At 67.5% G+C, this 230,686-nt stretch carries 188 protein-coding genes, 5 tRNA genes and 3 pseudogenes (1 of these 196 cut by a window edge); 96 read left to right on the top strand and 100 right to left on the bottom strand.

The window, feature by feature from the left end:
• Window positions 1-2,489 carry the 3' portion of a TonB-dependent receptor domain-containing protein gene (locus ACT9F5_RS00980; protein ID WP_445118091.1) on the top strand. It extends 442 nt beyond the left edge of the window, so the window shows 2,489 of its 2,931 coding nt (coding positions 443-2,931); the start codon falls outside the window, past its left edge; it ends in the stop codon at window positions 2,487-2,489.
• A 90-nt stretch (window positions 2,490-2,579) separates the two neighbouring features.
• Here the strand turns inward: ACT9F5_RS00980 and dcd are convergent, their stop codons facing one another.
• A complete protein-coding gene (gene dcd, locus ACT9F5_RS00975; protein WP_445118090.1) occupies window positions 2,580-3,167 on the bottom strand; it encodes a dCTP deaminase in 588 nt (195 codons plus the stop codon).
• A gap of 76 nt (window positions 3,168-3,243) precedes the next feature.
• Complete coding sequence (gene apbC, locus ACT9F5_RS00970; protein WP_445119458.1) at window positions 3,244-4,287, bottom strand: iron-sulfur cluster carrier protein ApbC; 1,044 nt, start codon at window positions 4,285-4,287, stop codon at window positions 3,244-3,246.
• Window positions 4,288-4,538: 251 nt separating this feature from the next.
• Between apbC and ACT9F5_RS00965 the strand changes: the two genes are divergently transcribed.
• From ACT9F5_RS00965 to rnfB, 3 genes are all read left to right on the top strand, one after another.
• On the top strand, window positions 4,539-4,976 hold the full coding sequence (locus ACT9F5_RS00965) for a DUF2147 domain-containing protein (protein ID WP_445118089.1): 438 nt from the start codon (window positions 4,539-4,541) through the stop codon (window positions 4,974-4,976).
• Between the two features lie 165 nt (window positions 4,977-5,141).
• Window positions 5,142-7,253 carry a methionine--tRNA ligase gene (gene metG, locus ACT9F5_RS00960; protein ID WP_445118088.1) on the top strand — a complete coding sequence of 704 codons (2,112 nt, stop codon included), beginning with the start codon at window positions 5,142-5,144 and terminating at the stop codon, window positions 7,251-7,253.
• Between the two features lie 37 nt (window positions 7,254-7,290).
• Window positions 7,291-7,740 carry an Rnf electron transport complex subunit RnfB gene (gene rnfB, locus ACT9F5_RS00955; protein ID WP_445118087.1) on the top strand — a complete coding sequence of 150 codons (450 nt, stop codon included), beginning with the start codon at window positions 7,291-7,293 and terminating at the stop codon, window positions 7,738-7,740.
• Between the two features lie 8 nt (window positions 7,741-7,748).
• On the opposite strand, the gene ACT9F5_RS00950 is transcribed toward rnfB, so the two are convergent.
• The 6 genes and pseudogenes from ACT9F5_RS00950 to ACT9F5_RS00925 all read right to left on the bottom strand — a co-directional run.
• The gene (locus ACT9F5_RS00950) at window positions 7,749-8,759 is read right to left on the bottom strand and encodes a TraB/GumN family protein (RefSeq protein WP_445118086.1); all 1,011 of its coding nucleotides are present in this window, start codon (window positions 8,757-8,759) and stop codon (window positions 7,749-7,751) included.
• 9 nt (window positions 8,760-8,768) lie between these two features.
• Window positions 8,769-9,716 (bottom strand): DUF1684 domain-containing protein, encoded by a 948-nt coding sequence (locus ACT9F5_RS00945; RefSeq protein WP_445118085.1) that lies wholly within the window; start codon window positions 9,714-9,716, stop codon window positions 8,769-8,771.
• Window position 9,717: 1 nt separating this feature from the next.
• Complete coding sequence (gene mutL, locus ACT9F5_RS00940) at window positions 9,718-11,553, bottom strand: DNA mismatch repair endonuclease MutL (protein ID WP_445118084.1); 1,836 nt, start codon at window positions 11,551-11,553, stop codon at window positions 9,718-9,720.
• 91 nt (window positions 11,554-11,644) lie between these two features.
• A complete protein-coding gene (locus ACT9F5_RS00935) occupies window positions 11,645-13,183 on the bottom strand; it encodes an N-acetylmuramoyl-L-alanine amidase (protein WP_445118083.1) in 1,539 nt (512 codons plus the stop codon).
• 88 nt (window positions 13,184-13,271) lie between these two features.
• Window positions 13,272-13,754 carry a tRNA (adenosine(37)-N6)-threonylcarbamoyltransferase complex ATPase subunit type 1 TsaE gene (gene tsaE / locus ACT9F5_RS00930; protein ID WP_445118082.1) on the bottom strand — a complete coding sequence of 161 codons (483 nt, stop codon included), beginning with the start codon at window positions 13,752-13,754 and terminating at the stop codon, window positions 13,272-13,274.
• Window positions 13,751-14,566: pseudogene (locus ACT9F5_RS00925) on the bottom strand (NAD(P)H-hydrate dehydratase); the annotation flags it as partial. The gene tsaE and the pseudogene ACT9F5_RS00925, both read right to left, overlap by 4 nt.
• A gap of 114 nt (window positions 14,567-14,680) precedes the next feature.
• Here ACT9F5_RS00925 and queG point away from each other — a divergent pair.
• Window positions 14,681-15,781, top strand: a complete 1,101-nt coding sequence (queG, locus tag ACT9F5_RS00920; RefSeq protein WP_445119457.1) for a tRNA epoxyqueuosine(34) reductase QueG — start codon at window positions 14,681-14,683, stop codon at window positions 15,779-15,781.
• A 98-nt stretch (window positions 15,782-15,879) separates the two neighbouring features.
• Here queG and pgi read toward each other — a convergent pair whose 3' ends face one another.
• From pgi to pcnB, 6 genes are all read right to left on the bottom strand, one after another.
• The gene (gene pgi / locus ACT9F5_RS00915; RefSeq protein ID WP_445118081.1) at window positions 15,880-17,415 is read right to left on the bottom strand and encodes a glucose-6-phosphate isomerase; all 1,536 of its coding nucleotides are present in this window, start codon (window positions 17,413-17,415) and stop codon (window positions 15,880-15,882) included.
• 14 nt (window positions 17,416-17,429) lie between these two features.
• Window positions 17,430-17,810 (bottom strand): aspartate 1-decarboxylase, encoded by a 381-nt coding sequence (gene panD / locus ACT9F5_RS00910; RefSeq protein ID WP_445100158.1) that lies wholly within the window; start codon window positions 17,808-17,810, stop codon window positions 17,430-17,432.
• Between the two features lie 95 nt (window positions 17,811-17,905).
• On the bottom strand, window positions 17,906-18,754 hold the full coding sequence (gene panC, locus ACT9F5_RS00905; protein WP_445118080.1) for a pantoate--beta-alanine ligase: 849 nt from the start codon (window positions 18,752-18,754) through the stop codon (window positions 17,906-17,908).
• A 9-nt stretch (window positions 18,755-18,763) separates the two neighbouring features.
• Window positions 18,764-19,591, bottom strand: a complete 828-nt coding sequence (gene panB / locus ACT9F5_RS00900) for a 3-methyl-2-oxobutanoate hydroxymethyltransferase (RefSeq protein WP_445118079.1) — start codon at window positions 19,589-19,591, stop codon at window positions 18,764-18,766.
• 7 nt (window positions 19,592-19,598) lie between these two features.
• Window positions 19,599-20,135, bottom strand: a complete 537-nt coding sequence (folK, locus tag ACT9F5_RS00895; RefSeq protein ID WP_445118078.1) for a 2-amino-4-hydroxy-6-hydroxymethyldihydropteridine diphosphokinase — start codon at window positions 20,133-20,135, stop codon at window positions 19,599-19,601.
• Window positions 20,132-21,472 carry a polynucleotide adenylyltransferase PcnB gene (gene pcnB, locus ACT9F5_RS00890; protein WP_445118077.1) on the bottom strand — a complete coding sequence of 447 codons (1,341 nt, stop codon included), beginning with the start codon at window positions 21,470-21,472 and terminating at the stop codon, window positions 20,132-20,134. Before pcnB ends, folK begins: the two co-directional genes overlap by 4 nt.
• Window positions 21,473-21,581: 109 nt before the next feature.
• Here pcnB and ACT9F5_RS00885 point away from each other — a divergent pair.
• Window positions 21,582-21,657, top strand: a tRNA-Glu gene (locus ACT9F5_RS00885).
• Window positions 21,658-21,759: 102 nt separating this feature from the next.
• Window positions 21,760-22,083 carry a ferredoxin FdxA gene (fdxA, locus tag ACT9F5_RS00880; RefSeq protein WP_445118076.1) on the top strand — a complete coding sequence of 108 codons (324 nt, stop codon included), beginning with the start codon at window positions 21,760-21,762 and terminating at the stop codon, window positions 22,081-22,083.
• Window positions 22,084-22,264: 181 nt separating this feature from the next.
• On the opposite strand, the gene ACT9F5_RS00875 is transcribed toward fdxA, so the two are convergent.
• Both ACT9F5_RS00875 and dapA read right to left on the bottom strand, forming a co-directional pair.
• Window positions 22,265-22,900, bottom strand: a complete 636-nt coding sequence (locus tag ACT9F5_RS00875) for a hypothetical protein (protein ID WP_445118075.1) — start codon at window positions 22,898-22,900, stop codon at window positions 22,265-22,267.
• Between the two features lie 16 nt (window positions 22,901-22,916).
• The gene (dapA, locus tag ACT9F5_RS00870; RefSeq protein ID WP_445118074.1) at window positions 22,917-23,819 is read right to left on the bottom strand and encodes a 4-hydroxy-tetrahydrodipicolinate synthase; all 903 of its coding nucleotides are present in this window, start codon (window positions 23,817-23,819) and stop codon (window positions 22,917-22,919) included.
• A 160-nt stretch (window positions 23,820-23,979) separates the two neighbouring features.
• On the opposite strand from dapA, the gene ACT9F5_RS00865 reads away from it, so the two are divergent.
• The 7 genes from ACT9F5_RS00865 to ACT9F5_RS00835 all read left to right on the top strand — a co-directional run bounded on the left by ACT9F5_RS00865 (window position 23,980) and on the right by ACT9F5_RS00835 (window position 30,913).
• The gene (locus ACT9F5_RS00865) at window positions 23,980-24,579 is read left to right on the top strand and encodes an ACT domain-containing protein (RefSeq protein WP_445118073.1); all 600 of its coding nucleotides are present in this window, start codon (window positions 23,980-23,982) and stop codon (window positions 24,577-24,579) included.
• Between the two features lie 11 nt (window positions 24,580-24,590).
• Window positions 24,591-25,064, top strand: coding sequence for a redoxin domain-containing protein (locus ACT9F5_RS00860; RefSeq protein WP_445118072.1), 474 nt, complete (start codon window positions 24,591-24,593; stop codon window positions 25,062-25,064).
• 123 nt (window positions 25,065-25,187) lie between these two features.
• Entirely contained in the window at window positions 25,188-26,585 is a 1,398-nt protein-coding gene (locus ACT9F5_RS00855) for a PhoH family protein (RefSeq protein ID WP_445118071.1), read from the top strand.
• A 3-nt stretch (window positions 26,586-26,588) separates the two neighbouring features.
• Window positions 26,589-27,266 (top strand): DUF1275 family protein, encoded by a 678-nt coding sequence (locus tag ACT9F5_RS00850; protein ID WP_445118070.1) that lies wholly within the window; start codon window positions 26,589-26,591, stop codon window positions 27,264-27,266.
• Window positions 27,267-27,374: 108 nt separating this feature from the next.
• On the top strand, window positions 27,375-28,187 hold the full coding sequence (gene thiD / locus ACT9F5_RS00845; RefSeq protein ID WP_445118069.1) for a bifunctional hydroxymethylpyrimidine kinase/phosphomethylpyrimidine kinase: 813 nt from the start codon (window positions 27,375-27,377) through the stop codon (window positions 28,185-28,187).
• Between the two features lie 4 nt (window positions 28,188-28,191).
• A complete protein-coding gene (locus tag ACT9F5_RS00840) occupies window positions 28,192-29,046 on the top strand; it encodes an alpha/beta fold hydrolase (RefSeq protein WP_445119456.1) in 855 nt (284 codons plus the stop codon).
• A 79-nt stretch (window positions 29,047-29,125) separates the two neighbouring features.
• The gene (locus ACT9F5_RS00835) at window positions 29,126-30,913 is read left to right on the top strand and encodes a sulfatase-like hydrolase/transferase (protein ID WP_445118068.1); all 1,788 of its coding nucleotides are present in this window, start codon (window positions 29,126-29,128) and stop codon (window positions 30,911-30,913) included.
• Here the strand turns inward: ACT9F5_RS00835 and galE are convergent.
• Window positions 30,844-31,938, bottom strand: a complete 1,095-nt coding sequence (galE, locus tag ACT9F5_RS00830; RefSeq protein WP_445118067.1) for a UDP-glucose 4-epimerase GalE — start codon at window positions 31,936-31,938, stop codon at window positions 30,844-30,846. The genes ACT9F5_RS00835 and galE overlap by 70 nt on opposite strands.
• A gap of 169 nt (window positions 31,939-32,107) precedes the next feature.
• On the opposite strand from galE, the gene ACT9F5_RS00825 reads away from it, so the two are divergent.
• Genes ACT9F5_RS00825 through ACT9F5_RS00775 form a run of 11 tightly spaced genes read left to right on the top strand, consistent with a single transcriptional unit; the run spans window position 32,108 to window position 44,253 of the window.
• A complete protein-coding gene (locus ACT9F5_RS00825; protein WP_445118066.1) occupies window positions 32,108-32,728 on the top strand; it encodes an XrtA/PEP-CTERM system exopolysaccharide export protein in 621 nt (206 codons plus the stop codon).
• Window positions 32,725-34,305, top strand: coding sequence for an XrtA system polysaccharide chain length determinant (locus ACT9F5_RS00820; RefSeq protein ID WP_445118065.1), 1,581 nt, complete (start codon window positions 32,725-32,727; stop codon window positions 34,303-34,305). The genes ACT9F5_RS00825 and ACT9F5_RS00820 overlap by 4 nt, the downstream gene beginning before the upstream one ends.
• Before the next feature lie 11 nt (window positions 34,306-34,316).
• Window positions 34,317-35,045: a polysaccharide biosynthesis protein gene (locus ACT9F5_RS00815; protein WP_445118064.1), complete on the top strand. Its 729-nt coding sequence runs from the start codon at window positions 34,317-34,319 to the stop codon at window positions 35,043-35,045.
• 4 nt (window positions 35,046-35,049) lie between these two features.
• Window positions 35,050-36,399 (top strand): outer membrane beta-barrel protein, encoded by a 1,350-nt coding sequence (locus ACT9F5_RS00810; protein ID WP_445118063.1) that lies wholly within the window; start codon window positions 35,050-35,052, stop codon window positions 36,397-36,399.
• Entirely contained in the window at window positions 36,374-37,570 is a 1,197-nt protein-coding gene (locus ACT9F5_RS00805) for a glycosyltransferase (protein WP_445118062.1), read from the top strand. The genes ACT9F5_RS00810 and ACT9F5_RS00805 overlap by 26 nt, the downstream gene beginning before the upstream one ends.
• Window positions 37,567-38,712: a glycosyltransferase gene (locus tag ACT9F5_RS00800; RefSeq protein ID WP_445118061.1), complete on the top strand. Its 1,146-nt coding sequence runs from the start codon at window positions 37,567-37,569 to the stop codon at window positions 38,710-38,712. The genes ACT9F5_RS00805 and ACT9F5_RS00800 overlap by 4 nt, the downstream gene beginning before the upstream one ends.
• Window positions 38,699-40,075 (top strand): O-antigen ligase family protein, encoded by a 1,377-nt coding sequence (locus ACT9F5_RS00795; protein ID WP_445118060.1) that lies wholly within the window; start codon window positions 38,699-38,701, stop codon window positions 40,073-40,075. The genes ACT9F5_RS00800 and ACT9F5_RS00795 overlap by 14 nt, the downstream gene beginning before the upstream one ends.
• Window positions 40,072-41,106, top strand: a complete 1,035-nt coding sequence (locus ACT9F5_RS00790) for a polysaccharide deacetylase family protein (protein ID WP_445118059.1) — start codon at window positions 40,072-40,074, stop codon at window positions 41,104-41,106. Before ACT9F5_RS00795 ends, ACT9F5_RS00790 begins: the two co-directional genes overlap by 4 nt.
• Window positions 41,103-41,870 carry a polysaccharide deacetylase family protein gene (locus tag ACT9F5_RS00785; RefSeq protein WP_445118058.1) on the top strand — a complete coding sequence of 256 codons (768 nt, stop codon included), beginning with the start codon at window positions 41,103-41,105 and terminating at the stop codon, window positions 41,868-41,870. Before ACT9F5_RS00790 ends, ACT9F5_RS00785 begins: the two co-directional genes overlap by 4 nt.
• A complete protein-coding gene (locus ACT9F5_RS00780; RefSeq protein WP_445118057.1) occupies window positions 41,867-43,015 on the top strand; it encodes a glycosyltransferase in 1,149 nt (382 codons plus the stop codon). Before ACT9F5_RS00785 ends, ACT9F5_RS00780 begins: the two co-directional genes overlap by 4 nt.
• Window positions 43,015-44,253 (top strand): glycosyltransferase, encoded by a 1,239-nt coding sequence (locus ACT9F5_RS00775; RefSeq protein ID WP_445118056.1) that lies wholly within the window; start codon window positions 43,015-43,017, stop codon window positions 44,251-44,253. The genes ACT9F5_RS00780 and ACT9F5_RS00775 overlap by 1 nt, the downstream gene beginning before the upstream one ends.
• Here ACT9F5_RS00775 and ACT9F5_RS00770 read toward each other — a convergent pair.
• The gene (locus ACT9F5_RS00770) at window positions 44,187-44,954 is read right to left on the bottom strand and encodes an ElyC/SanA/YdcF family protein (protein ID WP_445118055.1); all 768 of its coding nucleotides are present in this window, start codon (window positions 44,952-44,954) and stop codon (window positions 44,187-44,189) included. The genes ACT9F5_RS00775 and ACT9F5_RS00770 overlap by 67 nt on opposite strands.
• A gap of 128 nt (window positions 44,955-45,082) precedes the next feature.
• Between ACT9F5_RS00770 and ACT9F5_RS00765 the strand changes: the two genes are divergently transcribed.
• Window positions 45,083-46,960 carry a choice-of-anchor Q domain-containing protein gene (locus ACT9F5_RS00765; protein WP_445118054.1) on the top strand — a complete coding sequence of 626 codons (1,878 nt, stop codon included), beginning with the start codon at window positions 45,083-45,085 and terminating at the stop codon, window positions 46,958-46,960.
• 20 nt (window positions 46,961-46,980) lie between these two features.
• Here the strand turns inward: ACT9F5_RS00765 and ACT9F5_RS00760 are convergent, their stop codons facing one another.
• Genes ACT9F5_RS00760 through ACT9F5_RS00740 form a run of 5 tightly spaced genes read right to left on the bottom strand, consistent with a single transcriptional unit; the run spans window position 46,981 to window position 63,164 of the window.
• Window positions 46,981-48,516, bottom strand: a complete 1,536-nt coding sequence (locus ACT9F5_RS00760; RefSeq protein ID WP_445118053.1) for an oligosaccharide flippase family protein — start codon at window positions 48,514-48,516, stop codon at window positions 46,981-46,983.
• Window positions 48,516-49,349 carry an alpha/beta hydrolase gene (locus ACT9F5_RS00755; RefSeq protein ID WP_445118052.1) on the bottom strand — a complete coding sequence of 278 codons (834 nt, stop codon included), beginning with the start codon at window positions 49,347-49,349 and terminating at the stop codon, window positions 48,516-48,518. Before ACT9F5_RS00755 ends, ACT9F5_RS00760 begins: the two co-directional genes overlap by 1 nt.
• The gene (locus ACT9F5_RS00750) at window positions 49,346-50,146 is read right to left on the bottom strand and encodes a hypothetical protein (RefSeq protein ID WP_445118051.1); all 801 of its coding nucleotides are present in this window, start codon (window positions 50,144-50,146) and stop codon (window positions 49,346-49,348) included. The genes ACT9F5_RS00755 and ACT9F5_RS00750 overlap by 4 nt, the downstream gene beginning before the upstream one ends.
• Entirely contained in the window at window positions 50,143-56,313 is a 6,171-nt protein-coding gene (locus ACT9F5_RS00745) for an amino acid adenylation domain-containing protein (RefSeq protein ID WP_445118050.1), read from the bottom strand. Before ACT9F5_RS00745 ends, ACT9F5_RS00750 begins: the two co-directional genes overlap by 4 nt.
• Window positions 56,310-63,164 carry an amino acid adenylation domain-containing protein gene (locus ACT9F5_RS00740; protein WP_445118049.1) on the bottom strand — a complete coding sequence of 2,285 codons (6,855 nt, stop codon included), beginning with the start codon at window positions 63,162-63,164 and terminating at the stop codon, window positions 56,310-56,312. The genes ACT9F5_RS00745 and ACT9F5_RS00740 overlap by 4 nt, the downstream gene beginning before the upstream one ends.
• 168 nt (window positions 63,165-63,332) lie before the next feature.
• Here ACT9F5_RS00740 and ACT9F5_RS00735 point away from each other — a divergent pair, with 168 nt between their 5' ends.
• Window positions 63,333-63,722 carry a hypothetical protein gene (locus ACT9F5_RS00735; protein WP_445118048.1) on the top strand — a complete coding sequence of 130 codons (390 nt, stop codon included), beginning with the start codon at window positions 63,333-63,335 and terminating at the stop codon, window positions 63,720-63,722.
• A 27-nt stretch (window positions 63,723-63,749) separates the two neighbouring features.
• Here the strand turns inward: ACT9F5_RS00735 and ACT9F5_RS00730 are convergent, their stop codons facing one another.
• From ACT9F5_RS00730 to ACT9F5_RS00680, 11 genes are all read right to left on the bottom strand, one after another.
• Window positions 63,750-65,174 (bottom strand): TIGR03013 family XrtA/PEP-CTERM system glycosyltransferase, encoded by a 1,425-nt coding sequence (locus ACT9F5_RS00730; RefSeq protein ID WP_445118047.1) that lies wholly within the window; start codon window positions 65,172-65,174, stop codon window positions 63,750-63,752.
• A gap of 58 nt (window positions 65,175-65,232) precedes the next feature.
• Window positions 65,233-66,036 carry a 4'-phosphopantetheinyl transferase superfamily protein gene (locus ACT9F5_RS00725; protein WP_445118046.1) on the bottom strand — a complete coding sequence of 268 codons (804 nt, stop codon included), beginning with the start codon at window positions 66,034-66,036 and terminating at the stop codon, window positions 65,233-65,235.
• Window positions 66,037-66,142: 106 nt separating this feature from the next.
• Window positions 66,143-66,219 (bottom strand) — tRNA-Arg (locus ACT9F5_RS00720).
• A gap of 77 nt (window positions 66,220-66,296) precedes the next feature.
• Window positions 66,297-66,388: transfer RNA gene (locus tag ACT9F5_RS00715), tRNA-Ser, on the bottom strand.
• A gap of 62 nt (window positions 66,389-66,450) precedes the next feature.
• Complete coding sequence (gene csrA, locus ACT9F5_RS00710; RefSeq protein WP_445118045.1) at window positions 66,451-66,654, bottom strand: carbon storage regulator CsrA; 204 nt, start codon at window positions 66,652-66,654, stop codon at window positions 66,451-66,453.
• Between the two features lie 137 nt (window positions 66,655-66,791).
• Window positions 66,792-69,440: an alanine--tRNA ligase gene (gene alaS / locus ACT9F5_RS00705; RefSeq protein WP_445118044.1), complete on the bottom strand. Its 2,649-nt coding sequence runs from the start codon at window positions 69,438-69,440 to the stop codon at window positions 66,792-66,794.
• Window positions 69,441-69,576: 136 nt separating this feature from the next.
• Window positions 69,577-70,125: a recombination regulator RecX gene (gene recX / locus ACT9F5_RS00700; RefSeq protein ID WP_445118043.1), complete on the bottom strand. Its 549-nt coding sequence runs from the start codon at window positions 70,123-70,125 to the stop codon at window positions 69,577-69,579.
• Window positions 70,126-70,141: 16 nt separating this feature from the next.
• Window positions 70,142-71,185 carry a recombinase RecA gene (recA, locus tag ACT9F5_RS00695; protein WP_445118042.1) on the bottom strand — a complete coding sequence of 348 codons (1,044 nt, stop codon included), beginning with the start codon at window positions 71,183-71,185 and terminating at the stop codon, window positions 70,142-70,144.
• A gap of 186 nt (window positions 71,186-71,371) precedes the next feature.
• Window positions 71,372-72,016, bottom strand: coding sequence for a transcriptional repressor LexA (lexA, locus tag ACT9F5_RS00690; RefSeq protein WP_445118041.1), 645 nt, complete (start codon window positions 72,014-72,016; stop codon window positions 71,372-71,374).
• A 54-nt stretch (window positions 72,017-72,070) separates the two neighbouring features.
• Window positions 72,071-72,571 (bottom strand): nicotinamide-nucleotide amidohydrolase family protein, encoded by a 501-nt coding sequence (locus ACT9F5_RS00685; RefSeq protein ID WP_445118040.1) that lies wholly within the window; start codon window positions 72,569-72,571, stop codon window positions 72,071-72,073.
• 125 nt (window positions 72,572-72,696) lie between these two features.
• Window positions 72,697-75,300, bottom strand: coding sequence for a TonB-dependent receptor domain-containing protein (locus ACT9F5_RS00680; protein ID WP_445118039.1), 2,604 nt, complete (start codon window positions 75,298-75,300; stop codon window positions 72,697-72,699).
• 291 nt (window positions 75,301-75,591) lie between these two features.
• On the opposite strand from ACT9F5_RS00680, the gene mutS reads away from it, so the two are divergent.
• The 3 genes from mutS to ACT9F5_RS00665 all read left to right on the top strand — a co-directional run bounded on the left by mutS (window position 75,592) and on the right by ACT9F5_RS00665 (window position 81,191).
• Window positions 75,592-78,141 carry a DNA mismatch repair protein MutS gene (gene mutS, locus ACT9F5_RS00675; RefSeq protein ID WP_445118038.1) on the top strand — a complete coding sequence of 850 codons (2,550 nt, stop codon included), beginning with the start codon at window positions 75,592-75,594 and terminating at the stop codon, window positions 78,139-78,141.
• 235 nt (window positions 78,142-78,376) lie between these two features.
• Window positions 78,377-80,512: a TonB-dependent receptor domain-containing protein gene (locus ACT9F5_RS00670; RefSeq protein ID WP_445118037.1), complete on the top strand. Its 2,136-nt coding sequence runs from the start codon at window positions 78,377-78,379 to the stop codon at window positions 80,510-80,512.
• 76 nt (window positions 80,513-80,588) lie between these two features.
• A complete protein-coding gene (locus tag ACT9F5_RS00665; protein ID WP_445118036.1) occupies window positions 80,589-81,191 on the top strand; it encodes a DUF937 domain-containing protein in 603 nt (200 codons plus the stop codon).
• A 12-nt stretch (window positions 81,192-81,203) separates the two neighbouring features.
• Here the strand turns inward: ACT9F5_RS00665 and ACT9F5_RS00660 are convergent, their stop codons facing one another.
• Window positions 81,204-82,400, bottom strand: a complete 1,197-nt coding sequence (locus tag ACT9F5_RS00660) for a PLP-dependent transferase (protein ID WP_445118035.1) — start codon at window positions 82,398-82,400, stop codon at window positions 81,204-81,206.
• 90 nt (window positions 82,401-82,490) lie between these two features.
• Here ACT9F5_RS00660 and ACT9F5_RS00655 point away from each other — a divergent pair, with 90 nt between their 5' ends.
• Entirely contained in the window at window positions 82,491-82,970 is a 480-nt protein-coding gene (locus ACT9F5_RS00655; RefSeq protein ID WP_445118034.1) for a winged helix-turn-helix transcriptional regulator, read from the top strand.
• Between the two features lie 6 nt (window positions 82,971-82,976).
• Here the strand turns inward: ACT9F5_RS00655 and ACT9F5_RS00650 are convergent, their stop codons facing one another.
• The 6 genes from ACT9F5_RS00650 to ffh all read right to left on the bottom strand — a co-directional run bounded on the left by ACT9F5_RS00650 (window position 82,977) and on the right by ffh (window position 87,214).
• Window positions 82,977-83,381 carry a S4 domain-containing protein gene (locus tag ACT9F5_RS00650; protein WP_445118033.1) on the bottom strand — a complete coding sequence of 135 codons (405 nt, stop codon included), beginning with the start codon at window positions 83,379-83,381 and terminating at the stop codon, window positions 82,977-82,979.
• 160 nt (window positions 83,382-83,541) lie between these two features.
• A complete protein-coding gene (gene rplS, locus ACT9F5_RS00645; protein ID WP_445118032.1) occupies window positions 83,542-83,943 on the bottom strand; it encodes a 50S ribosomal protein L19 in 402 nt (133 codons plus the stop codon).
• Between the two features lie 155 nt (window positions 83,944-84,098).
• Window positions 84,099-84,848: a tRNA (guanosine(37)-N1)-methyltransferase TrmD gene (trmD, locus tag ACT9F5_RS00640; RefSeq protein ID WP_445118031.1), complete on the bottom strand. Its 750-nt coding sequence runs from the start codon at window positions 84,846-84,848 to the stop codon at window positions 84,099-84,101.
• A 15-nt stretch (window positions 84,849-84,863) separates the two neighbouring features.
• Window positions 84,864-85,379 carry a ribosome maturation factor RimM gene (gene rimM / locus ACT9F5_RS00635; RefSeq protein WP_445118030.1) on the bottom strand — a complete coding sequence of 172 codons (516 nt, stop codon included), beginning with the start codon at window positions 85,377-85,379 and terminating at the stop codon, window positions 84,864-84,866.
• A 37-nt stretch (window positions 85,380-85,416) separates the two neighbouring features.
• Window positions 85,417-85,686 carry a 30S ribosomal protein S16 gene (rpsP, locus tag ACT9F5_RS00630; protein ID WP_332614180.1) on the bottom strand — a complete coding sequence of 90 codons (270 nt, stop codon included), beginning with the start codon at window positions 85,684-85,686 and terminating at the stop codon, window positions 85,417-85,419.
• Between the two features lie 163 nt (window positions 85,687-85,849).
• On the bottom strand, window positions 85,850-87,214 hold the full coding sequence (gene ffh / locus ACT9F5_RS00625; protein ID WP_445118029.1) for a signal recognition particle protein: 1,365 nt from the start codon (window positions 87,212-87,214) through the stop codon (window positions 85,850-85,852).
• Between the two features lie 181 nt (window positions 87,215-87,395).
• Between ffh and ACT9F5_RS00620 the strand changes: the two genes are divergently transcribed.
• The 5 genes from ACT9F5_RS00620 to ACT9F5_RS00600 all read left to right on the top strand — a co-directional run bounded on the left by ACT9F5_RS00620 (window position 87,396) and on the right by ACT9F5_RS00600 (window position 93,009).
• The gene (locus ACT9F5_RS00620) at window positions 87,396-88,184 is read left to right on the top strand and encodes a cytochrome c biogenesis protein CcsA (protein ID WP_445118028.1); all 789 of its coding nucleotides are present in this window, start codon (window positions 87,396-87,398) and stop codon (window positions 88,182-88,184) included.
• An 88-nt stretch (window positions 88,185-88,272) separates the two neighbouring features.
• Window positions 88,273-88,746, top strand: a complete 474-nt coding sequence (locus ACT9F5_RS00615; protein WP_445118027.1) for a MarR family transcriptional regulator — start codon at window positions 88,273-88,275, stop codon at window positions 88,744-88,746.
• Between the two features lie 3 nt (window positions 88,747-88,749).
• Window positions 88,750-90,261, top strand: coding sequence for an efflux transporter outer membrane subunit (locus tag ACT9F5_RS00610; RefSeq protein ID WP_445118026.1), 1,512 nt, complete (start codon window positions 88,750-88,752; stop codon window positions 90,259-90,261).
• Window positions 90,258-91,451, top strand: a complete 1,194-nt coding sequence (locus tag ACT9F5_RS00605) for an HlyD family secretion protein (protein ID WP_445118025.1) — start codon at window positions 90,258-90,260, stop codon at window positions 91,449-91,451. The genes ACT9F5_RS00610 and ACT9F5_RS00605 overlap by 4 nt, the downstream gene beginning before the upstream one ends.
• A gap of 1 nt (window position 91,452) precedes the next feature.
• Complete coding sequence (locus tag ACT9F5_RS00600; RefSeq protein WP_445118024.1) at window positions 91,453-93,009, top strand: DHA2 family efflux MFS transporter permease subunit; 1,557 nt, start codon at window positions 91,453-91,455, stop codon at window positions 93,007-93,009.
• 41 nt (window positions 93,010-93,050) lie between these two features.
• On the opposite strand, the gene ACT9F5_RS00595 is transcribed toward ACT9F5_RS00600, so the two are convergent.
• Window positions 93,051-93,647 (bottom strand): hypothetical protein, encoded by a 597-nt coding sequence (locus ACT9F5_RS00595; protein ID WP_445118023.1) that lies wholly within the window; start codon window positions 93,645-93,647, stop codon window positions 93,051-93,053.
• Window positions 93,648-93,672: 25 nt separating this feature from the next.
• Window positions 93,673-94,668: a glycoside hydrolase family protein gene (locus ACT9F5_RS00590; RefSeq protein WP_445118022.1), complete on the bottom strand. Its 996-nt coding sequence runs from the start codon at window positions 94,666-94,668 to the stop codon at window positions 93,673-93,675.
• Window positions 94,669-94,808: 140 nt separating this feature from the next.
• On the opposite strand from ACT9F5_RS00590, the gene purU reads away from it, so the two are divergent.
• The gene (gene purU, locus ACT9F5_RS00585) at window positions 94,809-95,669 is read left to right on the top strand and encodes a formyltetrahydrofolate deformylase (RefSeq protein ID WP_445118021.1); all 861 of its coding nucleotides are present in this window, start codon (window positions 94,809-94,811) and stop codon (window positions 95,667-95,669) included.
• Window positions 95,670-95,700: 31 nt separating this feature from the next.
• On the opposite strand, the gene radA is transcribed toward purU, so the two are convergent.
• The 3 genes from radA to ACT9F5_RS00570 all read right to left on the bottom strand — a co-directional run bounded on the left by radA (window position 95,701) and on the right by ACT9F5_RS00570 (window position 99,004).
• Window positions 95,701-97,122 carry a DNA repair protein RadA gene (gene radA, locus ACT9F5_RS00580; protein WP_445118020.1) on the bottom strand — a complete coding sequence of 474 codons (1,422 nt, stop codon included), beginning with the start codon at window positions 97,120-97,122 and terminating at the stop codon, window positions 95,701-95,703.
• 230 nt (window positions 97,123-97,352) lie between these two features.
• Window positions 97,353-98,657: a HipA domain-containing protein gene (locus ACT9F5_RS00575; RefSeq protein ID WP_445118019.1), complete on the bottom strand. Its 1,305-nt coding sequence runs from the start codon at window positions 98,655-98,657 to the stop codon at window positions 97,353-97,355.
• Complete coding sequence (locus ACT9F5_RS00570) at window positions 98,654-99,004, bottom strand: helix-turn-helix domain-containing protein (protein ID WP_445118018.1); 351 nt, start codon at window positions 99,002-99,004, stop codon at window positions 98,654-98,656. The genes ACT9F5_RS00575 and ACT9F5_RS00570 overlap by 4 nt, the downstream gene beginning before the upstream one ends.
• A gap of 616 nt (window positions 99,005-99,620) precedes the next feature.
• On the opposite strand from ACT9F5_RS00570, the gene ACT9F5_RS00565 reads away from it, so the two are divergent.
• Both ACT9F5_RS00565 and ACT9F5_RS00560 read left to right on the top strand, forming a co-directional pair.
• The gene (locus tag ACT9F5_RS00565; protein WP_445119455.1) at window positions 99,621-100,073 is read left to right on the top strand and encodes a HipA domain-containing protein; all 453 of its coding nucleotides are present in this window, start codon (window positions 99,621-99,623) and stop codon (window positions 100,071-100,073) included.
• The gene (locus tag ACT9F5_RS00560) at window positions 100,066-100,362 is read left to right on the top strand and encodes a helix-turn-helix domain-containing protein (RefSeq protein WP_445118017.1); all 297 of its coding nucleotides are present in this window, start codon (window positions 100,066-100,068) and stop codon (window positions 100,360-100,362) included. The genes ACT9F5_RS00565 and ACT9F5_RS00560 overlap by 8 nt, the downstream gene beginning before the upstream one ends.
• On the opposite strand, the gene ACT9F5_RS00555 is transcribed toward ACT9F5_RS00560, so the two are convergent.
• The 28 genes from ACT9F5_RS00555 to murJ all read right to left on the bottom strand — a co-directional run bounded on the left by ACT9F5_RS00555 (window position 100,350) and on the right by murJ (window position 130,353).
• On the bottom strand, window positions 100,350-101,357 hold the full coding sequence (locus ACT9F5_RS00555; protein ID WP_445118016.1) for an NAD-dependent epimerase/dehydratase family protein: 1,008 nt from the start codon (window positions 101,355-101,357) through the stop codon (window positions 100,350-100,352). The two genes, ACT9F5_RS00560 and ACT9F5_RS00555, sit on opposite strands and share 13 nt — an antisense overlap.
• On the bottom strand, window positions 101,357-102,418 hold the full coding sequence (locus ACT9F5_RS00550) for an MraY family glycosyltransferase (protein WP_445118015.1): 1,062 nt from the start codon (window positions 102,416-102,418) through the stop codon (window positions 101,357-101,359). The genes ACT9F5_RS00555 and ACT9F5_RS00550 overlap by 1 nt, the downstream gene beginning before the upstream one ends.
• A gap of 235 nt (window positions 102,419-102,653) precedes the next feature.
• On the bottom strand, window positions 102,654-103,145 hold the full coding sequence (locus ACT9F5_RS00545) for a VanZ family protein (protein WP_445118014.1): 492 nt from the start codon (window positions 103,143-103,145) through the stop codon (window positions 102,654-102,656).
• Between the two features lie 12 nt (window positions 103,146-103,157).
• Window positions 103,158-104,306, bottom strand: coding sequence for a glycosyltransferase (locus tag ACT9F5_RS00540; protein ID WP_445118013.1), 1,149 nt, complete (start codon window positions 104,304-104,306; stop codon window positions 103,158-103,160).
• The gene (locus ACT9F5_RS00535; protein ID WP_445118012.1) at window positions 104,303-105,343 is read right to left on the bottom strand and encodes an EpsG family protein; all 1,041 of its coding nucleotides are present in this window, start codon (window positions 105,341-105,343) and stop codon (window positions 104,303-104,305) included. Before ACT9F5_RS00535 ends, ACT9F5_RS00540 begins: the two co-directional genes overlap by 4 nt.
• Window positions 105,343-107,295: an asparagine synthase (glutamine-hydrolyzing) gene (gene asnB, locus ACT9F5_RS00530; RefSeq protein WP_445118011.1), complete on the bottom strand. Its 1,953-nt coding sequence runs from the start codon at window positions 107,293-107,295 to the stop codon at window positions 105,343-105,345. Before asnB (ACT9F5_RS00530) ends, ACT9F5_RS00535 begins: the two co-directional genes overlap by 1 nt.
• Window positions 107,295-108,071: a hypothetical protein gene (locus ACT9F5_RS00525; protein WP_445118010.1), complete on the bottom strand. Its 777-nt coding sequence runs from the start codon at window positions 108,069-108,071 to the stop codon at window positions 107,295-107,297. Before ACT9F5_RS00525 ends, asnB (ACT9F5_RS00530) begins: the two co-directional genes overlap by 1 nt.
• Window positions 108,065-108,718, bottom strand: coding sequence for a haloacid dehalogenase-like hydrolase (locus ACT9F5_RS00520; protein WP_445118009.1), 654 nt, complete (start codon window positions 108,716-108,718; stop codon window positions 108,065-108,067). The genes ACT9F5_RS00525 and ACT9F5_RS00520 overlap by 7 nt, the downstream gene beginning before the upstream one ends.
• On the bottom strand, window positions 108,715-109,941 hold the full coding sequence (locus ACT9F5_RS00515; RefSeq protein WP_445118008.1) for a glycosyltransferase: 1,227 nt from the start codon (window positions 109,939-109,941) through the stop codon (window positions 108,715-108,717). Before ACT9F5_RS00515 ends, ACT9F5_RS00520 begins: the two co-directional genes overlap by 4 nt.
• Window positions 109,941-111,122: a glycosyltransferase gene (locus tag ACT9F5_RS00510; protein ID WP_445118007.1), complete on the bottom strand. Its 1,182-nt coding sequence runs from the start codon at window positions 111,120-111,122 to the stop codon at window positions 109,941-109,943. The genes ACT9F5_RS00515 and ACT9F5_RS00510 overlap by 1 nt, the downstream gene beginning before the upstream one ends.
• 221 nt (window positions 111,123-111,343) lie before the next feature.
• On the bottom strand, window positions 111,344-112,747 hold the full coding sequence (locus ACT9F5_RS00505; protein WP_445118006.1) for a lipopolysaccharide biosynthesis protein: 1,404 nt from the start codon (window positions 112,745-112,747) through the stop codon (window positions 111,344-111,346).
• Window positions 112,744-113,826 (bottom strand): acyltransferase family protein, encoded by a 1,083-nt coding sequence (locus ACT9F5_RS00500; protein WP_445118005.1) that lies wholly within the window; start codon window positions 113,824-113,826, stop codon window positions 112,744-112,746. The genes ACT9F5_RS00505 and ACT9F5_RS00500 overlap by 4 nt, the downstream gene beginning before the upstream one ends.
• Before the next feature lie 3 nt (window positions 113,827-113,829).
• A complete protein-coding gene (gene tviB / locus ACT9F5_RS00495) occupies window positions 113,830-115,161 on the bottom strand; it encodes a Vi polysaccharide biosynthesis UDP-N-acetylglucosamine C-6 dehydrogenase TviB (RefSeq protein WP_445118004.1) in 1,332 nt (443 codons plus the stop codon).
• Between the two features lie 3 nt (window positions 115,162-115,164).
• Window positions 115,165-116,547: an O-antigen ligase family protein gene (locus ACT9F5_RS00490; protein ID WP_445118003.1), complete on the bottom strand. Its 1,383-nt coding sequence runs from the start codon at window positions 116,545-116,547 to the stop codon at window positions 115,165-115,167.
• A gap of 83 nt (window positions 116,548-116,630) precedes the next feature.
• Window positions 116,631-116,927 (bottom strand): hypothetical protein, encoded by a 297-nt coding sequence (locus ACT9F5_RS00485; protein ID WP_445118002.1) that lies wholly within the window; start codon window positions 116,925-116,927, stop codon window positions 116,631-116,633.
• Window positions 116,928-117,011: 84 nt separating this feature from the next.
• A complete protein-coding gene (locus ACT9F5_RS00480; RefSeq protein WP_445118001.1) occupies window positions 117,012-118,208 on the bottom strand; it encodes a tetratricopeptide repeat protein in 1,197 nt (398 codons plus the stop codon).
• A gap of 70 nt (window positions 118,209-118,278) precedes the next feature.
• Window positions 118,279-118,572, bottom strand: coding sequence for a hypothetical protein (locus tag ACT9F5_RS00475; RefSeq protein ID WP_445118000.1), 294 nt, complete (start codon window positions 118,570-118,572; stop codon window positions 118,279-118,281).
• 92 nt (window positions 118,573-118,664) lie between these two features.
• Window positions 118,665-120,818 (bottom strand): polysaccharide biosynthesis tyrosine autokinase, encoded by a 2,154-nt coding sequence (locus ACT9F5_RS00470; RefSeq protein ID WP_445117999.1) that lies wholly within the window; start codon window positions 120,816-120,818, stop codon window positions 118,665-118,667.
• Window positions 120,815-121,495 carry a polysaccharide biosynthesis/export family protein gene (locus tag ACT9F5_RS00465; protein WP_445117998.1) on the bottom strand — a complete coding sequence of 227 codons (681 nt, stop codon included), beginning with the start codon at window positions 121,493-121,495 and terminating at the stop codon, window positions 120,815-120,817. The genes ACT9F5_RS00470 and ACT9F5_RS00465 overlap by 4 nt, the downstream gene beginning before the upstream one ends.
• 72 nt (window positions 121,496-121,567) lie before the next feature.
• Complete coding sequence (locus ACT9F5_RS00460) at window positions 121,568-122,401, bottom strand: CpsB/CapC family capsule biosynthesis tyrosine phosphatase (RefSeq protein WP_445117997.1); 834 nt, start codon at window positions 122,399-122,401, stop codon at window positions 121,568-121,570.
• 50 nt (window positions 122,402-122,451) lie between these two features.
• Window positions 122,452-122,527, bottom strand: a tRNA-Thr gene (locus ACT9F5_RS00455).
• Between the two features lie 48 nt (window positions 122,528-122,575).
• The gene (gene ispH, locus ACT9F5_RS00450; protein WP_445117996.1) at window positions 122,576-123,526 is read right to left on the bottom strand and encodes a 4-hydroxy-3-methylbut-2-enyl diphosphate reductase; all 951 of its coding nucleotides are present in this window, start codon (window positions 123,524-123,526) and stop codon (window positions 122,576-122,578) included.
• A 9-nt stretch (window positions 123,527-123,535) separates the two neighbouring features.
• The gene (locus ACT9F5_RS00445) at window positions 123,536-123,874 is read right to left on the bottom strand and encodes a toxin-antitoxin system HicB family antitoxin (RefSeq protein WP_445117995.1); all 339 of its coding nucleotides are present in this window, start codon (window positions 123,872-123,874) and stop codon (window positions 123,536-123,538) included.
• On the bottom strand, window positions 123,871-124,125 hold the full coding sequence (locus ACT9F5_RS00440; RefSeq protein ID WP_445117994.1) for a type II toxin-antitoxin system HicA family toxin: 255 nt from the start codon (window positions 124,123-124,125) through the stop codon (window positions 123,871-123,873). The genes ACT9F5_RS00445 and ACT9F5_RS00440 overlap by 4 nt, the downstream gene beginning before the upstream one ends.
• A 30-nt stretch (window positions 124,126-124,155) precedes the next feature.
• A complete protein-coding gene (lspA, locus tag ACT9F5_RS00435; RefSeq protein ID WP_445117993.1) occupies window positions 124,156-124,665 on the bottom strand; it encodes a signal peptidase II in 510 nt (169 codons plus the stop codon).
• Window positions 124,665-127,478: an isoleucine--tRNA ligase gene (ileS, locus tag ACT9F5_RS00430; protein ID WP_445119454.1), complete on the bottom strand. Its 2,814-nt coding sequence runs from the start codon at window positions 127,476-127,478 to the stop codon at window positions 124,665-124,667. The genes lspA and ileS overlap by 1 nt, the downstream gene beginning before the upstream one ends.
• Before the next feature lie 65 nt (window positions 127,479-127,543).
• Window positions 127,544-128,509 (bottom strand): bifunctional riboflavin kinase/FAD synthetase, encoded by a 966-nt coding sequence (locus ACT9F5_RS00425; protein WP_445117992.1) that lies wholly within the window; start codon window positions 128,507-128,509, stop codon window positions 127,544-127,546.
• A 266-nt stretch (window positions 128,510-128,775) separates the two neighbouring features.
• Window positions 128,776-130,353 (bottom strand): murein biosynthesis integral membrane protein MurJ, encoded by a 1,578-nt coding sequence (gene murJ / locus ACT9F5_RS00420; protein WP_445117991.1) that lies wholly within the window; start codon window positions 130,351-130,353, stop codon window positions 128,776-128,778.
• A 169-nt stretch (window positions 130,354-130,522) separates the two neighbouring features.
• Here murJ and rpsT point away from each other — a divergent pair, with 169 nt between their 5' ends.
• A complete protein-coding gene (rpsT, locus tag ACT9F5_RS00415; RefSeq protein WP_445100092.1) occupies window positions 130,523-130,792 on the top strand; it encodes a 30S ribosomal protein S20 in 270 nt (89 codons plus the stop codon).
• 188 nt (window positions 130,793-130,980) lie between these two features.
• Here rpsT and cgtA read toward each other — a convergent pair whose 3' ends face one another.
• The 7 genes from cgtA to ACT9F5_RS00380 form a co-directional block, all read right to left on the bottom strand.
• Complete coding sequence (gene cgtA, locus ACT9F5_RS00410) at window positions 130,981-132,063, bottom strand: Obg family GTPase CgtA (RefSeq protein WP_445117990.1); 1,083 nt, start codon at window positions 132,061-132,063, stop codon at window positions 130,981-130,983.
• A 119-nt stretch (window positions 132,064-132,182) separates the two neighbouring features.
• Entirely contained in the window at window positions 132,183-132,440 is a 258-nt protein-coding gene (rpmA, locus tag ACT9F5_RS00405; protein WP_445117989.1) for a 50S ribosomal protein L27, read from the bottom strand.
• A 12-nt stretch (window positions 132,441-132,452) separates the two neighbouring features.
• Complete coding sequence (gene rplU / locus ACT9F5_RS00400) at window positions 132,453-132,773, bottom strand: 50S ribosomal protein L21 (protein WP_445117988.1); 321 nt, start codon at window positions 132,771-132,773, stop codon at window positions 132,453-132,455.
• Window positions 132,774-132,928: 155 nt separating this feature from the next.
• Window positions 132,929-133,477, bottom strand: a complete 549-nt coding sequence (locus ACT9F5_RS00395) for a hypothetical protein (protein ID WP_445117987.1) — start codon at window positions 133,475-133,477, stop codon at window positions 132,929-132,931.
• Window positions 133,474-134,010 carry an EF-hand domain-containing protein gene (locus tag ACT9F5_RS00390; RefSeq protein WP_445117986.1) on the bottom strand — a complete coding sequence of 179 codons (537 nt, stop codon included), beginning with the start codon at window positions 134,008-134,010 and terminating at the stop codon, window positions 133,474-133,476. The genes ACT9F5_RS00395 and ACT9F5_RS00390 overlap by 4 nt, the downstream gene beginning before the upstream one ends.
• Complete coding sequence (locus ACT9F5_RS00385; RefSeq protein ID WP_445117985.1) at window positions 134,007-135,248, bottom strand: TIGR03032 family protein; 1,242 nt, start codon at window positions 135,246-135,248, stop codon at window positions 134,007-134,009. The genes ACT9F5_RS00390 and ACT9F5_RS00385 overlap by 4 nt, the downstream gene beginning before the upstream one ends.
• Window positions 135,249-135,376: 128 nt before the next feature.
• Window positions 135,377-142,330 carry a hypothetical protein gene (locus ACT9F5_RS00380; RefSeq protein WP_445117984.1) on the bottom strand — a complete coding sequence of 2,318 codons (6,954 nt, stop codon included), beginning with the start codon at window positions 142,328-142,330 and terminating at the stop codon, window positions 135,377-135,379.
• 391 nt (window positions 142,331-142,721) lie between these two features.
• Between ACT9F5_RS00380 and ACT9F5_RS00375 the strand changes: the two genes are divergently transcribed.
• The 3 genes and pseudogenes from ACT9F5_RS00375 to ACT9F5_RS00365 all read left to right on the top strand — a co-directional run bounded on the left by ACT9F5_RS00375 (window position 142,722) and on the right by ACT9F5_RS00365 (window position 148,011).
• Window positions 142,722-144,347 (top strand): M4 family metallopeptidase, encoded by a 1,626-nt coding sequence (locus ACT9F5_RS00375; protein WP_445117983.1) that lies wholly within the window; start codon window positions 142,722-142,724, stop codon window positions 144,345-144,347.
• Window positions 144,348-144,511: 164 nt separating this feature from the next.
• Window positions 144,512-147,409 (top strand): annotated as a pseudogene (uvrA, locus tag ACT9F5_RS00370) (excinuclease ABC subunit UvrA); the annotation flags it as partial.
• 227 nt (window positions 147,410-147,636) lie between these two features.
• On the top strand, window positions 147,637-148,011 hold the full coding sequence (locus ACT9F5_RS00365) for a thioesterase family protein (protein WP_445119453.1): 375 nt from the start codon (window positions 147,637-147,639) through the stop codon (window positions 148,009-148,011).
• A gap of 49 nt (window positions 148,012-148,060) precedes the next feature.
• Here ACT9F5_RS00365 and ACT9F5_RS00360 read toward each other — a convergent pair whose 3' ends face one another.
• Window positions 148,061-148,477 carry a copper chaperone PCu(A)C gene (locus ACT9F5_RS00360; protein WP_445119452.1) on the bottom strand — a complete coding sequence of 139 codons (417 nt, stop codon included), beginning with the start codon at window positions 148,475-148,477 and terminating at the stop codon, window positions 148,061-148,063.
• Between the two features lie 64 nt (window positions 148,478-148,541).
• Between ACT9F5_RS00360 and ACT9F5_RS00355 the strand changes: the two genes are divergently transcribed.
• Window positions 148,542-150,098 (top strand): DUF4139 domain-containing protein, encoded by a 1,557-nt coding sequence (locus tag ACT9F5_RS00355; RefSeq protein WP_445117982.1) that lies wholly within the window; start codon window positions 148,542-148,544, stop codon window positions 150,096-150,098.
• Complete coding sequence (locus ACT9F5_RS00350) at window positions 150,095-150,856, top strand: enoyl-CoA hydratase-related protein (RefSeq protein ID WP_445117981.1); 762 nt, start codon at window positions 150,095-150,097, stop codon at window positions 150,854-150,856. The genes ACT9F5_RS00355 and ACT9F5_RS00350 overlap by 4 nt, the downstream gene beginning before the upstream one ends.
• Window positions 150,857-150,994: 138 nt before the next feature.
• On the opposite strand, the gene ACT9F5_RS00345 is transcribed toward ACT9F5_RS00350, so the two are convergent.
• From ACT9F5_RS00345 to ACT9F5_RS00335, 3 genes and pseudogenes are all read right to left on the bottom strand, one after another.
• Window positions 150,995-151,849, bottom strand: coding sequence for a rhodanese-like domain-containing protein (locus tag ACT9F5_RS00345; protein ID WP_445117980.1), 855 nt, complete (start codon window positions 151,847-151,849; stop codon window positions 150,995-150,997).
• Window positions 151,846-152,663, bottom strand: a pseudogene (locus tag ACT9F5_RS00340) (CoA pyrophosphatase). The gene ACT9F5_RS00345 and the pseudogene ACT9F5_RS00340 overlap by 4 nt, the downstream one beginning before the upstream one ends.
• A gap of 97 nt (window positions 152,664-152,760) precedes the next feature.
• Window positions 152,761-153,444, bottom strand: coding sequence for an FKBP-type peptidyl-prolyl cis-trans isomerase N-terminal domain-containing protein (locus tag ACT9F5_RS00335; RefSeq protein WP_445117979.1), 684 nt, complete (start codon window positions 153,442-153,444; stop codon window positions 152,761-152,763).
• Window positions 153,445-153,690: 246 nt separating this feature from the next.
• Between ACT9F5_RS00335 and ACT9F5_RS00330 the strand changes: the two genes are divergently transcribed.
• From ACT9F5_RS00330 to nth, 3 genes are all read left to right on the top strand, one after another.
• Window positions 153,691-154,488 (top strand): enoyl-CoA hydratase-related protein, encoded by a 798-nt coding sequence (locus tag ACT9F5_RS00330; protein WP_445117978.1) that lies wholly within the window; start codon window positions 153,691-153,693, stop codon window positions 154,486-154,488.
• Window positions 154,489-154,557: 69 nt separating this feature from the next.
• A complete protein-coding gene (locus ACT9F5_RS00325) occupies window positions 154,558-154,890 on the top strand; it encodes a hypothetical protein (protein WP_445117977.1) in 333 nt (110 codons plus the stop codon).
• Window positions 154,891-154,896: 6 nt separating this feature from the next.
• Window positions 154,897-155,619: an endonuclease III gene (gene nth / locus ACT9F5_RS00320; protein ID WP_445119451.1), complete on the top strand. Its 723-nt coding sequence runs from the start codon at window positions 154,897-154,899 to the stop codon at window positions 155,617-155,619.
• A gap of 4 nt (window positions 155,620-155,623) precedes the next feature.
• On the opposite strand, the gene ACT9F5_RS00315 is transcribed toward nth, so the two are convergent.
• The gene (locus ACT9F5_RS00315; RefSeq protein WP_445117976.1) at window positions 155,624-156,472 is read right to left on the bottom strand and encodes a 2OG-Fe(II) oxygenase; all 849 of its coding nucleotides are present in this window, start codon (window positions 156,470-156,472) and stop codon (window positions 155,624-155,626) included.
• A 210-nt stretch (window positions 156,473-156,682) separates the two neighbouring features.
• On the opposite strand from ACT9F5_RS00315, the gene ACT9F5_RS00310 reads away from it, so the two are divergent.
• The 23 genes from ACT9F5_RS00310 (at window position 156,683) to rnt (ending at window position 180,525) form a co-directional block, all read left to right on the top strand.
• The gene (locus tag ACT9F5_RS00310; RefSeq protein WP_445117975.1) at window positions 156,683-158,131 is read left to right on the top strand and encodes a hypothetical protein; all 1,449 of its coding nucleotides are present in this window, start codon (window positions 156,683-156,685) and stop codon (window positions 158,129-158,131) included.
• A 147-nt stretch (window positions 158,132-158,278) separates the two neighbouring features.
• Complete coding sequence (locus ACT9F5_RS00305) at window positions 158,279-160,981, top strand: TonB-dependent receptor domain-containing protein (protein WP_445117974.1); 2,703 nt, start codon at window positions 158,279-158,281, stop codon at window positions 160,979-160,981.
• Window positions 160,982-161,306: 325 nt separating this feature from the next.
• A complete protein-coding gene (locus tag ACT9F5_RS00300; RefSeq protein ID WP_445117973.1) occupies window positions 161,307-162,137 on the top strand; it encodes a type II secretion system protein N in 831 nt (276 codons plus the stop codon).
• Window positions 162,137-164,203, top strand: coding sequence for a type II secretion system secretin GspD (gspD, locus tag ACT9F5_RS00295; RefSeq protein ID WP_445117972.1), 2,067 nt, complete (start codon window positions 162,137-162,139; stop codon window positions 164,201-164,203). The genes ACT9F5_RS00300 and gspD overlap by 1 nt, the downstream gene beginning before the upstream one ends.
• The gene (gene gspE / locus ACT9F5_RS00290) at window positions 164,200-165,717 is read left to right on the top strand and encodes a type II secretion system ATPase GspE (RefSeq protein WP_445117971.1); all 1,518 of its coding nucleotides are present in this window, start codon (window positions 164,200-164,202) and stop codon (window positions 165,715-165,717) included. Before gspD ends, gspE begins: the two co-directional genes overlap by 4 nt.
• A complete protein-coding gene (gspF, locus tag ACT9F5_RS00285) occupies window positions 165,704-166,924 on the top strand; it encodes a type II secretion system inner membrane protein GspF (protein WP_445117970.1) in 1,221 nt (406 codons plus the stop codon). Before gspE ends, gspF begins: the two co-directional genes overlap by 14 nt.
• Window positions 166,925-166,927: 3 nt before the next feature.
• The gene (gene gspG / locus ACT9F5_RS00280) at window positions 166,928-167,374 is read left to right on the top strand and encodes a type II secretion system major pseudopilin GspG (protein WP_445117969.1); all 447 of its coding nucleotides are present in this window, start codon (window positions 166,928-166,930) and stop codon (window positions 167,372-167,374) included.
• Window positions 167,375-167,377: 3 nt separating this feature from the next.
• Window positions 167,378-167,857, top strand: a complete 480-nt coding sequence (locus tag ACT9F5_RS00275) for a GspH/FimT family pseudopilin (protein WP_445117968.1) — start codon at window positions 167,378-167,380, stop codon at window positions 167,855-167,857.
• Window positions 167,844-168,218 (top strand): type II secretion system minor pseudopilin GspI, encoded by a 375-nt coding sequence (gene gspI / locus ACT9F5_RS00270; RefSeq protein WP_445117967.1) that lies wholly within the window; start codon window positions 167,844-167,846, stop codon window positions 168,216-168,218. Before ACT9F5_RS00275 ends, gspI begins: the two co-directional genes overlap by 14 nt.
• Window positions 168,215-168,823, top strand: a complete 609-nt coding sequence (gene gspJ / locus ACT9F5_RS00265; RefSeq protein ID WP_445117966.1) for a type II secretion system minor pseudopilin GspJ — start codon at window positions 168,215-168,217, stop codon at window positions 168,821-168,823. The genes gspI and gspJ overlap by 4 nt, the downstream gene beginning before the upstream one ends.
• Window positions 168,820-169,791: a type II secretion system minor pseudopilin GspK gene (gene gspK, locus ACT9F5_RS00260; protein ID WP_445117965.1), complete on the top strand. Its 972-nt coding sequence runs from the start codon at window positions 168,820-168,822 to the stop codon at window positions 169,789-169,791. The genes gspJ and gspK overlap by 4 nt, the downstream gene beginning before the upstream one ends.
• Before the next feature lie 2 nt (window positions 169,792-169,793).
• A complete protein-coding gene (gene gspL / locus ACT9F5_RS00255; RefSeq protein ID WP_445117964.1) occupies window positions 169,794-170,939 on the top strand; it encodes a type II secretion system protein GspL in 1,146 nt (381 codons plus the stop codon).
• Window positions 170,936-171,424: a type II secretion system protein GspM gene (gene gspM, locus ACT9F5_RS00250; protein WP_445117963.1), complete on the top strand. Its 489-nt coding sequence runs from the start codon at window positions 170,936-170,938 to the stop codon at window positions 171,422-171,424. The genes gspL and gspM overlap by 4 nt, the downstream gene beginning before the upstream one ends.
• A 127-nt stretch (window positions 171,425-171,551) precedes the next feature.
• On the top strand, window positions 171,552-172,703 hold the full coding sequence (locus ACT9F5_RS00245; protein WP_445117962.1) for a porin: 1,152 nt from the start codon (window positions 171,552-171,554) through the stop codon (window positions 172,701-172,703).
• A gap of 214 nt (window positions 172,704-172,917) precedes the next feature.
• Entirely contained in the window at window positions 172,918-174,036 is a 1,119-nt protein-coding gene (gene pstS, locus ACT9F5_RS00240; RefSeq protein WP_445117961.1) for a phosphate ABC transporter substrate-binding protein PstS, read from the top strand.
• A gap of 76 nt (window positions 174,037-174,112) precedes the next feature.
• Window positions 174,113-175,069 (top strand): phosphate ABC transporter permease subunit PstC, encoded by a 957-nt coding sequence (gene pstC / locus ACT9F5_RS00235; RefSeq protein WP_445117960.1) that lies wholly within the window; start codon window positions 174,113-174,115, stop codon window positions 175,067-175,069.
• Window positions 175,069-175,965, top strand: a complete 897-nt coding sequence (pstA, locus tag ACT9F5_RS00230; RefSeq protein ID WP_445117959.1) for a phosphate ABC transporter permease PstA — start codon at window positions 175,069-175,071, stop codon at window positions 175,963-175,965. The genes pstC and pstA overlap by 1 nt, the downstream gene beginning before the upstream one ends.
• Before the next feature lie 49 nt (window positions 175,966-176,014).
• Window positions 176,015-176,812, top strand: a complete 798-nt coding sequence (gene pstB, locus ACT9F5_RS00225; protein WP_445117958.1) for a phosphate ABC transporter ATP-binding protein PstB — start codon at window positions 176,015-176,017, stop codon at window positions 176,810-176,812.
• Window positions 176,813-176,825: 13 nt separating this feature from the next.
• On the top strand, window positions 176,826-177,533 hold the full coding sequence (gene phoU / locus ACT9F5_RS00220) for a phosphate signaling complex protein PhoU (protein WP_445117957.1): 708 nt from the start codon (window positions 176,826-176,828) through the stop codon (window positions 177,531-177,533).
• Between the two features lie 90 nt (window positions 177,534-177,623).
• On the top strand, window positions 177,624-178,043 hold the full coding sequence (locus tag ACT9F5_RS00215) for an HvfA family oxazolone/thioamide-modified RiPP metallophore (protein ID WP_445117956.1): 420 nt from the start codon (window positions 177,624-177,626) through the stop codon (window positions 178,041-178,043).
• A 30-nt stretch (window positions 178,044-178,073) separates the two neighbouring features.
• Window positions 178,074-178,931 carry an HvfB family MNIO-type RiPP peptide maturase gene (locus ACT9F5_RS00210; RefSeq protein WP_445117955.1) on the top strand — a complete coding sequence of 286 codons (858 nt, stop codon included), beginning with the start codon at window positions 178,074-178,076 and terminating at the stop codon, window positions 178,929-178,931.
• Entirely contained in the window at window positions 178,921-179,715 is a 795-nt protein-coding gene (locus ACT9F5_RS00205; protein ID WP_445117954.1) for an HvfC family RiPP maturation protein, read from the top strand. The genes ACT9F5_RS00210 and ACT9F5_RS00205 overlap by 11 nt, the downstream gene beginning before the upstream one ends.
• A gap of 141 nt (window positions 179,716-179,856) precedes the next feature.
• Window positions 179,857-180,525 (top strand): ribonuclease T, encoded by a 669-nt coding sequence (gene rnt / locus ACT9F5_RS00200; RefSeq protein ID WP_445117953.1) that lies wholly within the window; start codon window positions 179,857-179,859, stop codon window positions 180,523-180,525.
• 164 nt (window positions 180,526-180,689) lie between these two features.
• On the opposite strand, the gene ACT9F5_RS00195 is transcribed toward rnt, so the two are convergent.
• The 4 genes from ACT9F5_RS00195 to ACT9F5_RS00180 all read right to left on the bottom strand — a co-directional run bounded on the left by ACT9F5_RS00195 (window position 180,690) and on the right by ACT9F5_RS00180 (window position 184,556).
• The gene (locus ACT9F5_RS00195) at window positions 180,690-180,956 is read right to left on the bottom strand and encodes a CBU_0592 family membrane protein (RefSeq protein WP_445117952.1); all 267 of its coding nucleotides are present in this window, start codon (window positions 180,954-180,956) and stop codon (window positions 180,690-180,692) included.
• A gap of 24 nt (window positions 180,957-180,980) precedes the next feature.
• Window positions 180,981-181,736, bottom strand: a complete 756-nt coding sequence (gene rlmB / locus ACT9F5_RS00190) for a 23S rRNA (guanosine(2251)-2'-O)-methyltransferase RlmB (protein ID WP_445117951.1) — start codon at window positions 181,734-181,736, stop codon at window positions 180,981-180,983.
• Between the two features lie 140 nt (window positions 181,737-181,876).
• Entirely contained in the window at window positions 181,877-184,336 is a 2,460-nt protein-coding gene (rnr, locus tag ACT9F5_RS00185; RefSeq protein ID WP_445117950.1) for a ribonuclease R, read from the bottom strand.
• 133 nt (window positions 184,337-184,469) lie between these two features.
• Window positions 184,470-184,556: transfer RNA gene (locus ACT9F5_RS00180), tRNA-Leu, on the bottom strand.
• A gap of 184 nt (window positions 184,557-184,740) precedes the next feature.
• Between ACT9F5_RS00180 and rnk the strand changes: the two genes are divergently transcribed.
• From rnk to ACT9F5_RS00160, 4 genes are all read left to right on the top strand, one after another.
• Window positions 184,741-185,157, top strand: coding sequence for a nucleoside diphosphate kinase regulator (gene rnk / locus ACT9F5_RS00175; protein WP_445117949.1), 417 nt, complete (start codon window positions 184,741-184,743; stop codon window positions 185,155-185,157).
• Window positions 185,158-185,220: 63 nt separating this feature from the next.
• On the top strand, window positions 185,221-187,464 hold the full coding sequence (gene parC, locus ACT9F5_RS00170) for a DNA topoisomerase IV subunit A (RefSeq protein ID WP_445117948.1): 2,244 nt from the start codon (window positions 185,221-185,223) through the stop codon (window positions 187,462-187,464).
• A 6-nt stretch (window positions 187,465-187,470) separates the two neighbouring features.
• Window positions 187,471-188,127, top strand: a complete 657-nt coding sequence (locus tag ACT9F5_RS00165; protein ID WP_445117947.1) for a thiopurine S-methyltransferase — start codon at window positions 187,471-187,473, stop codon at window positions 188,125-188,127.
• Window positions 188,128-188,174: 47 nt separating this feature from the next.
• On the top strand, window positions 188,175-188,678 hold the full coding sequence (locus tag ACT9F5_RS00160) for a hypothetical protein (RefSeq protein ID WP_445117946.1): 504 nt from the start codon (window positions 188,175-188,177) through the stop codon (window positions 188,676-188,678).
• Window positions 188,679-188,694: 16 nt separating this feature from the next.
• Here ACT9F5_RS00160 and asnB (ACT9F5_RS00155) read toward each other — a convergent pair whose 3' ends face one another.
• Window positions 188,695-190,386, bottom strand: coding sequence for an asparagine synthase B (gene asnB, locus ACT9F5_RS00155; RefSeq protein ID WP_445117945.1), 1,692 nt, complete (start codon window positions 190,384-190,386; stop codon window positions 188,695-188,697).
• 223 nt (window positions 190,387-190,609) lie between these two features.
• On the opposite strand from asnB (ACT9F5_RS00155), the gene ACT9F5_RS00150 reads away from it, so the two are divergent.
• A complete protein-coding gene (locus ACT9F5_RS00150) occupies window positions 190,610-192,904 on the top strand; it encodes a M20/M25/M40 family metallo-hydrolase (protein ID WP_445117944.1) in 2,295 nt (764 codons plus the stop codon).
• Here ACT9F5_RS00150 and dapE read toward each other — a convergent pair.
• From dapE to map, 6 genes are all read right to left on the bottom strand, one after another.
• Window positions 192,901-194,031: a succinyl-diaminopimelate desuccinylase gene (gene dapE, locus ACT9F5_RS00145; RefSeq protein ID WP_445117943.1), complete on the bottom strand. Its 1,131-nt coding sequence runs from the start codon at window positions 194,029-194,031 to the stop codon at window positions 192,901-192,903. The two genes, ACT9F5_RS00150 and dapE, sit on opposite strands and share 4 nt — an antisense overlap.
• Before the next feature lie 69 nt (window positions 194,032-194,100).
• Window positions 194,101-194,457: a Spx/MgsR family RNA polymerase-binding regulatory protein gene (locus ACT9F5_RS00140; protein ID WP_445117942.1), complete on the bottom strand. Its 357-nt coding sequence runs from the start codon at window positions 194,455-194,457 to the stop codon at window positions 194,101-194,103.
• An 84-nt stretch (window positions 194,458-194,541) separates the two neighbouring features.
• Window positions 194,542-196,431, bottom strand: a complete 1,890-nt coding sequence (locus ACT9F5_RS00135; protein WP_445117941.1) for a CocE/NonD family hydrolase — start codon at window positions 196,429-196,431, stop codon at window positions 194,542-194,544.
• Between the two features lie 92 nt (window positions 196,432-196,523).
• On the bottom strand, window positions 196,524-197,432 hold the full coding sequence (gene dapD, locus ACT9F5_RS00130) for a 2,3,4,5-tetrahydropyridine-2,6-dicarboxylate N-succinyltransferase (protein ID WP_445117940.1): 909 nt from the start codon (window positions 197,430-197,432) through the stop codon (window positions 196,524-196,526).
• Window positions 197,429-200,080: a [protein-PII] uridylyltransferase gene (glnD, locus tag ACT9F5_RS00125; protein WP_445117939.1), complete on the bottom strand. Its 2,652-nt coding sequence runs from the start codon at window positions 200,078-200,080 to the stop codon at window positions 197,429-197,431. Before glnD ends, dapD begins: the two co-directional genes overlap by 4 nt.
• On the bottom strand, window positions 200,077-200,853 hold the full coding sequence (gene map / locus ACT9F5_RS00120) for a type I methionyl aminopeptidase (RefSeq protein ID WP_445117938.1): 777 nt from the start codon (window positions 200,851-200,853) through the stop codon (window positions 200,077-200,079). Before map ends, glnD begins: the two co-directional genes overlap by 4 nt.
• 348 nt (window positions 200,854-201,201) lie before the next feature.
• Between map and rpsB the strand changes: the two genes are divergently transcribed.
• Entirely contained in the window at window positions 201,202-202,092 is an 891-nt protein-coding gene (gene rpsB, locus ACT9F5_RS00115) for a 30S ribosomal protein S2 (RefSeq protein ID WP_445117937.1), read from the top strand.
• A gap of 156 nt (window positions 202,093-202,248) precedes the next feature.
• On the top strand, window positions 202,249-203,118 hold the full coding sequence (tsf, locus tag ACT9F5_RS00110; protein WP_445117936.1) for a translation elongation factor Ts: 870 nt from the start codon (window positions 202,249-202,251) through the stop codon (window positions 203,116-203,118).
• A 159-nt stretch (window positions 203,119-203,277) separates the two neighbouring features.
• On the opposite strand, the gene ACT9F5_RS00105 is transcribed toward tsf, so the two are convergent.
• Window positions 203,278-206,316 (bottom strand): TonB-dependent receptor domain-containing protein, encoded by a 3,039-nt coding sequence (locus ACT9F5_RS00105; RefSeq protein ID WP_445117935.1) that lies wholly within the window; start codon window positions 206,314-206,316, stop codon window positions 203,278-203,280.
• Window positions 206,317-206,650: 334 nt separating this feature from the next.
• Here ACT9F5_RS00105 and pyrH point away from each other — a divergent pair, with 334 nt between their 5' ends.
• The 13 genes from pyrH to ACT9F5_RS00040 all read left to right on the top strand — a co-directional run bounded on the left by pyrH (window position 206,651) and on the right by ACT9F5_RS00040 (window position 220,197).
• Window positions 206,651-207,373, top strand: coding sequence for a UMP kinase (gene pyrH, locus ACT9F5_RS00100; RefSeq protein ID WP_445117934.1), 723 nt, complete (start codon window positions 206,651-206,653; stop codon window positions 207,371-207,373).
• A 138-nt stretch (window positions 207,374-207,511) separates the two neighbouring features.
• The gene (locus ACT9F5_RS00095; RefSeq protein WP_445117933.1) at window positions 207,512-208,405 is read left to right on the top strand and encodes a cation diffusion facilitator family transporter; all 894 of its coding nucleotides are present in this window, start codon (window positions 207,512-207,514) and stop codon (window positions 208,403-208,405) included.
• 64 nt (window positions 208,406-208,469) lie between these two features.
• Window positions 208,470-209,027, top strand: a complete 558-nt coding sequence (gene frr, locus ACT9F5_RS00090; RefSeq protein WP_445117932.1) for a ribosome recycling factor — start codon at window positions 208,470-208,472, stop codon at window positions 209,025-209,027.
• Window positions 209,027-209,782, top strand: coding sequence for a polyprenyl diphosphate synthase (uppS, locus tag ACT9F5_RS00085; RefSeq protein ID WP_445117931.1), 756 nt, complete (start codon window positions 209,027-209,029; stop codon window positions 209,780-209,782). The genes frr and uppS overlap by 1 nt, the downstream gene beginning before the upstream one ends.
• Window positions 209,779-210,615 carry a phosphatidate cytidylyltransferase gene (locus tag ACT9F5_RS00080; RefSeq protein ID WP_445117930.1) on the top strand — a complete coding sequence of 279 codons (837 nt, stop codon included), beginning with the start codon at window positions 209,779-209,781 and terminating at the stop codon, window positions 210,613-210,615. Before uppS ends, ACT9F5_RS00080 begins: the two co-directional genes overlap by 4 nt.
• A 2-nt stretch (window positions 210,616-210,617) precedes the next feature.
• A complete protein-coding gene (dxr, locus tag ACT9F5_RS00075; protein ID WP_445117929.1) occupies window positions 210,618-211,832 on the top strand; it encodes a 1-deoxy-D-xylulose-5-phosphate reductoisomerase in 1,215 nt (404 codons plus the stop codon).
• Window positions 211,833-211,862: 30 nt separating this feature from the next.
• Window positions 211,863-213,224, top strand: a complete 1,362-nt coding sequence (gene rseP, locus ACT9F5_RS00070) for an RIP metalloprotease RseP (protein ID WP_445117928.1) — start codon at window positions 211,863-211,865, stop codon at window positions 213,222-213,224.
• Between the two features lie 112 nt (window positions 213,225-213,336).
• The gene (gene bamA / locus ACT9F5_RS00065; protein ID WP_445117927.1) at window positions 213,337-215,820 is read left to right on the top strand and encodes an outer membrane protein assembly factor BamA; all 2,484 of its coding nucleotides are present in this window, start codon (window positions 213,337-213,339) and stop codon (window positions 215,818-215,820) included.
• 38 nt (window positions 215,821-215,858) lie between these two features.
• The gene (gene lpxD / locus ACT9F5_RS00060) at window positions 215,859-216,878 is read left to right on the top strand and encodes a UDP-3-O-(3-hydroxymyristoyl)glucosamine N-acyltransferase (RefSeq protein WP_445117926.1); all 1,020 of its coding nucleotides are present in this window, start codon (window positions 215,859-215,861) and stop codon (window positions 216,876-216,878) included.
• Window positions 216,875-217,327, top strand: coding sequence for a 3-hydroxyacyl-ACP dehydratase FabZ (gene fabZ, locus ACT9F5_RS00055; RefSeq protein ID WP_445117925.1), 453 nt, complete (start codon window positions 216,875-216,877; stop codon window positions 217,325-217,327). Before lpxD ends, fabZ begins: the two co-directional genes overlap by 4 nt.
• Window positions 217,324-218,109: an acyl-ACP--UDP-N-acetylglucosamine O-acyltransferase gene (gene lpxA, locus ACT9F5_RS00050; RefSeq protein ID WP_445117924.1), complete on the top strand. Its 786-nt coding sequence runs from the start codon at window positions 217,324-217,326 to the stop codon at window positions 218,107-218,109. The genes fabZ and lpxA overlap by 4 nt, the downstream gene beginning before the upstream one ends.
• A gap of 227 nt (window positions 218,110-218,336) precedes the next feature.
• Window positions 218,337-219,575, top strand: coding sequence for a lipid-A-disaccharide synthase (gene lpxB / locus ACT9F5_RS00045; protein ID WP_445117923.1), 1,239 nt, complete (start codon window positions 218,337-218,339; stop codon window positions 219,573-219,575).
• Entirely contained in the window at window positions 219,562-220,197 is a 636-nt protein-coding gene (locus tag ACT9F5_RS00040) for a ribonuclease HII (protein ID WP_445117922.1), read from the top strand. The genes lpxB and ACT9F5_RS00040 overlap by 14 nt, the downstream gene beginning before the upstream one ends.
• Here the strand turns inward: ACT9F5_RS00040 and ACT9F5_RS00035 are convergent.
• Entirely contained in the window at window positions 220,181-220,588 is a 408-nt protein-coding gene (locus tag ACT9F5_RS00035) for a hypothetical protein (RefSeq protein ID WP_445117921.1), read from the bottom strand. The genes ACT9F5_RS00040 and ACT9F5_RS00035 overlap by 17 nt on opposite strands.
• Window positions 220,589-220,644: 56 nt before the next feature.
• Window positions 220,645-222,858 carry a tetratricopeptide repeat protein gene (locus ACT9F5_RS00030; protein ID WP_445117920.1) on the bottom strand — a complete coding sequence of 738 codons (2,214 nt, stop codon included), beginning with the start codon at window positions 222,856-222,858 and terminating at the stop codon, window positions 220,645-220,647.
• 141 nt (window positions 222,859-222,999) lie between these two features.
• Between ACT9F5_RS00030 and ACT9F5_RS00025 the strand changes: the two genes are divergently transcribed.
• The 5 genes from ACT9F5_RS00025 to ACT9F5_RS00005 all read left to right on the top strand — a co-directional run bounded on the left by ACT9F5_RS00025 (window position 223,000) and on the right by ACT9F5_RS00005 (window position 229,605).
• A complete protein-coding gene (locus ACT9F5_RS00025) occupies window positions 223,000-223,656 on the top strand; it encodes a hypothetical protein (protein ID WP_445117919.1) in 657 nt (218 codons plus the stop codon).
• Window positions 223,657-223,936: 280 nt separating this feature from the next.
• Window positions 223,937-224,590 (top strand): hypothetical protein, encoded by a 654-nt coding sequence (locus tag ACT9F5_RS00020; protein ID WP_445117918.1) that lies wholly within the window; start codon window positions 223,937-223,939, stop codon window positions 224,588-224,590.
• A 45-nt stretch (window positions 224,591-224,635) separates the two neighbouring features.
• The gene (locus tag ACT9F5_RS00015) at window positions 224,636-225,310 is read left to right on the top strand and encodes a hypothetical protein (RefSeq protein WP_445117917.1); all 675 of its coding nucleotides are present in this window, start codon (window positions 224,636-224,638) and stop codon (window positions 225,308-225,310) included.
• Between the two features lie 114 nt (window positions 225,311-225,424).
• Complete coding sequence (gene dnaE, locus ACT9F5_RS00010) at window positions 225,425-228,976, top strand: DNA polymerase III subunit alpha (protein ID WP_445117916.1); 3,552 nt, start codon at window positions 225,425-225,427, stop codon at window positions 228,974-228,976.
• A 116-nt stretch (window positions 228,977-229,092) separates the two neighbouring features.
• Complete coding sequence (locus ACT9F5_RS00005; RefSeq protein WP_445117915.1) at window positions 229,093-229,605, top strand: hypothetical protein; 513 nt, start codon at window positions 229,093-229,095, stop codon at window positions 229,603-229,605.
• The last annotated feature ends 1,081 nt before the right edge of the window (window positions 229,606-230,686 follow it).

Genomic DNA, 230,686 nt, shown 5'->3' with positions numbered 1-230,686 from the left:
TCGGCGCGTTCGACCTGAGCGTTATTCCGTCCTCGATCCTGCAACGCGTGGAAATCGTCAAGGACGGCTCTTCGTCCATCTACGGCTCCGACGCGGTCGCCGGCGTGGTCAACCTGATCACCCGCAAGAGCGTTGACCGGCCGGAGTTGAACATCACCGTCACCCAGCCCTTCGAAAGCGGTGGTGAGCAGTACCAGCTTTCCGGAGCCACCGGCTGGGATTTCGAGAACGGCAACATCGTGCTCGCCGCCCAGGGCTATCTGCACAAGTCCCTCAACCACGGGGACCGGGATTTCCTGAAGTGCCCCGAAGATCTCGCGTGGGATAACGATGGCAACCGCATCGATCGCGAGGACCGCTCGATCATCGGCGGCACCGAGCTCGGCGGTTGCAACAACCTTTACGCGAACACGGTGATCGATGCCGGTTACGGCTATCGCTATGTTCCCTCGGTGGACGGCTCCACCGTTGGCGGAATCCCGGGGTACCACCCGCGTCCCGACCCCTCGGTCTCGTATGCGAACTCCGACCAGGCGTATTACGAGGACGTACTCAACTACCCGTTCTTCGGTTCCACCAACGCGATCGCCGAACAGAAGCGCTTCAGCGTCTATGGCGCGACCGACTTCGGGTTCGACAACAACATCAACTGGAAGACCCAGTGGCTGTATAACAAGCGCAAGACCAGTAGCCATGGCTATCGCCAGTTCTTCCCGCTGGTGGGCGGCGCGACCACGCCTCCGATCTATGGAACGGACATTTATACGTACCCCAATTCACCGGATTACGTCAGCCCCGTCCCCTCGGGACTTGCCCAGCCGATCATGCCGTTCACCTCGGACAACGAAGTCGAGGTCGACTACTTCTACGGTGCCACCAAGCTCGATGGATTGTTCTCGTCCACCGATACCTGGGCCTGGCAGGTCAACGGCAGCTTCTCGCGTTCGGACGGCGACTACAGCAACTTCGGTATCGTTGCATCGCGCTCCGGCGACGTGCGGTACGACCCCACCGCCCCGCAGGTCGATTACTACGATCCCGGTTTCCTGAGCGGCGAGCGGATGGAAGAGCTGGCCGCCGTTGTCGGCGAATGGCATACCGGCAATACGGTCTATGACCAGTCGGTCGTCAACGCCATTGTCACCGGTGACCTGTTCGAGATCCCTGCAGGCGTGGTGCCGGCCGCGTTCGGTATCGAATACCGCCGCTACAGCATCGACGACCAGCCCAGCGACCTGTCGCGCAATGGCGACCTGTGGGGCTCGACCTCCGCGCAGGTCACCAAGGGTGATGACAGCGTCCGTGAGGCGTTTGCCGAACTCGAGGTGCCGCTGATCACCGGCCAGCCGGGCTTCGAGTCGCTCAAGCTCAACGCCTCGGCGCGCGTCTTCGAGTACGACTCGGTTCCCGGGTCCGACAACGTCTGGAAGCTCGGCCTGAACTGGCAGATCAACCCGGTCCTGCGACTGCGTGCAACCCGCGGCACCTCGTTCCGCGCGCCTGGCCTGTACGAACTGTATCTGGGTAACCAGACTGGATTCCAGGACCAGATGACGATCGATCCCTGCATCGACTGGGCCGACAGCAACAACGAGTTCATTCGTGCCAACTGTGCGGCAGCCGGTATCCCGGATGACTACGACGCCAGCGGTACCTCCTCCGCCATTGTGGTTTCCGGAGGCGGCGCCGGCGTACTCAACCCCGAAAGCTCGAATGCGTTCACCGCCGGCGTGGTCCTGACTCCCTCTTCGACCAACTTCAGCATCGCGGTGGACTACTTCGACTATGAAATCCGCGACCAGATCGGCCAGCTGGACGAGTTCAGCATCATCTCCGGTTGCTATGGTTCGCCGGTCTATCCGAACAATTTCTGCAACCTGTTCGATCGCAACCCGGGAAGCGACCCGACCAGGCCGTACGAAATCGAGGAAGTCCGCAACCAGTACGTCAACATCAATCGTCAGCAGGTCCGCGGTTACGACCTGATCGTGAACTACGACAACGAGTTCTCGTTCGGCAAGCTCGGTATCGAGAGCCAGATCACGTACACGATGGAGGATGTCTCGCAGTTGTTCGACACTGCCGAGGAGAGCGGTTTCAGTTCGTCCAACCTTGCGGGCTACATCGGCCGTCCCAAGCTGGTCGGCAACCTGGACTTCATCCTGGAGCGGGGTGACTGGACCTACTACTGGCGGACCAACTACGTCCAGCAGACCAAGAACCGTGACCTGACCCCGACCTATACCTACGCGGGCTGGGAAAACGCGTGGCGCGACATCTGGGCCGACGAGGCGTTCTATCACACGGTTTCGGTTCGCTACGAACAGGCGGACTGGGCCATCAACGTCGGTATCAACAACCTGCTGGACCAGGATCCGCCGAGGATCTCGGATGGTGTCGGTACCCGCCGCGGCAACATCCCGGCGTTCGCCAGCCAGTACGACTGGTACGGTCGCACCGGCTTCGTTCGCATGGAATACAAGTTCTGACGGGAATTGGAAGCTGAAACGAAAAGGGGTGGCGCATGCGCCACCCCTTTTTTGTTTTGCGGAACCTCAGGTCCTGAAAGCTGCCTGGCCTCAGGTGCGCGGCAAGGTCACGCCCCGCTGCCCCTGGTACTTGCCGCCGCGATCCTTGTACGACGTCTCGCAGATGTCGTCCTGGTCCGCCTGGAAAAACAGCATCTGGGCTACGCCTTCGTTCGCGTAGATCCGGGCCGGTAGCGGCGTGGTGTTGCTGAACTCCAGCGTCACATGGCCTTCCCACTCAGGTTCCAGCGGAGTCACGTTGACGATGATCCCGCAGCGCGCGTAGGTGCTCTTGCCTAGGCACACGACCAGGGTGTCGCGGGGAATCCGGAAGAACTCCACCGTTCGAGCCAGCGCGAACGAGTTGGGCGGGATGATGCACTCGTCCGCCTCGACGTCGACGAAGCTGCCGGGATCGAAATGCTTCGGGTCGACGATCGTCGAGTTGATGTTGGTGAACACCTTGAACTCGCGCGAGCAGCGCACGTCGTAGCCGTAGCTGGAAGTGCCATAGCTGACGATGCGCTCGCCAGTGGCCCCGCCCTTGTCGGAGAACTTGACCTGGCCGGCCTCGAACGGCTCGATCATGGCGTTCTGCTCGGCCATGCGACGGATCCAGCGGTCGGACTTGATGCTCATGCAGTGGGCTCTCTGGAAAGGCGGGTCGATTGTAAACGCTGGTTCGGCGCAACGGCCGGTCCGCAGGGGCGCCGCATCACAGCAGCGACGCCGAAATCGACGGCGTCACCCGCGGTCGTTGTGCCAGCGCGATCGCCAGTTGCCGTGCAGCGCCGCGATAGGCTTGCGCAGCCGCCGAATCCGGCGCGGCCACCACCACCGGCACGCCGGCGTCACCCTGCTCGCGGATCGCGAGTTCCAGTGGAAGGCTGCCGAGCAGCGGCACTCCGTACTGGTCCGACATCCGCTGGCCGCCGCCTTCGCCGAACACGTGTTCCGCATGGCCACAGGTCGAGCAGACGTGCACCGCCATGTTCTCGACCAGCCCGAGCACCGGTACTTCGACCTTCTCGAACATCTTCAGGGCCTTCTTCGCGTCCAGCGTGGCGACGTCCTGCGGCGTGGTGACGATCACCGCGCCCGCGACGGGAATCTTCTGCGCGAGGGTCAGCTGGATATCACCGGTTCCTGGCGGAAGGTCGATCAACAGATAGTCGAGGTCGTCCCAGCGGGTGTCGTTGAGCAACTGGGTCAGTGCCGAAGTCGCCATCGGGCCGCGCCAGATCATCGGCGTGTCCTGCTCCACCAGCAGGCCGATCGACATCGCCTGGATGCCATGCGTGCGCATCGGCTCGATCGACTTGCCGTCCGGGCTGTCGGGCCGTCCCGAGAGCCCGAGCATCATCGGCACGCTGGGGCCATAGACGTCCGCGTCGAGCACGCCGACCCTGGCACCATCGGCAGCCAATGCCAGCGCGAGGTTGACCGCGGTGGTGGACTTGCCCACCCCACCCTTGCCGGAACCGACCGCGATGATGTTGCGGACCTTCTGCAACGGCGACAGGTTGGGCTGCACCGCGTGTGCGGTAATCCGGCTGCTCGACTCGAACCGGGCCAGCTCGGCGCCATGCCGACGGACGACCCCGGCCACGGCCGTGCGATAGCGTTCCTGCGAGGAATCGGCCGGGAAGCCCAGGATGATCTCCACCGCCACCCGGCCAGCGTCACCGGCCACCCGGACCACCGCTCCGGTACTGGCGAAACTGTCATTGCTTCCCGGGGATACCGGCAAGGCGGAGATATCGGCTTGCAGCGATTCGTTTGCGTTCAAGGCAGGGCCTGTAAGCGGTGGGAACGGCCCATTTTAGGCCAACGCGCACGACCACCGGCCTGCGCCAGGTCAAGCCAGCCGCAGTACATGGGGTGAAATCCAGCCTGACCGGAAGCACCTGAACGAGCGGCGGCGAAGCCCGGTCAATACGCTGGCGGATGCGGTATAAAGGCCGCATTGCCCCTCGACCAGACCCGTTTCAACCAACCCGGAGGAAATACATGCGCATCAAGATGCTCGCACTGCTGCTGCTCGCGTTGCCCATGGCCGCTTTCGCCCAGACCAGCACACCGGTGGGGTCGTGGACGACGATTGACGACGACACCGGCAAGGCCAAGTCGGTGGTCGAGATCTACGAAACACGCGACGGCAGCCTCGCCGGCCGGGTGGTCGACGTACTGCAGTCCGACCAGGGCGAGAATCCGGTCTGCAACAAGTGCAAGGGCGACCGCAAGGGCCAGCCGGTCGAAGGCATGGTGATCATGTGGGGCCTCGAGCGCGACGGCGACAGCTGGGAGGGCGGCAAGATCCTCGACCCTGCCAACGGCAAGGAATATTCCGTCAAGGTCACGCCTTCCACCGACGGCAGCAAGCTGGAGGTCCGTGGCTTCATGGGCTTCTCGCTGCTCGGCCGCACCCAGACCTGGATGCGTCAGTAGGAACGCGCCAGCGGTAACCCGCGACCACATCCGATCCTGTGACGGCCCGCCATGTGCGGGCCGTTTTTCGTCATGGCGGCCGGCAGGTGCAGCGGCTATCACGCCAGGCATTGGGTGCCCGGTCCGCATGCGATAATCGGCGACCCTTTCGTCGCCCCAACGCCCATGCCCCGCGAGCTCGTCGTCACCTGCGCCCTGCCCTATGCCAATGGCCCGCTGCACCTCGGCCACCTGGTCGGCTATGTCCAGGGCGACATCTTCGCGCGCGCGCAGCGACTGTCGGGCAACGCGGCCCACTTCGTCTGCGCCGACGACACCCATGGCACCCCGATCATGCTGGCGGCCGAGAAGGCCGGGATGACGCCGGAAACCTACATCGCCGGCATCCAGGCCAGCCACGAGTGCGACTTCGCGGATTTCGGGGTGGCGTTCGACCACTACGACTCGACCAATTCGCCGCGCAACCGGGCGCTGACCGAGGCGATCTACGCCAAGCTCGACAACAACGGCCACATCAAGCGCCGGTCGGTCGCCCAGTTGTACGACCCGGCCAAGGGGATGTTCCTGCCCGACCGTTTCGTCAAGGGCACCTGCCCCAACTGCGGCACGCCCGACCAGTACGGCGACAACTGCGAGCACTGCGGAGCGACCTACGCGCCGACCGAGCTCAAGGAGCCGCGCTCGGTGGTCAGCGGCGCGACGCCGGAGTTGCGCGAGTCCGAACACTTCTTCTTCGAGGTCGGTGATTTCGATGCGTTCCTGCGCGAATGGCTGGCCGGTGACGTCGCCGCCCCGGGAGTCAAGGCCAAGCTGAAGGAATGGCTGGACGCCGAAGGCGGCCTGCGCGCATGGGACATCTCGCGCGACGCGCCGTACTTCGGTTTCGAGATCCCCGGTCACCCGGGCAAGTACCTGTACGTCTGGATCGATGCGCCCATCGGCTACCTGTCGAGCTTCCAGGCGCTGTGCGAGCGCGAGGGGCTGGATTTCTTCAGCTACCTCACCCGCGACAGCGATGCCGAGCTGCACCATTTCATCGGCAAGGACATCGTCAACTTCCACGGCCTGTTCTGGCCTGCGGTGCTGCACGGCGCGGGCTTCCGCGCGCCGACACGGCTGCACGTCAACGGCTACCTGACCGTCGACGGCGCCAAGATGTCGAAGTCGCGCGGCACGTTCGTCATGGCACGCACGTACCTGGACGCGGGCCTCGACCCGGAGGCGTTGCGTTACTACTTCGCGACCAAGACCTCGGGCGGCGTCGACGACCTCGACCTCAACCTCGGCGACTTCGTGGCGCGGGTGAACTCCGACCTGGTCGGCAAGTTCGTCAACCTCGCCAGCCGCTGCGCCGGCTTCATCAGCAAGCGCTTCGACGGCCGGCTGGCCGATGCGTTGCCGGATCCCGCGATGTACACGCGCTTCGTCGAGCAGCTGCAGCCGATCGCCGACGCCTATGGACGCAACGAGGCCGCTACCGCGCTGCGCCTGACCATGGCACTGGCCGACGAGGCCAACCGCTACATCGACGAGCACAAGCCGTGGGTGGTCGCGAAGCAGGAAGGCGCCGACGCCGAACTGCAGTCGGTCTGCACCCAGGGGTTGAACCTGTTCCGCGTGCTCAATACCGCACTCAAGCCGGTGCTGCCGCGCGTGACGGCGCAGGCAGAGGCCTTCCTGAACTCGCCGGTGTCGGCGTGGAGCGGGATCGCCACACCGCTGACCGGCCATCGCATCGCCGCCTACACCCCGTTGTTCACCCGTATCGACCCGAAACTGATCGAAGCCATGACCGAAGCCAGCAGGGAATCCATGAAGCCGACCGATGCCACCAAGGCTGTTGTAGGAGCGGCTTCAGCCGCTAAGCCGGGCGCCATGGATGTCGCGACTCCGATCGCGGCTGAAGCCGCTCCTACGAAGAGCGAAGGCGACGCGTCCGCGGCACCGATCATCGGCATCGACGACTTCGCCAAGCTCGATCTGCGCATCGGCAAAGTGCTGGCATGCGAGTTCGTCGAAGGTTCCGACAAGCTGCTGCGCTTCCAGCTCGACGCCGGCGAACTGGGCCAGCGGCAGATCTTCTCCGGCATCCGCGCGTCCTACCCGGAGCCGGAAAAGCTGGTCGGCCGCAGCGTGGTGTTCATCGCCAACCTCGCGCCGCGCAAGATGCGCTTTGGCCTGAGCGAGGGGATGATCCTGTCGGCCGGTTTCGATGCCAGCGCATTGGCCCTGCTCGACGCCGACGATGCTGCGCAGGCCGGGATGCCGGTGCGTTAGTCGAAGCCCCGCGCTTGCTGCGTCCCGCGACTCCTGGTTGCCAGAAGAGTCCGAAGCCACCGCCGCTGCCATGCCCGACCTGATCGAACGCCTCGACCGTCTACTGCCGCAGACCCAGTGCGGTCAGTGCGGCTATGCCGGCTGCCGGCCGTACGCCGAAGCGATGGCGGCTGGCGAGGCCGGCGTCGATCACTGTCCTCCCGGCGGCGATGCCGGCGCGCGGGCACTTGCGCGGTTGCTGGGCGTGGATCCGGTGCCGTTCGACCGCTCGCGTGGCGAACACCTGCCGGCGCAGGTCGCACTGGTGGTCGAGGAGGATTGCATCGGCTGCACCAAGTGCATCCAGGCCTGCCCGGTCGACGCGATCATCGGTGGAGCGAAACACATGCATACCGTCATCGAACCGCTGTGCACCGGCTGCGAATTGTGCGTGCCGGCCTGCCCGGTGGATTGCATCGTGCTGATACCGGCCGCCGGCCGCTCGTAGGAGAGGTTCTACGGGGCCGTCGTGTCCGCGGCGGGCGCCGTGGGGACCGCCACTTCACACGCGCTGCAGATCCGTTCGACGTCGTAGCCCGCACTGCGCAGTTGCTCGACCAGGCCATCCTCGCCCAGCAGGTGCAGTGCGCCGACCACCACCAGCGCGTCATCGTCGCCCGGCGCCTCCAGCCGCGCCTGCAACTGCGGGAGCCAAGCGTCGTTTCGCGCGACGTTGACGGTGCGGTAGGTCTCGGGCGTCTTCTCCAGCATCTCCAGCCGGGTCAGCGCATCGAGCTCGACGGCGTCGCCGTCCCGCCAGGCCTGGTGCAACGCCGTCAGCGTGGTGGGCATTTCCTGCGGCCGGTCAAGGAAGTCCGCCAGGCCCACGACCTGCTCTTCCATCGGGATCGAGTCGAGCGCGCGCAACTGGTCCTCGAATGTTTCCAGTCCGCTCGCGGGTTTGCCTTCGGCCTCGGCGCGCGCCATCAGGTGCCGGTCGAGTCCCTGTTCGGCGCTGAAGCCCAACGATTGCGAAAGCCCCATCAGCAGCGACAGGTTCACGAACCACGGTTCGTAACCGTCGACCCGGGCGATCGAGCCGCCCTGTCGCGCCAACAGCCGGCGCAGTTTTTCGCGCAGGCGCGGTGGCAACACCTGGGACAGCGTCCGCTGGTCATCGTAGGCCGCGGCGGAGAGGAATTTCGCGGGAGCCGCAGGATCGTCCAGCGCCTCCGGCGGGATCTCGAACACCAGCGCCTCCGCGTCGGCGTAGGCCAGCTCGACATCCTCCGACAACGGATAGTCGCCGTCCTTGAGCAGGTGGAACGAACCCAGCAGGTAAAGCGCGTTGTCGTCGTCGGACACCTTCCACAGCAACGGTACCGGCGGCACATACTCTGGTGCTTGCGATGGGACCGGCTGCGACGGAATCGCCTGCAACGCGTGGCGGGCGGCGGGCTCGACCGCCGCCGAGGCAACGTGCGAGACCGCGAGCAGCAGCACCGCCAATACCTTCATCGACTGCATGCGGAACCCTCAGTGGCCGTAGGCTTTTTCGCCGGCGGTAACCGCCAGGTCGAGCCGGTTCTCCGGCGGCGGCAGCGGACAGGTCGCGAAGGCGGTGAATGCGCAGGGTGGGTTGTAGGAACGGTTGAAATCCACCATGACGCGGCCGTCGGCACCAGGCCTCGGGACGTACAGGAAGCGACCGGCGCCGTAGCTGCCGTGGCCATTCGTACGGTCGGCAAACACCAGGAACAACTCGTCGCCGCCCTCATCCAGCGCTTCGATCCGATGGGTGGCGCCATCGCGCTCGAACTCGATCGCGCCGGGATTGGGCACCTCGTCGGTGGTGCCGATGATATTGGCGACCTCGATGGTCTGGCCCGCCGGATTCGGCACCCAGTTGCCCGTGACCTGCCAGTCGGGATCGGCCGCCCAGTAGTCGAGGCCGCTGAACCCGGTCCGGGTCGGGGCCTCGGCATGGCGGACCCGCAGGGCGAGCCGATCGCCACGCTTGATCACGGTCGCCCGACCCTTGCCGTCATCGAAGCCGATTTCGCTCGGCCCGGCCGGATCGTCATCCGCGCGCAGGGCGGTGGCACCGGCCAGCGGCGCGCCATCGAGGGTCAGGGCCACGCCACCCTCGGGGACGAAACGCAGGTCACCGCCGTCCAGCTCGATCATGCCCAAGTGCTCCGGACCCATCGTCAACCGGATGCCGTTATCGGCATCACTGCCGACGTAATGGGAACCGGGGGTGATCCAGTGCAGGCCGGTCAGGCTGGCCCAGCCGTCGGGCTCCAGCAGGCCCGCTTTGCGCTGGTCGCGCCAGGCCTGCTGTGCGTTGTTGAATGCGGCGGTTTCGGCAGACATCGGGGCGTCCTTTGCGGGGTCGTTGGAATCACTGCTGTCGCAACCCGCAAGGGTGGCCCCAAGCACGGTGGCGCAAAGCAGCAGGCGGATGATTTTCGGGTTCGGCATGTCAGCGTCCTCGCAGGAACCAGCGGTCGATCTCGGCCAGCGTGAAACGCGCCCAGGTCGGACGGCCATGGTTGCATTGACCGGAGCGTTCGGTCGCTTCCATTTCGCGCAGCAGTGCATTCATCTCGGGCAAGGTAAGGCGCCGGTTCGCGCGCACGGCACCGTGGCAGGCCATGGTCGACAGCAGTTCATCGCGGGCGGCGGCCACGCGCAGCGACTCGCCATGTTCGCGCAGGTCGGCCAGCACGTCGCGCAGCAGCGCTTCGACGTCGCCGTGGGCAAGCAATGCGGGAACGCTGCGCAGGGTCAGTGATTGCGGGCCGGCCCGGGTGACTTCGAAACCGAGCGCATCGAGGGTCGCGGCTTCGCGCTCGGCGACGTCGGCCTCGCGCTCGGACACGGCCAAGGTGGCCGGCACCAGCAGGGGCTGGGTGCGGAGGCCTTCGCCATCATGGGCGGTCTTGAGTTTCTCGTAGCCGATACGTTCGTGTGCGGCGTGCATGTCGACCACGATCAGGCCTTCGCGCGACTCGGCGAGGATGTAGATGCCGTGCAGTTGCGCGATTGCGTAACCCAATGGCGGCAATGTGCCGTCATCGGTGTCGGGCAGTGCCGGGCGCTCGGCCAGCGCGACCGGGGCCAACGATCCATCTGGAGTGTCCACGGACAAACGCGAGGCCGTGGCCGTGTCGCCGTACAGCGCGGCGTAGCCGTTGCGTACTTCCGCCACCTGCAAACCCAGCGGCGCCTGCGGGGGTGACCAGCGGTATTGCGACGACTGTGCGGCGGGTTCGTCACGCGCAAGCGCCGGCACGGAGCCGGCACGCGTCTCGGCGAGCGCCGCCTGCAGCGTGCGGTAGACGAAGTCATGGATCAGCCGCGAATCGCGGAACCGGACCTCGTGCTTGGCCGGGTGCACGTTGACATCGACCCGGCGCGGATCGAGTTCGAGGAACAGCACGTAGGCCGGCTGGCGACCGTGGAACAGCACGTCGGCGTAGGCCTGCTTCACCGCATGGGCGATGCTGCGGTCGCGGATCGAACGGCCATTGCAGTAAAGATACTGCTGGTCGGTGCTGGCCCGGTTGTAGGACGGTTGCGCGATCCAGCCGTGCAGGCGCAGCGGCTGCGCGAAGTCGGTGATCGCCGCGCCCTGGTGATCGACGTGCAGGGCGTTCTTCGCGAATTCCTCGCCAAGGGTCTCGTGCAGCCGCACGTCCGACAGCAGGTCGGTGTCGCCCTTCCATCGCCGCGACGGCTTGCCGTTGTGCGACATCCGTAGTTCGACATCGGGCCGGGCCAGCGCGAGCTGCCGCAACCACTCCTCGATGTGGCCCAGTTCGGTGCGCTCGGCACGCATGAACTTGCGTCGCGCCGGCACGTTGAAGAAGAGGTCGCGCACCTCGACCGTGGTGCCCCGCGGGTGCGCACGTGGGCCGACTTCGCCGACCCGTCCGCCATCGATCTCCAGCGATGAGCCGTGCTCGGCATCCGCACGTCGCGAGCTCAACACGAAGCGGCTGACCGATGCGATCGATGGCAACGCTTCGCCGCGGAACCCGAGCGTGGCTACGCCTTCGAGGTCATCGAGCGAAGCGATCTTGCTGGTGGCGTGGCGCGAGACCGCCAGAGGCAATTCTTCCGGGGCGATGCCGGCGCCGTCGTCACGGATGCGGATTAACCGCGCGCCACCCTCCTCCAGGTCGATATCGACGCGCCGGGCGCCGGCGTCCAACGCGTTCTCGACCAGCTCCTTCACCACGGAGGCCGGGCGCTCGACGACTTCGCCGGCGGCAATCTGGTTGATCAGGATGTCGGGGAGCGGGCGGATCGACACGGAACGACGCGACTCATGCTGGATGGCGGGACTGGCCATCATAGCGAAGCGAATGCGTCCTGCCGCACCCTGCGACCGGTTTGCAACGGCGCTACGGACTGCCGCCGGCGGCACCCCGTGGCCCACCCGTTGCAGCGGCGCGCGCGGCATACATCGTCCCCGGCGGGGGCTGGCGGGTGAAGAACGTATTGACCCCGTCGAGTACCGCACCGGCCAGCTTGCGCTGGAACGCGGGATCCTGCAGCCGGCGCTCCTCCTCCGGGTTGGAGATGAAGGCGGTCTCGACCAGCATCGCCGGCATGTCGGAGGTACGCAGCACCGCGAAGTTGGCGCGTTCGATGTGGCGCTTGTGGATGTTGCCGACCTGCATCAGCCCACCGAGGATCTCCTCGGCCGCGTCTTCCGACGCCTTCAACTGGCCACTCTGGGTCAGGTCGATCAGGACCGAGGCCAGTGTGTTGCTGGTCTGCTCCAGCCGCACGCCACCGACCAGGTCGGACGAGTTTTCCTTGTTGGCCAGCCAGCGTGCGCGCTGCGACGAGGCGCCCTTGAGCGAGAGCACGTAGACCGACGAACCATCGGCGCCGCGGTTCTCCGCTGCGTCCGCATGGATCGAGATGAACATGTCGGCCTTGGCCGCGCGCGCCAGCTTGGCTCGCTTGTTCAAGGGAATGAACACGTCGGTGTCGCGCGTCAGGTAGGCCTTCAGACCGGGCGAGGCGTTGATCTGCCGGGCCAGCTCCTTGCTGATCTGCAGCACCACGTCCTTCTCGCGGGTGCCGTTCTTGCCGATCGCGCCGGGGTCCTGGCCACCGTGTCCGGGATCGATCGCGATGACCAGCGGCCGGTTGTTACGGCTGTCCATCAACTCGCGCATGGTCTTGACCGGCGGCGCGTCCGCGACCGCGGGTTGGACCGGTGCGGGTGCCGGCTGGCCGGTGGCGATGCGGGTGGGCACGCCGGTGGCGATGGTCGTCAGCACCGGCGGTGTCGGCACGCTGGCGGCCGGCGACGGGACGGTTGCCGGCGCGCCCGTGGCATTACCGGCGGTAATCTGCGAAATCAGCCGACTGGTCGCAGCCGACGATGCCGCGGCCTGGTCGGTCCATTGGTCCAGCGAAGACTTGCCGGGCGCAGAGCTGGCCGGCGAAGAACTGGCAGGCGTGACGCTGGACAGCGCAGACGTGGCCACCGCCGGACTTGCGGCCACGGCCGAGGGCGCCTTGCCATCCCCGGGCCACTCGATCACCAGGCGGGGGCCGGAGGCACCCTGCTCGATCCGTGGCCGGAGTGCGGCGACCTGTTGTCCCAGGTCGAATACGATGCGGGCCGTGCCGGGAACCGGTTGGCCGGTGCGGATGCCCTTGACCACTCCGCTGCCCGCCGGAACCTGCACGCCATCGGCGATCGATGACGCCGGCAGATCGACGACCAGCCGGTCGGGGCCGGCGAGGCTGATGATCTTGAACTCGGCGGACTTGTCCAGCGCGATCTCGGCGCGGGTACCGGTCGCGCCCGTGCTCAGGTGGACGCCCTCGACCTCACTCGCGTGCGCCAGGTTCCAGAGCAGCGCGGAAAGCAGCGCGGCGCCGAGCAGAAATTTCTGGAAAGTGGCGCCTTTGGCTCGCATGGGGCGTAGTCAAGCACCAGCCCGCGACTATTGCAAGCATTTTTTCCCTTAGGAATCCGACACCTGCCGGACCTTCTTGTGGAATCGTTCAGGAGTCGGCTGCAACTGGGCCTTCCGGCAGGAGTCGGTCCAGCCAGCCGCGCCCGATCTCGCTCAGCGGGGTGAGCCGGGCCTGGCGGCCGGCCCCTTCCAGCGCCAGGGCGATCTGCAGGTCCGGTGCCGGCAGGGCCTGACCGCCGCGTTCCGGCCACTCCACCAGCCACAGCGTGGCGTCGTCGGTGTCGAGACCGAGGAACTCCAGTTCGCCGGGGTCGCCGATGCGGTAGAGGTCCATGTGCCAGGCCTCTCCGCCGGTGGCGAGCGGGTAACGCTCGACCAGGGTGTAGGTCGGGCTGCGGATCGCACCGGCCACTCCCAGCGCCCGCAGCAACGCACGTGCGAGCGTCGACTTGCCGGCGCCCAGGTCGCCCTGCAGGTGGACTACTGCGCGCGGCGGCCGGGTTGCTGCCAACGCGCGGCCGAGACGATCGGTCTGCGTGCTGTCGGCCAGCCATTGCGACGATGGATTCATTCGGAACTCCACGGATTTGCCAGCCGACGCAGCCACGGCATCAGGTCGGTCGGCAGCAAACCGCGCTCGCCTCCTTCAAGCGCGGCGGCGTCACCGGCGGCGGCGTGCAGTAGCGCGCCACAACTGGCGGCGTCGAACCCATCCAGCCCCTGCGCATGCAACGCGGCGACGACACCGGTCAGCACGTCGCCCATGCCGCCCACCGCCATGCCGGGGTTGCCGGCACCGACCCACCGCGGGGAACGGCGAGGTGCGGCGACGATGCTGCCCGCTCCCTTCAACACCACCACCGCGTCGAACTGTTCGGCGAGACGGCGAGCGGCTCCGAGGCGATCGCGCTGTACCTCGGCGGTATCGATCCCGAGCAGTCGCCCGGCTTCGCCCGGATGCGGGGTGAGGATCGATCCCGCCGGCAACGATCGCGGCGCGCCGGCGAGCAGGTTGAGGGCGTCGGCGTCGAACACGGCCGGCTTTCCTGCCGCGAGTGTCCGCGCCAGCAGCATCGCGCCCCACGCGCCCTCTCCGAGTCCCGGGCCGATCGCTATTACATCGGCAGCGTCTATGAAACGGGCATCGAGCGCATCGGCATCGTCGGAATGACCGCGTGCCATCGCCTCGGGCAATCGTGCGAGAAGTGCAGCGACGTGCGGCTGCCGGGTCACCACGTCGACCAGCCCGGCCCCGCTACGCAACGCCGCTTCGGCCGCCAGCAGGATCGCGCCACCGTGGCCGCGCTCGCCGCCAATGCACAACACCCGGCCGTGCTCGCCCTTGTGGCTGTCGCGACGCCGCGGATGAAGCCAGCGCCGCAGGTCGTGCGGCTGCAGCGACTCGACCGATGCGTCGCTTCCGGACGCGGCGTGGATGTCGTATGGAACGGCTGCGGTCATGCCGTCGATTCTATACTTGCAGCCATCGTGAACCAGCTGCCGCACACCCCCGAAAACCCGCGCGCGAACGAAGCCGGCGCCACCGATCCCGTCGCGCTCGCGCAACGCATCCGCGAGCTCGCCCGCGAGGCCGGTTTCCAGCGCTGCGGGATCAGCGGCATCGAGCTTGGCGACGACGAGGCGCACCTGCGTGACTGGCTGTCGCAGGGTCTGTACGGCTCGATGGACTGGATGGCGCGCCACGGCGACATGCGCTCGCGCCCGGCCGAATTGATCCCGGGCACTCTGCGGGTGATCTCGGTCGGGCTCGACTACGGCCGCCGCGACGACGAGGAGGCGTGGCAGACGCTGGCCGACGGTACACGCGCCTATGTCGCCCGCTACGCACTCGGGCGCGATTACCACAAGCTCATGCGACAGCGATTGCAGAAACTCGCCGAGCGCATCGCCGAAGTGGTCGGCCCGTTTGGACACCGCGTGTTCGTCGACTCGGCGCCGGTGCTGGAGCGCGCACTGGCCCGCAACGCCGGGCTGGGCTGGATCGGCAAGCACACCTGCCTGATCGACCGGGACGGCGGTAGCTGGTTCTTCCTCGGCGAGATCTACGTCGACCTGCCGTTGCCGGTCGACGAGCCTGCGACCTCGCATTGCGGTACCTGCACGCGCTGCATCGACATCTGCCCGACCGGCGCGATCACCTCACCGAACCGGCTCGATGCCCGGCGCTGCATCTCCTACCTGACGATCGAGCATGAAGGCCCGATCCCGACCGAACTGCGCGAGCCGATCGGCAACCGCATCTTCGGCTGCGACGACTGCCAGCTGGTGTGCCCGTGGAACAAGTTCGCCAGGCGCACCGACGAGCCGGATTTCCGCGCCCGTAACAATCTTGATGAGGCGAGCCTGGTCGAGCTGTTCGCATGGACCGAGGCGGAATTCCTGCAGAGAACCGAAGGTTCGGCGATCCGTCGCAGCGGCCATTCGCGCTGGCTGCGAAACATCGCGGTGGCGCTCGGCAATGCGCCGACGACGCCGGACGTCGTGGCGGCATTGCAGTCGCGACGCGATATCGAGGATGCCGTGGTGCGCGAGCACGTCGAATGGTCACTGGCCCGCCACGGCTCGGAGCCGTTGTAGGAGCGGCTTCAGCCGCGATCGGATGCTCGATCGCTCACGCTCATTCCACGATCGCGGCTGAAGCCGCTCCTACGACCGCATCGTGCCCGCAGCGGCAATCAGCCGAGAAGCCGCCCGATCAACTCGCGCGTCACCGGGTCATCCGCTTCGGCTTCACCGCGTACAGCGGGCAACAACCGGTCGGCCACCTGCTTGCCCAGCTCGACGCCGAACTGGTCGAACGGATTAATGCCCCAGATCACACCCTGCACGAACACGCTGTGCTCGTACATCGCCAGCAGCGCACCGAGCGAACGCGGGGTCAGGCCATCGAGCAGCAACATCGTGCCCGGACGGTTGCCCGGGTACGCGCGGTGCGGGTCCTCGCTGCCCTGGCCGTTGGCGAGGGCCTCGGACTGGGCCAGCAGGTTCGCGAGCAGTGCTTCGGCGTTGGCGGTCCCGGCCGATGCGTCGCGGTCGGCGCCGATCACGCCGATCATGTCCATAGGCACCACCTGGGTGCCCTGGTGCAGCGCCTGGAAAAAACTGTGCTGGCTGTCGGTCCCGACCCCGCCCCACCAGACCGGCACGCTGTCGTTGGCAAGCCGCTCGCCATCGACCCGTACGGACTTGCCGAGGCTTTCCATCACCAGTTGCTGCAGGTAGTTGGGCAGCAGGCGCAGGCGGTCGGCGTACGGCAGCACGGCATGCGTCGCCAGTCCGAGCGCATTGCGGTTCCAGACCGCGGTGAGGGCATGCCAGTACGCGAGGTTCTCGCGCGGCGGCGCGCCCAGCACGTGCTCGTCCATTTCGGCGGCGCCGCCAAGCAACGCCTCGAAGCCGTCCATTCCCAGCGCCAGCGCGATCGGGAACCCGACCGCCGACCACAGCGAATAGCGCCCACCGACCCAGTCCCACATCGGCAGGATGCGTTCCGGCGGGATATCGAACGCTTCCCGGGCACGATCGACATTGGCGGTGATCGCGTACAGCCGGCCGTCGTCACCGGATGCGCCCGCGCCCAGCCACTCGCGCAGGAGCCGGCCGTTTAGCAGGGTCTCCTGGGTGCCGAAACTTTTCGAGACCAGCAGCACCGCGGTGCGGGCCGGGTCGAGTTGCGCCATCAGCGCGCCCGCGGACGCCGGGTCGACGTTCGACAGGAAATGGATCCGCAGGCCCTGCTCCGACGGCGACGCAAGGGCATCGACCACCAGCCGCGGGCCGAGGTCGGAGCCGCCGATACCAACGCTGACGACGTCGGTGACACCGCTGGCCCGCAGTTGCGAAGCCACCGCACGCATCCGTTCGTTGGCCGCGCGGGCCTGCACATGCGCATCCCGCGCCGTGGCGGATTGCGACAGGTTGCCGCGCAATACCGTGTGCAAGGCCGACCGCTGCTCGGTCGCGTTGACCGGCTCACCGTCGAACATCGCGTCCAGGCGTGTGGCTGCTTCGGCCGACCCGGCCAGCGAAAACAGCGCATCAAGCGCGGCCCGGTCGTAGCGCTGGCGGGCGAAGTTGGCGTACAGCGGACCGACCTGCAGCGCCATGTCGCTGGCGCGTGCCGGGTCATCCCGCAACAGTGCAGCAATCGGCTGGTCGGCCAGCCGGGCTGCGTGCGCGCGCAATTGGCGCAGTTGGTCGGTGACCGTCATCCGGCCTGACCCGGTCAGGCGGCCTGCGCCGGGATCGAGGTATTGGTATGGGTCAGCTTGTTGTCTCCGTCAACGTACACCAGGGTCGGCTTGTACTTCGCCGCCTCGGCCTCGTCGAACTCGGCGTAGGCGCAGATGATCACCAGGTCGCCGGGCTGCGCGCAGTGGGCGGCTGCGCCGTTGACCGAGATGATGCCGCTGCCCTCTTCGCCGCGGATCGCGTAGGTCACGAAGCGGTGGCCGCTGTTGACGTTGTAAATGTGGATCTGCTCGTACTCGCGGATGCCGGAGATATCGAGCAGCCGGCCATCGATCGCGCAGGAGCCTTCGTAATGCAGCTCGGCGTGGGTCACGGTGGCGCGGTGGATCTTGGCCTTCAACAGGTTCAGTTGCATCTCGATCGACTCCGTCCGCGGCATGCGGGCGTTCAACAAGTGTCCAGTTTATCAGCGCATGGCGCGGCGCAACATAACGGCGTTGGAACGGCTTTTCAGAGGACGAACTCGAGATTGTCGATGAGCCGGGTGCGACCCAGCTTCGCCGCCACCAGCGCCACTCGCGGGCCATCTTCGTCGGACCCGGGTTCGGTCAGGTCGGGTCGGCGCACGACGGCGTAGTCGACCTCGAAGCCCTCGCCCGCCAGCCGTTTCGCGGCTTCGGCTTCGACCCGGGCCGGTGGCATGCCGGCCTGGCTGGCCTCGCGCATCGCCTGCAGGCAGCGCTGGATCCCCGCCGCCACCGGGCGTTCGGACGTTGACAGGTACTGGTTGCGCGAACTCATCGCCAGTCCGTCGGCCTCCCGCAGGATCGGCGCGGCCACCAACTCGACCGGAAACGCCAGGTCGCGCACGAGGTAGCGGATCACCGCGAGTTGCTGGTAATCCTTGCGTCCGAACACGGCCAGGTCCGGCTGCACCTGGTTGAACAGCCGCGCCACCACGGTCGCGACCCCGTCGAAGTGGCCGGGCCGGTGCGCGCCCTCCAGCACTTCCGTCACCACCGGCACCCGGATCCGCACCGTGGCTTCCGGCCCGTACGGGTACATGGTCTCGACCGACGGCAGCCACAGCAGGTCCGCACCGGCCGCATCCAGTCCCTCGGCATCGGCCTCGGGAGTCCGCGGGTAACGGGCGAAGTCCTCGTCGGGACCGAACTGGGTCGGATTGACGAACACGCTGGCGACGACCCGATCGACATGCCCACGTGCCAGTTCGACCAGCGAGTGATGCCCGGCATGCAGGTTGCCCATGGTCGGCACGAACCCGACCCGCAGAGCGGCGCGCTTCCACTCCGCGACCCGCGCGCGCAGGTCGGCCAGTCCGGTGACGGTTTCGATCATGGCGGGTCGTCAGGCGTAGGAATGTTCGGCGTCGGGGAAGCTGCCGTCGCGCACGGCATCGGCATAGGCCTGCATCGCGCCCACCACCGAGCCGCCTTCGACGAGGAAGTCCTTGACGAACTTCGGTCGACGATGGCCGCTGTCGAGGCCCAGTGCGTCATGCAGCACCAGCACCTGGCCGTCGCACTGCGGACCGGCACCGATGCCGATCGTGGGGATGTCGAGGTCGGCGCTGATCGCGGCGGCAACCGGCGTCGGGACGCATTCGAGCACCAGCAGCTCGGCACCGGCCTCGGCGACCGCGACCGCATCCGCGCGCAGCTTGTCCGCGGCGGCTTCGTCCCGGCCCTGGACGCGGTAGCCGCCCAGCCGCAGTACCGATTGCGGGGTCAGCCCGAGATGCCCGCAGACCGGGATCTCGCGTTCGACCAGATGTCGGATCACCTCGCATTTGTGGCCTGCGCCCTCGATCTTGACCATGCCGGCGCCGGCCTGCAGGAACCGGGTCGCCGCGTCGATCCCACGCTCCGGCGAAGCATCGGCCTGGAATGGCATGTCGGCGACCAGCAGCGCGCGCGACAGGCCGCGGGCGACGCAGGCGGTGTGGTAGGCGATGTCATCGACCGTGACTGGCAAGGTACTGTCGCGCCCCTGCACGACCATGCCGAGCGAGTCGCCGACCAGCACCAGGTCGATGCCGGCCTGGTCAATCGCGCGCGCGAAGCCGGCGTCGTAGCAGGTCAGCATCACCAGCCGGCGGCCATCCTGCTTGGCCTCGCGCAGCATCGGGACGGTCCAGGGCTTGCCGGTGGGTGCGGATCGGGTCGAGGTGTACATGGGCGCGTCAACCGGCCGCGTGGGGAGGCGGCGGAGCGTCATACGTTAGCGCTTCGATGTCGTCGCTGGGAATCGTCGCCAGCGCATCGCGTGCCGCGCCGATGCCGGGGATCCATGCGTCCGGAGCGACCTGGAGCAAGGGCAGCAGGGCGAAAGCGCGCTGGTGCAAGTGCGGATGCGGCACGCGCAGGCCCGGCTCGTCGATGACCGCGTCGGCATACAACAGCAGGTCGAGATCGAGCGTGCGCGGGCCCCAGCGGTCGGCGCCATCCCCGCGGCGTTCACGACCGGCGTCGCGTTCGATGTCCAGCATCGCCGCCAGCAGTTCCTGGGCGGCCAGCGTGGTTTCCAGCATGGCGACGGCGTTTATGAAGTCCGGCTGGTCGGTCATGCCCCAGGCCGGCGTGCGGTACAGGCTGGATGCGCAACCCAGCCGGATACCCGGGGCCCGGTCCAGCGATTCGAGCGCGGCGTGCAGGATGCCAGCACTGTCGCCGAGGTTGCTGCCGAGGCCGACGTAGGCGACGACCACCGGGGCGTTCATTCCCCGGCAGCCACCGGCGCGCCGCGACGGCGGCGACGCTTGCGCGGGGCATGTTCCTCGCCATCGTCCCGCCCGGGCGTTGTATCCGGATCGAATCCGTCATCCGCCGGGTCACCCGCCTGCGCCTGCATGTCCCGCCAGAACGCGACATCCGCCGCGTGTTCGTCGGACGCGGTCAAGCGCAGGCTCAGGAAGTCGAAGGCCGCGCGGAATCGCGGGTGGGTGAGCATCCTCGATACACGCTTGGGCTGACGCAAAGCGAACCGCGACTGCAGCAACCAGATCTCCTGCATCGGCAGCGAGAACCTGCGCGGCAGCGCGACCATCGAGAGCTGGTGCACGGTGACCCGGTCGGCCGCGCGACGCTGGGCCTCGGCCGCATGCACGCCCTGCGCCTGCAGCGCGATCAGCGCGCGGCAATAGGCCGGCCACAACAGCAGCGCGAACAGGAACGCCGGCGACACCGGTTCGTCGTTGGCGACCCGCAGGTCGGTGCCGCGCAGGCCTTCCAGCACTATCGCGCGCAGCACGCCGCTGCGGTTGGCCTTCATCGCCGCGGCGCTTTCCGGTAGCAGTGCCGACAGCAGGCCGTGGCGTTCGAGGCGGATGAAACTCTCGACGGCGTGCCCGGACAGGAACAGCTTCAGGCACTCCTCGAACAACCGCGCCGGTGCCGCCTCGGACAGCAATGGCGCCAGCACCGGGATCGGCGCGGCAGTCGCCGCTTCGATCTCGAAGTGCAGCTTGGCCGACAGCCGCACCGCGCGCAGCATCCGCACCGGGTCCTCGCGGTAGCGGGTCTCCGGATCGCCGATCAGGCGCATCAAGCGGTTCTGCACATCCTCGAAACCGCCGGTGTAATCGCGCACCGAGAAATCCTCGATCGCGTAGTACAGCGCATTGGCGGTGAAGTCGCGGCGGACCGCGTCGTCCTCGATGGTGCCGTAGACGTTGTCGCGCAGCAGGCGGCCGCCTTCGTGGGTCTCGCGATCGCCGCTGCCGTCATCGACATTGGCGCGGAAGGTCGCGACCTCGATGATCTCGCGACCGAACACCACGTGGGCCAGGCGGAACCGCCGGCCGATCAGGCGGCAGTTGCGGAACTGCTGGCGGACCTGCTCCGGGGTGGCGTCGGTAGCGACGTCGAAGTCCTTGGGATTCCCTCCGACCAGCAGGTCGCGGACCGCCCCGCCGACCAGGTAGGCCGAGAACCCGGCGTCGCGCAGGCGGTACAGCACCCGGAGCGCATTGGGACTGATGTCCTTGCGCGAGACGTTGTGCTGGTCGCGCGGGATGACCCGGAGCTCGGGATTGGGGAGTGGTTTCTGGTCTGGCATCGAGCGGGCGTCGCCGCGTTGGAATTTTTTCAAGGATACCCGTTGCCGGGCGCAAATTAGCCCCCTATACTAGCAGGCCGCGTAGCGTTGAGAGTCCGGCGCGGAATCTGCTCCCTTCGTCTAGAGGCCTAGGACGTGGCCCTCTCAAGGCTAAAACACGAGTTCGAATCTCGTAGGGAGCACCATATATCCGGAAGCCCGCGCAGCAATGTGCGGGCTTCTTTCTTTATCGGCCCCGCGCCTGGAATCGCTACAATCCATGGCTGGCCAACACCGGAACGGGATCCATGCCTTTCGTCGTCACCGAGAACTGCATCAAGTGCAAGTACACCGACTGTGTCGAGGTGTGCCCGGTCGACTGCTTCCACGAAGGCCCGAACTTCCTGGTGATCGACCCGGACGAATGCATCGACTGCACCCTGTGCGAGCCCGAGTGCCCGGTCAACGCGATCTACCCCGAGGACGACGTCCCCGGCGGGCAGGAACCGTTCGTCCAGCTCAATGCCGAGCTGGCAAAGGAGTGGCCGGTGATCACCGCGCGCAAGGACGCCCCCGCGGATGCCAAGGACTGGGAAGACAAGCCGGGCAAGCTGGAGCTGCTGGAGCGCTGAACAATCGCGCTTGTGGAGCGTTTGTAGGAGCGGCTTCGGCCGCGATCGGGAGTCGGCACGAGCGAACGGTCCCAGATCGCGACTGAAGCCGCTTCTACAACAGCGAGCCCGCACGCGGGGCCGCAATCAAACGAAAACGGGCACCCTTGGCGCCCGTTTTCGCTGCGGTGATTGTGCGCTCTCAGTTCCCGGCAAGCGCCGCCTGCAACTGCGCGATCAACTGCACCGCCGCGGCATCGGTGGCCGGCATGCCACGCGGATCGACCGCCGACACGTAGGCGCCGGCCTCCACCTCGCTGACCCGGACCAGGAAGTTGACGTCCTGGTAGTTGACGTCGAACACGCCCAGCAGCTTCGCCCGACTGGCCACGCTCACGCCCTCGATGCCGGCGAGCGCGGTGTCGACCCGGGCAAATGCCTCGTCGCGGCTGCCCGCCATGTTGAATCCGGCAGCAGCTGCGGCCGGGTTGGCCGTGGCGGCACCGGCAGGCGGCACCGGCGCGGGGGCAGGCGCCGCGCCCACGGCGTCCGGGGCTGCCGCGGTTCCCGCAGCGGCGGGGTCCGCGGCCGGCGGCGCCGTCGTGGCGGATGCCGCCGCCACCGTACCGGAAGCGGTCACCGACCCGGGCGCAGCACCCACGGCCGCGCCGGTACGCGGCAGGTCGAGATCCGGCGGCACTTCCAGTGGACGGTTTTCCGGGGCCTGCGCATAGAGCTCGTTGCTCTTGCGGAACCAGCTGCAACCGGCGGTGCCAACCAGCGCGACCAGCAATGCGCCGGCAATCGCGGTACGGGACAGTGAAATAGTGGAACGCATGGGGGAAGTCTCCAGGTCAGGCCGCGACGGCGTCGCAGGCGGTTTCAAGTTCGCGGATGGTGGCGGCGATCTTCGCCGCGGTGTCGTGATGGGTTGGCGAGAGTGGCAGCAACGGCAGGCGCACGCCATGGCCGATGCCCTGCCGCGCCAGCAGTGCCTTGACCGGGATCGGGTTGGATTCGACGCCGAGGAACTCGTAGATCCCGGCCATGCGTTGATCCCAACCCATGGCGGCGTCGCGCTTGCCGGTGTGCGCCAGCATGCACAGGCGCCGGAAGGCGCGCGGCAGCACGTTGGATGCCACCGACACCACGCCATCGGCGCCAGCCAGCATCGCGCGACAGGCGGTCGGATCGTCGCCGGTCAGCACCACGAAGCCGTCATCCTTCAGCGCCAGCAAGGCATCCATCCGCTCGACGTCGTTGCGGGCTTCCTTGATTCCGATGATGCGCGCATGGCCGGCGAGCGCAGCGACCGTATCCGGCAGCATGTCGGTGCCGGTGCGACCGGGTACGTTGTAGAGCACCAGCGGCAACGCACCGTCGTCGGCGACCGCGCGGTAGTGCGCGACCAGGCCGGCCTGGGTCGGCCGCACGTAAGGCGGCGTGACCACCAGCGCGGCGTCGGCGCCCATCGCGGCGGCGCGTCGGGTCTGCTCGATGGTCTTTTCGGTATTGGACGATCCGGTCCCGGCCAACACCGGCGCCCGGCCCGCGACGAACTCCACCGCGGTACGCAGCAGGGTGTCGAACTCGGCGTCGTACAGCGCGGCCGCCTCGCCGGTCGAACCGGCCACGACGACCGCCTCGGTGCCGCCCTCCAATTGCATGTCGAGCAGGCGGTGCCAAGCGTCCAGGTCGAGCTCGCCATCGGCGTCGAACGGCGTCGCAAGCGCGGTGATACTGCCGGAAAGTCGCAAGTCGGAAGCCTTTGCGGGGGTCGCGATCGAGGAGCAGCGTGCAAGGCTGCGGATGGGCCGATGTTACTTGCGGCCCGAAAGCACGGGCAAGTATGCTGCTTTTCAATCACGGCCCGTTCGCGGACCGCCGTTCAGTCTCGGGGCCCAGTGGCCTGACGCCATGTCCCGGGCCAGTTGTCCACTCCATGCAGGCGCCGTCTTGACCGATTCCAGTACCCGACCGTCGCCGAACGAAAACCACCTTCTGATCAACGCCTACACGACGCATCCGGAATCGCCACTGTTGTCGGTGTCGCGACGGATCGCCGACAGTGGCTGCAACCTGGTCGATGCGCGGCTGTCGACGGTCGGCCGCGATGTTTCGGTGACCGCGCTGGCGGTCGGTTCCTGGGATGCGATCGCAAAACTCGAAGCGATGCTGTCCCGGCTCGAGCGCGAGGAAGGTTTCAAGCTGATCTGGTACCGCACCGGCGAGAAGAAGGTGCAATCCGACCTGTTGCCCTACATCGTCGAGGTGGTGGCGGCCGACAAGCCCGGCATCCTGTTCCAGCTGGCCGATTTCTTCGACCGCCAGGGCATCACCATCGAGAGCCTGCACTGCTCGCGCTACCGGGCGATGCAGACCGGTGCCGACATGTTCTCCGCGCAGGTCACCATCGGGGTGCCGGCGAGCATGCACATCGCCGCGCTCCGCGATGATTTCCTGGAGTTCTGCGACCACCTCAACCTCGACGCCATCATGGACCCGATGAAGTTCTGAGGACGCGACAGATGCTCGACACCGGCGACAAGGTTCCCACCGATCTCCCGCTGACACTTTCCAGTGAACAGACCGTCACCCTCGGCGACTACGCAGGCCAGTGGCTGGTGCTGTACTTCTACCCGAAGGACAGCACGCCGGGCTGCACCACCGAAGGCAACGACTTCAACGCGCTGCTGCCCAAGTTTCGCAAGCTCGGTGCGACCGTGCTCGGGGTTTCGCGCGATTCGGTCAAGTCGCACCAGAACTTCTGCGCGAAGCAGGGTTTCAGGTTCGACCTGGTCAGCGACAAGGACGAGGCCCTGTGCAACGCCTTCGGCGTGATCCGCGAGAAGAACATGTATGGCCGCAAGGTGATGGGCATCGTGCGCAGCACCTACCTGATCGACCCCGAGGGCGTCATCGCGCGGTCATGGCAACCGGTCAAGGTGCCGGGCCATGCCGACGCCGTGCTCGAAGCACTCAAGGCTGCGGCAACGCAGTGACCCCACCCGTTCCAGTCCACCCCACCACCCCGCTTCGCGGGCATGTGGTGGCTTTGCCGTGCGTGACCGCCGGCGCACACGTGTTGCACCCAACTCAATGATCCATCCACATCGGAGCTCGCGATGACGAGAAGCAAGCGGATCTACGTGCTCGACACCAACGTGCTGATGCACGACCCGACGGCGCTGTTCAAGTTCGCGGAACACGACGTCTACCTGCCGATGCAGGTGATCGAGGAGCTCGACAACGGCAAGAAGGGCACCACCGAAGCCAGCCGCAACGCGCGCCAGGTCAGCCGCTTCCTCAACGAGCTGGTCGAGGCCGCGGGCACCGACAGGATCCAGACCGGCATCCCGCTGGTGCCGCCCAGTGGCCTGAAGCTGCGTGGCCAGGAAAGCGCGGGAAGCCTGCGTTTCCAGACCGACAACTTCGACGCCGGCAAGCGCTTCGGCGCGGTGGTGCCGGACAACGCCATCCTCGGCGCGATCCTTGCGCTGAAGGACGCCGAGCCCGACGTCCCCGTGGTGTTCGTGTCCAAGGACATCAACCTGCGGATCAAGTCCGCGATCGCCGGCATCGTGTCGGAAGACTACGAGAACGACCGCGCGCTGGACGATTTCAGCCTGCTCTACACCGGCGCCACCGAGCTTCCGGAGGATTTCTGGAAGCGCCATGGCAAGGACCTGAAGTCCTGGACCGACAAGGGCCGCACCTACTACGAGATCTCGCGGGTGCAGGACGACGACTGGTATCCCAACCAGTACCTGTACCTGCCCGGCGACGACGAAGCCGAACTCAAGGTCGCGAAAGTCACCGACGACAAGGTCACGCTGCAGATCGTCGATGACTACCGCCACAGCCAGCACTCGGTCTGGGGCATCACCGCGCGCAACCGCGAGCAGAACTTCGCGCTCAACGCGCTGATGGACCCGGAGATCGACTTCGTCACTCTGCTCGGCACCGCCGGCACCGGCAAGACACTGCTGGCACTGGCGGCGGGCCTGGCGCAGACCATGGACCAGCAGCGTTACCGCGAGATCATCATGACCCGCGCCACGGTCAGCGTCGGCGAGGACATCGGCTTCCTGCCCGGCACCGAAGAGGAAAAGATGACGCCTTGGATGGGCGCGCTGACCGACAACCTCGAGGTACTCACCCACAACCAGGAAGGCGGCAGTTGGGGCCGCGCGGCGACCAACGACCTGCTCGCCTCGCGGATCAAGATCCGCTCGCTCAACTTCATGCGCGGGCGCACGTTCCTGAGCCGCTGGCTGATCCTCGACGAGGCGCAGAACCTGACGCCCAAGCAGATGAAGACGCTGATCACCCGCGCCGGCCCGGGCACCAAGATCATCTGCCTGGGCAACGTCGAGCAGATCGACACGCCGTACCTGACCGAGACAACGTCCGGCCTGACCTACGCGGTCGACCGCTTCAAGAACTGGCCGCACAGCGCGCACGTGACCCTGCGTCGCGGCGAGCGTTCGCGACTGGCGGACTACGCCTCGGAAGTGCTGTAACCGGTGGCCGAACGGCTGGCCACGTGGGTGTGGGTCGGTGCGGCCGCGCTCGCCAGCGTGGCCGGCATCGTCAACGTGGTCGGCTTCCTCGGCTTCCAGCAGCAGGCGGTGACCCACCTCACCGGCAACACCTCGCTGCTGGGCGCCGCGCTGGTCGGTGGCGACGTCGACACCGCGATCGGTCTGGCGGCGATGCTGGCCGCGTTCGTGGCCGGGGCGATGCTCAGCGGGCTGATCGTGCAGGACAGCACGCTGCGGCTCGGCCGTCGCTACGGCGTTGCGTTGACCATCGAGTCGCTGATGCTGCTGGCGGCGATCCCGCTGTTCCGCCAGCAGCACCTGGCCGGGCCGATCCTCGCGGCGACGGCCTGCGGCCTGCAGAACGCGATGGCGACCACCTACAGCGGCGCGCTGGTACGCACCTCGCATGTCAGCGGGATGTTCACCGACCTGGGCATCATGCTCGGCCATGCGCTGCGCGGGTTGCCAATGGCGCGGCGCCGGCTGGCGTTGTGTTCGCTGGTCATTAGCTTCTTCTTCATCGGTGGCGTCGTGGGCGCGTTGCTGTTCGCGCGGATCGGCTACGCCGCTCTGTACCTGCCGGCGGCACTGACCGGCTGCACCGGGCTGGGCTATTTCGCCTACCGTCAGCTAACCCCACGCGACCCCGGGCTCTTGTAGGAGCGGCTTCAGCCGCGATCGGATGATTGGATGCCCGCGCCGATTCCCGATCGCGGCTGAAGCCGCTCCTACAAAAAGCAGCCTACCGCGTTCGGCGACAATGCATCCATGAACCCCATCGACCTCCGCCCACCCAGCGCCCTCACCATCGCCGGTTCCGACTCCGGCGGCGGTGCCGGCATCCAGGCCGACCTCAAGACATTCGCCGCGCATGGCGTGCACGGACTCAGCGCGATCGCGGCGCTGACCGCCCAGCACACCCGCGGCGTGACCGCGGTGCACGTGCCCGATGTCGGCTTCCTGCGTGCACAACTGGATGCCTGTTTCGATGACTTCCGCGTCGTCGCGGCCAAGCTCGGCATGCTGGCCAACGCCGAGGTCACCCATGTCGTGGCGGACGCGCTCGAGCATTACGCGCCCGCCCATGTGGTGCTCGATCCGGTGATGGTGGCGACCTCCGGCGCGCGGCTGCTGGAGGCTGCCGCCGTCGATGCATTGCGAAGCCGGCTGCTGCCCCTGTGCAGCGTGCTCACCCCGAACCTGCCGGAAGCCGAACTGTTGCTCGGCCACCCGATCAATGACCGGGACGCGATGCGACGGGCCTGCGAGGAACTGTTGTCCGGCGGGGCGATCGCGGTGCTGCTCAAGGGCGGCCACCTGCCCGGTGACGGCGACGTGGTCGACCTGCTGGCCACCGCCGACGGAATCCACCCGATCAGCCATCCGCGCCTGCAACTGGATGCCCACGGCACGGGTTGTACCCTCGCCTCCGCGATGGCGGCGAACCTCGCGTTGGGCAAGGCGTTGCCGGCGGCGTGCCACGATGCCGCCGATTACGTGCACCGCGCCCTGCTCGGCGGCTACCGACCGGGCCATGGCGACGTGGTGGTACTCGACCACTTCGGCGCTGGCCGGGGCTGAGCCGATGCGTTCATTCGAGATCGCGCTGCGGTCGGATGACGGCCACGGCCACCGGTTGCGTGCCTGCCTGCCGCCCGAGCCGACCGCGGCGCTTCTGTGGCTGCCGGCGCTCGGCGTCGCGGCACGCCACTACCAAACCTTCGCCGAATCGCTGGCGGAACGCGGCATCGCGGTGTTCGTGCACGAATGGCGCGGCCACGGCAGCAGCAGCCTGCGCGCGGGCCGGCGGCAGGACTGGGGTTATCGCGAACTGCTGCAGCTCGACCTTCCCGCAAGCGAAGACGGCGTACGCCACGCCCTGGCGAACAACGGCAGCATGGGTGCTCCGCGCATCATCGGTGGCCACAGCCTCGGCGGGCAGCTCGCCAGTTGCCGGCTGGGCATGGCGCCCGGCTTTGCCAACCGGCTGTGGCTGGTCGCCAGCGGATCGCCTTACTGGCGCGCATTCCCGCAGCCAACCCGCCACTGGCTGCCTCTGGCCTACCGGTTCCTGCCATGGCTGGCCGATCGATGCGGCGCCCTGCCCGGCCACCGGATCGGCTTCGGCGGCACCGAAGCCCGCGGCCTGATCCGCGACTGGGCCCGCACCGCGCTGAGTGGTCGCTACGCCGCCACCGGCATCGAGGTCGACCTGGAAGCCGCCATGGCCCGCGTCGAAGTCGACATCCGCGCGGTGGTGTTCGCCCGGGACTGGCTTGCGCCGGAATCCTCGCTGCGGCTCCTGCTCGGCAAGATGCCACGGGCGACGTCCACCACTGCCCGGATCGATTCCGGATTGCTCGGCACCACGGCCGATCATTTCGCGTGGATGAAGCAGCCCGGAGCCGTCGCCAGCGCGCTGGTGCCGTCTCCGGACTGAGGGTCCGGCCCACGCGGGACCGATCGCACCGGCAAGCCGCGTTGTACCCGGTGACGCGCGCGCTCATCCAGAGGCGATCGTGGAATCCACGCGAGGGACGACGGCCAACGTCGCATTGCCCGCCATCAAGGCGCTCCTGCTGGGGGCGTTCATGCTGGGCATCAATCCGCTGCTGCGCGAACGCATCGCGGACATCGGCCTGCAGCCGGCGTTGCTGGTGTTCCTGGCGATATGGGTGCTGGCCGGCATGGCATTGCTGGCGCTCGCGTTCCTTGCCCGACCGCTGGCAAGGGTTTGCTGGAGCGTACTGATTTTCTGCGCAGGCACCGCGCACCTCGCCCACGTGGGAATCACCGGACGAGCCCTCGGGCTGCTGGATTTCGAGCAGTTGCTCGGCCTGGTCGGGTTTGCCGGGAACCTGGCCGGGTTCCATGCCGCCCCGATCCTTTCCGCGCTGGCGTGGTCGCTGCTCGGCGTGGTCGCGATCAACATGCCCCCGTTCCTGCTGCAGGACCGACCAGCGCACGGTTGGCGGAAATGGATGGGGTACGCGCCGGGACTGTTGCAGTGCGTGCCGGTGCTGGCCATCGCCGCCATCGTGCACGTCCGTGGCGGGGAAGGCTCCAACGGGATGCCCGGGCAGTACACCGCCCCGGCGTTCTCCGTTGTCCTGGCCGCCGAACAGGCCACTGCCCAGGGGCCGGAACCACGTCGCCCGGTGACGCTGGTACCCGAGGGGCTGGCATCGCCGCTCCGACATATCGCGGTGGTCATCGACGAGAGCGTGCACGGCCGGTTCCTTGACCTCAATTCCGACGACGGCGTGGATACCGGGCTGCAATCCGCCGCCGGCGTGGTGTCGAACTTCGGCATCGCCTCCTCGATCGCCAACTGCTCGACCACCTCGAACGCCAGCATGCGGTTCGGGGTCGGCCGCGACGACTACCTGCGCGACCTCCAGGTCCAGCCGTCGATCTGGCAGTACGCCCGGCGCGCCGGCTACCGCACGGTCTACATCGATGCCCAACGCCACGGCGGACGGCTGCAGAACCTGATGACGCCGGAGGAAACAAGGGACATCGACGCCTTCGTGCAACTGGATCGCACGACCCCGATCGCGCAGCGCGACGTGCGGGCCGGCCGGCGGTTGCGCGAGGCACTGTCGCGCGCCGAACCCAGCTTCATCCTGGTCAACAAGATGGGCTGCCACTTCCCCTACGAGGGCAAGTATCCGGCCGGGCAGGCACGCTATTCACCGACGATGGCACGCACCTATTTCGGCAACGAGGGCGACCCGGATATCGCGCTGGCCACGATCGGCGGCGACCGCCAGCGCATGCTTAACAGCTATCGCAACTGCCTGGACTGGAACACCCGGCGGTTCTTCGACGAGGTACTGCCATCGCTGCCGCTGGACGATGTCCTGATCGTCTACACCGCCGACCACGGGCAGAATTTCCACGAGGAAGGCGAGCCACGTCGGCAGACCCATTGCACCATCGGCCCGGCCGACGCGGACGAGGGGACGGTGCCGCTGGCCACCATCACCGGGCACCCCGGGCTGGCGCGGCGGCTCGGGGAGGCCGCGAGGCGCAACCACGACAAGGCCAGCCTGTTCAACCTGCACCCCACCCTGCTGTGGCTGATGGGGTTCCCGCGCGACCAGCTCACGCCCGCCCGGGGTTTCGAGCCCGACCTGCTGTCGACCCTCGATGCGGAGGGACAGCGGTTCCTGTCGACCTATTTCGTCCGGTTCGGCCGGGCGCCGGTGTGGAACAGCATTGGTCCGGATGGGTCTCAGCCCCCCCGCAGTACCGCGTCGGCGCCCGCGGTCACCGGCGGACGCGCGGACGCGGCCACCCGCTGACCCGGGCGCGTCCGCGACAGGTAGCCATCCGGGTTGAGCGACTGCCAGTGCCACGCGTCGCGGCACATCGCATCCAGCCCGAGTTCGGCCTTCCAGCCCAGCACGCGTGCCGCCAGCGACGGGTCCGCATACACCTCGGCCACGTCACCGGGACGACGGTGGACGATCTCGTGCGGGATCTGACGCCCCGAGGCGTATTCGAAGGCGCGCAGCAACTCCAGCACGCTGATGCCACGCCCGGTACCCAGGTTGACCGTCAGCGGGCGCCCGGTGTCCATCAGGTACTCGAGTGCGTCGACGTGCGCGCGTGCCAGGTCGACCACGTGGATGTAGTCGCGCACGCCGGTGCCGTCGATCGTCGGATAGTCGCCGCCGAATACCCGCAGGCACGCGCGGCGCCCGGCCGCGACCTGGCAGACGTACGGCATCAGGTTGTTCGGGATGCCGCCGGGGTCCTCGCCGATCAGCCCCGAAGGATGGGCACCGACCGGGTTGAAGTAGCGCAGGTTGGCCACCGCGAATGCCGGATCGAACCGGCACAGGTCGTCGACCAGCTGCTCGTTGACCAGCTTGGTCCGGCCATACGGATTGGTCACGTCCAGCCGCGCGTCCTCGCGCACCGGCACCGCTTCCGGCGTGCCGTACACGGTGGCCGACGAGCTGAACACGAGCCGGCGCACGCCAGCCGCCGACATCGCCTGCAGCAGGCTGACGGTGCCGCAGATGTTGTTGTCGAAATACTCCAGCGGACGCTCGCAGGATTCACCGACCGCCTTGAGCGCGGCAAAATGGATCACCGCGTCGAACCGGGTCGACGCGAACAGTTCCGCCAGCGCGGCGCGGTCACGGATGTCCAGGCAACGACAGTCGACCGCGGACCCGGTCAGCAGCGCCAGCCGCGGCAGCACGCCACGGCAGCTGTTGGCGAAGTTGTCCACGATCGACACCCGGTGCCCGCGTGCCGCCAGCGCGACGCAGGCATGCGCACCAATGAAACCGGCGCCGCCGGTTACCAGCACATGCATGGCCACCCCCTTCGTGCTTGATCCCGATCGATACCAACGGCGATCCGGCCAGTAACCGGCAGCCGGCCGCGGGACCGCACGACGAAGCCATGGCGGAATCGCGCGCCGCCGTGGCCGGCACGGTGGCCCCGCTTCGTTTCCCCCTACAGACATCCGGGGACCACCTGCCATGAACGCCGTCCACACCCTCCTCGCCGCCGGGTTCTGCATGCTGCTCGCAGCCTGCTCGACCACCGGGAGCACCACCGCGGTTCCACCGCCCGTCGAGGGCACCATGCCGACCGAATACCTGATCGGCGTCGACGACATCGTCCAGGTTTCGGTCTGGCGCCAGCCGGAACTTGGCATCACCGTCCCGGTGCGCCCGGACGGCATGATCTCCGCCCCGCTGGTCGGTGACGTGCGTGCCGGCGGGCTGACCCCGGAGGCCGTGGCCAAGGACATCGAGGAGAAGCTCTCGGTCTATGTGCGCGACCCTCAGGTCTCGGTGATGCTCACCGACCTGCGCAGCCATGAGTACCTGTCGCGGGTACGGGTGACCGGCGCGGTCAAGCAACCGATCTCTATCCCCTACCGCCAGGGCATGACCGTGCTCGACGCCGTGCTCGCGGCCGGCGGCGTCACCGAGTTCGCGGCGCCCGCGCGCTCCGACCTGTACCGCAAGGCCGGCGAAAACGGCACCCAGAGCTTCACCGTCCGGCTCGACCTGATCCTCAACCAGGGAGACCTCTCGACCAACTTCGACGTGGCGCCGGGCGACGTGATCACCGTTCCGGAGCGCGTGATGTGAGCAATACCAACCTTGCACTGGAGTGGTCGTCGCCGGAACCCGAATCCCCGCTGGCCACGCTCGTCCCGCCCCTGCTGAAGGAAGGGCGCCGGCGGATTGCGATGCTGGCCAGCATCTTCGCCGCCATCGCCCTGCTGGCGCTGGCCGCGGGCATGCTCCTGCCGAAGCGCTACACCTCGAACACCAGCATCCTGGTCGAGGACAGCAACATCATCCGGCCGCTGCTCGAGGGCCGCGCGGTTCCCACCGGCGTGTCCAACCGCGCCAGCATCGCGCGCCAGGTCGCCTACAGCCGCAAGGTCATGGACGAGATCCTCAAGACCGGCGGCTGGTGGCAGGACGGCATGGCGCCCGCGGCGAAGGAGCGCCTGATCGAGGAGATCACCGGCCGCACCGGAGTCACCAACCCGCGCGAAAACCTCATCCAGATCTCCTACACCGACCGCGACCCGCAACGCGCCTATGAAGTCACCCGGCGCTTCGCCGAACTGGTGATGGCCGAAAGCCTGGCCGCCAAGGAGCGCGAGGGCCGCGACGCGTACGCGTTCATCGACACCCAGGTCCAGCGCTACCACCAGAAGCTGGTGGAGGCCGAGTCCAACCTGGAACACTACCGCCAGGCCAACCCGGACGCGCGGCCGGGCGTGGACGTAAACGTCGCCGCCCGGCTCAACGAGCTGCAGCGCCAGGTCGACAATTCCCGCATGGAACTGGGCGACCTGCGTTCCAAGGAAGCCGTGCTGCAGACCCAGTTGTCGGGGGAAAGCGAGATCTCGCTGGCCTCGACCCAGTCGTCGCAGATCCTCGCCCGCATGGCGGAACTGGAGGCCGAGCGCAGCCGGTTGATGATGAGCTACACCGAGCTGCACCCGGACGTGGTGCGCGTCAACCACCAGATGGAAGACCTGCGTCGCCAGCTCGAGCGCGCCGACGCGATGGCGGCCACCGGATCGTCCGCCACCGGCTCCTCGCTGGGTGGCATCACGACCTTCAACCCGCTATATGCCGAGCTCAAGAGCAACCTGGCGCAGGTGCGCACCAACATCGCCGCGGTGCAGTCCCGACTGGCGTCGGCGGAGGCGTTGCAAGGCCGGGAAAGCGCGCGCCGCAGCCGCATTGCCTCGTCGGAGAGCCGCCTGGCGGAGCTCTCGCGCGACTACGAGGTCAACCGCGACCTGTACCAGGACCTGCTCAAGCGCCGCGAGAACGCGCGCCTGTCGATGAGCCTGGATGCCGAGCAAAGCGGCCTCACCTTCCGTATCCAGGAACCCGCCCGGGTTCCGGCACGCGGCAACGGCTTGCGCCTGATGCACGTCGCGGTGGCGGGACTGGGCGCGGCCGTCCTCGCGCCGTTGATGCTGTTGCTGCTGTACGTGAAGTTCGATCCCAGGGTGCGGTCGCCGCAGCAGATCGAGCACAAGGCGTCGCTACCCGTGCTCGGCACGGTGCCGCGCTGCCTCACCGTCCGCGAGCGCAGCCGCGACCGCCGTACCTACGCGATCGCCACCGCACTGTTCGCCATCGTTCCAATCGCCTACGCCGCGGCACTGGTGGCACGGCTGGTGCAGACCCCATGAACGACTACCACATGCCCGTCCTGCCCACCGACGACCAGCAGCCCGAGGCCGCCAGCCGCCATGAGATCGTGCGCCGCAAGGGCACGTCGTCGCTGACCCCGGTGCAACTGGAGGCGCGCTCGCTGATCCAGCGCGACGCGGTGGCACGCCCCGAGGTCGACGCGTTCCGTGAACTGCGCACCAAGCTGCTCGCGATGGGCGATGGCAACTCGATCACGCTGGTGGTGCCGGTCAGCGAAGGCAGCGGTGGCAGCTTCGTATCGCGCAACCTCGCCGCCGCGTTGGCGTTCGAGGAATCGCGAAGCGCGTTGCTGATCGACTGCGACCTGCGCAGCCCGTCGCAACACGCCACGCTGCAGGTCGCCCCGGACCACGGCGGGCTGATCGACTATCTCGACCAGCCCGCCAAGGATCTCGCGGAGGTCATCTACGACACCGGCATGGCGGGGCTGCAGCTGCTGCCCGCGGGAGCGGACCCGGCGGTCGGCGGCGAATACTTCTCGTCGTTCCGCATGCGGCTGTTGCTGGACACGTTGCGCAGCCACGACCCGGACCGCCGCATCGTGCTCGACGGGCCGCCGGTCCGCGGCACGCCCGATGCGCGGATCCTCGCCGACCTCGCCGACATCGTGGTGCTGGTCGCCGGCTACGGCCGCGACACGCCCTCGGCCATCGCCCAGGCTGCCGCGAGCTTCGCCCCGGAGAAATTCGCCGGCGTCGTGTTCAACGAAGGCGTCTGAAGCCATGCCCGCCAACAACCACACCCGCACGGACGCCTGGCCCCGGCGCAACTGGCTGTTCATCGCGCTGATGCTGGCGCTGCCGACCAGCGCCGCGGCCGTCGAGTTCGACTACGCGATCGGCGCCGGGCTGATGTACACCGACAACGTCAACCACGGCGACTCCGACCCCATCGAGGACAAGATCGCCAGCGTGCGGCTCGACTTCGCGCTGCAGGAACGCAGCCGGCACGTCGACCTGTCGGTGCGCGGCGACGTCGAACACTTCAACTACATCGACAACGTCTACGACGACGAGGTCCGCGGCCAGCTGGCGGCAAACTTCGACTGGATCATCAGCCCGGACCGGTTGAAGTTCGTTGTCGAGGACAGCCTGGGCTACGAGCCGGTCGACTTCCGCAGCAACAACGCGCCCGAGAACCTGCAACAGGTCAACGTCTTCGCCACCGGCCCGACCCTGATGACGCGGCTTGGGCGGAACAACCATGCCCAGTTCGACCTGCGCTACATCAACACCAGCGCCGAGCAGACCGAAAGCTTCAACAGCGACCGCTACAGCGCCGCCGCCCGCGTGTTCCGCGACCTCGATTCGTCGCAGCGGGCGTCGCTGAACGCGGAGTTCCTGCGGGTCGAGTTCGACCAACCCGAGCTGTATACCGAGTACGACCGCCGCGACCTCTACTTCGCCCACGACCTCACCCTGAACCGCACCAGCCTGCATATCGAGGCGGGGTATACCTGGCTCGACCTGGCCACCTACAGCGCCACCTACGACGCGCCCCGGGTCCGCGCAACGGCGACATGGCAGGTGACTCCGCGTTCGCGCCTGCGCGGCGACATGGCCTATCAGTTCTCGGAGGCCGCGCAGGACCTGGTGCGTCGCGTCAACGAGGACATCGGCCCGGTCGATGTGCCGCCGCCGGCGGTCCCGACACCGGTCCCGGACGGGCCCTCCGGCATCGCCCATCCGGACGTCTACCGCGAGCATCGCCTGGACCTGGGCTACGAGTATGTCGGCGATCGGCTCACCGTCGGGGTCTCGCCCTACTACTCGCGCAACGATTACCTGAACACCCCGATCGAGAACCGCGACGACCGCGGCGTGGCGCTCGACCTCGGCTACCGGCTGACCCCGATGGTGGAGCTGTCGGTCTCGGCCTGGGCGAGCACGAGCAAGTTCGACAGCTTCGAGCGCAAGGACCGCGACATGGCCGTCCGGGTCGGCGTCATCGCGCAATTGAGCCGCCACTGGAGCGCGCAGGTCGAGGTCCGGCACCTGGATCGCGACAGCACGGCGAACGAAGGAAGCTATGTCGAGAACTACGCACTTGTCAGCATTGCCTACCGCCGCTGAGCTGGCGGGCATCGCGCCTGCCCATGGACGCCACGTCCGCCTGCTGTTGCTGACCGACACGCCGGTGCTGGCGGCGGGGGGCAGCGAACGGTTCCTGCGCAACCTGATCGCGGGGCTTCCCGCCGACGGCTACGAAATCACCGTGGTGCAGTTGAACGCACAGCTGGGCGAAGGCATCGAACGCGCACCGGTGTTCGCACGGCCGAACGTGAAGGTCCAGGTCATCCCGGTGGATGCCGTCTACGGGCGTCGTGGCTTGCGGGCGCTGTGGGCCCTGCGGCGGCGCCTGCGTGACGAGCCGTTCGACATCGTCCAGTCGCACCACGAGAAGGCGGACCTGTTGAACGCGCTTCTGCCGCGCCGTCCGGGTCGCCTGCACGTGTCCAACCGGCGCGACCTGGGGTTCAAGAAGAGTCGCAAGCTGCGCCAGGCGTTCCGGCTGGTGAACCATCGTTTCGACGCGGTCGTCGCACCCGCCCTCGAGATCCTCGTCGCCCTGGCCGGGGGGGAAGGCGTGGATCGACAACGCACGGTGTGGATCCCCAATGGCGTCGACACCGGTCAGTTCCGTCCGCCTTCCCCCGCGGAACGGCTGCGGGCGCGTTCCGAACTGGGACTGGGTGCATCCGACCTGGTGCTGGGATGCGCGGCGCGGCTGGTGCCGGTCAAGCGCCATGTCGACCTGGTGGCCGCCTTCGCCGTCCTGCACGCGCAACGGTCCGAGGCACGGCTTCTGCTGGTCGGCGACGGACCGTTGAGGGACGACATCAGGCGCCAGGCCGAAGCCCTCGGCATCGCCGACGCGGTACTGCTGGCAGGCAACCGCGAGGACATCGATGCGGTGCTGCCCGCGCTCGACATCGCGGTGCTGGCGTCGTCATCGGAGGGCATGTCCAACGCGTTGCTGGAGGCGATGGCCTGCGGCCTGCCGATCATCGCCACCACCGTGGGAGCCAATGGCCAACTGGTGCAGCACGGCGAGAACGGCCTGCTGTGCCCGCCGTGCGAACCGGATGTGCTTGCCCAAGCGATGCTCGAGCTGGCCGAGGCGCCGGTCCGGCGGCGCGCGATGGGGAACGCGTCGCGCGCACGGGTCCAGGCGGACCATTCGGTGGAAACGATGATCAACGCCTACGAGCGGATGTACCAGCGGCTGCTGGAGCCCGCATGAGCGCGCCCGCAACCCTGTCGACATTGCAACTGCGCTCGAGCGCGGGGCTGTATGGCGCCGACCGCATGGTGCTGACGCTGGCCCAGGCCCTGTGCCGGCGGCAGGTCGCGAGCCGCCTGTTGAGCATCAACAACTACCGCATGCGCGAACAGCCGTTGCACGATGCCGCCCGCGCCCGTGGCCAGGACGCGGTGCTGCTGCCGTGCAACGGCCGCTTCGACCCCCGCACCATCCGCGCCCTGGCCTCGCAGTTGCGACCTGGCGGCGGCCAGGTGCTGCACGCCCACGACTACAAGAGCGCCTTCTACGCCTGGCTGGCAACCCGCCACCAGCCGCGGCCGATGGTGGCGACCCTGCACGGCTGGGTCGGTGGCACGACATCCATGCGCCTATACAACCGGGTGGAACTGGCCGTGCTGCGCCGGTTCGATGCGCTGGTGGTGGTGGCCGCGGAGCAGGCCGAACGGCTGCACCGCGCGGGCATCCCGCGCCAGCGGATCCACCCGGTCGACAACGCCATCGAACTCCCGGTGCAGGCCAGCGATGCCGACGTGGCCCGCCGACGGCATGAGCTGGGGCTCGACGGGGCCGGGTTCGTGTTCGGCGCGGTGGCGCGCCTGTCGCCGGAAAAGAACCTGGGCCAGTTGATCGAAGCCTTCCGGCCGATCGTGCACGCCCGGCCGGATGCCCACCTGCTCATCGTGGGCGACGGTCCCGCCCGCGGGGAACTGGATGCGCTCTGCCGGCAGTGGTCACTGACCGGGCGAGTGCGTTTCGCGGGCAATCGCGACGACATGCACGCGATCTACCCGCTGATCGATTGCGTGGTGCTGCCGTCGCTCAGCGAGGGCATGCCGCTGGTGGTGCTTGAAGCCATGTCGCGTGGCATGCCGGTGGTGGCCAGCGCGGTCGGGGATGTCCCGCGACTACTGCGACACGCAAGCCACGCCCGGCTGGTGCCGCCCGGCGACGGTGCGGCGCTCACGCGCGCGATGGACGCCGCCTTCGCGGTGCGTGGCCGGCACGACGCGGCGGCGAAGGCATACGTGTTGGCCCACCACTCGCCATCGGTCATGGCCGACAACTACACCACCCTCTACCAGCAGTTGTTGCGGGACGAGCATGGCCGTGCGGCCGCCTGACCCGGCCGCGGCCAAGCCCGGCCCCCGGTTCCCGCTGGCCGCGCGGGTGCTGCGCTCACCGGTCGCGCTGCAGCCGGCCCGGCGCGGCGACCAGCCGGCCCATGCGCCCACCATGCCGGCGACCGCGGCGACCGCCCCGCGACGGCTCACGCTCGGCTCGCCCAAGCTGTGGCCGCTGTACCTCTTCGTGTTCCTGCTGCCGCTGCAGAACCTGCAGACCGGCCACATGCCCAACCTGGGTGGCGGCCTCAACTTCCTCAACGTCATGTTCATGCTGGCGCTGGCCGGTTGCCTGCTGGCCCGCGGGCGACTGGCGCCGCACGAACCGGTGAACGCCTGGGTGTTCGTCTATGCGGCGTACATGGTGGTGTCGCTGTTCATCGGCTACCAGTACGTCAGCGGTACCGAGGCCCACATGAACACCCTCAAGGACCACCTGCTGGGCGTGTTCGTGGTCTACCTGGTGCAGATGGGAGTGTCCGACTGGGCCGGGGTCCGGCGGATCGTGATCGCCACCGTGCTGCCGCTGCCCTACATCCTCAAGGTCGTCTGGGCGCAGCACAACAGCGTCTCCAGTTGGGGCTACGACGACGACATGCGCATCAGCGGCACCTTCTCGCTGCTGGGCGCCAACGAGTTCGCGGCGTTCTGCACCACCACCGCGGTGAGCCTGTTCGCATTGCTGCTGGCCACCCGGCTTTCCAAAGCCTGGAAGCTGGCCCTCGTGGCCGGCGTCGGCTGCATGGTGCTGGGCGTGTTGTACGCGTACTCGCGCACCGCCTACGTCAGCCTGATCCTTGGGCTGGTGACGGTGATCCTGGCCTGGCGCGGGCGCTGGAAAATGATGCTGCCGCTGCTGCTGGCGGTCGCCGTGGTGCCCGGGCTGTTGCCGTATTCGGTGGTGGAGCGTTTCGAGAGCACCACCGTGGAAGCCGAGGAGCGCGACGAGAGTACCGACATGCGCTTCGTCTACTGGGGCATCGCGATCGAGACCTTCGGCCGGCATCCGGTGGTGGGCACCGGATTCCATACCTTCCACCACTCCGAGATCAATCCGTACAACAAGGACACCCACAACCTCTACCTGCGGACCCTGAGCGAGGGCGGCATCATCGGCGGGGTGATCCTGCTGGGGCTGTTGCTGTCGCTGTTGCACGCCGGCCTGCGCTCGATGGCCAGGGCCCCCACCGGCAGTTGGCACTACGCGCTCGCGCTCGGACTGGTCGGGACATGGACGGCGCTGATCTGCAGCAACCTGTTCGGCGACCGGTTCACCTACTACCCGGTGGTCGCCTACTTCTGGGCCTACGTCGCGCTGGTACTCAAGGCGCGCCACCTGCCACCCGAGGGCACCGCGCGATGAACGCGAACGCATCGCGCTGGCTGCGCTACATGATTGCCGTCGCCAGCCATTACGGCGGCCCGGACCTGCTGTACCGCTGGATCACCGGCGCCGGCCTGGTGGTGCTGATGCTGCACCGGGTCCGCGACGAGCCCGATCCATTCCCGCTCAGCATCTCGCGCTCCAGCCTGGAACAGCTGCTTGCCTGGCTGCACGAGCGCGACGCGCTGACCAGCCTGGATGACGGCCTGCACGCGTTGCGCCGCGGCAGCGACGGCGGCCCGGTGCGCTACGCGATCACCCTCGACGACGGCTACCACGACAACCTGCACCTGTTGTCGCGCAAGCTGCGGAACATGCCCGCGGTGATCTACGTCGCCACCAGCCATGTCGGCAGGGATCCCATCTGGGCCTACCGGCTGGTGCATGCGGTGCGATCGCGGCGACGCGACCAGCTCGACCTCGCCGAACTCGGCCTTGGCTGGTTCGACCTGTCCGACCCGGGCGAGCGCGACCGGTTGTTCGCCGTGTTGCCGCCGCGACTGAAGCGCTTCCCGGCCTGGCAGGTGGACAGCTGGGTGGACGCCATCGGCGATCGACTCGAGGCGCGGCCGGGTCCGGTCATCCCGGAAATGCTCGACTGGGACGAGGTGCGCCAGCTGCATTCGCGCGGCATACAGATTGGCGGCCACACCCACCACCACGCAATGCTGAGCCGCCTGGACGATGCCGCCGCCGAGGTGGAGATCACCACGTCGCAACGCGCGATCGCCGGCGAGGTCGGCGTACCGCCACGCCACTTCGCGTATCCCAACGGCGGCCATGGCGACTTCGGCCCGAGGGACGTCGACCTGGTCCGGCGCGCGGGCTTCATGACCGCCGTGACCACCATCGAAGGCATCAACCGGTCCGATGCCGATCCCTATCGGCTGCGTCGCTTCAACGTCCATGAAACGCGCTTCCACGGGCCTTTCGGGAAACTCTCCAAGGCCCTGTTCTTCAGCGAGACCAGCGGCATGCTCGGCTGGGTCCGCGGACTGCGCGCGGCATGAGCGCGCTTCCGATCCTGATGTACCACGGGCTGCACGCCAGCCCCCGGTCGCCCGGCCGGTTCGATGCCGTCTACAGCGTCGATCCCGTCCAGTTCGGCCAGCAGCTGGACTGGTTGCGCGACAACGGTTACCAGAGCGTATTGCTGGACGAGTTGCGCGAAGGCCCGGCCGTGCCGGCGCGGCAGGTCGTGATCAGCTTCGACGACGGGGACACCAGCAACGTCGAGGTCGCGTTGCCGATGCTGCTGGAACGCGGCATGCGCGCGGAGTTCTTCGTCACCACCGACTTCATCGGCCAGCCCGGCATGCTCTCGGGTGCCGGCGTCAGGACACTCGTCGAGGCGGGCATGGGGCTCGGGTCGCACGGCCGCAGCCATGCCTTCCTCGAGGATCTTCCCGACCACCGGATGTTCAGCGAACTGCGCGACAGCCGGCAGCGGCTCCAGGCGATCGGGGGACGCAGCGTTTCCGCGCTGGCGCTGCCGGGTGGCCGCGGCGGCGAACGCGAGCGCCACGCCGCACAGGCATTGGGCTACCGACACCTGCTCGGTTCGGTACCGGGAGTCAACCGGCCGGCTGGCGTCGACGGATGGCTGCAGCGCATCCCGGTGACGCGTGGCCTGGACCTGGCCGACTTCGCGGCGCGGGTGGCGTGGCGCGGGCTGGCGCCGCGGCTGATGCAGGCCCGCCACCACGCCCTGAAACTGCCCAAGCGGGTACTCGGCAATGCCGGCTACGAACGGCTGCGGGAGCGGCTGCTGTGAGCGCGCCGATGCTGTTCTGGTGCTGCGTCGGCCTGGTCGCCTACGCCTATGCCGGCTATCCCCTGCTCGCTGCGGCGCTCGCGCGGATGCGCGGCACGCAACCCCGTGTCGCGCCGGCCGGCGGATCGGAGTACCCACCAATAACCGTCGTCGTCGCGGCGCACGACGAACAACGCACCATTGCGGCACGGGTGCGCAACCTGCTTGTCCAGGACTATCCCGCCGACCGGCTGCGGGTGCTGGTGGTCAGCGATGGCAGCCGCGACAACACAGTGGCGGCGGCGGACGTGGGCGACCCGCGCGCGAGCGTGCTCACCTTGCCCCGGAACGTCGGCAAGGCCGCCGCGCTCAACGCCGCACTCGCCTGCATCGATACCCCGCTGGTGGCCTTCGCCGACGCGCGCCAGGTGTTCGCGGACGATGCGCTGCGCCACCTCGTCGCACCGTTCGCCGACCCGGCCATCGGGCTCGTCAGCGGCGAGCTGGTGATCCAGGCCCGCGACGGCACGGCCGATGCCGACGGCGTCGGTCTCTACTGGCGCATGGAAAAACGCCTGCGCTGCGACGAGGCACGGCTCGGCTGGCTGCACGGCGCCACCGGCGCGATCCACGCCATGCGCCGCGAACTGTTCGCCCCGATCCCGCCCGGCACCGTGCTCGATGACATGTGGATGCCGCTGCAGGTCCTGCTCGCCGGCCGCCGCGTGTGGATGGAGCGACGGGCCATCGCGATCGACCGTGCCAGCGCCGACAGCGGGGAGGAGTTCCGCCGCAAGCTGCGCACGCTGGCCGGCAACTGGCAATTGCTCGCACGCCTGCCGGTGTTGCTTGATCCGTGGCGCAACCCGGTGTTCTTCGCCTGGTTCTCGCACAAGTTCCTGCGGCTGATGGTGCCGTGGGCATTGCTGGCCGCGCTGCTGGCCTCCGCGGTGGCGGCCACCGGATCGCCGTTGTACCGGCTGCTCCTCGTCGCGCAATTGCTGGCGTACGCCGGTGCCGGCGCCGGGTTGCTGTTGCCGCGGCTGGCCGCGCGGGTGCCACTGCTTTCCACCGCAGGCAGCTTCGTGATGCTCAACCTCGCCGCGTTGCTGTCGCTGCCGGCGTCGCTGGCGTGGAATCCCGCGCGGTTGTGGAGGAAGCACTGATGGCGCGCATCCTCGTCCTGGCCAGCCGCCTGCCGTTCCCGCCGCGCGAGGGCCATCAGTTGCGGACGTGGCACCTGATCGACGCACTGGCGCGCCGGCACGAAGTCACCCTGCTTGGATTCCTGCGCGAGGACGACGACCCGTCCGCCGCGGGTCCGCTGCGTCGCCGGCTGCACGACCTGCACCTGTTCCCGATCCCCGCCGCGCAATCACGTGTCGCGCTGGCCCGGGCGCTGTTGCGCGGAACCCTGGGACGCCGGCCGTTCCTCGCCGAGAAATACTCGTCTGCCGCGTTTCGCACGAAGTTGCGCGAACTGGCCGCGCACGTCGACCTGGTGCATTTCGACATGTTGCCGCTGATGGCCCATGTCGATTGCGTCCCGCCCGGCATTCCCGTCGTGCTCAACGCGCACAACGTGGAGCATCAACTCTTGGCCGCACGCGCCGAAATCGAACCCGGACGCGCGGCCGGCGCCTTCCTGTCCGGACAGTTGGCGAAGCTGCGTGCGTTCGAGGCCGCCGCCTGCGCGCGCGCCGACCAGGTGCTGGCCTGTTCCGACACCGACGCCGATGCGTTGCGCGCATTGGCCACGGATACGCCGATGGAGGTCATCGCCAACGGCGTGGACATCGATGCCAACCGGCCGGCGACGTCGCTCGCGGGCGGGCGGCAACTGGTCTTCGTCGGCCAGATGGGCTGGTTCCCCAACCGCGACGGGGTCGACTGGTTCCTGCGCGATGTTTTCCCGCGGATCCTGCAGGTGCGGCCGGACGTGGAGTTCGTGTTGGTCGGCAAGACCGCGGGGCTGGAGGTTCCGGCGCCGATGCGGCCGCACGTGCGCCTGGCCGGCTTCGTTCCCGACCTGCGGCCGCTGGTGCACGAGGCGGCGGTGTATGTCGTGCCGTTGCGTGCCGGCAGCGGCACCCGGCTGAAGGTGCTGGAGGCGATGGCGCTGGGCAAGGCCATCGTCACCACCACGATCGGCAGCGAGGGCATCGCGCTGCGCGACGGGGAGAGCGCCGTGTTCGCCGACGGCCCGCAGGCGTTCGCCGATGCGGTACTGGCGCTGCTGGACGCACCCGCCCGCGCCGCGCGACTGGGCCGCGCGGCGCGGATGCTGGCCGAGCAGGACTACGGCTGGAGCGCGATCGGCCAGCGCCTGCTGGATTGCTACGACCGGCTGCTGCCGGCCCCGGACGATGATGCCCGGCCGTTGCGCCAGGCCCTGAACCGGTAGGCCCAACCGCCCACCAACTCGTACACCGCGGTTTCGCTCTTGAAGATGGCGGAGGACTGCGGAACCAGCGCGCCCAGGCTCTCCGGCGGCAGGTATGCCGAATCGCTGGAATGCACACAGGGGTCGAAACCCGCCGCACGGAACGCCGTCACCGCCCTCGGCAGGTGCACCGCCGAACTGACCAGCCGGATATCCGCCGGCAGGGTCCCGCGCAACGCCATCGCGCTCTCCCAGGTGGTGTTCGAAGTCCGCTCGACCCGGATATCCGCCGGCGCGACATCCCAGTCCCGCGCCAGGCCGGCGAGTACATCGCTCTCCTTCACCGCGAACGGCCCACCGCCGGCAATGACCAGTTCGCCGCCACCGCCCTGCCAGAGATCCACCGCCCCGCGCAGCCGCACCCAGCTGTCGAGCGTCAACTCCGCATAGTCGCTGGCTGTCCTCGGCGCGCCCTCCAGCCCGCCCGACAACAGCACGATCGGCGTTGCATCGGAGCTCGCGCACGACTCTGTCTTCGCCACCCCCGACTCGACCAGCCGGATCAACTGGTTGGCGCCCAACGGCGTGCACGACAACAGCACAAGCCCCCCAAGCACCATGCCCGCCACCCGCCAGCGCGCGCGCAGCCGCGGCCACGACGCCAACAGCAGCAACGCCAGCAGCAATCCCCAGGTCAATGGCGACAGCAGGTAATAGATCACGCGCCCGCTCCTCTGCCTAAAGAACGCAAACGATGCCGCTTGGCCCGCAGGCGGCCGCTGCGAGCCGCGCGGCGCGTAGTCAGAAGGTTGAACAGTGCGTATCCCCGACGCCATGGAGTCCCTTGCATATGTCTCCCGACCTCTGCTTCCTGCACCGCCTGGCCCGGCCACCGGGATGGATCATGCTGCTGCTCCTGCTCGGCCTGTCGATGCAACCGGCGGTCGCCGCGCAGACCTATTACGTCCGTACCGACGGCGGTAGCGCGCGCCAGTGCACCGGCCTCGCCGACGCGCCCTACCCGGGCAACGGCAGCGGCCAGGCCTGCGCATGGAACAGTCCGCTGGTGGCCCTGCCGACCGATGATGCGACCCGCATCGATGGCGGCGACACCCTGGTCATCGGCCCGGGCGACTACATGATCGGTTGGGGCGCCCCCGGTCTTGAGGAAAGCCGGCGCTGCTACACGGAGGCGCGCTACGACTGCTATCCCGCTGCCGTTCCCAGCGGCACCGGCCCGACCACGCGCACCCGCATCCTCGGCAAAGGTCATGACAGCGGCTGCACCGCCCCGCCGCGCCTGTGGGGCACCGAACGGGTCGACCAGGTGCTCAACCTGGAAGGCAGCAACCACGTCGAAGTCGGCTGCCTGGAAATCACCGACCGCAGCGACTGCATCGAATTCCACACCGACGATCGCGTGCGCTGCGAACGCGACGACGCGCCATACGGCGACTGGGCTTCGATCGGGATCTGGGCCAGGGATTCGCGCGATGCATGGCTGCACGACCTCGACATCCACGGCCTGTCCGGGCGCGGCATCATGGCCGGCGGCCTGCGCGACTGGACCATCGAGCGCGTCCGGATCAACGCCAACGGCTGGGCCGGCTGGGACGGCGACATCGGCGATGGAAGCTCCAACGCCGGCGACATGGTGTTCCGCGATGTCGAGATCGCCTGGAACGGGTGCACCGAACGCTGGAAGACCGGCGAGGTCCACGCGTGCTGGGCGCAGGAAGCCGGCGGCTACGGCGATGGCCTCGGCACCGCCGAGACCGGCGGGCGCTGGCTGTTCGAGGACACCCGCGTCCACCACAACACTTCCGACGGCATCGACCTGCTGTATCTGGACGAAGCGGCCACCACCTCCAGCACCTTCCGCCGGGTCCGCGCCGTCGCCAACGCCGGCAACCAGATCAAGACGATCGGTACCGCGTGGATCGAGAATTCGGTGATCGTCGGCAGTTGCGCCTACTTCTACAAGAAGTTCGACATGACCTGGAGCGACCAGTGCCGCGCAATGGGCAACGCGGTGTCGATCGGCGCCACCAACGGCCAGGTCACCACCCTCGTCCACAACACGATCACCGGCGAGGGCGACTGCCTGGTCCTCACCTCCGGCGGTGACCAGACCGCCCGCGTGGACATCCAGAACAACGTCTTCGTCGGGGCCGTCGACTTCCTCGCGGACGCCGACGGCAACCCCGGCGAACTCACCTGCGGCCACTACGCCGACGAAAGCCGGGCGACGGTGCGGTTTTCCGGCAACGCGTTCTGGAACGTCAAGGGCGGCCAGTGCCCGCCCGGCGGCAATCTCTGCGGCAAGGATCCGCGGCTGGCCGGAATGGCGCTCGACGACTTCGAGCCGATGCCGTTGCCGGGCAGTCCGCTGATCGACCGTGCCACCCCGCGTGATGGCGTCGGCGCCGACTTCCTCGGCCAGCCCCGCCTCGAGGGACCCGCCACGGACATCGGTGCCGTCGAGTTCCGCGGTGACGCGCCGACCGTGTCGGCAGCCAAGGCCGCCACCACCGACGGGACGGCGCGGCGTCCGCCACGCAACCGGAATGGCCATGCGGCGGCCGGCTTCTGGGATCGCCTCTACGACGGCGCCGCGTTTGGCTGCAACGCCATCAGGATCGCCGGCCAATCGCTGGCGGGCGCCGGCTGCCTGGTCTCGATACACATGGCCAGGCGATCGCTCGGCTGGATCCTCGATCGCCGCTAGCGCACTCCCCGGCCCCGCCATCAGGGCGCCGCGACCACGTTCTTGCCAGCACCGGACTTGCGCCACGCAAGCAACGTCGTGCGCAGGCGCGGATCCAGCGCCAGCACCAGCGCCGCGTACGCCACGCCGAGCGCGACGCCACCGACCAGCAACCGCTCCCATCCCGGCCGCAGCTCCGACAGCACGCCCGTGCCGACCAGCCCCAGGCAGGCCGCGGCGCCCACGCCCGCGCTGGCAACGGTGCGCAGGTCCGGCAGCTTCAGCAGCGAGCGCGGGACCCACAGGCAATGCCCGGCCGCAAGCGTGGCCGAGCTGGCGATGGTCGCGTAGACCGCGCCCATCACCCCGAAGGTCGGAATCCACAGCCAGTTCAAGGCGGTGTTGACCAGCATGCTGCCGCACATCAACAGCATCACCTTGGTCGAGCGCTTCTCCAGCATCAGTCCATAACCGGCCACCAGCATCAGCGGCATCAGCGCCCGCGACACCCCCATCAGCGCGAACACCGGCCCGGACGCGGCCTTGGACGGGCCGCTCAGCGCGATGATCGCGTCGGTGCCGAAGCACCACAGCATCACCGCGATGCCGACCGAACCGTGGGTCATCAGCGACAGCACCTTGGCCTTGAGCGCACGCACCGCCTCGGCGCCCTCGGTCACGAACAGGCGGTTCGCCATCGGCGTGAACGATTCGAAGATGGCGAGGTTGGTGAATACGTGGACCTGCATCGCCAGCGAAGCGCCGATGCTGTAGATGCCGACCTGGGCGAAGTCGCCGGTCATGCCAAGCAGCATAGTGCGGTCCACCAGGATCAGCGCGACGGCGAACATCTCGTTCGCCACCAGCGGCATCCCGAAGGTCAGCCCCTGGCGCATCGACGCCGGGTCGATCGAGGCGCGCGAGAACTTCAGGTTGCGCTGCGCCCAGTACACATAGAAGCCGATCACCAGCGCGGTGGCGAGCAGCTTGCCGCCATAGGCCGCCACGGCGCTCTGCTGTATCCACGCGACGGCCCCCAGCATCATCGCCAGTTGCATCCAGCGGCTGAAGATGCGCGAGGCCATCACCAGCCGCGAGCGCTCGGTGACCCGCAGGACAGTCTCCACCAGGCTCGAGTACACGGCCATCGGCACCGCGACCAGGGCCAGCCAGAACACCGCCGGCTGGCGCAGCCCGGCCAGCAGGTCGACCGCCGCCAATCCGCCGCCGACCACCACCCACAACACCATCGACATGGCCAGCGGGAGGTAGAACAGGTTGGTCGAGAACGCCCGCAACCGCGCCTCGTCGCCACCGTAGGGATAGAACCGCTGGATCGCGTGTTGCGCCCCCAGCTTGCCGACCGCCACGGCCATCAGCGCCCAGGTCTCGTAGTAGCCGAGGATGCCGTACTGGGTGTTGTCGAGCAGGCGGGTAAGGACCGGGAACGAGATGAAGCCGGCGAGGATCACCAGCACGTTCGCGGTGGAGTAATGCAGGAAGTGCGCACCCATCCCCGGCGTTTTCGCCGCCTTGGCCTTGCCGTCGACCACGGTCGCCACCGGTGCGGGCTCCATCAACCGAACTGCCCGCGCATCCACGCCGCGACCGTCCGCTGCAGCCGTGCCCGGTCGCGTCGGAGGTAGAAGGTGTGGTCGCAGTCCGGCCAGTGCTCCAGCCCGACCGCGGACGACCGCGCGGCTCGACCCAGGCAGGCCACCAGTTGGCGGGGATGGTTGAAATAGCCGTAGGCGCCGCCGGTGAACAGGAACAGCATGCGCACGTCGCGCGCCACCAGCGCCGCCATTTGCTTCACCGCATCGGCCCGGCCGGGGAAGTCACGGAAGTTGCCGGCCGCTGGCTTGCGCACGCGTGGCTGCCGCAGTCGCCGCCACAACCGGCCCGGGTCGAGCAGGCGCGGCAGCAGGTGGTGCAACCAGTAACCCCAGGTGCGATAGGCCAACCCGTCGAGCAGGACGAACCCCGCCACCCGGGCGTCATCGACCGCGACATGGAACGCATCGTCCGCGCCGGAACAGATGCCGGCCAGCACGAACCGGTCAGCGCCAGTCTCGTCCGCCAACAGAGCCATCGCCGCACCGACCTCCCGCTGGCGCCGCTGGCCCGAGGCCACCGCGCACAGCGGGCTGTCGCCGAGGCCCGACTGGTCGAAGCGCAACACCGCGAAACCCTGGTCGGCGAGCACGCGCGCGAGTTGCACGTAGCCACGGAACGGACCGACGCGGTGCACCAGCCCGGCGTTGAGCAGGATCACGGCGACCGGATTGTCACGCCCGGTCCGCGGACGCGTGAGCACGCCGACCAGGCCGTCGCCGAAGCAATGCGCGGTCTCGTTCGCGGCGTTCACCGCCGCGGCGGCCACCGGCGGGATGCGGACCTGCAGGTTCATGCCGCCTCCGCGGCCAGGTGCCGGGCCAGCCCGGCCACGCTGCGGCGCGGGAACGCCTGGTGTTCGAACACTTTCGGTTCGAGCCAGGCGGGGCGGTCAGCGGGGTCGAGCAACACCTCTTCGACCGTGACGCCCACGGCGCGCTGGGTCGCGATGAAGCGTCGCAGGTCCGCGTCCTGCTCCCAGGCCGCCACCAGCACGCGGCTGCCGGCGGGCAGGCGGATGCCGGTGGCATCGACACCGGCCAGCGCATCGAGGAACGCCGGATCGACATCGAAGCCGAGCAGCTCGTCGCGCTCGGCCACTACCCCGCCACGCGGATAGCGGCCGGTTTCCCTGACCTGCATGACGTGTTGGCGGCGCCAGTCGGAGACGGTCGCGCGACCCACCAGTTGCGGGTCCCACAGCACCAGGTCGACCGGTTCGGCGGATGGCCCGGCGAATTGTGCGAGCACCGGCAGGGCCGCACTGCGGTAAGCCAGGACGCGGATCGGCAAGCCCCCCGGCGCGGTGTCCAGGAATGCCCGCGCAACGCGCAGGTCGGCAAGCAGTCCATCAAAACCGATGTCCACGTGGTCGCCGCCGGAATCGCCACTGCCGAACCAGTCGAAGCGCAACACCTCGGTCCCGGCCAGTGCCAGCGCCTCGGCCAGCGCCCACAACGACCGGTGGCAACGGATCCCGTCCTGCAGCAGCGGCGCGCAGACCAGCATGGCGGCGCACGGCGTCGTCGCGGCGGGGTGGCGCACGCCAAACAGCGTCCGTTCCGGATCGCCAAAATGGAACGGCTGGGTCATCGATCTGCCACCCGTGCACCGCCGAACAGCCGCGCGAGGCTGCGGCCCAGCCCGCCGGATTCGTGCCCGGTTACCGTCGCTGCGGCCGTGTCCGGCAGCTCGGCCGCGATCTGGCCGAGGTTCTGCGCGGCCAGCCGCATCAGGTTGAGTCGCACGCCGGTGTCGCGGGCGACCCGGTCGGTCATCGTCACCGCCAGCATCGAGTGGCCGCCGAGGTCGAAGAAGTTGTCGTCCTCGCGCACCTCCACCCCGAGCAGTTCCGACCACAGGTCGACGAGGTAGCGGACCTGCGGACAGGCTGCGTTCTTCGTCGCGGCCGGAGCGGCCGGCGCCGTGGCTGCGGCCCGCGACTCCCCGCGGGCCGCGGCCAATGCATCGGCCAGTCCCTGAGACAACGCGTGCTCGCGCACCATGACGTTGTGCGCGCCCGGGACGCGAACCACCTGCACCGCGCCCACCAGTTCCTCCCAGCCCAGTGCAGGCATCCCCGCCAGCATCGCCGGTTGCTCGTCCGCGCGGAACAGCACGAGCGACCCCGGGTACGGTCGGACCACGTACTGCTGGTACGCCCGCAGGTGCGCGGCCTCGAGTCCGGAATAGCGCTCCGAATGCGGGATCTGCGCACCGATCCTGCGCGCGAGGTACGCCTTGAGCCGGGCGACGAGTCCACGCCTGCGCGACGCCAGGCTCGCGCCAATGCAGCGCACACGTTCACTCCAGGACAAACCGCCCAGCCGTCGCTGCACCTTGCGCAGCAGGCCCTGCCCGGCTTCGCGCCGGCAGCGCTCGCCGTACTCCGCCGAGGTGTCGAACAGACCCAGCAAGGCAACTTCCTGGCCGGCAGCGGCCAGTTGCCGTGCCATCTCGTAGGCGATCATCCCGCCCATCGAGCCGCCAGCGAGGTGGTAGGGCCCTTCGGGCTGCGCCCGGCGGATCTCGACCACGTAGAGTTCCGCCATGTCCTCCAGTCGCGTCAGCGGCGGCGTGTGGCCATCCAGCCCCCGCGCCTGCAGGCCGAACACCGGCTGCCCCGGCGGCAACGACTCGGCGAGCGCGTGGTAGTTGAGCACGTTGCCGCCAACCGCATGCACCAGGAACAGCGGCGGGTGCGTGCCCTCGCCGCGGATCGGCACCAGCGGGGACCACGGATCGATCGCGCCGCCATCGAGCGTCGCCAGCGACCCGCCCGACGACGCGCCGGCCTTGCGATAGGCCGCTGCCAACGTCCGCAGGGTCGGCGCGGTGAACAGCGTGGCCAACGGCAGGTTGACCCCGGTGAGCTGGTTGGCGCGATGGAACATCTGCACGGCGAGCAGCGAGTTGCCGCCGAGGGCGAAGAAATCGTCGTCCGGCTCGACCGAGTCGCGACCGACCAGCTCACACCAGACTCCGGCCAGCTGCGCGATCAACCGGTCGTTAACGGGGGCCGGTTCCGACACAGGTGTCGCTGCAGGCTGGACGGGGGTGACGACGGGCTGGGCGATCGACCCGGGCGCCGCGACGCCGGCCGACGCCTCCAGGCCCTTCAACAACGGCCCGTTGCCCCCGCCGGATTGCGTGATCGCCTCGACCGACAACGTCGGATCGCCGGCGACCGCCTTGACGATGTCCAGGTAGCGCTGCTGCAGCGCCGCCGTGGTTTCCTCATGGAACAGGTCGGCGTTGTAGACCAGCGCGCCCGACAGTCCGGTCTCGTCCTCGACGAACCAGATGCCCAGGTCCTCGGTCGCGCCGGGATGGAACAGCGCGCGGCGCTCGTGCTGCACGTTGCCCCACTTGACCACGCGCTGGCGGATGTCCTGGAACGAGAACAGCGACTGGTACAGCATCCGCCCGCCGCCGTCGGTGCGCACGCTGAGCTCGGCCAGCAGGTCCTCCAGGCGGATGTCGGGGTTGGCGAAGCTGTCCAGCACCAGTTGCTTTACCCGGCCGACCACCTCGGCGAACGACATCGACGGATCGATTTCGAGGCGCAGCGGCAACAGGTTGGTGAAGAAGCCCATCAGGCCCTCGACCTCGGGCCAGTGGCGCCCGCGCACCGGGGTGGCGACGATGAGGTTGCGCTGCCCGGTGACGCTGTGCAGCAACGTGAAGTACGCCGCCAGCAACGTGACGAACAGGGTCGCGTCGACCTTCAGGCCGGACTGGCGCAGCTGTTCGGTGAGGTCGCGCGGGATCAGCACCTTGTGCGCGCAGGCGCGGCCGGACATGCCCGGCCGACGCGGCTTGTCGGTCGGCAACGCCAGTGCCCGGCGTTCCTCGGACGCGTTCGCGCCGCCCAGCCGCTCACGCCAGAACGCCAGCTGCCGGGCGTATTCCGGCCCCTTGACCCACTCGCGATGCCAGGCCGCGAAGTCGCCGTAGGTCACCGGCAACTCCGGCAGGTCCGGCTCACGGCCCTCGATGTAGGCGCCGTAGATCTCCGAGATGTCCGAATACAGCAGGTCGAACGACCAGCCGTCCCACACGATGTGGTGCGGCATGAAGAACATCACGTGCAGTTCGGCGTCGAGCTTGAACAGGCGCGCGGTGAACAGCGCCGGCTGGGCGAGGTCGAACGGCACCGCGATCAGCGCCTTCATGCGCCTGGTCAGTTCGGCTTCGCGTTCGTCGGCCGGCATGCCGGTCAGGTCGACCACCGGCAACAGGCCGGTCTCGACCTCGTCGTGGATGACCTGCACCGCTTCGCCACCCGAACGGTCGATGCTGGTGCGCAGGACCGTCTGGCGGCGCGTGACCTCGCGGAACGCACGCTCGAACAGCACCACGTCGAGCGGGCCGCGCAGGCCGTGCGCCGACGGCGTGTTGTAGGTCAGCTGGCCGGGGTTGAACTCCTCCAGCATCCGCAGGCGTTCCTGGATCAATGCCAGCGGCGCCCGGCCCTGGTCGGCGCGGCGCGGGATCGGCTCGTGCCGCGGGACCGCCTCGCCATCGCTGTCGGCCAGCCGCTCCGCGAGCCGCGCGACCGTCGGCGCGTCGAACAGCGCGCGCAACGACAACGACACGCCCAGTTCGCGGTTGAGCCGCGAGGTCAGTTGCGCGGCCAGCAGCGAGTGGCCACCGAAGGCGAAGAAGTCGTCCTCGACGCCGATCGAGGGCAGCCCGAGGACGGCGGCCATCGCGGTTGCGATGGTCCGCTCCATGTCGTTGCGCGGCGCGATGCTTTCCGCCGAACGCCGGACGCCGGGATCCGGCATCGGCAGGCCCTTGCGGTCGATCTTGCCGTTGGGCAGCAGCGGCACCGCGTCCAGCGCCATGACGTGCTGCGGGATCATGTACTCGGGCAGCGCGTCGCGCAGGTGCCTGAGCAGCGCGGCCTCGTCGAGTTCGACGCCGGGCCTGGGCACGACGTAGGCGACCAGCCGGACATCGCCCGGACGATCCTCGCGCGCCACCACCACCGCCCTCGCGACCGAGGGATGGCTGGCGACGTTGTTCTCGATCTCGCCCAGCTCGATGCGGTAACCGCGCACCTTGACCTGGAAATCCAGCCGTCCCATGTGTTCCAGGTTGCCGTCGGCACGCCAGCGACCGCGGTCGCCGGTGCGATACAGCAGCGGCACCTTCAGCGTCGACGGCGCGGACCATGGGCCGCTGAACCGGTCCTCGAGGAAGCGGTCGGCGGTCAGCTCCGGCCGTTGCAGGTAGCCCAGGGTCACGCCGTCGCCGCCGATGCAGATCTCACCGGGCACGCCGAGCGGGCACAGGCCGCCCTGCGGATCGAGGATCCAGACCCGCGTGTTGGCGATCGGCCGGCCGATGTGGATGTCCGGGGCCTGTTGACCGGGCGACGGCTGGACCCGCGCGCAGGTCGACCAGACCGTGGTCTCGGTGGGGCCGTAGACGTTCCAGAGCGAACCGCAGCGCTGCAGCAGGATGGTGGCGAGGTCCTGCGGCAGCGGTTCGCCACCGCACAGGATGCTGAAACCGGTGTTCCCGCCCCACTCCGCTTCGAGCAGCAGGCGCCAGGTGGCCGGCGTGGCCTGCATGATCGTCGCGCCGGATGTTTCCAGCAGCGCCTTCAGCGCGCCGCCATCGACCGCGGTGTCACGGTCGGCGAGCACCACCCGGGCACCGACGCCCAGCGGCAGCAGCAGTTCAAGCACGGCGATGTCGAACGACAGCGTGGTCACCGCGACCAGCCGGTCATCGGCGTCGATGCCCGGTTCGCGCTGCATCCCGACCAGGAAATTCGCGACCGCACGGTGCGGCACCTGGACGCCCTTGGGGCGCCCGGTCGAACCGGAGGTATAGATCACGTAGGCGACCGATTCGGGCTCCGCCGCGCCGGCGTCGCGCCCGAGCCGCGCGGTTGGAGCCGCGGCCAGGTCGGCCTCGAGTTCGTCCAGCATCAGCATCGGACGACCGCGCAGGTCGAAGTGCGACGCATGCCTGCGCTGGGTCAGCAGCGCGGCCAGGCCGGCGTCCCCGGCCATGTAGGCCAGGCGGTCCGCCGGGAACTGCGGATCCAGCGGGACGTAACCCGCCCCCGCCTTGAGGATGCCAAGCAAGCCGGCGAGCATGTCGACACCGCGATCGAGTGCGATGCCGACCAGCGCGCCGCGATGCACGCCCTGCGCGCGCAGCAAGTGCGCGATGCGGTTGGCGCGGGCCTCGAGTTCGGCATAGCTGAGCGACGCGTCACCGAACTGGAGCGCGATGCGATCCGGGGTGCGGTCGCACTGGGCCTCGAACCACTCATGCATGCGCGACCGGCTGTCGTATGTGACCGGCTCGGGCTGCAAGGCGCACAGCTCCGCGTACGCGGGGCCGTCGACCAGCGGCAGGTCCGCGGACTTCGCATCCGGAGCAGCGACCGCCTCGCGCAACAGGGTCTCGTAGGCGACCAGCCAGCGGCGCACCGTGGCGGCGTCGAACAGCTCGCGGTTGTACTGGCATTCCAGCCGCAAGGTGCCATGCGAGTGCATGGCGTTGATGAACAGTTCGAAGTTCTCGAAGCTGCGCGGATTGTTTCCGAACTCCAGGGTCAGCCCGGGGAACCCGGTGGTCTCGCGCTCGAGTGCCTGGTCGATGTTGAACATCACGCTGACCAGCGGCATGCGGCCGGGGTCGCGTTCGACGCGCAGTTTCTTGAGCAGGGTGCCGAAGGTGTAGCGCTGGTGCTCGATCGCATCGAGCAGGGTTTCCTGGGCATCGCCCAGCGCCTGCGCGAAGGGCCGTGCCGGGTCGATGTCGAAACGCAAGGGCAGCAGGTTGACGCAGTGGCCGACCAGGTGGTCGTGGCCGTCCAGCGACTGGCCGGCGGCGGGAATGCCGACCACCACCTGCGACTGTCCGGCCAGCCGCGCCATCAGGCTGGAGAAGCCGCCGAGCAGGGTCGCGAACATGCTGATGCCGCGGCGCGCGCCCATGCCGCGGATCGCGCTGACCAGTTCGGCGTCGAGCACGTGGTCCTCGCGGCGCGAGGCGAAACCGCGCTGGTTCGGGCGGGGCCGGTCGGTGGGCAACTCGAGCACCGGTGCGCCGTCGGCAAAGCGCGACAGCCAGTAGGCCTCGTCGTCGGCACTGGCACCGCTGGCGGAGTGCGAGGCCTCGGCCAACGCGTAGTCCGAGAACACATCGGGTGTCTTCGGCGCGGGCACGTCGACCCCGCACGCCTGTCCGTACAGCGCGCCCAGGTCCTGCACCAGCACCCACCACGACCAGCCGTCACAGACGATGTGGTGCGCGGTGAGCACGAGCAGGTGGTCATCCGCCCCCAGGCACAGCAGCTCGGCACGGAACAGGTCGTCGTGGTCCAGCGCGAACGGGGTCTCCACCGCAAGTGCGAGCCGCTCGTCCACCGCCGCCTTGCGCGCCGCATCGTCCAGCGCAGAGAGGTCGCGCACCGGCATTTCCAGCGCGCCCGGCTCGCGTACGCAAAGGGTTTCCCCGTCGGGGCCGAAGTTCGAACGCAAGGCGTCGTGGCGCACCAGCAGTTGCTGCAGGCCACGGTGCAGTGCGTCGCGGTCCAGGCGGCCGCGCAGGTGCAGCGACGCCGATTCGTTGAACGCGAGGGAGGCGTCCCGGTCCAACTGGTCGGCGAGCCAGACCTCGCGCTGGGACTCGGTGGTCGGCACCACCCGCGACAGCACGCCAGCGACGAACGGATCGTATTCGACCGCGTCCTGGGCCGGGCGGCGCGACGCGACCTCCATTATGTTCATGCACTCACCTTCCGGAATTTGCCGGGTGACTCCTCGTTGGCGACGAACCAGGCCGGGCGGCCGTCGGGCTCGCGCCCGAGCCGCGCGCCGGGCACCGGCGGGCGCCCCGGATCCATCACCACGGCCGGCAGCGCTTCGGGCGATGCCTCGCGGCCCGGCAGCAGCCCGGCCCCCTGCAGTTCAAGCACCGATGCCTTGTAGGCCTCGAGGATCGCCTGTACGTCGGCTTCGCTGTGCGCGGTGGTGAAGAAGCAGGGGAAGTTGTCGAGGATGTGGATCCCGCGGCTGCGCATCATCGCGAACAGCAGGTCCTGCATCGGATGGTCTTCGAGGAAGTGGGTACGCCACATCGAGGCGAACTGCCGGATCACGATCGGCGCGCCGACCTCTTCGCAGAAAGCATTCAGTTCGGCGGCGAACTCCGTGGCGCGGGTGTTGAGCCGCTCCTGCAACTGCGGACCGGCATCGCGCATGTGCTCCAGCACCGCCTTGGCCGCCGCCAGCGCAAGCGGATGGCGGACGAAGGTGCCGGCGAAATAGGTCACTCCGACCGTCGGCTCCGAATCGTCGCCGTACTGCCATTGGCCGCCGTCCAGCGCATCCATGTAGGCGCGCTTGCCTGAAATGACACCGAGCGGGTAGCCGCCGCCGATGACCTTGCCGTAGGTGGCCAGGTCGGCCTTGATCCCGAACAGCGCCTGGGTACCCGCGGGGTGCGAGCGGAAGCCGGTGATGACCTCGTCGAAGATCAGTACCGCACCCGCCTCCTCGGTGATCTTGCGGATCTCGCGCAGGAACTCGACCGGCTGGAAGTCCGGCCGCCGGCTCTGCACCGGCTCGACCAGCACCGCGGCCAGTTCATGCGCGCGCTCACGGATGATCTGCAGCGACTCGGGGGTGCCGTAGTCGAGCACCAGCATCTGCTCCGAGGTGTTGGGCAGGATGCCCGGCGCCGCTGGCACCGCGCGCAGCTTGCGGGTGCCGCGGACGATCACCTCATCGTTGATGCCGTGGTACGAACCGCTGAACGACACGATGGTGCTGCGCCCGGTAATGGTGCGGGCGATGCGCATCGCGCCCAGCACCGCCTCGGAGCCGGTGTTGCACAGCGCGGTGCGCTCATGGCCGGTGAACTCGCACACCAGCTTCGAGACCTCGCCGGCCAGCGGATGTTGGGGACCGATCTCGTAGCCCAGGTCGAGCTGCTCGCGGACCGCATCGAGCACGAAATCCGGCTGCCAGCCGAACATGCTCATGCCGAAGCCGTTGTTGGCATCGACGTACTCGTTGCCGTCGATGTCGAACATGTGCGAACCCTTCGAGCGCTCGATCACGATCTGGTAGCAGATCTCCTTCAGCGCCGGCCGGAAGCCATTGACCACGCGCGGGTCGGCCATGTGCGGCCGGTGCGTCTCGGTGTACGCGCGGGACTTGGCGGTACGGGCGACATAGCGCTGGATGAACGTTTCCAGGTGGCGATGCTGGCGCTCGTCGAGGTCCAGTTTCGATGTGTGGATCCGGGCGATCGCACCGAACGCCTTGTTGACGTCGTAGCGGGTGTGGGCGAGCGCGGCGGCCTCCTCGTCGGGCGCTTCGGCGTCGGCGGGAGCGGCGGCGGGACCGGGCTGGACGACCGCCGGGGACACGGACGTGGCCGCCGGCACGGGCACGGTGGCAGGTGCCGCCGGGAGCTCGGGGGCTACCACCGGCGTCGCCATCGGTTGCCCCCCAAGCAGGGCGAGCTGCTGCGACATCAGGTTCATCTGCTGGGCAATCAGCTGGCGTGCGAAATCGCCGTTGGCCGCGACCGGCATGGCCACCTGCGCCGCCGGCGCCATCGGCAACGTGGCCGCTGCCATCGGCGCCGCTGTCATCGGAGCCGGGGCGATCGCCGCGGGTGCCGCGGCCGGCGGCGGTGCGGCCACCACGTCCGGCGGCAGCGCCTCGTCGAGCATCGCCGCCAGGCGGTCGAGGCTGGAGTACTCGCTCATCAACTGGCGGAACGTGACCTTGACCGAGAAGCTCCTCTGCAACTGCAGCGCGACCTGGGTCAGCATCAGGCTGTCGAGCCCGAGCTCCATGAAGTTGGCATCGGCGTCGGCGCCGGACAGGTCGAAACCGACCACGTCCTCGAACACGTCGGTGAGCTCCCCGACCAGCCGCGGCTTGCGATCGGCGACGGGCGCCGGCATGGAAGGCACGGCGGCCGTGGCGGCGGATTGCGGGACGAGGTGCGGCATGACGGACTCCAGATCCGGGGTGGAAGCAATGGCCGGGTGCAGGACTACCGTGGCGTCGGCCGGTGGCGCCTCGATCCAGTAACGCTGTCGTTCGAAGGGGTACGTGGGCAGCCGCACGCGGCGGCGTTGCCCGCGGCGGTCGAACACCGCCGGGTCGAGTGGCACGCCGCGGCACCACAGCTGGCCGGCGGCCCGGCGCACGCTGGCCGGCTCGGCCGCGGGGTTGTCGGCCAACGAGGCGACGGCGGAGAGGTGCGGCTTCTGGGTGCCCGGATGCTGCCGCGACAGCGTGCTGAGGGTGGCGCGCGGGCCGACCTCCAGCAGCACCCGCGACGGGGCATCGAGCAGCCGGCCGAGGCCGGTGGCGAACCGCACCGGTTCGCGCAGGTGGCGCGACCAGTATTCGGCCGACATCGCGGTTTCCGCGTCGAGCCAGTCGCCGGTCGCGGTGGACACCAGCGGGACCTGCGGCGCGGACCGGGTGATCGCGGCGACTTCGGCGTGGAACGGTTCCAGCACCGGATCCATCATCGCCGAGTGGAACGCGTGCGACGTGCACAGCGCACGGCAGGCGATGCCGTCCGCATCGAGTTCGGCCTGGAACCGGGCGATCGCGTCATGCGGGCCGGCCACCACGCAGGCACCCGGCGAATTCTCCGCCGCCAGCGACAGGTCGGCGGGCAGGCGCGGCAACAAGGCATCGAGGGCGACGCGGATCGAAAGCATCCCGCCTTCCGGCTGGGCCTGCATCAATGCGCCGCGGCGCGCGACCAGTCGCAGCGCATCGGGCAGCGCGAACACGCCCGCCAGCGTCGCGGCGACGAACTCGCCGACGCTGTGGCCGATCATCGCCGCCGGCTGGACCCCAAGGCTCATCCACAACCGCGCCAGCGAGTATTCGATCGCGAACGTCGCCGGCTGCATCACCGAGGTCGGGCGCAGGGCTTCCGGGTCGTCGCCAAACACCCGCTCGCGCAGGTCGAAGCCGAGCTCGCCATGCAGGATGTCGGCGCATTCGTCGAACGCGGTGCGGAACGCGAGTTCGCTCTCGTAAAGCCCACGCCCCATGCCGGCGTACTGCGCGCCCTGCCCCGGGAACATGAACACCACGTCGCTCGACCGGGCGGGCCGGCTGCGCGCGGCCGCCGCCGCGGTCTCGGGACCGCGCAGCGTGGCCACCGCGGCGTCGACGTCTTCGGCCACCACGGCGATGCGATGCGCGAACGCCTTGCGACCCGCGGCCAGCGTCCAGGCGACGTCGCCCAGGTTGGCACCTGGCTGTTCCTGCAGGTGCGCCGCCAGACGCTCCGCGGCGCTGCCGAGTGCGCCCGGCGTGCGTGCGGACAGCACCAGCAACTGCGGGCCCGTGGCAGGCAGCGATTCGGCGCGCTGCGGCGCCTCCTCCAGCACCACGTGCGCGTTGGTCCCGCCGACGCCGAACGAGCTAACGCCGGCCCGGCGCGGCACGTCCCCGCGGGGCCATTCGGTCAGGCTCGAATTGACCACGAACGGCGATCCATCGAACTCGATCGCCGGGTTCGGGCTTTCGTAATGCAGGCTCGCCGGGATGCGCTGGTCCTCCAGTGCGAGTGCCGCCTTGATCAGTCCCGCTCCGCCGGCCGCGATCACCAGGTGGCCGACATTGCTCTTGACCGAACCGATGCGGCAGAAGCCAGCGTCGTCGGTGCCCAGCCGGAACGCCTTGGTCATGCCCTCGATCTCGATCGGGTCGCCCAGCGGCGTTGCGGTGCCATGGGCCTCGACGTAACCGATGCTGCGCGGCTCGACCCCGGCATTGCGGTGCGCCATCGCGATCACCGCGGCCTGGCCGTCGCTGTTGGGCGCGGTGAAGCTGGCCTTGGCGCCGCCGTCGTTGTTGATCGCCGCGCCGCGAATCACTGCGTGGACTTGGTCGCCATCGGCCAGCGCATCCGACAGGCGCTTGAGCAACACCACCATCGCGCCGTCGCTGAACACCGTGCCCTGCGCGCGCGCATCGAAGGTGCGAGTGTGGCCGTCGACCGAGAACATCGCGCCTTCCTGGTACAGGTAGCCGCTGCGCGGTGGGCTGGTGACCGATGCGCCACCGGCCAGCGCCATGTCGCACTGGCCGGCGCGCAGGCTGTCGACGGCCTGGCAGATCGCCACCAGCGAGGTCGAGCACGCGGTCTGCACGTTGATCGCCGGACCGGTCAGGTTGAGCTTGTGTGCCACGCGGGTGGCGATGTAGTCCTTGTCGTTGAGGAACGACACCGGATAGGCGCCGACCTTCTCGATCAGGTCGGGACGCCGCATGACGTGGTTCTGGAAGTAGGTGCAGTTGTACATGCCGGCGAACACGCCAACCGGCACTCCGGTCGCGTCGGGCACGTGGCCCGCGCGCTCCAGGCAATCCCAGCACAGCTCCAGGAAGATCCGCTGCTGCGGATCCATCACCTCGGCCTCCCTCGGGCCGATGCCGAAGAACGCCGCATCGAACTGCTCGACGCCGTCGATCACGCCACGCGCCGCGACGTAGGACGGATCACTGCGCTCGGCCAGCCCGATCATCGGGTCAAGTTCATCGGGCTGGAACAGGGTGATGGTGTCGCGGCCATCGCAGAGGTTCTGCCAGAACGCCTCGACGTCACCCGCACCGGGAAAACGCCCGCTCATCGCCACGATCGCGATCGGTTCGTTGCCCGCCTGTGCCGGTGCCAGCGCACGCGGCATCCGCGCGCGCATCGCGGCGTCATCGTGGTTGCCGTCCAAGGCTCGCGCCAGCGCGGTCGGCGTCGGGTTGCGGAACAACAGGGTGATCGGGACATCGACCCCGTCGCCGGCGTTTCCACCGGCCGCGACGCGCGACTGGCGGATGCGCTCCAGCAACCGGGTGGCCAGCACCGAGTTGCCACCCAGCTCGAAGAAATTGTCATGCCGGCCGATGCCCTCGACATCGAGCAGCTCCGCGAAGAACCCGCACAGTTCCTGCTCGACCGCGCCCACGGGCGGCTCGTGGCTGGAGGACAGCGCGGGCCGGCTGTTGTCCGGCGCGGGCAACGCGCGGCGGTCGAGCTTGCCGTTCTCGTTCTGCGGCAACACGTCCATCATCACGAACGCGGCCGGCATCATGTAGTCGGGCAGCGTCGCTTCCAGGTGCGCGCGCAGGGTCCCGACCGTCGGCGTCTTGCCGTTGGGCACGACGTAGGCGACCAGCCGCTTCTCGCCGGGCCGGTCCTCGCGTGCCAGCACCGCGCAGGCGCGCACCGCGGGGTGGTGCCCCAGGGTGGCCTCGATCTCGCCCAGCTCGATGCGGAAGCCGCGGATCTTGACCTGGTGGTCGATGCGTCCCAGGTACTCGATGTCACCATCGGCATCCATTCGCACCAGGTCGCCGGTGCGATAGATGCGCGCAACCGGTGCGTCGGTCTCGCGCGGGTCGCGCCATTCGATGAAGCGCTCCGCCGTGAGATCGGGACGCCCGTGGTAGCCGCGGATCACGGCCCGGCCACCGATGAACAGTTCGCCGACCTCGCCGGTCGGCAGCGGTTGCAGGTCCTTGTCGAGCACGTGCAGCGGCACGTCCGGGATGCCGGTGCCGATCATGCTGCCGGCGTCGCCCTCGACATCGGCGCGGGTGATGTGGCGGAAGGTGACGTAGATGGTGGCCTCGGTCGGGCCGTACATGTTGACGACCTGCGGCTGGGCGTCGCCATGGCGCTGGAACCACGGCCGCAGCGACTGCATCGATACCGCCTCGCCGCCGAGGATGACGTAGCGCAGCGCGTACTCGCCGGGAACCGGGAGCGCCTCGTCGGCGCGCATCAACTCCAGGAAGCCGGTGGGGGTCGGACAGGTGACGGTCACCTGCTCGTCGACCAGCAACTGGCGGAATGCCTCGGGGGTGCGACTGACGAGGTGCGGCACCACCACCAGCCGCGCGCCATGCGTGAGCGCGCCCCAGATCTCGAAGCCGGATACGTCGAACGCCGGCGACAGGAAGAACGCCCAGACATCGTCCGCGCGGAAATCGTACAGCGGCTCGATCGCGGTGAAGTACCGCACGACGTTGCCCTGGGTGACCATGCAGCCCTTCGGCTTGCCGGTCGAACCCGAGGTGTACATCACATAGGCCAGGGTGTCGGGGCCGTGGTCGATACCGGGCGCGGTTTCGCTCTCGGCGGCGATCAACTCCCGGTCGCCGTCCAGGCAGACCTTGTGCGCCGCCGTCTCCGGCACTGCGTCAAGGTTGCCGGACAGCGTCAGCACCACCTGCGCACCGGCGTCCTCGAGGATGTAGGCGAGCCGCTCCTTCGGGTAGATCAGGTCGAGCGGCAGGTAGGCCGCGCCCGCCTTCACGATGGCCAGCATCGCGACGATCATCTCGACGGAGCGATCCATGCAGAAACCGACCAGGTCCTCGCGGCCCACGCCGAGCCGGAGCAGATGGTGCGCAAGCTGGTTCGCACGTCGATCGAGCTCGGCGTAGGTCAGCCGGGAGTCGCCGCAGCACACCGCGATCGCATCCGGCCGATTCGCGGCCTGCTCCTCGAAACGACTGGCCAGGCCGGGTACGTCCGCGCACTCCGCGATGGCCCTGGCCGCCGCCGTCGCATGATCCTCGTGATTCATCTACCTGCCCCCTCGTCGTGAACCGGCGCAGACAGGACTTTTCCGCACCTGCCGTTGCTGAGTTAGGTAACGTCCACCGACAGGCCAAGCGGCCATGCGCGACGGGCTCCTCCACGACATGCGGGGCCGGGTCGCGCGCGCTACGATAGGCCGCGAGACGGGGACTCCATGAAGCCAGACATCGCCCAGCTGTATTCACAGCTCGACCTGCGCCCGGATTGCGGCCTGGACGACCTCAAGCGCGCGTATCGGCGACGCATCAGCGAACTCCATCCCGACAAGCCGGGCATGGGGACGGCCAACGCAGGCGGCCTGCGAATATCGGAACTGAACTCGCTCTACGACGAGGCGATGCGCTTCCACCGCGTCCACGGACGCCTGCCCGGCGCGCCGCCCTCGCCCTCCCGGCGCAACCGGTCCACCGCCACCGTCCCGATGCTGGTGATACCCCCGGACGTCGTGCGTGCCCGCGCCAATGCCGCGGCCAGGCGTCGCACCACCATGATCGCGGTGCTGCTGATCGTGTTGCTGGTGTTGCTGATGATCCTGCTGGACTGACCGACCGTGATCGCCGCGGCGCTGGCGTCATCGCGCCCCGCGCTGGAACAGCACCACTTCCACCGTCTGCAACAGGATCATCAGGTCGAAGACCAGGCCGTGGTTCTTCACATAGAAGAGGTCGAACTTCAACTTCTCTTCCGCGTCCTCCACGGATGCGCCGTAGCGGTAGCGCAACTGTGCCCATCCGGTGAGCCCGGGCTTGACGCTGTGGCGCACCGCGTAATAGCGGATCTCCTGGCTGAGCATGTCGACGAACTGCGGACGCTCCGGCCGCGGCCCCACGAAGCTCATCTCGCCACGCAGGACGTTCACCAGTTGCGGCAGTTCATCCAGGCGGGTCATGCGGATGAAGCGACCGACCCGCGTGGTGCGGTCATCGCCCGTGGTCGCCCAGCGGGCCACGCCGTCCAGTTCGGCGTCGCAACGCATGCTGCGGAACTTCAGCAGTTCGAACTCGCGGCCACCCTCGCCCACCCGTACCTGCCGGTACAACACCGGCCCACGCGAATCCCAGGACACCGCGAGCATCACCAGCAGCATCACCGGCCACGCAACAAGCAACATCAGCGATGCCGCCAGCAGGTCGAAGAAGCGCTTGCTCAACCGCCGCGGCAGGGAATGGTCGAAGCCGCCGGAAAACACCAGCCACGACGGGTCGGCCACCTTCAGCGTGACGATCCCCGCCTCGCGTTCGAAGAACGTCGAGAGGTCGGTCATCGCGATCCCGCGCTGCGCGCACGCCAGCATCTGGTCCATCGGCAACGCACCGCGGCGTTCGTCCGGCGCCACGACGACCTCGTCCACCTCCAGCCGCTCGGCCAGCGCAGCCAGGGATTCCGGACCTTCGATCCGCAAGGCCGAACCCACCGCGACCGGTTGGCCCTCGATCGGGATGAAGCCCAGCAGCACGAACGAACGCCGGTCTCCGCCACGACGCAGGCGCGTGTTGATCAGGTCGGCATTGTGGCCGGCACCCAGCACCAGCACGCGCCGGCGGAACACGTCCGACTGGAACAGCGCCTGCGACAGGTTGCGCAGCAGGTAGACCCCGGCGAACGCCGTGACCAGCGCCAGCAGCAGCACGCCACGACCGATATAGGTTGCCGGCAACACGTAGTACAGCACCAGCAGCGCCGTTCCGCCGAAGGCGAACGACAGCGCCAGGCGCAACAGGAAATCGTTGCGGTTGTGGCGTCCGTGCACCTGGTACATGCCGAACGCCGCCATCGCGGTGGTGGTGACCAGCGCCACGATGAGCGCACGCGTCGGTGCGCCCTGGGAGAAGATCAGGTGTCCCTCGGGATCGTGCAGGAACCGCAACCAGGCCGCGCCCGCGACCGCCAGCACGATGATCGCCACCTCCGCGACCCACAGCAGGAGTGTCGCGCGATTCTTGCTGTTTGCCAGACCGATCCCCACCCCTGACCCCTCGACGCGATTCCGCGTCATCGACCATGCACATTCTCCACTCGCCATTACCAACGGCGGGGCGTGGATACTCCGGCCTTCACGTCCGCGCGGATCGTAGCCACTGGATATCCGGCCCCGGGTTGGCAGTCCGCGGATGCACGACGCTGGCGATGGCCGCCACGCAATCCGGCCCGGACGCGAGCATCCCGGCACGCACGGCCTCCAGTCCTTCCAGCCGTAGTGGCACGCCGGCGGGTGCCTCGAAGGTATCCATCTCGCGCTCCAGCCCGATGCCCGCGGCCTTGAGCAGGGCCTCCTTGCGCACCCACAGCTCCAACAGTCGCGCGGCGCGGACCGGTCGATCCAGCTGCCGCATGGCGTCGGCCTCGGCCGGCGTGCATACCCGATCCGCGATCTCGGGCAACTCAGCCGCCCGCGTCGACGGTTCGATGTCTACCCCCACCGCGCCGACGCCGCTGAAAGCGAACGCGAGATGGCCTTCCGCATGGCTCAGGCTGGTCCAGAGCCGATGCCCCGCCAGCCGCGGGCAACCCTTGGCGTCACGGCCGATCGGAACGGCGGCCGGCGCGATGTCGAGCAGGACGGACAACAGCAGTCGATGCAATGCGTACGCCAGGATCAGGCTGACCCGGTCCCCGGGCCGGCGGCGACGTTCGACACAGGCAAGTTCGCGCGCATCGAGCAGGGCCCGCGCATCGTCAAGCCAAGGCAACCAGTCCAGCTGTTCGACCAGCACCGCGGCAGCGCCCGTGCGCACCCGATGCGTCCATCCAACGGGAGGCCAGGCTTGGTGGAAAGTGGCTTGCAGGGCGCAGCGCGTCGGCGACCGGCGTTCGCGGCCTTCCCTGGAGTCGCGAAGGAGTTGCAGGGCTTCGTTCATGGCAGCCGATACCTACGTCGGTACCGGCCACGACAGGCCAACACGACCTTGGCGACCAAAGAAAAAGGGCCGACGAGTGCTGCTCGTCGACCCTTTCGCTTCTGTATGGTGCGCCCGGAAGGATTCGAACCTCCGACCCCCAAGTTCGTAGCCTGGTGCTCTATCCAGCTGAGCTACGGGCGCTTAGTCGAAAAATTATGGCGGTCGGATGCCGATCCGTCAACGCTTTTTCATGCGGTGGAACACTACTGCAATGGAACTGGCGGAGAGTGAGGGATTCGAACCCTCGATGGAGTTTAACCCCCATACTCCCTTAGCAGGGGAGCCCCTTCAGCCACTCGGGCAACTCTCCGCATCACTCAAGCCGGTGCGGCCGGGAAGCATAACGGCTCACTCCACGCGCGGCAAACTTTTTCAGTCGGGGGTATTGCTGGCGTCACCCTCGGACGGCTCTTCGCCGCGCTGGATGCGCTGGTAGATCTCTTCGCGATGCACTGCCACATCTTTCGGTGCAGTGATACCGATACGTACCTGGTTTCCCTTGACGCCGAGCACGGTGACGGTCACCGAGTCGCCGATCATCAGGGTTTCACCGACGCGTCGCGTCAGGATAAGCATTGCAATTCTCCTTGTGCCAGCGCTTCATGCGTCGGCGGTTGCGCTACCAATGATATGGGAACGCTTCCAACTGCTGGGTAAACGTAAATTATCGCCGGGCCGGGACGCGGCCACAAGCGCAGGAAGTCATGCTGCGGTCAGCCAAGCCGCGCCTCGACCCAGGCCGGGACGCCCGCCAGTGCGGGGGCCAGCGCCGGTCCATCCTCGCCACCGCCCTGGGCCATGTCCGGCCGCCCACCGCCCTTGCCGTTGATCTGACCGGCGACGTGGCCGAGGAGTTCCCCGGCCTTGACCTTGCCCAGCGCCGCGCCGCTGACGCCGGCCACCAGTGCCGCCTTGCCGTCGCGGGTCCCGGCGAGGATGACGACGGCATCGCCGAGTTGCTGCCTGAGCCGGTCCAGTGCATCGCGCAGGGCCTTGGCATCGAAACCGTCGAGCCGTGCCGCCAATACCTTGAGGCCCGCGACGTCGACCGCAGAGCCGGCCAGGTCGGAGGTCGCACCCGAGGCTGCCCTGGCCTTCATCGCTTCCAGTTCGCGCTCGAGCTTTTTCTGTCGGTCGAGCAGCACCCGTATCTTGTCGGCCACGTCCGCGGCCTGGCCGCCGAGCAAGCGCGCGGCTTCGCCCAGGCGGCCTTCCTCCGTCGCCACGTGATCGAGCGCACCCTGCCCGGTCAGCGCCTCGATCCGGCGCACGCCGGCCGAAACGCCGCCTTCGGAGACGATCTTGAACAAGCCGATGTCGCCGGTGCGACCGACATGGGTGCCGCCGCAGAGCTCGGTGGAACCCTCGCCCATCCGCAGCACCCGGACCTCGTCGCCGTACTTCTCGCCAAACAGGGCCATGGCGCCAAAGTCGAGCGCGTCCTGCATGCCCATGTGGTGGATTTCGGTGGCGTGGTTGGCACGCACCTCGGCGTTGACCCGGCGTTCGATCTCGGTCAGTTCCGTGGACGTGACCGGCTGGAAATGCGAGAAATCGAAGCGCAAGCGCTCGGGCGCGACCAGCGAGCCCTTCTGCACCACGTGCTCGCCAAGGACACCGCGCAGTGCGGCATGCAACAGGTGGGTCGCGGAGTGGTTGAGCACCGTTGCGCTGCGGCGCCCGGCGTCGACCGAACCGAGCAGTCGGTCACCGCGCTTGAGGGTGCCGGCGGCGAGCCGGCCGACGTGGCCGTGGAACTGGCCGGCCAGCTTCACCGTGTCGTTGACCACGAAGCGGGTGCCGGCGTCGTCGAGCTCGCCGGCATCGCCTACCTGACCGCCGCTTTCGGCGTAGAACGGGGTGCGATCAAGGATGACCACGGCCTCGTCACCGGCCTCGATCGACTCCACTGGACGGCCGTCCTTTAGCAGGGCGACGATCGCCAGGCCGCCTTCGACCAGGCCGTCGTAACCCAGGAACACGGTGGGTTGCAGTTGCGAGGCGAGCTCGGCCGGTAAGGTGGTGGCGCCACCGAACTTGCCGGCGGCGCGGGCGGTCTCGCGCTGGCGGGTCATCGCCGCGTCGAAACCTTCCATGTCGATCGACAGGCCACGTTCACGGGCGATGTCGGCGGTCAGGTCGACCGGGAAACCGTAGGTGTCGTACAGGCGGAACGCATCGGCGCCGGGAATCATGTCCTTCGAGCGCGCGGCGACCTCATCGAAGATGCGCATGCCCGAATCGAGAGTCTCGGCGAAACGTTCCTCTTCGGCCAGCAGCGCGCGATCGATCAGCTCGCGCTTGTCGCGCAGTTCGGGATAGGCGTCGCCCATGACTTCGATCAGCGGACCGAGCATGTCGTGGAAGAACGGCTGCTTGCGACCGAGCATCCAGCCGTGGCGAAGGGCGCGGCGGATGATCCGGCGCAACACGTAGCCGCGACCCTCGTTGGACGGCAGCACGCCGTCGATGACCAGGAACGCGCAGGCGCGGATGTGGTCGGCGATCACGCGCAGCGATTTGTTGTCGAGGTCGCTGGTGCCGGTGAGCCGGGCCGCCGCCTTGATGAGGTGCTGGAAGATGTCGATCTCGTAATTGCCGTGCTTGCCCTGCAGGATCGCGGCGAGGCGTTCAAGGCCCATGCCGGTGTCGACGCACGGTGCCGGCAGCGGCGCGAGGGTGCCGTCGGGCTGGCGGTCGAACTGCATGAACACCAGGTTCCAGATCTCGATGAAGCGGTCGCCGTCCTCGTCGGGCGAACCCGGCGGGCCGCCGAAGTGCTGTTCGCCGTGGTCGTAGAAGATTTCGGTGCAGGGGCCGCAGGGACCGGTATCGGCCATTTGCCAGAAGTTGTCGGAGGCGAACGGCGCACCCTTGTTGTCACCGATGCGGATGATGCGCTCCTCGGGCACGCCGATCTGGTCGCGCCAGATCGCGTAGGCCTCGTCATCGGTCTGGTAGACAGTCACGGTGAGGCGATCGGCCGGCAGCTTCCAGACTTCGGTCAGCAGTTGCCAGGACCACTTGATCGCGTCTTCCTTGAAGTAGTCGCCGAACGACCAGTTGCCGAGCATCTCGAAGAAGGTGTGGTGGCGCGCGGTGTAACCGACCTGGTCGAGGTCGTTGTGCTTGCCGCCGGCGCGCAGGCAGCGCTGCACGTCCGCGGCGCGAACGTAGCCGGGCTTTTCGCTGCCCAGGAAAACGTTCTTGAACTGGACCATGCCCGAGTTGGTGAACAGCAGCGTCGGATCGTTGGCCGGCACCAGCGGGGCGGACGGCACGATGGTGTGGCCACGCTCGCGGAAGAACTCGAGGAAGTCGCGGCGGATATCGTTGGTGGTGATCTGGGGAGCGTTGTTCATGCCTGGCACGATAGGTCGAAGGGCTGGGCAGGTCGCCGCGGCGCCAGGACCCCGTACGGGGAGCGGCGATCGCGGGCAACCGGGACTAGCCGGGTAGCGTATCAGGGCATGGGTTTGGACGCTGCAGCGCGGGCGATCAGTCGTCCGGATCCAGCCGGGTTGCGGCGCGGATGACGTCACCGGGGAAGCCGCGGCGCATCAACAGGTCCGCCGCCTTGCGGCGCAGGCCGGAGTCATCCGGGACGGTGTCGCCGAAGCGGCGGCGGACCAGGTCACGGGCATTCTCGATCCAGTCGCCTTCGAAGCTGTCGAGCGCCGCGGCGATGGCGTCACTGTCGAGATCATGGGTGCGGAGTTCGGCCCGGATGTGGATCGGGCCGTACCCTCCATTGACGCGGTTGCGGACGAGGCTTTCGGCGAAACGCCCATCGTCCTGCCAACCGGCATCCGTGAGCTTGTCGACGGCCTGGTCGACCTCGACCGGGTCGAGCCCGCGCGTCACCAGCTTGCGGGCCAGCTCCTTGCGCGAGTGCTCCCGCCGTACCAGCAGGGCCAACGCACGCTGGGTGGTGGTGGCCACCGGCCGCTTGCGCCGGCGGCCCCGGCCCACTGCCCCTTCAGGGCCGAACAGGCCCCCGGTGTCGCCACCGGGCAGCCCGTCATCATCGGGAGCGTCGTCCTGCATCGATCAGTCGCGCGGCTCAGGCGTCTGAATCCGCCGCATCTCCTTCGTCTTCGCCTGGCTTGGCTTCGGCCGGCACGAACTTCTCGCGCAGCGTGGCTTCCAGTTGCTCGGCCAGCTCCGGGTTCTCCTTCAGGTACTGGCGGGCGTTCTCCTTGCCCTGGCCGATGCGCTCCTCGCCGATGCTGTACCAGGCACCCGCCTTCTGCACCAGCTTGGCGTCGACGCCCATGTCGATCAGCTCGCCCTCGCGCGAGATGCCCTGGCCGTACAGGATCTCGGTGAACACCTGCTTGAACGGAGGCGCCATCTTGTTCTTGACCACCTTGATCTTGGTCTGGTTGCCGATGATCTCGTCACCCTTCTTGACCGCGCCAATCCGGCGGATGTCGAGGCGCACGGAGGCGTAGAACTTCAGCGCATTGCCGCCGGTGGTCACCTCGGGGCTCTGGCCCGGCATCATCTGGCCGATCTTCATGCGCAGCTGGTTGATGAACACCACAAGCGTGCCCGAGCGCTTGATGTTGCCGGTCAGCTTGCGCAGCGCCTGGCTCATCAGGCGGGCCTGCAGGCCGGGCAACTGGTCGCCCATCTCGCCCTCGATCTCCGCACGCGGGGTCAGCGCGGCGACCGAGTCGATCACCACGATGTCGACCGCTGCCGAACGCACCAGCATGTCGGCGATCTCCAGCGCCTGCTCGCCGGTGTCGGGCTGCGACAGCAGCAGGTCATCGACGTTGACGCCGAGCTTGGCGGCGTAGACCGGGTCGAGCGCGTGCTCGGCGTCGATGAAGGCCGCGGTGCCGCCATTCTTCTGGCATTGCGCGATCGCCTGCAGGGTCAGGGTGGTCTTGCCCGAGGATTCCGGGCCATAGATTTCCACCACGCGACCCTTGGGCAGACCGCCGATACCGAGCGCGATGTCGAGCATCAGCGAGCCCGTACCGATCACTTCCGCCGCTTCCACCACGCGGTCGCCCATGCGCATGACCGAGCCCTTGCCGAACTGCTTTTCGATCTGGCCCAGTGCGGCGGCCAGGGCACGCTTCTTGTTCTCGTCCATCGTGGAATCCTCGGGTGGCGTCAAGTGGTTGGATGCAGGTTAGGCGGCGTCGGTCGCAGGGGCTGCGACCACGACGACGATTTCGAAGTTAACGTGGGACGATGTGTCCGTGCGATCGGGACAGATGCCGGCAAAGGGTCGGAAAACACCGCGCCAGACCGCACGCAAACCGGAACCGGCTGTGCCTCAATGACCACGCCGTACCAGCCCGCAGTACAGCCCCTCGATCGCGAAATCCTGGTCGGGCAGCACTTCGATGGGGGCGTAATCCGGGTTGCGCGGCAACAACCGGATACGGTCCTTGGCGATCTTCAGCAGCTTGACCGTGATCTCGTCGTCGATCCGGGCAACCACGATCTGCCCCGAGCGCGCCTCCGGCGTCCGGTGCACGCCGATCAAGTCGCCATCGAAAATGCCCTCGTCCCGCATCGAGTCACCCTGGACCTTGAGCAGGTAATCCGGCGACGGGAAGAAGATGTTGCGGTCGAGCAGGATGTAGTCGTCGACCCCGGCATCGGCGCCGATTGGTGCGCCGGCAGCGACCCGACCGAGGATCGGCAGGCGCAGCGCGTCTTCGAAGTCCGATGGCGGCAGGTCGCCCGGCGAGGCGTCCGCGTCCGGTTGCACCAACTGGATACCACGCGCCTTGCCCGGCACCCGGCGGATCACGCCGGCCTGTTCCAATGCTTCGAGGTGATATTGCGCGGCGCGGACGCCGGAGAACCCCATCGCACGGGCGATCTCCGTCTGCGATGGCGGCATGCCGTCAACCGCGATGCGCTCGCCGATCAGGGCGAGGATGGCTTGCTGGGTTTCGGTCAGGGCGTTCATTATTAGTAATACTACTAACAACTTTCAGCGGGGCGCAAGCCCCTCCCCGACGTCTCAGGCGGCGAGGTCGAGCAGCCCGTGCAACGCCGCCGCGACTGTCTGCCGACGCACGGCCTCACGGTCGCCGTCGAAGTGGAACACCACCGCCGTCGGGTAGCCGCCGCGGCTCTTCCAGGCGATCCACACGGTGCCGACGGGCTTGTCCTCGATGCCACCACCGGGGCCGGCGATGCCGGTGACCGCGACCGCCAGGCTGGCGCCGGAATGCACCAGCGCGCCGGATACCATCTCGATCACGGTTTCCCGGCTGACCGCGCCGTGCTGTTCCAGCGTGTACGGCTGGACACCCAACAGCGCCTGCTTGGCCTCGTAACTGTAGGCGGCCATGCCGCTTTCGAACCACTCCGAGGCACCGGCGATATCGGTCAGGGTCTTGGCGATCCAGCCGCCGGTGCAGCTTTCGGCCGTGACCAGCCGATGGTGGTGCTTGCGGGCCGCCTCGCCGACCTGCTCGGCGAGGCGCTGGAGGGCTGCGTCGGATACGTCTTTGCTCATGGGCGGACTATACCGGGCGAGGACCGGCGCCTGTGTAGGAGCGGCTTCAGCCGCGATCTGATGGTCGGTTGTACGTCCGACTCCAGATCGCGGCTGAAGCCGCTCCTACGAAAGCCCCGCGGTGCTCAGTACCGAACGCGCAAGGTCACGCCGTAGGTGCGCGGTGCGCCCAGGAAGGCGTTCCACGCGCCGGCCTGCAACGGGGCATCGAAGCCAACCTGGATGTATTCCTCGTCGGTCAGGTTGTCCGCCCACAGTTCCAGCATCCAGCTACGGTCGCGGGCGCCGAAGCCAAGCCGGGCGTTGGCGACGGTGTAGGCGGCCTGCGCCTTCTGCGGGTCGAGATCGGAGCCGGTATTGCTGTCGGAGGTGTACTTCGCGCCGATGTTGAAGCGCGCCAGCAGGTCGGCACCGAAGCCGTGTTCGTAGGTCAGCGAACCGCTGGTCGACCACAGCGGCGCGAAGCTCGCGCGACTGCCAGGCAGCAACGCGAGATCGGCGTCGGGCAACGTCTCGTCGCCATAGCGCGTGTCGGCATACATCACCCCGCCCTGCAGCAACAGCCCCTCGATGCCGGTCTGCCAGATCGCCTCGGCATCGACGCCCTGCGACACGACTTCCGGGATCGCCCGCACCACGAAGCTGGTGCCGAGGAAGCTGTTGAGCTGGAAGTCGGTGTAGGTCTGGTGGAACAGGGTCGCATTGAGCAACAGGTTGCCGTCGGCCCATGTGGTGCGTGCGCCGAGCTCGTAGCTGTCGACGAACTCGCCCGGGAACGAGGTGTCATCCACCGGCGCGATACCCGCGGTACCGCTGGACATACCGTTGGACGACTGCACGCGGTCGAGGTTGAAGCCGCCGGCCTTGTAGCCGCGCGCGGCCGACAGGTAGGTCATCACCTGCTCGTTCCAGCGGTAGGCCGCCTTCAACGTGCCCGACCATTCGTCCTCGTCGCGCTCCTGGTGGGTGACCCGGCCGTTGTGCAGGGCGTTGGCCCACGGCAGGCACATGTAGCCCGCGACCTGCGGTGCGACGGCGCCGAGGATCTGCGCCTGCACCGCCGGTGGCAGCGCCGTGATCGGAACACCACGGGCCATCAAGGCCGCGGCGACGCGCCCGGCCGGATTGGCCAGCACCGAGCCACAACCCACGCTGCCGTTGGGGTTGGAATAGATCGAATCCAGGGTCTTGTTCTCGCGCGTCGCACGCAGGCCCAGGGTCAGGTCGAGCGCGTCGGTGGCATGCCAGGTGTTGTTGGTGAACAACGCGAAGCTGCGCGAGTTCTGGTCGTATCGGTCGAGCGCGCCAAGACCGGCGAAGTTGCCGCCGAACGGCTGCCCGCTGACCTGCGAGAAGAACAACGCCGGGTTCGACTGGTCGACGGTGATGCCCATCGGCCCCAACTGTGCAGCGAGCCCGCCGAGCACCTGGCTGCCGACCAGCGTCGACAGGTAGGGCTCGTACGCCGCACCGATCCGGTAGGAGTCGTGCCGGTCGAGGTCCTCGTCGGCATAGAACATCCCGACCATCCAGTCGACGCTGGCGGTCGACCCGGTCAGGCGGAACTCCTGGCTGAAGGTCTCGAAGCCGGTGAACGATTCGTCCGGGTCCGGCGCGCGGTACAGCACGTCGGCGGCACTGAAGTCGAAGTCCAGGCCGTTGATCGCCTGCCAGTCGCGCACCGCGGTGATCGAGGTCAGGTCGGCGCCTCCGAACCATGGCGTGGCCCAGTCGAGCTCGGCCGAGATGCCCTTGTCCTTGATGTCCTGTTCGGTGCCGCGGTTGCTGTAGGCCACCCGTGCGAACGGATCGACGGCCGGGCTCACGCCTTCGCCGCCGGCCAGCGCGTTGATCACCTGCATCGGCGCGTTGAACGGCAACCCCGGGGTGTTCTCGCGGACGATGGTCACGCCGGTGCAGCAGTTCTCCTCGCGACTGGTGAAGTCGGCGATGAAGTTGATGTCGAGGTCGTCGGTCGGCTCCAGCAGCAGTTGCCCGCGCAGCGAATGGAAGTTCTGGTCGTAATCCTCGGTCTCGCGACGCGGGCCGGCGCCGGTGCGCACCTCCATGTGGCCGTCGCGCTTGCGCTTGGCCGCGTAAACGCTGAAGGCCGCGTTGTCGCCCAGCGGCGTGTTGAGCGATGCCGATGCGCCCAGTGCGTCATAGTTGCCGACGGTGAGTTCGCCCTCGACCTCGGTGGTGTAATGCGGACGGCGGGTGACCACGTTGATCACGCCAGCCGAGGTGTTCTTGCCGAACACCGTCCCCTGCGGCCCCTTCAGCACTTCGATCCGCTCGATCTGGCCCAGGTCGCCAAAGCCGACGCCGTTGCGCGGCCGGTACACGCCATCGATGACCACCCCGACCGACGATTCCAGGCCCGGGTTGTCGCCCACCGTACCGATGCCGCGGATGCGCGCGGTGGTCTGCACCGCGCTCTGGGTGCTGGTGACGGTCAGTCCCGGGACCAGCAGTTGCATGTCCTTGATGTCGCGCACGCCGGTGTCCTGCAGCAGCTGCTCGGGCAAGACGGTGATCGCGATCGGCACGTCCTGCAGCGCTTCCTCGCGCTTCTGCGCGGTGACGGTGATGGCCGACAGCGTGGTCGCCTCATCCTCGCCGGCGGCCGGGTCAGCGGCCTGTTGCGCATGCGCGGGCGCCAACCCGGCGCCGAGGACCGCCACCACTGCGAGTACCAGGATCTTCCGATCCAGCCTGCTCGAATCCATCGCGACTCTCCCCAGAGTTGTTGCCGAATGACCGCAGGACATTCCCCGAACATGCGGCTGGCGAAAACAGCCTGACGGAACACCGCGGCTGTGACCGCTGGCACAGAACCTACACGGCAGCGTATGGAAGCGCATGCCGCATTGCAGCAGCCCGGCCACCGCGATGGCGACTGGCATACTGTGGCCATCGAACCGGGTCCGCCCGCTCCCCTCGCTTTTTCCGACCGCCGAGCCGTGCCCCAGTCCAGTTCCGCCGCAAACGCCCGCAGCACCGACGCGCACACGCCCCTGATGAAGCAGTTCTTCGCCGCCAAGGCGGAGCATCCGGACGTGCTGCTGTTCTTCCGCATGGGTGACTTCTACGAGCTGTTCTTTGATGACGCGCGCAAGGCCGCGAAGCTGCTCGACATCACCCTGACCCAGCGTGGCAGCTCGGCCGGCCAGCCGATCCCGATGGCGGGGGTGCCGCACCACGCCGCCGAGGGTTACCTGGCGCGGCTGGTGGCGCTGGGCGAGTCGGTCGCGATCTGCGAGCAGATTGGCGACCCGGCCGCGAGCAAGGGCTTGGTCGAGCGCAAGGTGGTGCGCATCGTCACCCCGGGCACTGTCACCGACGAGGCGCTGCTGAGCGAGCGCCGCGACACCCTGCTGCTGGCGGTGTCGCGCAACAAGGTGGGGTTCGGACTGGCGTGGGCCGACCTCGCCGGCGGCCGCTTCATGGTCAACGAAGTCGCCAGCGAGGACGCGCTCGAAGCCGAACTCGCGCGGCTGGAGCCGGCCGAGACCCTGTGCGCCGACGAGGACGGCTGGCCGGCGTTCGTGGTCGAGCGCAGCGGCCTGCGTCGACGTGCGCCATGGTTGTTCGACGCCGACAGCGGGCGCCGCCAGTTGCTGAAATTCTTCGGCCTGCACGACCTGACCGGCTTCGGCCTGGACGACCGGCCGCTGGCGATTTCCGCTGCTGCCGCCCTGCTCGGCTACGTCGAGGAAACCCAAAAGCAGCGACTGCCGCACCTGACCTCGATCGCGATCGAATCCGGCGATGGCGCGATCGCGATGAACGCCGCGACCCGCCGCCACCTCGAACTCGACACCCGGGTCGACGGCGACACCCGCCACACCCTGCTCGGCGTGCTCGACTCCACCGTGACCCCGATGGGCGGCCGCCTGCTGCGCCGCTGGCTGCACCGCCCGCTGCGCGACCGCGCGACACTGCGCCTGCGCCACCACGCCGTCGATGTGCTCGCCGAAGCAGCCGGCGACGACCTGCGCACGCAATTCCGCGCGCTCGGCGACCTCGAACGCATCCTCACCCGTATCGCCCTGCGCAGCGCCCGCCCGCGCGACCTGTCGACCCTGCGCGATGGCCTCGGTCTGCTGCCGGAACTGCGCCGCGTACTCGGCCCGCTCGACTCGCCGCGCCTCGACGAACTGGCGGCCGAACTCGGCGAGCACGACGAACACGCCCACCTGCTGCGTTCGGCCATCGTCGAACAACCGCCGGTGCTTGCACGCGATGGTGGCGTGTTCGCCGAGGGTTACGACGCCGAGCTCGACGAGTTGCGCACGCTGTCGTCGACCGCCGACCAGTTTCTCGTCGACCTCGAAACCCGCGAACGCGAGGCCAGCGGCATCGCCACACTGAAGGTCGGCTACAACCGCGTGCACGGCTACTATCTCGAAGTCAGCAAGGCCCACGCGGCCAAGGCCCCGACCCATTACACCCGTCGCCAGACCCTGACCAACGCCGAACGCTACATCACCGAGGAACTCAAGCAGTTCGAGGACAAGGTGCTGTCGGCGCGAGAGCGTTCCCTCGCCCGCGAACGGCTGTTGTACGAACAGTTGCTGGACGCGCTCGGCGAACGACTGGAGCCGTTGAAACGCTGCGCCGCCGCGCTTGCCGAACTCGACGTACTGGCCGGTCTGGCCGAACGCGCGCAGGCGCTGGACTGGTCGCGACCGGAACTGTCCGACGAGCCCGGCATCACCATCGAGCGCGGCCGCCACCCGGTGGTCGAGGCGGTGCGCAGCGAGCCGTTCGAGCCCAACGACCTGCACCTGCACGACGACCGCCGGATGCTGGTCATCACCGGTCCCAACATGGGTGGCAAGAGCACCTACATGCGCCAGAACGCGCTGATCGTGCTGCTCGCGCACATCGGCAGCTTCGTGCCGGCGTCGCGCGCGGTGATCGGCCCGATCGACCGCATCCTGACCCGCATCGGCGCCGGCGACGACCTCGCCCGCGGGCAATCGACCTTCATGGTCGAGATGAGCGAGACCAGCTACATCCTGCATCACGCCACCAGCGAGTCACTGGTGCTGATGGACGAGATCGGCCGGGGCACCTCGACCTACGATGGCCTCGCGCTGGCCGAGGCGTGTGCGCGGCATCTGGCCCACGCCAATCGCGCGTACACGTTGTTTGCGACCCACTATTTCGAACTAACTACGTTGGCCGAACCCAACAGCGGCATCGCCAACGTCCATCTCGACGCGGTCGAGCACCACGACAGCGAACGTGGCGACACGCTGGTGTTCATGCACGCGGTCAAGGACGGCCCGGCCGATCGCAGCTTCGGATTGCAGGTCGCGGCGTTGGCGGGACTGCCGCGCTCCGTGGTCAACCAGGCACGTGGCCGGCTGGCCGAACTGGAGCAGCAGAGTCGCGACGCGCCGAAGCCGTCAATGGCTGCAGCGGCGCTGGACCAACCGCAGCAGATCGGACTGTTCGCACCCGCCTCCGCCGCACTCGAGGCGCTGGCCGCGATCGATCCCGACGAGCTGACGCCGAAGCAGGCGCTGGAAGCGCTGTACCGCCTGAAGTCGCTGGGGTGACGATAGCTGGCGCTGTTGTAGGAGCGGCTTCAGCCGCGATCTGATAGTTGGTCGCCCGGCCTACTCCGGATCGCGGCTGAAGCCGCTCCTACAAAGGCCCGTCGTTGATGCGCAAACAAGGGCTGGTTGTTGATGCGCAAACGCTGTCGTTGGCACACCCTTCACCCGCCGGGGCCCATGCGTTGCCTATGTTGGTGGCGCACCCTACCCCGCGCACCATCCACAAGGACGCCCAATGCGTGTTTCCCTGCTCGCCGTTGCCACGGCGACCGCACTGCTGACCACTCCCGCACTGGCCCAGTCAACGGACGAAGCCACCGAACTCGACCCAGTGGTCGTGACCGCGACACGCAGCCCTGACGACGCCCTGCTGGTACCCGCCGCGATCGACGTCATCACCGCGCAGCAGATCGGCCGCGGGCAACCGAAGATCGACCTGTCCGAATCGCTGCAGCGCGTCCCCGGCGTGGTCGCGCGCGACCGGCAGAACCAGGCGCAGGACCTGCAGGTCTCGGTCCGCGGCTTCGGCGCACGCGCGACTTTCGGCGTACGTGGCGTACGCCTGTACACCGACGGCATCCCGGCGACGATGCCCGACGGCCAGGGCCAGGTCTCGCACTTCCCGCTGGAATCCGCCGGACGCATCGAGGTGCTGCGTGGGCCGTTCTCGGCGCTGTACGGCAATGCATCGGGCGGCGTCATTTCGCTGTTCACCGCCGACGCGCCGGACCAGCCGCTCCTGCGCGCCGGACTGGTCGCAGGCGACGACGGACTGCAGCGCTCGTCGATATCGTTCCACACTCCGACCGGCCGCCGCGACGACGACGGCGACTTCCTGCTCGACCTTGTCAACGTCGACAGCGACGGCTACCGCGACCACAGCGCCGCCCGGCGAAGCAGCGGGCAAGCGCTCCTGCGCGGCACGTTCGCGAACGATGCCCGCTACACCTTGCTGCTCAACAGCCTCGACCTCGAAGCCGATGATCCGCAGGGACTGACCTCGGAGCAGTTGCAGGACGACCGCCGCGCCGCCAGCGATGGCGCACTGGCGTTCGACACCCGCAAGACCGTCCGCCAGCACCAGCTCGGCGCGCGCATTGAGCAGGAACTGTCGGCCAGCCACGCCTACGCAGTCACCGCCTATGGCGGCAACCGCCAGACCACGCAGATGCTGTCGGTGCCGGTGGCCGTCCAGCAAGACAACCCGCTGCACAACGGCGGCGCGATCGACCTCGACCGCGATTACTTCGGCATCGACAGCCGCTGGCGCTGGTCCACGCAGCTGTGGCAGCGACCGTTCTCGGTGACCACCGGCCTCGACTACGAAGTCTCCGACGAGCGCCGCCTCGGCAATGAGAACTTCATCGGCGAGCGCATCGGCGTGGTCGGTGCGTTGCGGCGCGACGAGCGCAACCGGGTCACCGCGCGCGACGTCTACGTGCAGGCCGACTGGGAGCCGACCGAGCGCTGGCGGGTCAACATCGGCGCACGCCACAGCCGGGTGGAGTTCGACTCGAACGACCACTTCATCACCGACATCAATCCCGACGACAGCGGCGCGCTGGAGTATTCGCGTACCTCGCCGGTCGCCGGCGTGCTGTTCCGCGCGACCGACCGGCTCAGCGTGTACGCCAACACCGGCGGTGGTTTCGAGACCCCGACCTTCTCCGAACTGGCCTATCGCAGCGACGGCCTCGGCGGCCTCAACGATGACCTGCGCCCGGCCCGCAGCCGCAACCATGAGCTCGGCCTGCGCGCCCGCACCGACCGCCTCGACTGGTCCGCGGCGGTATTCCAGAGCCGCACCGAGGACGAGCTGGTGGTCGTGGCCAACGACGGCGGACGCAGCATCTACGACAACGCCGGGGTCTCGCGCCGCCGCGGGCTGGAACTGGCGGCATCGGGCGAGCTGGCCAAACAATGGTATTTCGCCAGCAGCTACACCTTGCTCGATGCCCGATATCTGACCGACTTCGCGGTGTGTGCCGAGGCGCCGTGCGCTGAAGAGGACCCGTTGATCGAGGCCGGTCGGCACATTCCCGGCCTGTCACGACACCTCGCCTGGGCGGAGCTGCGCTGGAGCCCATCCGACCGCACCGACATCCTGCTCGACGGCCGCTTCGTCGACCGCGTTTACGTCGACGACGGCAATACCGAAGCGGCGCCCGCGTATACCCGCTTCGACCTCGCGGCCGAACGCCGCTTCAGCGCCGCAGGGCTGGACTGGCGTGGATTCGTGCGCATCAACAACCTGTTCGACCGCGACATCATCGGTTCCGTCATCGTCAATTCCGGCGGCGGTCGCTATTACGAGCCGTCACCCGGTCGCAACTGGCTGGTCGGGCTCAGCGCGAGCCGTTCGTTCGAGTAGCCCCGCCCCCCGACATGGCCAACGGCCAGCGGTTTGGCGCTAGGATCGGGCTTCCCCCAACACGGATGGACTCGCCATGGCCGCCTCCCTGACCAACGACCTGATCCACCAGCTGCAAGGCCAGCCGCTGCAACAGATGAGCCAGCAACTCGGACTGGCGCCCGACGAGACCGCCAACGCCGTATCGGCCGCGCTGCCGCTGCTGATGGGCGCGCTGGGCCGCAACGCAAGCCAGCCGCAGGGCGCGCAGGCGCTGTTCGGTGCGCTGCAAAAAGACCATGCCGGGCTCGACGTGGGCAGCGTGCTGGGTTCGGTCCTCGGCGGTGGCGGTGGCGGCGGCGACATCCTCGGCCACGTGTTCGGCGCCCGCGAGCAGACCGCGGCGCAGGGGCTGGGAGCGGCGACCGGACTGGGTGGCGATCGCGCCAATTCGCTGCTGAAAATGCTCGCCCCGATCGTGATGGCCTACCTGGCCAAGCGCGTGCTCGGCGGCGGCAACGCCGAGGTCAGCCCACAAGCGTTGGGCAATGTGCTCGGACAGGAACAGCAACAGATCCGCCAGCAGGGCGGGATTGGCGGCGGCCTGCTTGGTGCGGTGCTCGATCGCGACGGCGACGGTGATGCCGACGTATCCGACCTGCTCAAGCTCGGCGGCTCGATCTTTACCGGCGGACGCTGATGATGCCGCGGCTCAAGCCACGCGCCGGCCGCCGGCCTCGTTGGCGGCAGCCAGTGCTTGCGCGAGGTCCTGCCATAGATCCTCGGCGTGCTCGATCCCGACCGACAGCCGCAGCAATCCCGGTGTGATTCCGTTTGCCAACTGGTCTGCCGCCGCGACCACCCGATGGGTCAGCCCGGCCGGATGCTGGATCAGCGTGTCGACCGAGCCCAGGCTCACCGCCGGCGTCATCAGACGCACCGCCCGCATCACCGACGCTGCAGCTTGATAGCCGTCGACAAGTTCGAATGCGATCAACGCGCCCGGTCCACGCATCTGCACCGACACCAGGTCGGCATTGCGGACCGTCCCGAGCCCCGGGTAGAACACCCGCGACACCGCCGGATGATCGGCCAGCCGCTGCGCCAGCAGCTGAGCGTTGACCTGCGCGCGCTCCACCCGCAACGCCAGCGTCGGCAGCCCACGGTGCAGCAGGTAGGCCGCCAACGGGTGCAGCAGCGCGCCGGTGGCCGCGCGCACGGTCCGCAGCGGTTGCGCCAGCGACTCGGCACAGCAGACCACGCCGGCGATCACGTCACCATGGCCACCGAGGAACTTGGTCGCACTGTGCAGCACGTACGCCGCGCCCAACTGCGCCGGGTTCTGCAGGACCGGGGTGGCGAAGGTCGAATCGACCAGTACCGGAACCTCGCCCGCGGCGGCCACCACAGCCTGGATGTCGACCAGTCCAAGCGTCGGATTGGCCGGGGTCTCGATGATGACCAGCGCGGTGTCGGCGCGACGACGCTCGGCGATCTGCCCGGCATCGAGGAACTCCGCCTCCAGCCCGCACAGACCGCTGGCCAGCAGGTGGTCGGACGTGCCGTACAGCGGCCGCACCACCAGCACGTGGCTACCGTGCTGGCGGCGCGCCATCAGCACCGCGGTCAGCGCGGCCATGCCTGAGCCGTAGGCGACGCAGGCCTCGGTGCCCTCCAGCCGAGCCAGTGCCGCCTCGGTGCGGGCCACGGTCGGGTTGTGCAGGCGCGCATAGATCGGGTTGTCGGCACTCGCCTGACCCGCAACCAGCGCATCGAAACTGGCCGTACCGTTGTCCAGGTCGTCCACCGGATACGTGGTGGACAGGTCCAACGGCGGCGCATGCACGCGGAGCTGGCGGAAGTCATCACGGCCGGCATGGACGGCAATGGTTTCGAATCGGTCGGTCATGTGGGCCACAATGTCGATAAGTGGCATCGACTATAGAATCCTGTTCCACAGAAATTCCCTGTACAGAACAATATTTCCACGGAGCCTTTCATGGCCGCACCCGACCGAACCGACTTCGCCTTGCTGCGCCTGTTGCGGAAGAATGCGCGGCTACCCAACAAGAGCCTGGCCGAACGTTGCGGGATTGCACCCTCGACGGCGTTGGAGCGGGTGCGTCGGCTGCACGAATCGCGCACGATCCTGGGCTACCACGCCGAGATCGCACCGGCGGCGGTGGGCATCGGCCTGCAAGCGATGGTTTCGGTGCGGCTGGCTCGCCACTCGCGCAACCTGGTCGACAGCTTCCACCAGCACCTGTTGGAGCTGGACGAGGTCCTGGCGTTCTACCACCTGGCCGGCGCCGACGACTTCCTGGTGCACGTGGGCGTGCGCGACAGCAACCACCTGCGCGACTTTGCGCTGGCTGCATTCACCGAGCGCGACGAAGTCGCCCATATCGAAACCCGGCTGATCTTTGAGTTCCGGCGCAGCCCGGGGCTACCGGTTTTCGCCGACGACGCCGAGGACTGATGCCGGTCAGAGGCTGTCGATATCGCCCAGGGCGCGAATCAAGCGGCGGGCGCGCTTGTCGGGCTTGGTTTCGGGCGGACGGTAACCGGCCCGTTCGGCGGCGCGCAGCGCGCGGATGCGCTCGCGTTCGATACGCGATGCCTCCGACTCTTCGAACAGGGTCCGCGCCACGGTGGCCGGGCCGCGCTTGTCGGCGAGCGCCAACACGGTGACCTCGAACAGTTCGTCACCGCGGCCGATACGCAGCGCGTCGCCGACCCGCAGCGTCCGCGACGGCTTGGCACGCTGGCCGTCGACCTCGACCTTGCCGGTCTCGATCGCATGCTTGGCCAGCGCGCGCGTCTTGTAGAACCGCGCGGCCCACAGCCACAGGTCGAGGCGCACGGTGGCGGTGATATCAGGCTCAGCCATGGGGCCATTGTAGGAGCGGCTTCAGCCGCGATCGGCAGTCGGCGCGAACGAAATGACTCCAGATCGCGGCTGAAGCCGCTCCTACAGAAACCCGCATCGACGTATACAAACGCAAACGGCCGCCCTGGGGCGGCCGTCATTGCGTATCGCGGAGCGCGAATTACTTCGCAGCGGCCGCTTCGGCCTTGGCCTTCGCGTACGCGGCCAAGTCTTCCTTGATGCGAGCCTTCTTGCCTTCCAGGCCACGCAGGTAATAGAGCTTTCCGGCGCGGACCTTGCCGCGGCGCTTGACCTCGACCGAGTCGATGATCGCGCTGTGGCTCTGGAACACGCGCTCGACGCCGAAGCCGTGCGAGATCTTGCGCACGGTGAAGGCCGAGTTCAGGCCGGCGTTCTTGGTCGCGATGACCACGCCTTCATAGGCCTGGACGCGCTCGCGGTTGCCTTCCTTGACCTTGACGTTGACGACGACGGTGTCGCCGGGGCTGAAGTCGGGCAGCTCGCGGGTGACCTGTTCGGATTCGAAGTTCTGCAGCAGCGTGTTGAGCGAGGGCTTGTTCATGACGTTGACCTGGTTGGATGGCCTTTGCGGCCTGCCTGTTGGATTCGTTGTAGCGCGAGTGCACGTGGACCCGCGTCTGGCATTGGATGGAGCAAGGCGTAGCTAAGCGGCGAATTATAGCGGGATTTTTCCTTGCGTGGCCAGTAGTTGGCGGATTATTCCGGTTCCCCGCCCTGCCCCGCGCGCCATTCGGCCAGCAATTTGCGGTCCGCCTTCGACAAATCCGCCTCGCCCAGCAGCTCTGGGCGCCGTTGCACCGTCCGCGCCAGCGACTGCTGGCGGCGCCAGCGCGCGATCTCGGCGTGGTTGCCGGACATTAGCACCGGCGGCACCGTCCCGAGTTCGTGCTCGACCGGCCGGGTGTAATGCGGGCAGTCGAGCAGACCGTCCTCGAAACTGTCCTGGGTCGCGGATTCGGCGTGGTTGAGCGCGCCGTCCTGCAGCCGGGCGATCGCGTCGACCAGCACTGCGGCCGCCAGCTCACCGCCGGACAGCACGTAATCGCCGATCGAGACTTCCTCGTCGACCTCGGCCGCGACCAGGCGCTCGTCGATGCCTTCATAGCGGCCGCACAGCAGCACGAGGCGGTCGTGGGTAGCCAGTTCGCGAACCTTGGCCTGGGTCAACGGGGCGCCCTGGGGACTCAGGTAGATCGTCCGGCCTGGCGCCGGATCGGCTGCGCGCGCGGCCGTGAGGCTGGCCCGCAGCGGGTCGATCAGCATCACCATGCCGGGGCCGCCGCCGAACGGGCGGTCGTCGACCCGGCGGTAGCTGCCTTCGGCGTAATCACGCGGGTTCCAGCCGTGCAGCGACAGCAGGCCGCGCTCGGCCGCGCGCCCGGTCACGCCAAACGCGGCGCACTGGGCGATGAACTCGGGAAACAGGCTGATGACGTCGATGCGCATGGTCGTCACCGGCCGCTAGAAGTCGGGATCCCAGTCGACCGTGATCACGCCGGCATCGATGTCGATCGAGGTGACGTACTGCGGCTGGACGAACGGGATCATGCGTTCGCGTTCGTCGTCGCGGGCGACCAGCACGTCGTTGGCGCCGGTCGAGAACAGGTGCGAGACGGTGCCCAGCTCGACCCCATCGACCGTCACCACGCGCAGGCCTTCCAGGTCAGCCCAGTAAAACTCGCCGGGCCTGGCCGGCGGCAGCGCGGTGCGGGGGACGTAGATCTCCAGCCCACGCAGGGCATCGGCGGCATCGCGGTCGGCGACGCCGGGAAACGTTGCGACAACGTGCTTGCCGGTTTCGCGGCCCTGCACGCCGCTGATCTCGCGTTCGTTGCCCTGGGCGTCGCGCAGGGTCCAGGGCTGGTAGCGGAAGATCGCATCGCGCGGCTCGGTCCAGGACTCGAGCTTGACCTCGCCACGCAAGCCAAGGGCGCCGGCAACCTTGCCGAGAAGGATGCGGCGCCCTGGATCGTTCATGTCGTCATGCGGCCGCGCACGGGGCGCGGCCTGCAGGTCAGGCGGCGGTCGCCGGCGCGTCGGCCGACTTCAGCGCTTCCTTGTACAGCACGGCGACCTTGTCGGTCAGCTGCGCGCCGTGGCCCAGCCAGTGCTGGACGCGCGCGGTGTCAAGCTCGACGCGCTTCTCGGCGCCGGCGGCCACCGGGTTGTAGAAACCGACGCGCTCGATGTTGCGGCCGTCGCGGGCGCTGCGGCTGTCGGTGACGATGATGTGGTAGAAGGGACGCTTCTTGGCGCCGCCGCGGGTCAGTCGAATCTTGACCATGGTCGTTGTGTCCTGTGTAGCCCAGTCGCCGGAATGGCGAGGTAAGCCAACAAGTATAGAGGAATTTCCGGGTTTTTTGTAGGAGCGGCTTCAGCCGCGATCTGGAGTCGGCGCGGGCGACCGATTCTACGATCGCGGCTGAAGCCGCTCCTACGGGAAGCTCCTAGAACGGCATGCCGCCGCGGCCGCCCATCATCCCCTTCATGCCGCGCATCATGCCCTTCATGCCGCCGCGGCCAAGCTTGCCCATCATCTTTTCCATCTGCTGGTACTGCTTCATCAGCTTGTTGACGTCGGCCGGGGTCATGCCGGAGCCGGCGGCGATGCGCTTGCGGCGCGAGCCGTTCAACAAGGCCGGGTTGCGGCGCTCCTTCAGGGTCATCGAGTTGATGATCGCGACCAGCCGCGGGACCTCCTTGCCGGTCACCTGCTGTTTGACCGACTCGGGGATCTGGCCCATGCCCGGCAGCTTGTCCATCAGGCCGCTGATGCCGCCCATGTTCTGCATCTGCTCGAGCTGGTCCTTCATGTCGTTGAGATCGAACTTCTTGCCCTTGGCGACCTTCGCCGCGAGCCTGGCGGCCTTGTCCTGGTCGACCTGCTGTTCGACCTGCTCGACCAGCGACAGCACGTCGCCCATGTCGAGGATGCGGCTGGCCACGCGCTCGGGGTGGAACACGTCGAGGCCGTCGGGCTTCTCGCTGACACCGATGAACTTGATCGGCTTGCCGGTCACGTAGCGCACCGATAGCGCCGCGCCGCCGCGGGCATCACCATCGGTCTTGGTCAGCACCACGCCGGTCAGCGGCAGCGCCTCGCCAAAGGCCTTGGCGGTGTTGGCCGCGTCCTGGCCGGTCATCGAGTCGACCACGAACAGGGTCTCGGCCGGGTTCACGGCGCCATGCAGCGCCTTGATCTCCGACATCATCGCCTCGTCGATCGCGAGGCGGCCGGCGGTATCGACGATCAGCACGTCGGCGAACGACTTGCGGGCATCGGCGATCGCGGCACGGACGATGGCTTCGGGCTTCTGGTCGGCCTGCGACGGGAAGAACATCACGTCGACCTGCTCGGCCAGCGTCTTCAACTGCTCGATCGCGGCCGGCCGGTAGACGTCGGCCGACACCACCATGACCTTCTTCTTGCGCTTGTCCTTGAGGTGCTTCGCCAGCTTGGCGACGGTGGTGGTCTTGCCCGCGCCCTGCAGGCCGGCCATCAGGATCACCGCCGGCGCCGGCACGTTGAGGTTCAGGTCGCTGGCCTGTGACCCCATGACCGCGGTCATCTCGTCGCGCACGATCTTGATCAGGGCCTGGCCCGGGGTCAGCGACTTCAGCACTTCCTGGCCGACCGCGCGGACCTTGATCCGTTCGATCATCGCCTGCACCACCGGCAACGCGACGTCGGCCTCGAGCAATGCGATGCGTACTTCGCGCAGTGATTCCCGGATGTTCTCCTCGGACAGGCGGCCACGGCCACGCAGGCGCTCGACGGTGCCGGACAGGCGCTGGGTCAGGGATTCGAACATGGGGGCGGACCTGCGGAGGTAGGAAAAATCGGTTGCGAAGTATAGCCCGGAGGCTCCAAACACTGACTCGGCCGGCTTTTCGTAGGAGCGGCTTCAGCCGCGATCTGGAGTCGCGCGGGCGAACGATTCCAGATCGCGGCTGAAGCCGCTCCTACAGGGGAAGGCGTGCGACACTCGGCCGATGACAATCGTTCTCATCGCGATCCTGCTTTATCTCGCCGCCGCCGGACTGCTGGTCGCCAACGTGCGGCGCGACCGCGGACCCGGCAGGACCTGGCTGGTGTTGGCCGCCATCGGTGTCGGCCTGCACGCCGCCGCGCACCTGCTCGCCTGGCGCGGTACCGGCGGCGCCGACATGCACTTCTTCGCCGCGCTGTCGCTGGTCGGTCTCGGCATGGCGGCGCTGACCACCATCGTCGGTGCATCCGGGCGCATGCGTGCGCTGGGCGTGGTGGTGTTCCCGCTGGCCGCCCTGGCACTCGGCGGCTACCAGGCCTATGGCCACGTGCCGCCGGAGCCGCTGGGTTGGCGCCTGCAACTGCATGCCTGGACCGCCCTGCTCGCCTACGCGACGCTGGCGATCGCGGCGCTGCTGGCGCTGATGCTGTGGCTGCAGGAACGCGGCCTGCGTCGCCGCGAGTTCCACGGCTGGCTGCGTGCCCTGCCGCCGCTGGTTGAACTGGAAACGCTGCTGTTCCGCACCATCGGGGTCGGCTTCGTGCTGCTCACCGCGACCCTGCTGACCGGCGCGCTGTTCGTCGAAAACATGTTCGCCCAGCACCTGGCCCACAAGACCGTGCTCAGCGTGCTGTCGTGGCTGGCGTTCGGCGGCTTGCTGCTGGGCCGCTGGCGTTACGGCTGGCGCGGGGCGGTCGCGGTGAGATGGACCCTGGCCGCGATGGCGCTGCTGGTGCTGGCGTTCTTCGGCAGCAAGTTCGTGTTGGAACTGGTGCTGCATCGCACCAGCTGAATAGGGGCTTTTACCGAATCGGGCGAATTGCTTGTCCGGACAATATTTGCCTTGACAACTATTGCCCGGGCTAGCAATATTCCGCGCCATGAGCTCCACGCCCACCCCGCCGACCCCGAACCAGCCTTGCAGCGGCTCGACCCTCGGGCTGATGTTCCGCCAGTTGCGCGACGCGATGTGGGCACGGATGGAGCAGGAACTGGCCGGACTCGGTCATGACCTGACTTTCAGCCAGTACATCACCCTCAAGAAGCTCGCGACCGGCACCGCCGGCGTGACCGACCTGGCCCGCGCCGCGGAGGTCAACCCGGGCGCGATGTCCCGCCTGCTCGACAAGCTCGAGGCCAAGGGCCTGATCGCGAGGACCGCCGACCCCGACGACCGCCGCGCCACCAACATCGGCCTGACCGAAGCCGGCACCGTGATCTGGCACGACATCAACCAGTGCGGCATGCGCGTGCGCGAGCGCGCCATGGCCGGCATGAGCGAGGCCGACCGCGCCCAGCTCACCCGCCTGCTCGAACAGGCCCGCGACAACCTCCAACCTCCTTCCGGTTCCTGACCCATGCCTTCGAACGAATTTCGCCCGCACCGCGGGCTGGGGCCCGTTTTCCTCGCGATTTCCCTCGGCGTGCTGCTGGCCGGTTGCGCGAGCACCCGCGGGCTGGCGCCGTCCGGCGATCCGCTCGACCCCGACAGCCTCGCCGCGAGCCACAGCCTCGGCATCGACGCTGCGACGGACGCATCGATCTCCAATTCCGCCTTCCCCCGGCAGGACTGGTGGACCGCGTTCGGCGATCCGCAACTCGACGCACTGATCACCGAAGCACTGGCCGGTACCCCGAGCCTGGCCGCCGCCGATGCCCGCGTGCGCCAGGCGATCGCCCGCGCCGGGCTGGCCGACGCCGCCCGGTCGCCGACGCTCGGCGCCGGTGCGCAGTACTCGGTCGTGCGGATCCCGTCGACGCTGGCCGGCGATGAGCTCGGCGGCGAAACCAACGGCAGCACCCTGCTGACCCTCAATTTCAAGTACAGCCCCGACCTTTGGGGAGGCCAGCGCGCGCAGTGGCAGGCTGCGCTGGGCGAAGCCCGTGCGGCTGAAGTCGACGCCCAGGCCGCACGGTTGACGCTGGCGTCCAACATCGCGCGCGCCTACGTGGTGCTGGCGCAGGCGCATGAAGCGAAAGACGTTGCGCTCGAAGAGCAGGCTCGCTCCAGCGAGTTGCTCCACCTCGGCCAGCAGCGGGTCGACGCGGGCCTCGACAACAACCTGCAGATCCGCCTCGCCGAGGCCAACGCCGCCAGCGCGCGGCAACAGGCGCAGGCCGCGGAGCAGCAGATCGATGCCGCCCGCAACGCGCTTGCCGCTTTGCTCGGCCAAGGCCCCGACCGTGGGCTGCAGATCACCGCACCGCGATTACTCGACGCGCCCGCCCCGACCGTACCCGACGTGCTGCCAAGCGAGCTGCTCGGCCACCGCCCCGACGTGGTCGCCGCACGCTGGCGGGTCGAGGCCGCGCGCCACGGCATCGACGCCAGCAAGGCCGCGTTCTACCCGACCATCAACCTCAGCGCGATGGCGGGCCTCGCCTCGGGCGGGTTGTCGGACCTGTTCGGCAGCGATGCACTGCTGGCCTACGGCGGCCCGGCGATCAGCCTGCCGATCTTCGACGGCGGCCGCCTGCGCAACCAGCTGGCCGGCAGCAACGCCGACTACGACCTCGCCGTCGCCGGCTACAACCAGAGCCTGGTCGGCGCCCTGCGTGAGGTCGCCGACGCGTTGCAGGCGATGCGCGAGCTCGACGGCCGGATCGCCACCACCGTGCAGGCCCGCGACGCCGCCCAATCGGCTTGGGACATCGCCACCGCGCGTTACCGCGCCGGGCTCGGCAACCAGATCGACGTGCTGTCGGCGCAGGAGCCGCTGCTGCAGTTCGACCAGCAGATCGTCGCATTGCGCAGTCAGCGACTGGCCGCCGCGATCGACCTCGACCACGCGCTCGGCGGCGGCCTCGTGCTCACCGCGCCCACCACTCCAGACATCGCCACGGCCCCAGCCCGGAACCCCACGCCATGACCACCGAATTCAATCCGCAAGCCACCGCCGCGGCCGAGCCGCCGAAGAGCAACAAGCGCCGCAGGGCGCTGCTGATCCTCGCCGCGGTGATCGCGGTCGCCGCGATCATCTGGACCGCGTGGTACCTGCTGGTCGCGCGCTGGCACCAGGACACCGACGATGCCTACGCCCAGGGCAACGTGGTCAGCATCACCCCGCAGACCGCCGGCACGGTGGTCAGCATCGGGGTCGACGACGGCATGAAGGTGCACGCCGGCCAGGTGCTGGTGCAGCTTGATCCCAACGACGCCAGGGTCGCCTACGAGCAGGCCGTCGCCAACCTCGCCAGCGCCGTGCGCGAGGTGCGCGGGCTGTACAGCGTGGTCGATGCCGGACAGGCCGAACTGGACGCGCAGCGGGTCGCGGTCGAGCGCGCGCGCAACGATGTCGCCCGTCGCGAAGGGCTGGTCGCCAGCGGCGCGGTCTCGGCCGAGGAACTGGCCCACGCCCGCGACCAGTTGTCCGCCGCGCAGGCCGCGTTGTCGGCCTCGCAGGGCCAGCTGTCGCGCAACCGCGCGATGGTCGATTCCGGCAACCCGGTCGCCGAGCAGCCACAGGTCCGCGCCGCGGCTGCGCAGGTGCGACAGGCCTACCTCGCACTGCAGCGCGCGTCGATCGTCGCGCCCGTCTCCGGCTACGTCGCCCAGCGCCACGTGCAACTCGGCCAGCGCGTGCAGCCGGGCGCGTCGCTGATGACGATCGTGCCGCTGGAGCAGATGTGGGTCGAAGCGAACTTCAAGGAAACCCAGCTCGGCGACATGCGCATCGGCCAGCCGGTCGAGGTCCACGCCGACCTGTACGGCGACGACGTCACCTTCGACGGCACCATCGGCAGCCTCGGCATGGGCACCGGCAGCGCGTTCTCGCTGTTGCCGGCGCAGAACGCCAGCGGCAACTGGATCAAGATCGTCCAGCGCGTGCCGGTGCGGATCGACCTGGATTCCAAGCAGCTTGCCGAGCATCCGCTGCGGATGGGCCTGAGCATGAGCGTCGACGTCGACGTCCACGACCAGGACGGCGCGGTGCTCGCCGCCAAGCCGCCGGCCAAGCCGGTGCTGTCGACCGACGCCTACAGCGAGCAACTGGCGGACGCGGATGCGCTGATCGAAAAGATCGTGCACGACAACCTGGCCGGCAAGAAGCACGGCTGAGATGGCGACCGCGGCAACAACTTCCGCCGGCGCGGAACCCTTCCGGCCGCCGACGCTCTGGCTGACCACGATTGGTCTTGCGCTGGCGTCGTTCATGCAGGTGCTGGACCTGACCATCGCCAACGTCTCGTTGCCGGCGATCACCGGCAACCTCGGCGGCAGCGGTAGCCAGGCGACCTGGGTGATCACCTCGTTCGCGGTCAGCAACGCGATCGCGCTGCCACTGACCGGCTTCCTGACGCGCCGCTTCGGCGAGCGCAAGTTGTTCATGTGGGCGACCGCGCTGTTCTCGATCGCCTCGCTGCTGTGCGGACTGGCCGGCAGCATGGGCTCGCTGGTCGGCGCGCGCGCGTTGCAGGGCTTCGTCGCCGGGCCGATGTACCCGATCACCCAAGCGCTGATGATCTCGGTGTACCCGCCGCACAAGCGCGGGCAGGCAATCGCGCTGCTGGCGATGGTCACCGTGGTCGCGCCGATCGCGGGGCCGATCCTCGGTGGCTGGATCACCGACAACTACAGCTGGGAATGGATCTTCCTGATCAACGTGCCGATCGGCTTCTTCTGCAGCTTCGTGGTGGGCCGGCAGCTGAAGGGCCGGCCGGAGCGGCTGGAAAAGCCGAAGATGGATTACATCGGCCTCGCCACGCTGGTGCTCGGCGTCGGCGCGCTGCAACTCGTATTGGATCTTGGCAACGAGAAGGACTGGTTCGCCTCGACCGAGATCATCGTGCTGGCGATCACCGCAGTCATCGCGCTGGCGATATTCCTGATCTGGGAGTTGACCGAGAAAGACCCGATCGTCGACCTCAAGCTGTTCCGCCATCGCAACTTCACCTTCGGCACCATCGCGATGGTGCTGGCGTATTCGGCGTTCTTCAGCGTCGGCCTGCTGGTGCCGTTGTGGCTGCAGCGCAACCTCGGCTACACCGCGATCTGGGCCGGGTTCGCGACCGCGCCGATCGGCATCCTGCCGGTGCTGCTGACGCCGCTGGTCGGCAAGTACGCGATGCGCATGGACCTGCGCTGGCTGGCCAGCTTCGCCTTCATCGTGATGGCGTTCACCAGCTTCGTGCGCGCCGGCTTCAACCTCGACGTCGACTTCCAGTCGGTGGCGATGGTCCAACTGTGGCAGGGCCTCGGCGTTGCATTGTTCTTCATGCCGGTGCTGACGATATTGCTGTCGGACCTGGAGCCGCACGAGATCGCCTCGGGCTCGGGATTGGCCACGTTCGTGCGCACGCTTGGCGGCAGCTTCGCCGCGTCATTGACGACCTGGGGCTGGAACCAGCGCGGCACCATCCACCACGCGCAGCTGACCGAACACATCAGCGCCAGCGACCCGGCGATGCTGCAGACCGTCACCGCGATCGGCCAGGGCGACCTGCAACGCGGCGCGGTGATGCTCGACGGGATGATCTCGCAGCAAGCGGTGCAGATCGCCTTCAACGAGATCTTCCACCTGCTCGGCATCCTGTTCCTGCTGGTGATCGTGTTCGTCTGGTTCGCCAAGCCGCCATTCGCGGCGAAGAGCTCGGCCGCGGCGGCAGGTGGGCACTGAGCTGGAACGGGATCTGGCGCAAGCTGTCCCCAAACCCGGACCTATTCCGGATCGGCCTCAACCCGCTCCAACACGAAGAGCCAGCCATCCCCAAGTTGCCAGAGTTCCGCCCCACTGCTGTCAGGGACGACCTCAAAGCTCGCGTGATACTTGCCCTCAGCGTCGTTGACCGTCATCACCCAGACCACGTCACGATCGCTGGCAACGCCATAGAACGTGCTTAAACCCCGAGCTTCATACGTGGGAACCTCGCCTTCGACCGGCACGTCGTTATGGCAGGCGATCTCATACCTTGGTGAGGCCAACTGCTCCCCTTCAAACCGGAACTCAGCCTCGGTCATCAGCATTGCTTCGCCTACCTTTTCGAGCGCTGCCTCACGCGTCATCAGTCCACCGCGGAACCGTTCGAAAGAGACGACCTCGTAGCGGCCCGTCAGACTCGCGACCGCGGGCGTGGTAGCCGCCACACACGGATCCGCAGGATTTGCGGGAGCGGCGTCAGGAATACCGGTTGGTGTACCAGTAGCGGCAGGCGCACTCGCAACCCTTTCTCCAGCCTCCGGCTGACCCGGAGAGCATCCGACCAGCATGGCCATGCCCACTGCCCAGAAACCTGCATTGACTGCCTTGTTCGACACGAGCGTGCTCCAATGAAGAGTGTCGTCACCAATGACGATAGATGCCCTGAGAATACATATCCCATTCGGCCTCACGCCTGTTGATCACTCCCTGGTTGATTTTCCCCTGGGACTTGTTCCAGGCCTTCCAAGCGTCTTCCAGCGAGGCATAGGGTGTAGTGGCCTCGGGATCATTGACCAACTTCGCCACCGATGAGCTCTTGAAGCCCTCTTCGCCGATATTGAACGCCATGATGACCATGGCGTCGAATTCGTGTTGTTCCACCTCGACCGTGATGGCTCCATTGACTGCATCGATAAAGGGTTCCGCGTCGACGAGAAACAACGCGTCGGCTTCTTCCTCGGTAATGCCATCCTTGTAGGTGTCCCATTGGGACTTGAGGATCAAATGGCCGTAGCCGATGGTCGCACCCTCCACCCATTCGGTGATGGGTTCGTCGGTGATACCCACCTGGTCATCGTAGGGCTGCAGCGCGAGCGTTTCGACATCCTTGAGCCATGTTGCGCCCTCGTCGCTGAGGGCCATCTCGCTGTCGCACGTGGCCGAGGCGGCCTGCGGGCCGCCGCCACCGCTGGCCGCGGCAACGCACATGACAGGGGGTGGACCGGAACTACCGCCGCCGCCACTTCCCGCACCACCGCTTCCGCCGGAACCGGGCGGCTGGTACGGCAGGCTGGGGTCGACTCCACCGCCACCCGCGCCTGCACCACCGCCGCCAGCACCGGGCCCGCCACCGCCGGCCGCGCCGCCACCGCCACCGCCAAAAAACGGGCCACCCGCCGCGGCTGCATCGGTCGCGCGGCCCGCACTGGCTACCGCGCCCGCGATGGCGTTGCCACTGTCCAGCCCGGCGAGCTCCAATGCCATGCCGGCCGTCTGATGCCGGATCGTGTCGCCGAAAGCGCCGAAGGTCGCGGCCGCCGCCAGCGAAATACCGGCGACGACGATCAGGTATTCGGTAAGCCCCGCGCCTCGCGCGGACGACCTGGACGATTGTATACCTACCCCATTTCCCGACATGCAGCTTGTTCCCTGCCACCTTCGCGGCCATTCAGCTGTTGCCCGGACCCTAAAGGGAACCCGGGGGCCGCACAATGAACCCGGTCACATTGCTTCAGTGCCGAAGTCCGCTGCGGCGGGACAAATCCGTTGTTCCGGACATGGCTGCCCCGCAATACGCGCTCACGCTGACCTGCCCGGACCGGCCGGGCATCGTCGCCACCGTCAGCGCCTGCGTGCTGCGGCACGGTGGCAACGTGCTGGAAGCCCAGCAGTACGGCGACGTCGAAACCGGGCGCTTCTTCATGCGCGTGCTGTTCGTGCTCGTCGATGGCGGCAATTGCGAGGCGCTGCAGTCGGACTTCGCCGCGCTCGCGCCGGCCTGGTCGATGGACTGGACGCTGCGCGACCGCAGCCGACCGCGACGGGTGATGTTGCTGGTCTCGCGCTTCGACCATTGCCTGGCCGACCTGCTGTACCGCTGGCGGCTCGGCGAGTTGCCGATGCAGCTCACCGCGATCGTCGCCAACCACCCACGCGAGCAGTACCGGCACCTCGACCTGGACGGCGTGGATTTCCATCACCTGCCGGTCAATCCGCAATCACGCGCGACCCAGGAGGCGGAACTCTGGTCGCTGATCGAACGCAGCGGCACCGAACTGGTGGTGCTGGCGCGCTACATGCAGATCCTCTCGGCGCCACTGGCCGACAAGCTCGCCGGCCGCTGCATCAACATCCACCACTCGTTCCTGCCCGGCTTCAAGGGCGCCCGTCCCTACCACCAGGCCCACGCGCAGGGCGTCAAGCTGATCGGCGCCACCGCGCACTTCGTCACCGCCGACCTCGACGATGGCGCCATCATCGAGCAGGACACCGAGCGCGTCGGCCATCACCACAGCCCCGACGACCTGGTGCGGATTGGCCGCGACATCGAGCGCCGGGTGCTGGCGCAAGCGCTGCGCTACGTCCTTGACGACCGGGTGCTGCTCAACGGCCGCAAGACCGTCGTGTTCTCGGCCTAGGCGGGTTTACAGCACGGGTCCACAGGGTTGGTCAGACTGCGGCTTCCAGCGCTTGGGACAGGCGCTCGACCGCGATCACCTTCATCTCGCCGACGCGGCCGCTCTTCGGCGCATTGCCCTTGGGCACGATTGCGCGCTTGAAGCCGTGGGTCGCGGCCTCCTTCAAGCGGTCCTCGCCATTCGGCACCGGGCGGATCTCGCCGGACAGGCCGACTTCGCCGAACGCGATGGTCTGCTCCGCCAGCGGCTTGTCGCGCAGCGACGACAACACCGCCAGCAACACCGGCAAATCCGCCGCCGTCTCCTGCACGCGGATGCCGCCGACCACGTTGACGAACACGTCCTGGTCGCCGACGCCGATCCCGCCGTGGCGGTGCAGCACCGCCAGCAACATCGCCAACCGGTTCTGCTCCATGCCGACCGCGACCCGTCGCGGGTTCGACAACGGTGACGAGTCGACCAGCGCCTGCACCTCGACCAGCAACGGCCGGGTGCCTTCGCGGGTGACCATCACGCAGCTGCCCGGCTGCGGGCTGGCGCTGCCCGACAGGAAGATCGCCGACGGATTCGGCACTTCGCGCAGGCCCTTGTCGCCCATCGCGAACACGCCCAGCTCGTTGACCGCGCCGAAGCGGTTCTTGAACGCGCGCAGCACCCGGAACCGGCTGCCGCTCTCGCCCTCGAAATACAGCACCGCATCGACCATGTGCTCGAGCACGCGCGGGCCGGCGATGCCGCCCTCCTTGGTCACGTGGCCGACCAGGAACACCGCGGTGCCTGTTTCCTTGGCGTAGCGCACCAGCCGCGCAGCACTCTCGCGGACCTGGCTGACCGAGCCCGGCGCGGCGGTCAGCGATTCGGTCCACAGGGTCTGCACCGAGTCGGCGACGATCAGCCGCGGACTGGTCGCCACCGCCTGCTCGAGGATCTTCTCGACCCCGGTTTCTGCCAGCGCGTCGACGCCGTCCAGCGGCAGGCCCAGCCGCGCGCCACGGCCGGCGACCTGCGCCAATGATTCCTCGCCGGTGACGTACAGCGCCGGCAAGGTCGCGGCCATCTTCGCCACCGCCTGCAGCAACAAGGTCGACTTGCCGATGCCCGGGTCGCCGCCGACCAGCACCACCGCACCCTGCACCAAGCCACCGCCGAGCACCCGGTCGAGCTCGCCGATGCCGGTAGAAACCCGCGCGTCCTCGCTGTGGGTGACGTCCTTCAGGGCGGTGACCTTCGGAGCGTCGACCTTGCCCGCCCAGCCACTGCGCCGCGACGCCCCGGTCCCGCCAGCCTTCATCGCCGCCGCCGACTCGATCACGAACTCGCTCAGCGAATTCCACCCCCCGCACTCGTCGCACTGGCCCTGCCACTTGTTGTGGTCGGCGCCGCACTCGGAACAGACGTAGGCGACCTTGGCCTTGGCGGCGGACTTGCTGGACGATTTGGGGGCGAATGACATGCGGCGGTGTCGGAGCGGGACGAGTCGTCACTTTAGCCGGCGGCGGTCGCAAGACGAGAGAATCCCCGTCGCTTTCCGTACTTTCCGTACTTTCCGTGCTCCGTGCTCCGTGCTCCGTGCTTTCCGCGCTTTCCGCGCTCCGTGCGTTCCGCGCTTTTCGTAGGAGCGGCTTTAGCCGCGATCGGGAGCCGGCGCGGGCAAACGGTTCCCGATCGCGGCTAAAGCCGCTCCTACAAGAGGTCGAGGCGCTGGGTTGTGGCGATCTGGTCGCGCCATTGCGGCGACAAGCCGGCTTCATCGGCGAACCCCGGCCAACGCTTCACCGCCCCCACCACCTCATCAAGAATCGCCTCCGCCCGCCCGCGCTTCAACGACGCCACCTTGCCGCAGGCGCGGAAATCCCCGCGGTCGAACCCATCCCGCTTCCCATTCATCGTCATCTGATGCCGCGCGGTCCACATGCCCGCAGGATTGAAACTCCACGTCATATCGAACGCCGGCGACAACGACCAGCGCCCCGCCCGATCCATCAGGAACGCGATGTTCTTGACGTGGTCGTCCTGGTTGCGGCCGACGATATTGAACGCCATCCGCCGGAACTGTTGCTCAACCGCCACCATCGGCAGACCCAACCGGCGGATCACCATCAGCGCCTGCTCGTAGCTGTAGGCACCCGCGGCGTTGAAGTCGTAATGGGCAAGCCCGCACAGCGACTGCATGTGCAGCTTGCCGCCGTCGGCGCCCCGGTCGAAACGGCGGGTCATGAAGTGGCGCCGGCCGTTCTCCTCCAGCAGCCGGCACTCGGTCATGTCGATGCCGGCGGCGCGGGCCATCAGGTAGTAGGCGTACTCGATCACGCCATAGCCGCGCGGATCCTCCAGCTCCTTGTCGCGGTTGCCGGACACGCCGTCGAGCTTGAGCAGCCAGTGCTCGAACCCCTCGCCCACCCCGGCCTGGCCCGAGCGCACCTCTTGGGTCGCCGGGTTCCACGCGATCAGCGCCTTGGCCCGCGCACCCGCCGCTGACGTGCCGACACGCAGGATCTGCCGCAACGCCTGCGCGCGATCTTCGTCGGCGAACGACGCCTGCAGGTTGTTGCGATGGCGCAGCACCTCCGATGCTAACTCGACGAGCGCATCGACCTCGACCCGGCGATCGGCGCGTCCGTCCGGCCCCTGCGCCGGCGCGAACTCCAGCGCGCCCATCCCGCGCGCGCCGATGTAACACAAGCGCTCGACCGCGTTGAACGACTCCGGCGTGCGCCCCTGCCCCGCCAGCCACGCATCGATCAGGGTGTTGCCGAACGCATCCGGCAGCGAATCGGCCAGCAACCCCGGCAAGCCATGGAACGTCGCCCGCGGCAGCGCCGGGAACGAGTACACCGTCGCCGCCAACGGCATCACCAGCGGCGACACCTCGATGCCGCTGCCGACGAACTCGCGCGCGTACTGGAACTCGGCGACGTCGCGGCCATCGGCCAGCGTCACCGCACCGATCGTCCGGCCCCAAAGCCGCACTTCGGCCAGCGTCGTCACGATTCATCGCCCCAACGCCAGGGTTGGCCGGCCGGCTCGCCGACACCCGCACGCGGCGCCCGCTGCCGCGTCTTGCCCTCGCGCCGCAACACATCCATCGGCCCCGGACCCGCCGACGGCAGCAGCGCCTCCAGCCCGTCAAGCAGTTGCAACACCCGCAACACCCGTACCAGGTTGGGCGACTGCACCGCGTCGCCCGCCTCCAGCCGTTCCAGCGTCCGCTTTGATACCCCCGCCTGCTCCGCGGCTTCGGCCTGGGTCATGCCCATCGCAATGCGACGCGCCGCCAACCGTTCCCCGAGCGCCTGCAACACCGCCAGATCCGTGAGTTCCGCCCCGATCTTCATATCGTCATAACTGCCGAATTAACGGTAAATATCGCGATAAATCGCAACTAATGACGAGTTTTACTCCGGCCTAGGCCTGATGTCAATTCGCCAAGACCGACGAATTACCACTCCTCGCACCACCCGCCCGCCCCGCGTAGGAGCGACGTAAGTCGCGATCGCACGACGCAACCGGACATCAGGAAAATCACGACTCACGTCGCTCCTACAACGAAGCCCCTCACCACGCACCGCTCTTAAATACCTTTTAATAGTAAAATAAATAACAACAACCAATCTATTTACTATTTAAACAGCAAACACTAGCCTCAAATCATGCCTGCTCCCGCACACATCGAAATCCACCGCGACGGCCAATGGATCCCCGCCGCAAGCCTTGAGCCGCTGGGCGATGATCGCGCGCGGGTGGAGTACCTGCCGGAATACATCTTCTCCGACGATCCCTGGCCCATCGCATTGAACCGGCCCGTCAGCTTCGCGCCGCCGGGCCAGCACCGCGACAACGCCCGCGCCCCCGCCTTCCTGTACGACCTGGTCCCCCAGGCAAGGGACGCAAACTGCTGTTGCAACTACTGGGCGTGGCCGACAGCGATGCCCTGGTGCTGCCACTGCCCAACTGCTGCACTCACTGCGACGGCATTCCAGCGATCCGCTCGCGGACACCATCGAGTTCCTGCATCGTGACGTGCTGAACTTGGCCATGCGCAATACCGACAACCACGCCCGCAACCACGCCGTGCAACGCCTCGCCGACGGTCGCGTGCAGTTGACCCCGCTGTTCGATTTCGCCCCCATGTACCTCGACCCGGAACTGATTCCCCGCGCGGTTCACTGGGCCGATGCCGCCGACGTGCGCCTGCACGAGTGGAGCGCGATCATCCCGCAGCTCGGACTTCCACCCACCGACGAACGCGCCGTCACTGCAGCTTTGGCGCGGTTCGCCGACACCGTGGGCGACCTGCCCACGCTGATGCTCGATGCAGGCGTGGAACCTGCAGTGATCGAAGCCTGCCGTACGTCCATCGCCAGCCAAGCCGAACAACTGACGAGGTTGCGGCAACATGCCTAGGAACCCGCCACGTCCCGACCCCGCGACGGCTCGCGCGCTACTGGACGAGTTGCATGCCGGCCTGGCGAACGGCGAGATCAGCGTGGCCGAGGCCGTGCGCCGCATGCGTCATGTCAGCGGCCTGACCCAACCGCAGTTCGCGCGCCATCGCGGCATCAGCGTGCAGGCCCTGCGCCAGATCGAATCCGGCAACGGCAACCCCACCATCAAGACCCTGGACGCCATCGCCAGCGTGTTCGGCTTGCGCGCGGGTTTCGTCCCCGCGGCACCGCCCCCTCACTCCCCGTAGTAGCCCCGATACCACTCGACAAAATTGGCCACCCCCTCTTCCACCGACACCCGCGGCCGGTAATCCACCGCCTTCACCAGTTCGCCCACGTCGGCTTCCGTATCCGGCACATCGCCCGCCTGCAACGGCAGCAACTCCATCTTCGCCTTCTTGCCCAGGCACTGCTCCAGCACCTGGATGTAGCGCAGCAGTTCCACTGTCTCTTCGTTGCCGATGTTGAACAGCCGGTATGGCGCATTGCTGGTCGCCGGGTCCGGCGCGGCGGCATCCCAGCCGGGGTTCGCCACCGGCGGGTTGTCCAGCGCGCGGATCACGCCTTCGACGATGTCGTCGACATAGGTGAAGCTGCGCTTGTGGTGGCCATGGTTGAACACCTTGATCGGCTCGCCCGCGAGGATCGCCTTGGTAAACAGGAACAGCGCCATGTCCGGCCGTCCCCACGGCCCGTACACGGTGAAGAAGCGCAGCCCGGTGCTGGGAATGCCATAGAGGTGCGCATAGCTGTGCGCCATCATCTCGTTGGCCTTCTTGGTCGCCGCGTACAGCGTCAACGGATGCTCGGTCGACTGGTGTTCGGAGAACGGCATGGTGGTGTTGGCGCCGTAGACCGAACTGGTCGAGGCGAACACCAGGTGCTCGACGCCATGATGCCGGCACCCCTCGAGGATGTGCAGGAACCCGGTGACGTTGCTGCTGACGTACACGTGCGGGTTCTGCGCCGCGTAGCGCACGCCCGCCTGCGCGGCCAGGTTGACCACCCGCTGCGGCTTGTGGGTCGCGAACGCCGCCTCGACCGCATCGCGATCGGCCAGGTCGGCGTGGATGTGGGTGTAACCCGGCTGGTCGGCGAAGCGCGCGAGCCGCGCCTGCTTCAGCGTCACGTCGTAGTAGTCGCTGAGGTTGTCGATGCCGATGACCTCATCGCCACGCTCGAGCAATTTCAGCGCGACATGCGAGCCGATGAAACCGGCGGTGCCGGTGACCAGTACTTTCATCAATAGTCCTTGTTGTTGGTCGCATGGCGACGCGGCACCGGCACCGGCACGAGTTCCACCTGCGGCCGACGCGTGCCGGGCAGGCGCATCGTATACACGCAGTGGAACAAACGCACCGCGCGCTGGCGCCGGCCGGTCAACCAGTACCAGCCCAGGCACATCAGCACGAACGCACCCAGCAGCACCGGGTGCGGTACGTCCAGCCGCATCGCCTGGCCCACCACCAACACGCACAGCGCGGTGAACAGGCTCAGCGCGATCGCGGCCTGGGTCGGGCCGAAGCCGCCCTCGAGCATCAGGTGGTGGATGTGGTTGCGATCGGCGATGAACGGCGAACGCTTGTTGCGCACCCGGCGGATCATCAGCACCAGGGTGTCCATCACCGGGATGGCGACGCACCACAGCGCGAACACCGGATTGACCGGATGCCCCGGGTTCTGGGTGAGGCGGAAGGCAAACCACGCGATCACGAAACCGAGGAACGCGCTGCCGGCGTTGCCCATGAACAGCTTCGCCTTGGGACGCCACGGAAAGCGCAGGTTGAACATCAGGAACGCGAGCACCGTACCGCCCAGGATCATCGCGCGGCTGGCAACCACCATGTTGCCCGAGTAGATCGCAGCCGCACTGAGCAAGGCGAGCGCCGTCAGCACCAGCGAACCGGCCAGGCCGTCCGCACCGTCGACCATGTTGATCGCGTTGATGAGCCCCAGCGTCGCGAACACCGTGAACGGCACCGACAGCCAACCCAACGAAATCCCGTCAAGACCGAACACCGGCCCGAGCTGCTCAATGCGCACGCCACCGACATAAACCATGATCAACGCCGCAACCACCTGCGCCGGGATGCGCACGGTCCATGGCAGGTCAAGACGATCGTCGAGCAGGCCGACCACCACCAGCACGGCCGACGCCGAGAGGAACGCGATCAATCCTGCATCGATGTGGGCGAAGGTGGACAGGCTGACCACCAACACACCCGCAAGCATCGCCAGGCCGCCGGTGATCGGCGTCGGATGCGCGTGGTCCTTTCGTCCCTTCGGGAAGTCCAACAGGTTCAATCGCGGTGCAAGTGGTTGCAACAACCACAGCACGAACCATGTCACCCCAGTCGCGGCGAACGCCGCTCCCCAATCAAGTTGCGCGAACAAAACCAACCATCCCTTCAAGACCGAGGTCTTTCCCCTGTTGTTGATTGTAATGGGACGTGCGTTACAACCGAAGAGCCAGACGCGTCACGTAACTGACTTGTTTAAGGTCAGCAAGTGACATCGAACGGCACCCGCCCGCGCCGGCTTATTTCGATGCTTCGCGCGTTTGCAAGCGACGCAAGCCCATCCACAGCGCGTCCGCGACCTTGGCCAACACCAGACTGATGGCGGCGCCCAACAGGTTGATGCCCACATCGGCAACACGCGGGGTACGTCCCGGGGTCAGTCCCTGGGTCAGTTCCGCCCCCACTGCCAAGCCAACCAATAGAGCGATGCGACGCCAGCCACGAAGGTCCGGTCGGAACCACCACAACACCAAACCTATCCAGAGGAAGGCGATCAAATGCGCCGCCTCGGACAGGTCCCACGGCGACTTCCCCCGGATCATCGCTTCCAGGAAGGACACCGAATCACGCCCGGCAAATGCGATGAGAACGGACGTGGGCAAGAACAATGCTGCTGAAACCAATAGTGCTGACGCGAACAGCACCAACCAAGCGCCGGGGCGGCTTCGCCATCCAATCCAAATGCTGACGATCAACACGAACGCCAGTAGTAACCCATCGAAGAAGGTCACCCGTCAGCCGCCTTAATCCAACAGTTCGCGATACACGGCAATTGTGTCCGCCACGACGATACGTTCGTCGAAGCGGCTCAACGCTTTTGCCCGAGCTGCAGCGCCCAGGCGCGCGGCCAATTGCGGATCGTCCTGCAGGCGTGCAATCGCTAGTGCAAGTGCAGCGGCATCGCGCGGTGGCACCATCAAGCCATCAACTCCATCGGTGACGACTTCGCGACAACCCGGCACATCGGTCGTCACGAGCGGCAACGCAAATGCCGCTGCTTCGATCAAACCCTTGGGCAGGCCTTCCCGATAACTGGGTAGCACCACCACGTCGACCGTGGCCAAGAGTGCCGGCATATCGTCGACGTGGCCAAGCCACTGGAGCAGGCTCTCGTCGACCCAGCGTTGCACGGTGCCTTCGGGTACGGCAGCGGGGTTACCCGGGTCGGGGTCGCCGGCCAACAGGAACTCGATCGCCCTTCCCTCGCCGTGCAGCCGCCGCGCGGCCTCCACAAACTCCGCCAGTCCCTTGTCCCACAACAGGCGCGCCGCCAGCAGCACGCGCAGCGGCTGCGAAGAATCACGCTGGCCGTCACGCGCGTCAAAGCGGGAACAGTCGACGCCGGAGCCGGGGATCAGGCGTACACGGTCGCGGTCGACTAGGCCCGCGCGTTCGAAGAGGGCGACGTCATCGGGGTTCTGCAGGACCAACCGCGTGTTGCGCCCGCCAAGCGCCGCGCGCATCAACGCACGCACCAGCGGGCGCAGCGCCCGGGCCTTTGTGTCGTTGCTGGTGAACACGTAACCCATACCGGCCACCGCATTGACCCGCGCCGGAACACCGGCCAGGCGCGCGGCCAAGGAGCCGTACACTGCACACTTGATGGTGAAGCCATGCACAAGCGCAGGGCACTCCTTGCGGAACAGCGACACCAGCCACCACAGCAACTTCGTCTCGCGCACCGGGTTGAGGCTGCGCCGGTCCATCGGCACCGACTCCCAACGCAGGCCGAGGGCGCACAGTTTCTCTCCATAGGGGCCGGGGGGTGAGATCAGCAGCGGCTCGTAGCCCTGTTGCTTTAGCGCCAGCGCCAGGGAACGGCGGAAGTTGTAGAGGTACCAGTCGGTGTTTGCGAAAAGAATGATCTTCGAAGACGAAACAGAGATTTTCATGTCAACGGCATCAACTGGTACGGTACCCAGTACTGCGCGTGGGTAGCGAAATTGAGCCATACGTATTGCACCGCGGCGTAAAATCCCACAATACCGAGCACAAGCGGGGTGCGGGCTTGGGTGGTCCTGGTCAAACGCGGCAGCCGTGCGAACACATAAAGTTGTAGCGGGATCAGATACAAGGCCACCCGGTCCACCGCTGTCGACGATATCCCCACCAGCGGAAGGCAGAGCAGCGCGAACACTGCGATCCACAACCACAACTTGCGCTCCTGCGGATCGGGCACCAGCCGTCGCCGGAACAGTAGCAGCAACCCCGCCGGCAACGCGTTCATCGCCACGCGAATCGCACCGCCCGACGATTGCATGTCGGCTTCCACGTAATTGGTCCACAACGCCTCGGCGCTGTCGTCCAGCAACAGGTAGTACATCAAGCCAGTGGCGGCCAACACCAATGCACCGGTCAGCATTCGGTTGCGGCTGGAAGCCAGTGCCGCAATGGGCAACAACAGCACCGCCGACTTGTGGAACAGGGCTCCCAATGCGATCCATATGACAAAACTGCGAATCCGTCCGTCGCCCAACGCCACCAAGCCAAGCAGAGCGAACCCAAGCGCGACTGATTGGCGGGTGTACCCCATGCCGACGACGATCAGCATATAGGGCACCGCTGCGAGCAAGGCCAGCCACGGATTGGGTTGGCGCCGACAGAAGACGACCGTGCCCGCCATCAACACGATCGCATAAATCAGATTGACCGTGTAGATGTCGCCGCCTAATCCCGCGACCAGCCGGTTAATGACGTAATGACCAGGATCACCCCTGTTCATAGCCTCGCCAAACGTCATCGATGCAGCAAGACTAAAATGGCGAGCGTAACTGGCCCAATCGCCCCCAACCTCGTGACGTAATCCGATTATCAACGCAAACACAATGCCGACCGCCCACCATGCTGCCGCCACATGTTGTCTGGCTAGACGGCGCGGCACCAGCACAGCCCACGCCGGGATGAGGAACATCAACCAGAAACCGAACATTAGGCGACACCTTCTTGTTCCAGCCAGGCTTGGAACATCAGTACCGACCACAGCCGGTAGCCGAATGACGCCTCCCCGCGCACATGCATTTGCCACGCTTTCCGGATAGGGCGAGAATCAAAAAAGCCCTCACGCTTTAGGCGGTCTTCCGCCAGTAGGTTTTCCGCCCAATCACGCAGTGGTCCGCGTAGCCAATCGTCCAGCGGGATGCCGAAGCCCATCTTCGGGCGCTCGATCAATTCACTTGGCACATGACGATCCAGCAAGCGGCGTAGCAACCACTTTCCCTTGCCGTCGCGCAGCTTCATCGACATCGGCAACGACCAAGCGAATGCAATCACGTCGCGGTCCAAGAAAGGTGCGCGCGTCTCCAGCGACACCGCCATCGAGGCTCGGTCAACCTTCACCAGGATGTCGTCGGGCAGGTAGGTCAGGCCATCCAATGCCATCATCCGCGCCACCGGGCCGTCCAGCCGCGGCCAGCGCGAGCGGTCGTCAAGCAGGTTGGGCGGCATATGGCCACCGCTGACCATGCCGGCAGGATCGGGCCATTCCGACACCAGCGACACATACAGATCGTCGAGGCTGTGGATCTCCGTCCCACCCAGTACACGTGCCAACTTCTGAAGCTTGTCACCGATCTGCGCCATACCCATGGACTGGGTCATAGCAGGGGGCAATCGGTCAACCAGGTGGCCGGGGAACCTGGCAGCGCCGTGCGCCACCCTTGAGCGCATGGCTGGCGGTATCCATCCCGTACGTCGCCAGACTTTGGGTGCCAGCGAATATCGGTTATAGCCACCGAACAACTCATCGCCCGCATCGCCCGACAGGGCCACGGTCACATGTTGACGCGCCAACTTCATCACCAGGTGTGTGGGTAGCTGCGAGGAATCGGCGAACGGCTCGTCGTACATCGCCGGCAACTGCGGCACCAGGGCCAGCGCGTCGTCGCCACGGAGGCGTAGCTCAGTGTGATCGGTGCCGAGATGCGCTGCAACCGCACGTGCGTGGGTTGCCTCGTCGTATTGCTTCTCGTCAAATCCAATGGTGAAGGTGCGCACCGGTCGTGTGCTGTTGGCCTGCATCACCGCCGTGATCACGGTGGAGTCGATGCCGCCCGACAACAATGCGCCCAACGGCACATCAGCGACCATCTGCCCGCACACCGCATTGCTGAGATGCCGTTCCAACGCATCGAGCGCGTCCGCTTCGGAACCTTCGAACGGATGGGCAGTGCCGCGCTCGGCGACCTCGGCCAGCGACCAGTAAGCTACCGGCTGGACTTCACGCTGGCCCGCAGCGAGGCGCAGGAAGGTGCCGGGCGGCAGCTTGTGGATGCCCTGGTAGATGGAATATGGCGCGGGCACGTAGTTGTGGCGCAGCAGCAGGGCCAGCGCGCCGCGGTTGATCGCGGCATTGAACGCGGGATGCGCGCGCAGTGCCTTCAGTTCGGAGCCGAAAAGGAAAGTGTCGCCCTGCCAGCCGTAGTACAGCGGTTTCTCGCCGACACGGTCGCGGGCGAGTGTCAATGCGCGTTCGCTGCGATCCCACAGGGCGATAGCGAACATGCCAACGCTGGCCTGCAAGGTGCGTTCCACGCCCCAGGCCTCGATGCAGGCCAGCAGGGTCTCGGTATCGGAATGGCCGCGCCATTCGGGCGCCGCGCTGGCCTGTTCGAGTTGCCGGCGTAGGTCGAGGTGGTTGTAGACCTCGCCGTTGTAAGCCAGCACCCAACGGCCACTTGATGACTGCATTGGCTGGTGGCCGGCGGCGCTGAGGTCGACGATGGACAAACGGCGATGGGCAATCGCGATGCCCACGCCCTCATCGACCCACGCACCCTGGTCATCGGGACCGCGGTGGGCAATGAGATCCGCCATGCGCCGTGCCTGCAGCGCGAGGTGATCGGCACCCGCACTGGACTGCCAGAAACCGGTCAAACCACACATCAGGTGCGTCCGCTTGATCGACCGCGCAACGAAGTCAGCGCAACTCCAAGCGACGCGATGATCGCGTAATAAACCGTCAACACCACGAATCCCTTGGCGTCCGGAGACGGGAAAAGCACGGCCGCGGCAAGAAGCGGCCATATGAAGAACGTCCAACGGACGACGGGGCGTTTGCGACCCGGCATCGACAACAAGCCCTTGCTGTCGAGGTAGCCGAATTGCCGGAATGCCGAATACGACATCGCACAGGCAAAGGCCACACCAAGCAAGTATATGGAAGGAATCACGAACATTATCGGCGCCATGAAACGGAACCACGACAACCAAAGAAATGTGCCGGCCTTAATTTCGCGGTCACTGATCCAGTTATGCATTGCGAACACCACGGCAAGCGCGCCGAAGAACGCCCACCAGGTCGAGTTCTCCAACTGGTGGAGCACGTGTGTTACAGCAATAAATGCCAATATGCGTGCGACAACCCAGGCCGTGAACCAGCCGCGTCCCGTACCTTGGGGGCCGCGCATTCGTCCCCCGGCCTCCCCCGGCGCAACGATGAGGTCGTTGCTCAAGTATCCAACTTCATAGACGCTGATGAACGCTATGTACGCCAATAGCGACTGCTGCAACGACAGCGGCCAAGGTTCGGGCGAAAGCTGGACGACCAATACAGCCGCAGCAACCCATTCGAAAAGCACATGGAACCCAATGCTGCCGGACCGCAGGCGCGTCGACCAGAAGTACGTGAAGGGCAACAGGTATAGGAGTCGGCTTAACATGCGAGCAGGAACTCCGCATCCATTCCATTCCAGCGAGTCTTGTGCCCTGGATTATGTAGGACCACGAAAGCCGGCTTGGCCCCTTCCAGAAGCGCTCGGTCCGTCAAATTGTCGCTGATGGCCAGATATGGCCCACCGGCCCATTCGAGTCCCAGTCGATCGTTCAATGCTTCGCGCTTGCGGCCAGTGATGTCGTTTATGTACCGTCCCGTGTACCGCCCTTCCTCTACGGCGAGAGAACTGGCGACGAAATCCGCGTTCATGCGTGCCGCAATGACTTGCACCACCGGCTCCAGACTCGCTGACGCCAACACCAGCGGCCCCGGGGCTGCAGCCAGCACTTCCCGCACCGAATTGACTCGACGATTAGCCAACAGCCAGTCGGCATAATCACTGGCACTTGCAGCCACATCGGCAACGGTATCCCCCCTGAGCCAACGCACTAGCAGCAACTTCAGAACGTGGCGCCCCATTGCCTTTTCAGCAATGGCCACAAGCACGCGCAATGGACTGGCGCGGGCGGTCAGCAGGTTGAGCCCCAGCAGGCGCCACCGCCTTGACCGCGCGAAGTGCCACGCCAACAGGCCGATAGTGGTGTCGTCTCGAACCAAGGTTCCGCATACATCGACAATTCGATAGCTGGTCATGCGCCCTCCAGGAGGTGGTAAGCATGTCGGTAGAATGCGGCAGCCACCGGCAAGTCAAGCCGTTTACGAGCCCGGTCACGGAGGGCGGTGCCGCCAAGCGCCCGCAATGAATCCAGTCGCCCCACTAAGTGGGTGATGTCTGCGGTAGAACCGGGGTGGATCATTACACCCGCATTGAGCATTTCAACTTGCATATCCACATCACCGATTCCTGGATTGCATACCACCGGAACGCCACAAGCAAACGCTTCAGCCAGCTTCGTGGGCGAGCTAGCCATTTTGGAATATGCGGGCATGATGAAGCTCAACATGAGGTCGGCAGCTCCAATCAGCGCAGGAACCTCAGCACGCGTCGCTGACACCACATGGAGTCGCGCCGCATAGTCCGCACCACCTTTCCAACCAAGCAACTGCGCATGCCGCGGCTCCCAGTCCCGGGTGATGAGCAGCATATGCACATCCGCCCTGGCACGAGCTGCTGCGACAAAGACATCAAGCATCTCTTCCAGCTGGTACCAAGTTCCCAGGGAACCGAGGTACGACAGTAAGAATGCATCAGGCGGAATGCCCAGCCGAGTTCGAACGGTAGCTTTGGTATCGTCGCTGAGGACAGAGAAATGAGTGAAGTCCGCGCAGCAGGGGATTACCGAGACGTCTGCAGTCATTGCAGGGGCCAACCTACGCAATTCCGGGACGACGTGTTGCGTCAACGCCACCACATGATCTGCACATTCCAACAGCTTGCGCTCCACGCGCTTGTAGAACATGTAGAACATTCGCTCGACAGGATGACTGATTTTCCACAGCCCGCCGTCCACACGTTCATCGGCCCATAGTCCGCGCATGTCGAATAGTACTCGGCAACCGTAGAATCGCTTCAGGCAACACCCTACTTGGGCCGCCTGATAGCTCCGGCAATGCACCACGCCGAATCGATGGCGCGCCATGAGGCGCGCCGCGACGGCATACATCCTCAGAAGATCCCATGCCTTGGCGAACTTCCCACCACGGGAGAATGTCAACGGGGTCCACTCGATACCGGCAGATCGCAATTCCTTACGCAGGGCGGCACCCGAGGCGGAAAAGCAATCCAACTTCTCGAAGCTGAGAATGTGCAATTTGCGCGGATGCTCAGCGATTGATCGCAAATAGGGCAGGATCTGACTCCCGCCGAGCTGGTCGGTCAGTCCGTCATAAGTAATGAACAGGACGCTCTTCCCCATTAGCTTCCCACAGCCTCCGATGTTTGTGATTGGCGCCAGTCCGGCAGCAGCAAGTTTAGGTAGGCATCGGCGGCCTTCGATACGCTGAAGTGCGCGGCGCGCACTTTCAACGCCGCCCCATCGTGCTCGCGGCTAAGCGCATCCTGCATTGCCTGGGCCAATGCTCCAGGATCGCCTACCGGCACCAACGTGCCGTAACGGTTATCGTCGAGGATCTCGCGCGGTCCTGATGGGCAATCGGTGCTGACGATCGGAAGGCCATGCTCCATCGCTTCGACGAGGACGTTGCCGAAGCCTTCATAATCAGACGAAAGCACGAACAGATCGGCACTGGCATACCAAGCCGCTGTATCAATGGCGAAGCCGGGTAACAAAACGCGCTCGGAAAGCCCGAATGCATTGATCTGCGACTCCAGCGCAAGTCGTTCCGGACCTTCGCCGAGAATGCACAGCGTGGCTCCGAGCTGAGCAGGCAAACGCGCAAAGGCATTAATCAGCAAGTCGTGGCGCTTGACCTTCTTCAAAGTACCGACGGTAAGAATCAGCGGCCGCGATATATGCATCAGCGCCGTGGGAGTAGGCCCCGCCTGATCAGCCTTTTCGCGTGCTGCGGGGTTGTGAATTACCGCGAACTGATGTCGCGGCAAGCCGGATGAATTTGCCAGGTCGTCCGCGACGCCACTGGACACTCCCACGCGCGCGTCAGCGAGTGGATAACCTATCCCCTGACTGCACCGCAGCAGCGCACCATGCAATCGGCCCCGGTTGGCATATGCCCGCGTTAACGGCGAATGCTCGCTGACCACAATGCGCTTGGGAAACCGTGCAAGACGCGCTGCGATGGGGGCGAAGACGGTCAACGGCCACATTGCGGCGAGCAAGGCATCCGGTCGCGACTTTCGCAGGTAGCGCGCCAGCGGAATGGGAACGCTACGAAAATGATCCACACCTAGTTCAACAACGTCCGTGCCTTGTGGCAGCACATCGAGCAATTCTCCCCGCGCACGCAAAAGTATGAAATCCGTTCGAATTCCACGGCGCTCCCACTCTGCCGCAAGATTGACGTGCAGCCGCTCGGCGCCACCTGGACGAAGATCAGGCAACAGCACAGCAATACGTTGCGAAGAGAGCTCCACTTCATCCACGATGAATGACTTTGTGAGCAAGCCGGTTGCTGCCATCGATTCGATTTAATGAAAACCCTGCGGTTACCGGTAACTCGTCGGCCGGTTTGTGGTCTGCACATGCAGCACCCCGGCTTTCGTAGATGAGAGTCACACCGAGAACCTGCCAGAGAATGATCGGCCAACGCCTAACCCGTTGTGCGTGATGCAAACACGTTCGTAACGACCGCCGAACGAACTGGGGCACAATCGCTTCAATCATCGTTCGGAGCGAACCATCACTTCTCATCGGCCCTCTCCCTTATAAAAATCGCGCCCAAACAGGAATTGATCGTGAGCAAACGCAACGCGTCACGCCACATAAGGAAGTTCCATGCTGTCATCGCCAGCGAACTTCCAACGGCGGCGCCAATAATCCCAAAAAACCACACCAGCGGAGGAAGAACCACCACCAGCAGTGTCAACGAAATGGCGGACGCTCTGGTCACCCGCGCTTGATGGCCCGTCATGTTCAACAACACGGAATTTGCCCCGAATAACCCATTCGACAGAACGCCAACGCCAAGGATCAGCAACGTCGTATTTGCGCTCGAGAAATCATCACCAAAAATTCTACCCAGCATGACATCGCCCACCACAAAAAAAGGCAATATCAGAACTAATATGCATAGCGTCATGCCCACTGCAACCGACGCCAAAAGCCTCTGTAACCGCCGATAATCACCCTCGGCATACAGGCGAGCAATAATCGGAGCGCTCACGAGGTTGAACAGCGTGACTGGCATCGCCACTAGAAGGGTTACCGAGCTGGCCACACGATATACGCCCACTATCGCAACCGTGGACATGATCCCTAACAGCAAAATCACTAAGTGCGACTGCAATACTCGCATGCCCTCCGTTAACGCCAGGGGCAACGCGTCTGCCCACCAGCCTCGCGCATCGATCACGACGCCCGAAGCCGCAGCCTGTTCTGGCATCGTTGTTCGCAGCATCAACGTCGCTATCACTAGAGCGAAGGCTGCAGAGACTGAGCCCAAGCCCATGGCAATAGCGGGGCTCAAGGGCACAACCAACAACGACATGAGAAATAGCAATAGCGAGTAAAGTGCCGGCCTGAACAGCGCATCGGGCAGTTGCCCTTTCACAATGTGTTGGAGCCCACGCAGAGTGGCACTTCGGATATTCCCTTGCGCTACCAATGGCACCAAGAGCAACCCTGACAGTAGGGTCCGCCCCAAAGGCGATTCTATGCCCCTATCGGCGATCAAAAGCCAAGCAACTACGGAAACTGCGATAGCCAACGAAATCTTCGACACCGCGCGGCTTGCCCAATGTAGAACTCCGCGAACTTTGGTCCAGTTGCACGTCACCTGAGCCGAGGCGACTTCACGCGTCAGCAACTGAGGAAGTCCAAATTCCGTTGGCACTGTTAGGAGCGCGATGATCGACATCGCAATGCCGTACACCCCATAGCCTGCTACACCCAGACCTCGCGCCAATTGGACACCAACAAGAAAACCAAACCCCATGCCGGCGATACGAATACCCGCGCTACCGAGGACCGCCTTGACCAGCAGAGCTCCCAGCCCAGGGCCAGCAAGATAGTTCCGCGCACGAGAAATCACACTGCGTACTCGCGCGGCAAAGTGTTGGGCAGGAATGCTAGGTGGTTCATTCACGTCGCGTGAAATAGCATGGAACTGATCATCGACTGTCGCCCTCCGCAACCACGGAGCCGCGCGTAACGATTACTGAGCCGATTGGCGATGCGAACATTCTTCGCGCCAGTGCCAGCCCATGCCTTTCGTAGAAATAGTAGTAACCCAGCCCGGCGACCAACGCCGGAGTGGTGATCAGCAAGAACGCCGGCAGTGGGGCCACATCCGGGATGAAACGCCTCAGGATGCGGACGGCAATCGATAGCAGCGGGTTGTGAACCAGATAAATCGAGTACGACGCTGCGCCGATGAAGAGTACCCACCCCCCCGGGACTCCAGCGCTGCGCCCAGGTCGACAACGCGCACACGATAAAGCCTGCAAACGCCAATGCCAGCAGCCAGCGATTGGGGTTGGGCTGGCCGACTTCCAAGGCAAGTACAACAGCGCCAATTATTCCGCCAACAACCGGAGCCCATGCCCTTACGCCGTTACGCGTCAGATAATAGACCGCGACGCCAAGCAGGAAGCACAGGTTGAGAGGTGACAACAGATATTTCCAACCCAACGACAGCGGCGGACCGACCCATGCCTGCCCAACAATCAGCGCCGCCCAAACCACCAATAACCACCACAGCGCCTTGCGTGAAACGAAGATCAGCGAGAAAAGCGCGTAGAACAACAACTCGTGGATCAAGGTCCACGCGACGGAAAGAGCAGGAGGGCTGACGGACGGCAGCAAGGTCAAGGAGGTCAGCACACCGGGAGTTCGATCGGCTGCACTCAGATTCGGAAACAACAGGTACAACAGCAGCATGCTGATGCCGATGGGGAGGTACGGAACGTAGATGCGGATCAGCCGGGCCCGGGCGTAGTCACCGAAGCCGCGGCCCGTTTCCAGCAGACGGTTGCTGGAGAGCGCGATGATGAAGCCGGACAGCACGAAGAAAAAATCGACGCCGAGATAGCCATTCGCAATCACCACACTGCCCGCGCCCAACGGCCCGACGAATGCGCTGACAGACTGGTTGGCGTGATGCACGAGCACCCAGCACGCGGCAACCGCACGCATCGCTTCCAGCCATTGCAGCTTCTTGGCCAAGACTTAAAGCCTACCGTCCACCGCTTTCCGCGGCAGCACGTACTTCACGTCATAAAGCACCGCCCCCGGCTTGCCGTGCGCGCGAATGCCGGCAGCACCCAGCTTGCGGAACTCCTCATGTCCCACCGCCACCACGATGGCGTCGTATTCGCTTTGGCCCGGCTCGCACAGCGGCAACCCGTACTCATGCTTGGCCTCGGCGGCATTCACCCACGGGTCGCAGACGTCGACGCGGGCGTTATAGCCCTGCAACGCCTCGATGATGTCCACCACGCGGGTGTTGCGCAGGTCCGGGCAGTTCTCCTTGAATGTTAAGCCAAGGATCAGGATGCGCGCACGCACCGGGTTGATGCCGTTGCGCACCATGAGTCGGATCACCTCGCCGGCCACGTACGCGCCCATGCCGTCGTTCGTGCGACGGCCGGCAAGGATCACATCCGGGTGATGCCCCACTTCCTGCGCCTTGTGGGTCAGGTAGTAGGGATCGACGCTGATGCAGTGGCCGCCGACCAGACCCGGGCGGAACGGCAGGAAGTTCCATTTGGTTCCTGCCGCTTCCAGCACCTCCAAGGTATCGATGCCGAGCTTGTTGAACAGCATCGCCAAGTCGTTGACCAAGGCGATGTTGAGGTCGCGCTGAGTGTTCTCGATGACCTTGGCGGCTTCGGCCACCTTGATGCAGCTGGCCTTGTGGGTGCCGGCGGTGATGATGCTGGCGTAGAGGCTGTCGATGAAGTCGGCGGCTTCGGGGGTGGAGCCGGAGGTGACTTTGAGGATGTTGGTTACGCGGTGCTCTTTGTCGCCTGGGTTGATGCGTTCGGGGCTGTAGCCTACTGAGAAGCTGCCCTCATCTGCCTTTTGGGCATCTTCTCCCGCAGGCGGGAGAAGAGAAGAGCGCGAGGTATCGAACTTGAGGCCCGAGACTTTTTCGAGGATGGGGACGCAGACTTCCTCGGTGCAGCCGGGGTAGACGGTGGACTCGTAGATCACGGTGTCGCCGTCCTTGAGGACCTGGCCCAGGGCTTCGCTGGCCTTGATCAGCGGGGTCAGGTCGGGGCGCTTGGCCGAGTCGATGGGCGTGGGCACGGTGACGATGTAGACGTTGCAGGCCTGCAGGTCCTGCAGGTCGCTGGTGAAGGTCAGGCGCGTGGCTTCGGCCAGTTCTTCCGGCGACGCTTCGAGAGTGTTGTCGCGTCCTGCGCGCAGCTCGTCGATACGGGACTGGTTGATGTCGAAGCCGACGGTGTCGTAGCGCTTGCCGAACTCGACGGCCAGTGGCAGGCCGACGTAGCCGAGGCCGACGATGGCGAGGCGGGCGTTATCGAGGGTTTGCATGGGTCAGTCCGTTTGATCGTTTGGTTTTGTTTGGGGGCCGAGGTGGGCCAGCAGCAGGGCGAACAGGGTGGTGATGGTGAGGGTGCGCAGGGGGTAGTCGACCAGGCTGTGGGCTATGGGGATCAGGATGGCTGTGGTGATCGCCAGTGTATGGGGGTGGAAGCGGGGGTGGGTCGCGACGGGAAGGGTGATCGCGACTGACGTCGCTCCTACAAGGGCGTTGCGGATTATTGCGGCCAGGAGGGGGATGGCCAGTGCGATCAGCAGTAGGCCGAGGATTCCTGCTTCCAGGGCTACTTCGACGAAGTCGTTGTGGGCGTGGAGGGCGTGGGTGTTGACCATGGCGCTGACGGGTTCGAACGGGGCGTAGGTGTCGCGGAAGCTGCCCATGCCGCTGCCCCAGGGCAGGTAGGCCTTGATGGCGCTCCAGCCGTGCTCGAGGTATTCCCAGCGGCGGTCGCCCAGCGGGTCCATGTTGAAGCGGTCGATGATCCGGCCCCAGGCGTAGTTGGCGACGGCGAGGATGGTCACCAGCGTGGCGGCGAACAGGCCGGCGTGGCGTCGCGGCCAAGTCGCGACGGGACTGTTACCGCGCAGCAGCAGGATGGCGGCGGTGATGGCGACGCCGAGCGTGGCGAGCAGGATGCCGGCGCGCGAGAAGGTCATCGCGGCGCCGAGCAGCAACAGCATGAGGGCGCCGTACCAGGCGAATGCGGCGGGCACGCGCCGCTGTTGCTGCGCCTGGTGGCCGAACACCATGGCCAGCGGCGCCAGCATCGCCAGCAACGCGGCCAGGTGGTTGCGGTTGGCGAACAGCGCGGTGGCGGAGCCCTTGTTCTGGAAGTCGTGCACGTGCAGGTCGATGCGGCTGCCGCCGGGCACCTGGGCAAAGCCGAGCAGGACCATCGGCACCGCGAGCACGACCGCAAGCTGGATCAGCCGCTGTCGCGAATGCGTGGCCAAGGTGCTGGCGAGCATCCACATGGCAGCGAAGGTAATCAGCGCCAGCAGCGCGCGGACGGTGCCCCAGCGGTCCAGTGTCATCGGCAGCCAGGCCGGGGCAACGCCGGCGGCGTGCATGTCGGCCAGCACGGCTACGCGTTGCGGCAGTCGGGCGAACAGGCTTGCGGGCAACGGCAGTAGTTGCAGCGCGACAAGCGCCATCGCGGTCAGCAGCAGGTAGAGGAAGAGGCGCTGCAGTCGGGTGGCATCGGCGTGGCGCCAGCGCAGGATGCCGAGGGCGAGCGCCAGCAATGCAAACAGGTGCACGACGAGGTCGCCCGCGCCGCGCGAGCCCCCGCCGAAAATCATCGCGATCACCAGCAACGCGGCCGTGGCCGCGAACGCGATGAATTCAGGCGTCCCCCCGGCGCCCTTCACTTGCATGTTTCTTCTACTCCGGGAATGCAACGGGCCGCGCTAGGCGGCCCGTCGTGTCGAGCTTGAATTTGTGGTGTGCGTTACGGCGATTACGGGCTCGACGGGCTGTCGTCGTCGCTGTCGCCGCCCAGCACCAGGGCGAGCGCAACGGCACCCGCGGCACCGACGGCGATCACGGCCTTGGGCACGCGCGGTGCGGTGTTCACCACGGAGGTGGGCTGCGCGGGCGTGGTGGCCGGGGCCGGGGTCTGGGCCGGAGCCTGGTCCTGCGCGGCAGGCGCCACGGCCGCAGGTGCCGGGGTGGCAGCCGGTGCGGGGGGCGTGGTCTGGGCAAAAGCAGAGCCGAAGGCAAACGTGGCGGCCAGACCAACAAGCAACTTCTTCATCGATTTCCCCATTTTGAAAACGTGGCGCCCAACCGGCGCGGCATTGCACCGCAGCATAATCGGAGTCTGAATAGACCGCAACCGTCACGGAAGCTTGGTGATGAACGTCTCATCAAGCTGAATGGAGCCCCGGATGGTCCGTTCCGCCAGCGAGCGTGCGGTGTGCCGCAATTGTAACTGCTGGCGTTCGCAGCCCGGCGGGACATCGAAGGCGGTTTTGACCGACGTCCAAACCGGTGCGGCGCCAAGGGGCAGCTCGGCCAGCACCCCGCCGGTACCCACGCTGCAGGAAAGTTGCCAGACGAAGGGGCGACTTGTGTTGATGGATTGCCAGGCGGCCGCCTGCAGTTGGTAACGACCGGGCGCCAGCGCCAGCGGTTGGCGCAGGTGGGCGAACCGGACGGCGCGGCCGTCGAACACGATCGACAGTGCGTATTCGCCCGACAGCGGGTCGGTCGGGTCGGGACCGATGGCGACGCCGGCTGGCGGATTGTCGTATTGCCAGCCGTAGCCGCCGGTCACGCCCGGGTGTTCGAAGCCACCGTCGAATACCAGCCCCGCGGCGGCGCGGTCGTCCACGGCGAGGGTCTGCAACCAGACCTGTCGCGCATCCGCGGCCCGGCCGGCGCGGTCGAGCAGGCTGACGCGGGCGTGCAGTTCGCGCTCGGACAGTGGGCCGGTGGCGGCGAGTTCCGCCAGCAGGGTCTGGGCCGGTTCGACCGGGGTGGTCTCGGCCAGCAGTGGCGCGATCATTGCTGCGCGCCACGGGGGATCCTGTGCGAGGCGTTGGACCAGTCCCGCACGCATTTCGGTGTCGCCCAGGTACGGCATCAGGCCGCCGAGCAGCGCCGGGCGAAGGCGGGGTGCGACGCGCAGCAGGGCATCGAGATGGGTCAGGCCGCGGTCGATGTCGCCTTCTGCAAACGCACGGTCGACCAGTGCGGCCTGGGCGATGCGGTCACGCGGCCAGCGTTCGGCGGCGATGGCGTACAGGCGGCCGGCTTGTTGCTGGTCGCCATTGGACTGCGCGACCTGCGCGAGCACGCGGTAGGCGCGGCCGTCGATGGGGCGGTCGTGCAGTGCGGCCCTCGCCTGCCCACCGGCGGCGACGGGCAGCGCCGGGGCGTCGTCGATCGCTTCGATCAACCGTTCCGGACCGGTGGGTGCGCCGATATCGCCATCCACGCGACCGAGTTGCAGGGTGAGCCAGGCGAGCGGGATCACAACCGCGGCGGCGATGAGGGTGCGGACGGTGCCAGGACGGGATGTGGCTGGATTCATCCGCACAGTATCCGGAAAAAACGAAAGGGCCGGTTGGCCCCTTCGTGGAATCGACGATGCAGCGCCCGTGTCAGGGGCTGGACGGCTCGTCGTCGTTGTCGTCGCCAGCCGTGGTCAGTACCAGCGCGCCCAATGCGACGCCCGCGGCGATCATCAGCGAGCTGCGCTGCGGGTCGGCGTCACCGGTACCGAGGAAGGGTTCCGGGGCGGGAACACCGGCCGGCGTGGTCGCGGCGGGCTGCGGCGCGGCGGTCGTCGCCGGCGCCTGGACGGTGTCCTGCGGCAACGGCTGCGCAGGTGCGGCGGTCTGCGCGAACGCGGGGGCGGCGGTGATCGCCAGTGCGAGGCCGAGTAGCAACTTCATGTTGGTTCACTCCAATGGGGTTCGTGGCGCATGGCGCGCGACTGGCAACGTTAGCGGCGCGCCGGTGTACGGGACGTGGACGGTCGCCCGTCTCAGTCCTTGTCGCCGCCATAGCTGTAATAGGTGTAGCTGTAGCCTTCGCCCTTGCGCTTGAGGTCGAAGCGCGTGAGCAGGGTGCCGAGGATCCGGGCGCGGACGCTGGTCAGTCGCTGGATGGCGATCTGCAACGCGTCGCTGCGGGTGGCCTCGGCGGCGGCGACCAGTACGGTTGCCTCGGCCTGGTGCGCAAGCAGGGGCGCATCGGCGAGGCCGAGCACCGGCGGGCCGTCGAGGACGATCACGTCGAAGTCGGCGCGCAGGGCTTGCATCAGCGCCGTGAGGCGATCGCCGGCCAGCAGCTCGGGCGGGCTGGGCGGCAACGGGCCGGAGGTCATCACCGACAGCTTCTGGTCCTCCAGCCGTTGCAATGCGGAGCCCTGCTCCACCGCACCGGACAAGACGCTGGACAGGCCCACGCCATTGGACAGGCCGAGCACGCGATGCAGCGACGGATTGCGCAGGTCGGCGTCGACCAGCACCACGCGCTTGCCGAGCTGGGCGATGTTGCGCGCGAGTTCGACCGCCGAGGTGGTCTTGCCTTCGGTGGCGTTGGCACTGGTGATCAGCAGGCTGTGCGGCAACCCATGCGGGGTGGCGAACTGCAACGCGGTGCGGACCGAGCGGTAAGCCTCCGCGAACGGCGAGCGCAGGTCGGCCGCGGCCTGGGCCGGGGTGGTGTTTTCGCCGAGCAGCGGGATGACGCCGAGCACGGGGCGGCCGGTCAGGTCGCGCAGCGCGGCGGGTGTCTTCACCGTGCGGTCGAGGTGGTGCAGCAGGAACGCCAGCAGCACGCCGCCGAACAGGCCCAGCAGCAGGCCGACGGCGAGGTTGAGCGCGAGCCGCGGCGAATGGCGGCCGTTCGGAACCACCGCACGGTCGATCACCGAGATGTTGTTGGCCCCCACTCCGCCGGCGACGCCGATCTCCTTGTAGCGCTGCAGCAGCGCGTCATAGATCTCGCGGTTGGTGTCGGCCTCGCGCTTGAGGATGTTGTACTGGATGCTGCGGCCCTGCAGGTCGAGCACGTCGCCCTTGAGGCCGCTGATCTGGTCGCGCAACAGTGATTCCTGCGCCAGCGCGGAGCGGTACTGGGTCTCGATGGCGGTGCGGATGTTGCCGACCTCGGTGGCGACCTGGCGGTCGAGCTCCTCGATCTGTCCACGCAGGCGGACCATGTCCGGGTAGTCCGGCTTGTAGGTGCCGAGCTTCTCCTGGTACTCCGACTCCAGCACGGCGCGCTGTTCACGCAGGGTCTGGATCAGCGGGTTCTCGACGACCTGCGGCAGGCCCATGCCGGAGCCGCTGGTGGCCTGGCGCCACATCGCCTCGGTCTTGATGCGCTGGTCCTGCACGGCGCCCAGCGCGTTGTTGAGTTGCGACAGGCTCTGCGCCGACAGCGAGGGCTGGTCGTCGCCGACGGAGACGATCTGCTCCTGCGCGGAGAACTGCACCACGGCCCTCTCGGAATCCTCGAGCCGGGCCTTGAGCTGGGCAAGACGCTCTTCCAGGTACTTGGTCGCGTAGGCCGAGGCGTCGAAGCGGCGCTCCAGGTTGCTGGCGATGAAGGCGTCGGCGTAGGTGTTGGCGACGCGCGCGGCCAGGCGCGGGTCGGGCGAATCGAAGTTGATCTTGACCAGCCGCGAGTTGCGAATCGGCTCGATCGTCAGTGCCTGCTGCAGCTGTCCGACCAAGGCGCGTTCGCGGGCCTGCTGCCGGGTGGTGGGGACGACTTCTCCGTCGGTCTTCTCGGCGAGGGCCTCGTCCACCGCCTCGATGCGATCGGCGTACTGGGGATGCTCGACAAGCTCGAGATCCTGGATCACCCGCAGCGCCAGCGAACGGCTTTTCAGCAGTTCGTACTGGGTCTGGTAGAAGTCGCCATCACCCGCGGCGTCCACTGGACTGACGCCTTCGAAGTTGGTCACCTGGATGGTGTCGCGCTCGATCTGCAGGGTGGTGCCGGCACGGTAGATCGGCGTTGCCAGCAAAGTGAACACCAGCGTCAGGAGCACCACCGCGCCCAGCACCCCAAGCACCAGCCACTGTCGCTCACGCAGTATCCGCCAGTACTGCAGCAGATCGATTTCGTCCTCGTCCTGGCGGGACGGACCAGACGGCAAAGTCGACTCGTCGGAGACAGTACTCACTTGAATACTCTCCATACCGCGATCAACGGGACGATCTGGATGAGGTTCTTCAGTGCAACCCGGCCGGACGAAGTGTCGACCACGACGATGTCCTCACCCATCAGGATCGGATCGTCTAGGGTGCCGGCTTGGATCGCGTTGATGTCAAAGCGCGCGAACTGGCGTTGGCCGTTGATGGTGCGGAACACGAGGACGTTTTCATAACTGGCCACGTCGGTCATGCCTTCGGCCAGAGCCAGTGCCTGCAGCAAGGTGACCTGGGAGGGGATGGGATAGATGCCGGGGTTCTCGACCGCGCCGCTGACGGTGACCCGCTGGCTGGCGAACTCCTTGACGAACACCGAGACCTGCGGGTTTTGCAGGTAGTCGGCGGCGTAACGCGCCTCGATCTCTGTCTGCAGTGCGTTGACGGTGAGGCCGGCGGCATCGATGACGCCGATCAGCGGCAGCGAGATCTGGCCGGCGTTGTTGACCCGCACTTCCCGGTCGAGGTCTTCGATCTGGAACACGGTGACGGTCAGCAGGTCGCTGGGGCCGATGCGGTACTCGGGACGGCCGACGGCCTCGGCTACGACGTCACCCTGCGGGAGGACATGGACGGTGCCATCGGCGGCGGGGCCGCGGCTGGCGCAGGCGGCGAGCAATGCCACGCACAACAGCGCAGCCAAACGAATCAAGTGATGCAAAAGCCTTGTCCCCTGGATCTCGAATGCAATAACCGGCGTCACAAATCGGCGGTTGACCGGAAATTATGCACGACCCGAGCGGAGCCTGCGCAGGAATCCGCGCAAGGCTGAACCGGAATCCGGTGTCGATGGTGTTGAGGCGGCGAAACCGGGGGTGGAGAACAGCGGAGGTGGCAGTAGCTCCGGTGCGATATCCGCGACGATGCCGGCGGGGCGCGTCTCGACCATGTGGCGGGCCTCCTCCAAGCCGACCAGCACGGCGGCCGCGTCGCGGGCCTCGGCCAGCAACGGCGGGCGGCGGGTCGGATGGTGCGCGTCGGTGGCCAGCAGCATGCAGTGGCCTTCGCCGACGAAGCGCTCGCCCCAGTACCTGACCCGACGACCGAAGCGGCCGGTGATCGCGCCCGCGGTGACCTGCATCCAGGCGCCACGCCGGCTGAGGCGGTCGAATACGTCGTACTGGTCCTCGACCCAGCTGAGCCGCTCGGGATGCGTGATGACTGGCACGTAGCCGGCCGCCATCAGGTCGAACAGCGCGTCCTCGAACCCGGGCGGCGCGACGTGGTGGGACGGCTCCAGCAGCAGGTAGCGCGAGCCGGCGATGGTCGGCACCCTGCCCTCGCGCATGCCCGCGAGCAGGCTGGGGACGAGGTGGACGTCGGCGCCTTCGAGCAGCTTGAGCGGGATGTCGCGCTGGTCGAGCTCGGCCTGCAGGCCGGCGATCGAGGCACGGATGCCAGCGGCATCGTTGTCGTACATGCCCGGGTAGATATGCGGCGAGCAGGCGATGGTGTGGATGCCGTCGGCGACCGCGATGCGGGCCATCTCCAGCGCCATGTCGAGGTCGACCGCGCCGTCGTCGATGCCCGGGAGGATGTGGCAGTGCAGGTCAAGCATGCGGCGACGATACAGCAACAAAAAGACCCGCCGAAGCGGGCCTTGCTGTCTGGTGCCGGAAATAGGAATCGAACCTACGACCTACGCATTACGAATGCGCCGCTCTACCAACTGAGCTATTCCGGCGAAGAGGCGGAATTGTAGGGTTGGCGGGCCTGCAGGGTCAATTGACGGTCAGTCGACCAGTTGCACCCGCAGTTCCTTGGGCAGCGCAAACACCATGTTCTCGGGCTCGCCGTCGAGCTCGGTGAGGGTGTCGGCGCCGAGTTCGCGCAGGCGGGCGATCACGCCACGGACCAGCACGTCCGGGGCAGAGGCGCCAGCGGTGATGCCGATGTGCTTGCGGCCGGTGATCCATTCCGGCCGGATCTCGTCCGCGCCGTCGATCAGGTGGGCCTCGACGCCCTGGCGCTCGGCCAGTTCGCGCAGGCGGTTGGAGTTGGAGCTGTTGACCGAGCCGACCACCAGCACCAGGTCGCACTTGGCAGCGAGTTGGCGCACGGCGTCCTGGCGGTTCTGGGTGGCGTAGCAGATGTCGTCGTTCTTTGGCCCCTGGATCGCCGGGAACCTGGCCTTGAGGGCGTCGATCACGGCGCGGGTGTCATCGACCGAGAGCGTGGTCTGGGTGGTGAAGGACACGTGCTCCGGCTGCTCGACCGTGAGCGCGGCGACGTCCTCCAGGTCCTCGACCAGGTAGATGTTGCCGCGGCCGGCTTCGCGCTGCCACTGGCCCATCGTGCCCTCGACCTCGGGATGGCCTTCGTGGCCGATCAGGACCATGTCGCGACCGGCGCGGCACTGGCGCGCGACCTCGAGGTGGACCTTGGTCACCAGCGGGCAGGTCGCGTCGAACACCTTGAGGTCGCGGCGCGCGGCCTCGGCGCGGACGGCCTGCGAGACACCGTGCGCGCTGAAGATCACGGTATTGCCGTCGGGGACTTCGTGCAGCTCCTCGACGAAGATCGCGCCGCGCTGCTTGAGGTCGTCGACCACGAACTTGTTGTGCACGACTTCGTGGCGCACGTAGATCGGCGCACCAAGGGTCTCCAGCGCGCGGTTGACGATCTCGATGGCGCGGTCGACACCGGCGCAGAAGCCGCGGGGGTTGGCGAGGATGACGTCCATGTGGGGATTTTACGCTGCGGCCGTCTCGTGCTGAACCGCTTCTGCAATCAATTGGTTCAGGCTGACGCCGCGTGCGGCCGCGGCAGCGACGGCAGCGGCATGCAGCGCCTTGGGGAGTCGCACCTGGAACTTGCCGGAGAAACTGCGCTTCGGCGAAATGCCGCGCTCCTCGCAGATTGCGAGGAAAGTTTCCAGCGAGCGCTGCCCTTCAACCAGGAGTGCGTCGTAGCTCTTGGCATAGAAATCGGCCCCCCCGTTGAGCTCGACAAACTCGCCACGGAACATGCCAAGTTCTGCATCCAGGGTAATCACCGCCTTGTGCCCGTCGATGTTGATAGTGTTGATCATGGGGTCACCCCATTGAGTTCAAGCCATTTGCGGATGCTCGTCACTGCGCCCTTGTCGGTATCGGGCTGCGGGTGCGGACGATGGAATACCTGGATCTGGTTCTTCCAGATGAAGGCGACCCGCGACCCTTCCCGTTCCTCCCGGTCCGCACCCAAGGCCACCAGCAACGACTCGATGTCGTTCCATTGGATATTCCCCGGCACGGGCCGGGCAAAAATCGCATCCAGCGTCTTGGCGTGCTTCCTTCTCACCCCGGAATGGTACCAGAATCTGGTATCAAATCAATCCGTCTTGCCCTGCCCGCCCAAGAGTCCATACAGCGCGATGCCCACTGCGCCGCCGACGATCGCGGCGTCGGCGATGTTGAACGCGGGCCAGTACCAGTCCTGCCAGTGCCACTGGATGAAGTCGACGACGTGGCCGTGGATCAGGCGGTCGATGACGTTGCCGATGGCGCCGCCGATCACCAGCGCGTAGGGCATCGCGGTCTTCCAGTCGCGGCGCGGGGTGCGGTACAGCCAGTAGCCGAGCAGGCCGGAGATGCCGGCCGCGAGGATCACGAAGAAGTACTTCTGCCAGCCGCCGGCGTCACTGAGGAAGCTGAAGGCGGCGCCGGTGTTGTAGGTGCGGTACCAGTTCCAGACGCCTTCGATCACCGGGATGGCGGTGTACTCGGGCAGGGACGTCAGCACCCAGTACTTGGTCAGCTGGTCGAGCCCGATCACGACGACCGAGAGAACCAGCCAGATCAGGGCGTTGGGCCGGGGCTTGCCGGATGTCGGACCGGCCATCAGAACCACCTCCGGTCTTCGCCGTCACCGTCGATGTTGTCGACGCAGCGACCGCACAGGGTCGGGTGTGCTTCGACGCTGCCGACGTCGGCGCGGTAGTGCCAGCAGCGACCGCACTTGGATTTCTCGCTGCGAGTGGCTTCGACCGCGACCTCCTTGGCGCCGTCATCGGCAACCACGCTGACGTCGCCGCTGATGAAGAGGAAGCGCAGCTCCTCGGCCAGCGGGGTGAGCCAGTTCTGGTCGGCGACACCGCAGCGCAGGGCGATCTCGGCCTCCAGCGCGGCGCCGATGGTGCCGGCGGCGCGCATCGGTTCGAGCAGCTTGCTGACCTGTTCGCGCAGCGCCAGCAGGCGCTTGAAGTCCTCGGCCGACAGTGGCGCGTCGTCGGCCAGCGGGGCGAGGCCGTCGTACCAGGTGGTGAACAGCACGTTGCCTTCGCGCGGGCCCTGCTCGGTCACGGCCGGCAGGTAGCCCCACATCTCGTCGGCGGTGAAGCTCAGGATCGGCGCGATCCAGCGTACGAACGCCTCGGCGATGCGGTACATCGCGCTCTGCGCGGAACGGCGCCCACGCGAGTCGGCCGGCATCGTGTACAGGCGGTCCTTGGTGACGTCGAGGTACAGCGAGCCGAGGTCGACGCTGCAGAAGTTGGCCAGCAGCTGCACGATCTCGGCGAAGTCGTAGCGCTCGGTGGCGGCGATGATCTTCTGCTGCAGGCCGTGCGCGCGATGCACGATCCAGGCGTCGAGCGCGACCATCTCGGCGGTCGGCACCAGATGCACGGTCGGGTCGAAACCGTCGAGGTTGCTCAGCAGGAAGCGCGCGGTGTTGCGGATGCGGCGGTAGCCGTCGGCGCTGCGCTTGAGGATCTCGTCGGACACCGACATCTCGTTGCGGTAGTCAGCCGAGGCGATCCACAGCCGCAGCACGTCGGCGCCCATCGCGTCGACTACTTTCTGCGGCGCGACCACGTTGCCCAGCGACTTGGACATCTTGCGACCGTCGGCGTCGACCACGAAGCCGTGGGTCAGCACTTGCCTGTACGGCGCCTCGCCGTCCATCGCGACGCCGGTCAGCAACGAGGACTGGAACCAGCCGCGGTGCTGGTCGGAGCCTTCCAGGTACATGTCGGCTGGTTTGCGCAGACCGTCCTCAGGACGCTGTGCGAGCACGCACTCGTGGGTGACGCCAGAGTCGAACCAGACGTCGAGGATGTCGGTGACCTTTTCGTAATCGCCGGCCTCGTCGCCCAGCAGGGTCGCCGGGTCGAGCGCGTGCCAGGCATCGATGCCATCTCGCTCGACCAGGTTCGCGACCTCGCCCATCAACTCAACCGAGCGCGGATGCGGCTCATGGCTGACCTTGTGCACGAACAACGCGATCGGCACGCCCCAGGTGCGCTGGCGGCTGATGCACCAGTCCGGTCGGCCTTCGACCATGCCGGCGATGCGCGCCTCGCCCCAGTCCGGGAACCAGGCGACCTTGCCGATCGCCTCGACCGCGTCGCTGCGCAGGTTGGCCTGCTCCATCGAGATGAACCACTGCGGGGTGGCGCGGAACGCCACCGGCGTCTTGTGGCGCCAGCAATGCGGGTAGCTGTGGTTGAGTTTGGAGAACGCGAGCAACGTGTCGTTGGCGCGCAGGACCTCGACAATCGCGTCGTTGGCCTTCCAGATGTGCAGGCCTTCGAGCGCGGTGCCATCGGCCGCCAGGGTGCCGGGCAGGTACACACCGCGCGCGTCGACCGGGTTCAGCACGGCCGCTTCGAGACCCTCGAGCAGGCCGTACTTGCGCGCCACCGCAAAATCCTCCTGGCCGTGGCCGGGCGCGGTGTGGACGTTGCCGGTGCCATCCTCGTCGGAGACGTGCTCGCCGAGCAGGATCGGGATGTCGCGTTGCGCATAGAACGGGTGGCGGACGATCAGGTTCTCCAGCTCGACGCCCTTGGCGCGGCCATGCACGACGACGTCCTCGACGCCGTAACGCTTGAGCGCGCTCTCCGCCAGCGCCTCAGCCAGCACCAGCCAGCGGCGGCCGCCGTCGGCACGCGCCGGACCTTCGACCAGCATGTAATCGAGGTCGGCACCGACGCTGATCGCGAGGCTGGCCGGCAGCGTCCAAGGCGTGGTCGTCCAGATCGGCACAACGATCTCGACGCCCTCCTCCACCGCGGCACCGAAGGTCGATGCCATCGCCTTGGTCGCCTTCGCGGGATAGGCAACGTCGACTGCCGGCGAGACCTTGTCGGCGTACTCGATCTCCGCCTCGGCCAGCGCCGAGCCGCAGTCGAAGCACCAATGCACCGGCTTGGCGCCGCGCAGCAGGTGGCCGCGATCGATGATCTTCGCCAGCGAACGCAGCATGTCGGCTTCGTACCGCGAATCCATCGAGCGGTACGGGTTGTCCCAGTCGCCGAGCACACCGAGGCGCTTGAAGTCGGCGCGCTGCAGGTCGATCTGCTCGGCGGCGTACTCGCGGCACTTCTGGCGGAATTCGGCGGCATCAAGCTTGACGCCGACCTTGCCGTACTTCTTCTCGATCGCGATCTCGATCGGCAGGCCGTGGCAGTCCCAGCCCGGCACGTACGGCGCATCGAAGCCCGACAGCAGCTTCGACTTCACCACCAGGTCCTTGAGCACCTTGTTGACCGCGTGGCCGATGTGGATCACACCGTTGGCATACGGCGGACCGTCGTGCAGCACGAAGCTGCGCTCGCGGTCTTTCACCTTTTCGCGGATCTGGCCGTACAGACCGTGCTTTTCCCAGCGCGCGAGCGCAATCGGCTCGCGCTTGGGCAGGTCGCCACGCATCGGGAACGCCGTCGCCGGCAGGTTCAGGGTGGACTTGTAGGGATTGGCGTCGTTGTTCTTGGCGCTCACGCAGTCGCTCGCGGTTGGTCTTGCATCAGGATTTCACGCGCCTGTTCGGCGTCGCGGTTCATCTGCGCGACCAGGGTCGGCAGGTCATCGAATTTCTCTTCATCGCGCAGCCTGGCGACGAACTCGACCTCGATCCGCCGACCGTACAGGTCGCCGTCGAAATCGAACAGGTGGGCCTCCAGCAGCGGCTCGGTACCGTTCACCGTGGGCCGGGTGCCGAGGCTGGAGACCGACGCCAGCGGCCGGTCATCGATGCCGTGCACGCGGGTGGCGTAGATGCCCGACAGCGCCGGCACCTTGCCGCCGAACCGCATGTTGGCGGTCGGGTAACCGAGCTTGCGGCCCAACTGGGCGCCACGCACCACACGCGCGCCAATGCGATACGGCCGCCCGAGCAGGCGCGACGCGGTGGCGAAATCGCCCGATTGCAGCGCCTTGCGGATGCGGGTGCTGGAGACGCGCTCGCCATCGAGCAGCACCGGTTCGATCTCGCCGGCCGTAAATCCGTGGCCAGCGTCGGCTAGTTCACGCCCCATCCGCTGCAATAACGCAAGGTCGCCGACACGGCCCTTGCCGAAATGGAAATCGGGCCCGACCCAGACCTCGCGCACGGCCAGCTGTCCAACCAGCACCTTGCGCACGAAATCCTCCGCGGACATCGCCGCGAAACGGGCGTTGAAGCGAAGCAGGCCGACCTGGTCGATGCCGAGTTCGAACAACCCCTCGACCTTGGCCCGCGCCGACAGCAGTCGTGGCGGTGGCTGGTCGCCCGCGAAGAACTCCCGCGGCAATGGCTCGAAGGTGAGCGCCACCGCCGGCACATCAAGCGCGCGTGCGCGGGCCACGGCGTGGCGCACCAGTGCCCGATGCCCCAGGTGGAGGCCGTCGAAGGCGCCGATGCAGACCACACTGCCGTGCGGGCATCGCGACCCGCCCTCGACGTCTCTGAACAGCCTGCTCATCGGTTGAAGTATAGCGGGCGTGGGGCCCCGGCCGGCGGGCGCGGTGCTCCGGGACTCTGCCCGACCGAACCCCCGCGCTCTTGTAGGAGCGGCTTCAGCCGCGATCGGACAGTTGGTCGCTCGTCCGACTTCAGATCGCGGCTGAAGCCGCTCCTACAACGGAGGGAAGCCGCGGCCCGGTTCGAAACGCAGGTGAAGCCGCGGTCCGGTTCGAAACGTCGGGAAGCCGCGGCCGGTTGGCGCGGCGCTCCTGCCGTTCCTGATCTCTAATGCCGCAGGTGCCTCGGGCGCAGACCGGCAACCAGCAACACCACGCCATACGCCCCGGCACCCGCACCGATCACCAGCAGCAGCCAGGCCCAGCGCCACCAGCCGCTCATCGCGGTCCAGTCGCCAACCCATTCACGCAGGCCGACCACGACCGCCGCCATCGCGACCAGCCCCAGCGCGATCCGTACCAGCCAGCGGGTCCATCCCGGTTGCGGCTGGTAGATCCCGTCGCGACGCAGGTAACGCCACAGCAACGCCGCGTTGAGGATGCCGGCCAGCGCAGTCGCCGCGGCGATCCCCGCGTGTGCCCACGGCAGGTCCATGCGGTACAGGGGCGTCACCAGCGCGACCGTCAACACCACGTTGGCGACTACGGTGATCACCGCGGCGCGCATCGGGGTCCGGGTGTCCTTGCGAGCGTAGAACGCCGGCAGCAGGACCTTGCTGAGCATGAAGGCGGGGATGCCGATGCTCATCGCGGTCAGCGCGTAACCGACCATCCGGGTGTCCTCGCCGGTGAACGCGCCGTAGCGGAACAGCGAGGCGGTCAGCGGTTCGGCCAGCAGCGCCAGCCCGAGCGCGGCGGGCATGCCGATCAGCAGCACCATCCGCAGGCCCCAGTCGAGGGATTTCGAGTAACCGCCGGCGTCCTCGTCGGCGTGCAGGCGCGACAGCTGCGGCAGGATGACGGTGCCGATCGCGACGCCGAACAGCCCGAGCGGCAACTCGGTCAGCCGGTCGGAGTAGTACAGCCACGACTGCGCGGCCGGTACCAGCAACGAGGCGAACATGGTCCCGACCAGCACGTTCACCTGCGACACCGACGACGAGAAGATCGTCGGCAGCATCAGCCGGGTCACCCGCCGCACGCCTTCGTGGCGCAGGTTGAAGCGGATCCGCGGCCGGATCCCCAGCCGCGCCATCGCCGGCCACAGCACCAGCAACTGCAGGATGCCGGCGGCCAGCACGCCCCAGGCCAGCGACTGCGCGGGCACGTCGAGGTAACCGGCCAGCAGCAGCATCGCCGCGATCATCGCCACGTTATGCAGCACCGGAGTGAGCGCCGGCAGGCCGAAATGCCTGAAGGTGTTGAGCACCGCGCCGGCCAGCGCGGTCATCGAGATGAACGTCAGGTACGGGAAGGTGATGCGCAGCATGTCCGCGGCCAGCGGCACGGTGTCGGTGCCGGCCGGCGCCAGCGCGAGGAACAGCTCGGCGATCCACGGCGCGGCCAGCATGCCGAGGCCGCTGACCAGAACCACCACCGCCAGCAGCGCACCGGCGACGTGGTCGAGGAAGTCCTGCAGCGCCTTTTCGTCGCCTTTCTGCTTCAGTTCCGACAGCAACGGCACGAACGCCGACGAAAACGACCCTTCGGCGAAGATCCGGCGCAGGTAGTTGGGGATGCGGTAGGCGACCACGAACGCGCTGACCGCCGGCCCGGCGCCGAACAGGCTGGCCTGCAGCCAGTCGCGCAGGTATCCGGCGATGCGCGAGATGAACGTCATCGCGCTGAATACCGCGGTGGAACGCAGCATGCCGGCCTGCCGGACCTTGCCCGGGCCCGCCGTCATCGACGGCCCCCGGCCGGCTGGCCGTTCATGCGGGCGATGTTGACCCAAGCCATTGAATCCCCCATAATTTCCTGTCTACTCGCTGGGCAACCGGCCGACCATGGTGTCGGCAAACCGGCCCGCAGTCCATTTTTCTTCCCGCTCCAACTACATATTTCAGGAATACGCCGTGGCAAACATCAAGTCCGCCAAGAAGCGCGCCAAGCAGGCCGTCGTGCGCAACGCCCGTAATGGCAGCCAGCGCTCGATGCTGCGCACCGCCGTGAAGAAGGTGCTCAAGGCCCTCGGCGAGAACGACGCCGCCGCCGCCGAGAACGCCTTCAAGGTCGCCCAGCCGATCCTCGACCGCTTCAGCTCGCGTGGCCTGATCCACAAGAACAAGGCCGCCCGTCACAAGAGCCGCCTGACCGCCCGCATCAAGGCGCTCAAGGCTGCCTGATCCGGTTGCCCTTCGGGGCAACCAAGGCGCATGAAGAAGCCCGGCCCCGGCCGGGTTTTTTCGTGGGCGATGGAAATGGCTCCGAAGGGTGGAGCATTTCGTAGGAGCGGCTTTAGCCGCGATCGGAGTCGGCACGGGATTACGATTCCCGATCGCGGCTAAAGCCGCTCCTACGAAAGCGCGGAATTTCAGCCCGCGTGGGGGTTGCCGCTGGCGTGGGCATCGGCTTCAGCCGCGGCCTCAAGCGCGTCCTCGCGCTGGCGGTCGAAGAACGCCATGACGTCGAGCATGATCGGCCAGGTGCCCTCGCGGCCGATCGCCGAGACCAGGTAGGAGCGGTCTTTCCAGCCCAGTTCGTCGACGATCGACTCGACCAGCGCCTGGCGCTCATCCTCCGGCAGCAGGTCGGCCTTGTTGAACACCAGCCAGCGCGGCTTGTCCAGCAGCTCCGGGTCGTGCTTCTCCAGCTCGCGCTCGATCGCGCGGACCTGCTCGGCCGGGCTGATCTCGACCCCGCCCTCCATGGCCGCGATGTCGACCAGGTGCAGCAGCAGGCTGGTGCGCTGCAGGTGGCGCAGGAACTGCGCGCCCAGGCCAGCGCCATCGGCGGCGCCCTCGATCAGGCCGGGAATGTCGGCAATCACGAAGCTGCGGTGCTGCTCGACCCGGACCACGCCGAGGTTCGGGTACAGCGTGGTGAACGGATAGTCAGCGACCTTCGGCGTCGCTGCTGAGACCGCGCGGATCAAGGTGCTCTTGCCGGCGTTGGGGAAGCCGAGCAGGCCGACGTCGGCCAGCAGCTTCAGCTCCAGCTTGAGCGTGCGCTCCTCGCCCGGCAGGCCCGGCAGCGCCTTGCGCGGGGTGCGGTTGGTCGAGCTCTTGAAATGCATGTTGCCGAGCCCGCCCTTGCCACCCTGGGCGACCAGGAGGCGCTCGCCATGCGTGGTCAGGTCGCCGATCGCCTCGTCGGTCTCGACGTTGACCACCACGGTGCCGACCGGGACGGTGATGGTGAGATCCTCGCCGGCCTTGCCGTACATCTGCCGGCCCATGCCGTTCTGGCCGCGCTGGGCGCGGAACAGCCGCTGGTGGCGGAAGTCGACCAGGGTATTGAGGTTCTCGTCGGCGATGATCCAGACGCTGCCGCCATCGCCGCCGTCACCGCCATCGGGGCCACCGAGCGGGATGAATTTTTCGCGCCGGAAACCGATGCAGCCGTTGCCGCCGTTGCCTGCGGTGACCTGGATTTCGGCTTCGTCGACGAGCTTCATGCCTGGACCTTGCTTGTGGGTGGAGCGGATTGATTGTTACAGAAACGAAAAGCCCCGCCGAAGCGGGGCCTCCCGATGACAGCGGCGGCGGGACCGGGCCGAGGCCCGATCCGCGCGAATCACTCGCTGACGACGCTGACGGTGCGGCGCTTCTTCAGGCCCCGGGTGGTGAACTCGACCTTGCCATCGACCAGCGCGAACAGCGTGTGGTCGCGGCCCAGGCCGACGCCCTCGCCCGGATGGAACTGGGTGCCACGCTGGCGGACGATGATGTTGCCCGCCTCGATCGCCTGGCCGCCGTACAGCTTGACGCCGAGGTACTTCGGGTTGGAGTCGCGGCCGTTGCGCGAGGAACCTACGCCCTTTTTATGTGCCATGACTGCTTCTCCTTACTTCTTGTCGCCACCGGCGATGCCGGTGATCTCGATTTCGGTGTAGTGCTGACGGTGGCCCATCTGCTTGCGGTGGTGCTTGCGGCGACGGAACTTGACGATGCGGACCTTGTCGGCGCGGCCATGGCCGACGACCTTCGCGGTGACGCTGGCGCCCTTCAGCGCGTCGCCGAGCTTCACGCCCTCGCCGTCGCCCAGCATCAGGATGTTGTCGAGCTTGATCTCGCTGCCGGCTTCGGCTTCGAGCAGTTCGACGCGCAGGGTTTCGCCCTGCATCACGCGGTATTGCTTACCGCCGGTGACTACAACTGCGTACATGACCAGATTCCTCTGTAGTTATTTTGGTCGCTGCCGTACCCGTCGAGGGGCAGACAGAAGCGGAATTGTAGGGGTATCAGGGAGTTAGCGCAACCAGCGGCGGGCATGCGCCGCCGTGGCCCGGCGTGCATCGCCGGACCCTTTACCCGAGGGGCTCAGGCCATCGCGGGGGTCGCTGCGGGGCGACGGGCGGCCCGGGGCGCCAGCAGCTTGGCGCCTTCGAAATAGGAAACCCGCAATTGCAGGCCCCGGGGCGAATAGCCGATGAAGGTGCTGTCGGCTTCCGGGATGTAGGCGTCCTTGTGGTACGCGTCGAGGTACCGGCTCTCGAGCTCCAGCAGCACACCCAGGCTTTCCGGCTCGGCCAAGCCTGCATTGTAGGCCTGCAGGACCTCCCGGGCGCGGTTGTAGAACGGGATCACCTGTCCCTGCCCCCGCACCGAACGGGCGAAGAACAGCCGGTAGTAGTACAGCGGCTGCATCAGGCGCGGCAGCACCCGGACAACCGCGGTGCTGACGGCACACAGGGCTCCATCTTCGCCACGGGCGATGCACACCACCTCGTCGGCGCGATGCCGCGCACGCTCGGGGTCGCCGATCGCGCGGTGCTGCTTCCAGAAGGCCAGCACTTCGTCCTTCAGCTCGGGGGTGAGCTGCTTCCATACCGGGGAAACATCGAAGGTGACAGGGGCGCGTGTGCTCATGGGTGTCCAGCCTTGGAGGTTGGGGTGCGCGGCGTCGTGGGCCGGCCACCGGTTGTGCGCAGCCGCTGGACCAGTGCGCTGTACTCGTCGAACTCGAGCTTCTGGCTGCGGTTACGGTCTGCTTCGGAGAACGGCGGGGCCATGGCGCCGGCACGTTTGAGCAGGACCATGTTCGAGTATTCGGTCCGGTCGATGCCGTCGTTGCCGTTCGCGTCCAGGCGGTCGAACTGCTGGCGCAGCCCCGGCCCGGTCGTTTGCCTGGAGCCGCGCTTCATGTTGCGCCAGCCGTTGCGGAACTCGGCGAGGCTCAACACGTTGTCATGGTCGGTATCCCATGCCTTGAATGCCGCATCGACGGCCGGTGGTACGGGTTCGGCACGCAGGGTGGTTGCTGGCTGGGTGGCCGTGCCGGTCGACACTGTCGGCGTGGCTGGCTTCGGCGCCACCTGCGCCGCGGCTGTGCTGGCAGCGATGGTCACAGCGATGGCCAAGGCGATGCGCAGGCCTGGCTTCACGCGCGGATTCGGGCTCATGCGGGTATCTCCTCCGTGGGGGTCTCCGCTTCGAAGGTGATCAGGTCGCGGATCTCGGCCGTGCGCAGGCCGATCATCATCGGGTTGCGCACGTTGGGCAGGAAGCTGATGTCGAAGATCTCGGTGATGTCGCCCTCGAACCGGATCCAGTTGCTGACGTCGCCGTTGGTCAGCGACACGATCTGCACGCCGCACCAGGGGTCCGAGTCACGTTTCCGCAGCTCCTCGTCGAGTTGCAGCCCTTCGAAGCGCTGGTTGCGGGGCTTGGACAGGCCGACCGCCGCCACGTTGCCGATGATCGACAAGCCGCGCAGGAAGCCGGGGAAGAATGCCAGCGGCACGAACGCCTTCTTCTCGAAGTCGACCCAGCCCAGGTGGCCGGTGCCGGCGTTGAGCACCCAGAGCTTGCCGTTGGCCCAGCGCGGCGAGTGCGGCATCGACAGGCCCTCGCAGACGATCTCGTCGGTCTCGATGTCGATCACCACGCCGCCGTCGTGGCGGCGGTCGCGCCAGCCATCGACGGTGTCGCTGCGGCACACGGCGGTGACGTACTTGGGCCGGCCGTCGACCATCGCCAGGCCATTGAGATGGCAACGGTCTTCGGGCGCGAGCTTGCTGACGAACTTCGGCTTCCAGATCGGCTTGAAGCTGTGGGTCGGGCTCAGCTCGGCCAGGCAGGAGTACTTGGTGTTGACGAACACGACCTTGCCGTTGCTGCGGATTCCAAGCTCGTGGATGTCCAGGTCGCCGATGGTCTGCGCGTTGCGCGGCACGTAGCACTTGTCGTACTGGCCGTGGATGACCTCGTTGGAGCGCAGCACGTTCTCGAAGCGCCACAACTGGTACAGGCTGCCGAGGTAGATGCGCTGGGCGTTGCCGACCACGCCCATGGCGCGCTCGAAGATGCGCTCGAAGAACGACACCCTGCCCTGCTGGTCGCTGCCGACCAGGTAGACCCGGCCACTCTGGTAGGAGGTGATCGCCAGCGAGATGCGGTTGGCGGCCAGCCATGCGGCCAGTCCGCGTGAGCAGGTCTTCTCGACCTTGAACTTGGTCAGGTCGACCGGCGGCTTGCCGGCCTTGCCTGCACCGGGCACCGCCTTGGCGGCAGGGGCTTCCGGCCCGACGGTCTGCAACCCGGGTTCGGGGCCGCTGCCTTCTATTCCCTGTTCCGATGAAGCGTCGTTGGTGACTACTGCGGTCGCGTGTTCGCCACGCTCATTGTTCTTGCCTGTCAAAGGGCGGTCTCCCGTACTGGTGTCTGCATGTCCTTACCTAATCCCCCGTCATGCGCGCCCCCTTACCCGGAGCGGCCGCTATGCGATGCGGCCCGGTGTCGTGCACCGGGCCGCCGGCCTGCCGCGTGCTACCAGGCGTACCGCAACATCACCTGGCCGCCGAACGCACCGTCGAAGTTGCCGCCGTCCAGCCAGTTGACGCCGGTATTCCAAGACAGGCGACCCTTCTGCGCGCCCAACCCGAGCTTCAGCAGTGCGCTGGTGCCCTCGGTGGCCACGTTGCCGAAGTAGTCGTCGTTGATCGCATAGGTGGCCAGGCCTTCCAGCGTCCGGGTCATGCCGACCTCGCCATACGGCGACCATTGCCAGGCGCCTGCGTTGAAGGTCTTCGACAGCGCCACGCCGACGCGGGCACGCTTCCATACCGCCTCCTGGCCCTCGAACGTGGCCTGGTCGCCCTGGAAGCGCAGGCCGTCGATCGAGGTCTCGGTGTAGTGCAGTTGCGGCGCCACGTCGAGACCGTTGGCCAGCTTCCAGACGCGTCCGACTTCGACAGAGCTGCTGAACGCGTTGCCTTCGCCTTGCTGGAGCCCACCGATCGAGTCGATCCGGGTTTCGAACTGCATCGTCCGCCAGGACGCATCGACGTAGAAGCCGGTCGGCGACATCCACGTGCCGTACAGGCCCATGGTGCTGCCGCGGATCGTGTCCATGCCACGGTCGTCGACCAGGTACTGCCGGCCTTCGGACTTGGCGAATACCGAGCCGAAGCGGAAGCCGTTGGGCGCCAGGATCTCCACGCCCATCTCGGTGCCGGAGTTGTCCTGGCTCAGGCGCGAGTTGGACAGCTGCCCGAAGTTGCCGGACAGGTGGTCGGGACTCATGCCGCCCTGGTCATCGAAGCCGCGGACCCACGGCTGGATGCTCGTACGCAACGGCGACATGCCCGTTGCCGCGACATAGTTGCGGTCAAGCCGGCTGCCGGCGGTGCTGGACATCAGGCTGTCCACGCCCAGCGCTGCAGAGGATGCCAGCACGCCAGCCGCGTTGAGGCCGTCGACGTGGGTCTTGACGTTGAGCATGTAGCCGGTGCCGTCGCCGCTGGCCTTGGCGCCCTTGTCGGGAGTGCTCGACAGGGTCAGCCCCATCGACAGGAAGTCCCGCGGCGAAACACCCAGTACGCTGCCGGCCTTGAAGACCGACGGATTCGTGTCACCCGACACGTGCACCAGTTCCAGTTGGGTCCCGACGTCGCTCGACTTCGGCAGTCCGTCGAGCAGCATCACGTTCACGCTCTGCTTGGTGCCGTTGAGCACACCACCCTGCACGATCAGCTGGTCGTAGAGCTTGCCGGCCAGGCTCACGTCGAGGTTGAGCGCACCCTTGCCACCGAAGCCGCCGGTGACCGTGAGGCTGTCGTCCGCGGCACCGTCGAGGAAGTCGAGGGTGCCGTTGTTGGTGAACGCCGCCGCGTGCTTGGGCCGCGCCAGCGCTGCGTTGGCCGCGGCGACGCTGCCATCGGTCATGTCGATGTGGTTCCTGCCGGAAACCCGGATGGTGCCGGTGTTGCTGAAGCTGTTGTCTCCGGCTCCGAACAGGATGCCGGCATCCGCCAGCTGCAACGTGCCGCCTCGCGCGTTGACGAAGCTGTCGTCGCCGCCACCGAAGTCGGTGCCGCTGCCGGCCAGCTGCCAGCTGCCGCCATTGCGGTTGGTGATGCTGTCGTCGCCGCTTCCGGTGGCGATGGCACCTGTGATCGAACCGCTGTTGACGATGTTCGCCGAACCCGGGGCCAAGCCGGGAGCCAGGGGTGCGCTGCCGTCCACGACAAGGATGGCGTAGGCGGTACCGTTGGTCGACGCCACGTTGATGCTGCCGGCGTTGTTTACCGTCACGTCGGCATCCGTGAGCGAACCGAACAGGCCGATTGCGTCGCCGTCGACCGAGGTCGCGGTGATGCTGCCTGCCGCCGTGTTGGCGAGGGTCAGTTCGCCGCCGCCGGCCACGGTGCCGCTGATACCGATCGCATCACCGGCGGTGGTCGTTGCCTCGATGGTCGCGCGGTTACGCAACACCGCGTCACCACCACCCTCGGCGGAACCGTCGATTCCCACGGCATTTGCCGCGACGCTGGTAGCGGATATCACGCCACGGTTGTCCACGCTCAGCTCATCGTTGCTGCCCACGTTGGCCAGCACGCCGAAGGCGTTGCCATAGTAGGTGTTGGCGTCGATCGAGCCGCGGTTGACCACCGAGGCGTCGTTGTTGCCGGAGGATGCATACACGCCCGCGGCCAGCCCGGCGTAGTCGCCGTGCGCGACCACGGTGCCGGCGTTGACGACTTCCACGTCGTCATACACCGAGGTGCCAAGCATGCCCACCGCCACCGCGCCGGACGAATACGCATCGACCAGGCCGTTGGCGGTATTGGTGATGCGCACGTCGCCGTCGGTGGCGATTCCGGCGATGCCGTAGGTGTACTTGCCACCCGCATAGATCGAGCCCTGGTTGCGGACATCGACATCACCCGCACTCGACACCGCGTTGATTCCACGGCTGTACTTGCCGTAGGACTCGATGTAGCCGCGGTTGATCACCTCCGCGTCGACACCGGAGGCATCGATGCCGCGGGCGATGGTCACCAGCCCGCTTGCGGTAGCCGAAATGTTGCCGCTGTTGGTAACCGCGGCGGTGCCGTTCTGGGAGGACGACACCACGCCATACGAGAACGTGTACAGGCCGCTACCCACCGCCGCCGCCGTGACGTCGCCCGCGTTGACCACGTCGGAGTCACCGGCGAAGGACAGCGACAGTACGCCATAGGCGTAGGCGCCGCCGGCGTTGATGGTGCCGTTGCCGCTGTTGCGGATCTCCACGTCGCCATCGCCGGATGCCACCATGCCCACGGCATTGCCGTATTTGCCTTCCGTTGCGACCACGCTGATCGCGCCTGCGTTTGTCAGATTGATCGCCGCATCCGCACCGCTGGCCGCCGCGGAAATGCCGGATGCGCCGTTGTAGCCATTGGCGGTGATGGTGCCGGCACCGCGGTTGGTCACCTCGATGTCGCTACCCTCGACATTGGTGATCGCGTTGATGCCGGTGGCGAAGCCGTTGACCGCATTCGCTCCGATGTCGCCACGGTTGTCGATGCCGATGCCGCCCGCGCCGCTGTCGTAGGTGTAGATTCCGGTCGCGTACGGGCCGGTCGCCGCGATGGTGCCGCGGTTGTCCACGTACACCCCGCCATCGCCACCGGTCGCATAGATGCCATAGGCGTGGCCATACACGGCAGGGGTTCCCGCTTCCGGGTCCGCCGGTGCGTAGGCCGTTGCGCTTGCGCTGATGTCGCCGGTATTGGTTACGTAGGCGACATCGTCGCCCTGGGCCTCGATGCCCGCGCCCCAGGTATAGCCATCGGCCGTGATCGAACCGGAGTTGGTGACATCGGCAACGGCGCCCGACGCGAACACGCCGTCGGCCAGGCCGGCGCCGGTGCTCGCGGTGATGGAGCCGCTGTTGGTCACGGTGGCCACCGCACCCGGCGCATAGGCGTACACGCCGATCACGTCGGTGGGGATGGTGTAGGTGCCGTAGTAACCCTCGTAGATACCCGAACCGGTCGAGACGGCGCTAATGCTGCCGCTGTTGTCGACGGCGGCATCGCCGCCGGCGCTCGAGCGCACGATCACGCCACGCGCATTGCTGTAGCTGTTGCTGGCGCTGATGTCGCCGCTGTTGGTGACCAGCGCGTCGCCGCCATCGGTCTGCACAACGGCACCATAGGCGAGCTGCGCGTAGCCGGCGCCGCTGGCATCGATGGTCCCGGCGTTGTCGATCGTGGCGTTGCCATCGTTGTTGGCGTTGGCGAATGCGCCCACCGCGATCAGGTCGCCGCTGTAGCCGGAGATCGTGCCTCCTTCGGCGTTTTCTATCGCGACGTCACCGTAGTTCGATCCGGCCACCGCGCCATACGCATACTTGCCGCTGCCGGCGAGCGTCCCGGAGTTGTAGACGGTGGTGTTGCCGTCACCCGACTGCGCGAACACGCCGAAGCTGTACTTGCCATCGGTCGTGATCGTGCCGCTGTTGTCGACCACGGTGTCGCCCTGCGACGTGTTGGCCCGTACACCGAAGGCGTACTTGCTCGCCGTGGCGTTGATGTCGCCCTGGTTATCCACGGTGGTTCCAGCGAAGCTGCTGGCGTCGATGCCAGCAGCCGTGCCGAAGCTGGAATCGACCGTGATCGAACCGCTGTTGGTCACACCGGAATAGCCGTTCTGGGAATTGGCGACGAAGCCGTAGGCAGTCAGCCCACCGTTCACCGCAACCGTGCCGGCGTTGTCGACATCGGCGTCGCCCGCGAAGGCCAGCGCCAGTCCGCCGTAGGCGTAATCGCCATAGCCGATGGTGATCGCACCGCTGTTGGTGATGCTGGCGTCACCGTCGGCCGAGGCCACGATGCCTTCGGCCGCCGAGTAGTACACCGTGGTCGCCGCGTAGATGTCGCCGGCGTTGTCGACGCTGGCGGACGAACCTACGCCGGTCGCGAGCGCGACGATGCCGGACGCGCCGTTCATGCCCGTGGCGGTGATGCTGCCGGTTTCGGCGTTCTGGATCGCGATGTCGCTGTACTCGACATTGGTCACCGCATTGACGCCAGTGGCGAAGCCGTTGGCGGCGTTGGCGGCGATGTCGCCGGAATTGTCGATCTGGACGCCACCGATGCCACTGTCATACGCATACACGCCGGTCGCGTACGGACCAGTGGCGGAGATCGAACCCTGGTTGTCGACGATGACGCCGCCGTCGCCGCCGGTGGCATAGATGCCGTAGGCGTGGCCGTAGACCGCATCCGTCCCCGCTTCCGGGTCGGCCGGGGCATAGGCCGTCGCGCTGGCGGCGATCGAACCGGTGTTGACCACCGAGGCGGCATCGTCGCCCTGTGCCTCGACGCCCGCACCCCAGGTGTAGCCGTCGGCGGTGATCGAACCCGAGTTGTACACGTCCGCGACCGCACCGGCGGCGAACACGCCATCGGCCAGGCCGGTGGCCGAGCTGGTGGTGATCGCGCCGCTGTTGTCCACGCTGGCGAGGCCGCCCGGCGCGTACACGTAGACGCCGATCGCGTCCGACGGCAGGTACTCGCCGGTGCCGGTGGCCGTCGCCACGATGTTGCCGGCATTGTCGACCGACGCGTCGCCGCCCGCGGAGGACCGCACGATCACGCCACGCGCGGAACCGTAGCTGTTGTCCGCGGTGATCTCGCCGGTGTCGCCATTGGACACCAGGCCGGCACCCGCATCGGTCTGGACCACCGCGCCATAGGCGAGCTGCGCATAACCGACCGCCGTGGCGTTGGTCACGCCGGCGTTGTCGATCGTGGCGCTGCCGTCGTAGTTGGCGTTGGCGAACGCACCCACCGCGATCAGGTCGCCGCTGTAGCCGGAAACCTTGCCGCCATCGGCATTGTGGATCTCGACGTCGCCGCCGTTGGACCCCGCGACCACGCCGTAGGCGTACTTCCCGCTGCCGGCGATCGCGCCGCTGTTTTCCACCAGCACGTCGCCGTAGGTCGACTGCGCGAGCACGCCGAAGCTGTACTTGCCGTCGGTGGCGATGGTGCCGCTGTTTTCCACCGCGACATCGCCATCGCCGGACTGCGCGAACACGCCGAACGCGTACTTGCCCGACGTGGCGACGATGTCGCCGCGGTTGTCCACCTCGGCATCGCCGACCGCCGAGTTGGCACGCACGCCAAAGGCATTGCTGCTGCCGTAGGCATTGATGTAGCCACTGTTGGTGGCGGACGCACCGGCCTGGCCGCTGACGTCGAGACCGGCTGCGGTACCGAGACCCGACGAGACCGTGATCGAGCCCGCGTTGGTGGCGTCGGCATAACCGTTCTGCGAGGCAGCCACGGCGCCATATGCGGACAGGCCGCCGTACGCCGCGATGTCGCCGGTGTTGCGTACGTTCGCATCGCCGGCGAACGCCAGCGCCAGCGCGCCATAGGCGTAATCGCCGTAACCGATGGTGATCGAACCACTGTTGCGGATGTCGGCGTCGCCATCGGCCGAGACCACGATGCCTTCGGCGGCGGAATAGTACGCGGTGGTCGCTGCGTAGATGTCGCCGGTGTTGTTGACGCTGGCCGAGGAGCCGACGCCGCTGGCGAGCGCGACGATGCCGCTCGCGCCGTTCATGCCGGTGGCTTCGATGCTGCCGCGGTTGGCAACGGTGGTGTCGCTGCCCTCGACATTGGTCACCGCATTGATGCCGTTGGCGAAACCATTGTCGGCGGTTGCGGTGATGTCGCCGCGGTTGGTGATGTTGATGCCGCCGCTGCCGCCGTCGTAGGCGTAGATACCGGTCGCGTACGGTCCGGATGCTTCGATCGAGCCACGGTTGTTGACCACCGTGCCATCTTCGCCGGTGCCTGCGACGTAGATGCCATAGGCATGCCCGTAGACGCCATAGGCGGTGTCGTAGGCGCTGGCGGTGGCGCTGATGTTGCCGTTGTTGTTGACGGTCACCGAGTCGCCCTGCGCCTCGATGCCGGCCGCCCAGTCGTAGCCGTCGGCCTCGATCGCCCCGCGGTTGTTGACCGTGACCTCGGCGCCGTAGGCGAAGATGCCGTCGGCCAGGCCGTCCACCGATTCGGCGTAGATGCTGCCGCTGGCGGTGTTCACGATCGAAACGTCGGCACCGGCGAAATCGGCCTCGATGCCGACTACGTCGCCGCTACCGGATTTATCGATGGGGCCGCTGTTGACGATGTTGACGGTAAACGCCGCCACGCCGGGCGCGGTGATGCCGGTCGTACCCGCAGCCACTACCGAATCGGGAGCGTGCGCGTCGGCGACCGTAGTCAAGTCCGCGACGGGCAGCTTTGCCGCGTCGACCTCGGCGCAGCGAATGAGCTGGGCCTGGACCATGCCACCGCAATCGGTGCCGCCGGCGTGCACGGCGCCGACACCGGCCAGTGCGATCGCGGACGCCGCCAGCGCGGTACGGACCGCGCGGGTGATCGGAGCAACGTAGTAGGTACGGGTCTGGGCGCGCCGCGACTGGGGGCCCATGAATTTGTTTCCGCGCATCGTCAATCCCCTCGGATGAAGTTTGAGCCTGCAAGGCTGCATTTCATCGGCGATAACGCGGAGCGTCCCAGGAGTGCAAGGCGTGTCCGCTGTCGGGCCATCCGGCCGACACCAACAAAACACAACCGCTGCCGCCCCCTGACGACAGGGCCGACCATATGCCTCCGAAAATGACTTTGCAAGCGCATGCGTCACCGGACTGCTCTTCCGGGTCGCTTAGGGCCGGGTGGCCAGCGGGGTGCCGGCCGCACCAGCGGGCCGGCAGTCACTGCGGACATGTCATGCACGGCGGCACGGAAAGGCGTATGTTCCGAGCCGGGGGATCCTGGTAATCGACGACCGAACGGTCATTTTCTATCAGGGAGAGAGCCACATGCGATTCACTCTTTTGGGCGCGGGTGTCCTGACCGCGCTGATGATTTCCCCCGCGGCATCTGCAGGCGACCTGGCAACGTCGCGCTCCGCGATGCGCGCCCAGGCCATGCTCCAGAGCGGATCGGTGCCGATGCTCAAGCGCGCCGCGGCCGACAGCTTCGTTGCCAGGGACGTCGTGGTCGACCGCAAGGGCAACGAGCACGTCCGCTTCTCGCGCACCTACCGCGGCCTGCCGGTGATCGGCGGCAGCATCGTCGTGCACTCGCGCAACGGCAGGCCTGATTCGGTCACGCAGACGATGGACGAACTGCAGCGCCCCGACATCGTTCCGTCGGTGAACCGGCGCAAGGCGATCTCGGTGGCCGGCACGCACTTCGACGTGGCCGCGCAGAAGGCGCCGACCACGCGCCTGGTGGTCTACGCCCGCGGCGAAGCGACCCCGGCGCTGGCCTACGAGGTCCGCTATGTCGGCGTCAAGAAGGACCAGACACCCACCGACATGCGTTACATCGTCGACGCGCACACCGGCCAGTTGCTGGACAAGTGGGACACCATCCACACTGCCGGCCCGGGTCGCGACCCGCGGACATGCGACACCGCGTCCTCCGGCACCGGCACCGGCCTTTATGTCGGCCAGGTCGAGCTGGGTACCGCGCAGTGCAGCAACGGGCGCTATCAGTTGACCGATCCGTCACGCGGCGGCGGACGCACCACCAACATGAGCAATCGCAAGGTGGGCCTGGGTGCGGCCTTCGTCGACTCCGACAACGTCTGGGGTACCGGCACCAACAGCAGTTCGCAGACGGTCGGCGTCGATGCGCATTACGGCGTTTCGATGACGTGGGACTACTTCGATCAGGTCCACGGGCGCTCCGGCATCGCCGACGACGGCCAGGGCGCCTTGAGCCGCGTGCATTTCGGCCGCAACTACGCCAATGCGTTCTGGAGTGACGATTGCTTCTGCATGACGTTCGGTGACGGCAATGGCAGCTCCGTCACGCCGCTGGTCGAGCTCGACGTGGCCGGGCACGAGATGTCGCATGGCGTGACCAGCCGCACCGCGAATCTGATCTACTCCGGCGAGTCGGGCGGACTGAACGAAGCGACCTCCGACATCTTCGGCGCCATGGTCGAGCAGTTCGCCAACAATCCGACCGACGCTCCCGACTACCTGATCGGTGAACTGGTGTTCCGCCAGGATCCGAACCTGCCCTACCAGACCGCCTTGCGCTACATGTTCAAGCCGAGCCTGGACGGCCTGTCCCCGGATTGCTGGAGCCCCGAACTCGGCGGCATGGACGTGCACTACAACTCCGGCGTGGCCAACCACTTCTTCTACCTGTTGGCCGAAGGAGCGGTGGTACCGGATGGCTTCGGTGCCGGCACCGGTGCGAACCTGGCGCCGTCCGACATGGTCTGCAACGGTGACACCTCGCTGGCCGGCATCGGCCACGAAGCCGCCGGGGACATCTGGTACCTGGCACTGACCGGCTACATGGTCGAGGACACCGACTATGCCGGGGCACGCGCGGCCACCCTGAGCGCCGCGACCGACCTGTACGGTGCGGAATCGGCCGAGTACGCCGCGGTCGCCGCGACCTGGAGTGCGGTCAGCGTCGAGTAGTCCGACCCAGCGCCAAGCGGCACGCGAACGGCCCGCCCTGTGCGGGCCGTTCGCATGTGGAGCCTGCCCTTTTGTTGGCGGCATTTGCCCCCATTTCCAGAGCTCGATAGGCTCCCCTGTTGTCCGTCGATCCTGGCGGCACCCTCCCCCCTTGCAGGCTCCCGATGGCGATGGATTTCATCCGCATCCGCGGCGCGCGGACGCACAACCTCAAGAACATCGATCTCGACCTGCCGCGCGACAAGCTGATCGTGATCACCGGCCTGTCGGGTTCGGGCAAGTCGTCGCTGGCGTTCGACACGATCTACGCCGAGGGCCAGCGACGCTACGTCGAGTCGCTGTCGGCGTACGCGCGGCAGTTCCTGTCGGTGATGGAGAAGCCCGACGTCGACCACATCGAAGGGCTGAGCCCGGCGATCTCGATCGAGCAGAAATCGACCTCGCACAACCCGCGTTCGACTGTCGGCACGATCACCGAGATCTACGACTACCTGCGCCTGCTGTACGCCCGCGTCGGCACCCCGCGCTGCCCGGACCACGGCTATCCGCTGGAGGCGCAGACGGTCAGCCAGATGGTCGACCAGGTGATCACGCTGGCCGACACGCCAGAGACCGCCGAGCAGCGTTACATGCTGCTCGCACCCGTCATCCGCGACCGCAAGGGCGAGCATGCACAGGTGTTCGAGCAATTGCGCGCGCAGGGTTTCGTGCGCGTGCGGGTCGACGGCGTGCTGCACGAGATCGACGCGGTGCCGCCGCTGGCGCTGCGCCAGAAGCACACGATCGAGGCGGTGATCGACCGCTTCCGCCCGCGCGAGGACCTGAAGCAGCGGCTTGCCGAGTCGTTCGAGACCGCGCTCAAGCTGGGCGACGGCATGGCCCAGGTGCAGTCACTCGATGACGCCGATGCCAAGCCACTGCTGTTCTCCTCCAAGTACAGCTGCCCGGTCTGCGACTACTCGCTGCCGGAGCTGGAGCCACGGCTGTTCTCGTTCAACTCGCCGGTCGGCGCCTGCCCGACCTGCGACGGCCTCGGCGTGGCGCAGTTCTTCGACCCGGCGCGGGTGGTGGTGCATCCGGAACTGGCGCTTTCGGCGGGTGCGGTGCGCGGCTGGGACCGTCGCAACGCGTACTACTTCCAACTGATCCAGTCGCTGGCCAAGCACTACCGGTTCGACGTGACCACGCCCTGGCAGGAGTTGCCGGAGGGCATCCGCAACGCGGTGCTGTTCGGCAGTGGCGACGAGGTGATTTCGTTCGCCTACCTCAGCGACGGCGGTACCCGCCACCAGCGCAAGCACAAGTTCGAGGGCATCGTTCCGAACCTGGAGCGGCGCTATCGCGAGACCGAATCGTCGGCGGTGCGCGAGGAGCTGTCCAAGTACATCAGCGAGCGTCTGTGCACCGAATGCGGCGGCGCGCGGCTCAACCGTTCGGCGCGCAACGTGTTCGTGGCCGAGCGGCCGCTGTCGGACATCGTGGTGCTGCCGATCGACGAGGCGCTGACGTTCTTCAAGGGGCTCAACCTGCCGGGCTGGCGAGGCGAGGTCGCCACCAAGATCGTCAAGGAAATCGGCGACCGGTTGCGCTTCCTGGTCGATGTCGGCCTCGACTACCTCAACCTGGAGCGCAAGGCCGATTCGCTGTCGGGTGGCGAGGCCCAGCGCATCCGCCTGGCCAGCCAGATCGGCGCGGGACTGGTCGGGGTCATGTACGTGCTCGACGAGCCCTCGATCGGCCTGCACCAGCGCGACAACGAGCGCCTGCTCGGCACCCTCACCCGGCTGCGCGACATCGGCAACACGGTGATCGTGGTCGAGCACGACGAAGACGCGATCCGGCTTGCCGACCACGTCGTCGATATCGGCCCCGGCGCCGGCGTGCACGGCGGCGAGGTGGTGGCCGAAGGTTCGTTCGATGACCTGCTGAAGGCCCCGCGCTCGCTGACCGGCCAGTACCTCAGCGGCAAGAAGCGCATCGAGGTCCCGGCCAAGCGGCACGCGCCCAACCCGGAAATGACGCTGCACCTGCGCGGCGCCTCCGGCAACAACCTCAAGGACGTCGATCTCGACATCCACGCCGGGCTGCTGACCTGTGTCACCGGCGTGTCCGGCTCGGGCAAGTCGACGCTGATCAACGACACCCTGTACACGCTGGCCGCGAACGACCTCAACGGCGCCTCGCGAACGGTGGCGCCGCACAAGTCGGTCGAGAACATGGACCTGTTCGACAAGGTGGTCGACATCGACCAGTCGCCGATCGGTCGCACTCCGCGCAGCAACCCGGCGACGTATACCGGGCTGTTCACGCCGTTGCGCGAGCTGTTCGCGCAGGTGCCGGAGTCGCGCGCACGCGGCTACGCAGCCGGGCGTTTCAGCTTCAACGTGCGCGGTGGCCGTTGCGAGGCCTGCCAGGGCGACGGCCTGATCAAGGTCGAGATGCACTTCCTGCCGGACGTCTACGTGCCATGCGACCTGTGCGGCGGCAAGCGCTACAACCGCGAGACGCTGGAGATCCTCTACAAGGGCTACAACATCTCCGACGTGCTGGAGATGACGGTCGAGGACGCGCTGAACCTGTTCGAGGCGATCCCGTCGATCTCGCGCAAGCTCGAAACGCTGGTCGACGTCGGCCTGAGCTACATCAAGCTCGGCCAGTCGGCGACCACGCTGTCGGGGGGCGAGGCGCAGCGGGTCAAGCTGTCGAAGGAACTGTCTCGACGCGATACCGGGCAGACGCTGTACATCCTCGACGAGCCCACCACCGGTCTGCACTTCCACGACATCGAGCACCTGCTGGCCGTGTTGCATCGCCTGCGCGACGACGGCAACACCGTGGTGGTGATCGAACACAACCTCGACGTGATCAAGACCGCCGACTGGGTGGTCGACCTCGGCCCCGAGGGTGGTCATCGTGGCGGGACGATCCTCGCCACCGGCACGCCGGAGCACATCGCCTCGCTGGAGCATTCCTACACCGGTCGCTTCCTCGCACCGCTGCTGGAATCCGCCGCCAGGGCGTCCGCATCCACCGCGGCTTCCACGCCCAAGGCCAAGCGACCGTCGGCGCGCAAGACCACCAGCAAGAAGTCCGCCGCATGAGCGACCACGACACCACCGACAAGCCTGCGAAGGCCGTCCGCAAAACGGCCGCGAAGAAGGCGACGAAGAAGAGCCCCACGCGCAAGCCGCGGGCCAGGGCGGCTCCGGGCGATTCCGCGAAGGCCGCGGCGCAAACCGCTCCCGCCCCCGTCGTCCAGCCCGCGCCGGCATCACTGGTCCGGGTCCCGATGCCGGTCCGCTGGCGTGACCTCGACGCCTTCAACCACGTCAACAATTCCAAGTACCTGAGCTACCTGGAAGAAGCGCGGTTGCAGTGGATGATCGGCATCCCCGGCAAGGGCCTGGATGACCACGTCGCACCGGTGGTGGCCGCGGCGCAGCTCAACTACCGGCGCCCGATCGCATGGCCGGCGCAGGTCGTGGTCGAGTTGTTCGTCGAGCGGCTGGGCAACACCAGCCTGACCATCGGCCACCGCATCGTCGATGGCGCCGACGGCGACGTGCTGTATTGCGACGGCCACGTGGTAATGGTCTGGATCGACCGCGACAGTGGCGCTGCCGCGCCATTGCCGGCGGAGGTGCGTGAGGCCTGTTCCGGCTAAAAGCCTCCACCAATTCCCGGAAATACCTTTTGCCTTTGTAGGAGCGGCTTCAGCCGCCCGGCTTGCGTACCTCGAACTCGCCGCGCAGAACGCCGCCGTCCTTCAGCGCGAACTCGACCACCACCCGGCTGCCCGGCTTCAGCGGCGCATGCGGCTGCATCAGCATCAGGTGCAGTCCGCCCGGCTTGAGGGTCGCGCTGTCGTCGGGTGCGATGCGCAGCTCCGGCACCGCGCGCATCCTGCTGACACCGTCGACGATGCGGGTCTCGTGCAACGACACCTCGGCGAACGACGGGCTGCTGGCGCCGACGATCACCAGCGGAGCCGTGCACGGGTTCCCGATCCGGCCGAACCCGGCCAGCATCGGCATCGACATCGGCGGCATCCGGACCCAGCCGTCGGTCACGGTGGGGGCGCATTCGCGCGCGCAGGCGGTGACGCTGAACGCGATCGCAGCCAGGGCCAGCAGCAGGGAGGCATGGAATGTACGCATCGGCCTATGATACCGGCAGGCCAGAATGGAGTCCGCGATGCACCGTCCCCTCTCGTTGCTTGCCCTAGCCTGCACGCTCGCGGCGTGCTCGCCGGAGGAGCGCGCACCCGATGCCAGCCAGCCACCGCCGGCCGCCACGCCAACCCGGCCCGCGGACCGGGATGCCGCCGACGAAGCCGGGATCACCCGCCTGACGGTCTACAGCGGTGGCTACGACGCGCTGGCCCGCAGCGGCGACCCCGGCACCGACATGCCCGGCTATGCACTGGTCGAGCGGCCATTGCACTACACCCTCAAGACCGGCCTCAACGCCGTTTCCGCCACCAGCGTGCCGGCCGCGATGGATGTCGAGGCCGCGACCCTGCAGGCCCGCACGCCCGGGGTCGCGATCGAGTCGCAACGCTACGTCGCGCCGCTGTCGGGCACCGGCGACCTGGTGTCGCAGATCATCGGCCAGCGCATCACGGTCGAGCACACCGCCGGCGGCGCCAAGCAGACCGACACCGGCGTGTTGCTGTCGGCCAACGGTGGCCTGACGCTGGCGCTCGGCGACGGCCGGGTCAAGGTGGTCCGCGACTACGACAACTTCAGCGTGGTCGATGGCACCAGCCTGCTGCCGCAACAGGCCGAACTGCAGTGGACCGTGCGGGCGGAAGCCAATGGCGACGCCGACTTCCTGCTGTCCTACCCGATGGGCGGGCTCGCATGGCGCGCCGAGTACCTGGCACGGATCGACGATGCCGACGGTTGCAAGCTGGCGCTGGACGGCTCGGCCCTGGTTGCCAACCGTGCCGGCGTGACGTTTGCCGAAGCGCACCTGACCCTGGTCGCCGGCGAACCCAGCCGGGTGCAGCCGCAGCGCCAGTACATGGCACGCGGCCAGGCCTACGACAGCAGGGTCGCGGCGGCGCCCGCGCCGCAGGGCATGCCGCGGCAACGCGTATCCGGCGAATACCATGCCTACGAACTGCCAGGCACCACGCCGATCCACAGCGGTGCCACCGAGCGCGTGGCGTTGTTCCCACGCCGCGACGCGATCGCCTGCGAGCGTGCCTACGTGGTCGATGCCGACGCGCCGGACTGGCAACCGCCGCGCCCGCTGGTCGCGCCGGACCATCGCGGAACCACCGGCGCCCTGCCGGTGACGGCCGCGGTGTCGGTGCAGAACACCAAGGAGGCCGGGCTCGGCCAGCCGCTGCCGGCCGGACGCGTGCGCGTCTACGACGGCGGGGATTTCCTCGGGGAATCGGAACTGGGCCACACGCCGGCCGGGGCCGAGATCCGGCTCGAGGTCGGCAAGGTATTCGACCTGACGGCCGAGCGCGAGGCGACCGACCTGCGGGTCGACCGCAGCGGCCGCACGATCACCGAGTCGTTCGCGATCACGCTGAAGAACGCCAAGGATTCCGACGTCGAAATCCGGGTGGTCGAGCCGCTGCCGCGATGGAGCGACTGGCAGGTCACCGCCAGCAGCGTGCCGTCGAAAAAGAAGGACGCGCGCCACGTCGAGTTCAACGTGCCTGTGGCCGCCGGTGGCGAGACACGCCTGACCTACACGGTTCGCTACCGCTGGCCCGAGGGAGTGACCCCGTGAGTTGTGTCGAGGTGGTCAACCACGGCGACGGCATCGTCGAACTGAAATTCGCGCGGGCGCCGGTCAACGCACTCGATCCGGCGCTGTGCCGCGAGTTGCGTGCCGCGCTCGACGCCGCGGTGATCGCCGAGGCGCGCGGCATCGTGCTGTCGGGTGGCCCGAAGGTGTTTTCCGCTGGCCTCGACGTGCCCCACCTGCTCGGCCTCGGCGACGACCGCGAGGCACTCACCGCGGCATGGCAGAGCTTCTTCGCCGCGGCGCGCGCAGTGGCGACGTGTCCGGTGCCGGTCGTTGCCGCGATCGCCGGGCATGCGCCGGCCGGCGGCTGCGTGCTGGCGCTTTGCTGCGACTACCGGGTGATGGCGTCCGGCGACTACCGCATCGGCCTCAATGAAACACAGGTCGGCCTGGTCGCGCCCGAGGGTATCCAGCGCCTGATGCGACGCGCCGTCGGCGCGGGTCGTTCCGAGCGCCTGCTGGTGATGGGCGACCTGGTGGAAGCGGAGCGTGCCCTGCAGATCGGGCTGGTCGACGAACTGATCGACATCGAGCAGGTGGCCGCGCGGGCGCGCGAATGGCTGCAGCAACTGCTGGCCCTGCCGCGCGAGGCAATGCTGCAGACCCGCCGGATCGCACGTGCCGACCTGGTCGAGGCGCTGCAGCCGGAGCATATCCAGCTGGAGCGGTTCATCGAAGCGTGGTCGGCGCCGGGTACGCAGGGTGCGCTGCGCGCGTTGGTGGCGCGGCTGGGGAAGTAGCGCGGCCCACACACATGCCGACCGATCCACTGTAGGAGCGGCTTCAGCCGCGATCTGGAATCGTTCGCCCGCGCCGACTCCGGATCGCGGCTGAAGCCGCTCCTACAAGAGTGAAATGCGATCGAGATTGGGTGAGCGTCACGGCACCACGGGGCGCGACGGGTCCTCAAGCCAGCCACTCCACGACCCGGTGAACAACTTGGCCCCATCCAGCCCGGCGTGCGCCATCGCCAGCAGGTGGTGGCAGGCGGTCACGCCGGACCCGCACATCACCGCCACCTCGTCCGGGGCGTGCCCGGCCAGCAGTGCACTGAACTCGGCGGCGAGGATGTCGGCGCGCTTGAAGTAGCCCTCGCGCAGGTTGTCCGCGTACGGACGATTGACCGCGCCGGGCACGTGGCCGGCGACCTTGTCGAGCGGCTCGACTTCGCCGCGGAACCGCTCGGCCGCACGCGCGTCGATCAATATTCCGCCGGCGTCGAGATGTGCCTGCACCGCGTCGGCATCCAGCAGCCGCTCGTCGTCGAAGCTGGCGTCGTAGTGCGTCGGCGCGACTGCCGGGGGTTCCCCCGACTCGACCGGCAGGCCAAGCGAGGTCCAGCCCGCCCAGCCGCCGTTGAGTACTGCGACGTCGCGGTGACCGAGCGCGCGCAGCAGGAACCATGCGCGTGACGCAGCCAGCGCGCCGTCGGCCGCGTCGTAAACCACGACCTGGGAATCAGGGCGGATGCCCCAGCGCCCCAGGGTTTCGGTGAAGTCCACGGCATCCGGCCACGGGTGACGGCCGCCCGTCCTGCGGTGGTCCGACAGGTCCCGGTCGAGGTCGGCGTAACGCGCGCCGGGAATGTGCGATTGGCGGTACATCGCTTCGCCGGCCGTGCGGTCGGACAGCAGCACGCGGGCGTCGAGGACCACCAGGTCATCGCGCCCAAGCGCCGACGCCAGCTCGCCGGCATTTACCAGTGCCTGCCAGTTCTTTGCGTATTGATTCATTGCAGGCCCTCCAGCCGCTGGCGCAGGTTCCACAGGATAGACGCGGTGGCACCCCAGATCCGCTGCGCGGGATAACGGAACTCCAGCACCCGCCGCGGGCGGCCGCGGAATTCGACCTCGTGCTGGTCAAGGTTGCCCGGATCCAGCAGGAACGCGAGTGGCACTTCGAACACCTCGGCGACCTCACTCGGGTCGGGACGCGCGACATAGTCCGAGTCGATCGCGGCAACCACCGGAAGAACCCGGAACCCGGTGATGGTCACCAGCGGGTCGAGCAGACCGATCGGGGTGACCTGCCGGGCCGGGACGCCGATTTCCTCGTCGGTCTCGCGCAACGCCGCCGCGATCGCACCGTCGTCGTCGGGTTCTACCCGGCCTCCCGGAAAGCTGACCTGACCGGCATGGTTGCGCAGCGCGTCGGTACGCCGGGTCAGTACCACGGCCGTGCCCGTCGCGCGGGCGACCAGGCCGACCAGCACCGCCGCATCGGCCAGTTCGGTTGCAGGCAACAGCAGATCGGCCAGTTCGTCCCGGTTCCAGCCGATGTCGGACGGCAGCGCGTCCAGCGGTCGCAACGCCGCGCGCAACTGCGTGATTTCGCGCAGTCCGGCCGGGAGCCCGGCAGCGGTCATCCGCTGCGCCCCTCGCGCGCCGGCAGTACCTCCTCCATCAACCGCAGCCGCTCGTCGTCGTTCATCTGCGACCAGCGGGCGATCTCGTGGCTGGTGCGGCGGCAACCCTCGCACAGGCCCTGCTCGTCGAGGCAGCAGACGCCGGTGCAGGGGCTGAGGACGGCGCGGTAGAGGGTAGTCATCGGTACTTGTCGCCGGAGGTCCGGTCGGAAGGGGTCTCAAAACAATTGCGCCGGCACTGGGCCGGCGCAAGGGTGAAGCAGTTACCGGGGCGATCGATTACTTGACGCTCAGCAACTTGATCTCGAACTGCACGGCCATGTTCGGCGGGATCCCGGTACGCGGGTCGGCGCCATAGGCCTTGTCGGCCGGCAGCGTCACTTCCCACTTGGAGCCGGCCGGCATCTGCAGCAGCACTTCGCGCATCGCGGGCATCTCGACTTCGCTGACCTTGATCTCCGGCATGGTGCGCGCCGCCGCATTCTGGCCACGCTCGCCCCACGGGAACGGACCACCGACCTGCAGCTGCACGGTGCTGGCCTGGGTCGGCTTGGCGCCATTGCCGGTCTCGACGATGCGGTACTGCACGCCGCTGGGCAGCGTCTTCACGCCGGCCTTGGCCTTGTTCTGCGCGATGAACGCATCGCTGCGGGTCTTGTTCTCCGCGGCGGCCTTGTCCCATGCCGCCTTGGCCTTGGCCTGCTGGCGCTTCTGCATGTTCTCGACCGCGGTACGCAGCTGGTCGACCGGAACCGCCGGCTCCTTCTTGGAGTAGCCGTCCTGCAGGCCCTTGACGATGGTGTTGACGTCCAGTGCCTCGCCGCTCTCGCTGGCGTTGCGGCCCAGATCGTAACCGAGCGCGTAGCTCAGCTTGCCCTTCTCGGACGAGGTGTCCTGCGCGACGGCTTGGCCTGCGGTCAGGGTCAGGGCCGCCACTGCGACCGCAATCAAACGCAACTTCATTCGGTGGAACCTCCGGTGATGACGCGAAGCGGCGACACCGCCCCGGTTTGCCTTGATGCTCGGGATGCACCAGTCCGGTCGAACCGACCCGGATGGACGCGCTAGGATAACGGCGGCAGCGCTTAACCGCCACTGACGCCCAGGCTCTGACAATACGACGCCGCCGGAGTTCCGTCGCGGGCATCGAGCCACAGCCCGCTGGTCATCCTGCCGACCCTCACATCCATTCCGCAAGGCGCCAGCCCCATGCCCGAAACCTCCCTGCCCGGCTCCCCGGTCACCATCGCCAACCACGCCGCCGTGCGGGTGGTCACCGTCAACCGCCCGGACAAGCTGAATGCGCTCAACGGCGCGACCCTCGACGCCCTGCTCGAGGCCTTCGAGGCCGCCGCCAGCGACGGCTCGGTGCGCTGTGTGGTGCTCACCGGGGCCGGCCCCAAGGCGTTCGTTGCCGGTGCCGACATCAGCGAGATGAACACGCTCAGCCCGGTCCAGGGCCGCGATTTCTCGCAACGTGGGCAGCGCCTGATGCGGGCGATCGAGCGGATGCCCAAGCCGGTCATCGCGATGGTCAACGGTTTCGCGCTTGGCGGCGGACTGGAACTGGCGATGTGCTGCCATTTGCGGATCGCGGGCGACAACGCCAAGGTCGGCCAGCCCGAGATCAACCTCGGCCTGGTTCCCGGTTTCGGTGGTACCCAACGGCTGCTGCGACTGGCCGGCCGCGCTGCGACGCTGGAACTGTGCCTGGTCGGTGCGCCGATCAACGCGCAGCGCGCGCGCCAACTGGGCATCGTCAACCGCGTGGTCGCGGCCGCCGAACTGGAGGCCGAGACCATGAAGCTGGCGGCGCAACTGGCCGACTCGGCACCATTGGCACTGCGCGGAATCATCGACTGCGTCAACGTCGGCGGCGAGTGCGGGATCGAGGAAGGCCTCGAATACGAGACCGCGCAGTTCGGCCTGATGTTCTCGACCGACGACATGCGCGAAGGCACCGGTGCGTTCCTGGAACGGCGCAAGCCGGCGTTCAAGGGCAGCTGAACCGCGATGAGTGGCGCGGACGTGACCTGCCGTTGCGGATGCATCGATCCGCGCGGCGCGGCGGCTCACGTGATCGCCGCGGCGCTTGCGGTCGACGATCTCGACCGCGCGATCGAGGCCGGGCTGCTGATGTGCGAGCGCTGCCCGGGCTGCGAGCCGGCCTGTCGCGCATCCGTGGTGTCTGCAAGGGACGCTCGGCGCGGCGCACTGGCGGCACGTGAACGCTTCCGCGCCCGTGATGCACGCCTGCATCGTCGCGCCGAAGAACGTGCAGCACGGCGAACGATCGCGACCAGACCATCTGAAGCGACCGTTGAAGCCCCTCGCCCGGCCTTGCCGCCGGCGGCTGCGGCGGCACTGGCGCGCGCCAAGGCCCGTGCCATCGCCGCGAAGAAACAGTGAGTCGACCTGATGCCGGCCAAGCCAACCCGCAAGTCCCCCACCCGCAAACGCACGCGCCGCTCGCGCCTGGGCAAGGCCGAAATCGAGGAGATGTTCGCCCGGCTCCGGCAGCTCAACCCCAAGCCGACCACCGAACTGGAGTTCTCCTCGCCCTACGAATTGCTGGTCGCCGTGGCGCTGTCCGCGCAGGCGACCGATGTCGGGGTCAACAAGGCGACCCGCAAACTGTTCCCGGTGGCCAACACGCCCGAAAAGATCGCCGCCCTCGGGGTCGAAAAGCTCAAGCCGTACATCGCCACGATCGGCCTGTTCAACACCAAGGCCGCCAACGTGGTTGCGATGGCGGAACAGTTGATCGCGAACCACGGCGGCGAAGTGCCGCGCGACCGCGAGTCACTCGAAGCCCTGCCCGGCGTCGGCCGCAAGACGGCCAACGTGGTGCTCAACACCGCGTTCGGCGAACCGACCATGGCGGTCGACACCCACATCTTCCGCGTCTCCAACCGCACCGGACTGGCGCCCGGCAAGAACGTGCGCGAGGTCGAGGACCTGCTGGTGCGGGTGATCCCGGACGAGTACATGCACGACGCCCATCACTGGCTGATCCTGCACGGACGCTATGTCTGCAAGGCGCGCGTCCCCGATTGCCCGCATTGCGCCATCCGCGACATTTGCCGCTACAGGGACAAAACTCCGGGCGAACCGGTGCCGGCGACCACGGCCGGCTGAGGCCTCAGTCGTGGCGGCGTTCGCGCAGCCACTTGGTTGCGATCCACTTTTCGCCTTCGATCACGGGTGCGCCCGCGTGCAGCGTGCGGGTCATCGTGTGCGGCCGGTCGTAGCTGAAGAACACCGCGTTGCCCTTGACCGCGGCGACTTCGAAGCTGGCCTCGGGGAACGTGGTCGCACCGCCGCGCCGTGGCGTGTTGAGGTACATCACCAGCGAGCCGACCCGCTGGCCGCCGCGCTTCAGCGGTCCGGCGGAACCCGCCCAGGCCGGGTCGAAGTAATCATGATGCGGCCGGTATTCGGCCCCGGGGCCGTAGCGCATGACCTGGATCGCCTCGCCGTTCTCCAGCGGCCAGTCCAGCAGCGTCGCGATGCGTGCCTCGATCCGTTCGCACAACGCGTTTCCACCTCGCGGGAAGAACGTGCCGGCGCTTGTGCGGTCGACGTGCACTTCATCACCACCGCTCTCGGGGTCGAGGATGGTCGAGCGCTTGAGCTTCGGTCGTGACATCGAAACCAGCTCATCGCACTCGTCATGGCTGAGCAACCCGCCGAACACGATCACCCGCGGCAACAACATGCTCGCCAAAACGGACACCTCGCGGTCGCCAACCTGCAACACCGACGCGCCATTGAGATCGATCGGCGACGGGACCGGCACCGAGGGCGGCAAGCCGCTGTCGCGTGCATGCGAATCGAGCCATTCGCGCACCACCGATTCGACTGCGGCGGTCGCCTCGCCCTGCTCCCAACCCTGGTCCAGCAACGGCTGCAGCAATGCGTCGGGCGGCTGCCCGGCGCGCGCCTGGGCAAGGATTCTTTCGACGGCATCGGGCGCAAGTTCTCGTTTCATGCACCGAGTGTGTCAGCCGTTGATTGCAGTTTTTTTATGACATCCACGTTTCATCCAATCGACGGAATCGGCCGTTTCATCGTCTGGATTAAGAAACCGTTATCGCTGAAAGCCCACTGTCACAAACCCTGCCTATAACGATTTCCTGAATCTTCGCCACGGAATTTTTCCCGTGCGTGGAGCCAACCCGTGATCGGAGAAATCGTGCAAATGGCTGCTTCCAGCAATTCCAAGACCCTGTTGATGACCCTGGCCGCGGCCTTCGCGCTCAGCGCGTGTGGTGGTGGTTCCGACAACGTCGCCTCGCCGGGCGAAGGCGCGTTCCCGCCACCGCCGACCGGCGCTCCGCCGACCACGCCACCGACCACCCCACCAACCACCCCGCCGCCGACCGCAGCCGAGTGCCCGGACGGCACCACCGATGTCGGCGAGGTCGCCAGCCTGACCAACTGCCAGTTGCCCTCGCGCATCATCGGCGACCTGCTGCTGCCGAACATCGACGGCGTGGTGTATTCGGTCAACGGCCGCACCGACGTCGGCGAGGACATGGGTGGCGACGCCGCCAACCCGGCGCCGCAGGCACGCAAGGGCACGCTCACCGTCGAGCCGGGCGTCACCGTGTTCGGCTCCGCCGGCGCCGACTTCCTGATGGTCAACCGCGGTTCGCAGATCTTCGCCGAGGGCAGCGCGACCGCCCCGGTCGTGTTCACCAGCCGCCAGAGCGTTGAAGGCACCACCGACATCGACTCGATCGGCCAGTGGGGCGGCCTGGTGCTGCTCGGCCGCGCCGCAATCAGCACCTGCCCGGGCACCGCACAGCCCGGCACCGCCACCTGCGAGGCCCAGGTCGAGGGCGCCAACGGCTACTACGGCGGCAACGCCAACGACGACAACACCGGCGTGCTGAAGTACGTGCGCGTGATGCATTCGGGTTTCGAAGTCCTGCCGGACGTCGAGCTCAACGGCATCACCCTGGCCGGCCTCGGCGATGGCACCACCATCGACCACGTGCAGGTGCACAACAGCTCCGACGACGGCTTCGAATGGTTCGGCGGCACGGTCAACGCGACCCACCTGGTCGGTACCGGCAACGACGACGACACTTTCGACACCGACTCCGGCTTCCGCGGCGGCATCCAGTTCGGCCTGATCGTGCAGCGCGCCGGTGGCGGCGACCGCATGAACGAGATGAGCTCGCAGGACCTGCCGTACCGCTCGATGCCGAACCTCGCCAACGTCACCTTCGTCGGCGCCGGCCATGACAACGCCGTCGTGCTGAACCAGGGCACCCAGGTCGGCTACTACAACGCGGTAGTCACCGGCGCGCCGGCCTGCCTGGAGTTCCAGTCGGCCACCACCGAAGGCACCTTCCACTCGACCTACCTGTCGTGTGACACGCCGTTCGCCGACGGCGCCGGCGACGCGACCGATGGCATCGAGCAGACCGCCTTCAACGCCGGCACCAACAACGCCACCGGCGCCTCGACCCTCACCGGCGGCTTCATCAACGGCGCCAACGAGACCGCGGTCCCGGCCTATGCCGGCCTCCCGGCGGTCAACGCCTCCTTCACCGACGTCGACTACATCGGCGCGGTCAAGGATGCCGGTGACACCTGGTGGCAGGGCTGGACCTGCGGCCTGACCGCCGACGACTGCTGATCAGTGACAACGGGCGTGGCCGCCGCGGCCGCCATGCCATGGGGAACGGGGCCGGTGTCCGCGGCCCCCAACTCCCGACGATGCCGCGGCCGGGCCGCGGCATCGGCTTATTCGGACGCACCGAACCCCCTTGAAAGGCTGCCACTCATGAAGCTCACCCCCGCCCGTACGGGCCTGTTCCTGGCGATCTCGGCCTTGCTCGCGCCCAACATCGCGCCTGCGCAGAGCACCGCCTCCACCCCACCGCCATCGCAGTCCGCCCCGGTCTCCACCGGCACGACGGCCGCGGCCGCTGCGCCGATGCAGGCGACCGAGCTGGACGCGGTCCAGGTCCAGGGCGAATACATCCCGGAGCCGATGCTGCTCAGCTCCGCGGTCATGACCCACGTCTCGAAGGAAGACCTCGAGCGCCAGGGCGACAGCACCGCGGCCGACGCGCTGCAGCGCGTGGCCGGCATCAGCCTCAACCACGGCCGCTACGTTTACGTGCGCGGCCTCAACGAGCGCTATTCCTCCGCTCTGCTCAACAACTCGCCGCTGCCCAGCCCGGAACCGCTCAAGCGCGTCGTTCCACTGGACCTGTTCCCGACCAACGTGCTGCAGACCATCGAGGTGCAGAAGACCTACTCGGCCAGCATGCCCGGCGAGTTCGGTGGTGGCACCATCAACCTGTCGAGCGCGGTGATCCCCGAGGAGGCCTTCCTCGACCTCAAGATCGGCACCGGCGGCAACAGCGAGACCACCTTCCAGGCCGGACTGACCCACTACGGTGGCGGCGATTCCGACTACTTCGGCTATGACGACGGCACCCGCAAGATGACCGCCGAGCTGAAGCAAGCAATCGCCACCGGCAACCGCATCACCCCCGGACGCGACTTCAGCAGCGACGAGGTCAAGCAGATCGCGCGCAGCTTCACCAACGCCCCGCTCAACCTTCTGCAGGCGACCGACAGCATCGACCCGGATTTCAACGGCGAGATCAGCATGGGCAACGCTTACGACATCGGCGGCGATGCGCGGCTCGGACTGGTCGCCACCGCGGCGATGAAGAACAGCTGGCGTACCCAGCTCGGCGTGCAGCAGGACGGCGCGGTCGAGAACGGCGCAATGGCGGTGCAGAGCGACTACGAGTTCATGTCGACCACCAACAACGCCACCATCAATGGTCTGTTCGGCGCCGCGATCGACTGGGACGGCCACCGCGTCGGCCTGATGACCATGTACGTCCACGACACCGACAAGGAAACCCGCAGCAGCGAGGGCTACAGCCTGCTGACCGGCGACAACGTGCGCGACGACACCACCCATTGGTTCGAGCGCGAAATGATCAACACCCAGCTGACCGGCAAGCACGCGTTCGGCGAGTACCGCGACCTGACCGTCGACTGGCGCGCCAGCCACTCGCGCGCCAGCCGCGATGCGCCGTACGAGAAGGGCTTCCGCTACCGCGAGGACGCCGACGGCTTCTGGCAGCACGATGCCTCGCAGGCGCAGAACTACACCCGCTTCAGCCAGGTCAACGAGCGCGTCGACAATGCCGGCGTGGACGTCAGCTGGCGCCTGCCAACCGAGCGCGAGATCAAGCTCGACTTCGGCGGCGCCTGGTCGGACACCGAGCGCGATGCGGTCTCGCGCGAGTTCCGCCTGCTGTCGCTCGGTAACTTGCCGTTCTACGAGCGCTACCAGCGTCCCGACTACCTGCTGTCGGACTACAACATCAGCCAGGGCTACCTGACCCTGCGCGAGACCACCGGCGGCACCGGCGCGGCGGCCTATGACGCGTCGCTGGAAACCAAGGCGGCCTATGTCGAGGCCGAGTCGCAGCTGACCGGCACCGTGCGCGCCACCGTCGGCGTGCGCTACGAGGATGCGACCCAGCAGGTCCGCCCGATCGACCTGTTCGGCGAAGGCCAGCCGCTGCCGACCGCGGCACCGCTGGAGAACGACTACTTCCTGCCGGCGCTGTCGCTGACCTGGAACTTCGCCGAGAACCAGCAGCTGCGCTTCGGTGCGTCGCAGACGATTGCCCGCCCGCAGTTCCGCGAGCTGGCGCCGCAGCAGTACCTCGACCTCGACAGCGACCGCCTGGTGATCGGCAACCCGTTCCTGGTCGACAGCGAGCTGACCAACCTCGACCTGCGCTACGAGTGGTACTTCGACCAGGGCGAGTACTTCAGTGCCGGCCTGTTCTACAAGGACATCGAGAACCCGGTCGAGATGGTGCTCAACGGCCGCTCCGGTTCGAGCTGGCAGCAGAGCTTCATCAACGCACCGGCGGCGGTGGTGCATGGCCTGGAGCTGGACTTCCGCAAGTACTTCGCCAGCCCGTTCGACTGGGCCGGCGACAGCCGCCTGTTCCTCGGTGCCAACTACACCTGGTCGGACTCGGAAGTGCAGGTCGACGAGGGCGACGTGACCTACACACTCGCCGGCAACGGACGTCCGCAAGCCGCCTCCGAGCTGGTGCTCGACGGCAGCCGCATGCAGGGCCAGTCCGAACACCTGGCCAACCTGCAGTTCGGCATCGAAAACCCGGAGACCGGCAGCCAGGCCACCCTGCTGGTGGGCTACGCCAGCGAGCGCATCAATGCCCGCGGCATCAACGGCTACACCCCGGACGGCATCGTGGTGGTGCAGCCGGACTACATGCAGGAGCCCGGCACCACGGTCGACCTGGTGCTGAAGAAAGGCCTGAAGCTGTGGGACACCGACGTGACCCTCGGCTTCGAGGCCCGCAACCTGCTGGGCGAGGAGTACAGCGAGTTCCAGGAGTTCGGCGGCGGTCGCGCCGACGTGATGCGCTACGACCTGGGCACCAGCTATTCGTTCGAGATCAGCGCCTCGTTCTGAGGCAAGTGGTGAGTGGCCGGCGCTTGGGGAAGTGGCCGGACGCAGCGGCCCGGCAGGGAAACCTGCCGGGTTTTTTTGACTCCGGGCCACAGGGCTTTTCGTAGGAGCGGCTTCAGCCGCGATCGTGGAGTCGGCGCGGGCAAACGATCAGCCGATCGCGGCTGAAGCCGCTCCTACAACGGCAGGAAGTCCCGAAGGGGCGACGCGTACAACTCGCATATGACACGTCGCCGCGACACATGTGTCAGTTGCAATCAAACCGTAACCAAACCGTCTCATCCTGTCCGCACGCCTGAAATATCAACGTCCCGGCCCTGCAGGACCCATGCGATCGCTCTCCACCCGGCTCTCCCCCGACCAGACCACCCCGTGGCGCGCCCGCCTTCCGGCTGTTGCGGAACTGGTCCTGGTGACGTTGCTGGCACTGCAGGCGGCGCGGCTTGCGTGGCTGGCGCTGACCCCGGCCGGACCGATCGACACGGCGACGGTGGGGCCGGCGACTGCCGTCGCAGCGTCGCCATCACTACCTCGCGCCGATGTGTTCTTCCGCTCTGCGATTACGTCATCGACCGCCAGCGACAAAGCCCTCGGCTTCACACTCTTCGGCGTGCGCAGCGACGGTGGCCACGGCTCGGCGATCCTCGGCAAGGACGGTGAGCAGGCGTCATATGCGGTCGGTCGCGAGATCGCCACCGGCATCGTGCTGGAGTCGGTCGGGACCGGGCATGCGGTGCTGCTTGCCAGCGGTGCGCGGCACCGGCTGGAGCTTCCGCCGCTTGCCACTGCGGGTGCCGCTCCAGCCGCGACGACGCTGCCAGCCGGCAATCCCACGGTAGCGGCGCCGCCAGCAGTCCCGGCCGTGGCCGCGCCCCCGGGTGCGACGACCACGTCTCCGGCAACACCAGGCCAATCCCCCTCCCCGACTGATCCGGCCGGGAGTACCGGCAACGGATACGTGATCACCCCGGGCGTCCGTGCCGCACTGCTTCGACCGGCCGGCTTGCGACCCGGCGACGTGGTGCTGTCGGTCAACGGACGCCCACTCGACCCCGCCCGGCTGGCGGGATTGCGGAACGAACTGAAAGGCCAGAACCAATTGACCATCCAGTACCGGCGCGACGGCCAGACCCACACCACCACCGTGCAGGCGCCCTGATGAGCCGTCCCTTCCTCGCCACCGTGCTTGCGCTCACGCTGACATTGCAACCGATGCATCCGGCGATCGCCCAAGCCGCGGCCGCCGAGGCGGATGCGTTCAACGTGCGCAATGCCGACATCCGCGCCTTCATCCAGGACGTCGCCCGCGCCACCGGCACCAATTTCATCGTCGACCCGCGCGTGCAGGGCACGGTCAACTTCTCCAACGACCAGCCGATGAGCGAGTCGGAACTGCTCGGCGTGTTGCTGACGATCCTGCGCGCCAACGGCCTGATCGCGGTGCCCGCGGGCGCCGGCACCTATCGCGTGGTGCCCGACGACACCGCCGCGCAGCAGCCGCGCTCGGCCGGCGGCAGCGCGACCGGCTTCGCCACCGACATCATTCCCTTGCAGCGGGTCGATGCACGGATCGCCGCCGAGACCATCAAGCCGCTGGTCGGCCGCGGCGGCGTGGTCATCGCCACCGCACAGGGCAACAGCTTGCTGGTCGCCGACTACGCCGACAACCTGCGCCGGATCCGCGGACTGATCGCGCAGATCGACAGCGACCGCGCCTCGATCGACACCGTCACCCTGCGCAACAGCTCGGCGCGCGAGATCGCCGCTACCGTCAACCAGTTGTTCGGCATGGGCGGTGAAGGCGGAAACGCGGCGATGTCGATCCTGCCGGTGCCGAGCAGCAACTCGATCGTGGTGCGCGGCAGCCCCGAGGTGATCCAGCGGGTGGTGCAGATGGTGCTGGAGCTCGACCGCCGCGCGGAAAGCACCGGCGACCTGAAAGTGGTGCAACTACAGCACGCCAGCGCCGAGCAGCTGTTGCCGGTGCTGCAGCAACTGGTCGGACAACCCACCGACGCGACCGGCAGCGGCGCCCAGGCCCAGGTCAGCACCGGGCCCTCCGGCACCAGTATCGACACCAGCCAGGGCCAGTTGATTTCCGCGGTGCCCGGCAAGCGCCCCACCCTCGTCCGCGCACCGGGCCAGAACGCGCTGATCATCAACGCCGACCCGGAAACCCAGCGCACCCTGCTGGGCGTGATCAAGCAGCTCGACGTGCGGCGCCAGCAGGTGCTGGTCGAGGCGATCGTGGTCGAGATCTCGGACGACGCCGCCAGCGAGCTCGGCGCCCAGATCGCCGCGGCCAACAAGGACGGCGTGCCTTTCGGGGTCAGCCAGTTCCGCAATTCCGGCCCCGGCATCACCGAACTGGCCGGCGCGGCGCTGCTCAAGGACGACGACTCCGACCTCGCCGAGACCGCGCGCAACGCCGCGATGCAGTCGCTGCTTGGCCTGACCGGTGGGCTGGCGGGGATCGCGGGCAGCGCCGGCGACACCCTGTTCGGGCTGATCATCAACGCGGTCAAGACCGACAACGGCTCCAACCTGCTGTCGACGCCATCGATCATGACGCTGGACAACGAGCCGGCGCGGATCCTGGTCGGCCAGGAAGTGCCGGTCACTTCGGGCGAGGTGCTGGGCGACAGCAACTCCAACCCGTTCCGAACGATCGACCGGCAGGACGTCGGCATCCAGTTGGAAGTCACCCCGCAGATCAATGCAGGTGGCGGCATCACCCTGCAGCTGCGACAGGAAGTGTCTTCGGTCGCCGGCCCGGTGTCGGCCGACTTCGACGAGCTGATCCTCAACAAGCGCGAGATCGAGACCCGGGTGCTGGTCGACGACGGCGCGATCGTCGTGCTCGGCGGCCTGCTCGACCAGGCCGAGCGCAGTTCGGTCGACAAGGTGCCGCTGCTGGGCGACATCCCGATCCTCGGCAGCCTGTTCCGCTCCACCGCCAGGTCCAAGGACAAGACCAACCTGATGGTGTTCATCCGCCCGACGATCGTCGGCGGGCCGGAGGATGCCCAGCGCGTGACCGCGCCGCGTTACGACTACATGCGCAATTCGCAGTTGCGGATCGACGACGGCAAACAGCGCGAGGCGGCGCTTGATGTGCTCGTGCGGGACTACTTGCGCACGCAGCCGCCAGTGGTGCCACCGGCCGGGACCACACCGGTGCCGGCGGCCGCTCCCTTGACTCCAGAAACCCTGCCCACCCCATGAGCACCAGGGTGCCGTCGTTGCCCTATGCATTCGCCAAGCGGCACGGCGTGGTCGTGCTCGATGGCGCGGGCGAGGCGATCCAGATTGGCCTGCGCGAGGACGCCGCCGCGACCGCATTGATCGAAGTCCGTCGCGCGCTGGGCCGACCGCTGCAGGTCGCGCGTCTGCCGCGTGCCGCGTTCGACCGCAAGCTGTCGGAGGTCTACGCCGACGCCGGCCTCGGCACCAGCGACGCGGTCGACCAGCTCGACATGCACGGCAGCCTCGACTCGCTGGTCGAGGACATCCCGGCCACCGCCGACCTGCTGGAAAGCCAGGACGACGCGCCGATCATTCGGTTGATCAACGGCCTTATCGCCGAGGGCGCGCGACTGGGCGCCTCCGACATCCACATCGAGCCGTCCGAGGCCGCGCTGCGGGTGCGCTTCCGGGTCGATGGCGTGATGCGCGAGGCGGTCAGCCTGTCGAGCCGGATCGCGCCGCTGCTGGTGTCGCGGGTCAAGGTGATGGCACGGCTCGACATCGCCGAGAAGCGCATCCCGCAGGACGGCCGCATCTCGGTCGCGATGGGCGCCAAGGCGCTCGACGTGCGCGTCTCCACCCTGCCCGCCCGTGGCGGCGAGCGCGTGGTGCTGCGCATCCTCGACAAGGACCAGGGCACGTTGACGCTGCAACAGCTCGGCATGCCGGCCGCAGTCGAGGCGGCGTTCGGCAAGGCCCTGCACGTGCCCAACGGCATCGTGCTGGTGACCGGCCCGACCGGCTCGGGCAAGACCACCACTTTGTACGCCGGGTTGTCCTCGCTCAACGACGGCAGCCGCAACATCCTCACCGTCGAGGACCCGGTCGAGTACGCGATCGACGGCGTCGGCCAGACCCAGGTCAACACCAAGGTCGGCATGACCTTCGCCGCCGGCCTGCGCGCGATCCTGCGGCAGGACCCGGACGTGGTGATGGTCGGCGAAATCCGCGATCCCGAGACCGCGCAGATCGCGGTGCAGGCCAGCCTGACCGGCCACCTGGTGCTGTCGACCGTGCATACCAACGACGCGGTCGGCGCGATCACCCGGCTGCGCGACATGGGGATGGAGCCGTTCCTGCTCGCCTCGACCGTGCGGCTGGTGCTGGCGCAGCGGCTGGTGCGACGCCTGTGCACGCATTGCCGCGCGCCGCGTCCGGTCGATGCGCTGGGCGAGCGGCTGATGGGTCGCGACTTCGACGGCGTGCTGTACCAGGCCGTCGGCTGCCCGCGCTGCAACCACACCGGCTACGCCGGACGGATGGGCGTGTACGAGGCGATCGCGATCGACGACGAAATGCGCCGACTGATCGGCGACAACGCCGACGAGGACACCCTCGCCCGCGCCGCGTTCGCCCGCGCCGACCGGCTTGCCTGCTCCGCGCGCGCCGCGGTCGCCAGCGGCGCGACCACGCTGGAGGAAGCGTTGCGCGTGACCCGCGAAGACGACAGCCACGCAACGCCGGCCGTGGACGCCATCCATGCCGGCATTTGACTACGACGCCCTCGACGAGCGCGGCCGCAACCGCAGCGGCCGGCTCGATGCGGCCGATCCTGGCGAGGCCCGCGCACGGCTGCAGCGGCGGCGGTTGGTGCCGGTCCGGTTGGAGCCTGCCCGCGCCGGCAAGGATCCTGCATCAAACAAATCACTGGCGCACGGCTTCGACCGCTTCACCACCAAGGACGTCGCCCTGGTCACCCGCCAGTTGGCAACGCTCGTCTCGGCGGCGCCACTGGAAGAGGCCCTGCGCACGATCGGCGCGCAGGCCGAGAAGCGCGCGGTACGCCGGGTGCTGATGTCGACCCACGCGCTGGTGCTGGAAGGCTTCCGCCTGTCGGACGCGATGGCGCGCCAGGACAAGGCGTTCCCGCCGCTGTACCGGGCGATGGTCGCCGCTGGCGAAGGTTCCGGCGCGTTGCCCGACATCCTCGAACGCCTCGCCGACCTGCTCGAACGCGAGCAGCAGGTCCGCGGCAAGCTGGTCACCGCACTGGTCTACCCGGCGGCGCTGGCGCTGACCGCGGTCGCGGTGGTGATCGCGCTGATGGCGTTCGTGGTGCCCAAGGTGGTCGAGCAGTTCGACTCGATGGGGCGCGAGTTGCCGACGCTGACGAAGATCGTGATCGGCATTTCCGAGTTGATGGCCAACTGGGGCCTGCTGGCGCTGGTGCTGTCCGCGCTGGGCGGCGTGGCGTTCGCGCGGATGCTGCGACGCCCGGCGTTCCGGCTGCGTTTCGACGCGCTGGTGCTGAAGACGCCGTTGTTGGGTCGCCTCGTGCGCGACGTGCATGCCGCGCAGATGGCGCGGACGCTGTCGATCATGCTCGCCAGCGGCCTGCCGATGATGGAAGGCCTGGTGATCACCGCGCGCACCGTGCACAACCGGGTGCTGCGCGCGGCCACCGACACCATGGTCGCCTCGATCCGCGAAGGCGGCAGCCTGTCGAGCGCGATGCGACGCGCCGCGGTATTCCCGCCCACCCTGCTGTACATGACCGGCAGCGGCGAGAACAGCGGTCGCCTGGCGCCGATGCTGGAGCGCGCCGCCGACTACCTCGAACGCGAGTTCAACACCTTCACCTCGGTCGCGATGAGCCTGTTGGAGCCGGTGATCATCGTCGTCCTCGGCGGCGTGGTCGCGGTGATCGTGCTCGCCATCCTGCTGCCGATCCTGCAGTTCAATTCACTGGTCCTTGGTTGAGGAATGCCCATGCACGCCCCCCGAACCCCACCCCGCCGCGCCGCCGGCTTCACCCTGGTCGAGTTGATGGTGGTGATCGTGATCATCGGCCTGCTCGCCACCGTGGTGATGATCAACGTCATGCCCAGCCAGGACCGCGCGATGGTCGAGAAGGCCCGCGCCGACGTGTCGGTGCTGGAACAGGCGGTGGAGACATACCGCCTCGAAAATCTCGTCTATCCGCGCACCGAACACGGCCTCGATGCGTTGCTGCGCGCGCCGGCCGGCCTTGCCCGTCCGGAGCGCTACCGCAAGGGCGGCTACATCCGGCGCCTGCCGACCGACCCGTGGGGCAATCCCTACCAGTACCGCCAACCCGGCGAGCACGGTGCGTTCGACATCTATTCGTTCGGCGCCGATGGCACGGCGGGTGGCGAGGCCGACGGCGTCGACATCGGCAACTGGAACTGACCGTTGTCGCGCCAGCCCACCCGTTCGCGGATTACCGCGCGCCTGCGCGGCTTCACCCTGGTGGAGCTGATGGTGGTGCTGGTGATCGTCGGACTGATGGGCGTCGCGGTGGTGCTGACCGCGCCGGGCGATGCCAACTCGCTATCGCGCGAAGCCGACACCCTCGCCGCGCGGCTGGTGCGCGCGCAGGAGGAAGCGATCCTGACCACCCGTGTGGTGCAGGTGGTCGTGGATGCGCACGGATACTCGTTCCATCGCCAGAGTTTCGGCGAGTGGCAGCCGCTGGACGAGGGTCCGTTCGAGCCGATTGCGTGGGCCGAAGGCACCACCGCCATGCTCGATGGAAAGCGCGAACAGGTCAGCTTCCGTTTCGAACCGACCGGCGGCGGGCGCGAGGAACAGGTGCGTCTGACGCGCAACGATCAACAGCTCCGGGTCGGCGTCGACGCCGCCGGCGAGGTCAAAGTCGATGCGCCGCGCTGACCGCCGTGCTTGGGGCTTCTCGCTGATCGAACTGCTGGTCGCGTTGGCGGTGTTCAGCCTGGTCGCGCTGGCGCTGTTGAACCTGGCCGGCGAGAACACCCGTACCGCGGTAGTGATCGAAGAGCGCGTGCTGGCCGGCGTGGTCGCCGACAACCGCGCGATCGAGGCGATTCTGGCGACGCCATCGGAGCTCACCGCGCAATCCGCGGGCAACGAGTCCGCCGGTGACCGCGACTGGCGCTGGACCCGCACCGTCAGCCCGACCGACATGGCCGAGATCGTCCGGGTCGACGTCACCGTGATGCTCTCTACCGAGGACCGCGTCGTCGCGGAAGCCAGCGTGTTCCGGAGTGTGCAATGAGCGCGCGCGGTTTCACCCTGGTCGAGATGCTGGTGGCGTTGCTGGTGTTCGCCCTGCTGTCGGCAGTCGGGGTCACGGTGATGACCTATGCCGCCGACAACCAGGGCGTGGTGCAGGCACGGATGGACCGCCTCGGCGAGTTCCAGCGCGCGCGCGCCCTGATCAAGGCCGATCTCGCACAGGCCGCGCCGCGCCGGGTGCGCGAGCGCGACGGCACACCCGCGCGCAATGCCTTTGTCGGCAGCACCGTGGGTGACATCCGGGCGATGTCCGGCGCGGCACCGTTGCTGGCACTGGTCCGCCGCGGCTGGACCAACCCCGACGCCGAACCGCGCGCATCCATGCAGTACGTCGAATACCGGCTGGTCGACGGCCAGCTCGAACGCAGCGTCCGCACGGCGCTCGACGGCGCCGCGCCCGGCGTGCCGCAGGTGATGCTGGCCGGTATCGAGTCGGCGACGATCGGCTACCACTACCGCGGCCAGTGGATCGACGGCTGGCCCGGCGGTGCGACCGCGATGCCCGACGCGGTGCGGCTGCAACTGCAATTGCAGGGACTCGGCCGGATCGAACAACTGTTCCTGCTCACGGGGACGGATTCGTGAACCGGCAGTCCGGGGTCGCGCTGCTGACCGTGTTGCTGCTGGTCGCAGTGATGTCGGTACTGGTGATGAGCGTGCTCGACGACATCCGCTTCGGCCTGCGCCGGGCGTCCAACGCGCAGTCGATGGCGCAGGCGCAGTGGTACGCACTCGGCGCGGAAACGCTGGCGATGGCGCAGATCGAAAAGCTGTCGGCGCGTGACCCCGGCCGGACCACGCTGGTCGGCGACTGGAACGATCGGCCGCTGGTGTTCCCGGTCGAGAACGGCACGATCAGCGCGCGACTGTCCGATGCCACCGGCTGCTTCAACCTCAACAGCGTGGTCGTGGGCGCGCCCGAGCTGTGGCAACGCAGCGACACCGGCAGCCAGCAGTTCGCCGCGTTGCTGCACGCCCTCGACGTTCCCGCGCACGAGGCCGACGCGCTGGTCGATGCACTGGTCGACTGGATCGATTCCGACGCCGCACCTGGCGCGTTCGGCGCCGAGGACGCGACCTACCTGTCGCGCACGCCGGCCCACCGCACCAGCGCCGCACTGCTGGCCGAGCCCAGCGAGCTGCGCGCAATCGCCGGCTTCAACGACGACATCTATACCCGCCTGCGCCCGCACGTCTGCGCGCTGCCCACCGACGAGCCGTCACCGATCAACCTCAACACGCTCCAGGACGACGACGCCGTGCTGCTGTCGATGCTGACCGACGGCGCGCTCGGGCCGGATGCGGCGCGACGGTTGATCCGCGCGCGGCCGCCCGGTGGGTGGCCGGACCGCGGCGCCTTCTGGTCACACCGGTTGCTGGCCGGGATCGAGCCAATGCAACCAGTACGCGAGCAGGTCTCGTTGCGGACCCGGTTCTTCGCCCTGCAATCACAGATCGAGTACGCCGACGCGCAGGTCGTGGCCAGCGCATTGTTCGAGAACGACGCGGGCCGCACCCGACTGGTCGCGCGCCGTCTGGCACCACTGGAATGAGCATGAAGCATCCACGCGAACCCATCGCGATGAATCCAACCACCCGCCTGTTGCTGCTCCCGGCCGTGCCGGGCGCATCCACCACCTGTCTCCAGGTCGATGGCGCCGGCCGCGTGCTTTCGCGGACGGTGATCGAACCGGATGCACCAGCAGCCGCCACCGCCAACGAATCCCCGGCCCGGCAGATACTCGCCGTGCCTGGCAGCGAGTGCCTGTCGACCTGGCTGGACCTGCCCGCGCGTAACCCGCTACAGGCAGTGGCCGCGGCTCGCGTGCTGCTCGCCGAACAGATCGCCGGCCCGGTCGACACCCTGCATCTGGCGATCGCGTCGGACACGGATGACGGAAACTGTCTGGTGGTCGCGGTCGAGACAACGACGATGCAGGACTGGCTGGATCGCGCCGCGACATTCGGCATGACGCCCGACACGGTGGTGCCGCTGCCGATGCTGCTGCCGATCTTGGACGCCGACGCACTGGTCACCACCGACATCGACAGCCACCGTCTGGTCCGCGGCCCGCGGCTGGCCTTCGCCGCCGAGCCGGCCCTGGCCGAACAGGTCATCGGCGAACAACCTCATCGCACCCTCACCTTGGAAGAAGCAGAAACCGCATTCGCCGCCAGCGCGCTGTCACCGCCGATCGACCTGCTGCAATACGCCTTCGCCCGCGAACCCGCACGCCGCGAAGGCTGGCCGGCCTGGCGCCGCGCAGCGATCCTCGCCGCGGTGCTGGCGGTATCACCGCTGGTATTGCTGGCCGCGCAGATCGCCCGTTACGAGGTCGCTGCAAACAACCTGCAGGCGCAGGCGAACACCCGTGCCCGCGAAGTCCTGCCCACGTTGGGCGCGGAAGCCGACCCGGTGCCTCCGATCCGCGAGCACCTGGCCGGAGTGCAGGCCAGCCAGGGATTTGCCCACGCGACCGCCTCGCTGCTGGCTGCCATCACGGCAACCAACGGCGCCGAACTGGATGCCATGTCGTATTCCAACGGCGAAGTTCAAGCGACTTTGGGGGTGCCCGCGCCGGCCGCGCTGGAAAGCATCCGCGCCGCGCTGACCGGCAACGGGCTGGAACTGGTCGAGACCGGCCGTCGCGATACGAACGGCCGCCACCAGTTCACCATCACCGTGAGGCCCGCCGCATGAGCACCATCGACAACCTCCGGCAGTGGTGGCAATCACGCGAACTCCGCGAGCAACGGATGCTGGCGATGATGTTCGTCGCCGTCGCCGCGTTCGCGCTGTGGTTCGGCGTGGTCGCGCCCCTGCAGCACATGCGCGATGCGGCGCGGGACCGTCGTGACAGCGCCGCCGCCGACCTGCAAGAAGTCACGCAGGCGGTCGATGCGATCACCGCGCTGCAGGCCCGGAACCCGGGGTTGCCGACTGGCGACGCCTTCACCAGCGCCATCCTCGACACCGCGGCCAGCACACAGGTACCGGTCAGCCGCCAGCGCACCGGCGATGCCGGCATGCTGGAGATCGGTATCGACGCAGTGGCCGCGCCCGCGCTGCTGGGCTGGCTCGACGCGCTGATCCAGCAACACGGCATCGCCCCGCAAGCGCTCGACATCAGCGAACGCAACGGCAGCCTGCAAGTGCAGGCCAGCTTCCGTGCGCCGCCGCCATGAGCACCCGCGCGGGGTTTGACGACGCACAAACGCAATAATTCCGTCACGAAACTGCAGGAATGTCATATTTCTGCAATTTGCCGCGCCTAACCTGCGCGCACTTCCCCAGCCGTGACACCAGACCGCAATGAAACTTGAACAAAACCGTCTCACGATTCGGATCCTCGCCGGCCTGTCGCTCGCCGCGCTTGCACCGCTGTCCCAAGCCGGCGTACCGATCGACACCATCGGCGGCTCCGAGGTCAGCTTCGAGGGCTTCGTCCAGGCCGACGGCAGCTGGTACGACAACGACCTGGCCGACCTCGACGGCGATGCCGGCGACGGCAGTGACCACGACTTCCAGCTGCGCCGCGCCGAGCTGGTGCTGAAGGGCGATGGCCCGGGCAATCTCGACTGGGTGGTCGGCTACGACGCCAAGAGTGACAAGTGGCTCGACGTCAATCTCAAGTACGGTTTCGGCGGTGGTCACACACTGCAGGCCGGCCAGTTCAAGCAGCCCCACGGACTGGAGGAGTTGTCGTCGACCAAGAACAACGACTTCATCTCAAAGGCGATGACCACCAATACCTTCGCGGTGTCGCGCCGACTGGGCGTGGCCTATGGCTACAGCCAGGATGACTGGAGCATCACCGCCAGCAGCTTCGGCCGCGAACTCACCAGTGGCGGTGCCCACGGCAGCGGCTACGGCCTGCGCGGCACCTTCGCGCCGATCAACCAGGACGGCAACATCCTCCACTTCGGCCTGTCCCATGTGGATCAGGACACCGACGCCGACACCCTGCGCCTGCGCACCCGCCCGCAGGCCGACCTGGCCGGCGTGCGGCTGGTCGACAGCGGCACGCTCACCGATACCGACCGCCTTGCCACCACCGGCGTCGAGGCGTTCTGGGTGCGCGGCCCGTTCAAGCTGCAGGGCGAATACATGCGCGGCTCGGTCAGCCGCCACGACAACGCCGACTATGACGCCACCGGCGGCTACCTCAGCGCGCTCTACAACCTGACCGGCGAGACCTGGAACTACAAGGGCGGGACGCCCGGCACCGCCAAGCCGAGCGACCTGGCCCGCGGCATGTGGCAGCTCGGCCTGCGCTACGACACCATCGACCTCGATGACGGCTCGGTCGAGGGCGGCCAGATGGACGCGCTGACCGCCGGTGTCAACTGGTACTGGCGCAAGAACTTCAAGTTCGCGGTGAACTACGTGCAGGTCGACAGCGAGCGCCTGGGCGTCAGCGACGATCCGGACATCCTCGAGGCGCGCGCGCAGTTCTACTGGTAACCGCCACACGCCTGCAACATCCGGCGGGTCCAATGCTCCCGGGCCCTTCCGGGCTCCAACCTCTCTCTCCTGAACGTCAGGGCGCGACCACGGTCGCGCCCATTTTTTTGCGCCCTGTAACAAATCCACCTAACTGTCATACCGGTGTAACAAAAACATCATTTCATGGTCGCACCCGCCGGATACACCGGCATCCTTCGTCACGGAGTTCCGCATGAACACCACGCCGGCCGGCTTCAACCTCCGCACCGCCGCCCTCTCCCTCGCCGTCGCGCTCGCGGTCGCCGCATGCGGTGGCAACGACGCGACACCTGCTGTCGACGCCGGCGCCAACGCCCCGGGTGCCGATGCCCCGGCCGGCGACAAGGTCGCCGCGCAGATCACCGGTGCCGGCGCGACCTTCATCTTCCCGCTGGTCTCCAAGTGGTCGGCCGACTACCACGCTGCCACCGGCAACCAGGTCAACTACCAGTCGATCGGCTCGGGCGGCGGCATCGCCCAGATCAAGGCCGGCACCGTCGACTTCGGCTCGTCCGACGCGCCGCTGTCGAGCGACGAGCTGGCGGAGGCCGGCCTGCTGCAGTTCCCGTCGGTGATCGGCGGCGTGGTGCCGGTGGTCAACGTCAAGGGCATCGAAGCCGGCGAGCTGAAGCTGAGCGGCCCGCTGCTGGCCGACATCTACCTGGGCAAGGTCAAGACCTGGAACGACCCGGCAATCGCCGCGCTCAACCCGGGCGTCGAGCTGCCGTCTGGCAAGATCAACCTGGTGCAGCGCTCGGACGGTTCGGGCACCACCTTCAACTTCACCAACTACCTGACCAAGGTCAGCCCGGCGTGGAAGGACGCGGTCGGCGAAGGCAAGTCGGTGCAGTGGCCTGACGGCGTCGGCGGCAAGGGAAATGAGGGCGTCGCCTCGTACGTGCAGCAGATCGACGGCTCGATCGGTTACGTCGAGCTGGCCTACGCGCTGCAGAACAAGATGGCCTACGCGATGATGCAGAACGCCGCCGGCAACTTCGTCGCGCCGAGTGCCGAAGCCTTTGCCGCCGCAGCCGCTACCGCCGACTGGACCAGCGTGCAGGACTTCAACCTGGTCATCACCAACGCCCCCGGCGAGCAGGCATGGCCGATCACCGCCACCAACTTCATCCTGATGTACGAGCAGCCGCAGGATCCAAAGCGCAGTGCCGACGCACGTGCATTCTTCGAGTGGGCCTTGCACAACGGCCAGGCCCAGGCGTCGTCGCTGGACTACGTGCCACTGCCGCCTGAGCTGGTCGGCCAGATCGAGCAGTACTGGGCCGCCGAGTTCAAGGCCCCCGCCGCGCAGTAACCGCGTCTCGTCGGACCGCCCTCGGTTGCCTCGTGCGCCGGGGGCGTATTGCCGGTAAAGGAACCGAATCCCACGCATGAATGCCATCGCCCTCCCCGCTTCGCGCGACCACAAGGACGCCCGCAACGACCGGCTGTTCCGCTACGCGCTGGTCGCCACCGTGGTGTTCGTGTTGCTGGCACTCACCGGCGCGGCACTGTCGATGCTCTGGGGTGGGCGCCAGGCACTCGAGGCTTCGGGCCTCGACTTCTTCTTCAGCGCCGACTGGAATCCGGTCGAGAACAAGTACGGCGCGCTGGTTCCGATCTACGGGACCATCGTCACTGCGATGATCGCGATGCTGATCGCGGTACCAGTCAGCTTCGGCATCGCCTTCTTTTTGACCGAGGTCGCGCCGCGCTGGCTGCGCGGACCGGTCGGCACCGCGATCGAACTGCTCGCGGGCATCCCCTCGATCATCTACGGCATGTGGGGCCTGTTCGTGCTGGTGCCGGTGATGACCACGTATGTCACGCCCTGGGCCAACGACAACCTCGGCACGCTGCCGGTGATCGGCCCGTTGTTCCAGGGCCCGCCGATCGGCATCGGCATGCTCACCGCCGGCATCGTGCTGGCGATCATGGTCGTTCCATTCATTTCGTCGGTGATGCGCGAGGTGTTCCTGACCGTGCCTACCCGGCTCAAGGAATCGGCCTACGCGCTGGGTTCGACGAAGTGGGAGGTCAGCTGGGACATCGTGTTGCCGTACACCCGCTCGGCGGTGATCGGCGGCATCTTCCTCGGCCTCGGCCGCGCGCTCGGCGAGACGATGGCGGTCGCGTTCGTGATCGGCAATTCGACCCGCTTCACCGCGTCGCTGCTGGAGCCGGGCACGACGATTGCGGCATTGATTGCCAATGATTTCGGCGAGGCGACCGAGACCTATCGTTCGGCGCTGCTGCTGCTCGGTTTCGTGCTGTTCATCGTGACCTTCATCGTGCTGGCGATCGCACGACTGATGCTCGGCCATCTGTCGCGCAAGGAGGGCAACTGATGGGTGCCGTCACTGCCACCGCCGACAGCCGCGCCCTGCGCACCGCCGACGCGCTGTACCGCCGGCGCCGGATCCGGAACGCCGTGTCGCTGGTGCTCGCCTGCCTGGCCGCCGGCCTGGGCCTGCTGTTCCTGGGCTGGATCCTGTGGACGCTGGTGTCCAAGGGCATCGGTGGCATCGACTGGGCGCTGTTCACGCAGAACACGCCGCCACCGATGGCCGAAGGCGGGCTCAAGAACGCGTTCTTCGGCAGCGCGGTGATGTGCCTGATGGCGATCGGCATCGGCACGCCATTGGGCATCGCGGCCGGCACCTGGCTGGCCGAGTACGGCGCCGCCAGCAAGATCGGCACCGTGGTCCGCTTCGTCAACGACATCCTGCTGTCGGCGCCGTCCATCGTGCTCGGCCTGTTCGTCTACACGCTGGTGGTGATGCAGGCCGGCGGCAACTTCTCCGCCGTCGCCGGTGCGATCGCGCTGGCGTTCATCGTGTTGCCGGTGGTGTTGCGCACCACCGACGAGATGCTGCGGCTGGTGCCTTCGCAGATGCGCGAGGCGGCGCTGTCGCTCGGCGTGCCGCAGTGGAAGGTCACCGTGCAGGTGATGTACCGCTCGGCGATGCCGGGCATCGTCACCGGCATCCTGCTGGCGCTGGCGCGGATCTCCGGCGAGACCGCGCCGCTGCTGTTCACCGCGTTCGGCAACCAGTACTGGAGCAGCGACGTCACCGGGCCGATGGCCAGCGTGCCGGTGGTGATGTACCAGTTCGCCGGCAGCCCGTACGAGTCGTGGCAGTCCATCGCCTGGGCCGGCGCGCTGGTGCTGACCGCCTTCGTGCTGGTCATCAGCCTGGTCGCCCGCGCGATCGTTTCACGCAACCGGGTGAGCCATGACTGACGCGCTCGCCGATACACCGCAGTACCAATCCCGCTTCCAGACGACTGCCATGAATGACTTCACCGCCACCGTCGCCCCACTCGCCACCGATGCGCCGGTCAAGCTCGCCGCACGCGGACTGGACTTCCACTACGACAAGTTCCGCGCGCTCAAGAGCATCGACTTGGCGATCCCGGAGAAGCGGGTCACCGCGCTGATCGGCCCGTCCGGTTGCGGCAAGTCGACGCTGTTGCGGGTGTTCAACCGGATCTACGCGCTGTACCCCAAGTTGCGCGCCAGCGGCGAGGTGCTGCTCGACGGCGAGAACATCCTCGACCCGAAGTACCCGATGAACCGCCTGCGCAGCAAGGTCGGCATGGTGTTCCAGAAGCCCGTGCCGTTCCCCATGACGATCTTCGAGAACGTCGCCTACGGCATCCGCCACCACGAGAAGCTGTCGAAGGCGGACATGGCCAACCGGGTCGAGGAAGCTCTGCGCCAGGCGGCCCTGTGGGATGAGGTCAAGGACAAGCTCGACCAAAGCGCGCTCGGGCTGTCGGGCGGCCAGCAACAGCGGCTGTGCATCGCCCGCGCGGTCGCGTTGAAGCCCGACGTGCTGCTGCTGGACGAACCGACTTCGGCGCTCGACCCGATCTCGACCAGCCGCATCGAACAACTGGTGGCCGAACTGAAGAACGATTACACCATCGCGATCGTGACCCACAACATGCAGCAGGCCGCACGCGTGTCGGACTACACCGCCTTCATGTACCTAGGCGACCTGATCGAGCACGGCGCCACCGACACGATCTTCTCCAATCCTTCGGTGCAGCAGACCGAGGACTACATCAGCGGCCGGTTCGGCTGAGAGGACCCACCCGATGAACAACGTTCCGCACGACCACATCGTCAAGAGCTACGACGACGAACAGCGCCGCCTGCTCGACGAGACCCTGCGCATGGGCGAGATGGCCGCCGCGCAACTGGAGGCCGCGCTCGATGTGGTCCAGCGCCGCGACGACAAGGCCGCCGCGCGCATCATCGGCAACGACGAGGCGATCGACGCGCTGGAACAGGTGATCAGCCAGGACGTCATGAAGCTGGCCCTGCGCGGCCCGATGGCACGCGACCTGCGCGAGATCCTCGCCACCATCCGCATCGCTTCCGACATCGAGCGCATTGGCGACTACGCAGCCAACGTCGCCAAGCGTTCGACCGCGCTGAACCTGGCACCGCCACTGCCGCACGTCGGCGGCCTGCAGGTGATCGGCAAGCTGGCGACACAGCAGCTGCGTGACGTCATGGCCGCGTATCGCGACAACGACGTCGAAGCCGCGCAGAAGGTCCGTGACCGCGATGCAGAGCTGGACGCGGCCTACACCGCCCTGTTCCGCGAGCTGCTGACCTACATGGCCGAGGACCCGCGCAGCATCACCGGCTGCACCCACCTGCTGTTCATGGCCAAGAACATCGAGCGGATCGGCGACCACGCCACCAACATCGCCGAGAACGTCTGGTTCCTGGTCCGCGGCGAGGACAACCTGCCGCCGCGCGAGAAGCGCGACGACAGCAATACCGTGGCACCGTAACCTCTCCCTGTGTCCACTCACGCCCCGCTGGACAAACCGCGCTAGCATCGGCCCCCAACGCGGCCCCCGCCGCATCCACGGAGACAGCCGATGTCCAGCAAGCCGAACAAGCCCGTCCTCGCCACCGCCACCCTTGCCAGCGGCCTGCTGCTGGCCGGCTCGGCCTTCGCCGCCACCCCGCTCGCGCAGGGCTACATGCTCGGCGCGCAGGATACCGGTGCCGCGACGCAAGCCAAGACCCAGGAAGGCGGCTGCGGCGCCAAGAAATCCGAAGGCAGCTGCGGCATGGACAAGATGGACACCGACAAGGACGGCAAGATTTCGTCGGCCGAGTTCGGCGCAGCCCACGGTGGCGACACCAGCAAGTTCGCCGCGCACGACCCGAATGGCGACGGTTTCGTCGACGCCGCCGAGATGGACGCCCACCACGCCGCCAAGAAGGCCGAGGCCGGCGCCAAGGCCGACATGGAAGGCAAGTGCGGCGAGGGCAAGTGCGGCGGCAGCAAGTAAGCCGTCCACTCGCAATTCGTTTGCCTCAGCATGACCGCGTCATCCGCACTCGCGCCTGACGCCGTCGGCCTCGGCCTGCGGCGGGCCCTGCTGGGTCCGCTGCGGGCGGCCACTCCGGGCAGCTTCGACTTCCTCGAAGCCGCGCCGGAAAACTGGATCGGTGTCGGCGGCGCACTCGGCGACGCTTTCGCCGAACTCGCCTCGCGCCATCCGATCGTCTGCCACGGGCTGTCGCTTTCGCTCGGCGGCCCCGGCCCACTCGACGAGGCGTTCCTCGGCAAGCTGCGGCGTTTCCTCGACGTCCACCGCGTCCCGATCTACAGCGAACACCTGAGCGCCTGCAGCGACGAGCACGGCCAACTGTACGACCTGATGCCGCTGCCGTTCACCGACGCCGCGGTCAAACACGTCGCCGCGCGTATCCGTCGCACCCAGGACGCGCTCGGCCGGCGCATCGCGGTCGAGAACATTTCCTATTACGCGACCCTGCAGCCGGCCGGCATGACCGAGGCCGACTTCATCAACGCCGTGCTCGACCGCGCCGATTGCGACCTGCTGCTGGACGTCAACAACGTCGTGGTCAACGCCACCAACCACGGTTACGACGCGCACCAGTTCCTACGCGCCCTGCCCGGCAGGCGCATCGCCTACATCCACGTCGCCGGCCACTTCGACGAGGCCGACGACCTCAAGATCGACACCCACGGCGCGGCGGTGAGCGATCCGGTCTGGGCCTTGCTGGCCGAGGCCTGCCACCTGTTCGGCCCACGCCCGACGCTGCTCGAGCGCGACTTCAACCTGCCGCCGCTGGAGGAGCTGCTGGCTGAGCTCGACATCGTCCGCGGCCACCTGCACGCAGCACGGGCGGGGCAGCGCGATGTCGCCTGAGCCGATGGGCGACGCCCAGCGCGAACTCGGCGCCTACATCCGCGATCCGGCCGCCGCGCCCCCGCCGGTCGGCATCGAAGCGCGCCGCCTGAAGATCTACCGCGAGCTGTTCTTCAACAACATCGAGAGCATGCTCGCCGGCAACTTTCCCGTGATCCGGACCATCCTGACCACCGCTCCCGACAGCATGCGATGGTCGACCCTGGTGCGCGACTTCTATCGCGAGCACCCCTCGCGCACGCCGCTGTTCACCGAACTGGCACGCGAGTTTGTCCGCTACCTCGAGCACCGCGCCACCGACCCCGGCCATGGCGACCCGCCGTGGCTACCCGAACTCGCCCATTACGAATGGCTGGAACTGGCCCTGCAGATCAGCGAAGCACGCGTCGACGATATTCCGCACGACCCTGACGGCGACCTGCTCGACGGCCGTCCGCTGCTGTCGCCACTGGCCTGGCCGCAGACCTATCGCTGGCCCGTGCACCGCATCGCCCCCGACTGCCAGCCCGACACGCCCCCGGCCGAACCCACCTGCCTGCTGCTGCAACGCGACCCCGACGGCAAGGTCCGGTTCCAGCAACTCAGCGCGTTGACCTTCCGGTTGCTGCAGCGGCTGGAGCAGCACCCCGAACTGAATGGCCACAGACAGCTGCAGGCGCTCGCGCAAGAAGCCGCCACCGAAGCCGATGACGCCTTCATCTCCCAGGGCGATGTGATGCTGCAGCAGCTGCGGACAAGCGGCGTCGTCCCCGGCACCCGCAAAGGCGTCGCAGCTGCGTTGTAGGAGCGACGTAAGTCGCGACCCTCTGAACGCCCGAAGCACCGGGAGATCGCGACTCACGTCGCTCCTACACTCCCTCCTCGCAAACGCACGATCCCGGCGCACCGACCAGGCCCCTTCGTATCCGTCTGCTACGCTTCCTCGATGACAAGCGCAGCAACGCCTTCCCCCGCCGCCACGACCACCGGAACCGGGGTTTCCCCGCTTGCCACCCGCTTCCGCGGCTTCCTACCGGTCGTGGTCGACGTCGAAACCGGCGGCTTCGACTGGAACCGCTGCGCGCTGCTGGAAATCGCGGTGCAACCGATCGACATCGACGAGAACGGCCTGCTGTTCCCCGGCGAGACCACCAATGCGCACGTCGTCCCCGCGCCCGGCCTCGACATCGACCCCAAGTCGCTGGAAATCACCGGGATCAAGCTCGACCACCCGTTCCGCCTGGCCAAGGAAGAGCGGCCCGCGCTAGACCACGTTTTCGCCCCGGTGCGCGCGGCCTGCAAGAAGCACGGCTGCCAGCGCGCGATCCTGGTCGGGCACAACGCCCACTTCGACCTCAACTTCCTCAACGCCGCGATCGCCCGCGTCGGCCACAAGCGCAACCCGTTCCACCCCTTCAGCGTGTTCGACACCGTGACGCTGGCCGGCGTCGCCTACGGCCAGACCGTGCTCGCCCGTGCGGTCCAGGCCGCCGGTTTCGAATGGGACGCCAACGAGGCGCACTCGGCTGTCTACGACACCGAGCGCACCGCCGAACTGTTCTGCAGGATCGTCAACGCGTGGCCGACGCCGATGCCGGCCGCCGCGCCACGGTAATCGCCTTTTGCAGGAGCGACGTAAATCACGATCGCAGGGCGGAATCGGGAATCGAAGTACGTCAGGTTCCAGCAATCTGCGCCGATGCACTGATGCCCGCAGTTCGCACCACCGGGACACTAGTGAAATCGCGACTTACGTCGCTCCTACATCCGAATGTGTCGTCAAGTCCGGTTCGGGGAACGACGCCCGGATTTCATCGACCGCACGATCCCATAACCGCTGATCGCGACCCAGGCCGCTTCGAGCAGGAATACCGAGACGTTGAACTGCCCGATCAGCGACACCAGCACGCCGCCAGCACCGAACAGGTTGAGCAACTGGTAAACAAGGCCGTTCCCGGTCAAGCGTCCTGCCTGCAGCAGGAAGAACGCAGCGAGCACCATCAACGTGCCGACGATGCCGATCCAGTCGTACCACTCAAGGTTCATCGTGCATCCCCTTCGGTTTGCAGGTCATTGCCGCTGTCGCACGGCCTCGAACAACGTTACGCCGGTGGCGACCGAGACGTTGAGACTCTCCACCCCGCCGCTGGCGTCGCCACCGGGCATCGGGATCTTGACCAGCTGGTCGCAGTTCTCGCGGGTCAGCCGGCGCAGGCCGTCGCCCTCGCCGCCCAGCACCAGCGCGACGTTGCCGCGCAGGTCGATCGAGTACAGCGATGCATCCGCTTCGCCGGCCAGGCCGTACAACCAAACGCCGAGTTGCTGCAGATCGCGCATGGTGCGGGCAAGGTTGGTCACCGGCACCACCGGCACGCTGTCGGCGGCGCCGGCGGAGGTCTTGCGCACGGTCGCGTTGACCTGCACCGACTTGTCCTTGGGGATCACCACCGCGGTCGCGCCGGCAGCGGCAGCGCTGCGCAGGCAGGCGCCGAGGTTGTGCGGGTCCTGCACGCCGTCGAGCAGCAGCACCAGCGCGCGGCCTTCGGCGGCCTCGACCAGGCCCTGCAGTTCGTCCTCGCTCCAGGTCCTGGCGGCGGCGTAGCGCGCGACCACGCCCTGGTGGCGCAGGTTGCCGACCACGCCGGCGAGTGCCTGCTGGTTGACCCGACGCGCGTCGATGCCGAAGCGGCGCGCGTTGCTTTCGATCTCGGCCAGCCGCGGGTTCTTGGCGCCGGCCTCGATCAGGACCTCACGGACGTTGTCGGCGTCGTGCTCGATCGCGGCGGACACAGCGTTGATGCCGGCGATCCATTGTTTCTGGCTCATGGGGCGTGGGGTGCGGGAATCGGGACGGCCATTGTACGGGGCGCATTCTGTAGGAGCGGCTTTAGCCGCGATCGTGAACCGGCGCGGGCGCACGGTTTCAGATCGCGGCTAAAGCCGCTCCTACAAAAGCCTGAGGATCTCTAGTACTTCTGCTTTTTGCGCTTGGCTGGCTGGCCCTGCACCTGCATCGGCCGATCACCGCCTTCGCCGACCAGCTTGAAGTCGATCTTGCGGTCCTCGACGCTGGCCTTCATCACGATGATGCTGACCCGGTCGCCAAGGCGGAATTCGCGATCGGTGCGCTGGCCGGTCAGGGTCTTGCGGATCGGGTCGAAGTGGTAGAAGTCGTTGGGCAGCTGGGTCACGTGGATCAGGCCGTTGACCTTGGAGTCGTCCAGTTCCACGAACAGGCCGAAGCTGGTCACGCCGCTGATGACGCCGTCGAACTCGCTGCCGACGTGCTTCTCCATCCATGCCGCGCGGTAACGCTCGTCGACCTCACGAGAGGCCTCGTCGGCGCGTCGCGCGCGTTCCGAACTCTGCAGCGACAGCTGTGCCATCGCGCTCGGCGAATAGCGGAATTTCTCCGGCTTCGCCCCACTCAGCGCATGCTTGATCGCGCGATGCACCAACAGGTCGGGATAACGCCGGATCGGCGAGGTGAAGTGCGCGTAGGCCTCCAGCGCGAGGCCGAAGTGGCCGACGTTCTCGGGCTGGTACACGGCCAGGCTCTGGCTGCGCAGCAGTACCGACTCGATGAGGGTCGCGTCGGCGCGCTCGCGGATGTTTTTGAGCAATTGGGTGAAGTCGCGCGGATGGACCTTGCCCCAGGGCGGCATGCGCAGCTTGAACTCCTTGAGGAACTCCAGCAGGTCGGCGTACTTCTGCTCCGGCGGGCGGTCGTGGATGCGGTATGGCGCCGGCACCTCGGCATCGATCAGGAACTTCGCGGCCTCCACGTTCGCCGCGATCATGCATTCCTCGATCAGCTTGTGGGCGTCGTTGCGCTGGAGCATGCCGGCCTGGCTGACCTCGCCCTTGGCGTCGAGCACGAAGCGCACCTCGCTGGATTCGAACTCGATCGCGCCACGCTTGGCCCGCGCCTTTGCCAGCACCTGGTACAGCTGGTGCAGGCGCTGGATCTGCGGCAGCAGCGAACCGATCCGGCCGAGCGCGTCCTCGCGGTCCTCCGGCAGCGCAGCCTCGTCGATCGCGTTCCAGACCTGGGTGTAGGTCAGGCGCGCATGCGAGTGCATGGTCGCCTCGTAGAACTTCGAGCCGGTGACCTCGCCCTTGCGGTCGATCTGCATGTCGCAGACGAAGCACAGGCGGTCGACCTTCGGCTTCAGCGAGCAGATGCCGTTGGACAGGGTCTCCGGCAGCATCGGCACCACGAAGCCGGGGAAGTAGACCGAGGTCGCGCGCGTTTGCGCCTCGTCGTCGAGCGGGGTGCCGGGGCGAACGTAATGCGAGACATCGGCGATCGCGACCACCAGCCGGAAGCCGTCGCGGTTCGGCTCGCACCAGACCGCGTCATCGAAGTCCTTGGCGTCTTCGCCGTCGATGGTGACCAGCGGCAGGTCGCGGATGTCGGCGCGCTCGCGCACGGTGGCGGCCTCGACCTCCAGCGGCACCGCCGCGGCCTGATCGAGCACCTGTTGCGGGAACTCGTGCGGGATGTCGTGGCCGTGGATCGCGGCCTGCACCGCCAGCGAGGCGGTCAGGCGTTCGCCCAGCACGGTCAGCACCTTGCCCATCGGCGGACGGCGTGCATCCGGGGCGCGGGTCAGTTCGCAGACCACCAGTTGCCCGGCCAGTGCCTCGCTACGGGCTTCCGGCGGGATCAGGATGTTGCGCTGGATCCGACGGTCGTCGGGCTCGACGTAGCTCACCCCGTCCTCAAGGATGAAGCGGCCGATCAGGCGGTTGAGCCGGCGCTCCAGCACCTCGACGATCGCGCCCTCCTGGCGGCCGCGGCGATCGGTGCCGGTGACGCTGGCCAGCACGCGGTCGCCGTGCATCGCCTTGCGCATCTCGTACGGCGGCAGGAACAGGTCGTCGCCGCCGGCATCGGGACGCAGGAAACCGAACCCGTCCGGGTTGGCGATCACGCTGCCGGCCACCAGATCGACCTGCTCGGCCGGCACGTAGCCGCCCTTGCGGTTCTGCAACAGTTGGCCGTCACGGACCATCGCGCGCAGCCGCGCGGTCATCGCCTCGAAGCGTTCCGGCGCGGTCAACGCCAGCTTTTCCGCCAGCTGCTCGGCCTCCATCGGGCCGTCGGCGGCGGACAGCAGCTGCAGGATCATCTCGCGGCTGGCGATCGGTTGTTCGTAGCGCGCGGCTTCACGCTCGGCGTAGGGGTCCTGGAAACCGTCCTTGCCGCGCACCGGCTCGCCGTGCAGCGGCGCCAGCGGCGGCTTGCGGCTGCCGCGCGGCGGCGGGGTCGGCAACCAGCCGGGCTGCTTGTCGGACGATTTGCCCTTGCCCTTGCCGGGCCCCTTGCCGCGGGGGCCGCCCGTCTTGCCGGCCTTGCTGGGGGAGCCGGCCTTGCCGGACGACTTGCGGGCGCTGCCGCGCTTGCTGGGGGGCTTGTTCATCGCGGCGATGGTACACCCGCGCCGTCAACGGGCCGTGGCGGAAGGGCCCGCGCCGGCACGCCTCGCGCCCAACAAAAAACCCCGCCGAAGCGGGGTTCCTTGTGTGTCCGACGCGGTAGTCGTCGAACGATGTTGGTGCCCGGGAGAGGACTCGAACCTCCACGGAGTTGCCCCCGCTAGCACCTGAAGCTAGTGCGTCTACCAATTCCGCCACCCGGGCAAACCGCGCAGCAAGCTGTGCGGGCCGCGTATGTTGCGATGCGGCGTGATGGTTGTCAATACGCCGATGCGGTTTTTTACCGCCTTGCCGCGGGACCGCTGCGACACTAACGTCTGGAGTAGACTTGCCGTATCCCGCGGGCGGCGCATCGATGCGCCGCCCGTATCGCTTTGGAGCCAACCGCATGACCGCTTCGACCACTCCCACCCTGCTCCTGTCCCGCCTGGATTGCGACCGCATCGAGGCGTTGCTGGAGGACCCGCGCAATGCCGATATCGACACCTCCGCCCTGGAAGCGGAGCTGGCGCGGGCGCAGGTCGTCGAACCGGGCAAGATGCCGGCCGACGTGATCACGATGAACTCGACCGCGCGCTTCCTCGACGAGGCCAGCGGCGACGAGCGCGAGATGACCCTGGTCTACCCGTCCGGCGCCGACGGCAGCAACGACAAGGTCTCGATCCTGGCCCCGGTCGGCAGCGCCCTGCTCGGCCTGCGCGTGGGCGACACCATCGAGTGGCCGGTACCCAGCGGCCGCACGATCCGGCTGCGGGTGCTGTCGATCCGCTACCAGCCCGAGTCGGCCGGCGACCTGCATCGCTGAGCCGCGGTCGCGGCGCGGCCGCGCCCAACAGGCTCCATCGCTCCCATTGGTAACCGCTGATCGATGACTGACAACGTACGTCCGGCCTTCCACGGCTTCGAACAGATCCCGCTGCGCGAGTACGCCGAGCGCGCCTACCTCGACTACTCGATGTACGTGGTCCTCGACCGCGCCCTGCCGTTCCTGGGCGACGGCTTGAAGCCGGTGCAGCGCCGGATCATCTACGCGATGAGCGAGCTGGGCCTCAACGCCACCGCCAAGCCGAAGAAGTCCGCGCGCACCATCGGCGACGTCATCGGCAAGTTCCACCCGCACGGCGACAGTGCGTGCTACGAGGCGATGGTGCTGATGGCGCAGCCGTTCTCGTACCGCTACCCGCTGGTCGAGGGCCAGGGCAACTTCGGTTCCAGCGATGATCCCAAGTCGTTCGCGGCGATGCGCTACACCGAATCCAAGCTGACCCCGATCGCCGAAGTCCTGCTGGGCGAACTGGCGCATGGCACGGTCGACTGGGATCCGAATTTCGACGGCACCCTGGAAGAGCCTTCGTGGATGCCGGCGCGCCTGCCGCACCTGCTGCTCAACGGCACCACCGGCATCGCGGTCGGCATGGCCACCGACGTGCCGCCGCACAACCTCAACGAGGTCGTCAGCGCCTGCCTGCGCCTGCTCGACGACCCCGACGCGACCACTCGTGACCTGTGCGAGCACGTGCTCGGCCCGGACTACCCGACCACCGCCGAGATCATCACCCCGCGCGCCGACCTGCTGGCGATGTACGAGACCGGCCACGGCAGCGTCCGCGCCCGCGCGACATGGGAGAAGGAAGCCGGCAACCTTGTGATCACCGCGATGCCCCACCAGGCCTCGCCGGGCAAGGTCATCGAGCAGATCGCCGTGCAGATGCGGGCCAAGAAGCTGCCTTGGCTGGAGGACATCCGCGACGAGTCCGACCACAGCAACCCGACCCGCATCGTGCTGATCCCGCGCAGCAACCGGGTCGATGCAGAGCAGCTGATGGGCCACCTGTTCGCGACCACCGACCTGGAGAAGAGCTTCCGGGTCAACCTCAACGTGATCGGTTTGGACGGGCGTCCGCAGGTCAAAAACCTCAAGGCGTTCCTGACCGAGTGGCTGGAGTTCCGCACCACCACCGTGACCCGCCGCCTGACCCACCGGCTGGAGAAGGTCGAGCGTCGCCTGCACCTGTTGGAAGGTTTGCTGGTCGCGTTCCTCAACCTCGACGAGGTGATCCGCATCATCCGCAGCGAGGACGAGCCCAAGCCCGTCCTGATGAAGCGTTTCAAGCTCAGCGAGGAGCAGACCGACTACATCCTCGAAACGAAACTGCGGCAGCTCGCGCGGCTCGAGGAGATGAAGATCCGCGGCGAGCAGGCCGAGCTGGCCGCCGAGCGCGACAAGCTGATCGCCACCCTCGGCAGCAAGGCCAAGCTCAAGAAGCTGATCAAGGACGAACTGCAGGCCGATGCGAAGAAGTTCGGCGACGCCCGCCGCTCGCCGCTGGTCGCCCGCGGCGCCGCGCAGGCACTGTCGGAAACCGATTTGACCCCGAGCGAGCCGATGACCGTGGTGGTGAGCGCCAAGGGCTGGGTGCGCGCGGCCAAGGGCTTCGATGTCGACGCCGCCGCACTCAATTACCGCGAAGGCGACGAGTTGCTGGCATCGGCCAGGGCGCGCAGCAACCAGCAGGTCGCGTTCCTCGATTCGACCGGGCGCAGCTACTCGACCATCGTCCACAGCCTGCCGTCGGCGCGCGGCAACGGCGAGCCGCTGACCGGGCGGTTCTCACCGGCGCCGGGCGCGTCGTTCCAGGCGGTCGCCAGCGGCGACAACGACAGCCGCTTCGTGCTGGCGTCGAGCCACGGCTACGGCTACGTCACCCGCTTCGAGAACCTGACCAGCCGCAACAAGGCCGGCAAGGCGATGCTGTCGCTGACGCCGAACGCTTCGGTGGTGCAACCGGCGCCGGTGGCCGACCTCGACACCGACCGCGTGGTGGTGGCGACCACCGCCGGCCACCTGCTGGCGTTCCCGGTCGCCGAACTGCCCGAGCTCGACAAGGGCAAGGGCAACAAGCTGATCGACATCCCCAAGGCCAAGCTCGGCACCGAGCGCGTGGTCGCGATCGCCGTGGTGCCGCCGGGCGGCTCGCTGTCGGTGAAGTCCGGCGCCCGCACGATGACGTTGTCGTGGAAAGACCTCGACGGCTACATCGGCGCGCGGGCGACGCGCGGCGGGTTGTTGCCGCGGGGTTGGCAAAAAGTCGAAGGCCTGGGCGTCGAGTAAACCGCGATGCATCCCGACTACTGGCACGCCCGCTGGAACGAAGGCCGCACCGGTTTCAACCAGCCCGACGGCAACCCGTTGTTGCAGCGCCACTGGGCGGCACTCGACCTGCCCGCCGGCAGCCAGGTGTTCGTCCCGCTGGCCGGCAAGTCACCCGACCTGCTGTGGCTGGCCGCGCGTGGCCACCGGGTGCTGGCGGTGGAACTGTCGCCGCTGGCGATCGCGGAGTTTTTTGCCGGGACCGGCACCGAACCGTCGGTTACCCGCTCCCGTTATGGCACCCATCATCGCGCTGGCGATATCGAGATGATCTGTGGCGACGTGTTCGACCTCGATCGCCAGGCCCTCTCGGACTGCACGGCGTTCTACGACCGCGCGGCGCTGATCGCATTGCCACCCCCGCTGCGGCAGCGTTACGTCAACGAAGTCTATGCGGCGTTGCCGCGGGCTTGCCGCGGCCTGCTGGTGTCACTGGAGTACCCGCCGCAGGAAATGGAGGGCCCGCCGTTCGCGGTCGACGAGGCTGAAATCCGCAAGCTGTATGAGTCCGACTGGTCGGTGGAGACGCTGGAACGGCAGGACATTCTTGCGAACCAACCGGCATTCCAGGCGCAGGGCCTGACCACGATGAACAACGTGGCGTACGCCCTGCAACGGAGCTGAAGGCAGTGGCATTTTCGACTGGTAAGCGGATCCTCTACGGAGCAGTGATGTCCGCCGCGCTCCTTGCGATCGGATGCGGGACCACCGAAGGACGGCAGGACGCGGACAGCACGCCGCTCGCAGCATGGTGGTACGACATGGATTTCGAGCCCGTATCGAGCTCGGTCCACGGCATCGACGTGAGTCGGTTCGATCCGACCTGGAAGCTCGCCAGCGCTCTCGACGCGAAGATGCTCGAAGGTCGCATTCCCCCCGTGGATCTCGCCCGCTATACGGACTCGGGGATGTCGTTCGCACTGCAGGACGACCTCGACGGGGACGGGATGCCGGAAGAGGTACTTGCAGGTGTATTCAGCACCCGCGATGGCGGCGGTGGCCGCTTTGTCGCCATCACCCGCGACGGGCAGCTGGTCCGGCACTTCTCCCAGCCCGGCCCCGCCGGTTTCAGCGCGCTGCTCAAATACGGCGACGAAGTCCGCTGGTACAAGTGTCTGGAGTGCGGCGAGTTCGAATCGATCAGGTGGTCCGGCGAGTCGTTCCTCCTCGAATAGTTGCCTTTGAGCCTCATCACGTCGCCGCCTGGTGCACTCCCGCCACCGCCCTGCCCGATGGATCGGCGGCGTCGGCAAACGCGGCGTCCCAGGCGATCGCCGCGGGTGAGGAGCACGCGATCGACTTGCCGCCCGGCACCGTCTGCGCGCAGGCCTCGCCGGGGAACAGGCCCTCGAAGATGCGTCGATAGAAACAGGCTTCCTTGCTCTGTGGCGGGTTGACCGGGAAGCGGCTGGCCGCGGCGGAGAATTCCCGGTCGCTGACATGGGCCTCGGCGTGCGCCTTGAGTCCGTCGATCCAGCCGTAGCCGACGCCGTCGCTGAACTGCTCCTTCTGCCGCCAGAGGATCTCGGCGGGGAGGTAGCCTTCGAACGCCTCGCGCAACACCGCCTTCTCGATGCGCAGACTGCCGTCGGCGCGCGGCCCGACCATCTTGGCGCTCGCATCCATGCGCATCGCCACGTCCAGGAACTCGACGTCGAGGAACGGTACGCGCGGCTCGACCCCCCAGGCCATCATCGACTTGTTGGCACGCAGGCAGTCGTAGTTGTGCAGCGCGTCGAGCTTGCGCACCAGCTCGTCGTGGAACTCGCGCGCGTTCGGCGCCTTGTGGAAGTACAGGTAGCCGCCGAAGATCTCGTCGCTGCCCTCCCCCGACAGCACCATCTTCACCCCCATCGCCTTGATCCGCCGCGCCAGCAGGTACATCGGCGTCGATGCGCGGATGGTGGTGACATCGTAGGTTTCGACGTGGCGGATGACCTCGGGCAGCGCGTCCAGGCCTTCTTCAAGCGTATAGGTGAAACCGTGGTGGACGGTGCCCAGTGTCTCGGCGGCGATTTCGGCCGCGGCTAGGTCGGGAGAGCCTTCCAGTCCGATCGCGAACGAATGCAGTCGCGGCCACCAGGCTTCAGCGCGGTCATCCTCCTCGACCCGGTGCCGGGCGAACCGCGCCGCACACGCCGCCACCAGCGAGGAGTCCAGTCCGCCCGATAGCAGCACGCCGTATGGCACGTCGCTCATCATCTGCCGGTGCACAGCGCGTTCGAACGCTTCACGCAGTTCGGTCGGCGTGACCTGCACACCGATGGTCGCATCGTGGTTGCGCCACGGGCGCTCGTAGTAGCGATGCAGCCGGCCGGTTGCACTGTCGTACCAGTGGCCGGGCGGGAACTGCGCCACGTCGCTGCAGATGCCGACCAGCGCCTTCATCTCCGAGGCAACCCAGAGTCGGCCGCTGCTGTCATGCCCCCAATACAGCGGGCAGACGCCGATCGGATCACGGGCGATCACGTGGCGGCCGCGCGCACGATCCCACAGCGCGAACGCGAAGATGCCGTTGAGCTGGTCGAGCCAACCGCCAACGTTCTCGTCCCGCGAGTACAAGGCGTTGATCACCTCGCAGTCCGAGCCGGTCTGGAACGCGTACGGCCGCGCCAGCGCGTCCTGCAGTTCGCGATGGTTGTAGATTTCGCCGTTGACGGCGAGCACGAGCTGCCCGTCGCCCGAACGGATCGGTTGTGCACCACCAGCCGGATCGACGATCGCCAGCCGCTCGTGGACGAGGATCGCACCATCGTCGACATGCACGCCGCTCCAGTCCGGGCCGCGATGACGCTGGCGTTGCGAGAGCTCCAGCGCCTGCCGCCGCAACTGGACAAGGTCATCGCCCGGGGCGAGGCCGAAGATTCCGAGAATCGAACACATGGTGGGGTTTCCTGGTGGATGAAGGGAACAACGTCGGAAAACAAAAAGGCCCGCACTTCGCAGTGCAGGCCTTGGGGAACGATGAGCGTGTCGCGCGCGCTAATCGCCGGCCTGCGGAGGGCTGGCGTTGTTATTGCGGCGATTGTTGGCGACGAGGCGCATGGCGAATCCGGTATGTGGGGGTACCCGCCGTATGATCCCGGCTGGGCTCGAGGGAACCCCGATGTCGACACTTTCCACCGATGACCGCCGCGACGCAAGCCGGCGGATGGCGATAGCCGCGGTTCTGCTGCTGGCGGCCTGCCTGGCGGCGTGGCTCGGGATCCACGGCAATCGCGCCCCGCCCGCTGCCGGCCCCGAGGCCCCGGCCGAGGCGTTCTCCGCCGCCCGGGCGATGGGCGTGCTGGAGCGGATCCTTGGCGACCAGCGCCCGCACCCCACCGGCAGCGCCGCGAACGCCGCAGTCCGCGACGCGATCGTCACCGAACTGCAGGCGCTCGGGCTGGACCCCCAGGTTCAGCGGCGCTTCGCCTGCGGCGGCTTCACCTGTGCCACGGTCGACAACATCGTCGCCCGGGTGCCCGGCGCCTCGCCCGATGACGCGGTGCTGCTGTCGGCGCACTACGACTCGGTCGCCGCCGGACCGGGCGCGTCGGACGACGGCGCCGGCGTGGCCGCGATCATCGAAGTGGCGCGGGCGCTGCAGGCGGGTCCATCACCCGCGCGCGACGTGTGGCTGCTGCTCAACGATGGTGAGGAGCTGGGTCTCATCGGCGCAGAGGCGTTCACGCGCGAGCCGGAGTTCAAGCGCATCGCGCGGGTGGTCAACCTGGAGGCCCGTGGCACCACCGGCGCCAGCCTGCTGATCGAGACCCAGGCCGGCAACGCTGCGTTGTCCCGGTTGTTGCGAGAGTCGTTGGCGAGGCCCGCCGGCTCATCGCTGGAATACGAGATCTACCGAACGTTGCCCAACGACACCGACTTCACCGTCTATCGGCGCGGCGGCCTGGCCGGCGCCAACTTCGCCTGGGCGCGGGCGCCCGCGCGATACCACACGCCGCTCGACGACATCGCCCACCTCGATCCCGGCTCGCTGCAGCACCACGGCGATCACGCACTCTCGCTGGCACGGGCGTTTGCCGCCGCCGAACCACCGGTGGCGGGTGACGCGGACGCGGTGTTCTTCAGCCTGCCCGGCGACGTGATGGCCGGCTGGCCGGTGGCATGGAACCCGGCGCTGCTGTTGATTGCCCTGGCGCCGTGGCTGGCGCTCGGGTGGCGACTGGTGCGCAACCAGTCCGCGCGGGCGATCGCGTTACCCGCGGCGGGTGCGGTGGTCGTCGCCGGCCTCGGCGTGCTGGTGGTCGCAGGCCTGCTGGGTCACCTGTTGCTGCGCACACTTGGGGCGATGCCGGCCACTTGGACCGCACAGGGTGCCGCGATGGTGGCGTTCTTCGTGTTGCTGGCGGGCGGGTTGTTGGTGCCCTGCGGCTGGGTGGTGCGCCGGTTCTCTGGAGAGGCAGCGCTGGCGTGGGCGTCGTTGCTGCCGTTCGCGCTGGTGGCGATCGCGACGGTGTTGTGGATGCCCGGTGGCGCGCACGTGGTGTTGCTGCCATTGCTGATCGGCGCGGTGGCCGGGCACGTCGCGCCGCGCCGGCCGGTGCTGTGGGCCGGCCTGGCCGCGTTGCCGGCGGCGCTGCTGTGGGCGCCCTACGCCGAAGGTTCCTACGATGCCGTCGGGCACGAGGGACTGGTCGCGGTGCCGGTGGTCACCGGACTGATAATGCTGCCGCTGCTGCCGGCGCTGCTGTCGTTGCGCCGCGGCATGGTGCTCGCAACCGCGGGCGGCTGGTTGGCAGCACTGGCCTGCGCATTGCTGGCGCTGTTGCAGCCCGCGTTCGATGCCGACGTGCCGCGCCCGGTCAACCTGGTGCTGGTCGCGGGTCCGGAGGGATCACGGGTATTCGCGCAATCGCGCGCGATGCTGCCGGGCGGCTTCTTCCGCGACACGGGGTTCGCTCGCGAGTCCAGCCCGATGCATCCGTGGGGCGGATGGGGCCTTGCCGGGCCGCTCGGTCCGGCGTTGCCGGCCCCGGCAGTCATGATTGAAAGTCACGAAGTGATAGGTGATCGCCAGTACCTGCAGGTGCGGCTCCGCTCGCCGCGCGGCGCCCTCGAAGGCGGGCTGATGTTGCCGGGCACGGTCGACATCGGTTCGGTACGCGTCAACGGGCAGCCGCTCGCACCGTCACGATGGCACGCCGGCAGCGAACCGTGGCGGCGCATCTCGGTGGTCGGGCTTGCCAAGGAGGGTGCGGTGATCGCGTTCGAACTTCCGGTCGGCGCGACGCAGTTCCATGCCTTCGATCGTTCGCACGGCCTACCGGAACAGTTGGCCGGCGTCACGGCCGCGCGCGACGGAATCGGCGTGCCGATCGGTTCCGGGGATGTGTCGATTGCGTGGTCCACGGTGCCATTCCCGCAAACCACGGGCGCCGGCGCAATACGCGGCGACTAGCGCACAAGCAACCGTTCGATCAGCGCGAGGTAGAGGTCCGGCAGCGCTTCCAGGTCGGCGACGCTGACGTGCTCGTCGACCTGGTGGATGCTGGCGTTGACCGGACCGACCTCGATGCACTGCGCGCCCAGCGGGGCGATGAAGCGTGCATCTGACGTGCCGCCACCGGTGCTCTCTTCCGGCATCGCGCCGGCGAAGGACGCCAGCACCTCGCGCGCGGTCGAACGCAGCGATCCTTCCGGCGTGTGGAACGGTTCCCCGCTGCGGTGCCAGCGCAGGTCGAACTTCAGGCCATGCCGTTTCAACAGCGCCTCGCACTCGGCCTCGAGCCGGGCGGCGTCCCAATGCGGGTTGTAGCGCAGGTTGAACAACACCTGCAGGTCGCCGGGGATGACATTGCTGGCGCCCGTGCCCGCACCGATGTTGCTGATCTGCAGGCTGGTCGGCGGGAAGCTCTCGTAACCCTCGTCCCAGCGCCGCGCCGTCAGTTCAGCCAGCGCCGGCAGCGCCTGGTGCACCGGGTTGCGCGCCTTGTCCGGATAGGCAACGTGGCCCTGCACGCCGTGCACGGTGAGCGTGCCGGTCAGCGAACCGCGGCGGCCGACGCGCAGCAAGTCGCCGAGCATGCGGGTCGAAGACGGCTCGCCGGTGATGCACCAGTCGATCCGCTGGCCGCGCTCGCCGAACGCCTTCGCCACGCGCCGCACGCCGTCGATCGCATCGCCCTCCTCGTCCGAGGTCAGCAGCAACGCCACTGTGCCGGGATGGTCCGGGTGCGCGGCGACGAAACGCTCCAGCGCGACCACGAACGCGGCGACGCTGCCCTTCATGTCCGCCGCGCCGCGTCCATGGAGCATGCCGTCGCGGACCTCCGGAATGAAGGGATCGCTGCTCCAGGCTTCCACCGGGCCGGTCGGCACCACGTCGGTGTGGCCGAGCAGCACCAGCACCGGGCCGCCATCGCCGTGCGTCGCCCAGAGGTTGTCGACCTCGCCGAAGCGCAGGTGTTCGCAGGAAAAACCGGCGCGATGCAGACGCCCGGCGAGCAGGGCCTGGCAGCCGGCGTCGTCAGGGGTGACCGAGGGGCGCGCGATCAGTTCGCGCGCGAGATCGAGGACTTCGCTCATGCGCCTATCGTAGCCGCAGGACGGCTCCGGTCCGCGTTGCCATGACCGTTGCCAGTCCGGGAGAACAACTCAGACGCCGAAACGCTTCTTGAAGCCGTTGTCGCTGAACCCCTGCGTCATGACACCGTCATCGGTGACCACCACCGGGCGCCGGACCAGTTGCGGATACTCGCGCAGCAGCAGCTTCCACTCGGCATCCGACGCCGATGCCTTGCGGTTGTCGGGCAGTTGCCGCCACGTGGTGGACGACTTGTTTACCAGCGACTCGAAGCTGCCGGCCTGTCGCGCCCACTCGACCAGGGTTTCCGGCGACGGCTTGTTGTCGCGGTAGTCGACGAACTCGTGCGCCACCCCGAAGCGATCCAGCCACTTGGTCGCCTTGCGGCAGGTGTCGCAGTTCTTCAGGCCGTACAGCGTGGTTGTCATGCCCGCTCCCATCGTTTGCGATGCGCGCATGATGCCGAAAACCCGTGCATGCGGCGACCGCGAGGCCGCCGCATGCACGGTGCGTCAGCGCCTGACGACCGGCAGTTCGATGTAGCTCGCCGCGTCCGCCGAATGATGCACGGCGTTGTCGGCCACCACCGGCTCGCTTTCGGTCTCGTTGGCGCCGCCGGTGTTGAGGTTGCGTGCGAACTTCGGGAAGTTCGAGCTGGTCACCTCGACCCGGATGCGATGGCCCTTGTCGAACCGGATCGAGGTCGTGATCGGCGTGGGCTCCAGCGTGTACACCTGCCCCGGCTGCATCGGCTCGGGCTGCGTGTAGCTGTCGCGGTAGCGCGCGCGCAGGATGGTGTCTCCGATGATCCAGGCGGTGCCGTCGGGCGCCACGTCGACCAGCTTGACCGCGAAATCCGTGTCGCGCGCGCTCGATGACACCTTGAGCACCGCGTCGACGAAACCGCTGACCTCCATCGGTTCCTCCAACGGCTCGCTGGTGTAGACCAGCACGTCGTGGCGGGCCTCGATCTGGCGCTGGTCGAACGCGCCGGCCGTCACCAGTCCGCCGTTGCAGCAGTCGCCGCCGCCGATGGTCTGGACCGGGTTGGCCGGATCGTAGCGGTAGCGGTCCTCGGGTTCGTCACCGGTGGGTGCCTCGAACGACAGCACGCCGTCGCCGTACATCGAATTGGCGTTCCCGCCCGAGTGCAGGTACATGCGGACCGGCTCGGCGGCCTTCGGTGGCCACTGGCTGTCGGACTGCCAGCGGTTGGCGCCCATGGTGAAGTAGCGCACGTGCGGCGTGTCCGATGCGAACGCAGCGGGCTTGCCCTTGAGCCAGCGGTCGAAGAACGCCCAGATCTGCCCGTCGACCGGGAAGCTCGCGTCGCCCATTTCGCGGTTGCCTACCTTGTAGTCCTCGCCGAGCTTGGAGAACTGGCAATGCGGGTTCGGGCCGACCACCACGTACTGGTTGGCGCTGGCCTCGCGGTCGGAGTTCACCGTGCGTGCGTGGTTGAACAGCGCCATGTTCGGGCCGATCGACACGTCGTACCAGCTGTTGAACCACAGCGCGGGCACGCCCCAGCCCATGGAGTCGTCGTACAGCCCACCGGTCTTCCATGCCGGATCGCCGGGACCGCGCGCGATCAGCTCCTCGAAAGTGCCCGCCGGCTCGTCCAGCGACGACAGCAGCGCGGCGTACGGCAGGTGGCGGATGTGCTCTTGCCAGTCGACCTCCGGCTTCTCCGCCTGAAGGTCGTTGTACTGCGCCACGCGGGCGCGCATCTCGCCGGTGAGGTCCTGCGGCAGCTGCGCGCGCATCGGGTTGTCGACGCCGTACATCCACACCGCGAACAGCGTGCGCGGCACGCCGCCGGTGTAGAAGTTGCCCTGCTCCCAGAACGGTCCGACCTTGCCGATGCCCGCGCCGGACGCCATCGGCACCATCGCCGCATGCGCCGGGTGGTCCATACCCGCCAGCGCCAGTTGCCACTCGGCCGAGGACGAGCAGCCCAGCGTGCCGACCTTGCCGTTCGACCAGGGCTGCTCCGCGATCCAGCTGAGCGCGTCGTAACCGTCGGTCTGCGGGTAGCCGAGGATCTCGTAATCGCCCTGGCTGAAATAGCGGCCGCGCTCGTTCTGCACGATGAACGCGTAGCCACGGCGCACTGCTTCGATCGCGTAGCGCGCGGTGCTTCCGCGTACCTCGTGCTCGTTGTAAGGCGTCTTCCACAACACTGTCGGCAACTTGCCGGTCGCGCCCTTCGGTCGCCAGATATTGGTCGACAAGCCGATGCCGTCGCGCATGGGTACCAGCACGGCGGTCTCGGTGTCGGCGATCGCGTCCAGTTCGGCACGCAGGCCGTCATCGCTGTAGCGCGTCAGGTCCTGCGCGGACGCTGTGGACGCGACCACCAGTGCCGCCATCAGCAGCACGGTGACAAATGGCTTCTTCATGGATCGACTCTCCCCGGGGCGATCTTTCCTGTGTCGCACGCGGTGGCGCCGCGCGACTCCTGCCGGAAGTCACGCCGGTCCGCACATCGTCCTCAGTCCGCCAGTCCGCGCAACAGATCGTTGATCGAGGTCTTGGCCCGTGTCTTCGCGTCGACCTGCTTGACGATCACCGCGCAGTACAGCGAATGCGTGCCGTCCTTCGAAGGCAACTGGCCCGACACCACCACGCTGTACGGCGGTACCGAACCGTAACTGACCTCGCCGGTCGCGCGGTTGTAGACGCGCGTGCTCTGACCCAGGAATACGCCCATGCCGATGACGCTGTGGTGGCCGACGACGAAGCCCTCGACCACTTCGGAACGCGCGCCGATGAAGCAGTGGTCCTCGATGATCGTCGGGGTCGCCTGCAGCGGCTCCAGCACGCCGCCGATGCCGGCACCACCCGACAGGTGGCAATGCTTGCCGATCTGCGCGCAGGAGCCGACCGTGGCCCAGGTGTCGACCATGGTGCCGGCGCCGACATGCGCGCCGATGTTGACGAAGCTGGGCATCAGCACCACGTCCTTGCCGAGGTGCGCGCCGCGGCGGACGATCGCGCCGGGCACCACGCGGACGCCGAGCTTGCGGAACGCGGCCTCGTCGAAGTCGCCGAAACGCGCCGGGATCTTGTCCCAGAACGGCGACGGATAGGACTCGATCACTTCCATGTCCTGGGTGCGGAAATACAGCAACACCGCCTTCTTGAGCCACTCGTTGACCTGCCAGCCGCCCTTGCCGTCGGGCTCGGCGACGCGGAACTCGCCATTCTCGATGCGCTCGATCACGCGTTCGACCACCGGCCGGGTCGAGCCCTCCATTTCTTCCGGCGTCAGCGTGGTGCGGCGCTCGAACGCGCTTTCGACCATGAAGCGCAGCTCGTCGACGCCGGGCTCGGCGGGTTCGCGACGGGCCACCGGCTTCTTCCGGGCCGCCTTCTTCGCGGGCTTGCTGGTGGGACTCATCGGGCTTCTCCTTCAAGGCAGGCAAGCAGCGCGGCGGACAGCGCCTGCTGCCGTGTTTCGTCGAGTGGCTGGTCGTCGCCGTCGACATCGGCGGCGGTGATCTGGAACACGTCCTCGGCACGCTCGCCGAAGGTCGCGATGCGCGCGTCGTGCACCCGCATCGACTGGTTGCGCAGCGCCTCGGCGACGTCAGCGAGGAGGCCGGGGCGATCGGTGCAGACCAGGCTGAGCGTCGTGCGGGCACCGTCGGTCGCGTCGAAACCGATCTTCGGCGGGATGCGGAAATGCCGCAGGTGCCGCGGCAAAGTGCGGCGTGCCGGGCGGATCCGGTCGAGTGGCCCGGCCAGCGCCTGGGCCAGCTTGCGCTCGACATCCTCCGCGGTCGATGCGGAGCGGCCTTCGGCCGGGATCACCTCGAAGGTATCGAAGATGCTGTCGTGGGGCCCGTCCAGCACCCGCGCGTGCTGGATCGCCAGGCCGCTGCGGTCGAGCGTGGCGACGATCGCGGCGAACAGGCCGTCGGCGTCCGGCGAATGCACGAACACCTCCAGCGCCCCGGCATGCGCAGCGACCGGACGCACCCGCACGCGCGTCTCGCCCACCGCCACGCCGCGCAGCGACGCGGCCTGCCAGGCGAGCTGGTCCGGGCGGCCGCGCTGGAAACCGGCGTCCGGCATGCGTGCGAACAATTCGCCGACCTCCGCCTCGGAAATCCCCAGCGCCGACAGCATCGCGTGCACCGCAGCGCGGGTTTCCGCCGCACGCTCGGCCGCGGCAAGCGGGTTTTCCAGTCCACGCCGCAGTGCCAAGCGCGTGGAGGTGTAGAGATCGGCCATCAGCCGGTCCTTCCACGCGTTCCAGAGTTTGGGCGAGGTCCCGGCGATGTCGGCGCAGGTCAGCAGGTACAGATGGTCGAGACGCTCGCGGTCGCCAACCGCGGTGGCAAAACGATGGATCACCCCGGGATCGGCGATGTCCTGCTTCTGCGCGGTCATCGACATCAACAGGTGATGGCGCACCAGCCATTCGACCAGCGCGGTGTCGGCCTCGCCCAGGCCGAGGGTGCTGCAGAATTCGCGGGCGTCGTCGGCACCGAGTTCGGAATGGTCGCCGCCGCGGCCCTTGGCGATGTCGTGGAACAGGCCGGCCAGCAGCAGCAACTCGGGCTTGTGCAGGCGCGGCCAGATCTCGTGGGCCAATGCGAAACGCTCATCGCGCTCGCTGGAGGCGAATGCGGACAGGTTCTTCAGCACCGCCAGCGTGTGCTGGTCGACCGTATAGACGTGGAACAGGTCGAACTGCATGCGCCCCGACACTTTCTGGAACGCCGGGATCCAGCGCCCCAGCACCCCCAGACGCGCCATCCGGGTCAGGCTGCGCACCGGCTGCACGCCGCGCAACAGGCCCAGGAACTGCTGTCGCAGCGCATCGTCGGCGCTGGCGTAATCGGGGAAATCGGGCAGTGCCTCGGCCAGTGCACGGGCGGTATGCGAATGCAGGCCGCGCAGCTCGCCGCGCAGCGCCCAGGTCCGGAACAGCGCCAGCACCTCGTCGGGCGCGTGCGGCCAGTCGGGGTCGCGTGCGGCGAGGTACCCGCGGCGCAGCTCGAACAGTTCGTCCAGCGGTTCGGGTTCGGCTTCGCCCTGCAACTGTTCCTCGAAACGCTGCAGCAACCGCTCGCCAATCCGAAGCACCAGCGATGCGCTGCGGTAGAAGCCCTGCATCATCTGCTCGACCGCCAACGTGCCGCCGACGTCCTCGAAACCCAGTCGCGTGGCCAGCAGCTTCTGGTAGTCGAAGCGCAGGCGCTCTTCGCGACGGCCTGCGACCAGGTGCAGGCCGTAACGCAGCCGTGCCAGCGCGCGGCGTTCGCGCTCGATGGTCGCGACCTCGTCGGCGCCAAGCTGGCCGAACGCGACCAGCGACTCCATGTCGGCGGTGCCGATGATCCGCAGCGCCATCCAGTGCAGGGTCTGCACGTCGCGCAGGCCGCCGGGGCCTTCCTTGAGGTTGGGCTCGAGATTGTCGGCGGTATCGCCATAGCGTGCGTGGCGCTCCAGCAGTTCCTCGCGCTTGGCGTCGAAGAACTCCTGCGGCGCCCACGCCAGCCGCGGCGAGGCGGCGCCCTGCAACTCGCGGCGCTCATGCTCGTTCGCCGCCAGCGGGCGTGCTTCAAGCAACGCGGTCAGCACGGTGATGTCCTCGATCGACGCCTCCGTGCACTGTTCCAGCGAACGCACTGCGTGCCCGACCGGCAGGCCGGAATCCCAGAGCACCGCGAAGAAGCGTGCCAGCGCATCGGAGTTGGCCCCCGACGCGGCGGGCTCGGCCATCACCAACAGGTCGACGTCCGATTGCGGGAACAGTTCACCGCGTCCGTAGCCCCCGACCGCGAACAGCGCCAGCTCGGCCTCGGGCGGGATGCAGTGTTGCCACGCCGACTGCACCAGCACGTCGACGGCCGCGGCGCGCTCGGCCAGCAGGCGGTCGATATCCGCGTCGGCGTCGAAACGCGCGGCAAAACCCGCATCGGCACGCGCAAGCTCATCGCGCGCGCGCGCCGCCCAGGCGGCGTCTTCGTGGCCGGGATGCCGGCCGACACCGTCGGATCCCGCCGGCGGACTATCGGCAGGGACGGAGGGGTTCATAGATCGTTGTCGTCACCCGGCGTGCGGGTGAGGATCTCCACGCCATCGTCGGTCACCAGCACCGTGTGTTCCCACTGCGCGGAAAGCTTGCGATCCTTGGTGACCACGGTCCAGCCATCCGGCAGGACCTTCGTGTGGCGCCCGCCCTCGTTGATCATCGGCTCGATGGTGAAGGTCATGCCGGGCTTGAGCACCACGCCCTGCCCCGGCTTGCCGTAGTGCAGCACCTGCGGCTCGTCGTGGTAGACCTTGCCGATGCCGTGGCCGCAGTACTCGCGCACCACCGAGAAGCGCTCGGACTCGGCATGGGCCTGGATCGCCGCACCGACATCGCCCAGCGTCGCCCCCGGCTTGACCGCACGGATGCCGCGGAACATGGCCTCGCGGGTCACGTCGACCAGCCTTTTGGCCATCACCGACGGGGTGCCGACGATGTACATGCGACTGGTGTCGCCATGCCACCCGTCCTTGATCACGGTGACGTCGATATTGACGATGTCGCCGTCCTTCAAGACCTTGGCCTCGCTCGGGATGCCGTGGCAGATCACGTTGTTGACCGACGTGCAGACGGTCTTGGGGAAGCCCTTGTAGCCGACGTTGGCCGGGACCGCGCCCTGCACGTTGACGATGTGGTCGTGGCAGATGCGGTCGAGCTCCTCGGTGGTCACGCCCGGCTTCACGTGCGGGGCGACGACCTGCAGCACTTCGGCGGCCAGGCGGCCGGCGACGCGCATCTTCTCGATGTCTTCGGGTGTTTTCAGGGTTATGGCCATCCGTCCATTATCGCTTATCGGGGCGCGGGGCGGGCGTGGCGGCCGGGGCGTGGCAGGCGGCGGAATCCCGCCCTTGCCCCGGGCAGGCACTCCAACTACAATCCACCGGCTGTGCGGACCTTGCGTCTTCACGCCGCCAACGCCGGGCGTCACCGGCGAATACACACCCGCTGCCACAGCCCGTGCCGGGGTGTCCCATGCGGTACTGGGCCAAGGCTCCAGTACGGCCGGGATTCGGCCACGGAAGCAGCGGGGAGGTCCAACCCCGGAATCCATCGCCCTGGCTCGCGCCGGGGCAGCCGCCTCAACCTGTCCGGCGGCCGGATTCCAATACCGGAGCTACAAGCAATGCCCCAGATCACCATGCGCCAGATGCTGGAAGCCGGCGTCCACTTCGGCCACCAGACCCGCTACTGGAACCCGAAGATGGGCCCGTACATCTTCGGCGCCCGCGGCAAGATCCACATCATCAACCTCGAGAAGACCGTCCCGTTGTTCAACGACGCGATGAACTTCCTCTCGGGCATCGCCCAGAAGCGCGGCATGATCCTGTTCCTCGGTACCAAGCGCAACGCGCGCGAGTCGATCAAGGAAGAAGCCGAGCGTTGCGGCATGCCGTACATGACCCAGCGCTGGCTCGGCGGCACCCTGACCAACTTCGCCACGGTGAAGAAGTCGGTCGGCCGCCTGAAGGAGCTGGAAGCGGCCGAGACCGACGGCACCTTCGAGAAGCTGGTCAAGCACGAAGTGCTGGGCCTGCGCCGCGAGCGCGACAAGAAGATGGCCTCGCTCGGCGGCATCAAGGAAATGAACCGCCTGCCCGACGCGCTGTTCGTGATCGATATCGGCCACGAGGACATCGCGATCAAGGAAGCCAAGAAGCTCGGCATCCCGGTCGTGGCCGTGGTCGACACCAACTACGACCCGGCGCTGGTCGACTACCCGATCCCGGGCAACGACGACGCCATCCGCGCCGTGCAGCTGTACGCCCGTGCCGCCGCCGACGCCGTGCTTGAAGGCAAGGCCGCCGCTCCGTCCGCCGCCAGCGTCCGCGAGGAAGACTTCGCCGAAGGTGGCAACGACAAGGCCCCGCGCCGCGCACCGGCCAAGAAGGCTGCGGCGAAGAAGGACGAGGCCAAGACCGCGGAAGCCAAGCCGGTCGAAGCAAAGGCTGATGAAGCCAAGGCCGGGAAGCCGGCCGATGCCAAGCCGGCCACCGAAGCTCCGGCTGCCGAGTAAGACCGATGTCATGCGGCCGCGCGATGATGCGCGGCCGCATTCCAATTTCTGTAGGAGCGGCTTTAGCCGCGATCGGGGTGTCGTTCGCCAACGCCGATTGGTGATCGCGGCTAAAGCCGCTCCTACAAACACACCAAGCATTCAGAGGTAATCCCCATGGCAGAGATCACCGCCTCCCTGGTCAAGGAACTGCGTGAGCGCACCGGCGCCGGCATGATGGAGTGCAAGAAGGCACTCGTCGAAAACAACGGCGACGTCGAAGTCGCCGCCGAGTGGCTGCGCAAGCAGGGCCTGGCCAAGGCCGACAAGAAGGCCAGCCGCGTCGCCGCAGAGGGTCGCATCGTCGCCGCCCAGGCCGACGGCAAGGCCGCACTGGTCGAGATCAACTCCGAGACCGACTTCGTCGCCAAGGACGAGAACTTCGTCGCCTTCACCGAAAGCGTGGCCGATGCCGCGCTCGACGCAGCCGACGTCGAGGCCCTCAAGACCATCAAGGTCGCTTCCGGCAAGACCGTCGAGGAAGCCCGCGCCGAGCTGGTGGCCAAGATCGGAGAGAACATCCAGGTCCGCCGCATGGCCCGCATCGACAGCGCCAACACCCTGGGCGCGTACGTCCACGGCGGCCGCATCGGCGTGCTGGTCGAGGTCAAGGGCGGCGATGCCGACCTGGCCCGGGGGCTGGCCATGCACGTCGCCGCGATGAACCCGCCGTACATCTCGCCGGCGCACGTCCCGGCCGACTTCGTCGCCAAGGAAAAGGAAATCGCCCTGGCCCAGGTCAAGGACACCGGCAAGCCACCGGAAATCCTCGAGAAGATGATCTCCGGCAAGGTCGCCAAGACCGTCAACGAGCTGTGCCTGACCGGCCAGCCGTACGTGCTGGACACCAACCAGACCGTCGAGCAGGCCCTGAAGGCCGCCGGCGCCGAGGTTGTCAGCTTCGTCCGCCTCGCCGTTGGCGAGGGCATCGAGAAGCAGGCCGATGACTTCCACGCCGAAGTGATGAAGCAGGCAGGGTTGGCGTAAGCCCGAACGCCCGCACGATAGGAAAAAGGCCGCGGAGCGATCCGCGGCCTTTTTTGTGCCTGCCGGTTGGACCGGACCGGCACTGGATCCCAAAAGAAACGGCCGCCCCGAGGGGCGGCCGAAAGGTGAAGCAGAGAGAGATCTATATACGTCTTGTACTTACCAGTCGAAACCGACCGCCAGACGAATGGTGCGCTCGTTCTGGAACGAAGTACCGATCCCGTACATCGGGTCCGGCGTGTTCGAGAAGTCCAGCTCGCCGACTTCATACACCTCGGTCTCGGTCTGGTCACCAAGCACGTTGGTGGCGTCGACCTTGAACCACAACTTCTGCTCAGCCCACAGCGGACGGTACTCGACACCCAGGTCAAGCGACTTGACTGTCGGAGTCCGGCCGACCGAACCGCGCGGGACAATCTCGCCGTTGCAGAAGAACGACTCGGTGCCGTACGCCTGAGCGAACTCGTCGGTCGGGTGGTTGCCGAAGCAGTTGATCGGACGACCCGACTGGACGAGCAGGTTGCCGCTCAGCAGGAACTCCGGATGGAACTGCCAGCCGCCCCACACCTTGAGGGTATGCGGACGGTCGTTCGGCAGGCGGCCGTAGCCACCGTCGAGCAGACCCGGCTGGTCGAAGTTCGTGGTCAGGCCGGCATCATCCTGGCCGTTGTCCGAACGCACGAAGCCTTCGTTGTTGCCCTCGCTCTTGGAGTAGGTGTACGAACCCTGCAGGAACCACTTCTCGTCCCAGGCGCGCTGGAAGAAGACCTCAACGGCCCGGTACTCGCGGACGGACTCCGGATAGCCCAGCTGTTCCGGCGAGAGTTCGACCGGCTCGAGCACGCCATCGCCATCCAGGTCGACCTGGATGCTCATGGCCGCGCCGGGGTTGCCCAGCACGTAATAGTCGAAGCCGCAGGCGTACAGGTTGTCGGCGGTGCTTCCATCCGGCTCGGCATCGTCACCGAAGCAATCCTGCGTGGTCGAGGTGGCCTGCAGGTTGTTGTCGATGATGTACTGGTTCAGTGCCGCATCGACCGCCATGTCCTCGATGGAGCTCCCGAGTTCACGGTAGATACCGCGGATACCCACGGACCACTTCGGCGCGAACTGCCACTCGTAGCCGAGGATGAACTCGTCCTGGTACATCGCATCGATGTCCTGGTCGACCGACGAGACCGTCGGATGCACGGTGCCGTCAGCCAGAGTACGCGGACGGATCAGGTCACCCAGGACCGGAGCGCCGTACTGGTCGACCGAGGTGCCGTCCCACTCGTAAAGATCCTGCAGGTACAGCTCGGCACCACCTAGGCGAACGTTGGTGTTGGCGGCCACCGGCAGGTGGTAACGACCGTAGTTGGCGAACACCTTGCTGGTGCCTGCGCCACCGACGTCCCATGCCAGGCCGATACGCGGGGCCCACTGGTCCTTGACGGTGATGAAGCTGACGCCATCGGCGTTCTTGTTGTCGAACTGCTCGTTGCGGATGCCGAGCGTGACCAGCAGGTCCTCGGTCGGCTTCCACTGGTCTTCCAGGTAGAACGCCTTGCCGCTGGTCTCGAACTGACCGATGTTGCGGTAGGTGTCACGACGGACCTGCCATTCGGGGGCGCCGTCATCGCCGGTACCGACTTCACCGTCGGGGCCGGGCGGAATGACTTCGTTCGCCAGGTAGCGATAGCCGGTCGGGCCCGGGATGGTCGCGGAGTTGACCGACTCGTTCTGCTCTTCGTCGTAGCCGAAGCGCAGGAAGTGGCTGCCGAGGAACACGTTACCCAGGTCCCACTCGGCATCGACGCGATAAGCCTGGCGCTGATCGGTACCGGTCACGTCGAGCGACTGCACCGCGCACCCCATCTGGCGGTTGACGCGTCCTTCCGCGAGCGGGTTGTAGGTGAACCAGATGCAATCGCCGCCGCTCGGCCCGGTGTTGTAGGGGCCCGACAAGGCGTACTCGCCCTTGCCGTACAGTGCCGACAGGGTGAACGAGTCGGTCAGGTAACCGGTGTACTTGATGATGTGGTTCTCACCACCGGTTTCGGCGGCCGTCGCGGTCTCGCCGCTGTAGCCGATCAACTCGCCCGGCACCGCATCCGGCTGGAGCAATTGACCCGGCGACACGGTTTCGCTGGTGTCCTGGAAGCCGGTGTACTCGAGGCGGTGGTTGTCGGTGATGTAGGCATCGAGCTTCAGGCCGTAGAACGGGCTGTCGGTCGAGCTGTCACTGACCGCACCGGTGACGCTGGTGGTGCTGGTCTGGATGTCGCGGCCGCTGGCGATCGCATAGAAGAACAGGCGATCCTTGATGATCGGGCCGCTGGCGTAGATGTTGGACTCGAGGCGGTCCACGGTGTCGTACTGGTTGCTGTTGAACAGCGCGCCCTCACCGTCGATGACGTCCGGATCGGCCTTGCGCCACTTGTCCGGGGTCCAGTACATGCTGCCGCCCCAATGCCACTCGTTGCTGCCGCGCTTGGTGGTCGCGTTGACCACGCCGCCGGTGGAACGGCCGAACTCGGCGCCGTAGCCGCCGGTCTTGACCTGGTACTGGGCGTACATCTCGAACGGCACGTTGCTGAAGCCCAGGCCGTTGCGGAAGTTGGTGACGTTGAAGCCGTTGATGTAATAGGCGTTCTCACCGACGGTGGCACCACCGAACGATGCGAGGTTGCCGAACGCCGAGTCACCCTGGGTGGTGCCCGGGGCGAGCAGCGCGACGGCGGTCACGTTGCGCGGCACCGGCAGGCGGTCGATGGTGTCCTCGGTGACGATGGTCGCCGACTCCACCGACGAGAAGTCGATCGGCGGGATGTAGCTGCCGGTGACCTGGACGCGGTCGAGCTCGACGGCATCACCGCTCGGAGCGGCGGCGCCTGCGAAGTTGACCGAGGTACCGGTACCGACCGCGACGCCGACGTTGTTGCGGACGCTGGTGGTGCCGTCCGCATTGCGCAGGGTGACGGTATAGCGGCCGGACGGCAGCGAACCAGCGCGGAAGCTGCCGTCGGAACCGACGGTGACCTCACGGCTGAAGCCGGTCGCCGGGTTGACCACCAGGACGGTAGCCCCTGGCTGGGCCTGACCGACGATGTTACCGGTGGTGTTGGATTGGGCGTGGACGCCCGAGGCAAAGCACAGACCGAGTGCAACGGTCAGTGCACTGCGGCGCAAGGCGCGATTGATAGTCGGTTTGGACACTTGGTGACTCCCCTAACGCAGTCGATGGAAACCCAATTCGGGCTCGCCGACTATTACGTAAGTAACGCCTTTCTAACAAGCCAGTTAAGGTATTATTTACGTAAAATTGTGACGTACGTCACATTTTTGATTGAATTTTATCGGGCAACCACGATTGTGCATCGCGTCAATTTGTGCGTCGGACCTATTCAGCAAAGTGGTCCGCTTGTACTTCGAGCGCTGCCGTGGGCAAGGCTGCCTGATGGTCGCCCGCTGCTTTCGTCGTTGCCCGCTCGCCCGGCGGCAGCCCCGCATCCCGTACAATTCCGTCCGTTTGCCCACAACCGAGGTCACCATGTCCCAGCTCGCCCATCGCCGCGTCCTTTTGAAGCTGTCCGGCGAGGCGTTGATGGGATCGGAGGATTACGGGATCGACCCGCTGGTGATCCACCGGCTGGCGCGCGAGGTGATCGAGGCCCAGAAGGCCGGTGCGGAGATCGCGCTGGTGATCGGCGGCGGCAACATCTTCCGCGGCGCGGGCCTGGCCGCTGGCGGGATGGACCGGGTGACCGGCGATCACATGGGCATGCTCGCCACGGTGATCAACGCGCTGGCGATGCAGGACGCGCTGGAGAAGCTCGGCGGCAAGGCGCGGGTCATGAGCGCGATCAAGATCAACGATGTCTGCGAGGACTACATCCGCCGCCGCGCCATCCGGCATCTCGAGAAGGGCCGGCTGGTGATCTTCGCGGCCGGCGTCGGCAGCCCGTTCTTCACCACGGATTCCGGCGCGGCCTTGCGCGCGGTGGAGATCGGCGCGGACCTGCTGTTGAAGGCGACCAAGGTCGACGGGGTCTACGACAAGGACCCCAACAAGCACGCCGACGCGGTGCGCTACGACACCCTGAGCTATGACGAAGTCATCAGGCGCAACCTGCAGGTCATGGATACCGCGGCGTTTGCGCTGGCGCGCGACAGCAACCTGCCGCTGCGGATCTTCGACATGAGCCAGCCAGGCGAGCTGTTGAAGATCTTGCGTGGCGAGAACATCGGCACGCTGGTGCAGGGAAGAAGCTAAGGGTTTTGTAGGAGCGGCTTCAGCCGCGATCTGGAGTGGGCGCGAGCGAACGATTTCCCGATCGCGGCTGAAGCCGCTCCTACAAAACCCATGCCGACCGTAATAGTGTCCCGCCCCGCCGCGTGACACGATCGCCCCATGCATTCGCACACCCACTCCCATGGCACCCGCGCGTTCGCCACGGTGACCCTGGTCAACCTGGCTTACACCGCGCTTGAAGCCGGCTATGGCTTCGCGACCAACTCGCTGGTCCTGCTTTCCGACGCGCTGCACAACCTCGGCGACGTGCTGGGCCTGGCCCTGGCCTGGGGTGCGGCGGTCATGGCCCGTCGCGCGCCTACCGACCGCCATACCTATGGGTGGCGCCGCGCCACCCTGCTCTCGCCACTGGCCAATGCGCTGTTGCTGGTTGCGTTCTCCGGCGCGCTGGCGTGGGAGGCGATCCGCCGCTTCAACGCGCCGCCGGAGATCCCGGCAATGCCGGTGATGCTGGTCGCGGCGCTCGGCATCGCGGTCAACCTCGGTGCGGCATGGCTGGTACGCGATGGGCATGAGCACGACCTCAACCGCCGCGGCGCGTTCCTGCACCTGGTTGCCGACGCGGCGGTCTCGCTGGCCGCGGTCATCGCCGGCGCCGGCATGTGGTGGCTGGGCTGGACCTGGCTGGACCCGGTGACGTCATTGCTGATTGGCGCGGTGGTGGCCATTGGCGCGTTCGGGTTGCTGCGCGAGAGTTTCGACGCGGCGATGGATGCCGTGCCGCGCACGATCGACCAGACCGCGGTGCGCACCTTCCTCCTCGACCAACCCGGGGTCCGGGCGGTGCACCACCTGCACATCTGGTCACTGGGTGCAGGCGAGATCGCGATGACCGCGCATCTGGTGCGCCCGGACGATGCCGACCACGACGGTTTCATCGACGCGTTGAACCACGCGCTCGACGACCAGTTCGGCATCAACCACCCCACCCTGCAGATCGAGCACGGCGCAGCCTGCGAACACGACCACCACGACCGCGCCCCGCACCACTGACAGGGGGCCGCGACCGCCCGCTCCGCTATACTCCCGCGATTACCGCACGAGACCGGAGCCGGCGATGCTCAACGAGATCAAGAAAGACGCCCAGACGCGCATGGCCAAGAGCGTCGAGGCGCTTCGCCACGACCTGACCAAGGTCCGCACCGGGCGCGCCTCCACGGCGCTGGTCGACCACCTGAAGGTCAACTACTACGGTTCCGACATGCCGCTGACCCAGGTCGCCAGCGTCGCCGTCAACGACGCCCGCTCGCTGACGATCACCCCGTGGGAGAAGCAGATGGTCGCCGCGGTGGAGAAGGCGATCATCAATTCCGACCTCGGCCTGACCCCGAACACCGCCGGCACCGTGATCCGGATCAACCTGCCGGCGCTGACCGAGGAGCGCCGCAAGGAGCTGTCCAAGCATGTCCACGGCGAGGGCGAGAACGCCAAGATCGCGATCCGCAACATCCGCCGCGATGCCAACAGTCAGGTCAAGGAGCTCCTCAAGGAAAAGGAGATCACCGAGGACGACGCCAGCCGCAGCGAGGCCGAGATCCAGAAGCTGACCGACGAGGGCATCAAGAATGTCGATGACGTGGTCAAGGCCAAGGAACAGGAACTGATGGCGGTTTGATGATCCCGCGCCACCTCGCCGTCATCATGGACGGCAACGGCCGCTGGGCCGAGCGCCGCCGCCGACCGCGCATGATCGGCCACCGCGCCGGCGCGCGCGCGGTCAACGTGTGCATCGACTTCTGTCTCGACAAGGGCGTCGAAGCGCTGACCCTGTTCGCCTTCTCCAGCGAGAACTGGGGCCGGCCGGAGGACGAGGTCGGCGCGCTGATGAAGTTGTTCATGAACGCACTGGAGCGTGAGGTCGACGAACTCGACCGCCGCGGCGTGCGGGTGCGCTTCATCGGCGAGCGCGAGCGCTTCAGCGCCGACATCATGCGGCGCATGGATGCCGCCGAGGCGCAGACCGCGGGCAACACGCGGCTGCAACTGGCCGTCGCCGCCAGCTACGGTGGACGCTGGGACATCGCCCGCGCCGCGCGATCACTGGCGGCCGACGTGGCCGCCGGCCGCATCGCCATCGATGCAATCGACGAGTCCGCGATGGGCGCACGGATGGCGCTGGCCGACCTGCCCGCCCCCGACCTTTTCATCCGCACCGGCGGCGACCTCAGGATCAGCAACTTCCTGCTCTGGCAGCTGGCCTACACCGAGTTGTGGTTCACCGATCTGTTGTGGCCCGAGCTCGATGCGGCGACACTGCAGTGCGCGCTGGACGACTATGCCAATCGCGAACGCCGTTTCGGCCTGACCGGCGCACAGGGCCTCGCCCATGCCCCGTCCGGGCCGGCCGCCACTGACGAGACCCGAGAATGACCCGAACCCGCCTGCTCGCCGCGTTGGTGATGGCCCCGCTCGCGATCGCCGCGATCCTGCTACTGCCGACCGACTGGATGATGGCGCTGGCCGCGGTGGTGTTCATGCTGGGCCTGTGGGAGTGGTTCGACCTGGCCGAGATCGACGACCCGCTGGCGCGTACCGTGCTTCTGGTGGCGCACCTGGCGTTGATGGTCGCGCTGGTCTGGGCGTCGCGCTCGACCAGCGGTTTCAGCTTCGTGCTGCTGGAGCTGATGACCGTCATCGGCGTCATCTGGTGGCTGTTGGCACTCGCCTGGCTGGGCCGCTACCGCTTCGCCAGCGACCACGACACCCATGCGCGGGTGTTCAAGCTCGGCGCCGGCGCGCTGGCCACCATCCCGGCCTGGTGCGCACTGGCGTGGATCCACGCTGGCCAGCCCAATGGCCACCGCTGGCTGTTGTGCGCCCTGATGGTGGTGTGGGCGGCCGACACCGGCGCGTACTTCAGTGGCCGCCGTTTCGGCCGGCACAAGCTGGCGCCGAAAGTCAGCCCGAACAAGACCGTCGAAGGGCTGGTCGGCGGCATGCTGCTGGCGGTGATCGTGGGCGTGGTGCTGTCGTTGTTTGCCGGCGCCACGACCGCGCAGTTGCCCGCGGTCGCTGCGGTGTCGCTGTTGGCGGCGCTGTTCTCGGTGGTCGGCGACCTGTTCGAGAGCCTGCTCAAACGGCATGCCGGGGTCAAGGATTCCGGCGCCCTCATCCCTGGCCACGGCGGCGTCCTGGACCGCCTGGATGGCGTGCTGGCGGCACTTCCGGCGTTTGCGCTCGGCAAGGCCGTGCTGGGCTTCTGACGATGGGACGGATCGCGGTATTGGGCGCCACCGGCTCGATCGGCGCCTCGGCGCTGGACGTGATCGCCCGCCACCCGGACCGCTTGCGGGCCACCGTGCTGGCGGCGGGGCGGCAGGTCGATGCGCTGGTCGAATTGTGCCGCCAACACCGTCCCGCACATGCGGTTATCGCCGACCCGGCCGGATTCGCCGGACTGCGCAACGGCTTGCGCGAGGCCGGGCTCGATACCGTCGCCCACTGTGGCGACGAGGCGCTGGTGGCGCTGGTCGAAGGCGATGCCTGCGACACCGTGATCGCCGCGATCGTCGGCGCGGCCGGCCTGCCCTCGACCCTCGCTGCAGCGCGCGCCGGCAAGCGCCTGTTGCTCGCCAACAAGGAGTCGCTGGTGCTGGCCGGCGAACTGCTGATGGCCGCGGCGCACGAGGGCGGTGCGACCATCGTGCCGATCGACAGCGAACACAACGCGATCTTCCAGTGCCTGTGCAGCCTCGGCGAACAGCCCGGCGATCCGTCGCGGCGCGCGCCCGCCGGCGTCGCGCGGATCGTCCTGACCGCCTCGGGCGGCCCGTTCCGCGGCCGCAGCCGTGCATCGCTCGCGGACGTCACGGTCGAACAGGCCGTCGCCCACCCGAAGTGGTCGATGGGCCCGAAGATCTCGGTCGATTCCGCCACGCTGATGAACAAGGGCCTGGAGGTCATCGAGGCGCACCACCTGTTCGGCGTCGGCGGCCGTGGCGACGAGCACCGCATCGGCGTGCTGGTGCACCCACAGAGCCTGGTCCACTCGCTGGTCCAGTTCGCGGACGGCTCGACCCTCGCCCAGCTTGGCCTGCCCGACATGCGCACCGCGCTCGCGGTGGGCCTGGGCTGGCCCGAGCGACTCGATTCCGGGGTCGGCATGCTCGACCTGCTGGCCGAGGGCGGCCGGCTCGATTTCGAACCCCCGGACCTCGAGGCGTTTCCCTGCCTGCGCCTCGCCTTCGACGCGCTGGACGCGGGTGGCACCGCGCCGGCCACGCTCAACGCCGCCAACGAAGTCGCGGTTTCAGCGTTTCTTCAGCGCCGGATCGGTTTCCTGTCCATTCCGGCCGTGGTCGAGGACACCCTCGCCGCACTGCCCGCCACCCCCGCCGCCTCGCTGGCGCTGCTGCACGACGCCGACCGGCAAGCGCGACGGCATGCGACACAGGCCCTTGCCGGATACGGCCAGCAATGACCTCCTCCGCTTCCAATCCGGGAACGCACCATGGCTGAGTTCGTCGGTTCGCTCTGGTGGCTGATCGTCAGCCTGGGGGTGCTGGTCACCTTCCACGAATTCGGCCACTACTGGGTCGCGCGGCGCTGCGGGGTGCGGGTGCTGCGCTTTTCGGTCGGCTTCGGCCCGGCATTGTGGTCGCGCCGCGCAAAGGACGGCACCGAGTACGTGGTCGCCGCGATCCCGCTCGGCGGCTACGTCAAGATGCTCGACGAGCGCGAGGGCGACGTGGCGCCGGCCGAACTGGGGCAGGCATTCAATCGCCAATCGGTATGGAAGCGCATCGCGATCGTCATCGCCGGCCCGGTCGCCAACCTGCTGCTGTGCGTGATGCTCTTCTGGGGCATGTTCGTGATCGGACGCCCCGATTACGCGCCCGTGGTGGGGCACGTGGAAGGGATCGCCGCGGAGGCCGGCCTCGAGCCGGGCGACCGGCTGCTGCAAGTCGGCGACCGCGCCACCCCGACCTGGAGCGAGGCGCAACTGGCACTTATCCCGGCCGCACTCGACCACGCCGACATCCCGTTGCAGGTCCGCACCGCCAGCGGCAGCACCGAAACCCGCGAACTGGCGCTGTCACGGCTGCCGGCCGAATTCGACGAGCGCCGCGCGGTCGACGCGATCGGCCTGACTCCGCGCCACTTGCTGGTGCCGCCACGGGTCGGCCGCGTCGCGCCCGACACCCCGGCGTGGGGCGTGTTGGCCGAAGGCGACCGAATCAGCGCGATCGATGGCCGGCAGGTCAACGCCTGGGGCGACATCGGGCCCTTGGTGCAGCGGCTCGGCGAACGTGGCGGCAAGGCCATGGTCGAGGTCGAACGCGACGGCGACCGGCTGGCGCTCGAACTGGAGCCGACCCGGATGGAATCGGAAGACGGTGAACCCTACTGGGTGATCGGCATCACCTCGGCACGGCCGGAGTTGCCGGCGATGGATGCCGAACTGCACTACGGCCCGATGGCCGCGGTGCCCGCCGCGCTGCGGGAAACCGTCCACCAGACCCGCGAACTGGTCGCGATGATCGGACGCGCATTCAGCGGCCGGGTCGCGGTAGAGAACACCGTGGCCGGCCCGATCACCATCGCCCGCGCCGCCAATGCCTATGCCGACCAGGGCCCGGCCTGGTACCTGTCGCTGCTCGCGTTGCTGTCGCTGAGCCTGGGCATCCTGAACCTGCTGCCGATCCCGATCTTGGACGGCGGTCACCTCCTGTATTACCTTATCGAGCTGGCCAAGGGCAGCCCGGTCAGCGAGCGCGCGATGGCCGCCGGGCAGTACGTCGGCCTTGTCCTGATCATCGGGCTCATGGGCCTGGCGTTCTACAACGACATCGTCAACAACCTGGTGCACTGATGTCGGCCATGCCTGACGGTTCAACCCCGCCCTCCACCCGCCCTGCCTCGACGCCCTGCCCCGACCGACCCCGCGCCCGCGGGTGCCGCAAGACCCCCAACCGGACGTGATGATGACGCGACCCCTCCACCGCCGCCTGCTTGTCCTCGCCCTCGCCTCGGCGCTTTCCACGGTGCCGACGTTGCCCGCGCTGGCACAGACGGCCGCGGCCACGCCGGTCACCTCGTTCACCGTGAGCGACATCCGCGTCGACGGCCTGCAGCGCATTTCCGCCGGTACCGTCTTCACCTACCTGCCGATCGAACGCGGCGACACGGTCGACCAGTCGGCGGTCGGCGACGCGATCCGGGCGCTGTACCAGACCGGCTTCTTCGAGGACATCGACATCGGCCACCAGGGCAGCATCCTGGTCGTGACCGTGACCGAGCGTCCCGCGATCAACACCCTGACCCTGAGCGGCAACAAGGACCTGGAGACCGAGGACCTGCTCAAGGGCCTCAGCGACATCGGCCTGGCCGAGGGCAACACCTTCAACCAGCTCAGCCTCGATCGCGTCACCCAGGAACTGACCCGGCAGTACAACAACCGCGGCAAGTACAACGTCACGATCACCCCGACCGTGACCGCGTTGCCCCGCAACCGCGTCGATGTCGCGATCGCGATCGAGGAAGGCAAGGCCGCCAAGATCCGCCACATCAACCTGGTCGGCAACGAGATCTTCGAGGAGGAGGCGATCCTCGAAACCTGGGAATCCGGCGAGCACAACTGGCTGAGCTGGTACCGCAAGGACGACCAGTACTCGCGAGAGAAGCTGTCGGGCGACCTCGAGAAGCTCAACAACTACTACCTCGACCGCGGCTATGTCGACTTCAGCATCGACTCGACCCAGGTGTCGATGAGTCGCGACCGGCAGGACATGTTCATCACCGCCGGCCTCACCGAAGGCGAGCAGTACAAGATCTCCAGCGTCGAGGTCACCGGCGACACCGTGCTGCCGAAGGACCAGGTGGAGGCGATGGTGCTGGTCAAGCCCGACCAGATCTTCTCGCGGCGCCTGCTGGAAATCAGTTCCGACACGATCACCGCGACCCTCGGCAACGTCGGCTACGCATTCGCCCAGGTCAACCCGATCCCGGACGTGAACCGCGAGGACAAGACCGTCGGCATCAACATGCAGGTGTTGCCAGGTCCGCGCGTCAACGTCCGCCAGGTGCAGTTCAAGGGCAACTCGCGCACCGCCGACGAAGTACTGCGCCGCGAGATGCGCCAGTTCGAAGGCACCTGGTACTCGCAGGCCGCCATCGACCGTTCCAAGATCCGCCTGCAGGGCCTGGGCTACTTCGACACCGTCGACGTCGAGACCAAGCCGGTGCCGGGCACCAACGACCAGGTCGACGTGATCTACACCGTCAACGAGGTCGCCGCCGGCAGCTTCGTGTTCGGCCTGGGCTACTCGCAGCTGCAGGGCCTGAGCACGCAGGTCCAGCTGTCGCAGAACAACTTCCTCGGCACCGGCAACCGGATCGCCGTGCAGGCGCAGCGCAACGCCTACCTGCAGCGCTACGACTTCTCGTTCCTCAACCCCTACTTCACCGACAACGGCGTGTCGCTGGGCTACAACCTGCGCTGGAGCGAGTTCGACAACTCCGACTTCAACACCGCGCAGTTCTCCAGCACCAGCGGCGTCGGCCAGATGGTGCTGGGCATCCCGATCACCGAGACCGACAGCGTCACCGCGCTGCTGGGCCTCGACAGCAACCAGATCTTCGCGTTCCACGGCCGCACCCCGGAGCCGCTGGTCGACTACATCGACGCGATCGGCCAGCGCACGTTCCACTCCTGGCGCGGCGAGATCGGCTGGGGCCGAAACACGCTCAACAGCGCATTGACCCCGACCCGCGGCACCAACCAGCGCATCTGGCTGGAAGCGACCCTGCCCGGCTCGACGGTCGAGTACTTCAAGCTCAACTACAACTATTCGCGGTTCTGGCCACTGTCGCGGCACATGGTGCTCAACACCCGTGTCGAGCTCGGCTACGGCGACAACTACGACGACGCGGTGAGCCGCAACCTGTGCTTCACCGCGGGCAGCAGCGTCGACCATGACAACGACCCGGACACCCCGCCGGTGTTCCAGCCCGGCCCGGCGCCCACCGAGCCGTGCCTGACCGACTCGCCCGACTACGTCAAGACGGTCACCGCCGACGGCCTGCCGTTCTTCGAGAACTTCTACGCCGGCGGCGTGCGCTCGGTGCGCGGCTTCGTCGACAACACCCTCGGCCCGCGCCTGGCCGCGCTCGGCAGCCCGTACCTGCAGCCGGTCGGCGGCGCGTTCAAGACCGTCGGGTCGCTGGAGATGTTCTTCCCGAGCCTGATCGACAGCACCGCCGCGCGCGTGTCCGCGTTCGTCGACTTCGGCAACGTGTACAAGGACTTCGATGCCTTCGATGCGGGCGAACTGCGCGCTTCCACCGGCCTGGCGCTGATGTGGCGCTCGCCGATGGGACCGATCTCGATCAGCTATGCCTACCCCTTCAAGAAAGAGGAAGGCGACCGCCTCGAGCGCCTGCAGTTCACCTTCGGCGGCACGTTCTGACGGCGTCGTCCGCCGTCATGCCGCGTCAGCCGTCCAACATGCACACCGCAGCCGCCCTGGCCGAACGCTTCGCGCTCGGCCTCCGCGGCGATGGCTCGGTCGAAATCCATGGCGTCGGCACCCTCGCCGGCGCCGGCGCCGGGCAGCTCGCGTTCCTGGCCAATCCCCGATACCGCCCGCAACTGGCCGATACCCGTGCCAGCGTGGTCGTGATGGGCGAGCAGGATGCCGGGAAGTTGCCTGAAACCGGATTCGCCGGCGTGGCGCTGGTCGCGAAGGATCCGTATGCCGCATTCGCGCGCATGTCCGCGCTGTTCGAGCCGCAACCGGTCCGGGCTCCGGGCATCCATCCGTCCTGCGATATCGATCCGTCCGCCACGGTCGCCAACGACGCCCATGTCGGCGCATTCACCAGCATCGGTGCACGCAGCCGGATCGAATCCGGCGCGGTGCTGGGCCCGGGTTGCGTCATCGGCGACGATTGCGTGGTCGGTGCCGGCAGCGAGTTGATCGCCCGGGTCACCCTGGTCACGCGGGTCCGGCTCGGCCAGCGCGTGCGCATCCACCCCGGCGCGGTGCTCGGCGCCGACGGTTTCGGCCTGGCGATGGATGCCGGGCGCTGGCTCAAGGTGCCGCAACTGGGCGGCGTGGTGATCGGCGACGACTGCGAGATCGGCGCCAACACCACCATCGACCGCGGTGCGATCGAGGACACCGTGCTCGAGGAAGACGTGCGCCTCGACAACCAGATCCAGGTCGGCCACAACGTCCGCATCGGCGCGCACACCGCGATGGCCGGCTGCGCCGCGGTTGCCGGCAGCGCGAAGATCGGCCGCTACTGCCTGGTCGGCGGCGCCGCGGGCATCCTCGGCCACCTGGAAATCTGCGACCGCGTGGTGATCACCGCGATGAGCCTGGTCAGCAGTTCGATCCGCGAACCGGGCGAGTACTCTTCCGGGACCGGGTTGATGGACAATCGCAGCTGGCGCAAGAACGCCGCTCGCTTCAAGCAGCTCGACGAGCTGGCCCGCAAGATCAAGGGAAACCCGAAACAGTGAAGCTTCCGATCGACGTCCCAACCATCCAGGCGCTGCTGCCGCACCGCTACCCGTTCCTGCTGGTCGATCGCGTGGTCGAGCTGGAGCCCAACAAGCGCGTGCTGGCGTACAAGAACGTCACCGCCAACGAGAACTTCTTCAACGGCCACTTCCCCGGCCAGCCGGTGATGCCGGGCGTGCTGGTGGTCGAGGCGCTGGCCCAGGCCGGCGGATTGTTGACCCAGTTGTCGCGCGATGGCGACACCGCCCAGGCCAAGCTGTTCTACCTGGTCAAGATCGACAACGCGAAGTTCTCCCGGATGGTGGTGCCCGGCGACCGCCTCGACCTCGAAGTGACCCTCAAGCGCACCATCCGCAACATGGCGCTGTACGAAGGCGTCGCCCGGGTCGACGGCGAGCAGGCCGCCTGCGCCGACATCCTCTGCGCCGAGGTCAAGCCGGAGGCATGAGCGCGCCCCTCATCCATCCCAGCGCGGTGGTCGAGCCGGGCGCCCGGCTTGGCGACGGCGTGCGGGTGGGGGCTTTCAGTTACGTCGGCGCCGACGTCGAGATCGGTGACGGCACCTCGGTCGGCCCGCATTGCAGCATCCACGGCCCGACCCGGATCGGTAGCGACAACCGGATCCACGGCCATGCCGCGATCGGCGGCGACCCGCAGGACAAGAAGTACGGCGGCGAGCGCGTCGAACTGGTAATCGGCGACCGCAACACCATCCGCGAGTTCGTCACCATCAACCGCGGCACCGGCGCCGGCGGCGGCTGCACCCGCATCGGCGACGACAACTGGCTGCTGGCCTACACCCACATCGCCCACGACTGCAGCGTCGGCGACCACTGCGTGTTCTCCAACAACGCGACGCTGGCCGGCCACGTCGGGATCGGCGACCACGTGATCCTCAGCGGCTTCGTCGGCATCCACCAGTTCTGCCGGATCGGCGCGCATGCGTTCATCGGCATGGGCGCGTTCGTCAACGGCGACGTGCCGCCGTTCGTGATGGTCGCCCAGGAAGGCTACGGCCGCCCCCGCGGGATCAACAGCGAAGGGCTCAAGCGCCGCGGCTTCGATGCCGAACGGATCAGCGCGATCAAGCGCGCCTACCGGACGCTGTACGTGGCCGGAAGTTCGCTCGACGAAGCGCGGGCCAAACTGGCCGAACTGGCCGGCGACAGCGACGATGTGCGCGCGCTGCTGGAGTTCATCGAGGCCTCCGAACGTCCGCTGCTGCGCTAGGCCGCGGCGTCCCACTTCGGCTTATCTAGTTGGAATCCGCGCGGTTTCCGTCCCTCGTGCCTTTGTAGGAGCGGCTTCAGCCGCGATCGGGCAATCGTTCGCCCATGCCGACTCCGGATCGCGGCTGAAGCCGCTCCTACATAAAGCCCACCCGATGCGGGCATAAGCAACCGGGTGTGGGCATGCCCTAGAATCACTCCGCCCCCGTTCCCCCGCGTGCCCGCCCCTTGGACATTTTCGACGACCCCGTCCCGACCCGCGCCAAGCGCATCGTGCTGGTCGCGGGCGAAGCGTCCGGCGACCTGCTCGGTGCCGGCCTGATCGAGCAGTTGCGCCAGCGCTGGCCGGCGGCCGAGATCGTCGGTATCGGCGGCGAGGCGATGCGCGAGGCAGGCATGGAGACCTGGCACGATGCCTCCGAACTGGCAGTCATGGGTCTGGCCGAAGTGCTGCGCCACCTGCCGCGCCTGCTCAAGCTGCGCCGCGAGTTGCGCCAGCGGGTGCTCGACTGGCAACCCGACGTGTTCATCGGCATCGACGCGCCCGACTTCAACCTCGGCGTCGAAAAATGGCTGAAGCAGCGCGGCATACGCACCGTGCACTACGTCAGCCCCTCGGTCTGGGCGTGGCGCGAGAAACGCGCCGAGAAGATCGGCCTCAGCGCCGACCGGGTGCTGTGCCTGTTCCCGATGGAGCCGGAGATCTACGCCCGGCACGGTGTCGATGCGCGCTTCGTCGGTCATCCGCTGGCTGACGAGATGCCGTTGCAGCCCGACCGCGGCAACGCCCGCGCGGCCCTCGGCATCGACCCGCTACCGCCGCTGCTTGCGCTGCTCCCCGGCTCCCGGGTCGGCGAGATCGAACGGCTCGGTGCCGACTTCCTTGCCGCCGCCGCACGCGTGCTGGCCGAACAGCCCGACCTCCGGATCGTCGTGCCGATGGCCAACCCGCAGGCCCACGAAGCCTTCAAACGCGTGCTCGCCGCGCACCCGGACCGCGACGCCCTGGCACCAGCACTGCGCGAGATCAGCGGCCAGGCGCGCACCCTGATGATCGCCAGCGACGTGATCTTGCTGGCGTCCGGTACCGCGACGCTGGAGGCGATGCTGGCCAAGCGGCCGATGGTGGTCGGTTACAAGGTCGCGCCATTGACCTATCGCATGGTCAAGGGCCTGGGCATGCTCAAGGTCGACCACTACGCCTTGCCCAACGTGCTGGCCGGCGAATGCGTGGTGCCGGAGCTGATGCAGCACGATTGCACCCCTGACAACCTGGCCCGCGAAATCCTGCGCTGGCTGCGCGACCCGGCCGCGGTGGCCGCACTGCAACCGCGGTTCCTCGCCCTGCACCGGCAACTGCGCTGCGACGCCTCGACGCAGGCGGCCGACGCCGTGGTCGATCTGGTCGTCGAGCCCATGGTCGAACCCGTGCCCGAACCGGTGGCCTCGAACGATGCCGGGCGCTGACGGCCAGTTCACCCTCGACCTCGCGGTCGCCCGCGGCGCGCAACGCATCGCCGGCGTCGACGAAGCCGGCCGTGGCCCGCTGGCCGGGCCGGTGGTGGTCGCCGCGGTCGTGTTCGGTCCTGGCCGCACCCCGGTCAACGGCCTCAACGACTCCAAGCAGCTCAACGCACGACGCCGCGAAACCCTGTACGAGCGCATCGTCGAGCGCGCACTGGCCTGGCACGTGGTCGCGGTGGAGGTCGAGGAGATCGACCGCATCAACATCTTCCAGGCGACGATGCTCGGCATGCGCCGCGCCGTCGAGGGCGTGCTGCACGTCGCCGAACTGGCGCGCATCGACGGCAACGCCCTGCCGCACGGCCTGCCCTGCCCGGCCGAGGCGTGGATCGGCGGCGATGCCCGCGACCGCGCGATCATGGCCGCATCGATCCTCGCCAAGGTCAGCCGCGACCGCATGATGGTCGCGCTGCACGAGCAATGGCCGCAGTACGGGTTCGCCGACCACAAGGGCTACTCGACCCCCGCGCACCTGTCCGCGCTCACCGCCCACGGTCCGTGCCCGCACCACCGCCGCAGTTTCGCTCCGGTGCGCGCCGCGTCGGCCGTCAGCGCGCCCGGATGATGATGGCGGGGTCGACGCCGCCGGTGGCGGTCAGGATTTCGTAGTTGTAGGTGCCGCTGGCATTGCGGGCGGTCAGCACGATTTTCTGGCGGCCACCCCTCGACGTCGAGTTCAGCGACCGGGCCGCGCGCGGCCCGGCCGGGCTGGCAGCGCTGGTGAACCGTATCTGGAACCCGTCCGCGCCGGGTGCTCCGCGCCAGGTGACCGCCGTGTCCGGATCCACCTCGCAGACCGGGGGCGGCGCGCCCACGTCGATGTATACGGACGGCGCTCCCGCGGAATCGGCGCATGGCACGCCATCGGCATCGGGCGTCGGCCCGTCGTCGCGCGTGGGTCCTGACGTACCACATCCAGCCAGCATGAAGACGCCGGCCAACGCTGCCAATTTCATGTGCATGGGGATGCTCCCTGTGACGCCTGCGGGATGCAGGCCTGGTTTACCGGGTCCTACCGTGCGTCGTCGCCCGGCTGCGCCGCGGCGGGACTGTCGAGCAGTGGCCCCAGGGCCGGCGCCGCCTGGATCCGGTCCGCCGCGACCTTTTCGTCGCGTGCCGTCGCCAGCCGCTGGCGCGCGCCGGCCTTGTCGCCAAGCAGCGCCAGTGCCTGCGCGGCGAGGAACGCGACCTCGCCGCGCTCGGTCGCCAGCGCCTCGGCCCGGGCGATGTGCTCCCGCGCGCCCGCGGCATCGCCCAGGCTGGCCAGGTAGAACCCGAGCAGCGCCTGTGCCTGCGCGTCCTCGGACTTGACCGCCAGATAGTCCCGGGCCATCCGTGCAGCGCGCGCGTACGGTTCGCGTGCCTGCGCCTTGGTAGCCGGATCGGCGGCCAGCGCATCGCCGATGTTGCCCCAGATGCGGTAGTCGGTCGGGTCGAGCGCGGCAGCGCGCCGGTACAGGCCGGCGGCATCGGCGTACGCACCCTGGGCGTATCGAAGCGTGCCCAGGTTGCTCAATGCCTCATAGCCTGGCTTGATCGCCAGCGACCGCTGGAAAGCATCGGCGGCGCGCACGTTGTCGCCTTCCACCAGATACAGGCCACCCAGGCTGCTCCACAGGCTCGGATCGTCGGGCTGCAGGCTGGTTGCAGTGCGGAACGACTCGATCGCGTCGGCGGGGCTGCCATTGAGGTACTGGTGGTAGCCCAGCTCGCGGTAGACCAGTGCGTCGCCGGGCCGCAACTGGCGGGCGAGGTCGAAGTATTCCAGCGCGAGCTCGTTGTTGCCCTGCTCGCTCTGCACCCGCGCCAGCCCGACATAGGCGGACGGACGCAGGCCGAGGTCGTCGAGCGCGAGGGTGTATTGCTCGTTGGCCTGCGCGTACTCGCCGCGCGCACGATGCATCTCGCCCAGCGCCAGGCTGACCTCGCGCAGGTGCGGGTCCATGCCGGCGGCCTGCTTGCAGGCGTCCTGCGCCCGTTCAAAGGCCGGGGCATCGCGCGCGCCCTCGAACCGGATGATCTCGGCGCGACATATGCCGGCCTGCGCGCGGGCGAACCCGGCATCGACGGCGAGGGCCTGGCCGAAGAAGCCGATCGCCTTGTCGAGGTAGTCCTCCTCACCGACCGACCGGAGTTGCCGCTGGCCTTTCAGGTAGGCCTCGTACGCGCCCAGGTCCCGGGTCGGGGCCAGCCGCGCCAGTACGCGCGGCGGTGGCGGCAGCACGCCCGGCAACGCCTGGACCACTTCGCTGGCGATTTCGCGCTGGACGGCAAACACGTCGTTGGCCTCGCGGTCGTAGCTCTCACTCCACAACGTGAAACCGGTGGCGGTGTCGGACAGGCGCGCATTCACGCGCAACCGGCTGCCCTCGCGCCGGACGCTGGCATCGAGCACGGTCGCCACCCCGAGCTGCTGGCCCAGTGCCTTCAGGTCGGGGCTTCCGGTTTGGCCCTGCGACGGCCGGCTACCCGCGGAGGCCACCTTGAGGCCGGGGACACCGGCCAGCGCATCGTGCATCTCCACCGCCAGGCCTTCGGCGAAATAGCGGTCGTCGGCGTTGTCGCTGAGGCTGGTGAACGGCAACACCGCGATCGAGGCTTCGCCCGGGCCCGGGGGCGCCGCGCGGTGGTCGAACCATGCCAGTCCCAGAAGCCCGACAGCCAGCACCACGGTGGCGACGAGCCAGGCCCGGGGGGATCCCAGCCGCCAACGGGATTTCGATCTTGATCGCGATCGCAGCGCGGGTTGCCGATCGTCGTTCTCCGCCGGCAGCGTCGCAATGGGCGCTGCGACCGACGGCAGCGCGGCGGGCACGACGACGGGCGGTTGCGGCGCCACCCCGGCCACCACGGCGTCGGGCTCCGGTTCCGCGGGCAGCCCCTCGAGCCCGCCGATGAACCGGTACCCCAGCGCATGCTGGGTCTGGATGAACCGGGGTTCGTGCGGATGGTCGTCGAGCGCGGCGCGCAGCTGGGCGATCGCCCGGGTCAGCACCCCGGGGGTGACATGGCGATGGCCCCAGACCGTGTCGAGCAGCTGGTCGCGGCCGACCAGTTCACCGGCGTGCTGCAGCAATACCAGCAGCACTGCGAACGCCTTCGGCTCGATCGGCTGCGGCTGGCCATCGCGGACCAGCGTATGCGCCGCCGTGTCCACGACGATCCCGCCAAAGCGGTAGCACACGCCCGGCGACGGGTGTTCTCCCGTGACTCCTCTCGGATCCATCGGCAAAACCTCATGAAGACCTCGCCAACCTGCGTCAAAGGTGGCGAAAGACTCCCCCGGACATCATGACTCATCCGCGGCCGCGGCGGAATCTGGCCCTGCGACGAATCCCCGCCGCTCACCTCCCCGGAGAAAACCGCCATGAACGCCATCCTCGCCACCGCCCGCCCGTTGCCGACCGTCCTGCAGCAGCCCGTCATCCCGGCCACCCGGCCCATCCAGCGCCGGCGCCGCAGCCACGTCGGCGGTTTCCGCCTCGCGCCGATGGAGGTCGACCGCTTCAATACGTTCCTGGTCTCGCTCGGCCGCAGCCAGGCGCCGTACGACTGCGACCAGCTGGCCACCGCCGCGCGTGAATTGTGCGACTGCAGCACCGGGATCGCGCCGATCATCGGTTTCCAGATGCGCCGTGCCGCGGCCGCCGCCCTGATGGTCGGCGACCTCGCGTGGGATGCCGACAACGACGCCCGAACCGTCGCGTCGCGCGTGGTCGACTATGTCCGCGCCGGCAACGACCTGATCCCCGACCAGTTGCCCAGGGTCGGCCGGCTGGACGACGCCATCGTCATCGAGACCGCCTGGCCGCTGCTTTCGGTCGAAGTCGACGAGTACCTGGGCTACCGCCGCCTGCGCCGCATCGAGGCCCGCCTGCGTGGTTGCGCGACCGGCGACTTCGACTTCACCCGCGAGCAGTCGCAACAGGCCTTCCGCGCCGAGGCCGCGTTGGCCGCGCACCAGCGCGCGGTGCGCGAACAGTCCTACCTGCCGGCCCCGGGATCGCGGTTCCAGGTGCATTGAACGATGAACAGGCATGCCCACGGTGGCGACGATTCAGCGGCGGTTTCGGAAACATCGTCGTCGCCCCGGGCAGAGCCCGTCGGACCGGGCCCCACGCAGGCATAGGCCCGTTGTCACCCCCACTTTGGGAACAGGGACAAGCGTGTTTCAACGGAGCAGCATGGAGTCGCATCCAATGATTCCTGCAGGGATGTTTTCCAAAGGACTGGAGGGTCGCGTGCCCCGCCGGCCGACGCGCGTCCCCGCCATCGCGGCCGACACAGCGAGGTGTGCCATGCGCATGTCAATGCCCACGCCGACTGCCGACCCGCTGCCGTATTTCGTCCGCGGTGCCAACGACGACTTCAGCCGCGACGGCCAGCCCGGCGACAACGCCCAAACCCGTGCCAGCGTGAAGTTGAAGGGCGAAGCCATCGCCCGTTTCGACGCGCTGCTGCATGAAATCCACCCCGACGCCGCGCGCGTCGACCCCGACCGCCTGCAGCACCTGATGAGCTGGCTGCTGTCGTTGCCGGCCACGCGCGCCCACGACGTCCTCGACCGCCGCCTGCGCCGGCTCGAAGGCCTGCGCGCGATGCTCGATGACTCCGACTGGGACACCAGCGACGCGATCCGCGCACGCGTGCTCAAGTTGCTGGACTACGTCGACCGCGACGACGACCTGATCGCCGACCACGAGCCGATGCTCGGCCTGCTCGACGACGTGCTGCTGATCGAACTGGCCTGGCCGGCGTTCTCGGCCGAAGCCGAGGAGTACCGCGACTTCTGCACCTACCGCGACGACGAGCACCCCGTCGGCAGCGGCGAGTCGCAACGCCACGCATGGGTCCGCGACCGCCTGGCCGAGATCGCGCTGTGGCAGCACCACGCGCGCGTCAACGACAGCCAGTACGCGCATTCCGGCGACCCGCCGCTGCTGTTCCGGGTCGGCTGACCCGGTCCTTCCATCCATGGACGGTCCGCACGCCGAGGCAACCCCATGAACATTCCACTCGCCGCCATCGCCCCGCTCCCCGAAGCCCTGGCACGCCCCGGCCTCAACGGCAGCGGCCGCCGCCACCGCATCGGCCAGCACGACATCGACCCCGGCATCCTCCGGCACTTCAACGACCTGCTCGCGCAGATCGACCTCGACCACGTCGCGCTCGACCGCGACCAGGTCGCCAGCGCGGCACGCGAGCTGGTCGATCGGCATGTCGACCGGAGCGTCGACGAACGTGTCGAAGGCATCGCCCCGCCGTGCATCCGCCAGCGCATGCGGCGCGCCGGTGCGATCGACCTGATGTTCCACGACCCGGAATGGGACGCGCGGCCGTCGCCCGCGTTCGCCGCCCGGCTGGTGGTCGACTACATCCGCGGCAGCGTCGGCGTGATCCCGAACGCGCTGCCCGTGGTTGGCCGGCTCGACGACGCAGTCATGGTCGAAACCGCCTGGCCGCAGGCCGCGACCGAAGTCCGCGACTACCTGGATTTCTGCCGGTTGCGCCGGATCGAGGCCGAGCTGCGCAACGAACGCCGGCTGCACTTCGGCTTCACCCGTGCCGACTGGGTCGCCGCCCGGCAGGCCGAAGCCGAGTGGATCGCGCATTGCCGGCGGGTCGCCACCAGCACCTATGTCCCCGCGGGTGGGGCGCGGGGGTTCCGGGTCAACTAGCCCGACGACCCGGCCGTCGCGCCGCGGCCCTGCGCCAGGCGACTGTCAAGCCTTGTCCGCCCGACCCGGGCTGATACTCTGGCCGTTGCCCTGTGAGGCCCGGCAACAGCACGAATGTCAGCGCGTTTCATCCACCTGCACCTGCACAGCGAATTCTCGCTCGTCGACTCCACCATCCGGATCGGCGAGCTGGTCAAACGCTGCGTGGCCCTTGACCAGCCCGCGGTCGCACTGACCGACGTCAACAACCTGTTCGCCACGGTCAAGTTCTACCGCAAGGCCGAGTCCGCTGGCATCAAGCCGATCATCGGCGCCGACATCGAGCTGGCCGACGGCAACGAAACGCCCTCGCGGATGACCCTGCTGTGCCGCGACCGCGACGGCTACCTGACCCTGTCACGCCTGCTCAGCCGGATGTGGATGGAAGGCCACCGCACCGACGGCGTCGCGCTGCGGCCCGAGTGGCTGCGCGAGGACAACGCCGGCCTGTTCGCACTGGCCGGGCGTCAGAGCCTCGCCGGCCGGCTCGCGACCGGCAGCCGCCCCGAACTGGCCGAAGCCTGGCTGGCCGACTGGCAGGGCAGCTTCGGCGACCGCCTGCACCTGGAACTGACCCGCACCGGCCGGCCCGACGAGGACGCGTTCAACACCTTCGCCCTGCACGCCTCCAGCAAGCGCGGGCTGCCGGTGATCGCCAGCAACGACGCCCGCTTCCTCGACTTCGACGGCTTCGAGGCGCACGAGGCGCGCGTCTGCATCTCCACCGGCCGCGTGCTCGACGACCCCAAGCGCCCGAAGGACTACAGCGCCGAGCAGTACCTCAAGTCGTCCGAGCAGATGGCGGAGCTGTTCGCCGACGTGCCCGACGCGATCGACAACACCCTCGCGCTGGCGATGCGCTGCAACGTCGAGATGAAGCTCGGCGAATACGCGCTGCCGGCGTTCCCGGTGCCGAGCGAACACACCATCGAAAGCTGGCTGCGCAACGCCTCGCGCGAAGGCCTGGCCAAGCGGCTGGAAACCGCGCCGCTGGCCGAGGGCAAGAGCCGCGAGGTCTACGACGCGCGGCTGGAAACCGAGCTCGACGTCATCATCAAGATGGGCTTCCCCGGCTACTTCCTGATCGTCGCGGACTTCATCAACTGGGGCAAGGAACAGGGCATCCCGGTCGGCCCCGGCCGCGGTTCCGGTGCCGGCTCGCTGGTGGCGTGGGCGCTGGGCATCACCGACCTCGACCCGCTGCCGTACGACCTGCTGTTCGAGCGCTTCCTCAACCCCGAGCGCGTGTCGATGCCCGACTTCGACATCGACTTCTGCATGGACCGCCGCGACGAGGTGATCGACTACGTCGCGCGCAAGTACGGCCGCGACCGGGTCAGCCAGATCATCACCTACGGCACGATGGCAGCCAAGGCCGTGGTGCGCGATTGCGGCCGCGTGCTCGGCCACCCGTACGGCTTCGTCGACGGCATCGCCAAGCTGATCCCGCTGACGCTCGGCATCAGCCTCGACGACGCACTGGGTGAAAGCGAGGCGTCGCAGAAGAACCCCGCGCTGGCCTCGACCGACCTGATCGAGCGTTACCACCGCGAGGACGATGTCCGCGACCTGCTCGACCTCGCCCGCAGCCTCGAAGACCTCACCCGCAACGCCGGCAAGCACGCCGGCGGCGTGGTCATCGCGCCCAGTCAGCTGAGCGACTTCTGCCCGCTGTTCGCCGAACACGACGGCGAAGGCCGCGGCAAGAGCCCCGTCACCCAGTTCGACAAGGACGACGTCGAAGCCGTCGGCCTGGTCAAGTTCGACTTCCTGGGCCTGCGCACGCTGACGATCATCGACTGGGCGGTGAAGGCCATCAACGTCCGCCGCGCCAAGGCCGGCGAAGACGCGCTCGACATCACCACCCTGCCGCTGGACGACAAGGCCACCTACGAGCTGTTCGCCCGCGGCGAAGGCGTCGCCGTCTTCCAGTTCGAATCGCGCGGCATGCGCGAGCTGCTCAAGCGCGCCCAGCCCGACACCTTCGAGGACATCATCGCCCTCGCCGCCCTGTTCCGCCCCGGCCCGCTCGGCTCCGGCATGGACAAGGACTGGGTCGACCGCAAGCACGGCCGCGCCGAGGTCAGCTACCCGCACCCGTCGCTTGAACCGGTGCTGGCGCCGACCTACGGCGTCATCGTCTACCAGGAACAGGTGATGCAGATCGCCCAGGTCCTGGCCGGCTACTCGCTGGGCGGCGCCGACCTGCTGCGGCGCGCGATGGGCAAGAAGAAAGCCGAAGAGATGGCCAAGGAGCGCGCCAAGTTCGAGAGCGGCTGCGCCGAACGCGGCATCCCCGCAAAGATCGCCAGCCCGATCTTCGATTTGATGGAGAAGTTCGCCGAGTACGGCTTCAACAAGTCGCACTCGGCCGCCTACGCACTGGTCGCCTACCAGACCGCCTGGCTGAAGGTGCACTACCCGGCCGAGTTCATGGCCGCGGTGCTGTCGTCGGACATGGACAACACCGACAAGGTCACCGGGTTCCTGGACGAGTGCCGGGTGATGGGCCTGACCGTGCTGCCGCCGGACGTGGACGCATCGGCGTACATGTTCGAAGCGACCGAGGGCATGTCGCTCGACGGCTCGCAAGCGAGCCGCGGCACCATCCGTTACGGCCTAGGCGCGGTGAAGGGCGTCGGCCGCGGCGCCTGCGAAGCGATCGTCGAAGCCCGCCGCGCCGGCCCGTTCAATGACCTGCTGGACTTCTGCAAGCGCGTCGACAGCGGCAAGCTCAACCGCCGCGCACTGGAAGCGCTGACCCACGCCGGCGCCCTCGACAAGCTCGGCCGCAATCGCGCCAGCCTGATGCTGCAACTGCCCGAAGTGGTGCGCGCCACCGAGCAGATCGCCCGCGAACGCGAAGCCGGACAGGTCAGCCTGTTCGGCGGTGGCGGCGACAGCGCCCCCGCACTGCGGCTGGAACTGAAGGAAACCGACGAGTTCCCGCTCGCCCAACTGCTCAACGGCGAACGCGAAACCCTCGGCCACTACCTCAGCGGCCACCCGTTCGACCCCTACCGCGAAGAACTCCACGGCCTGACTGGCCATCATCTCGGCGACCTCGAGAAGATATGGGAGAACCGCCCCGAGTCCGCCCGCAGCGGCTGGCGCCCGGAACTGGAAACCGTCGTCGCCGGCCAGGTCGTCGCCATCCGCAAGAAAGGCGACGCGCAGATGTTCGTGCAGATCGAGGACGGCCGCGGCCGCCTGGAATGCGCCTTCTTCTCCGAGACCTACAGCGAGTTCGCCAGCCTGCTGACCCGCGACCGCCTGCTGGTGATCCAAGGCGGTCTGCGCGAGGACGCATTCAGCGGTGGATTCGCACTGAAAGCGCAGCGCTGCTGGGATTACGGGCAGATCTGCGCGCAGCACGCCAAGCGATTGTCGCTAAGGCTGGATTTGCGCGTGCCGGGGATTTGGAGCAGGGTCGACGAGTTGCTGGCGAAGCATCGGCCCGGTTCGACGCCGATCCGCGTTGACCTGATCAAGGCGGGGGCCGCGGGGATGCTGGATTTGAATGGCAGCCATTCGGTAAGGGTGGATGCCGAGCTGGTGGGGATGTTGAAGGCGATGCCTGGGGTGAAGGCGGTGAAGCTGGCGCTGGGGCGGCCCTGGGGGGGATAACACGCGGAGCTGTCGTGTTATCACTTATCACCTCGATATTGCGGTCTTTGTGTCCGATAAAGCGGATAGCACCGCAATTTCGGGATCTATTAAGAGTTAGGCCTTATGGGGGCATCGTGGACATGTTTCTGAAAATCTGGGCGATCGGCGGCCCTCTTCTTACCGCGGTAGTGAGCGCGCTCTGGGCTCGCCATGTACAGGTCCAAGATCGCGACCATCAGCGCAGTCTCACAACAACTGCTCGCCAGGCAGCAATCGAGGATCGTAATGCGCAGTTCACCGCCGAACGGGCGAAAATCTATGCGGCAGAAGCGAAAGCTGCCTTTTCTGGGCTGCTAGCTATTGCTCATCACTATGCAATGGCCAATGACCAGCAGCCGGCTAACAGCGGGCTCGCTCTCGCCGAGGCTGGAACCCTACTGCACGAGAGATATTCGGCTGCCGCCCTTGTGGGCAACACGGCCACCTCAGTCGCGTGCTACGAGCTATGTCGCGCAGCAGCGCGTATGCCAGAAAACGTTGATGAGAACGGCGTCTTCACGAACGAAGCCACGGAGACGTTCACTGAAGCGAGACAGAGGTTCGTTGAGGCGGTGCATGACTATTTGGAGTCTCTGGCTAAGGCCTAACAATTCGTTCAAGCCGAACTTGCTTCGTTACACCAAAGCCATGGCAGAAAAAGCTTGCCATGGCTTTGGCTCCACTACGCAAGTCGGCTTAACTCAGGCGTTAGGCGGCACTGGAGACTATGGATAGGACTCGCAACAAATTCCTCATCGCTGGCGCGGTGCTCAGTGCCATTGCTGCCCTGCTACACGTTGGGTGCATTGTGTTCGGTGCGCCTTGGTACCGCTTTCTCGGTGCCGGCGAGCAGATGGCACAGATGGACCTGGCCGGACATTGGTATCCCCCTGTCGCATCATTGGTCATTACGTCCATCTTGCTGGTTTGGTCTCTCTACGCCTTGTCTGGCGCGGGCGTCATCCGCAAGCTGCCGCTTACTCGCTTGGCGCTGTGCGCTATCACTGGCGTCTACTTGCTACGCGGAGTGGCCTTTACTCCGCTCATGGCGTACTTCCCCGGCAACAGCGCTACATTCTGGTTCTGGAGCTCGGCCATCTGCCTATCTTTCGGCGTTGTCCATCTCGTCGGGCTTCGGCAAGTCTGGGGGCGCTTGTGAGTCGGGTGCCACCTAACAATTCGTTCAAGCCGAACTTGCTTCGCTCCACCAACAACATGGCAGGAAAAGCTTGCCATGTTGTCGGCTCCGCTACGCAAGTCGGCTTAACTCAGGCGTTAGGCCCCACATGCCGCAACTCGTGATCTCCGCAGTAGCGCTCATCGGCGTCCTTTGCACGCTCGTGTACTTGCATGCTCTCTTTCGGTTGCACGGCGTCATCGCTGCTGAAAGGCCGGAGTGGGTCAGTGTTCGCGGAGCCTTGGACTTTTTCTACACCGGCTTCCCTCGTGCAGCCAATCCAAACGTCGGCGCCGAGGTAGTGAAGGTGGCCTTCAGTTCAAGGGCACGTCAGCTCACTTCATGCGCTGCTGTGCGCTACGTGCGTCGCATACGACTCTGCTTGCCCCTGGGGGTCGCCTGCTATCTTGTGCTGGCATTTGCAGGCTTCTAGGGTGGGGGGTGAATTCAACCACCAAGTGCGACAACCCTCAGCCGCCGAATAGGCGTTGTTTTGGTGTTTCGTAGCCATA

The organism is Lysobacter sp. F6437 (assembly GCF_052547215.1).
Note: the sequence above shows the minus strand (reverse complement) of the source record. Positions and strands in the feature narration are given on the sequence as shown.

Bases quoted from the DNA above. Each gene is read 5' to 3' on its own strand.
- ACT9F5_RS00760 (WP_445118053.1), bottom strand. From the start codon at position 48,516: ATGGAGCCCGCACCGGTGGCGACCGTGGTCGACGGCAAGGCCAAGGCG.
- ACT9F5_RS00540 (WP_445118013.1), bottom strand. From the start codon at position 104,306: ATGAAAATCTCTGTTTCGTCTTCGAAGATCATTCTTTTCGCAAACACC.
- ACT9F5_RS00555 (WP_445118016.1), bottom strand. From the start codon at position 101,357: ATGAAAGTACTGGTCACCGGCACCGCCGGTTTCATCGGCTCGCATGTC.
- ACT9F5_RS00480 (WP_445118001.1), bottom strand. From the start codon at position 118,208: ATGAATCCAGCCACATCCCGTCCTGGCACCGTCCGCACCCTCATCGCC.
- ACT9F5_RS00390 (WP_445117986.1), bottom strand. From the start codon at position 134,010: ATGAGCCCGAATCCGCGCGTGAAGCCAGGCCTGCGCATCGCCTTGGCC.
- frr (WP_445117932.1), top strand. From the start codon at position 208,470: ATGCTCAACGAGATCAAGAAAGACGCCCAGACGCGCATGGCCAAGAGC.
- recX (WP_445118043.1), bottom strand. From the start codon at position 70,125: ATGCAGGACGACGCTCCCGATGATGACGGGCTGCCCGGTGGCGACACC.
- fdxA (WP_445118076.1), top strand. From the start codon at position 21,760: ATGCCTTTCGTCGTCACCGAGAACTGCATCAAGTGCAAGTACACCGAC.
- map (WP_445117938.1), bottom strand. From the start codon at position 200,853: ATGGCCATAACCCTGAAAACACCCGAAGACATCGAGAAGATGCGCGTC.
- ACT9F5_RS00195 (WP_445117952.1), bottom strand. From the start codon at position 180,956: ATGAACCTTGAGTGGTACGACTGGATCGGCATCGTCGGCACGTTGATG.
- ACT9F5_RS00305 (WP_445117974.1), top strand. From the start codon at position 158,279: ATGAAGCTCACCCCCGCCCGTACGGGCCTGTTCCTGGCGATCTCGGCC.
- ACT9F5_RS00210 (WP_445117955.1), top strand. From the start codon at position 178,074: ATGACCGCGTCATCCGCACTCGCGCCTGACGCCGTCGGCCTCGGCCTG.
- ACT9F5_RS00135 (WP_445117941.1), bottom strand. From the start codon at position 196,431: ATGAAGAAGCCATTTGTCACCGTGCTGCTGATGGCGGCACTGGTGGTC.
- thiD (WP_445118069.1), top strand. From the start codon at position 27,375: ATGAACCCCATCGACCTCCGCCCACCCAGCGCCCTCACCATCGCCGGT.
- ACT9F5_RS00515 (WP_445118008.1), bottom strand. From the start codon at position 109,941: ATGGGGAAGAGCGTCCTGTTCATTACTTATGACGGACTGACCGACCAG.
- panB (WP_445118079.1), bottom strand. From the start codon at position 19,591: ATGTACACCTCGACCCGATCCGCACCCACCGGCAAGCCCTGGACCGTC.
- csrA (WP_445118045.1), bottom strand. From the start codon at position 66,654: ATGCTTATCCTGACGCGACGCGTCGGTGAAACCCTGATGATCGGCGAC.
- ACT9F5_RS00725 (WP_445118046.1), bottom strand. From the start codon at position 66,036: ATGAACGAAGCCCTGCAACTCCTTCGCGACTCCAGGGAAGGCCGCGAA.
- purU (WP_445118021.1), top strand. From the start codon at position 94,809: ATGGCTGCCCCGCAATACGCGCTCACGCTGACCTGCCCGGACCGGCCG.
- rplS (WP_445118032.1), bottom strand. From the start codon at position 83,943: ATGAACAAGCCCTCGCTCAACACGCTGCTGCAGAACTTCGAATCCGAA.
- ACT9F5_RS00215 (WP_445117956.1), top strand. From the start codon at position 177,624: ATGTCCAGCAAGCCGAACAAGCCCGTCCTCGCCACCGCCACCCTTGCC.
- rimM (WP_445118030.1), bottom strand. From the start codon at position 85,379: ATGAACGATCCAGGGCGCCGCATCCTTCTCGGCAAGGTTGCCGGCGCC.
- cgtA (WP_445117990.1), bottom strand. From the start codon at position 132,063: ATGAAGCTCGTCGACGAAGCCGAAATCCAGGTCACCGCAGGCAACGGC.
- rplU (WP_445117988.1), bottom strand. From the start codon at position 132,773: ATGTACGCAGTTGTAGTCACCGGCGGTAAGCAATACCGCGTGATGCAG.
- ACT9F5_RS00740 (WP_445118049.1), bottom strand. From the start codon at position 63,164: ATGAATCACGAGGATCATGCGACGGCGGCGGCCAGGGCCATCGCGGAG.
- ACT9F5_RS00800 (WP_445118061.1), top strand. From the start codon at position 37,567: ATGAGCGCGCCCGCAACCCTGTCGACATTGCAACTGCGCTCGAGCGCG.
- ACT9F5_RS00015 (WP_445117917.1), top strand. From the start codon at position 224,636: ATGAACATTCCACTCGCCGCCATCGCCCCGCTCCCCGAAGCCCTGGCA.
- radA (WP_445118020.1), bottom strand. From the start codon at position 97,122: ATGTCATTCGCCCCCAAATCGTCCAGCAAGTCCGCCGCCAAGGCCAAG.
- ACT9F5_RS00150 (WP_445117944.1), top strand. From the start codon at position 190,610: ATGTCGACACTTTCCACCGATGACCGCCGCGACGCAAGCCGGCGGATG.
- ispH (WP_445117996.1), bottom strand. From the start codon at position 123,526: ATGGACGTCATCCTCGCCAACCCCCGCGGCTTCTGCGCCGGTGTCGAC.
- uppS (WP_445117931.1), top strand. From the start codon at position 209,027: ATGATCCCGCGCCACCTCGCCGTCATCATGGACGGCAACGGCCGCTGG.
- ACT9F5_RS00965 (WP_445118089.1), top strand. From the start codon at position 4,539: ATGCGCATCAAGATGCTCGCACTGCTGCTGCTCGCGTTGCCCATGGCC.
- ACT9F5_RS00590 (WP_445118022.1), bottom strand. From the start codon at position 94,668: ATGTCGGGAAATGGGGTAGGTATACAATCGTCCAGGTCGTCCGCGCGA.
- ACT9F5_RS00610 (WP_445118026.1), top strand. From the start codon at position 88,750: ATGCCTTCGAACGAATTTCGCCCGCACCGCGGGCTGGGGCCCGTTTTC.
- ACT9F5_RS00245 (WP_445117962.1), top strand. From the start codon at position 171,552: ATGAAACTTGAACAAAACCGTCTCACGATTCGGATCCTCGCCGGCCTG.
- asnB (WP_445118011.1), bottom strand. From the start codon at position 107,295: ATGTGTGGTTTGACCGGTTTCTGGCAGTCCAGTGCGGGTGCCGATCAC.
- pstS (WP_445117961.1), top strand. From the start codon at position 172,918: ATGAACACCACGCCGGCCGGCTTCAACCTCCGCACCGCCGCCCTCTCC.
- gspF (WP_445117970.1), top strand. From the start codon at position 165,704: ATGCCGGCATTTGACTACGACGCCCTCGACGAGCGCGGCCGCAACCGC.
- ACT9F5_RS00570 (WP_445118018.1), bottom strand. From the start codon at position 99,004: ATGAAGATCGGGGCGGAACTCACGGATCTGGCGGTGTTGCAGGCGCTC.
- parC (WP_445117948.1), top strand. From the start codon at position 185,221: ATGACTGACAACGTACGTCCGGCCTTCCACGGCTTCGAACAGATCCCG.
- ACT9F5_RS00475 (WP_445118000.1), bottom strand. From the start codon at position 118,572: ATGAAGTTGCTACTCGGCCTCGCACTGGCGATCACCGCCGCCCCCGCG.
- folK (WP_445118078.1), bottom strand. From the start codon at position 20,135: ATGAACGCCCCGGTGGTCGTCGCCTACGTCGGCCTCGGCAGCAACCTC.
- panC (WP_445118080.1), bottom strand. From the start codon at position 18,754: ATGATCGAAACCGTCACCGGACTGGCCGACCTGCGCGCGCGGGTCGCG.
- ACT9F5_RS00745 (WP_445118050.1), bottom strand. From the start codon at position 56,313: ATGAACATAATGGAGGTCGCGTCGCGCCGCCCGGCCCAGGACGCGGTC.
- pcnB (WP_445118077.1), bottom strand. From the start codon at position 21,472: ATGCCAGACCAGAAACCACTCCCCAATCCCGAGCTCCGGGTCATCCCG.
- ACT9F5_RS00375 (WP_445117983.1), top strand. From the start codon at position 142,722: ATGCGATTCACTCTTTTGGGCGCGGGTGTCCTGACCGCGCTGATGATT.
- rnt (WP_445117953.1), top strand. From the start codon at position 179,857: ATGACAAGCGCAGCAACGCCTTCCCCCGCCGCCACGACCACCGGAACC.
- ACT9F5_RS00785 (WP_445118058.1), top strand. From the start codon at position 41,103: ATGAGCGCGCTTCCGATCCTGATGTACCACGGGCTGCACGCCAGCCCC.
- recA (WP_445118042.1), bottom strand. From the start codon at position 71,185: ATGGACGAGAACAAGAAGCGTGCCCTGGCCGCCGCACTGGGCCAGATC.
- lexA (WP_445118041.1), bottom strand. From the start codon at position 72,016: ATGAACGCCCTGACCGAAACCCAGCAAGCCATCCTCGCCCTGATCGGC.
- gspI (WP_445117967.1), top strand. From the start codon at position 167,844: ATGCGCCGCGCTGACCGCCGTGCTTGGGGCTTCTCGCTGATCGAACTG.
- rpmA (WP_445117989.1), bottom strand. From the start codon at position 132,440: ATGGCACATAAAAAGGGCGTAGGTTCCTCGCGCAACGGCCGCGACTCC.
- ACT9F5_RS00535 (WP_445118012.1), bottom strand. From the start codon at position 105,343: ATGTTCGGTTTCTGGTTGATGTTCCTCATCCCGGCGTGGGCTGTGCTG.
- ACT9F5_RS00685 (WP_445118040.1), bottom strand. From the start codon at position 72,571: ATGAGCAAAGACGTATCCGACGCAGCCCTCCAGCGCCTCGCCGAGCAG.
- ACT9F5_RS00460 (WP_445117997.1), bottom strand. From the start codon at position 122,401: ATGCTTGACCTGCACTGCCACATCCTCCCGGGCATCGACGACGGCGCG.
- dxr (WP_445117929.1), top strand. From the start codon at position 210,618: ATGGGACGGATCGCGGTATTGGGCGCCACCGGCTCGATCGGCGCCTCG.
- ACT9F5_RS00020 (WP_445117918.1), top strand. From the start codon at position 223,937: ATGTCAATGCCCACGCCGACTGCCGACCCGCTGCCGTATTTCGTCCGC.
- ACT9F5_RS00445 (WP_445117995.1), bottom strand. From the start codon at position 123,874: ATGATCAACACTATCAACATCGACGGGCACAAGGCGGTGATTACCCTG.
- ffh (WP_445118029.1), bottom strand. From the start codon at position 87,214: ATGTTCGAATCCCTGACCCAGCGCCTGTCCGGCACCGTCGAGCGCCTG.
- ACT9F5_RS00950 (WP_445118086.1), bottom strand. From the start codon at position 8,759: ATGCAGTCGATGAAGGTATTGGCGGTGCTGCTGCTCGCGGTCTCGCAC.
- ACT9F5_RS00330 (WP_445117978.1), top strand. From the start codon at position 153,691: ATGCCCGAAACCTCCCTGCCCGGCTCCCCGGTCACCATCGCCAACCAC.
- ACT9F5_RS00935 (WP_445118083.1), bottom strand. From the start codon at position 13,183: ATGCGAGCCAAAGGCGCCACTTTCCAGAAATTTCTGCTCGGCGCCGCG.
- gspG (WP_445117969.1), top strand. From the start codon at position 166,928: ATGCCCATGCACGCCCCCCGAACCCCACCCCGCCGCGCCGCCGGCTTC.
- ACT9F5_RS00855 (WP_445118071.1), top strand. From the start codon at position 25,188: ATGACGAGAAGCAAGCGGATCTACGTGCTCGACACCAACGTGCTGATG.
- bamA (WP_445117927.1), top strand. From the start codon at position 213,337: ATGACGCGACCCCTCCACCGCCGCCTGCTTGTCCTCGCCCTCGCCTCG.
- ACT9F5_RS00395 (WP_445117987.1), bottom strand. From the start codon at position 133,477: ATGAGCACACGCGCCCCTGTCACCTTCGATGTTTCCCCGGTATGGAAG.
- gspJ (WP_445117966.1), top strand. From the start codon at position 168,215: ATGAGCGCGCGCGGTTTCACCCTGGTCGAGATGCTGGTGGCGTTGCTG.
- gspL (WP_445117964.1), top strand. From the start codon at position 169,794: ATGAAGCATCCACGCGAACCCATCGCGATGAATCCAACCACCCGCCTG.
- ACT9F5_RS00810 (WP_445118063.1), top strand. From the start codon at position 35,050: ATGCCCGCCAACAACCACACCCGCACGGACGCCTGGCCCCGGCGCAAC.
- rnr (WP_445117950.1), bottom strand. From the start codon at position 184,336: ATGAACAAGCCCCCCAGCAAGCGCGGCAGCGCCCGCAAGTCGTCCGGC.
- ileS (WP_445119454.1), bottom strand. From the start codon at position 127,478: ATGCGTGGCGACCTGCCCAAGCGCGAGCCGATTGCGCTCGCGCGCTGG.
- ACT9F5_RS00380 (WP_445117984.1), bottom strand. From the start codon at position 142,330: ATGGGCCCCCAGTCGCGGCGCGCCCAGACCCGTACCTACTACGTTGCT.
- ACT9F5_RS00860 (WP_445118072.1), top strand. From the start codon at position 24,591: ATGCTCGACACCGGCGACAAGGTTCCCACCGATCTCCCGCTGACACTT.
- ACT9F5_RS00355 (WP_445117982.1), top strand. From the start codon at position 148,542: ATGCACCGTCCCCTCTCGTTGCTTGCCCTAGCCTGCACGCTCGCGGCG.
- ACT9F5_RS00520 (WP_445118009.1), bottom strand. From the start codon at position 108,718: ATGACCAGCTATCGAATTGTCGATGTATGCGGAACCTTGGTTCGAGAC.
- gspD (WP_445117972.1), top strand. From the start codon at position 162,137: ATGAGCCGTCCCTTCCTCGCCACCGTGCTTGCGCTCACGCTGACATTG.
- pgi (WP_445118081.1), bottom strand. From the start codon at position 17,415: ATGACGGTCACCGACCAACTGCGCCAATTGCGCGCGCACGCAGCCCGG.
- phoU (WP_445117957.1), top strand. From the start codon at position 176,826: ATGAACAACGTTCCGCACGACCACATCGTCAAGAGCTACGACGACGAA.
- mutS (WP_445118038.1), top strand. From the start codon at position 75,592: ATGAAGCAGTTCTTCGCCGCCAAGGCGGAGCATCCGGACGTGCTGCTG.
- gspE (WP_445117971.1), top strand. From the start codon at position 164,200: ATGAGCACCAGGGTGCCGTCGTTGCCCTATGCATTCGCCAAGCGGCAC.
- ACT9F5_RS00160 (WP_445117946.1), top strand. From the start codon at position 188,175: ATGTCCGCCGCGCTCCTTGCGATCGGATGCGGGACCACCGAAGGACGG.
- ACT9F5_RS00865 (WP_445118073.1), top strand. From the start codon at position 23,980: ATGTCCCGGGCCAGTTGTCCACTCCATGCAGGCGCCGTCTTGACCGAT.
- ACT9F5_RS00790 (WP_445118059.1), top strand. From the start codon at position 40,072: ATGAACGCGAACGCATCGCGCTGGCTGCGCTACATGATTGCCGTCGCC.
- ACT9F5_RS00660 (WP_445118035.1), bottom strand. From the start codon at position 82,400: ATGACCGACCGATTCGAAACCATTGCCGTCCATGCCGGCCGTGATGAC.
- murJ (WP_445117991.1), bottom strand. From the start codon at position 130,353: ATGACGGCGGGCCCGGGCAAGGTCCGGCAGGCCGGCATGCTGCGTTCC.
- ACT9F5_RS00080 (WP_445117930.1), top strand. From the start codon at position 209,779: ATGACCCGAACCCGCCTGCTCGCCGCGTTGGTGATGGCCCCGCTCGCG.
- rseP (WP_445117928.1), top strand. From the start codon at position 211,863: ATGGCTGAGTTCGTCGGTTCGCTCTGGTGGCTGATCGTCAGCCTGGGG.
- lpxA (WP_445117924.1), top strand. From the start codon at position 217,324: ATGAGCGCGCCCCTCATCCATCCCAGCGCGGTGGTCGAGCCGGGCGCC.
- ACT9F5_RS00600 (WP_445118024.1), top strand. From the start codon at position 91,453: ATGGCGACCGCGGCAACAACTTCCGCCGGCGCGGAACCCTTCCGGCCG.
- rlmB (WP_445117951.1), bottom strand. From the start codon at position 181,736: ATGAGCCAGAAACAATGGATCGCCGGCATCAACGCTGTGTCCGCCGCG.
- tsf (WP_445117936.1), top strand. From the start codon at position 202,249: ATGGCAGAGATCACCGCCTCCCTGGTCAAGGAACTGCGTGAGCGCACC.
- ACT9F5_RS00485 (WP_445118002.1), bottom strand. From the start codon at position 116,927: ATGAAGAAGTTGCTTGTTGGTCTGGCCGCCACGTTTGCCTTCGGCTCT.
- pstB (WP_445117958.1), top strand. From the start codon at position 176,015: ATGAATGACTTCACCGCCACCGTCGCCCCACTCGCCACCGATGCGCCG.
- ACT9F5_RS00095 (WP_445117933.1), top strand. From the start codon at position 207,512: ATGCATTCGCACACCCACTCCCATGGCACCCGCGCGTTCGCCACGGTG.
- ACT9F5_RS00025 (WP_445117919.1), top strand. From the start codon at position 223,000: ATGAACGCCATCCTCGCCACCGCCCGCCCGTTGCCGACCGTCCTGCAG.
- lspA (WP_445117993.1), bottom strand. From the start codon at position 124,665: ATGGCCGGTCCGACATCCGGCAAGCCCCGGCCCAACGCCCTGATCTGG.
- ACT9F5_RS00335 (WP_445117979.1), bottom strand. From the start codon at position 153,444: ATGAAGTTGCGTTTGATTGCGGTCGCAGTGGCGGCCCTGACCCTGACC.
- dnaE (WP_445117916.1), top strand. From the start codon at position 225,425: ATGTCAGCGCGTTTCATCCACCTGCACCTGCACAGCGAATTCTCGCTC.
- ACT9F5_RS00425 (WP_445117992.1), bottom strand. From the start codon at position 128,509: ATGAGCAGGCTGTTCAGAGACGTCGAGGGCGGGTCGCGATGCCCGCAC.
- rnk (WP_445117949.1), top strand. From the start codon at position 184,741: ATGACCGCTTCGACCACTCCCACCCTGCTCCTGTCCCGCCTGGATTGC.
- dapE (WP_445117943.1), bottom strand. From the start codon at position 194,031: ATGAGCGAAGTCCTCGATCTCGCGCGCGAACTGATCGCGCGCCCCTCG.
- tsaE (WP_445118082.1), bottom strand. From the start codon at position 13,754: ATGAATCCATCGTCGCAATGGCTGGCCGACAGCACGCAGACCGATCGT.
- tviB (WP_445118004.1), bottom strand. From the start codon at position 115,161: ATGCAAACCCTCGATAACGCCCGCCTCGCCATCGTCGGCCTCGGCTAC.
- dapD (WP_445117940.1), bottom strand. From the start codon at position 197,432: ATGAGTCCCACCAGCAAGCCCGCGAAGAAGGCGGCCCGGAAGAAGCCG.
- ACT9F5_RS00300 (WP_445117973.1), top strand. From the start codon at position 161,307: ATGCGATCGCTCTCCACCCGGCTCTCCCCCGACCAGACCACCCCGTGG.
- ACT9F5_RS00560 (WP_445118017.1), top strand. From the start codon at position 100,066: ATGCCTAGGAACCCGCCACGTCCCGACCCCGCGACGGCTCGCGCGCTA.
- ACT9F5_RS00030 (WP_445117920.1), bottom strand. From the start codon at position 222,858: ATGGATCCGAGAGGAGTCACGGGAGAACACCCGTCGCCGGGCGTGTGC.
- ACT9F5_RS00815 (WP_445118064.1), top strand. From the start codon at position 34,317: ATGCCCGTCCTGCCCACCGACGACCAGCAGCCCGAGGCCGCCAGCCGC.
- ACT9F5_RS00365 (WP_445119453.1), top strand. From the start codon at position 147,637: ATGCCGGTCCGCTGGCGTGACCTCGACGCCTTCAACCACGTCAACAAT.
- ACT9F5_RS00665 (WP_445118036.1), top strand. From the start codon at position 80,589: ATGGCCGCCTCCCTGACCAACGACCTGATCCACCAGCTGCAAGGCCAG.
- pstC (WP_445117960.1), top strand. From the start codon at position 174,113: ATGAATGCCATCGCCCTCCCCGCTTCGCGCGACCACAAGGACGCCCGC.
- ACT9F5_RS00615 (WP_445118027.1), top strand. From the start codon at position 88,273: ATGAGCTCCACGCCCACCCCGCCGACCCCGAACCAGCCTTGCAGCGGC.
- ACT9F5_RS00730 (WP_445118047.1), bottom strand. From the start codon at position 65,174: ATGACGCGGAATCGCGTCGAGGGGTCAGGGGTGGGGATCGGTCTGGCA.
- lpxD (WP_445117926.1), top strand. From the start codon at position 215,859: ATGCACACCGCAGCCGCCCTGGCCGAACGCTTCGCGCTCGGCCTCCGC.
- ACT9F5_RS00035 (WP_445117921.1), bottom strand. From the start codon at position 220,588: ATGAAATTGGCAGCGTTGGCCGGCGTCTTCATGCTGGCTGGATGTGGT.
- ACT9F5_RS00315 (WP_445117976.1), bottom strand. From the start codon at position 156,472: ATGAAACGAGAACTTGCGCCCGATGCCGTCGAAAGAATCCTTGCCCAG.
- pyrH (WP_445117934.1), top strand. From the start codon at position 206,651: ATGTCCCAGCTCGCCCATCGCCGCGTCCTTTTGAAGCTGTCCGGCGAG.
- panD (WP_445100158.1), bottom strand. From the start codon at position 17,810: ATGCAACTGAACCTGTTGAAGGCCAAGATCCACCGCGCCACCGTGACC.
- rpsP (WP_332614180.1), bottom strand. From the start codon at position 85,686: ATGGTCAAGATTCGACTGACCCGCGGCGGCGCCAAGAAGCGTCCCTTC.
- ACT9F5_RS00510 (WP_445118007.1), bottom strand. From the start codon at position 111,122: ATGGCAGCAACCGGCTTGCTCACAAAGTCATTCATCGTGGATGAAGTG.
- glnD (WP_445117939.1), bottom strand. From the start codon at position 200,080: ATGAACCCCTCCGTCCCTGCCGATAGTCCGCCGGCGGGATCCGACGGT.
- pstA (WP_445117959.1), top strand. From the start codon at position 175,069: ATGGGTGCCGTCACTGCCACCGCCGACAGCCGCGCCCTGCGCACCGCC.
- ACT9F5_RS00765 (WP_445118054.1), top strand. From the start codon at position 45,083: ATGTCTCCCGACCTCTGCTTCCTGCACCGCCTGGCCCGGCCACCGGGA.
- ACT9F5_RS00620 (WP_445118028.1), top strand. From the start codon at position 87,396: ATGACAATCGTTCTCATCGCGATCCTGCTTTATCTCGCCGCCGCCGGA.
- ACT9F5_RS00670 (WP_445118037.1), top strand. From the start codon at position 78,377: ATGCGTGTTTCCCTGCTCGCCGTTGCCACGGCGACCGCACTGCTGACC.
- ACT9F5_RS00650 (WP_445118033.1), bottom strand. From the start codon at position 83,381: ATGGCTGAGCCTGATATCACCGCCACCGTGCGCCTCGACCTGTGGCTG.
- ACT9F5_RS00825 (WP_445118066.1), top strand. From the start codon at position 32,108: ATGAACGCCGTCCACACCCTCCTCGCCGCCGGGTTCTGCATGCTGCTC.
- ACT9F5_RS00750 (WP_445118051.1), bottom strand. From the start codon at position 50,146: ATGACCCAGCCGTTCCATTTTGGCGATCCGGAACGGACGCTGTTTGGC.
- ACT9F5_RS00735 (WP_445118048.1), top strand. From the start codon at position 63,333: ATGAAGCCAGACATCGCCCAGCTGTATTCACAGCTCGACCTGCGCCCG.
- ACT9F5_RS00775 (WP_445118056.1), top strand. From the start codon at position 43,015: ATGGCGCGCATCCTCGTCCTGGCCAGCCGCCTGCCGTTCCCGCCGCGC.
- ACT9F5_RS00875 (WP_445118075.1), bottom strand. From the start codon at position 22,900: ATGCGTTCCACTATTTCACTGTCCCGTACCGCGATTGCCGGCGCATTG.
- rpsB (WP_445117937.1), top strand. From the start codon at position 201,202: ATGCCCCAGATCACCATGCGCCAGATGCTGGAAGCCGGCGTCCACTTC.
- galE (WP_445118067.1), bottom strand. From the start codon at position 31,938: ATGCATGTGCTGGTAACCGGCGGCGCCGGTTTCATTGGTGCGCATGCC.
- ACT9F5_RS00945 (WP_445118085.1), bottom strand. From the start codon at position 9,716: ATGCCGAACCCGAAAATCATCCGCCTGCTGCTTTGCGCCACCGTGCTT.
- ACT9F5_RS00040 (WP_445117922.1), top strand. From the start codon at position 219,562: ATGCCGGGCGCTGACGGCCAGTTCACCCTCGACCTCGCGGTCGCCCGC.
- ACT9F5_RS00655 (WP_445118034.1), top strand. From the start codon at position 82,491: ATGGCCGCACCCGACCGAACCGACTTCGCCTTGCTGCGCCTGTTGCGG.
- ACT9F5_RS00490 (WP_445118003.1), bottom strand. From the start codon at position 116,547: ATGCAAGTGAAGGGCGCCGGGGGGACGCCTGAATTCATCGCGTTCGCG.
- ACT9F5_RS00140 (WP_445117942.1), bottom strand. From the start codon at position 194,457: ATGACAACCACGCTGTACGGCCTGAAGAACTGCGACACCTGCCGCAAG.
- ACT9F5_RS00840 (WP_445119456.1), top strand. From the start codon at position 28,192: ATGCGTTCATTCGAGATCGCGCTGCGGTCGGATGACGGCCACGGCCAC.
- alaS (WP_445118044.1), bottom strand. From the start codon at position 69,440: ATGAACAACGCTCCCCAGATCACCACCAACGATATCCGCCGCGACTTC.
- ACT9F5_RS00310 (WP_445117975.1), top strand. From the start codon at position 156,683: ATGGCTGCTTCCAGCAATTCCAAGACCCTGTTGATGACCCTGGCCGCG.
- dcd (WP_445118090.1), bottom strand. From the start codon at position 3,167: ATGAGCATCAAGTCCGACCGCTGGATCCGTCGCATGGCCGAGCAGAAC.
- ACT9F5_RS00525 (WP_445118010.1), bottom strand. From the start codon at position 108,071: ATGTTAAGCCGACTCCTATACCTGTTGCCCTTCACGTACTTCTGGTCG.
- metG (WP_445118088.1), top strand. From the start codon at position 5,142: ATGCCCCGCGAGCTCGTCGTCACCTGCGCCCTGCCCTATGCCAATGGC.
- asnB (WP_445117945.1), bottom strand. From the start codon at position 190,386: ATGTGTTCGATTCTCGGAATCTTCGGCCTCGCCCCGGGCGATGACCTT.
- ACT9F5_RS00165 (WP_445117947.1), top strand. From the start codon at position 187,471: ATGCATCCCGACTACTGGCACGCCCGCTGGAACGAAGGCCGCACCGGT.
- ACT9F5_RS00345 (WP_445117980.1), bottom strand. From the start codon at position 151,849: ATGAATCAATACGCAAAGAACTGGCAGGCACTGGTAAATGCCGGCGAG.
- ACT9F5_RS00605 (WP_445118025.1), top strand. From the start codon at position 90,258: ATGACCACCGAATTCAATCCGCAAGCCACCGCCGCGGCCGAGCCGCCG.
- ACT9F5_RS00680 (WP_445118039.1), bottom strand. From the start codon at position 75,300: ATGGATTCGAGCAGGCTGGATCGGAAGATCCTGGTACTCGCAGTGGTG.
- ACT9F5_RS00205 (WP_445117954.1), top strand. From the start codon at position 178,921: ATGTCGCCTGAGCCGATGGGCGACGCCCAGCGCGAACTCGGCGCCTAC.
- ACT9F5_RS00755 (WP_445118052.1), bottom strand. From the start codon at position 49,349: ATGAACCTGCAGGTCCGCATCCCGCCGGTGGCCGCCGCGGCGGTGAAC.
- gspM (WP_445117963.1), top strand. From the start codon at position 170,936: ATGAGCACCATCGACAACCTCCGGCAGTGGTGGCAATCACGCGAACTC.
- trmD (WP_445118031.1), bottom strand. From the start codon at position 84,848: ATGCGCATCGACGTCATCAGCCTGTTTCCCGAGTTCATCGCCCAGTGC.